The organism is Bradyrhizobium sp. SYSU BS000235, from assembly GCF_049747295.1.
Taxonomy (GTDB): Bacteria; Pseudomonadota; Alphaproteobacteria; order Rhizobiales; family Xanthobacteraceae; genus Afipia.
Map to the genome: position 1 here is coordinate 3,860,247 of NZ_JBMHJM010000001.1, position 219,959 is coordinate 4,080,205.

The 219,959-nt window shown below is 60.6% G+C and carries 225 protein-coding genes, 1 tRNA gene, 1 pseudogene, 1 riboswitch and 1 other annotated feature (2 of these 229 cut by a window edge); of the genes and pseudogenes, 115 read left to right on the plus strand and 112 right to left on the minus strand.

Features of this window, described 5'->3' with window-relative positions:
* The 4 genes from ACP0KA_RS17905 to ACP0KA_RS17920 form a co-directional block, all read left to right on the plus strand.
* A protein-coding gene (locus ACP0KA_RS17905; protein WP_424630077.1) for a peroxidase family protein crosses the window boundary here: on the plus strand, positions 1–42 show its 3' portion. 7,002 nt of this gene lie to the left of the window's left edge; the window shows 42 of its 7,044 coding nt (coding positions 7,003–7,044); its start codon lies beyond the left edge, outside the window; it ends in the stop codon at positions 40–42.
* 77 nt (positions 43–119) lie between these two features.
* Positions 120–1,871, plus strand: coding sequence for a type I secretion system permease/ATPase (locus ACP0KA_RS17910; protein ID WP_424631648.1), 1,752 nt, complete (start codon positions 120–122; stop codon positions 1,869–1,871).
* Positions 1,868–3,832, plus strand: a complete 1,965-nt coding sequence (locus ACP0KA_RS17915; RefSeq protein ID WP_424630078.1) for a cadherin-like domain-containing protein — start codon at positions 1,868–1,870, stop codon at positions 3,830–3,832. The genes ACP0KA_RS17910 and ACP0KA_RS17915 overlap by 4 nt, the downstream gene beginning before the upstream one ends.
* Before the next feature lie 70 nt (positions 3,833–3,902).
* Positions 3,903–5,210, plus strand: a complete 1,308-nt coding sequence (locus tag ACP0KA_RS17920) for an HlyD family type I secretion periplasmic adaptor subunit (protein ID WP_424631649.1) — start codon at positions 3,903–3,905, stop codon at positions 5,208–5,210.
* A 62-nt stretch (positions 5,211–5,272) separates the two neighbouring features.
* Here the strand turns inward: ACP0KA_RS17920 and ACP0KA_RS17925 are convergent, their stop codons facing one another.
* From ACP0KA_RS17925 to ACP0KA_RS17960, 8 genes are all read right to left on the minus strand, one after another.
* A complete protein-coding gene (locus ACP0KA_RS17925) occupies positions 5,273–5,974 on the minus strand; it encodes a response regulator (RefSeq protein WP_424630079.1) in 702 nt (233 codons plus the stop codon).
* 205 nt (positions 5,975–6,179) lie between these two features.
* Positions 6,180–7,604 carry a sensor histidine kinase gene (locus tag ACP0KA_RS17930; RefSeq protein ID WP_424630080.1) on the minus strand — a complete coding sequence of 475 codons (1,425 nt, stop codon included), beginning with the start codon at positions 7,602–7,604 and terminating at the stop codon, positions 6,180–6,182.
* Positions 7,605–7,993: 389 nt separating this feature from the next.
* The gene (locus tag ACP0KA_RS17935) at positions 7,994–8,707 is read right to left on the minus strand and encodes an ABC transporter ATP-binding protein (RefSeq protein WP_424630081.1); all 714 of its coding nucleotides are present in this window, start codon (positions 8,705–8,707) and stop codon (positions 7,994–7,996) included.
* Complete coding sequence (locus tag ACP0KA_RS17940; protein ID WP_424630082.1) at positions 8,697–9,428, minus strand: ABC transporter ATP-binding protein; 732 nt, start codon at positions 9,426–9,428, stop codon at positions 8,697–8,699. The genes ACP0KA_RS17935 and ACP0KA_RS17940 overlap by 11 nt, the downstream gene beginning before the upstream one ends.
* Positions 9,418–10,329 carry a branched-chain amino acid ABC transporter permease gene (locus ACP0KA_RS17945; protein ID WP_424631650.1) on the minus strand — a complete coding sequence of 304 codons (912 nt, stop codon included), beginning with the start codon at positions 10,327–10,329 and terminating at the stop codon, positions 9,418–9,420. Before ACP0KA_RS17945 ends, ACP0KA_RS17940 begins: the two co-directional genes overlap by 11 nt.
* A gap of 1 nt (position 10,330) precedes the next feature.
* Positions 10,331–11,257 (minus strand): branched-chain amino acid ABC transporter permease, encoded by a 927-nt coding sequence (locus ACP0KA_RS17950; RefSeq protein WP_424630083.1) that lies wholly within the window; start codon positions 11,255–11,257, stop codon positions 10,331–10,333.
* Between the two features lie 43 nt (positions 11,258–11,300).
* Positions 11,301–12,548, minus strand: coding sequence for an amino acid ABC transporter substrate-binding protein (locus ACP0KA_RS17955; RefSeq protein ID WP_424630084.1), 1,248 nt, complete (start codon positions 12,546–12,548; stop codon positions 11,301–11,303).
* 352 nt (positions 12,549–12,900) lie between these two features.
* Positions 12,901–13,530 (minus strand): TetR/AcrR family transcriptional regulator, encoded by a 630-nt coding sequence (locus ACP0KA_RS17960; RefSeq protein ID WP_424630085.1) that lies wholly within the window; start codon positions 13,528–13,530, stop codon positions 12,901–12,903.
* 196 nt (positions 13,531–13,726) lie between these two features.
* Between ACP0KA_RS17960 and ACP0KA_RS17965 the strand changes: the two genes are divergently transcribed.
* The 5 genes from ACP0KA_RS17965 (at position 13,727) to ACP0KA_RS17985 (ending at position 17,571) form a co-directional block, all read left to right on the plus strand.
* A complete protein-coding gene (locus tag ACP0KA_RS17965) occupies positions 13,727–14,653 on the plus strand; it encodes an alpha/beta fold hydrolase (RefSeq protein ID WP_424630086.1) in 927 nt (308 codons plus the stop codon).
* A complete protein-coding gene (locus tag ACP0KA_RS17970; RefSeq protein ID WP_424630087.1) occupies positions 14,650–15,051 on the plus strand; it encodes a hypothetical protein in 402 nt (133 codons plus the stop codon). Before ACP0KA_RS17965 ends, ACP0KA_RS17970 begins: the two co-directional genes overlap by 4 nt.
* A gap of 271 nt (positions 15,052–15,322) precedes the next feature.
* On the plus strand, positions 15,323–16,030 hold the full coding sequence (locus ACP0KA_RS17975; RefSeq protein ID WP_424630088.1) for a glutathione S-transferase family protein: 708 nt from the start codon (positions 15,323–15,325) through the stop codon (positions 16,028–16,030).
* A 38-nt stretch (positions 16,031–16,068) separates the two neighbouring features.
* A complete protein-coding gene (locus tag ACP0KA_RS17980; RefSeq protein WP_424630089.1) occupies positions 16,069–16,872 on the plus strand; it encodes an SDR family NAD(P)-dependent oxidoreductase in 804 nt (267 codons plus the stop codon).
* 78 nt (positions 16,873–16,950) lie between these two features.
* Positions 16,951–17,571: a glutathione S-transferase family protein gene (locus ACP0KA_RS17985; protein ID WP_424630090.1), complete on the plus strand. Its 621-nt coding sequence runs from the start codon at positions 16,951–16,953 to the stop codon at positions 17,569–17,571.
* Between the two features lie 139 nt (positions 17,572–17,710).
* Here ACP0KA_RS17985 and ACP0KA_RS17990 read toward each other — a convergent pair whose 3' ends face one another.
* Complete coding sequence (locus tag ACP0KA_RS17990) at positions 17,711–18,412, minus strand: DUF1223 domain-containing protein (protein ID WP_424630091.1); 702 nt, start codon at positions 18,410–18,412, stop codon at positions 17,711–17,713.
* 182 nt (positions 18,413–18,594) lie between these two features.
* On the opposite strand from ACP0KA_RS17990, the gene ACP0KA_RS17995 reads away from it, so the two are divergent.
* Positions 18,595–18,825: a pentapeptide MXKDX repeat protein gene (locus ACP0KA_RS17995; RefSeq protein ID WP_424630092.1), complete on the plus strand. Its 231-nt coding sequence runs from the start codon at positions 18,595–18,597 to the stop codon at positions 18,823–18,825.
* 83 nt (positions 18,826–18,908) lie between these two features.
* Here ACP0KA_RS17995 and ACP0KA_RS18000 read toward each other — a convergent pair whose 3' ends face one another.
* Entirely contained in the window at positions 18,909–19,544 is a 636-nt protein-coding gene (locus ACP0KA_RS18000; RefSeq protein WP_424630093.1) for an NrsF family protein, read from the minus strand.
* A 254-nt stretch (positions 19,545–19,798) separates the two neighbouring features.
* Here ACP0KA_RS18000 and ACP0KA_RS18005 point away from each other — a divergent pair, with 254 nt between their 5' ends.
* The 3 genes from ACP0KA_RS18005 (at position 19,799) to ACP0KA_RS18015 (ending at position 21,673) form a co-directional block, all read left to right on the plus strand.
* A complete protein-coding gene (locus ACP0KA_RS18005) occupies positions 19,799–20,356 on the plus strand; it encodes a sigma-70 family RNA polymerase sigma factor (RefSeq protein WP_424630094.1) in 558 nt (185 codons plus the stop codon).
* A 192-nt stretch (positions 20,357–20,548) separates the two neighbouring features.
* Positions 20,549–21,382 carry an oxidoreductase gene (locus tag ACP0KA_RS18010; RefSeq protein ID WP_424630095.1) on the plus strand — a complete coding sequence of 278 codons (834 nt, stop codon included), beginning with the start codon at positions 20,549–20,551 and terminating at the stop codon, positions 21,380–21,382.
* 108 nt (positions 21,383–21,490) lie between these two features.
* Entirely contained in the window at positions 21,491–21,673 is a 183-nt protein-coding gene (locus tag ACP0KA_RS18015) for a hypothetical protein (RefSeq protein ID WP_424630096.1), read from the plus strand.
* A gap of 130 nt (positions 21,674–21,803) precedes the next feature.
* On the opposite strand, the gene ACP0KA_RS18020 is transcribed toward ACP0KA_RS18015, so the two are convergent.
* Entirely contained in the window at positions 21,804–23,111 is a 1,308-nt protein-coding gene (locus ACP0KA_RS18020; protein WP_424630097.1) for an MFS transporter, read from the minus strand.
* Between the two features lie 160 nt (positions 23,112–23,271).
* Here ACP0KA_RS18020 and ACP0KA_RS18025 point away from each other — a divergent pair, with 160 nt between their 5' ends.
* Positions 23,272–23,745, plus strand: coding sequence for a MarR family winged helix-turn-helix transcriptional regulator (locus ACP0KA_RS18025; protein ID WP_424630098.1), 474 nt, complete (start codon positions 23,272–23,274; stop codon positions 23,743–23,745).
* 30 nt (positions 23,746–23,775) lie between these two features.
* Here the strand turns inward: ACP0KA_RS18025 and ppc are convergent, their stop codons facing one another.
* Both ppc and ACP0KA_RS18035 read right to left on the minus strand, forming a co-directional pair.
* Positions 23,776–26,571, minus strand: a complete 2,796-nt coding sequence (gene ppc, locus ACP0KA_RS18030) for a phosphoenolpyruvate carboxylase (protein WP_424630099.1) — start codon at positions 26,569–26,571, stop codon at positions 23,776–23,778.
* A 156-nt stretch (positions 26,572–26,727) separates the two neighbouring features.
* Complete coding sequence (locus ACP0KA_RS18035; protein ID WP_424630100.1) at positions 26,728–27,405, minus strand: TetR/AcrR family transcriptional regulator; 678 nt, start codon at positions 27,403–27,405, stop codon at positions 26,728–26,730.
* 111 nt (positions 27,406–27,516) lie between these two features.
* On the opposite strand from ACP0KA_RS18035, the gene ACP0KA_RS18040 reads away from it, so the two are divergent.
* Together ACP0KA_RS18040 and ACP0KA_RS18045 are read left to right on the plus strand one after the other, a co-directional pair.
* The gene (locus ACP0KA_RS18040) at positions 27,517–28,737 is read left to right on the plus strand and encodes an HlyD family secretion protein (RefSeq protein ID WP_424630101.1); all 1,221 of its coding nucleotides are present in this window, start codon (positions 27,517–27,519) and stop codon (positions 28,735–28,737) included.
* Positions 28,738–28,747: 10 nt separating this feature from the next.
* Positions 28,748–30,352 carry an MDR family MFS transporter gene (locus ACP0KA_RS18045; protein ID WP_424630102.1) on the plus strand — a complete coding sequence of 535 codons (1,605 nt, stop codon included), beginning with the start codon at positions 28,748–28,750 and terminating at the stop codon, positions 30,350–30,352.
* Between the two features lie 56 nt (positions 30,353–30,408).
* Here ACP0KA_RS18045 and ACP0KA_RS18050 read toward each other — a convergent pair whose 3' ends face one another.
* A complete protein-coding gene (locus ACP0KA_RS18050; RefSeq protein WP_424630103.1) occupies positions 30,409–31,053 on the minus strand; it encodes a CGNR zinc finger domain-containing protein in 645 nt (214 codons plus the stop codon).
* A 153-nt stretch (positions 31,054–31,206) separates the two neighbouring features.
* Here ACP0KA_RS18050 and ACP0KA_RS18055 point away from each other — a divergent pair, with 153 nt between their 5' ends.
* The 5 genes from ACP0KA_RS18055 to ACP0KA_RS18075 all read left to right on the plus strand — a co-directional run bounded on the left by ACP0KA_RS18055 (position 31,207) and on the right by ACP0KA_RS18075 (position 35,253).
* On the plus strand, positions 31,207–31,905 hold the full coding sequence (locus ACP0KA_RS18055; RefSeq protein WP_424630104.1) for an alpha/beta fold hydrolase: 699 nt from the start codon (positions 31,207–31,209) through the stop codon (positions 31,903–31,905).
* A 17-nt stretch (positions 31,906–31,922) separates the two neighbouring features.
* The gene (locus tag ACP0KA_RS18060) at positions 31,923–32,531 is read left to right on the plus strand and encodes a TMEM175 family protein (RefSeq protein WP_424630105.1); all 609 of its coding nucleotides are present in this window, start codon (positions 31,923–31,925) and stop codon (positions 32,529–32,531) included.
* 88 nt (positions 32,532–32,619) lie between these two features.
* Positions 32,620–33,474 carry an alpha/beta fold hydrolase gene (locus ACP0KA_RS18065; protein ID WP_424630106.1) on the plus strand — a complete coding sequence of 285 codons (855 nt, stop codon included), beginning with the start codon at positions 32,620–32,622 and terminating at the stop codon, positions 33,472–33,474.
* A gap of 41 nt (positions 33,475–33,515) precedes the next feature.
* Positions 33,516–34,286: an SDR family oxidoreductase gene (locus tag ACP0KA_RS18070; RefSeq protein WP_424630107.1), complete on the plus strand. Its 771-nt coding sequence runs from the start codon at positions 33,516–33,518 to the stop codon at positions 34,284–34,286.
* A 136-nt stretch (positions 34,287–34,422) separates the two neighbouring features.
* The gene (locus tag ACP0KA_RS18075) at positions 34,423–35,253 is read left to right on the plus strand and encodes an AraC family transcriptional regulator (RefSeq protein ID WP_424630108.1); all 831 of its coding nucleotides are present in this window, start codon (positions 34,423–34,425) and stop codon (positions 35,251–35,253) included.
* On the opposite strand, the gene ACP0KA_RS18080 is transcribed toward ACP0KA_RS18075, so the two are convergent.
* Positions 35,250–35,687: a DUF2000 domain-containing protein gene (locus ACP0KA_RS18080; RefSeq protein WP_424630109.1), complete on the minus strand. Its 438-nt coding sequence runs from the start codon at positions 35,685–35,687 to the stop codon at positions 35,250–35,252. The two genes, ACP0KA_RS18075 and ACP0KA_RS18080, sit on opposite strands and share 4 nt — an antisense overlap.
* A 330-nt stretch (positions 35,688–36,017) precedes the next feature.
* Between ACP0KA_RS18080 and ACP0KA_RS18085 the strand changes: the two genes are divergently transcribed.
* Both ACP0KA_RS18085 and ACP0KA_RS18090 read left to right on the plus strand, forming a co-directional pair.
* Complete coding sequence (locus ACP0KA_RS18085; protein WP_424630110.1) at positions 36,018–36,431, plus strand: VOC family protein; 414 nt, start codon at positions 36,018–36,020, stop codon at positions 36,429–36,431.
* Between the two features lie 166 nt (positions 36,432–36,597).
* Positions 36,598–37,866 carry a dipeptidase gene (locus ACP0KA_RS18090; RefSeq protein ID WP_424630111.1) on the plus strand — a complete coding sequence of 423 codons (1,269 nt, stop codon included), beginning with the start codon at positions 36,598–36,600 and terminating at the stop codon, positions 37,864–37,866.
* 343 nt (positions 37,867–38,209) lie between these two features.
* Here ACP0KA_RS18090 and ACP0KA_RS18095 read toward each other — a convergent pair.
* Positions 38,210–40,029, minus strand: a pseudogene (locus ACP0KA_RS18095) (carbamoyltransferase family protein).
* 400 nt (positions 40,030–40,429) lie between these two features.
* Between ACP0KA_RS18095 and ACP0KA_RS18100 the strand changes: the two are divergent.
* Entirely contained in the window at positions 40,430–40,729 is a 300-nt protein-coding gene (locus ACP0KA_RS18100; protein ID WP_424630112.1) for a hypothetical protein, read from the plus strand.
* Positions 40,730–40,843: 114 nt separating this feature from the next.
* Here ACP0KA_RS18100 and ACP0KA_RS18105 read toward each other — a convergent pair whose 3' ends face one another.
* Entirely contained in the window at positions 40,844–41,518 is a 675-nt protein-coding gene (locus ACP0KA_RS18105; RefSeq protein WP_424630113.1) for a TetR/AcrR family transcriptional regulator, read from the minus strand.
* A 230-nt stretch (positions 41,519–41,748) separates the two neighbouring features.
* On the opposite strand from ACP0KA_RS18105, the gene ACP0KA_RS18110 reads away from it, so the two are divergent.
* The 5 genes from ACP0KA_RS18110 to ACP0KA_RS18130 all read left to right on the plus strand — a co-directional run bounded on the left by ACP0KA_RS18110 (position 41,749) and on the right by ACP0KA_RS18130 (position 46,480).
* Entirely contained in the window at positions 41,749–42,984 is a 1,236-nt protein-coding gene (locus ACP0KA_RS18110; protein ID WP_424630114.1) for an acyl-CoA dehydrogenase family protein, read from the plus strand.
* 21 nt (positions 42,985–43,005) lie between these two features.
* Entirely contained in the window at positions 43,006–44,067 is a 1,062-nt protein-coding gene (locus ACP0KA_RS18115; protein ID WP_424630115.1) for a phosphotransferase family protein, read from the plus strand.
* A gap of 89 nt (positions 44,068–44,156) precedes the next feature.
* On the plus strand, positions 44,157–44,942 hold the full coding sequence (locus ACP0KA_RS18120; RefSeq protein WP_424630116.1) for an SDR family NAD(P)-dependent oxidoreductase: 786 nt from the start codon (positions 44,157–44,159) through the stop codon (positions 44,940–44,942).
* 7 nt (positions 44,943–44,949) lie between these two features.
* Entirely contained in the window at positions 44,950–45,684 is a 735-nt protein-coding gene (locus ACP0KA_RS18125) for a histidine phosphatase family protein (RefSeq protein ID WP_424630117.1), read from the plus strand.
* A gap of 28 nt (positions 45,685–45,712) precedes the next feature.
* A complete protein-coding gene (locus tag ACP0KA_RS18130) occupies positions 45,713–46,480 on the plus strand; it encodes an SDR family NAD(P)-dependent oxidoreductase (protein ID WP_424630118.1) in 768 nt (255 codons plus the stop codon).
* Between the two features lie 135 nt (positions 46,481–46,615).
* Here ACP0KA_RS18130 and ACP0KA_RS18135 read toward each other — a convergent pair whose 3' ends face one another.
* Complete coding sequence (locus tag ACP0KA_RS18135; RefSeq protein WP_424630119.1) at positions 46,616–46,750, minus strand: hypothetical protein; 135 nt, start codon at positions 46,748–46,750, stop codon at positions 46,616–46,618.
* Positions 46,751–46,884: 134 nt separating this feature from the next.
* Here ACP0KA_RS18135 and ACP0KA_RS18140 point away from each other — a divergent pair, with 134 nt between their 5' ends.
* The 5 genes from ACP0KA_RS18140 (at position 46,885) to ACP0KA_RS18160 (ending at position 52,071) form a co-directional block, all read left to right on the plus strand.
* Positions 46,885–47,259 carry a DUF3551 domain-containing protein gene (locus tag ACP0KA_RS18140; RefSeq protein WP_424630120.1) on the plus strand — a complete coding sequence of 125 codons (375 nt, stop codon included), beginning with the start codon at positions 46,885–46,887 and terminating at the stop codon, positions 47,257–47,259.
* 239 nt (positions 47,260–47,498) lie between these two features.
* On the plus strand, positions 47,499–48,449 hold the full coding sequence (locus tag ACP0KA_RS18145; protein WP_424630121.1) for a LysR family transcriptional regulator: 951 nt from the start codon (positions 47,499–47,501) through the stop codon (positions 48,447–48,449).
* 106 nt (positions 48,450–48,555) lie between these two features.
* A complete protein-coding gene (locus ACP0KA_RS18150) occupies positions 48,556–49,749 on the plus strand; it encodes a CaiB/BaiF CoA transferase family protein (RefSeq protein ID WP_424630122.1) in 1,194 nt (397 codons plus the stop codon).
* The gene (locus ACP0KA_RS18155) at positions 49,749–50,681 is read left to right on the plus strand and encodes a hydroxymethylglutaryl-CoA lyase (protein WP_424630123.1); all 933 of its coding nucleotides are present in this window, start codon (positions 49,749–49,751) and stop codon (positions 50,679–50,681) included. Before ACP0KA_RS18150 ends, ACP0KA_RS18155 begins: the two co-directional genes overlap by 1 nt.
* A gap of 49 nt (positions 50,682–50,730) precedes the next feature.
* Positions 50,731–52,071, plus strand: coding sequence for an MFS transporter (locus ACP0KA_RS18160; RefSeq protein WP_424630124.1), 1,341 nt, complete (start codon positions 50,731–50,733; stop codon positions 52,069–52,071).
* A gap of 91 nt (positions 52,072–52,162) precedes the next feature.
* On the opposite strand, the gene ACP0KA_RS18165 is transcribed toward ACP0KA_RS18160, so the two are convergent.
* Positions 52,163–52,549, minus strand: a complete 387-nt coding sequence (locus tag ACP0KA_RS18165; protein ID WP_424630125.1) for a RidA family protein — start codon at positions 52,547–52,549, stop codon at positions 52,163–52,165.
* A gap of 137 nt (positions 52,550–52,686) precedes the next feature.
* Here ACP0KA_RS18165 and ACP0KA_RS18170 point away from each other — a divergent pair, with 137 nt between their 5' ends.
* Entirely contained in the window at positions 52,687–53,568 is an 882-nt protein-coding gene (locus tag ACP0KA_RS18170; RefSeq protein WP_424630126.1) for a serine hydrolase domain-containing protein, read from the plus strand.
* 50 nt (positions 53,569–53,618) lie between these two features.
* Here ACP0KA_RS18170 and ACP0KA_RS18175 read toward each other — a convergent pair whose 3' ends face one another.
* Complete coding sequence (locus tag ACP0KA_RS18175) at positions 53,619–54,002, minus strand: hypothetical protein (protein ID WP_424630127.1); 384 nt, start codon at positions 54,000–54,002, stop codon at positions 53,619–53,621.
* A 193-nt stretch (positions 54,003–54,195) separates the two neighbouring features.
* Positions 54,196–55,002 carry an IclR family transcriptional regulator gene (locus ACP0KA_RS18180; protein ID WP_424630128.1) on the minus strand — a complete coding sequence of 269 codons (807 nt, stop codon included), beginning with the start codon at positions 55,000–55,002 and terminating at the stop codon, positions 54,196–54,198.
* 115 nt (positions 55,003–55,117) lie between these two features.
* Between ACP0KA_RS18180 and ACP0KA_RS18185 the strand changes: the two genes are divergently transcribed.
* The 3 genes from ACP0KA_RS18185 to ACP0KA_RS18195 all read left to right on the plus strand — a co-directional run bounded on the left by ACP0KA_RS18185 (position 55,118) and on the right by ACP0KA_RS18195 (position 59,434).
* Entirely contained in the window at positions 55,118–56,734 is a 1,617-nt protein-coding gene (locus ACP0KA_RS18185; protein ID WP_424630129.1) for a GMC family oxidoreductase, read from the plus strand.
* Between the two features lie 40 nt (positions 56,735–56,774).
* Complete coding sequence (locus tag ACP0KA_RS18190; RefSeq protein ID WP_424630130.1) at positions 56,775–58,097, plus strand: MFS transporter; 1,323 nt, start codon at positions 56,775–56,777, stop codon at positions 58,095–58,097.
* Between the two features lie 533 nt (positions 58,098–58,630).
* Positions 58,631–59,434, plus strand: a complete 804-nt coding sequence (locus tag ACP0KA_RS18195; RefSeq protein WP_424630131.1) for a class I SAM-dependent methyltransferase — start codon at positions 58,631–58,633, stop codon at positions 59,432–59,434.
* 24 nt (positions 59,435–59,458) lie between these two features.
* Here ACP0KA_RS18195 and ACP0KA_RS18200 read toward each other — a convergent pair whose 3' ends face one another.
* From ACP0KA_RS18200 to ACP0KA_RS18235, 8 genes are all read right to left on the minus strand, one after another.
* Entirely contained in the window at positions 59,459–61,699 is a 2,241-nt protein-coding gene (locus ACP0KA_RS18200; RefSeq protein ID WP_424630132.1) for a molybdopterin cofactor-binding domain-containing protein, read from the minus strand.
* Positions 61,699–62,178 (minus strand): (2Fe-2S)-binding protein, encoded by a 480-nt coding sequence (locus tag ACP0KA_RS18205; protein ID WP_424630133.1) that lies wholly within the window; start codon positions 62,176–62,178, stop codon positions 61,699–61,701. Before ACP0KA_RS18205 ends, ACP0KA_RS18200 begins: the two co-directional genes overlap by 1 nt.
* Positions 62,179–62,189: 11 nt before the next feature.
* Positions 62,190–63,548 (minus strand): c-type cytochrome, encoded by a 1,359-nt coding sequence (locus ACP0KA_RS18210; protein ID WP_424630134.1) that lies wholly within the window; start codon positions 63,546–63,548, stop codon positions 62,190–62,192.
* 251 nt (positions 63,549–63,799) lie between these two features.
* Entirely contained in the window at positions 63,800–65,386 is a 1,587-nt protein-coding gene (locus ACP0KA_RS18215) for a DHA2 family efflux MFS transporter permease subunit (protein ID WP_424630135.1), read from the minus strand.
* Between the two features lie 15 nt (positions 65,387–65,401).
* Positions 65,402–66,583, minus strand: a complete 1,182-nt coding sequence (locus ACP0KA_RS18220; RefSeq protein ID WP_424630136.1) for an HlyD family secretion protein — start codon at positions 66,581–66,583, stop codon at positions 65,402–65,404.
* 239 nt (positions 66,584–66,822) lie between these two features.
* Positions 66,823–68,046, minus strand: a complete 1,224-nt coding sequence (locus ACP0KA_RS18225) for an ABC transporter substrate-binding protein (protein ID WP_424630137.1) — start codon at positions 68,044–68,046, stop codon at positions 66,823–66,825.
* Positions 68,047–68,080: 34 nt separating this feature from the next.
* A complete protein-coding gene (locus tag ACP0KA_RS18230) occupies positions 68,081–68,494 on the minus strand; it encodes a RidA family protein (protein ID WP_424630138.1) in 414 nt (137 codons plus the stop codon).
* A gap of 93 nt (positions 68,495–68,587) precedes the next feature.
* Positions 68,588–68,998: a RidA family protein gene (locus ACP0KA_RS18235; RefSeq protein ID WP_424630139.1), complete on the minus strand. Its 411-nt coding sequence runs from the start codon at positions 68,996–68,998 to the stop codon at positions 68,588–68,590.
* A 376-nt stretch (positions 68,999–69,374) separates the two neighbouring features.
* Here ACP0KA_RS18235 and ACP0KA_RS18240 point away from each other — a divergent pair, with 376 nt between their 5' ends.
* Both ACP0KA_RS18240 and ACP0KA_RS18245 read left to right on the plus strand, forming a co-directional pair.
* Positions 69,375–70,037 (plus strand): GntR family transcriptional regulator, encoded by a 663-nt coding sequence (locus ACP0KA_RS18240; protein ID WP_424630140.1) that lies wholly within the window; start codon positions 69,375–69,377, stop codon positions 70,035–70,037.
* Positions 70,038–70,151: 114 nt separating this feature from the next.
* The gene (locus ACP0KA_RS18245) at positions 70,152–70,367 is read left to right on the plus strand and encodes a hypothetical protein (RefSeq protein ID WP_424630141.1); all 216 of its coding nucleotides are present in this window, start codon (positions 70,152–70,154) and stop codon (positions 70,365–70,367) included.
* 64 nt (positions 70,368–70,431) lie between these two features.
* On the opposite strand, the gene ACP0KA_RS18250 is transcribed toward ACP0KA_RS18245, so the two are convergent.
* Together ACP0KA_RS18250 and ACP0KA_RS18255 are read right to left on the minus strand one after the other, a co-directional pair.
* Positions 70,432–71,901, minus strand: coding sequence for an MmgE/PrpD family protein (locus tag ACP0KA_RS18250; protein WP_424630142.1), 1,470 nt, complete (start codon positions 71,899–71,901; stop codon positions 70,432–70,434).
* A gap of 132 nt (positions 71,902–72,033) precedes the next feature.
* Entirely contained in the window at positions 72,034–72,957 is a 924-nt protein-coding gene (locus ACP0KA_RS18255; protein ID WP_424630143.1) for a LysR family transcriptional regulator, read from the minus strand.
* Between the two features lie 125 nt (positions 72,958–73,082).
* Here ACP0KA_RS18255 and ACP0KA_RS18260 point away from each other — a divergent pair, with 125 nt between their 5' ends.
* Positions 73,083–73,823 carry an SDR family oxidoreductase gene (locus ACP0KA_RS18260; RefSeq protein ID WP_424630144.1) on the plus strand — a complete coding sequence of 247 codons (741 nt, stop codon included), beginning with the start codon at positions 73,083–73,085 and terminating at the stop codon, positions 73,821–73,823.
* A 93-nt stretch (positions 73,824–73,916) separates the two neighbouring features.
* Complete coding sequence (locus ACP0KA_RS18265) at positions 73,917–74,852, plus strand: SDR family oxidoreductase (protein WP_424630145.1); 936 nt, start codon at positions 73,917–73,919, stop codon at positions 74,850–74,852.
* A gap of 140 nt (positions 74,853–74,992) precedes the next feature.
* Here the strand turns inward: ACP0KA_RS18265 and ACP0KA_RS18270 are convergent, their stop codons facing one another.
* Positions 74,993–75,724: an outer membrane protein gene (locus ACP0KA_RS18270; protein ID WP_424630146.1), complete on the minus strand. Its 732-nt coding sequence runs from the start codon at positions 75,722–75,724 to the stop codon at positions 74,993–74,995.
* A gap of 869 nt (positions 75,725–76,593) precedes the next feature.
* On the opposite strand from ACP0KA_RS18270, the gene ACP0KA_RS18275 reads away from it, so the two are divergent.
* A complete protein-coding gene (locus tag ACP0KA_RS18275; protein ID WP_424631651.1) occupies positions 76,594–77,808 on the plus strand; it encodes a hypothetical protein in 1,215 nt (404 codons plus the stop codon).
* 14 nt (positions 77,809–77,822) lie between these two features.
* Here ACP0KA_RS18275 and ACP0KA_RS18280 read toward each other — a convergent pair whose 3' ends face one another.
* Positions 77,823–78,836: an alpha/beta fold hydrolase gene (locus tag ACP0KA_RS18280; RefSeq protein ID WP_424630147.1), complete on the minus strand. Its 1,014-nt coding sequence runs from the start codon at positions 78,834–78,836 to the stop codon at positions 77,823–77,825.
* A 320-nt stretch (positions 78,837–79,156) separates the two neighbouring features.
* Between ACP0KA_RS18280 and ACP0KA_RS18285 the strand changes: the two genes are divergently transcribed.
* From ACP0KA_RS18285 to ACP0KA_RS18300, 4 genes are all read left to right on the plus strand, one after another.
* Positions 79,157–80,035 (plus strand): EamA family transporter, encoded by an 879-nt coding sequence (locus ACP0KA_RS18285; protein ID WP_424630148.1) that lies wholly within the window; start codon positions 79,157–79,159, stop codon positions 80,033–80,035.
* A gap of 87 nt (positions 80,036–80,122) precedes the next feature.
* A complete protein-coding gene (locus ACP0KA_RS18290; RefSeq protein ID WP_424630149.1) occupies positions 80,123–81,010 on the plus strand; it encodes a LysR family transcriptional regulator in 888 nt (295 codons plus the stop codon).
* Between the two features lie 101 nt (positions 81,011–81,111).
* Positions 81,112–82,368, plus strand: coding sequence for a YbfB/YjiJ family MFS transporter (locus ACP0KA_RS18295; protein ID WP_424630150.1), 1,257 nt, complete (start codon positions 81,112–81,114; stop codon positions 82,366–82,368).
* A gap of 48 nt (positions 82,369–82,416) precedes the next feature.
* Entirely contained in the window at positions 82,417–82,896 is a 480-nt protein-coding gene (locus ACP0KA_RS18300; RefSeq protein ID WP_424630151.1) for a YybH family protein, read from the plus strand.
* 87 nt (positions 82,897–82,983) lie between these two features.
* Here the strand turns inward: ACP0KA_RS18300 and ACP0KA_RS18305 are convergent, their stop codons facing one another.
* The 4 genes from ACP0KA_RS18305 to ACP0KA_RS18320 form a co-directional block, all read right to left on the minus strand.
* Positions 82,984–83,514 (minus strand): cytochrome P460 family protein, encoded by a 531-nt coding sequence (locus ACP0KA_RS18305; protein ID WP_424630152.1) that lies wholly within the window; start codon positions 83,512–83,514, stop codon positions 82,984–82,986.
* Positions 83,515–83,700: 186 nt separating this feature from the next.
* Positions 83,701–84,621, minus strand: a complete 921-nt coding sequence (gene prpB, locus ACP0KA_RS18310; RefSeq protein WP_424630153.1) for a methylisocitrate lyase — start codon at positions 84,619–84,621, stop codon at positions 83,701–83,703.
* Between the two features lie 10 nt (positions 84,622–84,631).
* Positions 84,632–85,819, minus strand: a complete 1,188-nt coding sequence (gene prpC, locus ACP0KA_RS18315; RefSeq protein ID WP_424630154.1) for a bifunctional 2-methylcitrate synthase/citrate synthase — start codon at positions 85,817–85,819, stop codon at positions 84,632–84,634.
* Between the two features lie 11 nt (positions 85,820–85,830).
* Entirely contained in the window at positions 85,831–87,375 is a 1,545-nt protein-coding gene (locus ACP0KA_RS18320) for an MmgE/PrpD family protein (protein WP_424630155.1), read from the minus strand.
* A gap of 246 nt (positions 87,376–87,621) precedes the next feature.
* Between ACP0KA_RS18320 and ACP0KA_RS18325 the strand changes: the two genes are divergently transcribed.
* The 3 genes from ACP0KA_RS18325 (at position 87,622) to ACP0KA_RS18335 (ending at position 91,410) form a co-directional block, all read left to right on the plus strand.
* Entirely contained in the window at positions 87,622–89,052 is a 1,431-nt protein-coding gene (locus ACP0KA_RS18325; protein ID WP_424630156.1) for a short-chain fatty acyl-CoA regulator family protein, read from the plus strand.
* A 24-nt stretch (positions 89,053–89,076) separates the two neighbouring features.
* Positions 89,077–89,412 (plus strand): hypothetical protein, encoded by a 336-nt coding sequence (locus ACP0KA_RS18330; RefSeq protein ID WP_424630157.1) that lies wholly within the window; start codon positions 89,077–89,079, stop codon positions 89,410–89,412.
* 411 nt (positions 89,413–89,823) lie between these two features.
* Complete coding sequence (locus ACP0KA_RS18335) at positions 89,824–91,410, plus strand: OprO/OprP family phosphate-selective porin (protein ID WP_424631652.1); 1,587 nt, start codon at positions 89,824–89,826, stop codon at positions 91,408–91,410.
* Positions 91,411–91,486: 76 nt separating this feature from the next.
* Here the strand turns inward: ACP0KA_RS18335 and ACP0KA_RS18340 are convergent, their stop codons facing one another.
* A complete protein-coding gene (locus ACP0KA_RS18340) occupies positions 91,487–92,347 on the minus strand; it encodes an NAD(P)H-dependent oxidoreductase (protein ID WP_424630158.1) in 861 nt (286 codons plus the stop codon).
* Positions 92,348–92,439: 92 nt separating this feature from the next.
* On the opposite strand from ACP0KA_RS18340, the gene ACP0KA_RS18345 reads away from it, so the two are divergent.
* On the plus strand, positions 92,440–93,357 hold the full coding sequence (locus ACP0KA_RS18345; RefSeq protein WP_424630159.1) for a LysR family transcriptional regulator: 918 nt from the start codon (positions 92,440–92,442) through the stop codon (positions 93,355–93,357).
* A gap of 44 nt (positions 93,358–93,401) precedes the next feature.
* Here ACP0KA_RS18345 and ACP0KA_RS18350 read toward each other — a convergent pair whose 3' ends face one another.
* From ACP0KA_RS18350 to ACP0KA_RS18360, 3 genes are read right to left on the minus strand one after another with little or no spacing between them, the layout of a single operon-like run.
* The gene (locus ACP0KA_RS18350) at positions 93,402–94,064 is read right to left on the minus strand and encodes a PQQ-binding-like beta-propeller repeat protein (protein ID WP_424630160.1); all 663 of its coding nucleotides are present in this window, start codon (positions 94,062–94,064) and stop codon (positions 93,402–93,404) included.
* 37 nt (positions 94,065–94,101) lie between these two features.
* Entirely contained in the window at positions 94,102–95,319 is a 1,218-nt protein-coding gene (locus ACP0KA_RS18355) for a helix-turn-helix domain-containing protein (protein ID WP_424630161.1), read from the minus strand.
* A gap of 36 nt (positions 95,320–95,355) precedes the next feature.
* Positions 95,356–96,255: a helix-turn-helix domain-containing protein gene (locus ACP0KA_RS18360; RefSeq protein ID WP_424630162.1), complete on the minus strand. Its 900-nt coding sequence runs from the start codon at positions 96,253–96,255 to the stop codon at positions 95,356–95,358.
* A gap of 50 nt (positions 96,256–96,305) precedes the next feature.
* Between ACP0KA_RS18360 and pobA the strand changes: the two genes are divergently transcribed.
* From pobA to ACP0KA_RS18375, 3 genes are all read left to right on the plus strand, one after another.
* Positions 96,306–97,478, plus strand: coding sequence for a 4-hydroxybenzoate 3-monooxygenase (gene pobA / locus ACP0KA_RS18365; protein WP_424630163.1), 1,173 nt, complete (start codon positions 96,306–96,308; stop codon positions 97,476–97,478).
* A 132-nt stretch (positions 97,479–97,610) separates the two neighbouring features.
* Positions 97,611–98,819 (plus strand): ABC transporter substrate-binding protein, encoded by a 1,209-nt coding sequence (locus ACP0KA_RS18370; RefSeq protein ID WP_424630164.1) that lies wholly within the window; start codon positions 97,611–97,613, stop codon positions 98,817–98,819.
* Positions 98,820–99,025: 206 nt separating this feature from the next.
* On the plus strand, positions 99,026–100,009 hold the full coding sequence (locus ACP0KA_RS18375; RefSeq protein ID WP_424630165.1) for an adenylate/guanylate cyclase domain-containing protein: 984 nt from the start codon (positions 99,026–99,028) through the stop codon (positions 100,007–100,009).
* A gap of 14 nt (positions 100,010–100,023) precedes the next feature.
* Here ACP0KA_RS18375 and ACP0KA_RS18380 read toward each other — a convergent pair whose 3' ends face one another.
* The 6 genes from ACP0KA_RS18380 to ACP0KA_RS18405 all read right to left on the minus strand — a co-directional run bounded on the left by ACP0KA_RS18380 (position 100,024) and on the right by ACP0KA_RS18405 (position 103,722).
* Positions 100,024–100,683 (minus strand): DsbA family oxidoreductase, encoded by a 660-nt coding sequence (locus ACP0KA_RS18380; protein WP_424630166.1) that lies wholly within the window; start codon positions 100,681–100,683, stop codon positions 100,024–100,026.
* A 315-nt stretch (positions 100,684–100,998) separates the two neighbouring features.
* The gene (locus ACP0KA_RS18385) at positions 100,999–101,628 is read right to left on the minus strand and encodes a hypothetical protein (RefSeq protein WP_424630167.1); all 630 of its coding nucleotides are present in this window, start codon (positions 101,626–101,628) and stop codon (positions 100,999–101,001) included.
* Between the two features lie 18 nt (positions 101,629–101,646).
* Positions 101,647–101,931, minus strand: a complete 285-nt coding sequence (locus ACP0KA_RS18390) for a hypothetical protein (RefSeq protein WP_424630168.1) — start codon at positions 101,929–101,931, stop codon at positions 101,647–101,649.
* 194 nt (positions 101,932–102,125) lie between these two features.
* Entirely contained in the window at positions 102,126–102,530 is a 405-nt protein-coding gene (locus ACP0KA_RS18395) for an MAPEG family protein (protein ID WP_424630169.1), read from the minus strand.
* A gap of 31 nt (positions 102,531–102,561) precedes the next feature.
* Complete coding sequence (locus ACP0KA_RS18400; RefSeq protein WP_424630170.1) at positions 102,562–103,305, minus strand: DUF4336 domain-containing protein; 744 nt, start codon at positions 103,303–103,305, stop codon at positions 102,562–102,564.
* A 27-nt stretch (positions 103,306–103,332) separates the two neighbouring features.
* A complete protein-coding gene (locus tag ACP0KA_RS18405) occupies positions 103,333–103,722 on the minus strand; it encodes a DoxX family protein (RefSeq protein WP_424630171.1) in 390 nt (129 codons plus the stop codon).
* 219 nt (positions 103,723–103,941) lie between these two features.
* On the opposite strand from ACP0KA_RS18405, the gene ACP0KA_RS18410 reads away from it, so the two are divergent.
* The 3 genes from ACP0KA_RS18410 (at position 103,942) to ACP0KA_RS18420 (ending at position 105,857) form a co-directional block, all read left to right on the plus strand.
* Positions 103,942–104,664, plus strand: coding sequence for a carboxymuconolactone decarboxylase family protein (locus ACP0KA_RS18410; protein WP_424630172.1), 723 nt, complete (start codon positions 103,942–103,944; stop codon positions 104,662–104,664).
* On the plus strand, positions 104,664–105,122 hold the full coding sequence (locus tag ACP0KA_RS18415; RefSeq protein ID WP_424630173.1) for a DUF3224 domain-containing protein: 459 nt from the start codon (positions 104,664–104,666) through the stop codon (positions 105,120–105,122). The genes ACP0KA_RS18410 and ACP0KA_RS18415 overlap by 1 nt, the downstream gene beginning before the upstream one ends.
* Positions 105,123–105,203: 81 nt before the next feature.
* On the plus strand, positions 105,204–105,857 hold the full coding sequence (locus ACP0KA_RS18420) for a methyltransferase family protein (protein WP_424630174.1): 654 nt from the start codon (positions 105,204–105,206) through the stop codon (positions 105,855–105,857).
* On the opposite strand, the gene ACP0KA_RS18425 is transcribed toward ACP0KA_RS18420, so the two are convergent.
* The gene (locus tag ACP0KA_RS18425; RefSeq protein WP_424630175.1) at positions 105,854–106,642 is read right to left on the minus strand and encodes a TetR/AcrR family transcriptional regulator; all 789 of its coding nucleotides are present in this window, start codon (positions 106,640–106,642) and stop codon (positions 105,854–105,856) included. The two genes, ACP0KA_RS18420 and ACP0KA_RS18425, sit on opposite strands and share 4 nt — an antisense overlap.
* 132 nt (positions 106,643–106,774) lie before the next feature.
* Here ACP0KA_RS18425 and ACP0KA_RS18430 point away from each other — a divergent pair, with 132 nt between their 5' ends.
* On the plus strand, positions 106,775–107,413 hold the full coding sequence (locus ACP0KA_RS18430) for a hypothetical protein (protein WP_424630176.1): 639 nt from the start codon (positions 106,775–106,777) through the stop codon (positions 107,411–107,413).
* Positions 107,414–107,437: 24 nt separating this feature from the next.
* On the opposite strand, the gene ACP0KA_RS18435 is transcribed toward ACP0KA_RS18430, so the two are convergent.
* From ACP0KA_RS18435 to ACP0KA_RS18445, 3 genes are all read right to left on the minus strand, one after another.
* Complete coding sequence (locus tag ACP0KA_RS18435; protein ID WP_424630177.1) at positions 107,438–108,661, minus strand: ATP-dependent nuclease; 1,224 nt, start codon at positions 108,659–108,661, stop codon at positions 107,438–107,440.
* A gap of 45 nt (positions 108,662–108,706) precedes the next feature.
* Positions 108,707–109,414: an AAA family ATPase gene (locus ACP0KA_RS18440; RefSeq protein ID WP_424630178.1), complete on the minus strand. Its 708-nt coding sequence runs from the start codon at positions 109,412–109,414 to the stop codon at positions 108,707–108,709.
* Between the two features lie 164 nt (positions 109,415–109,578).
* Complete coding sequence (locus ACP0KA_RS18445; RefSeq protein WP_424630179.1) at positions 109,579–110,796, minus strand: serine hydrolase domain-containing protein; 1,218 nt, start codon at positions 110,794–110,796, stop codon at positions 109,579–109,581.
* Between the two features lie 161 nt (positions 110,797–110,957).
* On the opposite strand from ACP0KA_RS18445, the gene ACP0KA_RS18450 reads away from it, so the two are divergent.
* The 4 genes from ACP0KA_RS18450 to ACP0KA_RS18465 all read left to right on the plus strand — a co-directional run bounded on the left by ACP0KA_RS18450 (position 110,958) and on the right by ACP0KA_RS18465 (position 114,994).
* Positions 110,958–111,383 carry a PaaI family thioesterase gene (locus ACP0KA_RS18450; protein ID WP_424630180.1) on the plus strand — a complete coding sequence of 142 codons (426 nt, stop codon included), beginning with the start codon at positions 110,958–110,960 and terminating at the stop codon, positions 111,381–111,383.
* 99 nt (positions 111,384–111,482) lie between these two features.
* Positions 111,483–111,869, plus strand: a complete 387-nt coding sequence (locus ACP0KA_RS18455) for a PH domain-containing protein (protein WP_424630181.1) — start codon at positions 111,483–111,485, stop codon at positions 111,867–111,869.
* A 164-nt stretch (positions 111,870–112,033) separates the two neighbouring features.
* Complete coding sequence (locus tag ACP0KA_RS18460; RefSeq protein ID WP_424630182.1) at positions 112,034–113,467, plus strand: DUF1254 domain-containing protein; 1,434 nt, start codon at positions 112,034–112,036, stop codon at positions 113,465–113,467.
* 33 nt (positions 113,468–113,500) lie between these two features.
* Entirely contained in the window at positions 113,501–114,994 is a 1,494-nt protein-coding gene (locus tag ACP0KA_RS18465) for a DUF1254 domain-containing protein (protein ID WP_424630183.1), read from the plus strand.
* A gap of 4 nt (positions 114,995–114,998) precedes the next feature.
* Here ACP0KA_RS18465 and ACP0KA_RS18470 read toward each other — a convergent pair whose 3' ends face one another.
* The gene (locus ACP0KA_RS18470; protein WP_424630184.1) at positions 114,999–115,313 is read right to left on the minus strand and encodes a GlsB/YeaQ/YmgE family stress response membrane protein; all 315 of its coding nucleotides are present in this window, start codon (positions 115,311–115,313) and stop codon (positions 114,999–115,001) included.
* Between the two features lie 47 nt (positions 115,314–115,360).
* On the opposite strand from ACP0KA_RS18470, the gene ACP0KA_RS18475 reads away from it, so the two are divergent.
* Together ACP0KA_RS18475 and ACP0KA_RS18480 are read left to right on the plus strand one after the other, a co-directional pair.
* A complete protein-coding gene (locus ACP0KA_RS18475; RefSeq protein WP_424630185.1) occupies positions 115,361–115,738 on the plus strand; it encodes an STAS/SEC14 domain-containing protein in 378 nt (125 codons plus the stop codon).
* Between the two features lie 314 nt (positions 115,739–116,052).
* The gene (locus tag ACP0KA_RS18480) at positions 116,053–116,523 is read left to right on the plus strand and encodes a hypothetical protein (protein ID WP_424630186.1); all 471 of its coding nucleotides are present in this window, start codon (positions 116,053–116,055) and stop codon (positions 116,521–116,523) included.
* A 77-nt stretch (positions 116,524–116,600) separates the two neighbouring features.
* On the opposite strand, the gene ACP0KA_RS18485 is transcribed toward ACP0KA_RS18480, so the two are convergent.
* The 6 genes from ACP0KA_RS18485 to ACP0KA_RS18510 all read right to left on the minus strand — a co-directional run bounded on the left by ACP0KA_RS18485 (position 116,601) and on the right by ACP0KA_RS18510 (position 124,591).
* Positions 116,601–117,476 (minus strand): DUF1259 domain-containing protein, encoded by an 876-nt coding sequence (locus tag ACP0KA_RS18485; protein WP_424631653.1) that lies wholly within the window; start codon positions 117,474–117,476, stop codon positions 116,601–116,603.
* 2 nt (positions 117,477–117,478) lie between these two features.
* Positions 117,479–118,156, minus strand: a complete 678-nt coding sequence (locus tag ACP0KA_RS18490; RefSeq protein ID WP_424630187.1) for a hypothetical protein — start codon at positions 118,154–118,156, stop codon at positions 117,479–117,481.
* Positions 118,156–119,556, minus strand: a complete 1,401-nt coding sequence (gene chrA / locus ACP0KA_RS18495) for a chromate efflux transporter (RefSeq protein ID WP_424630188.1) — start codon at positions 119,554–119,556, stop codon at positions 118,156–118,158. The genes ACP0KA_RS18490 and chrA overlap by 1 nt, the downstream gene beginning before the upstream one ends.
* Positions 119,553–120,401, minus strand: a complete 849-nt coding sequence (locus tag ACP0KA_RS18500) for a chromate resistance protein ChrB domain-containing protein (protein ID WP_424630189.1) — start codon at positions 120,399–120,401, stop codon at positions 119,553–119,555. Before ACP0KA_RS18500 ends, chrA begins: the two co-directional genes overlap by 4 nt.
* A 223-nt stretch (positions 120,402–120,624) precedes the next feature.
* Complete coding sequence (locus ACP0KA_RS18505; protein ID WP_424630190.1) at positions 120,625–122,586, minus strand: methyl-accepting chemotaxis protein; 1,962 nt, start codon at positions 122,584–122,586, stop codon at positions 120,625–120,627.
* Between the two features lie 331 nt (positions 122,587–122,917).
* Complete coding sequence (locus tag ACP0KA_RS18510; RefSeq protein WP_424630191.1) at positions 122,918–124,591, minus strand: sensor histidine kinase; 1,674 nt, start codon at positions 124,589–124,591, stop codon at positions 122,918–122,920.
* Between the two features lie 239 nt (positions 124,592–124,830).
* On the opposite strand from ACP0KA_RS18510, the gene ACP0KA_RS18515 reads away from it, so the two are divergent.
* Together ACP0KA_RS18515 and ACP0KA_RS18520 are read left to right on the plus strand one after the other, a co-directional pair.
* Positions 124,831–124,906: transfer RNA gene (locus ACP0KA_RS18515), tRNA-Trp, on the plus strand.
* Between the two features lie 176 nt (positions 124,907–125,082).
* Entirely contained in the window at positions 125,083–125,457 is a 375-nt protein-coding gene (locus ACP0KA_RS18520; RefSeq protein ID WP_424630192.1) for a hypothetical protein, read from the plus strand.
* 15 nt (positions 125,458–125,472) lie between these two features.
* On the opposite strand, the gene ACP0KA_RS18525 is transcribed toward ACP0KA_RS18520, so the two are convergent.
* From ACP0KA_RS18525 to ACP0KA_RS18535, 3 genes are all read right to left on the minus strand, one after another.
* A complete protein-coding gene (locus ACP0KA_RS18525) occupies positions 125,473–125,970 on the minus strand; it encodes an MOSC domain-containing protein (protein ID WP_424630193.1) in 498 nt (165 codons plus the stop codon).
* Between the two features lie 43 nt (positions 125,971–126,013).
* On the minus strand, positions 126,014–126,748 hold the full coding sequence (locus tag ACP0KA_RS18530; protein ID WP_424630194.1) for an alpha/beta fold hydrolase: 735 nt from the start codon (positions 126,746–126,748) through the stop codon (positions 126,014–126,016).
* Between the two features lie 73 nt (positions 126,749–126,821).
* Positions 126,822–127,952, minus strand: coding sequence for a S1C family serine protease (locus tag ACP0KA_RS18535; protein WP_424630195.1), 1,131 nt, complete (start codon positions 127,950–127,952; stop codon positions 126,822–126,824).
* A 122-nt stretch (positions 127,953–128,074) separates the two neighbouring features.
* On the opposite strand from ACP0KA_RS18535, the gene htpG reads away from it, so the two are divergent.
* The 3 genes from htpG (at position 128,075) to ACP0KA_RS18550 (ending at position 131,419) form a co-directional block, all read left to right on the plus strand.
* Positions 128,075–129,982 (plus strand): molecular chaperone HtpG, encoded by a 1,908-nt coding sequence (gene htpG / locus ACP0KA_RS18540; RefSeq protein ID WP_424630196.1) that lies wholly within the window; start codon positions 128,075–128,077, stop codon positions 129,980–129,982.
* 67 nt (positions 129,983–130,049) lie between these two features.
* The gene (locus ACP0KA_RS18545) at positions 130,050–130,985 is read left to right on the plus strand and encodes a lactate/malate family dehydrogenase (protein WP_424630197.1); all 936 of its coding nucleotides are present in this window, start codon (positions 130,050–130,052) and stop codon (positions 130,983–130,985) included.
* An 8-nt stretch (positions 130,986–130,993) separates the two neighbouring features.
* Positions 130,994–131,419: a hypothetical protein gene (locus ACP0KA_RS18550; RefSeq protein ID WP_424630198.1), complete on the plus strand. Its 426-nt coding sequence runs from the start codon at positions 130,994–130,996 to the stop codon at positions 131,417–131,419.
* 15 nt (positions 131,420–131,434) lie between these two features.
* On the opposite strand, the gene ACP0KA_RS18555 is transcribed toward ACP0KA_RS18550, so the two are convergent.
* The 3 genes from ACP0KA_RS18555 to ACP0KA_RS18565 all read right to left on the minus strand — a co-directional run bounded on the left by ACP0KA_RS18555 (position 131,435) and on the right by ACP0KA_RS18565 (position 134,458).
* A complete protein-coding gene (locus ACP0KA_RS18555; protein ID WP_424630199.1) occupies positions 131,435–131,782 on the minus strand; it encodes a hypothetical protein in 348 nt (115 codons plus the stop codon).
* Between the two features lie 196 nt (positions 131,783–131,978).
* A complete protein-coding gene (locus tag ACP0KA_RS18560) occupies positions 131,979–133,277 on the minus strand; it encodes a hypothetical protein (RefSeq protein WP_424630200.1) in 1,299 nt (432 codons plus the stop codon).
* A 161-nt stretch (positions 133,278–133,438) separates the two neighbouring features.
* Positions 133,439–134,458 (minus strand): AraC family transcriptional regulator, encoded by a 1,020-nt coding sequence (locus ACP0KA_RS18565; RefSeq protein ID WP_424630201.1) that lies wholly within the window; start codon positions 134,456–134,458, stop codon positions 133,439–133,441.
* Between the two features lie 54 nt (positions 134,459–134,512).
* On the opposite strand from ACP0KA_RS18565, the gene ACP0KA_RS18570 reads away from it, so the two are divergent.
* Positions 134,513–135,487, plus strand: a complete 975-nt coding sequence (locus ACP0KA_RS18570; RefSeq protein ID WP_424630202.1) for an oxidoreductase — start codon at positions 134,513–134,515, stop codon at positions 135,485–135,487.
* Between the two features lie 17 nt (positions 135,488–135,504).
* Here ACP0KA_RS18570 and ACP0KA_RS18575 read toward each other — a convergent pair whose 3' ends face one another.
* Positions 135,505–136,392: a LysR family transcriptional regulator gene (locus ACP0KA_RS18575; protein ID WP_424630203.1), complete on the minus strand. Its 888-nt coding sequence runs from the start codon at positions 136,390–136,392 to the stop codon at positions 135,505–135,507.
* A gap of 81 nt (positions 136,393–136,473) precedes the next feature.
* On the opposite strand from ACP0KA_RS18575, the gene ACP0KA_RS18580 reads away from it, so the two are divergent.
* A complete protein-coding gene (locus ACP0KA_RS18580) occupies positions 136,474–137,247 on the plus strand; it encodes an MBL fold metallo-hydrolase (protein WP_424630204.1) in 774 nt (257 codons plus the stop codon).
* 38 nt (positions 137,248–137,285) lie between these two features.
* Here ACP0KA_RS18580 and ACP0KA_RS18585 read toward each other — a convergent pair whose 3' ends face one another.
* On the minus strand, positions 137,286–137,636 hold the full coding sequence (locus ACP0KA_RS18585; RefSeq protein WP_424630205.1) for a hypothetical protein: 351 nt from the start codon (positions 137,634–137,636) through the stop codon (positions 137,286–137,288).
* Between the two features lie 80 nt (positions 137,637–137,716).
* On the opposite strand from ACP0KA_RS18585, the gene ACP0KA_RS18590 reads away from it, so the two are divergent.
* From ACP0KA_RS18590 to ACP0KA_RS18605, 4 genes are all read left to right on the plus strand, one after another.
* Positions 137,717–138,259, plus strand: coding sequence for a TetR/AcrR family transcriptional regulator (locus ACP0KA_RS18590; RefSeq protein ID WP_424630206.1), 543 nt, complete (start codon positions 137,717–137,719; stop codon positions 138,257–138,259).
* A gap of 107 nt (positions 138,260–138,366) precedes the next feature.
* Positions 138,367–139,524 carry a DJ-1/PfpI family protein gene (locus tag ACP0KA_RS18595; RefSeq protein WP_424630207.1) on the plus strand — a complete coding sequence of 386 codons (1,158 nt, stop codon included), beginning with the start codon at positions 138,367–138,369 and terminating at the stop codon, positions 139,522–139,524.
* 34 nt (positions 139,525–139,558) lie between these two features.
* Positions 139,559–140,602 (plus strand): GlxA family transcriptional regulator, encoded by a 1,044-nt coding sequence (locus ACP0KA_RS18600; protein WP_424630208.1) that lies wholly within the window; start codon positions 139,559–139,561, stop codon positions 140,600–140,602.
* A gap of 168 nt (positions 140,603–140,770) precedes the next feature.
* Complete coding sequence (locus ACP0KA_RS18605; protein WP_424630209.1) at positions 140,771–141,556, plus strand: DUF899 domain-containing protein; 786 nt, start codon at positions 140,771–140,773, stop codon at positions 141,554–141,556.
* A 274-nt stretch (positions 141,557–141,830) separates the two neighbouring features.
* On the opposite strand, the gene ACP0KA_RS18610 is transcribed toward ACP0KA_RS18605, so the two are convergent.
* Both ACP0KA_RS18610 and ACP0KA_RS18615 read right to left on the minus strand, forming a co-directional pair.
* Positions 141,831–142,256 (minus strand): GNAT family acetyltransferase, encoded by a 426-nt coding sequence (locus ACP0KA_RS18610; RefSeq protein WP_424630210.1) that lies wholly within the window; start codon positions 142,254–142,256, stop codon positions 141,831–141,833.
* 33 nt (positions 142,257–142,289) lie between these two features.
* Positions 142,290–143,759 (minus strand): PLP-dependent aminotransferase family protein, encoded by a 1,470-nt coding sequence (locus ACP0KA_RS18615; protein ID WP_424630211.1) that lies wholly within the window; start codon positions 143,757–143,759, stop codon positions 142,290–142,292.
* Between the two features lie 104 nt (positions 143,760–143,863).
* Between ACP0KA_RS18615 and ACP0KA_RS18620 the strand changes: the two genes are divergently transcribed.
* Together ACP0KA_RS18620 and ACP0KA_RS18625 are read left to right on the plus strand one after the other, a co-directional pair.
* Positions 143,864–145,117, plus strand: a complete 1,254-nt coding sequence (locus ACP0KA_RS18620) for an MFS transporter (protein ID WP_424630212.1) — start codon at positions 143,864–143,866, stop codon at positions 145,115–145,117.
* Positions 145,118–145,156: 39 nt separating this feature from the next.
* Complete coding sequence (locus ACP0KA_RS18625) at positions 145,157–145,780, plus strand: FMN-binding negative transcriptional regulator (protein WP_424630213.1); 624 nt, start codon at positions 145,157–145,159, stop codon at positions 145,778–145,780.
* Between the two features lie 37 nt (positions 145,781–145,817).
* Here ACP0KA_RS18625 and ACP0KA_RS18630 read toward each other — a convergent pair whose 3' ends face one another.
* Genes ACP0KA_RS18630 through ACP0KA_RS18640 form a run of 3 tightly spaced genes read right to left on the minus strand, consistent with a single transcriptional unit; the run spans position 145,818 to position 147,220 of the window.
* Positions 145,818–145,997, minus strand: coding sequence for a hypothetical protein (locus ACP0KA_RS18630; protein ID WP_424630214.1), 180 nt, complete (start codon positions 145,995–145,997; stop codon positions 145,818–145,820).
* Positions 145,998–146,027: 30 nt separating this feature from the next.
* Complete coding sequence (locus ACP0KA_RS18635; RefSeq protein WP_424631654.1) at positions 146,028–146,438, minus strand: cupin domain-containing protein; 411 nt, start codon at positions 146,436–146,438, stop codon at positions 146,028–146,030.
* Between the two features lie 26 nt (positions 146,439–146,464).
* A complete protein-coding gene (locus tag ACP0KA_RS18640; RefSeq protein WP_424630215.1) occupies positions 146,465–147,220 on the minus strand; it encodes an SDR family oxidoreductase in 756 nt (251 codons plus the stop codon).
* Positions 147,221–147,449: 229 nt separating this feature from the next.
* Here ACP0KA_RS18640 and ACP0KA_RS18645 point away from each other — a divergent pair, with 229 nt between their 5' ends.
* The gene (locus tag ACP0KA_RS18645; protein ID WP_424630216.1) at positions 147,450–147,824 is read left to right on the plus strand and encodes a hypothetical protein; all 375 of its coding nucleotides are present in this window, start codon (positions 147,450–147,452) and stop codon (positions 147,822–147,824) included.
* A gap of 26 nt (positions 147,825–147,850) precedes the next feature.
* Here the strand turns inward: ACP0KA_RS18645 and ACP0KA_RS18650 are convergent, their stop codons facing one another.
* From ACP0KA_RS18650 to ACP0KA_RS18660, 3 genes are all read right to left on the minus strand, one after another.
* Complete coding sequence (locus ACP0KA_RS18650; RefSeq protein WP_424630217.1) at positions 147,851–148,486, minus strand: alpha/beta family hydrolase; 636 nt, start codon at positions 148,484–148,486, stop codon at positions 147,851–147,853.
* 87 nt (positions 148,487–148,573) lie between these two features.
* Entirely contained in the window at positions 148,574–148,891 is a 318-nt protein-coding gene (locus ACP0KA_RS18655) for a hypothetical protein (protein ID WP_424630218.1), read from the minus strand.
* Positions 148,892–149,082: 191 nt separating this feature from the next.
* Positions 149,083–150,357: an MFS transporter gene (locus ACP0KA_RS18660; protein ID WP_424630219.1), complete on the minus strand. Its 1,275-nt coding sequence runs from the start codon at positions 150,355–150,357 to the stop codon at positions 149,083–149,085.
* Positions 150,358–150,456: 99 nt separating this feature from the next.
* On the opposite strand from ACP0KA_RS18660, the gene ACP0KA_RS18665 reads away from it, so the two are divergent.
* Positions 150,457–150,909: a winged helix-turn-helix transcriptional regulator gene (locus tag ACP0KA_RS18665; RefSeq protein WP_424630220.1), complete on the plus strand. Its 453-nt coding sequence runs from the start codon at positions 150,457–150,459 to the stop codon at positions 150,907–150,909.
* 4 nt (positions 150,910–150,913) lie between these two features.
* Here the strand turns inward: ACP0KA_RS18665 and ACP0KA_RS18670 are convergent, their stop codons facing one another.
* From ACP0KA_RS18670 to ACP0KA_RS18680, 3 genes are all read right to left on the minus strand, one after another.
* Positions 150,914–151,603, minus strand: a complete 690-nt coding sequence (locus ACP0KA_RS18670; RefSeq protein ID WP_424630221.1) for a DUF4336 domain-containing protein — start codon at positions 151,601–151,603, stop codon at positions 150,914–150,916.
* 89 nt (positions 151,604–151,692) lie between these two features.
* A complete protein-coding gene (locus tag ACP0KA_RS18675) occupies positions 151,693–152,106 on the minus strand; it encodes a F0F1 ATP synthase subunit epsilon (protein ID WP_424630222.1) in 414 nt (137 codons plus the stop codon).
* 70 nt (positions 152,107–152,176) lie between these two features.
* On the minus strand, positions 152,177–152,581 hold the full coding sequence (locus ACP0KA_RS18680; protein WP_424630223.1) for a hypothetical protein: 405 nt from the start codon (positions 152,579–152,581) through the stop codon (positions 152,177–152,179).
* Between the two features lie 262 nt (positions 152,582–152,843).
* Here ACP0KA_RS18680 and ppk2 point away from each other — a divergent pair, with 262 nt between their 5' ends.
* The 3 genes from ppk2 to ACP0KA_RS18695 all read left to right on the plus strand — a co-directional run bounded on the left by ppk2 (position 152,844) and on the right by ACP0KA_RS18695 (position 155,826).
* Positions 152,844–153,683 (plus strand): polyphosphate kinase 2, encoded by an 840-nt coding sequence (ppk2, locus tag ACP0KA_RS18685; protein ID WP_424630224.1) that lies wholly within the window; start codon positions 152,844–152,846, stop codon positions 153,681–153,683.
* Positions 153,684–153,689: 6 nt separating this feature from the next.
* On the plus strand, positions 153,690–155,435 hold the full coding sequence (locus tag ACP0KA_RS18690; protein ID WP_424630225.1) for a SulP family inorganic anion transporter: 1,746 nt from the start codon (positions 153,690–153,692) through the stop codon (positions 155,433–155,435).
* A gap of 184 nt (positions 155,436–155,619) precedes the next feature.
* On the plus strand, positions 155,620–155,826 hold the full coding sequence (locus ACP0KA_RS18695; protein ID WP_424630226.1) for a hypothetical protein: 207 nt from the start codon (positions 155,620–155,622) through the stop codon (positions 155,824–155,826).
* 89 nt (positions 155,827–155,915) lie between these two features.
* Here the strand turns inward: ACP0KA_RS18695 and ACP0KA_RS18700 are convergent, their stop codons facing one another.
* Positions 155,916–156,875 carry an aldo/keto reductase gene (locus ACP0KA_RS18700; protein ID WP_424630227.1) on the minus strand — a complete coding sequence of 320 codons (960 nt, stop codon included), beginning with the start codon at positions 156,873–156,875 and terminating at the stop codon, positions 155,916–155,918.
* A gap of 283 nt (positions 156,876–157,158) precedes the next feature.
* Here ACP0KA_RS18700 and ACP0KA_RS18705 point away from each other — a divergent pair, with 283 nt between their 5' ends.
* Both ACP0KA_RS18705 and ACP0KA_RS18710 read left to right on the plus strand, forming a co-directional pair.
* The gene (locus ACP0KA_RS18705) at positions 157,159–158,109 is read left to right on the plus strand and encodes a LysR family transcriptional regulator (protein ID WP_424630228.1); all 951 of its coding nucleotides are present in this window, start codon (positions 157,159–157,161) and stop codon (positions 158,107–158,109) included.
* A gap of 120 nt (positions 158,110–158,229) precedes the next feature.
* Entirely contained in the window at positions 158,230–158,490 is a 261-nt protein-coding gene (locus ACP0KA_RS18710) for a hypothetical protein (RefSeq protein WP_424630229.1), read from the plus strand.
* On the opposite strand, the gene ACP0KA_RS18715 is transcribed toward ACP0KA_RS18710, so the two are convergent.
* From ACP0KA_RS18715 to ACP0KA_RS18740, 6 genes are all read right to left on the minus strand, one after another.
* Positions 158,481–158,789 (minus strand): hypothetical protein, encoded by a 309-nt coding sequence (locus ACP0KA_RS18715; RefSeq protein ID WP_424630230.1) that lies wholly within the window; start codon positions 158,787–158,789, stop codon positions 158,481–158,483. The genes ACP0KA_RS18710 and ACP0KA_RS18715 overlap by 10 nt on opposite strands.
* 164 nt (positions 158,790–158,953) lie before the next feature.
* Positions 158,954–159,829, minus strand: a complete 876-nt coding sequence (locus ACP0KA_RS18720) for an alpha/beta fold hydrolase (protein ID WP_424630231.1) — start codon at positions 159,827–159,829, stop codon at positions 158,954–158,956.
* Positions 159,830–160,170: 341 nt separating this feature from the next.
* A complete protein-coding gene (locus ACP0KA_RS18725; RefSeq protein ID WP_424630232.1) occupies positions 160,171–160,836 on the minus strand; it encodes a dihydrofolate reductase family protein in 666 nt (221 codons plus the stop codon).
* A gap of 163 nt (positions 160,837–160,999) precedes the next feature.
* Entirely contained in the window at positions 161,000–161,842 is an 843-nt protein-coding gene (locus tag ACP0KA_RS18730) for an HD domain-containing protein (protein ID WP_424630233.1), read from the minus strand.
* Positions 161,843–162,113: 271 nt separating this feature from the next.
* Entirely contained in the window at positions 162,114–162,632 is a 519-nt protein-coding gene (locus tag ACP0KA_RS18735) for a DUF2380 domain-containing protein (RefSeq protein ID WP_424630234.1), read from the minus strand.
* 117 nt (positions 162,633–162,749) lie between these two features.
* Positions 162,750–162,890 (minus strand): hypothetical protein, encoded by a 141-nt coding sequence (locus ACP0KA_RS18740; RefSeq protein WP_424630235.1) that lies wholly within the window; start codon positions 162,888–162,890, stop codon positions 162,750–162,752.
* Positions 162,891–163,268: 378 nt separating this feature from the next.
* Between ACP0KA_RS18740 and ACP0KA_RS18745 the strand changes: the two genes are divergently transcribed.
* On the plus strand, positions 163,269–164,597 hold the full coding sequence (locus ACP0KA_RS18745; RefSeq protein WP_424630236.1) for an MFS transporter: 1,329 nt from the start codon (positions 163,269–163,271) through the stop codon (positions 164,595–164,597).
* A gap of 201 nt (positions 164,598–164,798) precedes the next feature.
* On the opposite strand, the gene ACP0KA_RS18750 is transcribed toward ACP0KA_RS18745, so the two are convergent.
* Positions 164,799–165,161, minus strand: a complete 363-nt coding sequence (locus tag ACP0KA_RS18750) for an SPW repeat domain-containing protein (RefSeq protein WP_424630237.1) — start codon at positions 165,159–165,161, stop codon at positions 164,799–164,801.
* Between the two features lie 380 nt (positions 165,162–165,541).
* Here ACP0KA_RS18750 and ACP0KA_RS18755 point away from each other — a divergent pair, with 380 nt between their 5' ends.
* Entirely contained in the window at positions 165,542–166,273 is a 732-nt protein-coding gene (locus ACP0KA_RS18755; protein WP_424631655.1) for a response regulator, read from the plus strand.
* A 50-nt stretch (positions 166,274–166,323) separates the two neighbouring features.
* Here ACP0KA_RS18755 and ACP0KA_RS18760 read toward each other — a convergent pair whose 3' ends face one another.
* Complete coding sequence (locus ACP0KA_RS18760) at positions 166,324–166,848, minus strand: PaaI family thioesterase (RefSeq protein WP_424630238.1); 525 nt, start codon at positions 166,846–166,848, stop codon at positions 166,324–166,326.
* Positions 166,849–167,145: 297 nt separating this feature from the next.
* Here ACP0KA_RS18760 and ACP0KA_RS18765 point away from each other — a divergent pair, with 297 nt between their 5' ends.
* The 5 genes from ACP0KA_RS18765 to ACP0KA_RS18785 all read left to right on the plus strand — a co-directional run bounded on the left by ACP0KA_RS18765 (position 167,146) and on the right by ACP0KA_RS18785 (position 173,864).
* Positions 167,146–169,998: an ATP-binding protein gene (locus tag ACP0KA_RS18765; protein ID WP_424630239.1), complete on the plus strand. Its 2,853-nt coding sequence runs from the start codon at positions 167,146–167,148 to the stop codon at positions 169,996–169,998.
* A 68-nt stretch (positions 169,999–170,066) separates the two neighbouring features.
* Positions 170,067–170,360: an antibiotic biosynthesis monooxygenase gene (locus tag ACP0KA_RS18770; RefSeq protein WP_424631656.1), complete on the plus strand. Its 294-nt coding sequence runs from the start codon at positions 170,067–170,069 to the stop codon at positions 170,358–170,360.
* Positions 170,361–170,733: 373 nt separating this feature from the next.
* Positions 170,734–171,300 carry a hypothetical protein gene (locus ACP0KA_RS18775; RefSeq protein WP_424630240.1) on the plus strand — a complete coding sequence of 189 codons (567 nt, stop codon included), beginning with the start codon at positions 170,734–170,736 and terminating at the stop codon, positions 171,298–171,300.
* Positions 171,301–171,592: 292 nt separating this feature from the next.
* Positions 171,593–173,407: an NAD(P)-binding domain-containing protein gene (locus tag ACP0KA_RS18780; protein ID WP_424630241.1), complete on the plus strand. Its 1,815-nt coding sequence runs from the start codon at positions 171,593–171,595 to the stop codon at positions 173,405–173,407.
* 214 nt (positions 173,408–173,621) lie between these two features.
* Positions 173,622–173,864 carry a hypothetical protein gene (locus ACP0KA_RS18785; protein WP_424630242.1) on the plus strand — a complete coding sequence of 81 codons (243 nt, stop codon included), beginning with the start codon at positions 173,622–173,624 and terminating at the stop codon, positions 173,862–173,864.
* A 15-nt stretch (positions 173,865–173,879) separates the two neighbouring features.
* Here ACP0KA_RS18785 and ACP0KA_RS18790 read toward each other — a convergent pair whose 3' ends face one another.
* From ACP0KA_RS18790 to ACP0KA_RS18805, 4 genes are read right to left on the minus strand one after another with little or no spacing between them, the layout of a single operon-like run.
* Positions 173,880–174,776, minus strand: a complete 897-nt coding sequence (locus ACP0KA_RS18790) for an efflux RND transporter periplasmic adaptor subunit (RefSeq protein WP_424630243.1) — start codon at positions 174,774–174,776, stop codon at positions 173,880–173,882.
* Complete coding sequence (locus ACP0KA_RS18795; protein ID WP_424630244.1) at positions 174,773–174,982, minus strand: DUF1656 domain-containing protein; 210 nt, start codon at positions 174,980–174,982, stop codon at positions 174,773–174,775. The genes ACP0KA_RS18790 and ACP0KA_RS18795 overlap by 4 nt, the downstream gene beginning before the upstream one ends.
* Positions 174,979–177,048 (minus strand): FUSC family protein, encoded by a 2,070-nt coding sequence (locus ACP0KA_RS18800; protein ID WP_424630245.1) that lies wholly within the window; start codon positions 177,046–177,048, stop codon positions 174,979–174,981. The genes ACP0KA_RS18795 and ACP0KA_RS18800 overlap by 4 nt, the downstream gene beginning before the upstream one ends.
* 2 nt (positions 177,049–177,050) lie before the next feature.
* The gene (locus ACP0KA_RS18805) at positions 177,051–177,521 is read right to left on the minus strand and encodes a MarR family winged helix-turn-helix transcriptional regulator (protein ID WP_424630246.1); all 471 of its coding nucleotides are present in this window, start codon (positions 177,519–177,521) and stop codon (positions 177,051–177,053) included.
* 464 nt (positions 177,522–177,985) lie between these two features.
* Here ACP0KA_RS18805 and ACP0KA_RS18810 point away from each other — a divergent pair, with 464 nt between their 5' ends.
* On the plus strand, positions 177,986–178,261 hold the full coding sequence (locus tag ACP0KA_RS18810) for a hypothetical protein (protein WP_424630247.1): 276 nt from the start codon (positions 177,986–177,988) through the stop codon (positions 178,259–178,261).
* Here the strand turns inward: ACP0KA_RS18810 and ACP0KA_RS18815 are convergent.
* From ACP0KA_RS18815 to ACP0KA_RS18830, 4 genes are all read right to left on the minus strand, one after another.
* Complete coding sequence (locus ACP0KA_RS18815; RefSeq protein WP_424630248.1) at positions 178,234–178,617, minus strand: AMP-binding enzyme; 384 nt, start codon at positions 178,615–178,617, stop codon at positions 178,234–178,236. The genes ACP0KA_RS18810 and ACP0KA_RS18815 overlap by 28 nt on opposite strands.
* Before the next feature lie 13 nt (positions 178,618–178,630).
* Complete coding sequence (locus ACP0KA_RS18820) at positions 178,631–179,344, minus strand: alpha/beta fold hydrolase (RefSeq protein WP_424630249.1); 714 nt, start codon at positions 179,342–179,344, stop codon at positions 178,631–178,633.
* Positions 179,345–179,385: 41 nt separating this feature from the next.
* Positions 179,386–180,570: an MFS transporter gene (locus ACP0KA_RS18825; protein WP_424630250.1), complete on the minus strand. Its 1,185-nt coding sequence runs from the start codon at positions 180,568–180,570 to the stop codon at positions 179,386–179,388.
* Between the two features lie 74 nt (positions 180,571–180,644).
* The gene (locus ACP0KA_RS18830; protein ID WP_424630251.1) at positions 180,645–181,322 is read right to left on the minus strand and encodes an HD domain-containing protein; all 678 of its coding nucleotides are present in this window, start codon (positions 181,320–181,322) and stop codon (positions 180,645–180,647) included.
* A 91-nt stretch (positions 181,323–181,413) separates the two neighbouring features.
* Here ACP0KA_RS18830 and ACP0KA_RS18835 point away from each other — a divergent pair, with 91 nt between their 5' ends.
* From ACP0KA_RS18835 to ACP0KA_RS18850, 4 genes are all read left to right on the plus strand, one after another.
* Positions 181,414–182,820 carry a PLP-dependent aminotransferase family protein gene (locus tag ACP0KA_RS18835; RefSeq protein WP_424630252.1) on the plus strand — a complete coding sequence of 469 codons (1,407 nt, stop codon included), beginning with the start codon at positions 181,414–181,416 and terminating at the stop codon, positions 182,818–182,820.
* A 194-nt stretch (positions 182,821–183,014) separates the two neighbouring features.
* Entirely contained in the window at positions 183,015–183,809 is a 795-nt protein-coding gene (locus ACP0KA_RS18840) for an alpha/beta fold hydrolase (RefSeq protein ID WP_424630253.1), read from the plus strand.
* The gene (locus ACP0KA_RS18845) at positions 183,806–184,768 is read left to right on the plus strand and encodes a Bug family tripartite tricarboxylate transporter substrate binding protein (protein ID WP_424630254.1); all 963 of its coding nucleotides are present in this window, start codon (positions 183,806–183,808) and stop codon (positions 184,766–184,768) included. Before ACP0KA_RS18840 ends, ACP0KA_RS18845 begins: the two co-directional genes overlap by 4 nt.
* A 17-nt stretch (positions 184,769–184,785) precedes the next feature.
* Entirely contained in the window at positions 184,786–185,172 is a 387-nt protein-coding gene (locus ACP0KA_RS18850; RefSeq protein ID WP_424630255.1) for a Rid family hydrolase, read from the plus strand.
* 532 nt (positions 185,173–185,704) lie between these two features.
* Here ACP0KA_RS18850 and ACP0KA_RS18855 read toward each other — a convergent pair.
* Positions 185,705–186,325: a DUF4326 domain-containing protein gene (locus tag ACP0KA_RS18855; RefSeq protein WP_424630256.1), complete on the minus strand. Its 621-nt coding sequence runs from the start codon at positions 186,323–186,325 to the stop codon at positions 185,705–185,707.
* Between the two features lie 98 nt (positions 186,326–186,423).
* Positions 186,424–186,684: a hypothetical protein gene (locus ACP0KA_RS18860; protein WP_424630257.1), complete on the minus strand. Its 261-nt coding sequence runs from the start codon at positions 186,682–186,684 to the stop codon at positions 186,424–186,426.
* Between the two features lie 173 nt (positions 186,685–186,857).
* Here ACP0KA_RS18860 and ACP0KA_RS18865 point away from each other — a divergent pair, with 173 nt between their 5' ends.
* Positions 186,858–187,115, plus strand: a complete 258-nt coding sequence (locus ACP0KA_RS18865; protein WP_424630258.1) for a hypothetical protein — start codon at positions 186,858–186,860, stop codon at positions 187,113–187,115.
* 177 nt (positions 187,116–187,292) lie between these two features.
* Positions 187,293–187,646: a copper-binding protein gene (locus tag ACP0KA_RS18870; protein ID WP_424630259.1), complete on the plus strand. Its 354-nt coding sequence runs from the start codon at positions 187,293–187,295 to the stop codon at positions 187,644–187,646.
* Here ACP0KA_RS18870 and ACP0KA_RS18875 read toward each other — a convergent pair.
* Positions 187,618–188,445 (minus strand): class I SAM-dependent methyltransferase, encoded by an 828-nt coding sequence (locus tag ACP0KA_RS18875; protein WP_424630260.1) that lies wholly within the window; start codon positions 188,443–188,445, stop codon positions 187,618–187,620. The two genes, ACP0KA_RS18870 and ACP0KA_RS18875, sit on opposite strands and share 29 nt — an antisense overlap.
* Before the next feature lie 370 nt (positions 188,446–188,815).
* Here ACP0KA_RS18875 and ACP0KA_RS18880 point away from each other — a divergent pair, with 370 nt between their 5' ends.
* From ACP0KA_RS18880 to ACP0KA_RS18895, 4 genes are all read left to right on the plus strand, one after another.
* Positions 188,816–189,811, plus strand: coding sequence for a catalase family peroxidase (locus tag ACP0KA_RS18880; protein WP_424630261.1), 996 nt, complete (start codon positions 188,816–188,818; stop codon positions 189,809–189,811).
* Between the two features lie 156 nt (positions 189,812–189,967).
* Positions 189,968–190,570, plus strand: a complete 603-nt coding sequence (locus ACP0KA_RS18885; RefSeq protein ID WP_424630262.1) for a class I SAM-dependent methyltransferase — start codon at positions 189,968–189,970, stop codon at positions 190,568–190,570.
* Between the two features lie 142 nt (positions 190,571–190,712).
* On the plus strand, positions 190,713–191,171 hold the full coding sequence (locus tag ACP0KA_RS18890) for a DUF1203 domain-containing protein (RefSeq protein ID WP_424630263.1): 459 nt from the start codon (positions 190,713–190,715) through the stop codon (positions 191,169–191,171).
* A 96-nt stretch (positions 191,172–191,267) separates the two neighbouring features.
* Positions 191,268–192,290, plus strand: a complete 1,023-nt coding sequence (locus ACP0KA_RS18895; RefSeq protein WP_424630264.1) for an LLM class flavin-dependent oxidoreductase — start codon at positions 191,268–191,270, stop codon at positions 192,288–192,290.
* A gap of 21 nt (positions 192,291–192,311) precedes the next feature.
* On the opposite strand, the gene ACP0KA_RS18900 is transcribed toward ACP0KA_RS18895, so the two are convergent.
* From ACP0KA_RS18900 to ACP0KA_RS18910, 3 genes are all read right to left on the minus strand, one after another.
* The gene (locus ACP0KA_RS18900; RefSeq protein ID WP_424630265.1) at positions 192,312–193,409 is read right to left on the minus strand and encodes an enolase C-terminal domain-like protein; all 1,098 of its coding nucleotides are present in this window, start codon (positions 193,407–193,409) and stop codon (positions 192,312–192,314) included.
* 700 nt (positions 193,410–194,109) lie between these two features.
* On the minus strand, positions 194,110–194,262 hold the full coding sequence (locus tag ACP0KA_RS18905) for a hypothetical protein (RefSeq protein ID WP_424630266.1): 153 nt from the start codon (positions 194,260–194,262) through the stop codon (positions 194,110–194,112).
* 559 nt (positions 194,263–194,821) lie between these two features.
* Positions 194,822–194,971, minus strand: coding sequence for a hypothetical protein (locus ACP0KA_RS18910; RefSeq protein WP_424630267.1), 150 nt, complete (start codon positions 194,969–194,971; stop codon positions 194,822–194,824).
* A gap of 897 nt (positions 194,972–195,868) precedes the next feature.
* Between ACP0KA_RS18910 and ACP0KA_RS18915 the strand changes: the two genes are divergently transcribed.
* Complete coding sequence (locus ACP0KA_RS18915; RefSeq protein WP_424630268.1) at positions 195,869–196,285, plus strand: NUDIX hydrolase; 417 nt, start codon at positions 195,869–195,871, stop codon at positions 196,283–196,285.
* 24 nt (positions 196,286–196,309) lie between these two features.
* On the opposite strand, the gene ACP0KA_RS18920 is transcribed toward ACP0KA_RS18915, so the two are convergent.
* The 4 genes from ACP0KA_RS18920 to crcB form a co-directional block, all read right to left on the minus strand.
* On the minus strand, positions 196,310–196,519 hold the full coding sequence (locus ACP0KA_RS18920; RefSeq protein WP_424630269.1) for a hypothetical protein: 210 nt from the start codon (positions 196,517–196,519) through the stop codon (positions 196,310–196,312).
* Between the two features lie 308 nt (positions 196,520–196,827).
* Positions 196,828–198,072 carry a chloride channel protein gene (locus ACP0KA_RS18925; protein WP_424630270.1) on the minus strand — a complete coding sequence of 415 codons (1,245 nt, stop codon included), beginning with the start codon at positions 198,070–198,072 and terminating at the stop codon, positions 196,828–196,830.
* Between the two features lie 671 nt (positions 198,073–198,743).
* A complete protein-coding gene (locus ACP0KA_RS18930; RefSeq protein WP_424630271.1) occupies positions 198,744–199,769 on the minus strand; it encodes a DUF1254 domain-containing protein in 1,026 nt (341 codons plus the stop codon).
* Between the two features lie 186 nt (positions 199,770–199,955).
* Complete coding sequence (gene crcB / locus ACP0KA_RS18935) at positions 199,956–200,336, minus strand: fluoride efflux transporter CrcB (protein WP_424630272.1); 381 nt, start codon at positions 200,334–200,336, stop codon at positions 199,956–199,958.
* Positions 200,337–200,365: 29 nt separating this feature from the next.
* Positions 200,366–200,428, minus strand: a riboswitch (Fluoride riboswitch).
* A 71-nt stretch (positions 200,429–200,499) separates the two neighbouring features.
* Between crcB and ACP0KA_RS18940 the strand changes: the two genes are divergently transcribed.
* Complete coding sequence (locus tag ACP0KA_RS18940; RefSeq protein WP_424630273.1) at positions 200,500–201,864, plus strand: threonine/serine ThrE exporter family protein; 1,365 nt, start codon at positions 200,500–200,502, stop codon at positions 201,862–201,864.
* Positions 201,865–202,293: 429 nt separating this feature from the next.
* The gene (locus ACP0KA_RS18945) at positions 202,294–202,521 is read left to right on the plus strand and encodes a hypothetical protein (protein WP_424630274.1); all 228 of its coding nucleotides are present in this window, start codon (positions 202,294–202,296) and stop codon (positions 202,519–202,521) included.
* 2 nt (positions 202,522–202,523) lie between these two features.
* Here the strand turns inward: ACP0KA_RS18945 and ACP0KA_RS18950 are convergent, their stop codons facing one another.
* On the minus strand, positions 202,524–202,973 hold the full coding sequence (locus ACP0KA_RS18950) for a hypothetical protein (protein ID WP_424630275.1): 450 nt from the start codon (positions 202,971–202,973) through the stop codon (positions 202,524–202,526).
* A 402-nt stretch (positions 202,974–203,375) separates the two neighbouring features.
* A complete protein-coding gene (locus tag ACP0KA_RS18955) occupies positions 203,376–203,924 on the minus strand; it encodes a GFA family protein (protein ID WP_424630276.1) in 549 nt (182 codons plus the stop codon).
* Between the two features lie 386 nt (positions 203,925–204,310).
* Between ACP0KA_RS18955 and ACP0KA_RS18960 the strand changes: the two genes are divergently transcribed.
* On the plus strand, positions 204,311–205,633 hold the full coding sequence (locus tag ACP0KA_RS18960; protein WP_424630277.1) for an amidohydrolase family protein: 1,323 nt from the start codon (positions 204,311–204,313) through the stop codon (positions 205,631–205,633).
* A 115-nt stretch (positions 205,634–205,748) separates the two neighbouring features.
* Here ACP0KA_RS18960 and ACP0KA_RS18965 read toward each other — a convergent pair whose 3' ends face one another.
* Positions 205,749–207,230: a SulP family inorganic anion transporter gene (locus ACP0KA_RS18965; protein WP_424631657.1), complete on the minus strand. Its 1,482-nt coding sequence runs from the start codon at positions 207,228–207,230 to the stop codon at positions 205,749–205,751.
* Between the two features lie 86 nt (positions 207,231–207,316).
* Positions 207,317–207,369, minus strand: a sequence feature (sul1 is cis-regulatory element that is thought to sense ions involved in sulfur or methionine metabolism; They are found in Alphaproteobacteria).
* 210 nt (positions 207,370–207,579) lie between these two features.
* Between ACP0KA_RS18965 and ACP0KA_RS18970 the strand changes: the two genes are divergently transcribed.
* Positions 207,580–207,891: a hypothetical protein gene (locus tag ACP0KA_RS18970; RefSeq protein WP_424630278.1), complete on the plus strand. Its 312-nt coding sequence runs from the start codon at positions 207,580–207,582 to the stop codon at positions 207,889–207,891.
* Positions 207,892–208,248: 357 nt separating this feature from the next.
* Here the strand turns inward: ACP0KA_RS18970 and ACP0KA_RS18975 are convergent, their stop codons facing one another.
* A complete protein-coding gene (locus ACP0KA_RS18975; RefSeq protein WP_424630279.1) occupies positions 208,249–208,620 on the minus strand; it encodes a GYD domain-containing protein in 372 nt (123 codons plus the stop codon).
* 112 nt (positions 208,621–208,732) lie between these two features.
* Between ACP0KA_RS18975 and ACP0KA_RS18980 the strand changes: the two genes are divergently transcribed.
* On the plus strand, positions 208,733–209,977 hold the full coding sequence (locus ACP0KA_RS18980; protein ID WP_424630280.1) for an alpha/beta hydrolase: 1,245 nt from the start codon (positions 208,733–208,735) through the stop codon (positions 209,975–209,977).
* A gap of 5 nt (positions 209,978–209,982) precedes the next feature.
* Here ACP0KA_RS18980 and ACP0KA_RS18985 read toward each other — a convergent pair whose 3' ends face one another.
* On the minus strand, positions 209,983–211,386 hold the full coding sequence (locus tag ACP0KA_RS18985; protein WP_424630281.1) for an FAD-binding oxidoreductase: 1,404 nt from the start codon (positions 211,384–211,386) through the stop codon (positions 209,983–209,985).
* Positions 211,387–211,908: 522 nt separating this feature from the next.
* Between ACP0KA_RS18985 and ACP0KA_RS18990 the strand changes: the two genes are divergently transcribed.
* The gene (locus ACP0KA_RS18990; protein WP_424630282.1) at positions 211,909–213,348 is read left to right on the plus strand and encodes an FAD-binding oxidoreductase; all 1,440 of its coding nucleotides are present in this window, start codon (positions 211,909–211,911) and stop codon (positions 213,346–213,348) included.
* Here ACP0KA_RS18990 and ACP0KA_RS18995 read toward each other — a convergent pair.
* Both ACP0KA_RS18995 and ACP0KA_RS19000 read right to left on the minus strand, forming a co-directional pair.
* On the minus strand, positions 213,345–213,560 hold the full coding sequence (locus tag ACP0KA_RS18995) for a hypothetical protein (RefSeq protein WP_424630283.1): 216 nt from the start codon (positions 213,558–213,560) through the stop codon (positions 213,345–213,347). The genes ACP0KA_RS18990 and ACP0KA_RS18995 overlap by 4 nt on opposite strands.
* Positions 213,557–213,874 carry a hypothetical protein gene (locus tag ACP0KA_RS19000; protein WP_424630284.1) on the minus strand — a complete coding sequence of 106 codons (318 nt, stop codon included), beginning with the start codon at positions 213,872–213,874 and terminating at the stop codon, positions 213,557–213,559. The genes ACP0KA_RS18995 and ACP0KA_RS19000 overlap by 4 nt, the downstream gene beginning before the upstream one ends.
* A 277-nt stretch (positions 213,875–214,151) precedes the next feature.
* On the opposite strand from ACP0KA_RS19000, the gene ACP0KA_RS19005 reads away from it, so the two are divergent.
* The 3 genes from ACP0KA_RS19005 to ACP0KA_RS19015 all read left to right on the plus strand — a co-directional run bounded on the left by ACP0KA_RS19005 (position 214,152) and on the right by ACP0KA_RS19015 (position 216,371).
* The gene (locus tag ACP0KA_RS19005) at positions 214,152–214,385 is read left to right on the plus strand and encodes a hypothetical protein (protein ID WP_424630285.1); all 234 of its coding nucleotides are present in this window, start codon (positions 214,152–214,154) and stop codon (positions 214,383–214,385) included.
* Positions 214,386–214,477: 92 nt separating this feature from the next.
* A complete protein-coding gene (locus tag ACP0KA_RS19010; protein WP_424630286.1) occupies positions 214,478–214,807 on the plus strand; it encodes a HigA family addiction module antitoxin in 330 nt (109 codons plus the stop codon).
* A gap of 106 nt (positions 214,808–214,913) precedes the next feature.
* On the plus strand, positions 214,914–216,371 hold the full coding sequence (locus ACP0KA_RS19015) for a DUF1254 domain-containing protein (protein WP_424630287.1): 1,458 nt from the start codon (positions 214,914–214,916) through the stop codon (positions 216,369–216,371).
* Between the two features lie 7 nt (positions 216,372–216,378).
* On the opposite strand, the gene ACP0KA_RS19020 is transcribed toward ACP0KA_RS19015, so the two are convergent.
* Positions 216,379–216,702 (minus strand): NAD(P)H-dependent oxidoreductase, encoded by a 324-nt coding sequence (locus tag ACP0KA_RS19020; RefSeq protein ID WP_424630288.1) that lies wholly within the window; start codon positions 216,700–216,702, stop codon positions 216,379–216,381.
* A gap of 396 nt (positions 216,703–217,098) precedes the next feature.
* Between ACP0KA_RS19020 and ACP0KA_RS19025 the strand changes: the two genes are divergently transcribed.
* The 3 genes from ACP0KA_RS19025 to ACP0KA_RS19035 all read left to right on the plus strand — a co-directional run.
* Positions 217,099–218,520: a PLP-dependent aminotransferase family protein gene (locus ACP0KA_RS19025; protein ID WP_424630289.1), complete on the plus strand. Its 1,422-nt coding sequence runs from the start codon at positions 217,099–217,101 to the stop codon at positions 218,518–218,520.
* Between the two features lie 305 nt (positions 218,521–218,825).
* Positions 218,826–219,671 carry an SDR family oxidoreductase gene (locus ACP0KA_RS19030; protein WP_424630290.1) on the plus strand — a complete coding sequence of 282 codons (846 nt, stop codon included), beginning with the start codon at positions 218,826–218,828 and terminating at the stop codon, positions 219,669–219,671.
* 56 nt (positions 219,672–219,727) lie between these two features.
* On the plus strand, positions 219,728–219,959 hold the beginning of the coding sequence (locus tag ACP0KA_RS19035) for an alpha/beta fold hydrolase (protein WP_424630291.1). 596 nt of this gene lie beyond the right edge of the window; the window shows 232 of its 828 coding nt (coding positions 1–232); the start codon lies at positions 219,728–219,730; its stop codon lies off the right edge, out of view.

Consider the following 219,959-nt stretch of genomic DNA (forward strand, 5'->3'; position numbering starts at 1 on the left):
GAAGGTCATCAGAATCTGACCAACTCGAATTTCAATCTCTGAAGCCCGCATAACCATCGGAGGCGTCGTCCGCCTCCGATGGTGCCTTGTCCGCTCTCGCGTTTGGCATCATCGAAGTCATGGCACAGCTCAAGGAATTGTCTCCTGCTAAGCAACGCAATCTCGCGGAACTTACGCGAGGTTTTCGCGGCGTCATCCTGTTCCTGTTTCTGATCTCGGGGATCATCAACGTGCTCGCGTTGACTGGATCCTTGTACATGATGCAGATCTACGATCGCGCCTTGACGAGTGGAAGCGTCCCCACGCTCATGGTCCTGTCGCTGCTTGCCGTCGGTCTGTATGTGTTTCAAGGCAGCTTCGACATTATCCGCTCGCAGATCTTGGTGCGGGTCGGCGCTCGCCTCGACAAGAAAATCGCGCCGATGGCGCATCGTGTCGCCATCGACATGCCTCGCTTTGGGTTTTCCACGTCAGAATCGCTGGAGCGAGGACGCGATGTCGATACGGTGCGCGGCTTTCTCGGTAGTCAAGGCCCGGCTGCGCTCTTCGACCTGCCATGGATGCCGGTGTATCTGGCCTTCATCTACTTCCTTCATCCGCTGCTTGGCGCGTTGACGTTTGCAGGCGCGTTTGTTCTTGCCGTTCTGACCGTAGTCAGCGAGGTCCTGACCAAACGGCTGAGCGTCTCGACACGGAAGGCGGCAATCGTCCGTAATACGATCGCGGATTCAAATGCGCGCAATGCCGATGTGCTTAAGGCGATGGGGTTTTCCGGCCGTGCGGTCAGAAGATTTAGTGAAGCCAACGGCGAGCACCTGGCGCTGCAGACAAAAGCGAATGATATTACCGGCACTTTCGCTGCGATCTCCCGCGTTCTGCGCATGCTGCTGCAATCGGCTGTCCTCGGGCTGGGAGCTTACCTTACCATCAAGAACGAGCTGTCCGCAGGCGCGATTATTGCCTGCTCAGTTGCTTCTGCGCGCGCGCTTGCGCCGGTGGATCTTGCCATCGGTAACTGGAAGGCATTTGTCGCAGCACGGATGGCCTACCATCGCCTGCGTGAGACGGTTATTGCGCTTGCTGCATCTGAGCAGCCCATGAAGTTGCCGGCGCCAAAGCAACGCCTTGTGGTCGACAAGGTCACGATTGCGGTGCCGGGCACAGGGCAAGTGGTCTTGAGTGATATCAACTTTGAACTTGCAGCTGGGCAGGCCCTCGGAATCATTGGGCCGAGTGCAGGCGGCAAGACAACCCTGGTACGTGCGCTGACAGGGATATGGCCAGTTCTCCGCGGCAGCGTGCGCCTGGATGGAGCCGATCTCGCGCAGTGGCGCGAGGACGATATCGGTCAGCATATCGGCTATTTACCTCAGGAAGTCAGCCTGATGGATGCAACGATCGAGGAGAATATCGCTCGGTTCGAACCTGATCCTGATTATCGCAAGGTGGTCGAAGCAGCTAAGGCGGCAGGTGTTCACGACATGATCGTGAGATTGCCCGAGGGGTACCGAACCCAGCTTGGGCCGCAAGGCACCGCACTGTCGGCTGGTCAGCGGCAGCGCCTTGGCCTTGCGCGGGCGCTCTACGGCAATCCGTTCATTGTCATCATGGATGAGCCGAATTCGAATCTTGATGGTGAGGGCGAAGCCGCTCTCACAACAGCAATCGAAAGCATCAGTGCACGGGGCGGGATCACGGTGGTGATTGCACACCGTCCGAGTGCGCTGGCCGCAGTAGAACTGGTTGCGATCGTGCAGAACGGACGGATGGTGGCGTTCGGCAAGAAGCAAGACATCATGACTCCCGGTCCGCAAGTTGCACCGAAGCCATCTCATGAGACGCCCAAGCCGCAAATGCGGAGGCCTGCATGATCACGGCAAAAGCCAACAGGACCTCTCAGCAGGAGAAAAAGCAAACCCGCGACGACTACGTTCATCAAGAGGAGCCTAAGGCCGTCGTCGGTCCACTTGCGTTTCTCATGGCTCTCGCAGGGTTTGCGATTTACCTGAAGAGCTTTCTTCCCGTGCGGGTTGAGGCCTCATCCGAACAGCCGGCAAAGAAGTCGTCTGAGAGCGAGCCTGATGCGATTGAGTCTGAAAATCAGGAACTGACGGCAGATTCCGACTCCGACATTACAGGTTCGATCGAAGGTCGCGCAAAGGGATCGGATAACGTCGTTCCAATTCCTGCACGGTTTACCTTATCGCCCGAAGCAATCGACGGATTTCTGGCGAGCGACTCTCCGCCGATTGACTTCAACGCGCTCAGGCCCGTCCCTGTACTTCCGATTGCCTCGGCGATGGCCCCGGTTCATCCTAGCAACGATAATCAATCGGCCGCAAAGACAGATGGAAAAGGTCCTTCGGGTGGTGGCGGAGGTGGAGGCGGCGGCTCAGACAACCCGAGACAGCCAACATCCTCTGATCTGGTGCGCAACCGCGCTCCGCGCACGAACGGCCCGATCCAGCTCCCGGACAAGATCGGGTGCCACGCATATATGATCTCGGTGCTGGCGTTGCTGGAAGGAGCGGTCGATCCTGATGGCGATCAATTGGCTCTTGGAAACCTGTCGGTGTCATCCGGTACGCTCACGCGAGTTGAAAACGGCGAATGGCTATATTCACCCGAGCCCGGAATGCTCGGATCCGTCACACTTACATATTTTATTACCGATGGTGCCGCGATCGTTCAGCAGACCGCCAGCTTCCGCGTCATGGAAGCGCTACCGATCATCGGGACCGATTTCGACGAAAATCTGATTGGCACATCGTGCGCGGATGTCATCGATGCCCGCGGTGGTGATGACAATATCGACGCCAAACAAGGTAACGACGCGATCAGAGGCGGTGATGGCGACGACCACATCGTGGCCGGAGCTGGAAACGATATCGTCCATGGAGAAGCGGGAAACGACGTGGTGTTCGTCGGGATTGGCAACGATATTGTCTTCGGCGGCTCTGGAGGCGATCGCTTGTACGGTGAGCGGGGCAACGACGTGATCTACGGAGAGAGCGGAGACGATTTTATTTCCGGTGGCGAGGACGACGACATTCTGTTCGCCGGCGCGGGAGACGATGCCGTGCAGGGTGATGAAGGGCACGACACCCTCATTGGTGATGACGGTGATGATGTCCTTCGCGGAGGCGCAGGGCGGGACAAACTGTTCGCTGATTCAGGCGATGATGTTGCCTTCGGCGATCAGGACGATGACGTTATATCCGATGGTCATGGCCAGGACGAAGTGCACGGCGGCGAGGGGAATGATCACGTCGTCGCGGCTGCCGACGCCGCAGCGGATCGGTACTCCGGAGGCGGGGGCGACGATACCCTGGATTACTCGTCGGCGATTCTGAACATCGTTGTTGATGTGGGCATGGGAGCTGCTGAGGGGCTCGATATCGGCAGGGATCTGATCGACGGCTTCGAGAAAATCATTGGTGGGCACGGAGACGATCGTTTAATCGCCGGTGCCACATCGATATCCATGACAGGCGGCGATGGCGACGACACCTTTGAATTCGATGGACCGGACGCTGAGCATCAGCCCGACCTCGTTCGAAAGATTACGGACTTTACGATCGGTGATCGCGTGATCGTTGCGAGCTACGAGGTTCGTTACCGGGACGAAGGGATTGGTGAAGCCATCAACGACCTCTTCACTGACATCTATCTCTCGGGCCAGACCGATCACCGTCCCGTCAGATTTCGCTTTGAAAAACTCGACGACAATGACCGGACGTTTATCGACGTCCACATGGAGGACTCTTCCGAAGTCTACTCCATCGAACTTTTCGGCCGTCATCATCTCGAAGTGACTGTTGGGATCTCTTAAGCGCTGACGAGCGCAGAGGGCTTGATCTATGAAGCATCACGCATCGAGCGATTTCGTTCCCGTCGCGCCTATGTCAGGGGGCGAGGATACTGAGCATGCGTTTTCGCTTTGGTCCCGGATTGCGGGAGGATTGGCGCTTGTTGGCCTGTTGGTGATTGGGTGCGGAGGGTGGGCGGCCATGGCGCGCCTCGAAGGCGCGGTCATCACGTCCGGCACGGTCAAGGTAGATCAGAATCTCAAGGAAGTTCAGCATAGAGACGGCGGCATCATAAAAACATTGGCCGTCCGCCAAGGCGATCTTGTGAGGGAAAGGCAGATCTTGGCGACGCTGGATGACGTGCAGATCAAGGCTGAACTCTCGATCGTGCGCGCCCAACTCGCGGAGCTTCTCGGCCGGAAAGCGCGCCTGATCGCCGAGCGTGACAACCTTTCCTCGATTGATTTCCCGGAAAGATACATAGAATTCCTGTCGAGCTCAGCCGAAGCCGTCGTTTCCGGCGAGAAACGCCTATTTTCGGGAAACAAGCTGGCGCGGGACAGTCAGAAGGAACAGCTTCAACTCAGTATCAGCCAGACCGCAGAAGAAATAAACGGCATGGTATCGCGGCTTGCGGCCAAACACGAAGAGATCAAGCTGGTTGGGGCCGAGCGCGAGAAATTGTCAGACCTGTTTGACAAGAAAATTGTCGAGTACGCCCGGGTTTATTCAGCGCACCGGGACTGGGCCCGGATACTGGGAGAGCGCGGAGAAATCGAGGCGAGCATTGCGCGCGCGAAGGTACGCTCCAGCGAGATACGGGTGCAGATCATTGCTGTGGACCAAAATGCGAGCACTGAAGCGCAGCGCGAGCTTCGGACGGTGGAGGCAAAGATCTCTGAATTGGACGAGCGCAAGCTTGCAATCGAAGATCGGCTGTCGCGCACGGAAATACGCGCGCCGGTTTCGGGTTTCGTGAATGAGCTGTTCGTCTACACGATTGGTGGTGTGATAACGCCGGCGGCGAAGATCGCAACGATCGTTCCTGAAAGCGCGGAGTTGAGGTTTGAGGTCAGAATCTCACCGGCTGACATCGATCAAGTACGGGAAGGGCGACCCGCACGCGTTCGTTTGACGGCATTCAATCGAAATACGACGCCGGAATTGCAGGCCAAGGTCATTATGGTTTCGCCGGCATCATCACGTGATCCGTCAACAGGGCAGGAATATTACGTTGCATATGTGCAACTGGTCGAAGATGCGACGCGCGCGCTGGCCGGAATGAAACTGGTCCCAGGCATGCCCGCCGAGGTTTTCATCTCGACGCAAGAGAGAACGGCCGTGTCATATCTCGTCAAACCGTTCACCGATCAGATGAATCGTGCATTCCGCGAACGTTGACGCTCGCTCCAACGCTAACCGGTGGTAGCTAGCAAGCTGACGAGATTTTCAAACGGCTGATTTCAAACGGCCAATGACGGAGGCGGTGGAAGTCTGGTTGCGCTTAGCGCTCCTGCCGGCATCGCGTGCTCGCTTAATTTTTGCGCAGCAATGACGACCTCTAGACGGTTCCGAGCATGGAGTTTCTGCATCAAGATTGTCATGTAATGCTTGACTGTTTTCTCGCTGATTTTGAGTGCAGTGGCGATTTCTTTATTGGTTCTGCCACGCAGCAGCAATCCAACGATCTGGCCCTCTCGCATACTCAACTTGACCGCCTCTGCTGCAATTCGGCGTAGCGATGTATCGCGCAAGGCTGCAATAACCTGGCTGGCAAAGCTCTGCGTGATATAAGTTTCGCCGCGATGGACGCAATCAATGGCCTGGAGGAGTTCTTTGGAATTGCTTCCTTTCAGCACGTAGCCGCTTGCACCTGCATCCAGCGCCCGGATTGCTGAATCGACGCCGGTCGCCGCCGTAAAGGCTACCAGCTTTGTAGCCGGGGTATATTTTAAGACTGCCGCAATGGCGCTATAGACGTCGCCTGTCATGCTGAGGTCGACGATGATCACGTCTGGTCGATGACGAGCGGCGATCTCGACGACGTCCCTCGCTGTTGTCCCCGTCGCAAGAACACGCAATGCAGGCGAGCGCGCAAGTAGCGCAGCGATTCCTTCGACCATTAAAGGGCGGTCATCGACAAGTGCGACGGATACCGTACTCATTACTACCGCCCCCACCTAAATAATTATCAGAGTCAATTAAATAATTTTCAGTCACGCTAATGATTATTTTGAACTGATTTAAACGTAGGCAAAAGTCCACCAAATGTAAATAACCCATGTATGACAGGGCTAACTTGTTAACTTAATTAACGCCGACTGATCCAAAATTAATTGTCCCGTCCATGTCATTAAATGATTTGGGAAGCTAAATTTGATCGCGGGGCGCCCCGATCGGGAGCTTGGCCACAATCTGAGTGCCTCTGCCTGGGATCAATGCGACTTCGAAAGAGCCTCGAAGAGCTACTACGCGCCGCCGCAAACCGGATAACCCTAGTCCAGTCCTGCTACGGGCGGGCTGCTGGCCATTACACTCCGCGCCGCCGTCGGTTACCGTGACAATAATATGCTGGTTGTCAGTCGATATTTGAATTCGCTGGTCGCGCCCTCCTGCATGCGCAAAGGCATTGTTCAATCCTTCCTGCACAACCCGGTAAATACATACCCTGACTGGCATGGGCACTTCTTTGACAGGTGACTCGATCTCACACGTTACGGCTGTCCCGGTAACGTGCTCATGGGTGCGAACTGCAAGCAATACTGCGTCGGCGAGCGTCAATCCTTCCAGTTGCGGCAGCACCAGTCCTTCTGAGATTTCACGCAACTCGGTCAGAATGGTAGAGGCGAGTTGGTGAACGCCTGAACCGGGACGGTGCCCAGTTGGGCGATCGTTATCGATCACCTCATTCGCGTCAGCTTCGACGGTGTCCGTTACTTTGAGCATGAGCAGGCTGAGAAGCTGAATCGGTCCGTCGTGAAGATCCTGTCCGATCTGCTCAAGTAGGATTTCGTTGGAGCGCGCGGATTCGATCTTCGCATCCTCGGCCTGTTGCCGTAAGCGATCGTTTTGAATCGCCAATGCCTCCGTCTCGGCGATCTTTCGCGTGAGCAGCGTACGGTGCCTGATGACAACGCGATTTGCCTGACGCACCATCAGGAAGAGAAGAGCCATCATGGGGATCGTCACCGCAGCGACGATTCCGGCGGCCGCGAAGCGTATCGACCTAAGCTCTTCGGCCAGGCGTTCGCCGCTGTTATAAAGTTGTCCCACCGCGATAATATCCTGCGTTCCGATACGACGCAGTGGCGCGTAGATTTCGATCAATGGGGTATTCAGAGACCGTTCGTAATGGTCCTCATCGTCGTCCAGATCATCGAAGGTGCCTGAGATTTTCCCGCTGAAGGCGGCTTCCAAATACTCAGACGGAAATTTCTTGCCGACCAATTCTTTGTTCGTGGCGTACGCAAGCGTGCCATCGCGAAGCCAAATCTTGATAGTTCTAATTCGTTTGCCCAATTGGCCTTTGACGATGTCATCCAACTTTTTCGCGCTTTCAGGCGATAGCACGTTGGATGTGTCGAGCTCCTGAACGGTCGGGCCAACAAATGCGTCTACCAGCAAGGCGGCTTCCTCCGCCGCACTTTGCATGAGGCTTGACCCGATTCGCTCTGACATAAAATAGGCGAGCAAGGCCATGGATATGGCGATCGTTAATCCCGCGGCGATCAAAAACTGCTGCAGAAGTCCGATACGGTGAGCGAAATTGATCGATTGAAAAAAGGGTGAAAACATATGGGGCGAGTTCCACGCTCTCAAAGTAGCAAAATCGCCGAAGTTAAAATGACAAATAGCTGCTGACGCGAGAAAGGAACGAGATCCAAGCTTAGCACAAAGCATGTCGCTCGTGCCTTGTCTTCTTTTTCACCTATTGTGCGAGAGCCTCATGCTGCACAGCAGCGCCCGTCCGCGATGCTGCTGAAGCAGGTTCAGCAGCGAAATCGACTTAGGGTCTGTTTCAGCGTGAAGAGGGTCGATTCCAATACGTCGAGCTTTCGCAGCGCTTTGGGCGTTAATCGCTCCTCAGCCTCCGCCGTGCCTTCAAGTGCGACATTGATACGTGCAACATCGAGAGGGTACGCGCCCGCTTCGGCTCGGCGAGGAGCAAGACCGGTTCAGCGTAACTATTTGAGGCCGAAGTAAGCCTGCCGCAATGACTCATTGTCCGACATTTCCGCGACCGTGCCGGAGAAGCGGATATGACCACCTTCCAGCACGAAGACGCGTGTGGCGATCTCGAGGAAGCTGATATTTTGCTCGGCGATCAGCAGCGCCAAACCGCGCCCGCGTAAATCTGCGAGGACGTGCAGTACTTCCTTCACGAGCAGCGGGGAGAGGCCGGCAGAGGGCTCGTCCATCACCAGCAGCTTCGGGTCGGCCGCCAGTGCCTTGGCGATGCCGAGCATTTTGCGCTGGCCGCCAGACAGGCTCGATGCCGGATTGCGGCGCTTTTCGCGCAGCACTGGAAACACGCCGTAGAGCTCTTCGATCCGCGCGCGCGGGTCGGCATGGCCGAGGGCTTCGGCGCCGACGCGGATGTTCTCCTCGATCGACAGATCGGGGAATACAGCAAGCTCCGACATATAGGTCATGCCGAGCTTCATGCGGTCGCTGGAGCGTGTTTGCGTGACATCCTGACCGGCGAGCTTGATCTGGCCCCGCCGGGCTTGGATCAGGCCGACCAGCGATTTCAGGAACGTGGTCTTGCCGGCGCCGTTGGCGCCGAGCAGCAGCACCGTTTCGCCGGGGCGGACGTCGAGGTCGACGCCCCATAGCACCTGCATGGTGCCGTAGCCGGCATCGATACCGGACGCTTGCAGAAGGGCATCAGGCGGCATGTTCGCTTCCCAGAAACACTTCGATCACCTGCGGGACCTTGACGGCCACCGAGAGCTTGCCTTCGAAAATCTCCTTGCCGGCGCTCAGCACGATGACGCGGTCGGTGATCTGTTCGATGAAGCCCATCAGATGTTCGACGACGATGATGGAGATGCCATGCTTGGCGAGATCCTTGATCTTGCCGGCGATCCAGTCGAGTTCGGTCGGGTTGAGGCCGGCCGCGAGTTCGTCGAGCAGGAGCAGGCGTGGACCAGTGGCGAGTGCGCGGACGAGATCGAGAATCTTCTGCTGCACGCTGTTCAGGTCCGCGGCAGGGCGATCAGCGACGTCGCGAAGTTTGTAGTCGTCAATCAGCGCGTCCACCGACGGCGCACCGTTCCCGGGCATGCCGTAAGCACGCGCGACCTCAATGTTCTGCCGCACCGTGAGCAACTGGAACGGCTTCGGCACCTGGAAGGTTCGGTTGATGCCGCGGTGAACCAGCTTGTGGGAGGCGATGCCTCCGATCGACGCGCCGTCGAACGCGATGTTGCCGCCATCGGGCGCGTAGAGGCCGGAAATGACGTTGATCGCGGTGGTCTTCCCGGAGCCGTTCGGCCCGACGAGGCCAAGGATTTCGCCGGGCGTCACGTGGAAGTTGAGACCGTCGAGGGCGCGAAAACCGCCGAAGCGCTTGATCAGGCCGGAGACCTTGAGGATCGGGGTCATCTCAGGGGACATTCCAGCCTCGTCGGTTGGCCAGCGATACAAGACCGGCGGGCAGAAACAGCACCAGGCCAATGATGAGCAGGCCGTAGATCAACTGGAAATATTGTGGCGTGGTGAAACCGATCAGGTTGTAGATGCCGTAGAGCGCGAGCACGCCGGCGATCGGTCCGATGATGGTGGCGACGCCTCCGAACAACGCGAACACGATGGCGAAGATGCTGAACTCCGCGCTGAACACGTTGTCGGGATAGAACACAGAGACGTACCAGGCGAAGGTCGCGCCCGCGAGACTCGCCACCAGTGCCGAGAGCAGCCAGGCGATGATGCGCATCTTGACGACATTGATGCCGGCCATGGCCGCACTGACGGGGTCCTCGCGCACCGCCTGCAAAGCGAGACCGAAGCTTGAATTCTTCAGATAGACCACCACCAGCATGGTCAGCGCCATGATGATGAGCGCGGCGATATAGGCGTGATCGGGATTGAAGATGCCGGTCAGTGACACACCATAGGGGCCGCGCGTGATGCTTTCCAGCGCCGGATTGGCGATCAGATGCAGCACCGCGAGCGAGGCGGCGAGATTGGCGATGGCGAAATAGGCACCGGACAGCCGCAGCAGCGGCGTCAGCAGCAGCGCCAGCGCAAGGCCGACGAGGCCAGCCACCAGCACCGCAACGACGGCCGGTGAATGCGCGTGCATCACCATGATGGCGAAGCCGTAGGCACCGGCACCGAAGAAGCCGACATAGCCGAACGGCAGATAGCCGGTGAAGCCGTAGATGATGTTCACGCCCTGCGCCAAAGTCAGGAAGATCACGAAATTGAACAGCAGCAAATGGTTGCTGTAGAGACCGGGCAGCACCGCAAAGGCTGCGACCAGCGGTGCCACGATGAACAACACGTGTTTGAGCATATTAGGCAACGCGCACCCGCCTTCCGAGCAAGCCGCTGGGGCGCAGCAACAGGATGAGGATCAGCAGGACATAGGGCAGGAGGTCAGCCCATGAGCTGAGATAGGTCTGCACCAGCATGTAGCAGATCCCATAGACGATACCGCCAAGCGCTGTGCCGAGCGGATTGCCGAGCGAGCCGAGCACGACGATGGCGAAGGACGTCACCGTGGCGTCGGCGCCGAAGGCCGGCGTCACCGAACCGAACATGAAGGGCGCGAACACGCCGGCGACGGCAGCGAGGCCGAGACCGATACCGAACGCCGCCGCCGACACGCGATCGACATTGATGCCAGTGGCGACCGCCTCGTCCCGACGCGACATCACCGCGCGCGTCAGTGTGCCGAGCCGGGTGCGATAGAGATAGACATAGACCAAGAGGATTGCGATCAGGCTGACGCTTGCAGCGATCACCCAGGGCATCGGAAAGCCCTGGCCGAAGATGCGAAACGGCCCGGGCGCGATGGGCTGGCCGCCGAACAGCTTCACCTTCACGGTGGAGAACAGCGTGCCGAGCAGGCGGCTCTGGATCGAGCGCTCGCTCGTGCCGAAGAAGATGGTGGTCAGTGCCTCGATCACTTGCGACAGGCCGAAGAACAGGATGATCGACAGCATCTCGGGATTGGCCGAGCCTTGGAGTCGCGGCACGAGCACCCAATAGAGCAGCAGGCCGAGAACGAGGAATATTATAAAGGCCAGCGGCAGTGCGAATAGCGGATCGATATGCGCGAGCGTGGCAACGCCGAGCGCCACGAAGGCGCCCAGCATCAAGAAGTCGCCATGCGCAAGATTGACGATGCGCATGACGCCAAAGACGAGATTAAGACCGATGCCGACCAGGCTGAAATACAGCCCGAACAGCACGCCGGCGACGAGGGCATAAACAAGCATCAGCGCCTCGCTGCGGCGATCTCTTGCAACAACTGAGAACTTGTCATGGACGCGGATAGACCGGTTTTCCGGTTGCGGTCTCATGCGGATAGATCGACACGAACTTGATGTGGCCGTGTTCGTTCACTGCGAGCTGACCGAGCGGGGTCAGTTCGCCGATCTGTCCGCCCGTCTCGTCCAGTGCGAAGGTGCCGTCGAGAGTCTTCAGCTTGCCCGACAGGCTGAAGGTTGCACGGCGCAGCTCAAGCTGGTCCATGCTGGTGGCGACCGAGAGCGTTTTCTCGATCACGAGCCCCGTCGTGTAGCCGGCGACAGCATTGAAGCCGAATTCGATCTTGCCGTCCGTGTACTTCTTGTCCCAGGCGGCTTTGTAGTCCTTGACGTTCATGCCGAAATTGACCTCGTACTGGATTTCTGAGGGCGGCACGTAAGTGAAGACATGTTCGAGGCCCTTGGCGCCGACATTCTTTTCCAGCAGTTCGGTCTCCAGACCCGGATAGATGCCGAACAGCATCTTGTACTTGATGCCGACGTCCTGAACATTGCGCAGGAAGGCGATGTCGTTCGGCGCGTAGCCGAAATGGATCACCGCGTCAGGATCTTTATTGCTGATGTTGTTGGCAATCACCGTGTAATTCGTCGTCTCGGTGGGCACGCCCTGATCGTAGACAATCTCGATCGGCGCGCCGGAATCCTTCACGAATTTGCGGAACGCATTGGCCTGGGTGCCGGTGAATTCGTTGGTGGCGTAGAGAATTGCGATCTTCTTAATGCCGAGCCCCGGACCGTCATGGGTGATGAAGTCCGCCACCGGCTTTGGCCACACAGTGGAGACCGGGTCGGACATCAGCGCGATGTAGGGATTATCCTTGGAGAAGAAGCTCGCGCCGGTGCCTGTCTGATCGAACAGGAACATTTTGTGGTCGCGGGCGATAGCAACGGCCGGTGCCGTCAGCACGGAGCCGGAATCGGCGACGAGGAGATCCACCTTGTCCTGCGTGACGAGCTGGTTGTAGAGCGTCGAGGCTGTCGCGGTGTTGCTCTGGTCGTCATAGGAGATGAGCTTGATGGGGATCTTCTTGTCGAAGGCTTTGACATAGACGCCGCCTTCGCTGTTCTTGAGATCGACCCACAGCTTCAGTGCGCTGTAAACGGGCATCGAGATCGAGGCGTAACGCCCGGCAGAAGCATAAAGCGTGCCAATTTTGATCTCAGCGGGAGCGTCCGCCGCAAATGCCTGCCCACCGATTACCAGTCCTGCAAGCAGAGCTGCGCCCGTCAACTTAAGCATCAGAATCCTCCGGATTTTTTGTTATTCCGCTCGCGCTTCTAGCGTGTCGCCGCGAGACGATAAACCCGCACTCCGTGTTGGCTGATCACGTAAGCGTGCGCATCTGTCGCAGGGGGAGCCTACGCAGCGCGGGGCCGTTCGTAAAGCGCAGGACGGCTGTAAGAGACCGCTAGTTCCGCCTGGCGAAATGACGACCCTGCGCAGCGGGGCTCGTTCCGTCGTTTGGCGCGAACATCAGCGGGGTGAGGTGTCCAATCGCCGGTGAAATTCGCGTCCGAGCGGATGCATCTTCTATTCGGATAATGGCATCCGTCAGTTGCCGCTCCCCGACAAGCGGGATTCCAGCTAACGTTCAATGAGATTTAGTCCGACGTACGCTGGAAGATCTGACAGTGGCCGCGCCGTCGAGCAAACCAAGAACTGGCCGGACGAGGCCTTCGAGCAATTTCCGATCCGGCCGCACGCGCGCGAGCACTCTGATGCCAAGGAGGAGTCCCAAGAGCGATTTGGAAAGGTCCTCGGCAGAATGATCGCGCGTAATGCTGCCGTCTTTCTGGCCTTTCGAGACGCTTCGAAAGAAAAATGCCTCTACTTCATCGAGAAATATCGCCACGATGCTCAAAAAGTCCGGATCGAAGGGCGCGCTCTCGATTGCCGAATTGACAAGCATGCACCCGCGACGCTGCTTGTCGGTCAGCGAGCGCTTGATGATTTCCTGAAGAAAAGTGCCGATCGCCTCCCGCGGGGGCATGGCCGGTTCGATACGCCGAATTCGTTCACGGAAGGTTTGGTCAAGATACCGATTGAGCGCGCGAGCGTATAAACCGCGCTTGTCGCCAAAGGCGTTGTAAAGACTGGCACCGGCGATGTTCATTTCGTCGGCCAGATCGCGCACAGAAGTCGCTTCATAGCCCCGCTGCCAAAATCGTTCGATGGCCGCATCCAGAACGGCCGCTTCATCGAATTCACGCGGCCTCGCCATCTATTTCAAACCTCTTCTCATCCACAAATATCCAGTCTCTTGAAGCTGTTACATAACACCCGGTGGGTTGAGTTGACAATCTTGGTCGGCACCGATCGGCCGCCGTTGCTGCGCTGGTAATTTTAGAACGTGTGATCTACAATACCGCAACCTCAGTTGGAATTGCTCGGCACGTGGCTGAGACCAAGGGAGAGCCATGTTCGATAACGCGTTACCCGAAGAAATTCGTGTGAAATGGCCATTCACGTCCCGTTATGCTGACGTGAATGGCTGGCGCATGCACTATGTCGATGAAGGGGAAGGCGATCCCGTCGTATTGCTGCACGGTAATCCGACCTGGGGATTTCTCTATCGCGACATGATCGAGCCAATCGTGCGCTCCGGCCGGCGCGTGATCGTTCCAGATATGATTGGCTTTGGTCTGTCCGAGAAGCCGACTCGCGAACAAGCACATACCCTCGATGGTCACGCGGCCAACTTGACGGCGCTCATGCGCCAGCTTGATCTGAGAAGAATCATGCTGGTTTGTCATGACTGGGGTGGGCCAACCGGACTATCCTTTGCGATGAGCAACCCCGACCGGATGCGGGCGCTCACCCTTATGAGCACCTGGGCGTGGCCCATGCCCCCGGCTGAGTTTCACACGCGCTTCTTCCCCTGGCGAATGATGCATGCCCCATTGGTTGGGCCTTACCTTCTGGGCAAGCATCGCGCGCTCGCTGGACGTGGTGTGTATCTGTCGGTCGTCGACCGGCAGAAATTCGCGCGTGACGCACAGCTTGCTTATGAAACTGTGCTCCCGGATCCTGCTTCACGCCTTCTCACGTGGGTGTGGCCGCGCTGGATTCCACTGGACGAAAGCGCACGGGCAACAGAGCGCTTCGCGTGGCTCGAACAGGAACTTTCCCGTTCCAAGCTTCCGACGCTCATCGTTTGGGGACGCGAGGATGAGGTTTTCGACGCCGCGACGTTCTCCAACCGGTTCAAGCAAATGTTGCCCCATGCCGAAGGACCGCTTCTCGTCACTGGCCGCCACTTCCTGCAGGAGGACTCCGGACCGGAAATTGCGGATCTCATCCGTCTCTTCCTTGACCGTCTTGATAAGGAGGAGGGAGCGCGATGATCGAGGTCGCCGTCGTAGGTAAACCGGATCTGGATGGGAAGCGGCTGTCGTTCGCTTTGGCAGAAGATCGCGTCGCCCACTATCCCGAATTCCGTGATTTCTTCGTTCGGACATTTGAGCTCGATCGAAAAGGCCTTTCTGAGCCGGGATATGTGCGGGCGCCCTCGGGGCTTGTCTACACGTTGGTTTTCATTGGGCGCAGCGGAGAACCGTTTCCATCCGGTGTGGAGATTTATGCGGTTGTGGACGCGCTGGAGCCTGTGGACAGCGAAACGCTCGATCGCGATTTGTGGGCCGTGCTGCGCTGGATGATTGGCGGAGTTGGAGGCCCATGGACTGTTGAGGACTTTGACCGAACAGGACATTTGTATCGTGTGCCGGCAGCGCCGCCGCCCTGAAGGCGAGCGTGAACCATTTTGTTCTCTCGATTCACAGCCCTGAGACCGGCTGTAGATCGGACATCCCGTTCTCCGGATCTCCGGCACGAGTAATAATCGTTCGTCAAATCGCGGAAGTGAAACTGTCGCCGAAACGCGCTTGATTCATTTTAGAACGAATGATCTAAAATAGGGCGAAACAGGGAAAGGTGCGCCGGCCTGACGTGCTGAACCATCGTTATCGGCGTCTCGCGTGCTTCGCGGCCGGAAGTGCATCAAGAGAGGAAGCAAAATGATCCGTTTTTATTTTCACCCGACGCCAAACCCGGCGAAAGTTGCCCTTATGCTCGAGGAAGTGGGTCTCGCTTATGAGGTCATTCCCGTCGACACCAGTAAGGGCGAACAGCACAAGCCGGAATTCCGTGCCATCAATCCGAACGGCAAAGTGCCCGCGATCGTCGATACGGACGGACCGGGAGGCAAGGAAATAAGGGTTTTTGATTCCGGGGCCATCCTGCTTTACCTCGGCGAAAAGACAGGTCGCCTTATTGGCTCTCCGGACGAGAAAGGAGAATTGCTGTCATGGCTGTTTTTTATCGCCACGGGCATTGGTCCTTTCTCGGGACAGGCTGTTCATTTCCAACACGCGGCTCCAGAAAAACTGAGCTATGCGATCAATCGCTATCGCCGGGAAGTCGAGCGTCATTATGAGGTGCTGGACCTTCATCTGCAGGGGCGCAATTTCATCGTGGGCGATGAGTTTTCAATCGCCGACGTCTCCGCATGGGGGTGGCTGGATCGGGCTCCTCGTGTATTGCCCGGTGAGCCCGCCCCGATCACAGCTTTTCCCAACCTTGAACGCTGGTTCAAAGCCGTCGATGCGCGCCCGGCTGTGGCCAAAGCACGTGCAATTGGCACGGACCACGCATTCAAGAAAGAAATGGACGAAGAAACGCGCCGTGCGCTGTTCCCTTCCAATTATCCCAAGGCTTCGCGCTGAAGGCACGATCCTATAGTCCTCACACCTACGAGACAGCCATGAATCTTCAGGGAAAGCGGGCGCTGATCACCGGCGGCTCGAGCGGTATCGGATATGCGATTGCCGAAGCGATGTTGGAGAAAGGGGCAAGCGTTGTAATCACCGGCCGCCGGCCGGAGGCTCTGCAGCAAGCCGTAGAACAACTTCGACAGAAGGGGCGCGTTGAGTACGTCGCTGCCGACGTGGCCACTGAGAAGGGGCGCGAGGCGACGCTCTCATCCGCGCTCGGATTGCTCGGTGGCCTCGATATACTTGTCAACAATGCGGGAGGGGTACGTGCGGGGCGGCTCGAAGACACGATTGAGGCCGAGATCCGGACCATGATTGAAGTCGACCTCGTCGCGCCCATCATGCTTGCACGGGCGGCGTTGCCGGCACTTCGTGCGAGCGGCGACAGCCTCATTGTCAATGTGACGTCCGGCATTGCACTCGTTGCAGCTCCGTTTTACGCGACCTATGCTGGCGTCAAGGCGGGACTCGCCAAGTTCGGTGAATCGCTGCGACGTGAATTGAATGGCGAGGGTGTGCACGTCATGACGGTTTATCCCGGGGCGACCGACACCCCGATGATGCGATCGTCGCGTGCGGGTCCTGAGCTTGGCTTCGTCAAGGAGCCTGCAAGTGCGGTTGCGGCTGCAACGATCGAGGCGATCGAGCAAAACGCCTTCGAAGTGATCCGCGGCGGCGAGGCGCGCGCCAAGATGATCGCTCTGAATCGCGACGATCCGGCAGCCCTGGACAAACGGTTCCTCGATCTGAAGCCGGCGCTCGCGGAGGCGGTTCGTGATCATTCCGCGCTATGACAGCGAAGAGCATGTGAGCTATGGATCCGAAGCCATCGCAGCCTCGGGTGCAGTGGCTTGGCGAGGGTTTGAGCGAACATGTTGAAGATCTGGGGACGCGCGAATTCGATTAACGTTCAGAAAGTGCTCTGGTGTTGCCTGGAGCTCGGCCTTGATTTCGAGCGTATCGATGCAGGCAGTCACTTTGGTGTGACACAAACACCAGCCTATCGCGCGCTCAATCCCAATGGACTTGTTCCGACAATCGAGGATGGCGATTTTCAACTCTGGGAATCGAACGTGATTGTCCGGTACCTCGCGCATAAGGTGGGAGATGACCGCCTCTTTCCGAGCGAAGTAACGAGACGCTTTGACGCGGAACGCTGGATGGATTGGCAGGCCACGGTGTTCTGGCCTGCACTACGGCCCCTTTTCATCCAATTGATCAGGACGAAACCGCAAGATCGCGATGCGGCGATTATCGCACGCGCCGAAGAACTGTCACTGGCGGCAATACGAATACTCGATGCCGAGCTTTCCGATCGGGCATTTCTCGCTGGTGACTCGTTCTCGATGGGCGATATTCCTGCAGCGGTGGCTATTCACCGCTGGTACGAACTGGAGACTGCCCATCCTGAGCTTGTGCACGTACAGCGCTGGTACGGGGAGCTGAAAAGGCGGCGTCCTTTTCAGGAAGCCGTCATGTTGCCCCTCAGTTAACTGTATGTCCGCGTGTCAGGCGATGCACGGCTCGCGCTATCTTTGAACGGCGAAGCTCACCGAGGTTGGAGCGAGCGTCGGGACACAGCGCGGAGCGGCCTGTACGCGCTAAACTTCTCGCTGGACGCGGCGCCCAACGTCAGACAGGGCCACTGGTCAGGCGAGAGGCGCCGACAATGTGGCCCTGTGCATCTTCAAGCAGAACTGCAACGTCTTCTCCGTCTGGCAATGGCTCGTGAAGGGTGACAGCGGCGCCGGACCAGCGACCAATCGTCCGTACCGACCTCACGAGATTGGTTTCCGTTAACGTCCGACCTGAGTTTTCACCCCGACCGATTGCGGTCGTGTGTTGGTGGTCGAAGCCGATGAGCAGAATAGTTCCTTCACCCTTGCCTGCGCCGATCTTCACCGCGACGCGTGGCCCTTCTCGTCCTACGTGAATTTCGGCGGATGTCTGTTGCTCCAGTTTGGCCTTCTCGATCGCCGAATTCACCTCGCCACGATATGAGCCAACAAGGCCGACCGCTCCATCGATCACCATCTCGGGTGTATACGACCCGTCGCCAAACCGTTTGCCATATCGACCTTGGCGATCGGTCGCAGCCTGCAGTGAGAATGGATCTTTCCAGCCGAGGCCATCCCAATAGGTGACATGAAAGGCCAGCGGTAGCAGGTCCTGACGACTCTTAGACAGTTCGTTGAGGAAAGCATTTGCCGGAGGACAGGACGAGCACCCTTGAGAGGTGAATAGCTCGACGACCACCGGACGATCGGATGCGTGGGCAATAACCGGAAAAAGGCTCGCAGCAATGCCCAGTGTGATGGCGAAACGCGTTGACATGGGGGGCTCCTCTCATTGCGTACTTATGTTCGTGAGCGCCCCGGGATTTGTTACACGCCCGCTCTGCGATAATTTCGTGCGCGACGCAATATAGGCACGACGGCATGTAACGGACCCGGTCGGAAACACGTACCAGATGTTGGACGGTATGTGCCGTCAGGACCTTTGATGAGGACATCACTATGAAATTCAAATCGTCTCTGATCTTAGCTGCTGTCGCAGCAGCGGGACTTGCAGTCAGCCCGATCGCCCATGCTCAGGACAAAATGAGCAAGGACGGCATGAGCAAGGACTCGATGAGCAAGGACAACATGGCGAAAGATTCGATGAAAAAGGATCACATGAAGAAGGACGCCATGGGCCACGATGGCATGTCGAAGGACGGCATGAAGAAAGACGAAATGAAGAAGTAATCTGCGATAGCCACTCGTCGAAAGACAGGCTCATCCGGGACCTGGATGGGCCTGTTTGCTCTTTGTTGCTGTGAAAGAAATCGCTACCAGCGCAGGTATTTTCGCCCTGCCACATATCCCGCAGCGACAACGATACTGATCGCAAGAGGATACCAAAAAGCGACAAAGAGCGGACTGTCGTCAAAGCAATTTGCTGCATAAAAGGTGGCTGCGATTCCACTGGACGCAAGCCCTGCGATTGCGCCGGCCACGCCCGGGTTTGAAGGTGCTCCCTTTCGTAATGCCATGAGAAGGAAGGCGAGGGGGCCGACCGACAAGAGCGGGATCAGAGTTAGGCAGAACCTCGAATTCGATCCGATGAGTTTCGTCAACCACAGATCTCGGGGCACCAAGAGCAGTTCCGCAATGACTGCGCAGATGAGGAGTCCCGGCGGAATCAGTAAGGCCAGCCCGATCCGGCCCAGGTTCGTCCCCGGGCGGCTATAGCGATGCACGAATGTCGTGGCCAGAATGGCGAGCAGGATTGTAACGACGAATTTGAACAGAAAGCGCGTAGTGTGTACCGCTTCCGCAAAATCGGCACGGGGTCCCATCGCGACGATAAACAAACTTGCCGCCACCAGGCAACCGGCCGCCAAGGCGACGGCAACTGTCCGCGTGAAACCCCATCGGGGTGCGTTGTCCTGAGCCAGGGTCGAAATCAGCAGTTCTGTTTTCATCTTCGTCCCGGGGATCGACGTTTGATGAGTTCTTGTTCACCGAGCAAGAACTATTCGTGCCGACAACCCCGGTTGTTACATTGGTAGGCGAAATCATTATGCCGAAGTGTCGGGGATAATCGCCAAAAACTGCCTTGTGTTTTGGATCGAATGTTCTAAAAATGCTACAGGTCTTTCTGGCCTATGCTTCCGTTGGCTGGTTCGTTTGAAGATGTCTCTGGCAACGGCAGGCGTGTCGAAACGAAGGATGATGCGTGCAACCCGACTCTCGCGAGGGCCATTGGGCTGCTTTGATGCAGGCATCGTTGCGTGGAGATGCGATCGCCTATCGCGAGCTACTTGAATCGCTGGCAAAATTCTTGCGCATGGTTTCAAAGCGCCTCTGTAATAAATACGGAGTGGGGCAATCTGAATCCGAAGACATCGTGCAGGAAGTTCTTCTTGTTGTTCACCTGAAACGTCATACGTGGGATCAGTCCCGGCCCATCGGGCCGTGGATTACAGCCATCACACGGAATAAGTTGATCGACGCCCTTCGTCAGCGCGGACGATACGTCAAGCTTTCGATCGACGATGTTCTCGATGTGCTCCAGGTTGAGGTGACCGATCCGGTCGTTGAGACTTACAACATCGAGAGGATGCTGGGTTCGTTGCGCGAGATGCCGCAAAAAATAGTCAAATCCATCGCAATGGAAGGGCTCAGCATTCAGGAGACGGCGCGACGTTTCGGAATGACCGAAGTTGCTGTGCGTGTTGCCTTCCATAGAGCCCTCAAGCTGTTGGCCGCACGCTACAACGAAGAAAATACGTAGTTCGGTGCGAGTGGCCGCAAGCGGTGACGGAGCGCGGTGAAGGGGCTCACTTCAAATTATCGCCATCGCCGTGTTTTTGGCACTCTGTTCTTCGAGAAAGCGGTTAAGTCGGTGGCTTCGCCATGGGACATGCTGCAATTTGCGGCACGGAATTGCTCCGATGACGTCGACGCATTGAACGGAGAAACAGATATGAATCGCACGTGGCTGGTCACGGGAAGTTCGCGCGGCTTTGGCCGCGCTTTGGCTGAAGCCATCCTCGCCGGCGGTGACCGGCTCGTTGCGACTGCGCGTAATCCAGAAGATTTGGCCGATCTGGTTGATCGTTATGGCGATCAGGTTCGCACCGCGCCGCTCGATGTGACGGATGCAGCGGCTGCGGACCGCGCGGTGCAATTGGCTGTCACCGAATTCGGTGGTCTCGACGTGCTGGTGAACAACGCGGGCTATGGCGACGTTGGGTCGGTCGAGGATACCGATCTTGCGTCGTTCCGCCGGCAGATCGAGACCAATCTGTTCGGCACGATCATCATGACGAAGGCCGCCATCCCGCACATGCGCGAACGGCGGGCCGGGCACATCATTCAGTTTTCGTCGGTCGGTGGACGCGTCGGTGCCCCGGGCAGGGCGGCGTATTCGGCAGCCAAATGGGGTGTCGAGGGCTTTTCCGAGGTGCTCGCCAAGGAAATGGCGCTCATCGGGGTGAAGGTGACGATTATCGAGCCGGGCGGTTTTCGCACTGATTTCGCCGGCTCATCGACCCAACTCAACGAAGGACGGCCGGAGTACGACGCGGTGGTGGGCGCGGCAGCGCGTATGCAACGCGACTACAACGGCAAACAGCCCGGTGACCCGCGCAAGGGTGCCGAGGTCGTTGTGAAAATCGTGCGTGACGACTTGCCTATCTTTCGTATTGCGCTCGGGTCCGATGCACTGGGAGCAATCGAACGAACCGATCGCGCGCGCCTGGAAGAGCTCGATCGCTGGCGCGCGTTGAGCCAATCGACGGATTATGCAGCGGGGTGATGGGGAGTCCTTCGGTACGCTCTTTCGCGGCGTACCCCAGAAGAGTCCTGAACCGAAAGTCTTGTTACTGCGATCCATACGCAATGTTGGATGGCAATGGAGCGTATCGTGAGCAGTAAATGGCCGAAGCTCATGCTGGTGAGTGCCGCAACCGCGGCCTGGCTGATCTATGACATGGCAACTGCGACCGAGGCGCCGAGACCGGCTGTCGCCTACATGCAGTACACATTCCTTGCGCTGTCTGTGGTCGGGTTTTTCGGCGCATGGTTGAATTACGCTTCAGAGAAGTGACCGTCGCTTTGTACGTGGCGACGGCCTCTTACTCGAACTTCACCGAACAGTATCGATGAAGTTTCTGTTCGCTCTCGCATTCACATTCCTGATGCAGGCGACAACCCAGACCGCGCACTTTATCTTACTGCTAAGACGCGGTACCGGTCGCGAGGACCGTTTTTCCGCTGTCGCTCTTCTTCTTGCCATCAATGGCGAGTGAAGCGAAGCCAGCCACAATGCAAAGAACACCGGACAGCGCAAACGCCGGCGCATAGGTGCCGTCGAGGGTGCGGGTGAGGCCGGCGCCATAGGCTGCAATCGACGCGCCGAGTTGGTGCGCGACGAACATCCAGCCGAACACCAATGGACCGATTGTTGTTCCAAACCGATCCGTCGTCAGCCTGATGGTGGGCGGCAGCGTGGCAAACCAGTCGAGGCCGTAAAAGGCGGCGAACAGAGAAACCGCGACGAGGTCGGTTCCGAGGGCGACCGGCAGATAGAGCAGGGACAGTCCGCGCAGTGAGTAATAGATGCAGAGCAAATAGCGATTGTCGTATTTGTCGGAGAGCCATCCGGACGCCACGGTGCCGAACAGATCGAAGGCGCCCATCAACGCCAGCAGGCCGGCCGCAGCCACCTCGGGAATGTTATGATCGCCGCAAGCCGCAATCAGATGCGTTCCGACAAGGCCGTTGGTGCTCAGTCCGCAGACAAAAAAACCGAAACACAACAGCCAGAAGTTTTTCGAGTGCACGGCGCCCTTCAAGGCCCGGAACGAGACAATGATGGGGTTTTCAGCCGGTGGCTTCGGACGTGAGATCTCCGTTCCCGCAGGCGCGCCGTACGGTGTGAGGCCGATATCCGCGGGGCGATTGCGCATCAAGAGGGCGATGACCGGCGCAAGGCAAAGAAGGACGCACGCGACCAGGGTCACGAGCGGTCTCCAACCAAATTTCTCATTGATGCTGGCGAAAAGTGGCAGGAACAGCAACTGGCCTGAGGCGGAGCTTGCTGTCATCAGGCCGATTACGAGCCCGCGGCGCTGCGCAAACCAGGTATTGGCGACCGTCGCTCCAAGGACAAGCGCGGTCATTCCGGTGCCGCCGCCGACGACGAGGCCCCACAGCAAATCAAGCTGCCACGATTGCGATACGAAAGCCGTCGCGCCAACGCCGATCGCCGTGACGATCACTGCGATGGTCATAATTCTCCGCAACCCGAAGCGAAGCATCAGGGCGGCGGAGAACGGCGCCATCAGGCCGAACACCGCGAGCCGCAAAGAGAGCGACGTGGAAATGGTCGCCGTCGACCAGCCGAATTCCTTCTGCAACGAGACCAGCAGCAGGCCGGGCGTCGACATCGCGCCTGCGGTCACAAGCAGGGTCATGAATGTCACGGCGACGACCACCCACGCATAATGCGGGGCAGGGCGGGATTTCGTTTGAACTGCGGTCATCCGATTCACTTTCTGGTTCGAAACAGGCGTTGCGGGGGACGGTCATGCGCGCACGCGCGTGCCCGCCCGCCCGGCGGCCGGACAAATATCAGCATATGCTTGTAATTTGCAAGATGTCAGCATATGCTTATATTGTGGACTCAGGACAGGAGGTTCCCACATGAGCGAAAGCGCACGATCCGGTACCGGAAGTCGCTGTCATTGCACGGCGCTGCGTCAGGCGTCGCGGCGCATTTCACAGCTTTACGATTTGGCTCTCGCGCCAAGCGGGCTGAAGGTCACGCAACGCGCGATCCTTGCCCGTATTGGACGATCCGAGACGACCAACGTCGGCGAGTTGGCGGATGCGCTGGTGATGGATGCCGGCGGGCTGGCGCATACGTTAAAGCCGCTCATCCGCGATGGATTTGTCACGACCGCGCCGGACCCGCAGGATCGGCGAAACCGGCTGGTTCGCCTGACTGCCGCCGGCAAGGCCAAGCTCAAGGAATCCGAAGCGCTCTGGCTCACCGCGCAACGCGGTTTCGAAAAGGAGCTTGGCAAGGCACGATCGGAAGCTCTGCACGAAGCTCTCGGCCTTTTGATTGCCGACGATTTTGCGGATCGTTTCGAGGCAGCGGTCAGCCGGGGATAGCCGTTTCTACCCGGGCGGACATCTCTCGGATCACCCGCTGTTGCGCAATCCCGCCGAAATGCCGTTGATCGTGAGCTGAATGCCGCGCAATACCTGTTCATCGGTGCTGTGGGCACGATGCGCTTGCAGCAATTCCACCTGCACGTGGTTCAGCGGATCGAGATAGGGAAAGCGGTTGCGGATGGAGCGTTCGAGCAACGGGTTGGCTTGCAAGAGCCGATCATGCCCCATGATCGTCAGCAGGGTATCGATGGATTCGTGCCATTCCGTACGGATGCGTCCGAAGATAGCTGCGCGCAGCTTCTCGTCCGGAACGAGATCCGCGTAGCGCGAGGCGATCGCGATGCTGCTCTTGGAAAGAACCATGTCCATGTTCGAGAGCAGCGTCTGGAAGAACGGCCACTCGCGGTAAAGCTCGCGCAGAAAGGCCATGCCCTTGTCGGGATGCTTTTCAATCCACGCTTTGACCGCGCTGCCGAAGCCGAACCAGCCGGGCAGCATCAGCCGGCATTGCGCCCAGCTGAACACCCAGGGAATCGCGCGCAGATCTTCGATCTTGCGTGTCTTGGTGCGCGAGGCCGGACGGCTGCCGATGTTCAACGTCGAAATCTCGCTAATGACGGTGGACGACCAGAAGTAATCCTCAAAGCCGTCGGTCTCATAAACCAGATCGCGATAGGCAGCATAGGCGAGATTGGAAAGCTCCTCCATCGCGGCGATGTAGTCTTCGCGCGGGGCAGGGTGCTTCGGCTGCAGCAGGCTTGCCTCTAATGTCGCCGCGGCCAGAATTTCCAGATTGTGGCGGCCGACTCCCGCGTTCGAATACTTGCTCGAAATGATTTCGCCCTGCTCGGTGATGCGGATTTGTCCGTTCACCGCGCCGCCTGGCTGGGCGAGGATCGCGTCGTAGCTCGGGCCGCCGCCGCGGCCGACCGAGCCGCCGCGCCCGTGGAAGAGACGCAATCGCACGCCATGCCGCTCGAACACCTCGACGAGGTTGATCTCGGCCTTGTAGAGCTCCCAGCCCGACGTGACGAAGCCGCCGTCCTTGTTGCTGTCCGAATAGCCCAGCATCACTTCCTGAATGCCGCCGCGGCTGTCGACGAGGCGCCTGTACTCGGGAAGCGATAACAGCTTCTCCATGATGGCGCCGCAATTGCGCAGGTCATCGATGGTCTCGAACAGTGGCACGATGTTGAGGCGGCTGGTGCCATCGGCAGAAACGAGGCCCGTTTCCTTCAACAGGACGGCAATTTCGAGCAGGTCAGAGACGCCCTTCGTCATCGAGACGATGCACTGGCGAATGACATGGGCTCCGAACACAGCATGTGCTTCCGCCGACGCCTTCAGCACCGCCAATTCCTTGGTGGTTTCCTCGCCGTACGCGACAAAAGGCGAGGCGAGCGGGCGGCCGGTGCTCAGCTCTCGCGTCAGCAGCGCGATGCGCGCGCCTTCCGACAACTCCTGATAACGCGTTTCCGGTGCGACGGCTTTGAACAACTCGGCGATGGTGCGCTCGTGTACGGCGGAGTTCTGCCGCATATCCAGCGAGGCGAGATGAAAGCCGAAACAATCCACCGCCCGGCGCAGATGCCGGAGCCGTCCTCGCGCAATCACAAGGGAGTTGTTGGCGACAAGCGAGGCGTGCAACGCGTCCAGGTCGTGCTGGAGTTCCAAGGGGGCGGTATAAGGCGCGGCATCTCCAACCGGCGGCCGGTTGGTTTCGATCCCGATCGCGCGTGCGGTCGCAGCCAGCCTTGCATAGATGCCGGAGACCGCGAGCCGATACGGCTCTCCCTTGCGGTGGGGCGATGTATCCGGGGACTGTGCCGCAAGCGCCATGACCTCAGGCGACGCGCCGGCAAGGTGTTCGGCCAGCGACAATTCCGAGCCAAGCGCATGCAGCTCTTCGAAGTAGAAGCCGAAGATACGTGCGCCTTGCATCCGCAGGGTATCGCGCATGACCTCTGCTGTGACGAAGGGATTGCCGTCGCGGTCACCGCCGATCCAACTCCCCATGCGCAGAAATGTTGCGAGCTGATCTGCTTCCTTCGCGCCGGCTTCGTCATCTGCAAGACGATCTTCCAGCGCACAGTGCAGGCGTGGCACCTCGCGCAGAAACGTGTAGTCATAAAACGACAGGCCGTTGGCGACCTCGTCGAGCACGGTCAGCTTGGTTCGCCGCAACAGATTGGTCCGCCACAGCGTGACGACCGCGCGGCGCAACTGTTCGTCGCTCGCCGCGATCTCATCCGCGGTCATCTGGATGCGCTCGCGCATATCAAGCACCGACGCGATTTCCATCTCGCGATCGATGGTGCTTTTGCGGCGGACTTCGGTCGGATGCGCGGTGAGCACCGGACTGACGAGGGCCTCGACGAAGAAGGCCCGCAGTTCATCTTTCCCCACGCCGGCTTGCTTCGCGCGCGCCAATGCACACGCCAGTGTTCCCGAATCCGGCGCTGCGCCTGACATGTCGAGCGCGCGGCGCTGGCGGATGTTGTTTTGATCTTCGGCAATGTTGGCGAGATGGGAGAAATAGCTGTACGCGCGCACGATGCGCACGGTTTCGGCGGTCGACATGTCGTCAAGAATGGTCTCGAGCTCGCGCCGTGCCTGCTTGTCGTCGTCACGGTGGAAGCGAATCGAGGTTTGCCGGATACGTTCAACGAGGTCGAACACATCCGATCCTTCCTGCTCCCGGACCGTGTCGCCGAGAATGCGCCCGAGCCGGCGAATGTCCGCCCTCAGCAGCGCGTCGTCCCGGGTGAGGGAGGCTTCAGTGTCGTCGTGTCTGGCGTTCGAAAAAGATACGTCGAGTGACATGAACTCTCTGCTCGCAGGGTTCCGAATGAGAATTGACCTGCGAATATATTCAATCGCAATTCGCGTGAGCGCAAGCACTAGTGTCCGCGACGATCCCTATGGCGTGATAGAGATATTCGATCGTCGATAAGTCGCTTGCTGTCTCGTCGGGGCGCTCTATACGGAGTCTGCTTTGCTTTCGCTTGCAGTCCGGCACCCATCGAGAAATAACGCCACACATCGGCGGATGCGGGCTTCGATCTGCGAACGCGATGGCAGCGGCACGCCGCCGAAGATCGCCGCGCGCTGCGGTTCGGCAATCGCCATGCCGACCAGCATGCCGGCCGTTTCTTCGATATCGGTCAGTGTAATCAGCCCGCGACTCTGCTGCGCGCGCAACCACTCAGTCAGAGCTGCGGCAGTTTGCTTGATGCCATTCCTGTAGAACACGCCGGCTGCATCTGACGACTTTCCGGTCTCCTGCAGCACCATGCGCTGGAGCGAGACGACTTCTTCGGCCAGCGCCAGATCGGCGACAGCCATCAGTGCGGCATAAAGCGCGTCATCGATGCTCGCGCGATCGGTGGCGCGGAGGTTGACGTCCGACAGGAAGCGTTCGAGCCGGTCCGTCACCATGCCTTCAAATAAGTCCGCCTTGTTGGGGATCAGCCGGTACAGCGTCTTGGTCGAAACCCCGGCTCGGCGGGCGACGGCCTCGATGCTGGTCGCCGCATAGCCCTTGTCCGCAAACTCCCGGCGCGCCGCCTCGTAGATCATGTGACGTGTTTCATCGTCGGGCCTGACCTGCGGCCGGCCACGGCAGCGGCGTTCAGTGGGGGATTCGTTCTCAGCCATGCTTTTCGATTATGCCAGTCATCTGGTTGACAGTGTCAAGATAGGGTCTATTTTGGAAAATATCAAGTTTCCTAATTCGGCGGCCCAATCATTGGCCCAGGAGCAGACGTCATGACCGTCCATTCCACAACGTTCGACATCGAACACCCGGTTCCCCTCGATGAAGCCGTCAAGGACGCGCCGCCGGCGGCGTTTCATCGGGAGGGCAAGGCGGACGCAGGACAGGCTGAAAAGGCCGCCGACGCCAAGGGACGGAAGGCCGGTCTTCGCAAGACATTACTCATGGGTGTAGCGCTGGTCGCTCTGGCAGGTGCAACCTGGTACGGCTGGAATTACTGGACCGTCGGCCAGTATCTGGTCTCCACCGATGACGCCTATGTGAAGGCCGAGAACACAACCATAGCGCCGAAGGTGTCAGGCTATCTCAATGCGGTGCTGGTGGGTGACAACCAGCAGGTCAAAGCCGGGCAGGTTCTCGCGCGGATCGACAACCGCGACTATGACGTCGCGCTCGATCAGGCCAAGGCGGATGTCGATGCCGCGAAGGCCGCGCTTACGAGCAAGCAGGCCCAGCTCGATGTGCAGCAGGCGGTGGTCAGCGCTGCGAAGGCGACTGTCGACGTCGATAAGGCGACCGTGACGTTCGCTGCCCAGGAGAACAAGCGCTATACAGATCTTGCCAACACTGGTTTCGGCAGCGTGCAGAATGCGCAGCAGGCACAGTCCCGCATCGCCAGTGCGCAAGCCACCGTTGAGCGCGACACTGCGAACCTCGTTTCGGCACAGAAGCAGATCGATCTGCTCAAGGCGGAAATCACGCAGGCGACCGCAGCGGTGACGCGGGCAATCGCTCTCCAGCATCAGGCCGAACTCAATCTCGGCTATACGGCGATCGTCTCTCCGATCGACGGCGTCGTTGGCAACCGCACGCTGCGCGTCGGCCAGTTCGTGCAGGCCGGCACGCAGTTGATGTCGGTGGTGCCGGTGGCCAGCGCCTATATCGTCGCGAACTTCAAGGAGACGCAGCTCACCGATGTGCGCAAGGGGCAGGCCGTCGACATCGAAGTCGACATGTTCCCGGGAAAGGTTGTTCGCGGCCACGTCGACAGCATCGCGCCCGCCAGCGGCCAGGAATTCGCATTGCTGCCGCCGGACAACGCGACCGGCAATTTCACCAAGGTGGTGCAGCGCATTCCCGTGAAGATCGTGCTCGACGGCAACAACGCCAATGTCGAACTGCGTCCGGGCATGTCGGTGATCCCGACCATCGAAACCCGCTCGACGCCGCGCACCGTCGAGACGAACGCAGCAGCAGGGAACGCGGTGCATTGAGGATCGTGTCATGTCGGATACCACACTCTCACTTTCCGGAGCTCCGGCCGCGCCTGCGGTCATAGATCCCAACCGTGCAAGCGCCACCACCTGGATCGCCGTTCTTGCCGCAATGATCGGCTCGTTCATGGCGATCCTGAACATCCAGATCACCAATGCCTCGCTGCTCAACATCGAAGGTGGGATCGGCACCGGCGTCGACAACGGTTCGTGGATCTCGACGTCGTATCTGATCGGCGAGATTGTGGTGATCCCGCTCACCGATTATCTCAGCCGCGTGTTCTCCTTCCGCCGCTATATGCTGGCGAGCGCGGCGTTCTTCGCGATCTTTTCGGTTGCGTGCGCATTTGCGCGCGACCTGCCGACGATGATTGTACTGCGCGGCCTGCAGGGCTTTGCCGGCGGCGTGCTGATCCCGATGGCGTTTACGCTGGTGCTCACCAAGCTGCCGAAGCCGCAACAGCCGGTCGGGCTTGCGATCTTCGCGCTCTCGGTCACCTTCGCGCCGGCCATCGGCCCGACCATCGGCGGATATCTCACCGAGAACTACGGCTGGCAGACCATCTTCTACGTCAACGTCGTTCCGACCATCGTCATGCTGACGGCGCTTTATGCAACGCTGGAGCGCAAGCCGATGCAGCTCGGTCTTTTGCGGGAAGGCGATTGGGCCGGCATTGTCACCATGGCGATCGGATTGTCGGCACTGCAGACAGTGCTGGAAGAAGGCAATAAGGACGACTGGTTCTCGTCGCCGTTCATCGTGCGGCTGGCACTGATCGCACTGGTCAGCCTGTCGGTGTTTATCTGGATCGAACTCACCGTCGAGAAGCCGTTGATCCGCCTGCGGCTCCTGAAGGGGCGAAATTTCGGGTTCGGCACCATCGCGATGACCACCCTGGGCTTCGCGCTGTTTGGCTCGGTCTATATCCTGCCGCAGTATCTCGGCCAGGCGCAGGGTTACAACTCCGAACAGATCGGCTCCGTGCTCGCCTGGACCGGACTGCCGCAACTCATCCTGATCCCTCTGGTGCCGAAGCTGATGCAGCGGTTCGATACGCGCTACATCGCATTCACCGGGCTGATGGTCTTCGCCTATAGCTGCTTCATGAACACGGCGATGTCGCCGGACTATTCCGGCGATCAGCTCTGGATTCCGAACATCGTCCGCGCCATCGGCCAAGCGATGGTGTTGACGCCGCTGACGTCCGTGACCACCGGCGATATCGCGCCGCAGGACGTTGCCGCGGCATCCGGCATCAGCAACATGTTCCGCAATCTCGGCGGGGCCATCGGCACCGCAGTGCTCGCCACCGTGATCACCAAGCGGGAGCAGTTTCACTCCAATATCATCGGCCAGTCGGTCAACCTCGGCCGCGAGGAAGTGCGCAATCGTATCGCCGAGATGACAAACTATTTCATGGCCCACGGCGTGGCTGATCCGGCCTCTGCTCACCAGCAGGCCATCGTCTCGCTCGGCAAGGCGGTCAAGCGCCAGGCGCTGGTGATGGGATTCAGCGATACATTCGCGGTGATCGGCTTCGTGCTTGTGCTGGCGGCCATCGCGGTTCTGCTGACGCGGAAGGTCAAGCCCGGCGGCGGGGGCGGGGCACACTAACGTTCTGCAATACCGACAGCAGGAAAAAAGGAGGCAGCCTGGGTGCCTCCCTTTTTTTATCGCGATGCGCGACCCTGAGCGGTTTTCATCCGCTCGCGGTGAGCGCTCTGCTTCGCGCGGTTGCCGCAGATTCCCATGCTGCACCATCGCCGTGCGTGGCCCCGGGTGTGATCGGCAAACATCAGCGTGCAGGCATGTCCTTCACACGCCTTCACATGGGTGAAGTCTTCGTCGCAGACGAACTTCGCGAGCTGTTCGCCGATCGGCAGCAACAAGGACTCCGCGGAACGCCATCGTCTCGTTTCGCGCAATTCGAGGCCGCTCACACCGTCCCCGTGGGAATGCGCCACGATCTGGCTGAAGCGCTCGTCGCGTTCGAGCAGGCGGGTGAGGGGGCCAAGCTCCTGCAGGGCTTTGGCCGGCAGGGACCGTCCCTTATGGTCTTTGACAAAGGTCCTGAACCACTCCCGCAGTGAACGCGCCTGTGCGGCGACGCTGTCGAGTTCACCTGGTAGAGCCTCGTCGCGGAATGTCTTGAGGACATCCGACGGCACAAGCTCGGCTTGCTCCAGCCAGTCTGCAAAGCCTTGTCCGTCACGAATCGAGTCGACCGGCACATCGACAGGTGTCGCGATCGAATTCAGAAAATCGAGTGCCGCCGCATCGGCGATGAAAACTGCGCGTGGCCGTTGACCGTTCATCCAACCCTCTCCCAACATGAACTTTCCTCTTTTCCAGAAGTAACCTCTAAAAAGCGGCTTGACAAGTTATTTGGAGAATCGTAACCCATATAAGTCGATTGGATGGGTTATGTTAGTCCAATCAATTGGATCGGCGCTCAAGGGAGAAGGTCAATGGCTGAGAGAGATGTGACGGTGGTGTTTGCGCACGGAGCATGGGCTGATGGGTCGAGCTGGAGCAAGGTGATCGGGTTGCTCGCAGCCCGAGGCATCAAGTCGGTGGCGGCGCCGCTGCCGCTGACCTCGCTGGCTGACGATGCGGCGGCTCTCGATCTTACCCTCGAGAGAATAGAAGGCCCGGTCGTTCTCGCGGGCCACGCTTATGCGGGTGCGGTGATCGCCGCGACCCGGAGCGAGAAGGTGCAAGCGTTGGTCTACGTTGCAGCTCTGGCGCCCGCCGAAGGCGAAACGGTTGCGGATGTGTTCTACCGCGCCGAGCCACATCCCGATGCTCCAGCATTGGCGCCGGACGCTCACGGCCTGATCTGGCTTCCGGACCATGCTTTCGCCACGGCCTTCGCCCAGCATGCCGCCGCCGATGAAGCGACATGGCTCGCCGCCGTGCAGAGGCCGATCTCCGTCGCCTGCATCGGCACCAAGGCCGCGCGGCCGCTCTGGATGGATCGTCCGAGTTGGTTCCTGGTTGCTGAAGAAGACCGGATGATCAACCCCGACACGCAACGCTTCATGGCTGCGCGGATGAAAGCGAAGGTGGTGCCGCATCCATGCGATCACACGCCTAGCGTGACAGCACCCCAGGCGGTTGCAGACCTGGTGATTGAGGCCGTGCGCAGCGTCGCTGGTAACTACTGAGTCAGCGGGAGAGTCTGATGCAGGTGGAGCACAAAACAACGGCGGAACGCTTGGCGCTTTTCTCTGATGCTGTGATTGCGGTGATCATCACCATCATGGTGCTGGAATTGAAAGCGCCCGAGGAGAACGCGACATTCTCTGCGCTGTTGCCGTTGTGGCCGACCGCCGTCAGCTACCTCATCAGCTATCTCTTCATCGCGATCATCTGGCTCAATCACCATCACTTGCTGCACTTCGTGAAGTACGTGACGCCCGGCCTGATCTGGGGGAACTTTGTCCATCTCTTCTTCGTATCGCTGGTGCCGTTCACAACGGCCTGGATCGCGCGGACGCATCTCGCGTCAGCCCCGGTGGCACTCTATGCCGCGGTCTTCGTCTGCATCGATCTCGCTTACTGCGTGTTCGAGAGGCTGGCGTTCGAACAGGCGGATGCGTCCGAACTTCCGGAACATGTTCGGCGCATGGCCCGCCGGCGGTCATTGATCACCCTGATGATCTTTGCTGCCGCGATGCTGTGCGCGATGGCGGCGCCGTGGGCCGGCTTCGCTCTGATCTGCTGTGCGCTGTTCACCTACCTCGTGCCCGAACTGCGCATCCTTCACGTCACCGACAAACCTCAGACCTGAACGAGAGGCTGCGTGCCCTATGGGAGACGTGTGCCCCACATCGATAACCTCTTCGATTAAAAATAACGGTTACAAAAGGAGTTAAGCCATGACTGCCATCACCTATCGCTCCGCTGACGTCGACGGCGTGAAGATCTTCTATCGCCAGGCCGGCAATCCCGAAAAACCGGCGTTGCTGTTGCTGCACGGCTTCCCGAGCGCGAGCCACATGTTTCGCGATCTCATCCCGCTGCTGGCGGATCGCTTCCACATCGTTGCGCCTGACCTTCCAGGCTTCGGTCAGTCCGACATGCCCGACCGGAAAACATTTGCTTACACGTTCGATCACCTTGCGCACGTTATCGGGCGCTTTACCGAAGTGATCGGGCTCAAGACATTCGCGATCTATGTGTTCGATTACGGCGCGCCGACCGGTTTCCGGATCGCCATGGATCATCCGGAGCGCATCACGGGCATCATCTCGCAAAACGGCAATGCCTATGAAGAAGGACTGAGCGAGGGGTGGAATCCGATCCGTGCCTACTGGAAAGAGCCGTCGCAGAAGAATCGCGATGCGTTGCGCGCTTTTCTCGCGCCAGAGACGACCCGCTGGCAATATACCCATGGCGTGACGGACGAAACGCACGTGTCACCCGATGGCATTGCGTTGGATAATTTCTATCTCGCGCGCCCCGGTGCCGATGAAGTCCAGCTCGATCTGTTCGGCGACTACAAGAGCAACATCGCGCTCTACCCGAACTTCCAGAACTACTTCCGCACCTACAAGCCGCCGTTCCTCGCGATCTGGGGCAAGAACGATCCATTCTTCCTGCCGCCGGGAGCCGAAGCTTTCAAGCGCGACATCCCGAACGCGGTGGTGCGCTTCCTCGATACCGGTCATTTCGCGGTTGAAACGCACGCGGCTGAAATCGCCGCCGCAATCCGCGAAGTCTTCGCGCGCTGATCAACGAAACCAAGCAAGCCTCAATCTTCAGGAGAACTACAATGTCGAAGTCAGTTGCCATCGTCACCGGTGCCAGTCAGGGAATCGGCCGCGCAACCGCCATCCGTCTTGCGAAGGATTTTTCTGCGATCACGCTTGCGGCGCGAGGAAAGGAGAACTTGGAGGCAACGGCGGCTGCGGTGAAAGCCGCCGGCGCCGAGCCGCTGGTGATCGATCTTGATCTGGCCGATGTCTCGGCACCAAAGAAAGTGGTCGATCAGACGCTCGCCAAGTTCGGGCAGATCGATGCGCTGCTCAACATCGCAGGCGCGGTGCCGCAGATCGATTTGTTCGAGATGACGGACGAGCAGTGGGATGGCGGCATGGCTCTCAAATTCCACGGTGCACGGCGGCTCGCCATCGCAGCCTGGCCTGCGTTGAAGAAGGCCAAGGGTACAGTGGTGTTCATGTCGGGCAATTCCGCCGTGTTTCCCAAGGCGCCCTATGCGGCCGTCGGTGCAATCAACGCAGCGATCGCTGCGCTCGCCAAAGCGTTTTCGGATCGCGGAATCACCGACGGCGTCCAAGTCAACAGCGTGTTGCCGGGTCCGGTCATGACCGGACGCCGCAAGTCCTATCTCGAACATTGGGCGCCGCTGCACAACATGACGGTCGAGGAAGCGACCAGGAAGTTTCCGCAAGATGCCGGCATCGCACGCTACGGCGAGCCGGAGGAAATCGCGGACTTGATGGCATTCCTTGTTTCGCCCGCGGCGCGCTGGATGACGGGAACGACGTTGCGCATGGACGGCGGTGAGGTCAAATCGATCTGAGGCCGAATAGCCAAAGCCGAGGCAGGATGCCCGCCGGTCGATCCGGCGGGCATCTTTCATTTTGCGCGTATGATTTTGTCCCGATTGCCGCCGCCTTTGCGCTATAGCGATCCCACGATACGTGGGATCAGCAACGATGGTGGATAAACAAAGCCCTGTTGCGTTCTGGCGCGCCGACGATCTCGGCGCGGACCTGCTGCGCGGGAACTTTGCAGGCTTTTCCTACGACGTGCATAGCCACGATACCGCTTGCTTCGCCCTGATTACCGAGGGAGCCATCCGTATCCGCATGCGAGAGGGAGAGTTCACCGCACGCAAGGGCGATCTCTACGCCATTAATGCCGATGACATTCATGCCGGCTGGCCCATCGATCCGGCAGGCTGGAGCCAGCGCACCATCTATGTCGATCTCGATCTGCTACGCGGGAGGATCGACGATGCGGATCACAGGGGGCCATCGCCTTCGATCCGCGGGCCCATCATCCGCGACCGCGAACTTGTCGGCGCATTCGAGGCGCTTCATTCGCTTTCGGAAACCGGCGGACCGCGGCTTGCACGCGACGAACGCTATTTAAGGTTCACCAGGCGGCTGTTCGATCGCCACATCAACGATGCGCCGGATGCGCGTGCTGTTGGCCGCGAAAGCCGCGCTGTTCGTCTGGCCAGAGACTATCTCGATTCACATCTCGACGAACGCGTCAGCCTCAATGACATTGCCCACGCCGCCGACTTGGCGCCTTACCGGCTCTACCGTGCGTTCAAGAGCGAAACGGGCATGACGCCGCATGCCTATCAGCGGCAGGCCCGCATTCGTTTGGCGCAGAAACTGCTGCGCCAAGGCGAAGAGCTCGCCGTCACGGCGATGCTCGCAGGCTTTGCCGATCAGGCCCACTTCACCCGCCACTTCCGCAGCCGTATGGGCATTACGCCGGGTACTTATCAGGCCGCAATCCGCGGCAGTCGTTAGACACGATCTTTCAGAAGACCATATTTGCCGACGATCTTGCCGACATCCTTGCGCGGGCCGTACACGCCGACGCCGACGTAAGTCAGCGCCTCGGTCTCGCATTCAGCGACCGCGGCGCCGAACGCCTGATAGTCGGTGGTCTGCTGGCCCTGCACCGGAAAATCGATGACGTCGAGCTTGCGCGCCAATGCCTTAGCGCGGATGCCGGGCAGGTCGGCCGCCGATGCGCCCAGCACCGAGATGCCGATCGGAATGAGGCCTGGATGCACCGCACCCGACTTGTCGATCAGGTCCGCGCCTGCCAGGTGCGGCCGCAGCTTGCCGATGGTCAGTGCGATCACCGCTGCGGCATTGGCTGCCCGGCCAACAGGCAAACTGTCATCGATCACGATCACGCAACGGCCGGGATCGTTTTGCTCTTCACTCTCGGACATAAGTTTCTTTCATCGAACAAGATAGGGGCGAACGCTACCGCTTCGCACGCCGGACTTTGTGCGCGATTGCGTTCTTCGTCAGGTCTATGGAACCAAGGCAACCCAGCCTTGTCTTGAACGCTATTGCAGCGCGGGCGGCTGAGTTCGGGTTGGTTGGCATCGCGCCGACACGAAATCCTGTCATGATCCTTGTTGGCGGATGGAATGAATTGATGGGCGCGTTGCCTAGAACGGACGGAATCATGGCGAATCTCCGCCGCGTATTCGGATGGCAATCTATCCGCTAGAACGTTGTTCAGGTCCGGCCAGGACCCGGGAGAAGGAAAAATCATGATGGTGAACCGATCCATGCCGAATGTCTCGGTTATTCCGGAGCTTGCTTATCCCGATGTCGGCGAGGCGATTGACTGGCTATGTCGGGCTTATGGTTTCACGCTGCGCCTGCGGATCGGCAACCATCGCGCGCAGCTGAACGCCGGAAACGGCGCGATCGCCGTGACGGAGCGTCCTGATGGCGCGTCGCATCCCATTGACCAGCCGTTCGGGATCATGATCCGCGTGGAAAACGTCGATCATCATTATCAGAACGCGTTGCAGCATGACGCAGACATTCTGCAAGCGCCCACCGACCATCCGTATGGAGAACGGCAGTACATCGTCCGAGATCTGTGCGGCTATCGCTGGACCTTCTCGCAGACAATCGCCGATGTCGATCCGGAAGCCTGGGGAGGTACCTTAAGCTAAGCCGGTTTCGGGACGCGTGCCGAGAATCGTCGCGCACGATTTTCATCTCGCGCAAACGCTGAGGTCTTATGCAGGCGTCCGTCATCTCTTGCGGGCGAAGTTGTGATACCGCTTCGCCGGACCAACGACAAAAACGATTCATGAACAATCCTTGGGAGGTTTGGTGATGATGAAACGGACTTTCACCCGGACACGACGGGATATCCTGCGCGGCGGCGCGTTGGGAGCAGGCGCGCTTCTTGCGGATCGCGCGGGGCTTACGACAAAGGCTTTCGCTGCCGACAACGCGCCCGAGATCATCATGGACGGGCACGTCCACATCACCAATCGCATCTATTGGGAGGGCATCGACCCGTGGACGCCGACCAAGCAGGGCTGGGATTTCGCCCGGGCGCGTGCCGCGGGTGTCAACTGCATCGTCGATAATCTCGGGCCCTACGGCTACTGGAGCTACAACTACACGCCGAAACAGTTTCTTCGGTTGATGGACACGCTGCTGCGGTTCTCCGACAAGCATTCGGACAAGATGGCGATTGCGCTGAGCCCGGACGATGCGCGGCGGATCGTCGGCAGCGGCCGCATGGCGGTGTTCATCGGCTGCGAGTCCGGTTTCGACCATGAAGGCGATGCAGATGTTCTGGATGCGTTTTACCGGCTGGGCCTGCGCTCGGTTCAGTTCACGACCCAGTCAGGCTTCAACTCCTACAGCGACAGCGCGCTGGCTCCGTTTCAGGGCGGCGAAAAGCCGGACCATTTCCACGGCATCAATGATCAGGGCCGCAAGCTCGTCACACAGATGAACAGCCTCGGCATCCTGATCGACGTCGCCCATGCCACCGAGGCGGCTCAGAACCAGCTCATTCAAGCGAGCCGCGCGCCGGTGGTCGCGAGCCACGAAACAATCAAGGCTGTGGCCGGTGCCGGACTCTCCGACGATGTGGTGAAGGCGCTGGCGGCGAAGGGAGGACTGGTCGGAATTCACGGCGGCGCGGCTGTTGTCAGCAAGCGCTACCGTCAGTGGATGGCGTCCAACCCGGAGGGCGCGAAGAATGCCAGCAAGGCGGTGTTCGGCATGCTGAGCTATCATCCGTCGGTCACGCGGCCGCCGGGGGATCATGGCGAGTTCATCGCGCGCATGGACAACGAGTTCCGCGAAAAGTGGAAGGAGCTGGCGGAGTGGAAGGAAGATCCGAGTGCCGTGCTGCCGACCATGGATGAATACATCGCGCAGATCGAATACGTGATCAAACTGGTCGGCGCGGATCACGTGGCGATCGGCCTCGACATGGTGAACGGCCGCACCTCGATCCCGGCCGATCCGACCGGCTACACCGATCTGATCGCGGCCATTCGCAAGCTCACCACGCCGGAAAACGCCCGCAAGATTCTCGGCGAGAACTGGATGCGCGTGTTCGGGCAGGCCAAGGCCGCTTAAGAAGCCGACTTAATAAGTCGACTGAGGAGGGGTTAGCGCGAAGCTCGACCCTTCTGATGATTTCCGCTCTGCCCGCGCCGCGTGTTGCGGGCAGGGCGATTGTCTCGATGCCGTCGATGGTGGCTACATCCAGGTTGTCAGCGATGGCGACCCTCATGGGTGCGGCATGTGTTCCCGTGGATGTGTGCGTGATCAACCCGGCGGTGACGAGCGCCAGCATGAAGATCCCGGCGAACTCCTGAATCGTTGGTGGTGTCATTCGACATCTCCTTTCAGATCCTGTCTCCGCCGCGCGTGGCGATGGTTGAAACGAATGCGCGTCGTTGTTGCGCGATAGAGTCCCTCAAGGCTTCATATTCGACGCGACTACGGTTGCGACGTCCGAATAGACGCCGACCAGCGGGCCGAGGACTGTGTGAAGCGCATTCTTCGAGATCAGGGTGTCATGCAGCACCAGATGATCGACGCCGGTGGTCATGAAGCACACTACGGCATCGTGCGGTGTCTCGACGATCGGCTCGCCCTTCACATTGAACGACGTGTTGATCAGCACCGGCACGCCGGTGAGCGCATCGAATTCCTTTAGCAGCCGGTACAGCATCGGATTGGTGTCTTCGCGCACGGTCTGCACCCGCGCAGTGCCGTCGACATGGACGATCGCCGGAATCTTGTCGCGCCATTCGGGGCGGACGTTTTTTGCGATCAGCATGAAGGGTGAATCTTCCTCGCCTTCGAACACGTCCTTTGCGCGCTCATAGAGCACGACGGGCGCGAAGGGGCGGAACGGCTGGCGATGCTTCACGCGGCTGTTGAGGATGTCCTTCATCTCCGGCTTGCGCGGGTCGGCGATCAGGCTGCGGTTGCCGAGCGCGCGCGGGCCGAATTCGGAACGGTCCTGAAACCAGCCGATCACCTTTTGATCGGCGAGGAGCTTGGCGGTGTCGCGACAGATGTTGTCGCTCTTGACTTGCGTGGTCTGGATGCGGGTGAGCGGGCGACGGCTCGCATCATGAATTTCCTTGTCGGAGTATTTCCGTCCGACGTAGGAATGGGTCATGACGAAATTGCGTTTCTGCTTCAGCACTTCGAGATAGCCGTAAAGCGCGCAGCCAATCGCAATGCCGTCGTCGCCGGCGGCCGGCTGAATCCAGACATTGTCGAAGCCGGCTTCGCGCGCCACGCGGCCGTTGGCGACGCAGTTCAGCGCAACACCGCCCGCAATGCAGAGATTCTTCGCACCGGTCTTTTCGCGCAGCCAATTGGCGCGTGCGAGCAGCACGTTCTCGGTGTCGTCCTGTACGCGCCAGGCGAGATCCTCCCAGTGCTTCATGGACGGGCTGGTTTCCCATTTCTCGTCGCTGTCCGCGATGTAGGGGCGGTTGAAATCTGGGTTGGATTCTTGGCTCCAGCGCGGGACGATCAGCTTTTCGCCTTGCATCTCCATCGTCGGCTTGACGCGGTTCGGGCGTCCGTAAGGCGCAAGGCCCATCAACTCGCCGCACTTGTTCCAATCGCCGAAGATGTAGGTCGAGGCGCGGCTGTAGAGCGCACCCAAGCCGGGCATGTTGTAGAATTCATCGCTGAGGAAACCGCGGTCCGGCTCCATCCAAACCTTCTTCAGGCATTCGAGCGTCGTCCCGCTGAACGTGTAGTAACTCTCGGACTCGCGCGCCAAGGCCGAACCGATGTCCTCGGCCGGATAAGGCTCGGAGACGTCCGAGCGGTAGCTGCCCACGCCGTCCACGATCATCACCACGCCATCTTCGAACGGCGAGGCCGCGAAGGCGCTGTAGGCGTGTGCCAGATGGTGCGAGATCGACACCACCTTATCCGAATGCGAGAGATATAAAGGATGCTTCTTCGCTTCCGCACGTTCGAATTCGGGGAGGAACCCGGGCAGATCCTGATAGACCAGGCGCTGCTCCATCTCCGGAACCGGCAGGATGTAGCAGTTGCGGACCACGAGATCGACGTCGTCCATGGTGATGCCTTCGGCATCAAGGCAGTAATCGATCACTTCCTTGTAGAAGCCGCTCGCGTGTTTCTCGCGGGTGATCCGCTCCTTGGCAATAGCGAACGCTATTCCCCATCTCGCAGCAGGCAGGCGCTCACATCATGGTCGTAGGTGTTCAGGCCGAGGACGTAAGTGTGTTTCTTGGACATTGACCATCTTCTGCAAAGAGCAATCGGAACGGATCGAATAATCGCGCATTGGTGAAACGCGGAAGGGAGAATGTGGTGCCAGTGCGGCCGGCTGGCGAGGATGGCCAGCATAGTGCGAGGCAATATGAACGCAATGTTACGGCGAGAGTGAATGAGCGTTCATAAAACCTCTAACTCGTCGGCTGTTATCATTCGGTCGCTTGACCGGAGGTATAGGTTCACCATAGTCTGCCGCCCGGATGATGGACTCGGCACATTTCGATGATGCCGGGTCATTTTTGAATCGCCTGATGGGACAGCAGGTTCACTAGTGTGACGTTTCGCAATTGTGGAGACGGGACACTAATCGCGGGCGGGGAGTGCTGAGCAGGTGCTTTCCCGCAAATGGGAGATTCTAGGAATGGCTCAGAAGACAGGTAAGCCCCGCAGCTTCCTTACACGTGTGCTGGCTGCGATGGCCTTGGTTGCAGTCTATGGCATCAGCCTCATCAGCACGTCGGCGGTTCTATTGTCCGCAACGTCAACTTCCGCAGAAGCGCGCGGCCGTGGCCGCGGCGGCGGTTGGGCTCGCGGTGGCGGTTGGGCCCGTGGTCGTGGACGTGGTTGGGGCCGTGGTCGCGGCTTCGGTATCTACGTCGCGCCTCCGGTTCGTGGCTGCTATTGGAGCCGCCGCTGGGGTCGGACCATCTGCCCGTATTGATATCTGTTTCGCCCACGCGACCTGATCGCGCGGGATGACCTAGAAAAAATGACGAGGTGTGCCGGGTCTCCGTCGCACCTCGTTTTTGTTTGTGGTCCGGTTGGATGTCGCCGCTCAGCTCTTCCGCAGGCCCGTTGCGCGCATGCTCGGGCGGTGGGCGAATGCACTGTCGCCGATGAGCGCGTCGGTTGCGACTGCGACGATACGGTGGATGATGTCGTCAGTGTCGCTGGTATCGCACAACCCGCCGGATAGTTTGCGCAGGCGCTCGTTGTCGGTCACTGTCTGGCGGATCATCGCCAGCGCGAAGTGCAGCCCCCAGTAGATATCGACTTCTTCGCGGTCGGGCAGGGCGTTGCGAAGCGCCACCGCAAAGCGTTGCAAGTGGCGAAATTCGCGGTCGACGATCTTCTTGATCGGCGGCACGGTCTCAACCGATGCGCGGGTGAGGAAGCGCGCTGCCGCCGAGCGCTGGCGATCCGGGCTGAGACACCATCGCAGTGGCGGGCCGACCAGAGCGCGCAGAATCGCGTCGACGCTCGCCTTGCCGCCGCCGGCTTCTTCCGCGGCTTTCAGTTCGGCAAAGCGTTCGCGGTTCAGCACTGTGGTGCGGCTGATGAACAGATCCGCCAGCAGTTCATCCTTCGACCCGAAGTGATAGTTCACCGCCGCGAGGTTCACCCCCGCTGCCGCCACGATGTCGCGCATCGTGACTTCGCCGAAGCTGCGATCTGCCCACAGCGTTTCGGCGGCGGTCAAGATGGCGGTTTTGGTCTGATCGCTTGCCATTCGAGCCAGTCGGTAAGAGTGGATTTCGCGTAGCGGAATTCAAATCAAACATTTGTTTGGATGACGTCTTGTAATTCAAACAAATGTATGAAATCAACCTAGCAGCAAGATCTTTGAGCGGCAAGCTTAACGTCCGTCACGTCAGCAGGGCTGACGTTCTTTTCCGGATGTGGACAGCCGGCCGCCAGTGTTGCAAGACGATTTCCAATTAACAACAGTGAGGACGTCTCATGGACTTTACGATGTCGGACCGCCAGCGCGAGTGGCTGGAACGCGTGACCAACTTCATGAACACGCATGTGCGGCCGGCTGTTCCGACCTACAAGGAACAGGATGCGCAGGGCGACCGCTGGAAAGTGATTCCGGTCCTCGAAGAGCTGAAGAAGAAGGCGCGGGCTGAAGGCCTCTGGAACATGTTCATGCCGCCGTCGTCGCACGAAGACGACGAATTCCGCGGTGCGGGACTGAGCAACCTCGAATACGCGCTTCTCTCCGAGCAGATGGGCCGCATCTCCTGGGCTTCGGAAGTGTTCAACTGCTCCGCGCCGGATACCGGCAACATGGAAGTGCTGATGCGTTACGGCACCAAGGAGCACAAGCGGAAGTGGCTGCGTCCGCTGATGGACGGTGAAATCCGCTCCGCATTCCTGATGACCGAGCCTGCGGTGGCATCGTCGGATGCGACCAACATCGAGACCCGCATCGAGCGTGACGGCGATCATTACGTGATCAACGGCCGCAAGTGGTGGTCGTCGGGCGTCGGCGATCCGCGCTGCAAGATCGCGATTCTGATGGGCAAGACCGATTTCAATGCGCCGAAGCATCAGCAGCAGTCGCAGGTGCTGGTGCCGCTCGATACCAAGGGCATCACCGTTGAAAAGATGCTGCCGGTGTTTGGCTTCGACGATGCGCCGCATGGCCACGCGCAGGTTCTGCTTGAGAACGTCCGCGTCCCGGTCAGCAACATCCTGCTGGGCGAAGGCCGCGGCTTCGAGATCGCGCAGGGTCGCCTCGGTCCGGGCCGCATCCATCACTGCATGCGCACCATCGGCAAGGCCGAAGAGGCACTGGAGAAGATGGTGAAGCGCCTGTCCTCACGCACCGCGTTCGGCAAGAAGATCATCGAGCATTCGGTGTGGGAGCAGCGCATCGGCGAAGCCCGTACCAACATCGAGATGAACCGTCTGCTGTGCCTCAAGGCCGCCGACATGATGGACAAGGTCGGCAACAAGACCGCCCAGCTTGAAATCGCGATGATCAAGGTCGCGGCGCCGAACATGGCGCTCAAGATCATCGATCAGGCGATCCAGGCCTTCGGCGGCGCCGGCGTGTCGGACGAAGCGGGCCTTGCCAAGGACTACGCAGGCATTCGCACGCTGCGGCTTGCGGACGGTCCGGATGAAGTTCACAATCGTGCCATCGCGCGGCTTGAACTTCGCAAGTATGCGAACGCGCCCGCCAAGTAATTAACCGAAACGGGTAGCAGAATGGGTCTAGGGGTAAGGAACGACGCCGACTTTTCCGGCACCAAGCCGGTCGAGGAGCGTCATCGCATCGACGAAGCGAGTCTGGCGCGCTGGATGAGCGAAAACGTCGAAGGTTTTGCGGGACCGCTTACGGTCTCGCAATTCAAGGGCGGTCAGTCGAATCCGACATACCGCCTCGACACCCCGAAGACCTCCTACGTGATGCGGCGCAAGCCGTTCGGCAAATTGCTGCCGTCGGCTCACGCTGTCGATCGCGAATACAAGGTGATCGCGGCCCTGCACAAACAGGGCTTTCCGGTGGCGCGCGCTTACGCGCTCTGCATGGACGACGCCGTGATCGGCGCGGCCTTCTACATCATGTCGATGGAAGAAGGCCGTGTGTTCTGGAATCCTCAGCTGCCGAACCTTCCGGCGGACGAACGTCGCGCAGTGTTCACATCCAAGATCGAAACGCTGGCGAAGCTGCACAGCTATGAGCCCGAGAACATCGGGCTCGGCGACTTCGGCAAGCCGGGCAATTATTTTGCGCGGCAGGTGGATCGCTGGACCAAGCAGTATCGCGCATCCGAGACCGACGTCATTCCGGAAATGGACAAGCTGATCGAGTGGCTGCCGAAGACGGTGCCGGAGCAGCGGCGCGTGTCGATCGTCCATGGCGACTACCGGCTCGACAACATGATCTTCCATGCGGACAAGCCGCAGGTGAAGGCCGTGCTCGACTGGGAATTGTCCACGCTCGGCGATCCGATGGCGGACTTTGCTTATCTGTTGATGCAGTGGGTGATGCCGGGTCTCGACGGTGCGGACCTCAAATCGCTCAACATTCCGACCATGGAAGAGGCCGAGGCGATCTACTGCAAGGCAGCCAACGTGCCGCCGATCGAAAACCTCAACTGGTATTTCGCTTACAACCTGTTTCGCCTTGCCGGCATCGTGCAGGGCATCGCCAAGCGCATTGTCGACGGCACGGCGGCGAATGAGAAGGCCCAGGAATCCGCCTCACGCCGCATTCCGCTGGCGCAGGCGTCCTGGAAATACGCCCAGCTCGCCGGCGCGAGCTGACATTCCATATCGATGGGCGGGGCGCGCGATCGTGCGCGCCCAACTCATTCTTGTAAAGCCGTCCTCATAAAAACGCTCGGGAGAACGTCATGGGTCGCCTTGAAGGCAAATCCGTCATCATCACCGGCGCGGGCAGCGGTATCGGCCGCGCGGCGTCGCTCATGTTCACCAAGGAAGGCGCGAAACTGATCGCGGTGGACAAGAGCGAAGGCGTCAAAGAGACCGTCGAGGAGGTGCGCAAGGCGGGCGGCACCGCCGAAGCCATGATGCTGGATGCGGGCTCCGAAGACGATGTGAAGGCTTACATCGCGAAAGCGATCTCCACCTACGGCAAGCTCGATGCGATCTGGGCCAATGCCGGCATCAGCGGCGGCCTGGTGCCGCTGCAGGAACAGACGGTGGAACACTGGCAGGAAATCCTGCGCATCAACCTGATCGGGCCGTTCCTTGCGATCAAATATGCGATGCCGCATCTGGTGGGGCAGGGCCACGGCGCCATCGTCTGCACCGCGTCTGTCGCGGGCCTGAAATCCGGCGCCAGCGGCCATCCTTATGCATCGAGCAAGGCGGGTGTCATCAGCCTGGTACAGACCACGGCTTACTCTCTCTCGGGCACGGGTGTGCGCATCAACGCGGTATGCCCTGGATTGATCGAGACCGGCATGACCAAACGGATTTTCGACGGCGCCAAGGAGCGCGGCACGGAAGGCAAGATCGGCCAGATCAATCCGCTCAAGCGCGCGGGTCAGCCGCACGAGATCGCAGCGATGGGGTTGTTCCTCGCCAGCGACGAGTCCTCCTACGTCAACGGTCAGGCGTTCCCGGTCGATGGCGGTTTGACCGCGTCGATGCCTTACGCCGGCAAACCGATCTGATTTCCGCATGTCAAACCCTGCAAAACCCTTCGTCGCGCAACATGCCGTGCCTCAGGGCGTGACAGCGACACGCTGGTGGTGGGTGCGTCATGCCCCGGTGCGGATCGACGGCGGCAATATCTACGGACAAGCCGACCTTGCCTGCGACTGCAGCGACAAGGTCGTGTTCGAAGGTGTCGCGCGTTTCCTGCCCAAGACTGCGGTGTGGTACGCAAGTCACTTGCAGCGCACGCATCAGACAGCGGAAGCGATCTGGGCTGCGGGCCTGACGGCTCCAGCGGAGATGATCAAGGACAAGGCCTTCGCCGAACAGGATCTCGGCGAGTGGCAGGGGATGAACCGCGCCGCGTTCTTCGCCGCGCGCCCAGCCTCTATTGCCAGTTACTGGTTCGCGCCCGCCCATGAGCGCGCCCCAGGGGGCGAGAGCTTCAACGATCTGTCGGAACGTACCGTCGCCGCGATCAGGCGCGTCAACACCGAACACGCCGGCAAGGATATCGTCTGCGTAGCCCATGGCGGGACGATCAAGGCAGCGATCGCCTTCGCGCTCGGGCTCGATCCCGGTGCAGGCTTTGCGTTTGCCATCGACAATTGTTCGGTGACACGGCTGGATTATCTTTCAAGCGATGGTCACAACGGCTGGCGCGTGCCGATGATCAATCAGCAGCCATGGATCGCAAGCCCTGCGCACGATGCCATGCATCAGCCGGCTGGGCCGGAAGTGACCAACAAGCTCGCATAGACAAAAAATATTTCAGGGAGAGAATCGCATGACCTTGTTCGATTTGACCGGCAAAGTCGCCGTCGTCACCGGCTCGACCCGCGGCATCGGCCGCGCCATTGCCGAGCGCATGGTGGAGCATGGCGCCAAGGTCGTGGTCTCATCGCGGAAGCAGGACGTTTGCGATCAGGTCTCGAAGGAGATCAATGCGCAGTACGGCGAGGGCAAAACCATCGCCATTGCGGCCAACATCTCCAGCAAGGAAAACCTGCAGAACCTCGTCGACGAGACCAACCGTGCTTTCGGCAAGATCGACGTGCTGGTCTGCAACGCGGCGTCGAATCCGTATTACGGTCCGATGGCCAACATTTCCGACGACCAGTTCAGCAAGATCCTCAGCAACAACATCATCGCCAACAATTGGCTGGTCAGCATGGTGGTGCCGCAGATGATCGAGCGCAAGGATGGTTCGATCATCATCGTCTCGTCTATCGGTGGCCTGAAGGGCTCGACGACGATCGGCGCATACTGTGTCTCGAAGGCGGCCGATATGCAACTCGCGCGCAATCTCGCCTGCGAATACGGCAAGCACAACATCCGCGTGAACTGCATTGCGCCGGGCCTGATCAAGACCGATTTCGCCAAGGCGCTCTGGGATAATCCGGAAACGCTGAAGAACTCGACCGCGCGTTCGCCGCTGCTGCGCATCGGCATCCCGGACGAGATCGCGGGTGCTGCCGTGTTCTTGGGATCGGCTGCGGGCAACTTCATGACCGGCCAATCGATGGTGATCGACGGCGGCGCGACCATCAGCTAAGGCACCTTCGCCAGCAGCTGAACGTTTGCATTCAGAAGTTGCGTCGCGGTGGATATTGCGCCGCGACGCAACTGCTGCTGAAAGCCGGAAGCCCGGTCAGCGATGTTCCCTTCACGAACGCGCGTCTGCGAATGCCTACGTCAAAAACAGCAAGCACGCGCCAACCACTGCCAGCGGCGCCATGCAGATCGCGCCCAGAACCAGGGTTGCTGGATCCGCCGCCTCGTTCTCTGTGTTCCCAGTTGCGTGAACTGACTTGTCTTCGCTCATGATACCTCCATGTGACTTTAAGCATGAGCGCGGCGATTGGTTTCTGCGCCGAGGTCATGGGCCATCTGAAACACGGAATGGCTTCAGGAACGATCTGACCTGTTTTGTTTTTCTCGGCATTGAAAGGAAAACAAATGTGGAAATCATCATTGGCGATTTCGACGCTCGTCGCGTCCTTGGCAGCGTTGTCATCCCCGGCCGCCGCGCAGGACTATCCATTCTGTCTGCTGCGGAGCGATGAAGCGGGACCGGGAACTTGCTACTATCGGAACTATGCGCAGTGCCAGGCAGCGGCGTCAGGGATTAATGCATATTGTTATCGCAATCCGCGTCTGGCCTATGGCTCCTATGAACGGCCGATGCGCTACGCACCCGGACCCGGTGTTCCGGGAAGCCCTTACCCCGGCTACGGCATTCCGGGGAATCCCTATGCAGGCGGCGGACCCTATGGGGCCAACCAGGCAACCAACCGCCCGAATTCCAGCAACGAAATCGGCAGCGGCCCCTGACGTTGAGCTCTGCGGGTGATCGTCCTGCCAATGCCCATCATTTGGTGCAAATGACGGGCCTCCTGAGGAATGCATCTATGAGATCTCGGAAGTTGGGAAAAATGAAAGCCATTCGAGGCTGTATTGGAATCGTATTCTAATCCGCGCTCAGGAACCGGCGGATTTTAGGAAATGATGAGTCGGCCGGAGTGGTAATTTAATACGCCTGAATAGTCGGGCCGATAAAGGTGGTCCAGACCGTGCCGACGCCGACAACAGCAAGTCTCACGCGACGCATTGATCTCACCACGCTACAGCTGTTCATCGCGATCTGCGAGGAAGGCAATCTCACGCGCGCGTCGCAGCGTGAAGCTATTGCGCCGTCAGCCGTGAGCAAGCGGCTTCACGATCTCGAAGAGGCACTGGGCGTCGCGCTGTTCCTGCGCCAGCCGAACGGCATGGTGCTGACGCCTGCGGGTGAATCCCTGCTGCATCACGCGCGCCTGACGCTGCTCAACATCGAGAAGATCTCCGTCGAGCTGGCCGAACACGCAACCGGCGTGCGCGGCCACATCCGGATTTTGGCCAATCTCTCCGCCATCGTTGAATTCTTGCCCGACGATCTGCCCGGCTTCTTCCGCACCCACGATCTGGTCCGCCTCGATCTTCAGGAACGGCCGAGCGCCGATGTGGTCCGCGGCGTGGAGGAGGGCTCAGCGGAAATCGGTATCTGCTCGGCGGATGTCGAGACGCGCGGCCTCGAGCGCCACGCCTATCGGCGCGACCGCCTCGTGGTGGTGGTACCTGCCAACCATGCGCTCACGCGCGCCGCTGACATTTGTTTCGCCGATACGCTGGACTTCGATCATGTCGGCCTGTTTGCCACCAGTTCGATTTACCTGCGCTCGCATTACAGCGCCCAGCAAACCGGCAAGGCATTCCGGCTCCGCGTGCACGTGCCGGGATTCGATGCCGTCTGCCGCATGGTGCAGGCCGGAATGGGTGTCGGGCTTATTCCGGATCGTGCGTTCGAAGTGTTGAGCCACGGCATGAATCTCGTCGCCGTGCCGTTGCGCGACAGCTGGGCGGATCGGCAGCTCAACGTCGTGGTGCGCCAGGCTGAGACCCTCTCTGCCACCGGACGTCTGATGTTCGATCATCTGTGCGGGGCCCTGCCACAACGCCCCGCTCCGGTGGCACTGTCGGCCTAAACCGTCGCGTTCGCGATCCGCGAACGCGTGTTGCCCAATGAGGATTGGACGAAACCGGTTTTGTCGGTGAGACCTCGAAAAAATAAACTTTCGAGGAGCGCAGGACATGAGCGGGCCTTTAACCGGAATTCGAGTCGTTGAGTTCGGCACACTGATTGCCGCTCCCTTTGCCGCGCGGCTGTTTGCCGAATTCGGCGCCGAGGTCATCAAGATCGAGCAACCGGGCACCGGCGATCCGCTGCGCAAATGGCGCAAGCTGCATCAGGGCACGTCGCTGTGGTGGTATCTCCAGTCGCGCAACAAGAAGTCGATCGCCATTGATCTCAAATCGCCGGATGGCCTCGCCATTGCGCGCGAACTCGCGGCCAGCGCCGACGTGGTGATCGAGAACTTCAAGCCGGGCAGCCTTGAGAAGCTCGGGCTCGGCTGGGACGTGCTCTCGGCACTCAATCCGAAACTGACCCTCGTGCGCATTTCGGGGTATGGCCAGACCGGGCCTTACCGCGACCGCTCCGGCTTCGGTGCCATCGGCGAAGCCATGGGCGGTTTGCGTTTCACCACGGGTGATCCGGACAGTCCGCCGGCGCGGGTGGGCATCAGCATCGGTGATAGCCTTGCCTCGCTGCACGCCGTGATCGGCGCGCTGATGTCGCTGCTGCGGGTGAAAACCGGCGAGGGCAGAGGACAGGTCGTCGACGTCTCCCTCTATGAGAGCGTCTTCAATCTCATGGAGAGCCTCGTTCCGGAATACGATCTGATGGGGCACGTGCGTACGCGGACCGGCGGTGCGTTGCCCGGCATCAGCCCGTCGAACACCTATCCCACATCCGATGGCCGCCATGTCGTGATCGCCGGCAACAGCGATGCCATTTTCAAGCGGCTGATGCTGGTGATCGAGCGGCCTGATCTGGCCGACGATCCCGCGCTCGCCACCAACGATGGCCGCGTGCCCCACGATGCGATGCTTGATGCCGCAATCAGCACATGGACCGCGAAGCGGACGATGGACGAGGTGCTGGCAGCGCTCGACAAAGCGGATGTGCCCGCGGGCCGCATCTATTCGGTAGCGGATATCGTGACCGATCCACATTACCTCGCTCGCGAGATGATCCTGCCGACGGAGTTGCCGGGCGATATCGAAGTGAAGATGCCGGGCATCACGCCGAAACTGTCGGAAACACCGGGTGGCGTGAATTGGCCTGGGCCTATGCTCGGCGAGCACACCGATGAAATCCTGACCGGGCTTGGTCTGGAGCAGCGCGCTATCGGGCTGCTGCGAAAGACCGGCGCGGTGCAGTAATGCGCGCCCCCGACATTCTCATTCAGGAGGTCGCGCCACGCGACGGCCTACAAATTGAACCTGTTTTCGTCGAGACGGCGGAAAAGGTGCGGCTGGTCGATGCATTGTCGCAAGCAGGCTTCAGCCGCATCGAAGTGAGTTCGTTCGTGTCGCCGAAGGCGGTGCCTGCACTGGCCGATGCGGAAGACGTGTTCGGCGGCATCCGCCGTAATCCCAGAACCATGTATGTCGCGCTGGTGCCCAATCGCAAAGGCGCGGAGCGCGCGATCGCTGCGGGCGCCGGCGAGATCAATTTCGTGATGTCGGCGAGCGAGACGCACAATCGCGCCAACATGGGCATGCGGCACGAACAATCGCTGGCGGCATTGTCCGATATCGTTGGGCCCGCTCACGCGGCTGGCCTCTCCGTCAACGCAACGATTGCCACCGCATTCGGCTGCCCATTCGAAGGCATTCAAGCCTTCACCAAGATCCGCAGGATCGTGCGGGAGTATCTCGATTTCGGCGTGGACGGAATCACGCTCGCCGACACCACAGGCATGGCCAATCCCAGACGAGTCGAGCACCTGGTTCAGGACGTTCTGAAGCAGGTCCCGTCCGACAAACTCACGCTGCATTTTCACAACACGCGGGGGCTTGGGCTCGTCAATGTTCTCGCGGCCCACGAGGCCGGCGCATTCCGCTTCGACGCCGCACTTGGCGGGCTGGGCGGCTGTCCGTTCGCGCCCGGTGCGTCGGGCAATGTCTGCACCGAGGATCTCGTCAACCTCTGCGACGAGATCGGGCTCGATACCGGGTTGAACCTCACAGCATTGCTGCAGCTCTCGGCGACGCTGCCGCAGCTCATCGGCCATGAGGTGCCGGGGCAGGTCGTCAAGGCCGGCCGGCCGCTCGATCTCCATCCCGTTCCAGAAAAACTTCGCGACGGCTGAAACCGCCGCACATTATTTCAAAACAACAAAACAATATCGGAGGAAATTCATGACGATTGCGACCGCGTCCGCAATGGACGTCGACACATCTGCAGCTGAACAGCGCGTGGTCAACAAGATTGCCTGGCGGCTGATGCCCTTCATCATCATCTGCTATCTGTTCGCCTTCTTCGACCGCGTCAACATCAGCTTCGCCAAGACGCACCTCCAGCACGATCTCGGCCTCAGCAACACCGCCTACGGTTTAGGCGCAAGCCTGTTCGTCGTGGGCTATGTACTGCTCGAGGTACCGAGCAATCTGCTGCTCTATCGGTTCGGCGCGCGGCGCTGGATCGCCCGCATCATGATTTCGTGGGGCATCGCCACCGCGGCGATGGTGTTCCTGCAGAACGAGTGGCAGTTCTATGGGCTGCGTTTCATGGTCGGCGCCATGGAGGCGGGCTTTGCACCGGGCATCCTCTACTATCTCACTCTGTGGTTTCCGCGCGCCTATCGCGGCCGCATCACGTCGATCTTCTTTCTGGCCACCGCCTTCTCAGGCATCATCGGTGCGCCGGTGTCAGGCCTGATCCTGAACTACCTGAATGGCGTGCACGGGCTCGCAGGCTGGCAATGGCTTTTCCTCGCCGGTGGGCTGCCGTGTATCGGGCTCGGCGTGGTCGTGCTGATGCGGCTCGATGACGGCATCGAGGATGCCAAGTGGCTGACCGCGGACGAGCGCCAACTGGTCTCGGCGCAACTGCATCGCGAGAGCGCGGATATCGGCGAGCACTCAACCTGGCGTGCGTTGCTGATGCCCGGTGTGTTGTTGCTCGGCTTCATCTATTTTCTGATCCAGATCGCCTCTTATGGTCTCAACTTCTGGGCACCGGATCTGATCAAGACGGCGGGCGGTGGCAATCCTGCGATCGTCGGTTTTCTCACCGCCGTGCCTTACGTCTGCGGCGCTATCAGTATGCTGACCATCGGACGCCTGTCGGATTCCTCGGGCGAACGTCCGAAATTTGTCGCGGGTCTTATTCTCGCGGCGGCCGTCGGCTTCTTCGCCGCGGGCTTTTTTGACAAGAACATCACGCTGTTGATTGCTGCGCTCGCGGTGCTTGGGGCCGGCGTGGTCGCGGCCATTCCGACGTTTTGGACGCTGCCGCCGAAGCTCCTGACGGGCGTCGGTGCGGCGGGCGGCATCGCACTGATCAACACGCTGGGCCAGCTCGGCGGTATTGTCAGCCCGGTGATGGTCGGCGCGGTCAAGGACGCCACCGGCAGCACCACGCCTGCGCTTTACGTGATCGGCGGGCTCTGTCTGCTTTGCGGCCTGATCTTGCTGTTCGCCATGCCCGAGAGGCTGCGCAGCAATGACCTGCTAGTACCGCGCAGTGCAAAAGCATGATCGAGCTGGCCGCGATGCCGCTTGTAAGGAGCTTACGAGCGGCATCTCGCATCAATGGATCGGCTCTCGATCAACCAGAGGGAGGCCGCGATCAGGCCTTCGCCGCGACGATCTCGATTTCGAGCAGGAATTCCGGACGCACGAGCTGGGGAACGACGGAGAGCATCGAGGCGGGGCGATGGTCACCGAGGAAGCGCGAGCGCACCTTGGCGTAGGCGGGAATGTCTTCGGCGCGGATGAGGGAATGCGTCGCCTTCACAATATCGACGACGCCCATATTCGCCTTGTCCAGCATGCGAAGGATGTGCTGCCAGGCGATTTCGGCCTGTCCGGTGATGTCCGGCGGAAGTTCGCCGCTTTCCGTCAAGCCCGGCGTGCCTGACGTATAAAGCCAGCGCAGACCGGGCTGGACCAGGATGGCGTCGCTATAAGCGCCAATCTGGCTTGCGACGCCGGCATCGATGATCTTGTGGTTCATTTGGCGTTCCTCCGTTGTGCCATTAGGCATCTTGTTGGCTGTGTGTAGCATGGCACGTTGATGACCGAGAAGGCCGATGCATTGCTCAAATCACAGCCTTCGGCGATTATCAATCCGGCCGAAGTTAGAGCAGATTCATGTCACCAATCACAATGCACCACGCCGTTCAAAGGAACGGCCAGGACATATGTGCCAGTTCGGACGCACTGTTTCCCTGGTGGAGCATCACCAAACCGGTGCTGGCTGCTGCAGTGCTACGCCTCGTTGATCGGGGACGTGTCGATCTGGATCAGCAGTATGACGACAAACCCTATTCGATCCGCCAATTGCTTCAGCACACCGCCGGCTTAAGCACCTATGGCGGCGCGGCTTACCACGATGCTGTTGCGTCCCATGAGCCTGTCTGGCCGGTGGAGGAATTGCTGCGTCGTGTTCAGGCGGACCGGTTGATCTACGCGCCGGGGCAGGGCTGGGCCTATTCGAATGTGGGCTATCTGCTCGTTCGTCAGTTCATCGAACAGCAGATGAACCTTGATCTCAACGCTGCGCTGTCCGAACTCGTCTTTAACCCCATGGGCCTGCAGCGTAGCCGCATTGCCACCACGCCCGCGGACATGGCTGAAACTTATTGGGGCAATTCTCCAGGCTATGACCCGCGCTGGGTTTATCACGGCCTTCTCATCGGCCCGCCGTCCGATGCTGTCCGCTTTCTCGACAATTTGCAGTCCGACACGTTCCTGTCGGAGCGATGCCGATTAGAGATGCTGGGCGAACATCCGCTCAATGAAAGTGGCGGCGGCCGGCCCTGGACCCGTACCGGCTACGGTTTTGGCTTGATGATCGGTGAGATGGGTGAGGCGGGCAGGGTCTGCGGCCATACCGGCGGCGGCAACGCAAGCGTGTCGGCGCTTTATCGCTTCTCTGATATCGCGGGCGCCCCCATCGTCGCCGTGTTTGACGAGGGCACCGATGGATCCGCGGTGGAATGGGAAGCGGTGCGGCTGGCGCTGCAGTCATGAGAACGGTTAGTGCCATCAGCATGCTCTGCTGATGGCACCCACGACGCTGATCAGCTCTTGGCTTTCTTCGCCTTGGCCTTCTTGGCAGCGGTCTTCTTGGGGGCGCTCGTCTTAGGAGCTTTGGCTGGCTTCGCAGCCTTATCCGGCGTAGCCGCTGTCGGTTTGGAAGCTGCGTCTTCAACGGCCTTGCGCATGGCGCGGGCGTAGCTGTCGGCGACATTGTCGGCGGACATCTGCAACCGCTTGGCGGCCGCGGAGCCGAGCTCCATCGCGTCCTTGGCGAGTTGCTTGTATTGCTCCTTCGCGTCCTTGGTCTTTGCCTTGGCCGCGAGCTGCACGTAGTGGTCGCGCCGCTCCTTGGTGGCTGCAACCAGGCTCTTGTTCTGTTCTTTCGCGACGCGCCGGATAACGACGTCCAGATCGGCTCCCGCCATGTACTCTTCCTTCTGTTCTCAGCCCGCCGGCCTTTTAGCCGATCCTGATCGTCATTGTCGCCTGCCATTGGCGATGACGTGTCAACTCGCAGGCGTGCGCGATTGGCGGTTACGGATGATCGTAGCCATGCTGCGGCGCATTCTATAAGGCTTGAGTTTCCAGCGTGTTAACCGGGCGTACGCCGGGATTGGGCTACGCGAGAGGCTGCAGGGCCAAACTGTCCGCCGGGTGCGAGACCGCCGCCGGCACCAATGATTTCTCGATCGCCCGCGCGGCGCGTTTCAGCGCGGGCACGAATGAGAGGGCGCGTTCGAGCGGCAGCCGCGTGATCGGCCCGTGCACGGCGACGGTGGCGCAAAGGCGATTGCGGGCGTCGTAGATCGGCACGGCGGCGGCAGCCATGCCTTCCATGAACTCGCCGTTGTCGGTACCGACCGCCGTCTTGCGGATTGTCGCCACTGCGCTTTCGATCTGCGGCGCGGTGGTGAGGGTGTGCGGCGTGTAGCGCTGAAGCGGCTGCGAACGCAGCAGCGTTTTACGCAGTGATGGAGCGAACGCGAGAAAGATTTTGCCGCTCGCCGTGCAATGCAACGGCACATGCGAGCCGATCTTCAAACGGAATTGCAGCGGCCAGTCTGACTCCACGCGATCGAGATACGTGAGCCGGTCGCCATCGATCATGGTGATGTTACAGGTCTCGCCGATCTCTTCCACGAGCGAGGAAAGGATCGCGCGCCGCGGCGCCATCGCAAACGAATGACGCATGCCGTCGAGCGCAAGGCTCGTGAGGCGATGGCCGATCTCGTAACGCCGACCATCCACGGCACGCCGCACGAAGCCGAGTTGTTCAAGCAGCGAAACGAAGCGATGCGTCGTCGCCTTCGGCAATTGAATCGCTGACATCAGTTCGCTCAGCGTCGGCGGCTCATCCGCTTTCGCGATGATCTCCAGCAACAGCAGTGCACGTTCCGAGACCGAGGATGTTGTCTGCATCGTCATCGCAGGCCGTCCCAATGAATGAGTTCGCGAGGATTCATCCACGTTGACAGAAGTACGTATGACATTCAACTTTTTAGGACAAAACGTCTCAATAAATGGAATTTTTGGGTAGGGAATGTCAGAGCAAGTGGAATACATCGTTGTGGGTGCTGGATCGGCGGGATGCGTGCTCGCCAATCGCCTCAGTGCCGATGGTCGGAACAAGGTGCTGCTGTTGGAGGCAGGACCGAAGGACAACTATCTCTGGATTCACATTCCCATCGGTTATGGGAAGACGATGTTCCACAAGGCCTACAACTGGGGGTTCTACACAGACCCCGAGGCCAACATGAAAGACCGCCGCATCTATTGGCCGCGCGGACGCGGCCTCGGCGGCTCAAGCTCCATCAATGGTCTGATCTTCATTCGCGGCCAGCGCGAGGATTACGACCACTGGGCACAGCTCGGGAACACCGGGTGGGATTGGAACAGCATCCTGCCGTACTTCATCAAATCCGAACACAACAGCCGCGGGGCGAGCGCAACGCATGGTGGCAGCGGGCCGTTGTGGTCGTCCGACATCGTTGAGAAGAACGAACTGATGGAAGCCATCATTCGCGGCGCGAGCGAACTTGGCGTGCCGCGCACGAATGACTTCAACGGCGGCGATCAGGAAGGTGTCGGCTACTTCCAGCTCTTCACCCACAACGGATGGCGCATCAGTTCGGCAGTGGCGTATCTCAAGCCCGCCAAGGGACGCAGCAATCTGCGCATCGAGACCGATGCACAGGCCACCGGCCTGATCATGCAAGGCAAGCGCGCGGTTGGCGTCAGATACATCCAGAACGGTGTCGTGAAGGAAGCACGTGCCGCGCGCGAGGTGATCCTCTCGGCCGGCGCATTGCAGTCGCCGCAATTGTTGCAGCTCTCGGGAATCGGCCCTGTTCCCCTGCTGCAGCGTCACGGCATCGACGTCGTGCACGATCTGCCCGGCGTCGGGCGCAATCTGCAGGACCATCTGCAATTCCGCCTGATGTTCCGCGTCTCGAAGCCGATTACCACCAATGACGATCTGCGGTCGCTGGCAGGGCAGGCGCGCATCGGCCTGAAGTGGTTGATGAAGGGCACCGGGCCGCTCGGTATCGGTATCAACCAGGGCGGTCTCTTCACACGCGTGCTGCCGGGATCGACCTCGCCGGATATCCAGTTTCACTTCAGCACATTGTCCGCGGACATGGCAGGAGGCAAGCCGCACGACTGGTCGGGCTGCACGTTCTCGGTGTGCCAGTTGCGGCCGGAATCGCGCGGTGTCGTCGATATCAAGTCGGCCGATCCGCTGGAGCCGCCGTCGATGCGGCCGAATTATCTCGCGGCGGAGACCGACCGCATCTGTGCGGTGGAGTCGATCAAGTACGCCCGCCGTCTCGCGGCGACCGATGCGCTGAAGGACTACATCGCGGGCGAGTACAAGCCCGGCGCGCTGGTGCAGTCCGACGACGAAATCCTCGATTTCGCACGCGGCAACGGCGCGACGATCTTCCATCCTTCCGGCACCTGCAAGATGGGCTCTGATCCCATGGCCGTGACCGATGCACGCCTGCGCGTGCACGGCATCGATGGGCTGCGCGTGGTGGATTGCTCGATCATGCCGACATTGGTGTCGGGAAACACCCACGCACCAGCGGTGATGATCGCAGAAAAGGCCTCCGACATGATTCTCGCGGACTCAAAAGAAAGTTCGATGGCGGCTTGAAAGACGGAATGACGAACAAAATGAAAAGGGGAGAGAAACAGTGGTCAAGGATGCATTGCTCAAAAGGGTAGTTATCGCCTCGCTAATCGGGGCAACGGTGGAGTGGTACGACTTCTTCCTTTATGGAGTGGTCGCAGGAATCGTCTTCAGTAAACTTTATTTCCCCGCGGGCGATCCGGTGATCGCGACACTGTTGGCGTACACGACGTTCGCGGTCGGCTTTGTGACGCGACCGCTCGGCGGCGTGATCTTCGGTCACTTTGGCGATCGCATTGGCCGCAAGAGCATGCTGATCCTCACGCTGATGATCATGGGCGTCGCGACGTTCTTGATCGGGCTGGTGCCGACCTATGCGCAGATCGGGATCTGGGCGCCGATCCTGCTGCTGACGCTGCGCGTGCTGCAGGGCATCGGGCTTGGCGGCGAGTGGGGCGGCGCAGTGCTGATGACATATGAATACGCATCGCCGGACAAGCGCGGGTTCTATGCAAGCCTTCCGCAGATCGGCCTGTCCATCGGGCTGTGTCTTGCATCGGGCGTCGTCGCGTTGCTCTCGTTCACGCTCACCAACGAGCAGTTCCTTGCCTGGGGCTGGCGCGTCGCTTTCGTGCTCAGCTTTGTGCTGGTGCTGATCGGGCTCTATATCCGGTTGAACATCATGGAGACGCCGGAGTTCGCCAAGCTGAAGGACAACCGCCAGGAGGTGAAGGTGCCGTTCGCCACGATGATCCAGGATTATCCGAAGGAGATCATCGCCGGTATGGGCGCGCGTTATATCGACGGCGTGTTCTTCAACATCTTCGGCGTCTACTCCATCGCGTATCTCACATCGCAGCTCAAGATTCCGCGCACCGAAGCCTTGCTCGGCGTCTGCGCGGCGGCGATGGTGATGTGTGTGTTCATTCCGTATTTCGGCCGCGTGTCGGATCGCATCGGCCGTACGCGGACCTACTTCTGGGGCTCGCTGATCACCGGATTGTCGGCGCTGCCGGCGTTCTACATCTGGATGACATATCCCGGACAACCGATCCTGGTGTGGGCAGCGCTGATCATTCCGTTCGCAATCTTCTATGCCGCGATCTACGGGCCGGAAGCCGCGCTGTTCTGCGATCTGTTCGGGCCGCATGTGCGCTACACGGGCATCTCGTTCGTCTATCAGTTCTCCGGCATCTTCGCGAGCGGACTGACACCAATCATCGCGACGTATCTGGTGCAGCGTTACACAAGCAACGCGGGATGGGCGATCGCGTGGTACTGCGTCTTTGCCGGTGTGGTCTCCGCGCTGTCGGCGCTGTGGATCAACAGGCTTGCGAAGACACGGCAGCAGGAAGAGCAACTTGTGGCAAAGCCGCTCGCGGCGTGACGTCGGCACGAAGTAACATCTCGTGCGGCAAACAAGATGGCCCGGTGTTACCGGGCCATCATTCTTAGGATCTGTGCGATAGTGGTTTCCGCGAGGAAAATGACACCACAACCTGAATAGCCTAAACGGACGCGGGCGATCCGTTATCTACTCAATTGATCCGTTTCATCTGAAGCAAAACGGTCGCGTTGGGTCCACGTTGCCGCCAAAGTTCCGCCCTCCCAGCATGTTTGCTTTGCATCATTCAGTGCCTCGGGTCGCGATTTCAGATCGCGTTGTACGAGAAAGAAATTCCAACTTTAGCGGGTTGCCAAAGCACGATCTGCGCATTTCGCAGTGGTTTGTCGCCAGACGGACCTCGATCGCTGTTGGTAAGAGTTCAGATATAGAGGCTGCATTTGGTTGACATCAACAGGCTGCTTTGTTGTCCGAGATGCCACTCGGAATTGCATCTGGACCAAAACCCAATTCGCTGTACCGGAATCCACTGCACCTTTTCGAAGGAGGGATTCCCGCGCGCATCTGATCAACCGGTGCTGATCGATTTCGAGCGCAGCATCTTCGATCGCGCGGCGTATCACGATCATCGTGGATCGGTGTTCAAACGTGACGATACCGGCAAAGGGCTTCGCGTCCGCGTCCGTCGTATGCTGACCGGCGCCAATCCCGTCACGCCCACGAAATCACGCGAGATGATCGCGATGATGAAGCGATACACGCCGCGGCCCGTTGTGCTCGTCATCGGCGGCGGGGCCATCGGGGCCGGCGCGGATGCGCTGTATGCAGATCCCAATATCGAGGTTGTAGGGACCGATGTCTACGCTTCGCCGAACACCAATATTGTCGCCGACGGTCACTTCCTGCCGTTCCGTGATGCGATGTTCGATGGCGTCTGGATTCAGGCCGTGCTCGAACATGTGCTGGAGCCGCAGGCGGTGGTCGAGGAAATCCATCGCGTGCTGAAGCCGAACGGCGTCGTCTATGCCGACACGCCGTTCATCCAGCAGGTACATGAGCAGGCCTATGATTTCACGCGCTTCACGCTCAGCGGCCACCGCTGGCTGTTCCGCCGCTTCGAGGAAATCGATTCCGGCGCTGTCGGCGGAGCAGGGAAGGCGCTGGTGTGGTCGCTGCGCTACGTCGCGCTGTCATTGGGACTCGGGACGCGTCTGGCGACGGTGGTGGCCCTCCCATTCTTCTGGTTGCGTTATATTGACGACTTCGCGAAGCCCGGTCCGAAATCGGATGCGGCCAGCGGTGTGTTTTTCTTTGGCCGCCGGTCCGACCGCGAGCTGAAGGCCAAGGACATGCTGCGCTACTACGCGTCGAAACGCTGATGATGCGATATGGACGTCCTCGATTTAAATGCCGATGGCATCTTTGACCTTTGAAGCCGTGAACGGCAGGTCCCGCAGCCGGCGTCCCGTTGCATCCGTAATGGCGTTGGCGATTGCTGCTGCCGTCGGGCCCTGTCCGGCTTCGCCGGCGCCCAAGAACGGCAAGCCGGGCCGGTCGACGATGTGCACGTCGACGACATCCGGAACGGCATCGAAACGCAGGATCGGATAGGTCGACCAGTCGATGGATGTGATCCGCGCGTCGTCGAACGTAACGCCTTCATACAGCGTCCAGCTTGTCGCCTGCAGGATCGCGCCTTCGATCTGATTGCGAACGCCGTCCGGATTGACGATTTGACCTGCATCGACGGCACTGACGGCGCGGACCACGCGTACGCGCCCCGTCTCTCGGTTGACCTCCACCTCCATCGCGAGCGCGCAATAGGCCGCGAGGTTCTTGTAGCGCGCGAATGCAAACCCACGCCCGCGTCCTTCGATCCGATTGTAGTGCGCCCAGCCGAACTCATCCGCCGCACGGACGATGACGTCGCGGCCGCGCTCGTCGGTCAGATGAGCGAGACGAAACGCGACCGGATCGTGGCCGGCTTCGCGCGCGAGTTCGTCCATAAAGCTCTCGATGGCGAAAACGTTGGTGTACGCGCCGAGCGAGCGCATCGCGGAGATCCGCAGCGGCATATCGGGCAGGAAGTGATGCACCACGGTCGCGCGGTTGAGCGCATAGAGTGGAATCGCGTTGCGGTCTCCGCCGCCTTCCGGCAGCGGCAATGGTGTCGGCGGCGGCAGCAGGAACGGGCTCTCGATGTGCTGCGCGGCGAGTAATGAGCCAGCCTTGCCTGGACGCATGGAGTGGGTATTGCTCCAGACATCGTAATTCCAGTCGACGATCTTGCCGCTGTCATCGAGCGAAGCCGACGCTTTCGTGACCATCCCCGGTCCAAAAGGCTCCCAAGCGTGCTCCTGTTCGCGCATCCACTGCACGCGTACAGGTGGACCGTTTAAGGCGAGTGCGATCAATGCTGCGTCGGCGGCCGCATCGTCAGCGCCGTTGTGACCGTAGCAGCCCGATCCCTGCACGTGGATGCAGCGCACCTTGTTGTTGGGCATCTTGAGCATTTCGGCGATCGCGGCCCGGTCTGGATAAACGCCCTGCGTGTGGGTCCAGATCGTCAGCTCGTCGCTCTGATACTGCGCCACCGCACAGGATGGACCGATCGATCCATGGGATTGATAGGGCCGGGTGTAAGTCGCCTCGATTGTCGTCTTCGCCTGATGGGTGTCGTTCTTGATGTCGAGGATCGTGCTGTCCTTTGACGGCATGGCGCGAATGACATCGGGCAGGGGCTTGTTTGCAGGCAGAGAGGGCTTCTCCAGCCAGTGAGCTGATACAGCCAGGGCACGCATCGCCTTCACAGCCTGGAATTCTTCCTTGGCGACCACGGCGAGGAAATCACCGTTGCGGATCGTCTTCATAACGCCCGGCATCGCATCGATGGCTGCGAGGTCGACGCTGTCGAGTTTTGCGCCATAACTCGGCGGGCGCACGACGCGGGCATGCAGCATGCCGGGCAGCCGCATGTCCTGCACATAGGATTCTCCACCGGTGACCTTTGCCGGGATATCGACGCGCGGCACCGACGTGTTCATAACCTTGAACGCCAAAGGGTCTCGGAAGTTGGAGACCGGCTGTGCGGGAATGTGCGGCGAGGCACTCTCAGCCAGTGAACCGTAAGACGCATTGATATTTGTTCCGACGATCGTTCCCTTACCGTCGGTCTTGAGTTGATCTGGTGACGTACTGAATTTGCGTGCGGCCTCCACGATCAACAGGTCGCGCATCTGTGCCGCCGCGTTACGGATCGCAGTTGCGCTGTCCTGCATCGAGTGACTGCCGGCGGTATAGCCCTCGTTTACCGTCCGCCCAGTGTCGGCTGTGACGAGCTCGATGCGGTCGAACGGCACGTCGAGTTCCTCGGCCGCCACCTGGATCAGCGCGGTCTTGATGCCCTGTCCGAGTTCGGCCTTTCCGGACAGCACGGTGATGCTTCCTTTCGCATCGATCCTGATCCAGGAATCGAGATATGGGTCCTTGGCTAGGCTTCCCGGTAATTTCACTGTTGGTTTGGCGCTCGCGGTGGGATCTGCTTTCTCCTGAGCCAACACCGGTGAGAGCGAGAAGCTGACAACGAGCGCGCCGCCGCTTTTCAGGACAGAACGGCGCGAGATAGGATCGAAAGGGGCGTTCATCAGGTGGCTCCCTTTGCTGCAGCTTTCTGCATGAGGTTGGCGGCACGGCGCACCGCTTTCAGGATCCGCATATGCGTGCCGCAGCGGCACAGATTGGATTGCAGCGCGCTGCGGATGGCGTTGTCGGACGGATTGTTATCCTGCGCGAGCAGGGCCTGCGCCCGCATGATCATGCCGGCGATACAGTAGCCGCACTGCGCAGCCTGTTCTTCAATGAACGCCTGCTGGATCGGCGCAGGGTTTTCTTCGGTACCGAGGCCCTCCACTGTGGTGATCTTGCGTCCCTCGAACAGTGCGATGGGCATCACGCAGGAGAGTACGGGTTTGCCGTCGGCGATCACCGTGCAGGATCCACACTGCCCAAGCCCGCAACCAAACTTGGCCGCATTGAGTTGCAGGTCGTTACGCAGGACGTAGAGCAGCGGTGTATCGGGCGCCGCGTTGACGGAGTGAGTTTGGCCGTTGACCATCAGGTCCATGGAAGTCTCCGTTAACGGGCGGTCGATGATGTCGAGGCCTGCGCCTCGGTTCGTATTGTCTTCAACTGATCCCGCACGTTCGGCCACGGCGGTTTCTGCGCAAACCGTGTGCGAATGTACTGCGTCAGCGCGATCACTTGCTCGTCCGTCAGCGTGTCGGAAAAGCCCGGCATGATCGGCCCCCGGGCACCGCTGGTGGCCGGAACACCCCCAAGGATGACGCGCAACGCATTGCGCGGATCATCGGCGCTGACGGTGGTGCTTAATGCGAGGTTGATGCCGCCGTATGGCACAGGACGGCCGGCATCATGGCATGACGCACAGGCGCTTGCATAAAGCACTGCGCCTTTGTCGTCGGGCGACTCCGCCATGGCCGTGGTCTGGCTTCCTGCCGATTGCGGCTTGCTGCCGGTGCCGGACGTATTGTTGTTTGACAGGAGAGGACTATTGCCATCCTTGCGCTGCTGCTCTGGAGATTTCTTCATGAGCGACGCGACATAAACCGCGATGGCTTTGACATCCCCGTCCGATGCGGTCGCGAGATTGCCGACGACCGGCCCCATCGGTCCGCGTGCGACGCCATGGAGGCCATGCCATCCCTGCCGCAGATAAGCATTTAGCGAATCCGCATCCCACGGAATCGGCGCCTGTGAGGCGGCGTTGATGGTGAACGCATGCCAACCTTCCGCATCTCCGCCCGCAAACGTCTGATGGGTCTTCTCCGCGCCGAGCGCATTGCGCGGCGTGTGGCATGCGCCGCAATGGCCGATACCTTCCACGAGATATGCGCCGCGATTCCATTCCTCGTCGTGCGATGGATCGGGCGAATACGGCCCCTGGCGCAAGAACAGCATATCCCACGCAGCGAGCAGCGGACGGATATTGTACGGAAATGAAAGGTCGTTCACCCGGGCCGGGGCATGAACAGGCGTCCGCGTCATGAGGTACGCATAGAGCGCACTGTTATCGTTGTCCGAGACCAGCGTGAAGTGATCGTAGGGAAACGCGGGGTAGAGATAGTTGCCCTTGCGATCTACGCCTGTTCGCATCGCGCGCTGGAAGGCTTCTTCCGACCAGCTTCCGATACCGGTTTCGGGGTCGGGCGTGATGTTGGTCGAATAGATTGTGCCGAACGGCGTGGGAATATCACGGCCGCCTGCGAAGGTTTTTCCACTTTCAGTCGTATGGCAGGTGTTGCAGTCACCCAGCGCCGCAAGGTCGGCGCCGCGCTTGATCAGGGATGCATTGAATTTTTGTGCGGTGCCAGATGGAATGGCGGCGATTTCCGGGCTGCGGACGGCAAGGAACGTGAGAGCGATCACTACAGCCGCAGCCACAATTACAATCATTGCGAGTTTGACAGTGCGCATGTTGACGTTCGTAGCACCGGAGGTTGATGTCAGACGCAACCACGCTACCGTTTGTTCCTGACGAAGTGTCTAGAAACACAGACCTTTGCTCTGAATTTTCCGTGAGGAGATTCGGACATTGCATCGCAATCCGACGATTGGGCGTCCGATGCTTTTCCACTCTAAGGCGTGGCGAAATAGCGACAATTGTTCCAATCGCTTTGCCGTCGCTTCAATTGGCGCTTCGGGTGCTGGTTCTTCGGCGTGTTGGCTTAATGCCCCGCCGGTTTGTGCGAGGACCGGTCGACCGACCGCAGAGTCAGCGCAAGCGGCACCAGGATCGCCGCCATGGCGGCGAGAATCACGAATACGTCGATATAGGCCAGGAGGGTGGACTGCGCTTTCACCAGTTGTCCGATATAGGCCATGCTGGTGCCTGACGAGCTTCCGGTGAAGGTCTGCGCCTTGAAGTAGTTCTGAATCTGGTTGAGCGTGTCGTGAAAGAACGGATTCCACGATCCGACATGCTCGACCATGCGTGACTGATGAAACTGCTGGCGCCGCGCCAGCATGGTCTGCGTCAACGCAACGCCCATCGATCCGCCGAAGTTGCGCGCGAGGTTGATCATTGCCGAGGCCTGATCGGTCTTGTTCGGCGGAATGCCGTCATAGGATGCGGTGGTGATCGGAATGAAAATCAGCGGCAATCCGATCCCGAGGTAAATGCGCGACCACGCGAAGAACCAGAAGTCCACATCCGGTGACATGCGCACCAGATCGATCATCGCATAGCCCGCAACCGCCGCGCCGATGGAGATCAGGTATTTCGGCTGCACGAAGCCGAGCCGTCCGACCACCACCATCATCACCATCGTCACCAGGCCACCCGGCGAGATGGCGAGACCGGCCAGCGTCGCGGTGTAGCCGAACTGGTCCTGCAACAGTTGCGGCAGCGCCTGCGTGGTGGCGATCAGCAACGCGCCGGTGCCGAGCATGATGACGAAACACGTGCCGAATTGCCGTCCCGCCAGCATCTTCAGGTCGATCAGCGGCTTCTCGCGGTTCAACTCCCACGGAATGAACAGCAGCAGCGCGACGGCTGAGATCGCTGCAAAGGTGATGATGAAGGTGGAACCGAACCAGTCCTCGATCTGGCCGCGATCGAGCACGACCTCAAGACTCCCGAGGAAAGTCGCCACGAGCAGGAAACCGATGATGTCGAAGTTCGGTCCTTTCTCCCAGAGCTTCTTGCGCTCCGCGGCGCGCCGCGGCGAACTGGGGATGATGAAATGGATCAGAATGAGGGAAGCAATGCCGACCGGTACGTTGATGAGAAAGCACCAGTGCCATGAGAGATTGTCGCTGAGCCAGCCGCCGAGTGTTGGTCCCACCACCGGTGCGACAACGACGGCGATGCCGTAGAGCGCAAAGCCCTGGTTGCGCTTGCTTGGCGGAAAAGCAGCGGCAAGGATCGACTGCGCTACCGGCGTCATGCCGCCGCCCGCAAGGCCCTGCATCACACGGAAGATCAGCAGTGCCTGCAGGCTCCAGGCGAGGCCGCAGAGCAGGGAGCTGAGCGAGAACAGCGCGATGCAAACCAGAAAGAAATTTTTGCGGCCGAACATCTCGGCGATCCAGCCTGACGCGCTCAGAACGATGGAGTTGGCGACAAGATAAGTGGTGATCACCCATGAGGCCTCGTCAGCGCTCACGGCGAGGCCGCCGGAGATATAGCGCAGAGCCACGTTGGCGATGGTGGTGTCGAGCACTTCCATGAAGGTTGCCACCGCCACCAGAACCGCGATCAGCCATGGATTGGCGCCGCTATATTCGGATTGTTCGGCGTCCGTGCCGGCCATTACGCCATGCTCCGCTTAGCGCACGGTGACGCGCGGCACCACCGACATGCCGGGTCCGAGTTCGACATCCGGGCGCTGCTCGAAGGTGATCTTCACCGGCACGCGCTGCACCACCTTGACGAAATTACCGGTGGCATTTTCGGCAGGCAGCAGGCTGAACGCGGTGCCGCTGCCGGGCTGCACGCTATCGACGCGACCTTTGAACACGCGGTCACCGAACGCGTCGATGCTGATATCGACCGGCTGCCCGACGCGCATGTCGGCCAATTGCGATTCCTTGAAGTTGGCCGTCACCCAGACGTCGAGCGGCACCACCACCATGATCGACTGTCCCGGAGAGGCGAGTGCGCCGACCGCAGCGGTGAGCTTGGCGACGCGCCCATCCACGGTCGCGCGCAATTCGGTGCGGCCGAGATTGGCGTCGGCCTGTGCCTTCTGCGCCTTGCCCTGATCGACCTGCGCGGCGGCGGCAGCCTTTTGCGCCACCAATACATCGATCTGACGTTCGGCCGAAATCTTCGCGGAGTTGGCTGCATCGAATGCGGCCTGCCGGGCCTGCAGGTCGGTCGCGGCCTGTTGCGCGCGCTGCACGGTGCCGGCGCCTTTTTGCACGAGATCCTGGTAACGGTTGTTTTCATCCTGCGCGAACTTCAGCGCCGCTTCGGCTTGCGTCACCTGCTGTTCGGCTTGCTGGATCTGCGATTTCTGCGCGTTGATTTGTGCCTCGAGATTATTCACGCTTGCTTCGGCCTGGCGGATTTGTGCAGCCGCCTGATCGACGGCAGCCTGATAGTCGCGCGGATCGATCTTCGCGAGCAGGTCGCCCGCTTTCACGACCTGATTGTCCGTGACGTCGACCTCCACGATGTTGCCGGTGATCTGCGGGCTGACCAGCACGGGACGGCTGTCGATGAATGCGTCGTCCGTCGTCTCGAAATGCCGCGCGTGCAGATACCACGCGATGCCGGCAATCAGTCCGGCGACGATCAAGCCGAGGCACACGATCATTGCGATGGGGTGCTTGCGAAACGCGCCCTTCAGCCCGCCGTTCTTCTTGCCGGCGGTTTCATCTTTGTCCTGCACGCGATCGGGCTGCTGCGGACGCTCCGACTTTGCTGTCGGATCGGTCGTGCGCCGGTTTTGCGGATCCGCATCATCGCGGGCCTGCGCATTCAGCGTCGCGTGTGTTGAACTCATACAGCTTTATCCTGTTGTCGTCGGATCTCGGAATGCGGCGCAGGTTTCCGGTTACCAAACGAAACAGGGTGCGAGCAGTTCCCGCCATGCATTGAGCGAATGTTGCATGCGCGAATTTGGCCAGCGGGATGGCGCTGTCAAAAGCTTGCTCACACTCTATGGAGCTTGATCTCAAAACATTGTGTGAATCCGCCTGCGAGCATGATTTCGCAGGCGGTACAGAATCGGCAGCAGCGTGCTCACTTCACCAGCGGGCACTCGCTTTCCGAGAGCGGACGGAAGGCTTGATCCCCGGGAATAGTCGCGAGCACTTTATAATAATCCCACGGATACTTGGATTCGGCCGGTGTCTTGACCTGAACGAGCAGCATATCGTGAACCATGCGTCCATCCTTGCGGATGGTTCCACCGCGCGAGAAGAAATCATCGACCGGCATCTCGCGCATCTTGGCCAATACAGCCTGGGTGTCCGTGGTGCCCGCTGCCTTCACGGCTTTGAGATAATGCGCGACTTCCGAATAGACGCCGGCATGGGTCATGGTCGGCATGGCATTACGACGGGCGAAGAACTTCTTCGACCATGCGCGGGTGTCGTCGTTGAGGTCCCAATAGAAGCCCTCGACGAACGTCAGACCCTGCGCCGTCTGCAGGCCCATGCTGTGGATGTCCGAGATGTAGACGAGCGGCGTGACGATGATGTGGTCCTTGTTCAGACCGAATTCAGCCGCCTGTTTCACGGAATTGATGGTGTCGGACCCCGCATTGGCGAACGCGATCACTTTCGCTTTCGAGGCTTGAGCCTGCAGCAGGAATGAACTGAAGTCCGAGTTGTTCAGCGGATGGCGCACGCTGCCGACCACGGTGCCACCGAGTGCGGTGAGGGCCTTGGAAGCCTCCGCCTGCAGCGCTATGCCAAGGGCATAATCCACCGTCATGAAGAACCACTCTTTATCGCCCTTTTTCACCATCGCCTTGGCGAGACCGGCTGCATTGGAGTAAGCGTCGTAGACCCACTGGATGCCGTTCGGCGAGCATTGCTTGCCGGTCAGTTCCGTGGTGGCAGCGGTCGCATAAAGCGCGATCTTGTTCTTCTCCTTGACGAGTTGTTGGATCGCCAGCGCAACGGCCGAGTTCGGCATGTCGACCACGACATCGACACCATCGACATCGATCCAGTGCCGCACAATCGTGGTGGCAACATCGGTCTTGTGCTGATGATCGGCAGACACGATTTCAATCGGCCGGTTGCCGATCTTGCCGCCGGCATCTTCCGCCGCCATCTTCGCCGCCTCGACCGAACCGAGCCCGGCCTGGTCCGCATAGAGGCTCGACATATCGCTGAGAACGCCGATCTTGATCGGCTTGTCTGAGGTTTGCGCGCGGGCTTCAAGGCTTCCGAAAAGCAGGCTTCCAAAAAGGATGGTGGAAGTCAGAATGGCGAGTGATTTCATTTGAAACGTCATTGGTCACCTTCCGCTGTTACGTTAACGCAATTGTTCACTTCGTCGCCGGAAGCCCGACGACGGCCTCGATCTCCACTTTCATTTCCGGAAGCGCGAGCCGGCTCACCTCGATGAGCGTGCTGGCGGGACGCGCCGAGCCAAAGAACTCCTGCCGCACAGGATTGATCTTGGCGCGGTCGTCGATGTTGGTCAGGAACACCGTCACTTTGAGCACATCGGCCATGGTGGCGCCTGCCGCATCGAGCGCGAGCTTAAGATTCACCAGGATCTGGCGGGTCTGTGCGGCTGAATCATCCCCACCGACGAGCTGACCCTGGCCGTTGTGCGCGGTGAGGCCGGACACGAACAGGATGTTTCCGAACCGCACCGCATCGGTGTAGTGACTTAAAGGAGCAGGGAGCCCGGCAACCTTGAACTCCTGGCGCTCGGGCGAATGAGACTGCGACACCGTCGTTCTCCTTGGACTTAATCACCTGGAAAAGCTTGCCGGTGTCTCCGCTGCCGTCTCTGCGCCAGCGGAGAAAACGGCTTGTTCGATTCGTCAGATGGCCGCGATGGTCTGCACCTCCACCAGGAACGGCTCCTGCACGAGCCGATCGATCATCAGCATGGTGTTCGGTGGATATTTTCCGTTCGGAAACATCTTCGGGAATTCGCGCAGGCGGAATTCCATGAACTTTGGAATGTCCTGCGAGTGAACAAGATAGGTCGTGAACTGGACGACGTTGCCCCAGGATGCCCCGGCGGACTTCAGGGCTGCTTCGATGTTTTTGAAGACCTGCCTGGTCTGGGTATCGAAATCGCCGGCGCCAATGATGTTGCCCGCGGAATCTCCCGACAGCATGCCGGCGATGAACAAAAACTCGTTCGCCTTTACACGGGTAACGTGAGTGTATTGCCCCATCGGGGGCCCAAGTTCGTCCGGATTGTAGATGTTGATGTCTGCGGCCATGGGTTTTCCTCTCTTCTTCTTCGGGGTTGAACGAAGTTCTTTTGTTGCGCTGAGGTATGCCGAATGGTGCAGCGATCGAGTGGATCGCGCATGCCTGCGTAATCGGCGAGGAGGGGATCGGTGAGAGCTGCGACGAGCCAGCCCCCGGCCATCAAAGCGCCTGGCATGTGCCGCGCTGCGGTACGAACGGTCATGAGCTTCATCGGCAAGTCACCCATTCTGGATTCAAGCGTGAAGATCGGTTTCTGCTTTCGCAGATGCGGCGTGCGCTCAGTCGAGGGCCGCTCTCGCGGCGCCATGAATTGTCCGCTTCAGGCGCCTTGTGAAAGGCAACCATTTTTGAATACAATATACAATATGGACAGGTGATAAATTCATGGCAAAAGCCGCACAAATCAACAGCATTGCGAGCGTTTCCGAGACGCTCTACGGGCGCCTGCGGGATGGAATCCTCTCGGGTGACTTCCCGCCGGGGCTTGTGCTGCGTCAGGAGGAATTGTCGCGCCGCTTCGGTGCAAGCCGTGTGCCGTTACGTGAGGCGATGACGCGGCTCGAGGTCGAAGGCCTGGTGGTGCTCAGGCCGCGCCGCGGCTACGCGGTGCTCTCACTTGAGCCGGCGGAAATTCGCGAGATCTTTGAGTTGCGGGCCGTCGTCGAGGAGCACCTTGCGGGCATCGCCGCGAAAACCAGAACCGAGAAAGATGTCGCGGCCGTTCAGCAATCGCTGTCGCGCATGGAGCGGATTGCGGCGAAGACGCCAAATCAGACCGACAAGTGGATGGATGAAAATTCGGAGTTTCACGCGCGGCTGTTGGGGGCGGCGCATCGCCGCCACGCCGGCCGTTTCGCTGGCATGCTGCGGGATCAGGTGGAGCCTTACATTCGGGTTGAGATCGGCCTCACCAAGGAGGTGATGCAGGCAGAGGATGAGCATCGCCGGATGTTCGATGCGTTGCGGGCCGGCGATGCGCCGCGCTTGCGGAAGCTATGCCGGCAGCACTGCGAGAACACGGCATCGCGGCTGATCAAGGCGCTGTAGTACGCGTCTGTGTCTGCGCGCTCGAGGTTTCAACCCTCGCGGTTTCCATCGTGGACGGAACGAAAATGTGTCGGGGGCATTGCCATCGTACCTTGTGTTCACAGGGAGGTGACGATGCGAAAGATCATCATCGCGGTCGCATGCGTGACACTGCTCGGCGGACCGGCATTTTCCCAGACCAGTCAGCCCCAAGGCGGCGCCAGCCAGAGCCCGACATCGGAGATGTCGAAAGGTGGCACGAAGAAGGGAAAGAGCACGACGGGAATGTCCGGCAAGACAAGCCAGAAAATGCAGAAAGAAGGCCCAAAATATCAGGCACCGAAATACTGATCGGCTCAAATGAAAGTCGCGCCACGAGCGCGGCTTTTTTTGCAATCCATTGAACGCGCCCTCATTACGTGGAAACCGACATCTTGGCGATATCGCCTGCGTTCGCCAGCGTTTCCACGTTCCAGCATGTGTCCATCACCTGACGGATCCTGGCGGCCGGAATGATGCCGTCCGCCAGGTCGTTGAATTTGGCTTCGAGCTGCTTATCGGTCATGGGCACCTCGACGCTACCGATCGCATGCTGAATGTATTTGTGCAGCGAGCGGCCGTCCTTGGTGACGATGGTCATGTCCACCTGTGCCGCCTCGATGCCCGGCGTTACCACCGGCATCACCTTGGAGCGCAGTGCGACAATAGTCGGGTCTTTCGCCGCGCGGTCGCTGAACTGCTTTTCGCCACCTGCGCCCTCGACGATCCCCACAGCTACGGCGTGATAAATGCTGAATTTGCTTTCAAGGCCGGTCTGCGGCGTCTTCTTGCCGGTGAGTTCAAGCACCAGCGGATGAACTTTGAGATCGACGCGCTCGATCTGGTCGGCGGTCAGCTTGTTCTCGTTGCGCAGCTGAACGGCGGCGTCGATCGCCGGGTGCATGACGATGCCGCAGGCGAACGGCTTGTAGGTATTGAGGGCTGCCTCGTAACGCTTGCCGAGGTCGCCGGTGATCTCATTGTAATCCTGCTTGGTGCTGATGGTGTTGGCCCAGCCGCGCTTGGCCTCGATCATGCCGTCGGAGCTGGTGAAGTTCTTCGAGGCGAGCGTCGCCGCGAAAATACCGTTCGCGGCGGCTCGCCCAGGATTGAAGCTCTTGTTCATGGAGCCAAAGGATTCCCGCAGGCCCACCGGCTGTGACGCCGCGAGGCCGAGCGCCCATACCATCTGCTCTTCGTTCAGTCCCATCAGCTTGCCGATCGCGGCCGCAGAGCCGAACACGCCGGCGGTGCCGGTAATATGCCAGCCGACATCGTAGTGGTTGGGATAGACCGCGTTGCCGATGCGGCATTCGGTTTCGATGCCGAGCACCAGCGCATTGAGGAAGTCTTTGCCCGAGACGGGCTTCATTTCGGAATAGGCCAGGATCGCGGAGGCCACCGGACCGGCGGGATGGATGATCGTCTTCAGGTGGGTATCGTCGTAATCGAAGATGTGGCTCGACACACCGTTGATGAAAGCGGCGTTCATGATGTCGAAACGTTCGTTGCGGCCGAGCAGGGACGCCTGCTGCGGGCCGGAGAACGGCGCGAGCGCAGACACGGCGATGTCCACCGTCTGGTGATGCGAGCCGCCGATCGCGACGCCGACCCAATTCAGCAGCGTGCGCACGCCTTCCTTGCGTACATTGGCCGGCAGATCGTCGTAGCGCGCGGTGACGACGTAATGCGCGAGCGTACGGGTGACGTCTTTCGGCGCTGCAGGCTTTGCGGCTTCACCCGATGAGGCCTTCGGGGCCTGCGCAAACGCTGCTCTCGTCGCTGTCGCGGCAAGGGGCAGGGCGGCCGCGGTCTGCAACAATGTCCTGCGATCGGTGAGCGGCATGGGTGTCTCCCTTGAATGGGTTCACGGCGGGGTAAACGTTTTTGTTTGGGTCGGCGCAATCTGCCACGGCGGGCGCCGCAGCCGCTCTCACTGTGCCGTGAACGTGTGGCGTTTTCAGGCCTGTTTGGAAAGTCAGTAGGTGGTGTCGTGCGGGTCTGCCCGATGCGGAAGGGTGGCGGCGAATTGCTGAACGATCCAGTCGATGAAGACGCGCACGCGGGGTGAGAGCTGGCGGTTGCGCGGATAGAGTACCGAGACCGGCCCGGGCGGCAGGGAATATTCGGGCAGAACGCGCACCAGCCGGCCTTGAGCGATGTCCTGCTCGACATGGAACACCGGCATCTGCGCGAGTCCGAGTCCGAGGCGTACGCCGTCGAGAAAACTCTCAGTCCCGGTCACCGAAAACGGCGAGGGCATCTCGATGCGTTTGATGCCATCCGGCTGCACGAATTCGAACGGTGTCAGCGCGCCGGTGGTGAGCGAGCGCAAGCTCACGGCGCGATGGTTTGCGAGATCATCCAGCGTTTGCGGACAGTCATAACGTTCGAGATAGGCGGGTGCCGCGCAGGTGATGCGCTCAAGCATCGTGACGTTGCGCGCGACGAGATCGCTGTCGGGCAGTGCTCCGTAGCGCAGCACGCAGTCCACGCCTTCGCGCACCACGTCCACCCAACGATCGCTCTCGCTCATCGCGATCTCGATATCGGGATAGTTGGCGAAGAACTGCGGCAGGCCGGGCATGATGAAATGCCGCGCGAGCGTGCCTTGCACTTCGACGCGCAGCGTTCCCTTCGGAATAGCACCGCTGAACGCGCCTTCGGCATCTTCAATGTCGTCGAGAATGGCGAGACAGCGCCGGTAATAAGCCTCGCCGTCGAGTGTTGGCATCACCGTCCGCGTGGTGCGCTGAAGCAGCCGCACGCCGAGGCGTTCCTCCATTTGCCGGACCACCTGGGTCGCGGTGGAGCGCGGAATATCCAGGTCGTGGGCGGCCTGGGTGAAACTCCGGCGGTCCACCACCCGGGTGAACAGCCGCATGGCGTCGAGGCGGTCCATGGTCGCTATTGTTCCAAATTTGCGAACAGTATTGCTGTTCCTAGGATGATTATCTCCGAAAATCCAGGGTGTATCTCTTCATCCATCAGCTTGAGACCGGGCTTCGGCAAATCCAGGAGATCAAAATGACCAACGAAACCAACAAAGTAGCAATCGTCACCGGCTCTTCCCGCGGGATTGGTGCGGCCATCGCCGAGCGGCTCGCGGCGGACGGTTTCACCGTTGTCATTAATTATGCGGGCAACGCCGGTGCGGCCGAAGCTTTGGCCAGCAAGATCGAGAAGGCCGGCGGCCGCGCCACCACCGCCCAGGCCGATGTCAGCGATCCGGCTGCGGTTGTCCGGATGTTCGATGCGGCAGATGCAGCGTTCGGGGGCGTCGATGTGCTGGTGAACAATGCCGGCATCATGCACCCGACCACGATCGCCGACACCGACGACAAGCTGTTCGACAGTCATATCGCGATCAACATCAAGGGCACCTTCAACACCCTGCGTGAAGCATCGAAGCGCCTGCGCAACGGCGGACGCATTATCAACATCTCCACGAGCCAGGTTGCCATGCTTCACCCGACATATGGTGTCTATGCCGCGACCAAGGCTGCGGTCGAGGCCATGACCCGCGTCCTGTCCAAGGAATTGCGCGGCCGTAATATCACCGTCAATGCCGTTGCACCGGGCCCGACCGCGACGAAGCTCTTCATGGACGGCAAGCCGCAGCAGGTGATCGACAACCTGACCAAGCTTCCGCCGCTGGAGCGCCTCGGTCAGCCGGAAGATGTCGCCAACGTCGTCGCGTTCCTTGCCGGAAAGGATGGCGGCTGGCTCAACGGCCAGGTGCTGCGCGCCAACGGCGGGATCATCTGATCATCCTCCTCATCTCACTCAACTCACTCGTCAACCTGATCGTCTCATCACAGCGTCCGCCCTGAGCGCGGACGCCAACAGAGGAACTGTGTCATGTCCAACGTCACCTCAAACGCAAACACCACCGCTTCAAAGAAAATCGTTCTCGTCACCGGCGCATCCAGCGGCTTCGGCCGTCTCACCGCCGAAGCACTCGCCAAAGCCGGCCACACCGTCTACGCCTCCATGCGCGATGTCGCAGGCCGCAACGCCAAGAACGCTGCCGAGATGGCCGAGACCTCCAAGCGCGATCATGTCGATCTGCGGGCCATCGAACTCGATGTGCAATCGGAGCCATCTGCGAACACTGCTGTCGGGAAGATCATCGCCGAGAGCGGCCGCATCGACGTGCTGGTTCACAACGCCGGACACATGATGTTCGGTCCGGCGGAATCCTTCACACCGGAGCAGTTCGCCCAGCAGTACGATGTCAACGTGCTCGGCACCCAGCGCGTCAACCGTGCGGTACTCCCGCATATGCGCAAACAGAAGCAAGGCCTGCTGGTGTGGGTGTCGAGCAGCAGCTCGGCCGGCGGCACGCCGCCTTATCTCGCGCCGTACTTCGCCGCGAAGGCCGCGATGGATGCGCTCGCCGTTCAGTATGCACGTGAACTGACACGGTGGGGCATCGAGACCTCCATCGTGGTGCCGGGCGCCTTCACCAAGGGCACCAATCACTTTGCGCATTCAGGCCGTCCGGCGGATGAAGCGCGCCTCGCCGAGTACGAAGCCGGTCCTTACGAGGGCTTTGGCGAACAGGTGCAGCAGGCCTTCGCTGCTATCGTGCCCGACGATGCGGACGTGACGGGTGTTGCTGATGCCATCGTCGATATCGTCGACATGCCCTTCGGCAAGCGGCCGTTCCGCGTTCACTACGATCCCACGGAGGACGGCGCCGATGTCGGCTTCACCGTGCTCGATCGCCTACGCGCCGAAATGCTGCACCGGGTCGGCTTATCTGATCTGCTGAAGCCCGCGAAGCTGGTCTGAGGACTCACGCGCTGCTGCTGGTGCTTCGAAACACGCGAGGCAATCTTAGTGAGCGTTGCCGCACCCAGCGAGACGAAAAAAAGGCCCCGGGGATTCGGGGCCTTTAAGTCTGAACTGGAGAGTTCTATGGGTTGTTTTTATTAGTACCTGGCAACAACCGGGCTGGCCCAGTTGAAGTGATAGTTCACGCCAACCTTCACAGTGTGCAGGTCGTCCTTGTAGCTGAGGACCGCAGGGTTCCCGAGAGCCGAGAAGCCAACGTTCGTCGTGTCGAAGTTGTAGTACTGGTACTCGACCTTCGCCGACCAAGCCGGAGCGAACATGTATTCGAAGCCGCCGCCGACGGTCCAACCGGTGCTGTTGCGATCGGTCACTGCCGGCAGGAAGCCCGCAGTTGCTTCGAGGCCGTTGTTGTCACGGAACGCGACACCGCCCTTGGCGTAGATCATGCCCGGACCCCAGGTGTAGCCGAGGCGGCCGGTCACCGAGGCCAGCCAATCGGAGCGATCACGGAACGAGTTGAACCCGTCGCTGAACGTACGGTTGTTGTTCGACAGGCCGCTGATCTGGCCTTCGATACCGACCACCCAGTTCGGAGCGAACTGATAGTCAGCGCCGATCTGGCCACCGCCGAGGAACGCAGCGTCACGGCTGCTGCCACCCAGCAAGCCGTAGTTGCTGGCGAAGCTGTCATCACCGCCGAAAGCGGCGCCCAAGTGCGCACCGACGTAGATGCCCGTCCAGTTGAAGATCGGCGCTGGCGCATAAGCCGGAGCCTTGGTGTACGTGCGGGCCGGCAGGTCGGCCGCGAACGAGGCTGTTGAAGTAAGCACAGCAGCGGAAGCTGCCAGCAGAGCGATACGGATACGCATGGTCTTCCCCGTGTTTGGCGAGAGCTGCCCGAAGGCGGGAGCTCCTCCCCGTTTGAATTGGGCGGACGCTATCGGCCGTCCAGTTAATGGAGAATGGACAGCGGGGCGGTTGGTTGCGGGCCTCTCTAGAGCGGCATCACTTTCTCTTCGACCGTGACAAAAAAGACACGAATAGGGCCGAAATCGAAACGGTTCATTAAGCTTAACACATTGATACCGCTATCGATTCGTTCGATGGCGCGGCCTCCCTCCCGCGGCCTGACCAGAGATGGCGCAGCCACCTTGAGCGCGGCGAGGGCAGGAGAGAGCGCCGCCCAGCCTGGGCCCGCCTCGCAGCATGGTCTCTTTCGGAACGGCATCGTCGCCGCACGGTTTGCCTCATGGGCTTGTTTCAATTCCGTGAGGTTGCTTGATGACTGAGATCGACGTTCGCAAGGGCATGCCCTCGAGCAGGATCGACAAGGATGAATTCGTTCGATGCTACCGTGCGCGGTTTGCCGATCCCGCGCGTTGAGCGAGCGCGCGCGGGTCGCGCTTTGGCGGACCGATCACCTACTGTTGAACAGCTCATCAAGATGGTAAACGCGATGTTAATCAAATCGACTTAAAAGCGGCTTCGAGCAGAATGCGCAGCTCCTGCCATGGTCACCGGCCATGGGGCAGGTGACTTGTCCCATCCCGCTATACCCGCATCAGAAACTGCGTCGACTAGCGCTCCGCCGTTCGGACGTTATGCTCAATTCCTCTCGCCGAAGAATCCGCAGGCCTCGCAATCGGGCCTTCAATGAATCGGTTCGCCGCCACGTTCAGCGCTATGTGGGGCGGGCGTCGTGAAAGCATCCCTCGATAAGCAACGCGATGCGTTCCTGATGCCGGCGGTGGATCGCATGGGCCACGGCCAACTCACACGGATGGCATTCAATGGCGTCAATCTGCTTCCGCTTTGGCAACAGTTGCTGGAACGGGTTGGCGATGGGTTCGCCGATGCCGGCGTTTATCTCGACCTTTCACTGATTGCACAATTGGCTGGGTCTAAAGACGTCGGATTGGCGATGCAGAGCGAGATCCTCGCCGTCCATCGCTTGTTTCGATCGCCGTGTTCGTCCGAAAATCCCCGCTTGCGGGTTCTGGCACTCGCGGCTGCGATCGATATGGGGGGAAATACCCCCATCGAGCACCTCCTCGAGGATGCCGATATCGAACTCCAGACCTTGTATGTCGTCCCCGGTACGAAACTGCCGAGTCCGCTGCCGGAGCACGATATCGCGATCGTGATCGCATCCGATTCCGCCGAATGCCGCCCGGCGCTTGAAGAGATCGATCAGCTCGTGCCGCATTGGCCGCGCCCCATCCTTAACGTGCCGCGTTTGATCGCCAATCTTGATCGGGACAAGTTGCATCACCTCCTGAAGGACATCGAAGGGATCGATATCCCCGCGACGGTCGGGTGCAGCCGCCTCCAGCTAACAGATGTTGCTCTCGGAATTGGATCCGTGACGGATTTCGGCAACGACATTGCGTTTCCGATCATCGTGCGGCCGCGCGGATCGCACGCGGGTGTCGGTTTGGCGAAGCTCGACGATCCAGAAGCGTTTTTCGGCTATCTCGATGACCGAACCGAGAATGATTTCTTCGTCTCGCGCTTCGTCGATTATTCAAATGAAGATGGGCTCTTCCGCAAATACAGGATCGTTGTCATCGATGGCAAACCTTTCGCTTGCCACATGGCGATCGCGGATCAATGGAACATTTGGTATCTCAACGCGGGCATGTCGCTGAGCGCGGAAAAGCGCCTCGAAGAGGCGACCTTTATGCACACCTTCAATTTTGGGTTTGCACTTCGCCACAGCCGCGCGCTGACAGCCATGTTCGAACGTATCGGTCTTGATTATTTCACGGTCGATTGTGCGGAAAACAAAAACGGTGACCTGGTTATCTTCGAGGCCGACAATACCTCTGTCGTCCACAACATGGATTCACCCGAACTATTTCCCTACAAGCCACCGCAGATGCGGCTGATTTTCGAAGCCTTCGCTGCGATGCTTGTTCGCCGCGCATGGCAAGATCAGCAATTCGCGGCGTAATTGCCTCCTAGGCATCATCGTTCCAGCCAGCGCCATACGGCAGTCTTCAGGAAGTCTGCATCGGCTGGGTTTCTCGCCGGATTTCCCGCGCGATGGCCCCAGACGCTCGGGATCGGCAGCAGCTCGGCTGAAGCCAGATGCTTCATTTCGAGTTCGTTGTCGGGGACACGGAAATAGAGATCGGTGTCGCCCGGCATCAGCAGGACACGCGCCTTGATCGATTTGAGCGCATGCTCGAAGTTGCCTCCATAGAGTGGATTGGCGCTGATGTCGCCGTTGGACCAGGTGACGAGCTGCGCGTAGCAATTGGCGGCGCGGCGGCGCCCAAACGAGGCTTCCCAATCGTTCTTGATATATGTCTGAAGGTCGGACGCACCGAGTGCGGTGAGGTGCAGCTTCTCGCGGTAGAAATCCTGGCTTAGCCCCCAGCCCGCATAGATGTGACTGAAGGCGCGCATCGTCAGGCGCGGTTCTTCCTTGAAGCGGCCATCGCCAAGATGTTCGGGTGCCGCCTCCAAGGTGCGCAACAATCCGGACAGGAAAACCTTGTTGTGCTCAGCGGTGCGGGCGCTCCCGCACACTGCGATGATGCGCGCCACCTCATCGGGAAACATCGCCGCCCAGTGATAGGCCTGCTGGGCGCCCATGGAGAAACCGTAGACCGCATGAAGCTGCTCGATGCCGAATTGTTCGGTCAGCAGGCGGCGCTGCGCTTGCACATTGTCCCACGACGTCACCAGCTTCGGATAGTCCGGCGTCTCAGCTGCGCCGGACGACAGGCCGTTGGAAAACATGTTCGGAATGATGATGAACCATCGAGTGGGGTCGAGAATGCCGTCCGACCCGATCAGCCATTCCATATCGGTGTGCTGGGCGGAAAAGCTGGACGGATAGAGCGCCACGTTGTCTTTCTGTGGCGACAGTGTGCCGTAGCTCTTCCACACGATGCGCGCGTCGCGAATGACTTCGCCCGACTGCACTTGAAAATCGCCCAGTCGAAACTCGCCGGTCTTCGTAGGCCAATCCATTTTTCGCAACCTCTCCGATGAAGCTTTTCACGTCTTATACGTTGTGACGAGGCAATGAGCTATCGCCGCTGATCATGGCACCACGCCGGCGGTGGGGATTGCTTCGGTACCCCCGTTTGAGTGTCATCGCCGTCGCGTCAAGCAGCGGCCTGCTGATCGGGTAAGGACCCTCGCGCGCTGCATGCGGGCTCCGCGCGCTGCGATCTCGCCACGCGTTCGGTCCCGCGCTAGGAAAGCCTGATTTTCCGTTTTTCGGTGGCGGTGAGGGGATATGATCGTCTTCATGCGCGCCGGTTTGCATTCAGGACGACACACCCGATATGACGCTGACGCCCGAGACACTATCCCTGGTGCTGGCCCTGATGGCCGCTCTGCTGTTCGGGACCGGCGTCGTCATTACACAGTTCGGCTTGAAATATCTGCCGCCGTTGTCGGGTGCAGCGGTCAGCGTGCCTGCGTTTACAGCGTTGTTTCTTCTGCTCTCGCCAGTCCTGTTGCACGGGACGACGGTGGAGTGGAGGGCGGTCCCGATCTTCATCGGTGTCGGCCTTGTCTATCCGGCGTTGCTGACGACGCTGACATTCGCATCAAACCGCGCGCTTGGGCCGGTGGTCACCGGCGCCCTTGGCAATCTGGCGCCGTTGTTCTCGGTGGGGCTTGCAGTCGCGGTGCTTGGCGAAGAATTGCATTCGCTGCAATTGGTGGGATTGATGGTCGCCATTGCAGGCGTGTTCCTCATCACGCTCTCGCGCGCCAGCGACAAGGGCGACTGGCGCACTTGGGCGCTGCTGCTGCCGCTCGGTGCCGCGGTGCTGCGGGGTGGTATTCCGCCGATCATCAAGATTGGGCTGGCCATGTGGTCGAGCCCGATTGCCGCGTGTCTTGTCGGCTATATCGTCTCGTCGCTGGTAGTGTTGACATCCGAGCGCGTCCGCACCGGACGGTTCATTCCCAGAGGGCCGATCGCCGGGCACCTGTGGTTCGCGGCTGTTGGCATCTGCAACGGCGTCGCCACATTGATGCTCTATGCTGCTGTCGGTTCTGGCCGCGTCTCGCTGGTGACGCCGCTGGTCGCAACCTATCCGATCGTCACCGTGGCGCTGAGCGCACTTGTTCTCACGCACGTCCGTATCACGGCGAAGCTTACGTTCGGCACCATCGCCGCTGTGGCGGGCGTCGTGCTAGTGCTGGTGGGATGACAAGGCTGCTTGACGGGGAGGGACGGGAGTTACACATTCCTGTTGATGTTGTTGCCGTGAATTCATTGTCCGGCTGCAGGAGCTGTCATGGAATACGCAGACCTTCGCATCCTCGAGGCTGTTGCGCGCCACGGCAGTATGAACCGTGCCGCAGCCGAACTGCACATGGTGCAATCGAATGTAACGGCGCGAATCCGCGCGCTTGAAGAGCAGGTTGGAACCGAGCTGTTCCAGCGCACCAGCCGGGGCGTCGTGCTGACGGCGGCCGGTCAGCGGCTGCTGCCCTATGCGGCGCGGATTGGCGCCTTGCTCAAGGAAGCGCGCGAAGTTGCACGTGATGATGGCACGCCGCGCGGACCACTCCACATCGGCACGCTGGAAACCACCGCCGCGCTTCGGCTGCCGGCCGCGCTCTCGGCTTACACGCGAGCTTATCCCGAGGTCGCGTTGTCGCTGACGACGGGCACGAGCAGCAGTCTTGTCGAAGACGTGGTCGAGCGGCGTCTCGATGGCGCATTCGTGGCCGCCCCGGTGCAGCATGCGGATCTGACAGAAGAGGTGATGTTTCGCGAGGAACTGATGCTGGTGACCGCACCGGCGTTCCGCAATCCGGACGACCTCGGCAAGCAGCGCGATCTCAAGATCATCGTCTTCCGTCGTGGTTGTTCATATCGCCAGCGGCTCGAGAACATTCTCGCGCAGCGTGGCATTCAAACCGCGCAGCCGCTCGAATTTGGCTCGCTCGATGCCATCATCGGCTGCGTCGCCGCGGGCGTCGGCATCACGCTGCTGCCGAAAGCGGTGGTGTTGCCCGCGTGGCGCGAGGGGCGGGTGCTCGCACACGAACTGCCGCCGGAGCAGGCCCGTGTCGATACGGTGTTCGTCCGCCGCAAGGATATGCACCTCACCAGCACCCTCACAGCGTTCCTGGACGTTGCGCGGCCGTCGCCGCTTAAGCTGGTGGCCGGCGAATAATCCGTCATCACTTTCAGAGATAGCTGCTCTCTCAACAATTCGTTACCGCTGATAGCGACCCGTTCCTATGTTTCTGCTGAACAGCACAGGCGGAGGCAGGAATGCCAGGGTCGAGCACATGTGACGCGGCCAGGGTCGCAGCAAACAACGTCGCGCCCAACAACAACACGCAATACAACGGCTGGCGGGCCACCCTGTCGGCGTCCTGCGCCAGCCTTGTGGGCATCGGCCTCGCGCGCTTCGCGTACACCCCGTTGTTGCCCGCGATCATCGGCGAGCACTGGTTTGCGCCATCTGCCGCTGCCTATCTCGGCGCAGCGAATCTCGCGGGCTATCTTGCAGGTGCATTGCTCGGGCGACCGCTCGCCGCACGCGTGCCTGCACATATCGCGCTGCGCGGGCTCATGCTGCTCGCGGCGATCGCGTTCTTCGCCTGCGCCGTGCCTGTCTCGCTGACATGGTTCTTCGTCTGGCGCTTGCTGTCCGGAATTTCCGGCGGCGCGCTGATGGTGCTTGCAGCACCCACTGTCTTGCCTCATGTGCCGCATCGCCGCCGTGGCGTCGCCAGCGGCGCGATCTTCGCGGGCGTGGGCTTAGGGATTGCTGCGTCAGGGACACTGGTGCCGCTGCTGCTTCGTCAGGGTCTCACCGAGACATGGGGTGGCCTCGGCGTCTTGTCACTTATTCTGACGATGATCGCGTGGTCGGGCTGGCCGACGGATTCAGCGCCTGCACAGGTCACGCCTGCCGCGCATTCGCCGCGGCCCTTGCCGGCGGTTCGGCTGCGCGCGCTTTATGTCGAGTATGCGCTCAACGCCGTGGCTCTTGTGCCTCATATGCTCTTCCTTGTCGATTTCGTGGCGCGCGGTCTCGGCCAAGGGCTCGACAGCGGTGCGCAATACTGGGTGCTATTCGGCCTCGGCGCCATCGTCGGCCCGGTGCTGAGCGGGCATCTGGCGGATCGGATCGGTTTCCGGTCGGCGTTGCGTTGGGCGTTTATCCTGCAGGCGCTGAGCGTCGTGGTGCCGGTGTTGAGCACGGGGGCGCCGTCGTTGATCGTCTCCAGCGTCATCGTCGGCGCGTTCACCCCCGGCATCGTGCCGCTCGTGCTGGGCCGCATCCACGAATTGATGCCGCAAGATGTGTCTGCGCAGAAGACGGCGTGGAGTGCGGCGACGACAGCCTTTGCCTTGCTGCAGGCCGCGGCTGCGTATGGGCTGACATTTGTCTTCGCCGAGAGCGGCGGCGACTATCACCTGCTGTTCATGATTGGAGCTGCCTCGGCTGTTCTGGCGCTGTGCGTCGACCTTGCGGTCGGCGTCTTTGCCTCGCGCAGAAAATCTCACGTGCACAAGTGAAATCGTGACCCGATCTCCATCGCCTCATTTTATGAAAGGGAAAACCACATGTCGGTAACTCCAACTGAAATCAGCGGCGCCGAGCGAATTGAGGATCCCGCAAGTCCGTTGGCCACGCTGAGCGGCTTTTATCGCGCGTTCAATGCGGGCGATCTCGATGGTCTTGCGAACAGTTGGCTGGATGGCGATGAACCGAGCATGAGCAACCCGATCGGCGGAATCCGTCGCGGCTGGTCCGAGATCCGCGCGGGCTATGCCAAGCTGTTCGGCGGGCCGGCCCGGGTTCGCGTCGCGTTCCACGATTTCACGTCGCATGGTGACGACCGTGCGCATTTGTTCGTTGGGCGCGAGAAGGGCGTTTGCGAGGCGCCATCCGGAACGCTGGCCTTGCGCTTCCGCACCACGCGTTGGTTTGTGCGGAAGGACGGCGTGTGGCGGCAGTTGCATCATCACGGTTCGGCCGAGGATCCGGCCCTGCTTGCCGATTATCAACGCATCATTTTTGGCGCTCCGCTCGCAGCGCCATGATCGACGCGCCTCTTGTGCTACGACGCTCGCGCTCGACATAATTGTTGCTGTCGCGGGCATCGTGCGGCTACTGATCGGGGAGGACGCTTACTTCTTCTGATAGGCGGTGAAGACGTAATCCTTCGCCGTCACGAGGGTGTGGCAAGCGGCTCCGCAATCGCTCCCGGTCCCTTCCGGTGAAAAGGCGTCGGCCGCAGCGTCGTAGTTGAACTGCGCGTATGCCCAATTGTTGGTGTTTGGGAATCTCTTGCTGTCCCTAACCATGAAATCGACATCGTGCAGGACATCCGGCACGCTCGTTGACGCAGGAGCCTCGGTGCTCTTCTTGAGTTTCCAATGGATCTTCGCAGTCTTGGAGCCGTCCGGGAAAGGCTTGCCGTTGCCGGGTATGCCGGACTTGTAGGCCTCGATCATCACGGGATTGGCGAGGATCACGGCCATCACATTTTCGGCAAGACTGACGGAGACAATTTCCCAGTTCTCGTACCCCCGGAACTCGGAGAAGGCGAGCCCATCAGGCACCTGTACAGTGTACTTATCCTGAGCAGAAATCGCTCTGCCGGCCAGCATGACTGCAACAACGACTGACAGCAATGACGCAACTCTCAACATGCTCATTCCTCCGCCGTGATGTGAAATTGATTAAAATTTCAGTGGCGCGTGAAAGGCATTCGGCGTGCCGGCGAGTTTCAACTCCTCCGTATAGTTCGTGGGATGTGCACGCATCTGCCGTCACCCGCGACCGATGAAACGCTATCATCGGGCGCGGTCGCATACTATCCGTAAGAGTCGGATCGTCGACGTCTACCGTTGCGGCGTTCCTTCGGGGACGATGGTGCGGATGATCGAAGCGTCGAGCTCTTCATAATCGTGAAGGCCAATGGTGTCGTAGAGTTCGGCGCGCGTCTGCATCTCATCGATCATCCTGTGCGTGCCGCCGTCACGCGCGATGGCCGCGTAAAGTTTCTGCTGCGCTTTGTTTGCAACCCGCAAGGCTGAGACCGGCCAGATCACCATCCTGTAGCCCATGTCCCGAAATTCCCGGGCGGTGAAGAATGGTGTCTTGCCGAACTCGGTCATGTTGGCAAGAAGAGGAACGCCCGGCATGCGTGCGGCAAAAGCGCGGAACATGTCGGCCGTATTCAGCGCTTCGGGGAAGATCGCATCGGCGCCGGCTTGCATGTAGAGCTTGGCGCGCGCGACCGCTGCATCGAGCCCTTCGCCGGCAGCGGCATCGGTTCGTGCGACGATCACCAGATCGCGGCGGGCTTTCGCCGCAGCCGCGACCTTTGCAGCCATATCATGCGCGTCCGCGAGCTTCTTGCCGTTGAGGTGTCCGCATTTCTTCGGAAGCAGTTGATCCTCGAGGTGGACGGCGCCTGCACCCGCATCCTCAAACACGCGGACCATGTGCATGACGTTGAGCGCTTCGCCATAACCGGTATCGCCGTCGACCAGCAATGGTAGCTGCGATGCGCGGACGATCTGGCGAACAAAGAACGCGACTTCATCGACGGTGATGATGCCGAGATCCGGCAGGCCCATAGATGCCGTCATCGCGGCGCCCGACAGGTAAAGGGCCTTGAAGCCTGCAGCCTTCGCCTGCAGTGCGGCCATTCCATTATGACTCCCGGGCAATTGCAGAATGCCCGGCTCTTTCAGCAGTGTCCGAAAGCGCCGTCCTGCGCTCTCAGTTGGAAGATTTTCGGCAACGAGATAAGGCATGCTGATGTCCTCATGCAGCCCGAACGGGAGAGGGCGATTTGCCTCGCTCTCCGAGCGGGACGAAGGTCAGATTCTCCGGGCCGACATAATTGGCCGATGGACGAATGATCTTGTTGTCCATGCGTTGTTCGATCACATGCGCGGTCCAGCCGGACGTGCGCGAGATCACGAACAGCGGCGTAAACATCGCCGTCGGAACGCTCATGGCATGGTAAGACACTGCACTGAACCAATCGAGGTTGGCAAACATCCTCTTGCTCTCGGCCATGACGGCCTCGATACGGTCTGCGATCTCGAACATCTTCATCGATCCGCGCTCCCGCGACAGGCGGCGCGCGACGTCCTTGATCACCTTGTTGCGCGGATCAGCGATCGTATAGACAGGATGACCGAAGCCGATGATCACCTCCTTGGCTGCGATCCGGCGGAGAATGTCCTGTTGTGCGTCATCGGCGTCGGCGTAGCGCTTCTGGATTTCGAACGCGACTTCATTGGCGCCGCCGTGCTTTGGGCCGCGCAGCGCCCCGATGGCGCCTGCGATGGCGGAATACATGTCGGACCCGGTTCCTGCGATCGAGCGTGCCGTGAAGGTCGAGGCGTTGAACTCGTGCTCGGCGTAGAGGATTAGCGAGGTGTGCATCGCGCGTTCGTGAGACGCGGACGGTGCGTGGCCGTGAAGCAGATGGAGGAAGTGTCCACCGATGGACTCATCATCCGTTTCCACCTCGATCCGGCGGCCATGATGGGCGAAGTGGTGCCAATACAGCAGCATCGAGCCCAATGAGGCCATCAGCCGGTCGGCAATGTCGCGCGCGCCGGGATGATTGTGATCATGTGCTTCTGGAAGAACGCAGCCAAGGGTCGAGACGCCGCTGCGCATGACATCCATCGGATGCGCTGCCGCCGGCAGCGCTTCCAGGGCGGCTCGTACCGCGCTGGGCAATCCGCGAAGAGATTTAAGTTTGGCCTTATAAGCTGCGAGCTCCGCAGCCGTCGGCAAGGTGCCGTGCACCAGAAGGTGTGCGATCTCCTCGAATTCGCAAGTTTCGGCGACATCAAGGATGTCGTAACCGCGATAGTGCAGGTCATTGCCGCTACGCCCGACCGTGCACAGCGCCGTGTTGCCCGCGACAACGCCGGACAACGCAACGGACTTTTTCGGTGCGGGCTTCGTCGCTTGCGTGGTTTCGTGAGCCATGACGTTCTCCCTTATTCAGCCGCGACGGATGTGCCGTGACGTGAAGCCGGCCAATCGAAGATGCCGTGCGTGGCGTGGCTGCCGAGTTGCTTGGTGTTCACGGTGAAGGTGAGTTCGGTGAGTTCGCCCGCTTTCAGCGACGTCAGCCGCCCGACGGTCGCAATGAAGCGATCCTGCTCCGACGGAGCGATGATGCCGTTCGACAATGTGCGGAATTTCTTGACGTAGTCCGGTCGCTTGAAGGGACGGGCGCCAAGCGGATGGGCGTCCGCCACTGCGAGTTCATCGCTGATCGTCGAGCCGCCCTTGAGTGTTACAATGACACGGCCGCCGAATGCTTTTTCTCTTGGATCGTGGCTGTGATAGCGGCGCGTCCATTCCGGATCTTCGACGGTGGAAATCTTGTTCCACAGCGCCACAGTACTCGCACGGTTGGCGCGCTCCGGCGCATAGGACTTTTCGTGGTGCCAGCCACCGTCTTCCAGCGCGACGGCAAAGATGTACATGATGGAGTGATCGAGGGTTTCGCGGCTTGCCTTCGGGTCCATCTTCTGCGGATCGTTGGCGCCGGTGCCGATCACATAATGTGTGTGATGGCTGGTGTGGATCACGATGCTCTCGACCTTCGACAAATCGCCGATCTTCGGTCCCATGCGGCGCGCAAGGTCGATCAGCGCCTGGCTCTGATATTCCGCCGAGTGTTCCTTGGTGTAAGTGTCGAGAATGGCGCGCTTGGGCTCGCCCTGTTCAGGCAGCGGGACGGCATATTGCGCTTTCGGTCCCGACAGCAGCCAGGCGATGAAGCCGTCTTCGCCCTCCCAGGCAGGCGAGGGCGCGCCTTCGCCGCGCATCACGCGATCGACGGCTTCCACGGCCATCTTGCCCGCAAACGCCGGTGCGTAAGCCTTCCAGCTTGAAATCTCGCCTTTGCGCGACTGTCGCGTGGTGGTGGTGACATGCAGCGCCTGTTGCACTGCTTGATAGATCATCTCGGTCGGGAGACTGAGCAGTGTGCCGATGCCCGCCGCCGCAGACGGTCCGAGATGCGCGATGTGATCGATCTTGTGCTCGTGCAGGCAGATCCCTTTCACGAGATTGACCTGAATCTCGTATCCGGTCGCAAGGCCACGGACCAGCGCGGCGCCGTCAAGGCCGCAATGCTGCGCCACCGCGAGAATGGGTGGAATATTGTCGCCGGGATGCGAATAGTCGGCGGCAAGGAATGTGTCGTGGAAATCGAGTTCGCGGACGGCGACACCGTTGGCCCAGGCAGCCCACTCCGGCGAGATGCACTCGGATGCGGTGAGGCCAAACACGGTCGCGCCGGGCTGGAACGGATGCGCCAGCGCCTGCGCACGCGCGCTTCGCACCGGCCGACGCGCGAGTGACGCTGCCGCCACTGCGGCATTGTCGATGATGCGGTTGCCGATCATCTCGACCACATCCGCGTCCACCGCGACCGGATCGGCTGAGACTTCGGCAATCTTCCATGCGAGGTGGTCAGCGCGCTGAAGTTTCTCTGCGGATTTGTAAGTGCGGACGGCGTGCTGCTTCACGATGAGGCTTCCTTATCGGCTTATGCGGTTGGGCACTTGGGCGGACAGCGTGTCTCTGGCGGCGTGCGCTCGAGTTGGAACGCAGTTAAAGGCGTGTGACCCGGCCCCAAGCGTCTTGTCATTTCGTCAGAACTTCGCAATATCCGCATGAGCAACAGCTTGAAAATGGCTGAAATAGTGGATTTTTGCGAAGGGCTTCCAGTCGAATTGCAAAGTCTGCGAAGTTTGCAAAGCCGGAGAGAGCCGATGAAAAAGACCTTCATGGGTGTCCGCTTGAAGCGCCTGCGGGAGGAGCGGCGACTGACGCAGGCGGCGCTCGCGGCCAAACTCAACATCTCGCTCAGCTATCTCAATCAACTCGAGAACAATCAGCGTCCGTTGACACTGCCGGTGCTGCTTGCGTTGAACGCAGCGTTCGGCCTCGACGTGCAGTCGTTCTCGGAAGACGACGAGGCGCGGCTCGTTTCGGATCTGCGCGATGCGCTGGCCGATCCCGGATTGGGTGAAACGATTTCAACCGCCGAAATCCGCGAACTTGCCATCAACATGCCGGCGGTCGGGCGCGCTCTGCTCGTCCTGCATCGCAAATATCGCTTCACGTCCGAGCAAGTGGCGAGCCTTGCCGCAAGGCTGGGAGAGGATCGCCAGGCGGAAACCGTCACGCTGCCTTCGACGCCTTATGAGGAGGTTCGCGACTTCTTCTATGCGAGCCACAACTATTTCGACGCACTCGATGAAGCTGCGGAGGCGCTATCGACAAAGCTAGGCCTTGTGCCGGAAGCGATGGTTTCCACTCTTGCCGGTCATCTTGCGCGCGAGCACGGTGTGACGTTGGTGATGGAGGAAGCCTCCGCCGACGTACAGCGCCGGTTCGACAAGACGCTCAAGGTGCTGCGGCTGTCGCCGCGTCTGCGGCCCGGCCAGCAGGCGTTTCAACTGGCGACCCAGGTGGCGATGCTGGGTTTCGAGCGTGAGTTGCGCGAGCTGGTGGATGCCGCGCGCTTCAGCAACGCGGAGACGGAAGGCCTGGCGCGCATTGGTCTCGCCAACTATTTCGCCGGTGCGCTCATCATGCCTTATCGCAGGTTTCTCGCATCCGCCGAACGTGTGCGTTACGACATCGAGCTTCTCGGCCAGGAGTATCAAGTCGGCTTCGAGACTGTGTGCCACCGCCTGAGCACGCTGCAGCGGAATTCGGAGCGTGGCATCCCGTTCTTCTTCATTCGGGTGGACCGCGCCGGAAACATCTCGAAGCGTCAATCGGCCACTGACTTCCACTTCTCGCGCGTCGGCGGAACGTGCCCGCTGTGGAATGTCTATGAGGCATTCGCGAGCCCGGGCAAGATTCTTACGCAATTGGCGCAGATGCCGGATGGACGCACCTATCTCTGGATTGCCCGAACCGTCTCGCATCATCGCGGCGGCTATGGCTCGGCGGGCAAAACGTTTGCCGTCGCGCTTGGCTGCGACGTCCGTCACGCCGAGCGGATCGTCTATTCGCGCGGGCTCGATCTCAAGAGTCCCGACAGTCCGACGCCGATCGGCCTCGGATGCAAAGTATGCGAACGGTTTGAATGCTCGCAGCGCGCGTTTCCGCCGATCGGACGAACGCTTCAGGTGGATGAGACGCTGTCACGCTTTGCCCCGTACACGGCAGCGCGGGCGGCGGAGACGTGAAGTCGCGATCTGCCTGATGGTGCGATGATTATAGATTTATCGTTCGATCACGTTAACCCGATCGAAATGATAAGCATTGGCCGCACTGAAGAGCGCTTTCTCTGCCAAGGAACGAACATCGTCGCGGAGTATTTTCTCCGCAGGCAGGGACTTGGAATGCAAGACTACAAGATCAAACGAGCCGGTAACGAGTTTGTCGTCTATGTCGGTGACAGCCAAGTTCTCAAGTGCGCGAGCCGGCGTGAAGCGGAACATGCAATTCGCAATGCCAGCGGTGACGCGGCGCGTCGCTGGTATGTGCCGCCAGGTCTCGTGCGCGCGTTGAATTACTTCCGCAACGCGTCCCGCGATACAGACTAGGGTACATCCTCATAAATTGACTGTGATTGGCACCGCGTGATCGATGCCCGCGCCGTGATGTCCGCCTTGGAATATTTGCCCGGTGATATCTGCCCTGTGATGCCTGCATAGCCATCGCGCCGAAGCGACGCGATGAGGAGCGGTTTATCGAACAACCTCAAACTGGGCAATTATCTTCCCGGTGAGACGTCCTTCATAGCAGGACTGCACTGGTGGAATGCTCGGAAGAGCAGGGCGAAGTGCCTCGCTACACGGCAGATGGTTGTGAATTGATCGTAGTGCGATGTTGTATCGGGGCCACGCTTCGCTATCAAATCATTTTCGTCACCAGCGTGTCACGTCCAGATGTTTGCTAAGAGCACACACCCGTTAGGAGCCACTATGTACATCTACCGATTCGCTTCTGCCGCGATGCTCGCGGCAACAGCGCTCACGTCCGTCACTATCCAGCAAGCGCATGCACAATCTGCCGGCGGCGGCGATTCCGAGATCGCGCTTTTGAAACAGCAGGTCCGCCTGCTCGAGCAGAAGCTCGACAAAATCCAGCAGCAGACGTCGGCGAACACGACGGCCACAGCGAACGCCAAGGCTGAAGCAAGGGCTGAGGCGAAAGCCGAGGCGAAGGCGGCAGCCAAGGCTGCGGTTGCCAACGCCAATGCTGCCATGCCGAGGAAAGCGCCGATCGCGTATACCGGCGCGGTGGTGTCGATGCCGAACAACCGGCCGACCATCTGCACCGCGGACGGCGAGAATTGCGTCGGCATCACAGGCCGCCTGCACTGGGATGTTGGCGGTTACGACTTCCATCCCAACACCGCGAGCGGGCCGCAGCGGCTCGACTCGGGTGAGAATGTCCGTCGCGCTCGCATCGGCCTCGCCGGCAAATTCCTCAGCGACTGGAATTTCGCTCTGATCTACGACTTTGGTGGCACGTCTGATGGCTTTGGCGGTGCTGCGTCCGGATCTCTTCCAGGCGGCGGCACGTCGGGTATCGAAAACGCTTACCTGAGCTACACCGGCCTGAAGCCGTTCGGTGGCAAGATGGCGATCGAAGGCGGCATCATGGACATTCCTTGGACGCTCGATGAGGCCACGAGCTCCAACGACATTCTGTTCATGGAGCGTGCCTCATCCCAGGTGATCGCGGTCAATCTCGCCGCCGGCGATTTCCGCTCGACCTTCGGCACGCGTTGGTGGAATGACACCTTCTGGGTGGGCGGCTATGTCACCGGCCCGACCACAGGCTCTGTCCACACGGCGGCCGTTACGGCACCAAGCTCCACCGAACAGTATGGTGCAGTGGTCCGCGCCGCAGGTCAGCTCGTGAGTGGCAACAATTATTCGTTGCACGTCGGTGCCAACGCCGAATGGCTGATCCAACCGCCGCGTAACATTGCGACGGGAGGGCAGACGGTGACATTCAGCGATCGTCCGGAGCTGCGCATCGATCCGACCACGCTGATCAACACTGGCGCGATCGCCAACGCCTCCGGCGCGCAGGTTTACGGTGCCGAAGCGGCTGCCACCTACGGCTCGCTGTTCTTCCAGGGCGAGTACTACTGGTACAATGTCGATCGCGAGGCCTCGACCGGTTTGCCGCCAATCGGTGCGCCGAGCCTGCAGTTCCAGGGCGGCTATGCGCAGGCGAGCTACGTGCTGACCGGCGAGACCCACACCTACAACGCGTCGACCGCCTCGTATAACGGCATCAAGCCGCGGGATCCGTTCTCGATCCATGGCGGCGGCTGGGGTGCCTGGGAAGTCGCGGGTCGTGTCTCGACCATCGATCTCAACGATAAGGTCGGAACAGCGCTCGGCGTCGCCGGCGGCCGACAGACCGTCTACACGGCGGGCCTGAACTGGTACGTCAACGGCAACCTCCGCTTCATGCTGGACTATCTGCACGGAGATGTCGCCAAGCAGGCGTCGCCGACGTCAACGGTGGATTCCGGTTCGACGTTCGACGCGGTTGCGATGCGCACCCAGTTCGCCTTCTAAGACTGTTGGTACAGCCGGTTTCGCTGTCTCCATTACATGCGGCAACCCAGAACAATCGTTCTGGGTTGCCGTTTGCTTATGCAGCGTCGCGAGATGTCGGCGAAATGTGCCGCGGCGTGTAGTCCCCTAGTACACCAAGAAAGGTGTTGGACACGAACGGCGTTCCGCTCTGATGCAACGCGTGTCCAATGCGGTCGTCACCGTGCTCTGGTTTAAGAACCTGGAGTTCGTCGTAGTCGCCTCCGTTCTGCGACCGGAATGCGATGGACTCAGCGGCCTCAATGTCCAGCAGGCGGCGGATATAGGCTTGCGCCATGCTTTCCACGGCGTCCGGCGTCGCCTTGTTGACCTCGTAGAACACTGCGGGCGGAACGACCGTGAGACCGGGATAGAACAACAGGCCGTGATGGATCGGCCAGAGCAGATCATCGATGTTGCCATTGACGCCGCGCGGGCCGTAGTGGGACATGCGGCCGCCGACGGTCATCGCCACCATGGCGCGCTTGCCCAGAAGAATGCCTTCGCCGAACCGTTTGCCCCATTGCGCGCCGCCATGGGGGCCGACACCGTAAGCGAAACCGTAGGCATAAACGCGGTCGAACCATCCCTTCATGATGGCGGGCATGCCGTACCACCAGAACGGAAACTGCAGCACCACGACATCGGCCCACAGCAGCTTCCGTTGTTCCTCGGCGATGTCGGTGGACTGGTTGCCGGCCGCGTAAGCTTCCTTCGATGCATAGCCGTAGTTAAGTGGCGCTCCCCGGTCGCGGACGGGGAAGTCATCGCCGTCGGCAACGGCCTTCCATCCCATCGCGTAGAGATCGGAGACGACGACGTCGTGCCCGGCGGCGGTCAGAGCCCCGACGGCGCGGTCCTTGAGATGGCCTGTGAGCGATTTCGGTTCCGGATGGGCATAGACGATCAGGTATTTCATGGTGTCCTCACGATCGGTTGGTCGCTGCACCGAAGGTGGGACCTTTTAGCCATCTATTGAAATTGTAAGATTATGGTGCTGGTATCCATGAAATGGATGACAAACGCCCCGACCTCAATTTGCTGCTTGCTCTCGACGCGCTGCTGTCGGAGCAGAACGTCACGCGCGCGGCCAAGCGCCTCAATCTCAGCCAGCCGGCGCTCAGCGCGCAACTGGCGCGGCTGCGCGATCTGTTCGGCGATCAGCTGTTCGTGCCGACTTCGCGCGGCGTGCTGCCGACCGCAGCTGCGGAGGAACTGCGCGAGCCGGTGCGGCGCGCACTGGAAGAAGCGAGAGGCGTGTTCGGGCAGGGGCGGGGCTTCGATCCCGCCACCACCGAGTTCACCTTCACCATTGCATCGAGCGACTACATGCAGGTCGCCGTGTTGCTGCCATTTCTGACGGCGATCAGCGAGGCGGCCCCGAAAGTGAGGGTGATGGCGAAGCTCGGCAGCGCCCGCATGGCACGCGGCGAGCTCGAACGCGGCGACCTTGATCTCGCCTTCCTGCAAGTGGGAAGCCCGGACGCCATCGGATTACATACCCTGCCGGTCCTGCAGGAAACCTATATCGGCATCGCGCGCCGCGGCGGCGCGCCGACGGGACGAATGGCGATGAAACGTTTTATCGCCGCGCGCCATATTATCGTCTCGCCGGCCGGTGACGGCTTTCTGGGGCCAACAGATGAAGCGCTTGCGGCAGCCGGTCTGACGCGCACGGTCTCCTTCGCAGTGTCGTCATTCGTGACGTTGATCGAGGCGGTGGCGCAGAGCGAGTTGATCGCAATGGCGCCGGAGCGGCTCGCACGGCGGTACGCCGACAGGCTGGATCTGTTCAAGGCGCCGCTCGATGTCGAGGGCTTCGGCATCGCGATGGTGTGGCACGATCGAACCAAGGATCATCCGGCGCACCGCTGGCTTCGCGACAGGTTATCGGCGTTTTGTAACGTGACGCCGCGTGCGCGACGCTAGAAGGGAAGTGTCACGCCGCTTCGTCTCTTGAGGTGCTTCTTGTGTTATCGCGAAGCCGTGCGCTTCGGCCTGCGGATGGCGCGCACCTTGCCGCTGCTTCCACCCCCGCAGTAGAAGCGGTCGGCGCCGTCGGATTCCAATCCCGACACGGCAGTGTCAGGCGGCATCTTGAGGCTTTCGAGAACTTCGCCGGTCTTGGGATCGATGCGCCGCACATCGCCCTCGTTACCTTCCCAGGTGCCGTGCCAGAGGTCGCCGTCGACCCATGTCACGCCGGTGACGAAGCGGTTGGTCTCGATGGTGCGCAGGATCTTGCCCGTATTCGGATCGATCTGGTGGATCTTGCGGTCGCGATATTGTCCGACCCACAACGAGCCTTCCGCCCAGGCGAGGCCGGAGTCGCCGCCGTTGCCGGGGGCCGGAATAGTGGAGAGCACGTCGCCGGTTTTCGGATCGATCTTCTGGATGCGCTTCTCGGCGATCTGAAACAGATGTTCGCCGTCGAACGCCGTGCCGGCATGCGCGGGGACATCGATCGTGCGCTGGACTTTTCCGTTGGCGGGATCGAGCGCGCTGATGGTGTCGCCGGTAGCGAACCACACATTTTTCCCGTCAAATGTCAGTCCATGGACATGGTCGACGCCGGGGAAGGGGCCATACTCCTGAATGATGTCGGCCGCGCTGGCGGTGGCTGCTGATTGCTTCATGTGCTCATCCTCTCGCTGTGTGATGAAGCCACCTTAATCAGGCCGGCAGCGGAGCAGGGAGTAACAAGGTCGTCGTGAAACCGGGAACGGGCGGCGTCATCCAGCGGCGCGCGCGCCCATGGCCGAACGACTGCACCTTACCTGCAAGCGCAAGAGAGTCGAGTGCGCGCTGCACCGTGCGCTGGCTGGTATCGAGCGCCAGCGCCAGCGCAGAACTCGACCAGGTTTCGCCGTCGGCGAGCAGGGCGAGCACTTCCGCGTGCTGTTCTTCGACAGGATGCGCCAGCACGAGCACTTGTCTCGCATTGAGTGGGGTGAGCGCGAATCCGCGCGGGGTGGCGCTTATGGTTGCCACCCTTTCGATCATGGTGCGCAGCCGGCCGATCTCGACCCGCAACCGCGCGCGGTGGGATTCATCGGCGTGCTTGGCGCGGAACGCCCGCGCCACCAAGTCGTCCCGCGACACGTCCGCGGGCCAGGCTTCGGCCAGCGCGCGGGCGAGTGCGAACAGCACCGGACGGGTGGCGAGCGAGACGGTGCCGTGCGGATCGCGCACGCTATAACGGCAGGCATCGACCACGAGGTCTTTCGACGACTGCAGCGTCTCGACCTCGTCAAGCAGAAGTGGCCGCTCCGTACCATCGGTGATCAGGCGCGCGGCTGGCGACTTGAGGATGCGCATGGCGCTCTCCACTTCCGCAATGAGGGCGGGAATTCGGGCCTGTCGCGCGCTCTCTGCCGCTCGCGCCAGCGCATCGCGCGCGGTCTTCGCCTGCAGCCGCCGCATGGCGATGCCTGCCGTCACCAGCGCATGGGCGGCTTTCAATGCGGGCGGCAAGGGGTCGGGGGCGAGCAGGGCGAGCACGCGCTCGGCCTCATCGAGTCGCCCGATCAGCAGCAGGCGGCGAACCTCGAGATAGCGCGCATGGGCAGTGTTGATGGTATCGCCATGCTGTTCGAGCGTGACACGCGCAGCATCGAGGCTCTTTTCCGGCCAGCCGAGGTCCCGCGAAGCCAGCGCGATCTCGGCCTCCGCGACCACGCATCGCGCGCGAGAGACGGTCTCGCGCGGGCCGAACGCGCGCGCCGCACGCCGCAACAGCGCTTTCGCGCGTGCTAAATCGCCGAGCTGCGCCATCGCGATGCCGCGCAGTGCCAGCGCGGGCGCATCGTCGCGCAAGGCAATGCGGTTCAGCGCCCCGAGGGGATCACCCGAGGCGAGCGCCCGTGCGGCAGCCGTGATCAGCGAGTCCATTTAAATTCCGACAGATGTGTCAAATGACGGGCGGCGCTAACTTGCCTTGTTGAGTCGCTCCCGAAAAGCGCGAGGGGAGAGCCCCGTGGCCGTTGTGTAGACGCGGGTGAAATAAGCAGGATCATCGAAGCCCAGTGCATAGGCAATCGCCGAAACCGGCAAGTTCGTATAAACGAGATTTCGCCGCGCTTCACGGATCATCCGGTTGAGGATGTGGTGCGAAGCGGTGCTTCCTGTCGCAGCCCGCGTCACGCGGTTGAGATGCGTGGGCGTGATCGACAGCGCCTGGGCGTAGTCCGAAACGCTCCAGCGCTCAATATGATGGTCTTCGAGCAGAGTCTCGAAGCGGCGAAAGATATCGGGCTCAACCGTGTTTTCGCGTGTCACGCCGGCAAGCTCGCGCGCAACGAGCCCAATCAGGCTTGCGGACAACGCGCGCAGCACATGGGCGCGAGCAAAGCCCTGCGCTGCATGTTCGGTAAAAATCTGTTTCATCGTCGCACGGATCTGGGACGTGCTCCGAACCACGGCGGCGTGAGACAGCAGAGTGCGCAAGCCTTCCGACGCCAATAAAACCTGATCCAGAATCTCGGTGGACAGCGTCAGGACCCAGCCTTGCGTGCCCGGTACGAAGCTAAATCCATGCACGTTCCTGACAGGGACGTTCACGATATGCATCGGCCGCAGCACATAGGATTGGCCGTCGAGCGTTGCCTGTCCTCCGCCGCTTTCGATCAGAAGCACCTGGTGCAGCCGCTCGTGCCGGTGCACGGCCAGCGTCCAGTCATGCAGGACGGAGCGTGACGGAATGGTCTCGCAATGCACCACGTCCGGCAGGTCGCCATGCTCCCCGAACAGATTGTAGACCGTGATTGCCGAGCTTGGTGCTAGTTTCCCCATGTTCGAATTGTACAAGACAATGGCTGATCCCTCCATCCGTTTATCCCGTCAAATCGGAGATTGTTGGGATTACGGAGGAAACAAAAGTGAAGGTTCAGGTCTGTATCGTCGGCGGCGGGCCGTCCGGCTTATTGCTCTCGCAGCTCCTTCATCTGCGGGGCGTCGACACGATCGTTCTCGAAAAACACAGCCGGGATTACGTGCTGTCCCGCATCCGTGCCGGCGTGCTGGAGCAGGGCTTTGCCAAGCTGATGCGCGAGGCCGAGTGCGGCGAGCGGATGGACCGCGAGGGCGAAGTCCATAACGGATTTCATATCGCGCACGAAGGCGTGCTCGATCACGTCGACCTTCACAAATATTCCGGCGGCGCGTCGGTTCTCGTTTACGGACAGACCGAAGTCACGCGCGACCTTTACGAGGCACGCGATCGTCTCGGCGGCAAAATCGTCCACAATGCGGAAGACGTGACGCTGCACGATCTGACGACGGACGCTCCGTATGTCACGTGCCGCAGCGAGGGAGCTGAGGTCCGTGTCGACTGCGACTTCGTGGTCGGTGCCGACGGCTTCCATGGCGTCAGCCGGAAATCGATCCCCGGTGAAGCCTTGCACGAACATGAAAAGGTCTATCCGTTCGGCTGGCTCGGAGTACTGTCGCGCACAAAGCCGGTGTCACCCGAATTGATCTATGTGAAACACCAGCGTGGTTTTGCCTTGTGTTCGATGCGCTCTCAGGTGCTGAGCCGCTATTACATCCAGGTTCCGATCACCGATAAAGTGGAAGACTGGTCCGACGATGCGTTTTGGGCGGAATTGAAGCGCCGCCTGCCGCAGGAGGTGGCGGCTCAACTCGTCACCGGTCCGTCCATTGAAAAGAGCATTGCGCCGCTGCGCAGCTTCGTTGCCGAACCGATGAGCTATGGCCGGCTGTTCCTCGCCGGTGACGCCGCCCATATCTTTCCGCCGACCGGTGCGCGCGGGCTCAATACTGCAGGCTCCGACGTGCATTACCTCTACCATGCGCTGCTCGCGCACTACAAAGCCGGCGATAGCGTGGGGCTGAAGGACTACTCGCAGAAGGCGCTTGCCCGCGTCTGGAAGGCGCAACGCTTCTCCTGGTGGATGACCTCAATGCTGCATCGCTTTCCTGATCGCAACTCGTATGACGATCAGCTGCAGCAGACCGAGATTGATTATGTGTTTTCGTCGGACACCGCGATGCGGATGCTGGCCGAGAACTATGTCGGGTTGCCGTATTGAACAGCAGGCTGCCGCTGCTTTCATCACCCACACTATGCAGGCGGTGATGTGAACAGCGCAAAAAGTTTTCGGCGCAAGACACGTCGAGACCGCATGAATTCTGACAACATATATTTGGGGAGGAGACTGATAATGAACATGAAGAAAGCGTTGATAGTGCTTGCATGCTTTGCCGGCACAGCAGCCAGGGCCGAGATATCCGACAATGTCGTGCGCGTCGGCGTGCTCAATGACATCTCCGGCGTGTTTCAGGATACCAACGGCATGGGGTCGGTCGAGGCCGCGCGCATGGCGGCGGAGGATTTCGCGGGCGGCGGGAAGAACATCAAGGTCGAGATCGTTTACGCGGATCACCAGAACAAGGCCGATGTGGGCGTTGCGATCGCGCGGAAATGGCTCGACGTGGAAGGCGTCGACGCCATCGTCGACGTTCCGAACTCGTCCGTCGGCCTCGCGCTCAACGAACTTTTGCGCAACAGCCGCATGACCTTCCTGGCCTCGTCGACCGCAAGCTCGGATCTGACCGGCAAGGCCTGCTCACCGAACACCATTCAATGGGTCAACGATACCTGGGCTACGGGCAACACGACCGCGTCGGCGATGATGGCGCAGGGCGGCAAGGACTGGTATTTCGTCACCGTGGACTATGCGCTCGGCAAAGGCATCGAGGCGGAAGCGAGCAAATATATCGAGGCTCATGGCGGCAAGGTTCTCGGCTCGGCCAAACATCCGCTCGGCACGTCCGATTTCGCGTCATTCCTGTTGCAGGCGCAGTCGTCGAAAGCGCAGGTCATCGGCCTTGCCAATGCCGGCGGCGACACCATCAATGCCGTCAAGCAGGCGGCCGAATTCGGCATTCAGCAGAGCGGACAGAAGCTGGTGGCTTTCCTCATGTTGATTCAGGACGTGCATGGCATGGGCCTGAAGGTCGCGCAGGGGCTGCAACTTATGGAAGCGTTCTACTGGGACATGAATGATGATACCCGGGCCTTTGCCAAGCGTTTCGCGGCACGTCCCGGCATGAACGGCAAGATGCCGAGCAGCAATCACGCCGGCGTTTATGCGGCGACCATGGCCTATTTGAACGCCGTCGCGGCCAAGGGCAGCGACAACGCCAAGGATGTGGTGCCGCAGATGAAGACGTTCTCCGGCAAGGACAAGCTGTTCGGCGATATCACGATTCGCCAGGACGGACGCGTGGTGCACCCGCTGTTCCTGTATGAGGTGAAGAAGCCCGAAGAATCCAAGTATCCTTGGGACTATTACAAGCTGATCTCGAGCGTTCCGGGCGACAAGGCCTTCAGGCCACAGGCTGAAGGTGGTTGTTCGCTGGTGAAGTAAGGGCGGCCTCACACTCCGCATGTGCTTTGTCCCGGACGCGAAGCGCGGCCGGGACATTGTTATTTTGTGACATCGGGTGCGCTGGACGTCCGGAGCGACCCGGCGATTGCAATAGATCGTCAAATCAACCAGTCTTTCCATCGTGATCAGGTTCTCTGACACGAGGTCTGTTGTCCATGCATCCGCGGCTCGCACGAATATTGAAGATGTTCGCCGTCATCCTGGTGAGCGGGATGATCGGCGGCGCCATCTATACGATGTCGCGGTTGGGGACCGCTCCGAACGACATCATGATCGGGGTCTCGTATGGGCTGCTGATCAGCGCGGCGATCGGCGGCTTCGAGATGTTCGCGTCGACCGGACCGCTGCGGACGTGGCTGGCCAGCCTGTCCTTCACCGTCAGTCTCCTGATCCGCAGCGTCATCTATGCCGCGGTGATCCTGCCGATCCAGTACTTCGATCTCGGGACGCGACTGGTCGGGTTGACGCCGGACCCGGGGCGAGGCGACTTCGTATCCGCGATCATCTTCTGCGGCGCGTTCTCGATCATGATGAATCTCGTGCTTGGGGTGATCAACATCATTGGCCCGCGTTCATTCCTCAATCTCGCCACCGGCCGCTATCATTCGCCCATTGAGGAAGAGCGCTTCGTGCTGTTCGTCGATATCGCCGGCTCCACGGGGCTTGCCGAGAAACTGGGCGGCCTCGCCATTCATCGCTTTCTCGACCAGACCTTTCGCGTCCTGACCGATGCCGTGGTCGATTATCGCGGCGAAATCCTGCACTACGTCGGCGACGAGGTGATCGTCACATGGCCGGCGGCGGTCGGCGCAGTCGACTGCCGGCCACTCAAATGCTTTCTGGCGATGCGGGCTGCGCTCGCCGAGAAAGCGGGACGGTTTGAAAAGGAGTTTGGCGCTGCGCCGAAAATCCGCGGTAGCCTGCATTTCGGGACCGTGATCGCGGGCGAGATCGGCAGCGTGAAGCGCGCGATTGTCCTTAATGGTGACGTGATGAATACCGCCGCGCGGCTCGAGGCCTTGAGCCGCGAGGTCAAAGGCGGATTTCTTGTTTCGCGCGCGGCGATTGCGAAGTTCTCCGCCGCACCGCCGGTTTCGCTGGAAGATCTCGGCCCGCGCGCCATTCGCGGCCGCGCCGACAGCATCGATGTGCTGGGGTTGGCGGTGTGACACGCTCTCGTTTGTTATGACGCCTTGGCGGTTGGCTGGGGAAGGGCGCGTGCAGCGACGCGCTCGAACTCGCTCTCAGTGATATAGCCGCTGATCATTTGTCCGGCGATGCGCCAGCTTGGGGTGCCGCGCACGCCGAAGTCTTCACCGAGCCGCTGGCCTTCATAGACGCCAACACGCGCTTCGCCGCTGGTCAGCGCCGCACGCAGGTTGTCGAGATCCGTCACGAACTCGCTCGTGCACTTAAGCACGGTTTCGAGATCGCCGATGTCGAGACCATCGGCAAAATGCGCGCGGAACAGCCGCGTCTGGACGGCGGCGAACGCATCCGGCTGATGCCGACGTACCCATTCGGCGGCGGCAAGGGCAATCCCTGAGTTCGGCAGCCGCGGCGGCCAGTTCAGCGGCAGGCCGAGCGCCGCCGCGTTGCGCTCGATCTGCTGGTACATCGGACCCTGGCGCGGGCCGACATTAATGCCTCCGGCTGGAATCTCGGCATGCGCCTGAAACGGCAGTTCGATGACGGTGAGGCCGCGCTGCTGCAGCAGATGGGTGCGCGCCTGGCCGAGATAGCAGAACGGGCAGGTGAGGTCGTACCAGTGCAGGGCGACTGGACCTTCATCCGCAACATGCTGCAGGCTGACCGGCGGCGCCGACACGAGTGAACCAGACATGATGTCTCCGAAAGCTCGTTGCCCGATAGGAATGATGGCAACGACGACTAAATGATGGCGGCACCGTGCACTATCAAGTGATGGCCGAGCGAACTCTGCGGTCGCGGCATACGTGGCTTGTGATAGGCGGAATAATCACTCCACCTGCTGCACGGCTGTATGACAGGCCGGCGATAGGATTTCCCGGCATGGATGTTCTTTGCCTTGAAGAAGCGGCATTGTCATCCAAGCGATTGTTCGCGATACGCCTCTTGTTTTTCATGCACTTATGTCATGAACGCGCTGCAGAGTCGTGCGACCAACCAGGGTCACCGGCTATCCGCAGTTCGCGAACAAGCCGAGGCGCGGTTCTGGCGCATGATTAGCGGGCACGAATCTGACTTCGTTGCCGCGTCCCCCCGATCTGACGAGACCAAACCGTCCGAGATATTTGAGGTTGGCGTAGTATTTTGAATCCGGTGGAGAGGCCGGAACCGGCCCGCTCTGTTGGGCTGGTTCAACGTACTCTTCGCGGCTTTGCGCTCCCGGATCGATGGCCGCAACTGTGCGATACGACGTGGCCGTCGCTATCTGCGTGCCGAGCGACGTATAGGGGAGCGTTTTGGAGTCGCAGTACGATGTCAAAGCTCCGGACGACAGTTCAAACTTCCAGAGTTTGTAGCCGACGGCGAAAAAATATGAGCCGCCGTCGGCGGACCGGTAAACAGAGGCGCCGGAGTTGTAGGGTTTGTCCCATACCGAGAACCATTCGCTCGAATGCCTGGACCACCATCCGCCGAAGCGGGACAGGCTGATTTTCTCGTCCATGCCCCAGCCCCACGTCATGGTGTAGGTCAGGGTGTATCCTGAAGGCTCCAGCGCGACCGCTGCCGATCGCGACATCCACGTGGTCCAGAGCAGATAGGCCACGATCACGACCAAGCCGGTCTTGAGAGGTTGTCGCATGGTGGGGAAGCTATTTCCTCACCGCAGCGGTTCGATCATCGCCGCCATGTCGGGGTCGAGCAGGACTCTGTAGTTCGCATTACCGCATTGGATGATCCAGGCGGCGCGGTCGGGACGGGAGCGCTTGTGGTCGCGCGTTGCGCGGACCGGCGTCGCGCAGGCAAAGCCCTGCAGGCGAACCTGCGCCGCCAGCGAGTCTGCGGGTGACGTCGCCCCCTGCGCGTTGGCGTGAGACGCGGCGAATCCAGCAACAGCAAGCGCGGTCACGGTGCTTAAGGAGAGAGTCCCAAATCTTTTGAGCATGACAAAACCCCGACTGAAAATATCTCGCTCGACCGCCGCACTATACAGCAAAAATCGATGCTGTCCCGCGAACGTCCGCGCAGCCATGGCCATGATGCCGGATCGCGTGGGCCGTCATGGGATCGTCGTGAAGCGAGGCCGCATGCGCGGCCCCGAGCATCGCATGAGTTGCGTGATTTCGATGAAGCGGCCCGCTATGTCCCCGCACCCATCATCAGATAGATGATGCGCCCCAGTGCGCCGAGCACCAGGGCAGTCGCCGCGAAGGATTGAATGAAGAAGCCGGGAAGGCGCTTTTCCGGCGCGGAGAGATAACCAACGAAATAGACGATGCGCCCTGCGATCCAGGCGAGGCCCAGCCAACCGGCCCACACCGCGCTCCAGTAGATGGCGAACAGCCACATCGCCGGCAGGAAGATTGGCATCCATTCCACGGTGTTGGCATGGGCGCGGAAGGCGCATTCGAGGCGCGGGTGGCCGGTCATGGTCGGCGCCAGGATGCCGGTCTTGTGGTGCGTGCGCGCCACGGTCAAAGCCATGCTGAAGCACATCAGCCCCACCAGCAGGGTGACAAGCGATACGAAATAATAGCGCTCCATTGTTCCTCCGTAGTGTTGTTGATTATGAAAGCTACAGTACCCATCGGAACGACCGCTGCAATTCCGCCACTGCATTGCAGGGATACCAGCGGCCGTGGGCCAGGATGAGCCGCTCCGGCTGCCACGCGATCATCTGCTTCACCGCGGCGCGAAGCTCGTCGCGCCGCTTGGCAAACGTCGGCTTGAGATCAGATGGCGTCATGCCGTCGGGATCGATCACGCCGCCGACGCGAAACAGCCATCGGTAGAAGCGCGAGGCCACACGCTCTTTCTCGAAGTTTTCGATCATGTCGGTAAGCAGCAGCGTGCGCGAGGGGCGGTGGAAGAAATCCGCTTCCATCAGGCGCGAGCCTTCGACAATCACCTGATCGAGAACGCCATTCCATGCCGGCGGCGGCTCATCGTTGAGCACGGTATGCGGCGGCACGCGGTCCTTTGCGCCGGGATCGAGGCGCGACACCGCCCACACCTGCGCGTCCGGGAAGCGTTGCTTCCATTCACCCACCCACCAGTAATGCAGGGTGTTGGGCGCCACCAGATGGCGGACCGGCCCGATGCGCGTGATCTGGCTCACGAGCTCATCCGTCAACGCAACAGGCGAGTGAATCCACACCTCGCCCGCGGGTAGGCGGACCACGGTCATCCGGGTCGGAAACGGAATCCGCAGGAAGAAATAGCGAAAGTGGATCTCCGGTCCGTCCACGATCCAGACATCATCGGCGACGCACTTGAGCTGCCCGAGCGGTTCATAGAGTTGATAGGCGGGTGCCGTCATGTGTCGCCTCTTAATTGCAATGCGCTCCTATCCACGCGCGAGGGGCAGGAGGGCGCGGATCGACGGCCAGCGCAGAAACAAGCCGCCCCAGACGAACAGCGCGATGTAAACGCCGAACAGCATGTGCGAGACCAGCGGCCTATGATGCTGCAGGTTCACCGCGATCGCCCCGCCGAGATAGCCGGTGATGAGGATGGCGCCGAGCGCCGCCGTGGGCGGGAAGGCGTAAAAAATTGTCGCCACCAGCAGGATCACACCCAGGACCCACACCTGGTCCGCGTCGAAGCCGAGCTGGGCGCTGGCTTCCAGCGCCACCTGCGCGCCGGCGAGTTTCATGCCGGCATCCATCAACAGGAACAGGATCGCCAGCACCGAAAGCGCCCAGCCGCCATACGTCATCATGCGTTCACTTGTCACAAATCGCCTCCCAGCCTCGTCAATGAACTAATCCAGCCATCGGCCGCCCGTTCCAACGTAACAGACCGATGGTCTGTGCACAGCTTGTCTATGACAGACTATTGGTCTGTTGTCAGCCGGAACGATTATCGGCTAACGATGTTTTTCAGACCGATGGTCTGTTGAGGCCCAAGCTGGGCTCAAGCGAGGTCCAGAGTTCCACGGCGAGGGAGGTTTCCCATGCAGCTGATGTCGGAAGAACGCGTCACCAGCCTCGATCCGGTGTTCGGCCCGATGGGCATCGAAGCCGGCAAGGCGATCTGGAGCGACACAGCGCTCACCATGCGCGAGAAGGCCATTCTCCTCATAACCGCGGATCTCTGCGTGCCCGAGCTCGGCCTGCCGTTCGAATTGCATGTCGGCATGGCGCTCGGCGCCGCCCGCATGCCGGTGGAGCATTTGCGCGAACTGCTGCGCCACATCGCGCCGGATGCCGGCATGAACATCGTCGCCATGGGCTTTGCGAAACTCACTGGCATCATCGCGGAGCAGGGGCTGCCCTCATCATCTGTCACGCCCGCGCGGGAGCGCGGCGCGCAGGACGGCGAGCAAGCAGGCGAGCAGGTCTATGATGACGCCACGCTGGCCGAGCTTCACCAGTTCGATCCGCAATTTGCCGACGATGTGGACCGCATCAGCCGCGCGCTGTGGCATCGGCCGGGTCTGTCGCGGCGGGAGCGCTGCCTTGCGACCTTCGCTGTCAATGTGGTGGGCGGCACGTTGGGTGCGCCGTTTGCGGCCCATGTCGCGCTTTGTCGCGATGCAGGTCTGACCAAAACTGAACTTCACGCCGCGCTGCGCGCGCTGGCGGAGTTTTCCATTCCGAAAGCGTGGCAGGCGCTGATCGCGCTGCACGAACTGTGGCCGCAGCGCCGCGCGACACCAACAAACGGAGAGAGCTGATGGACACCAAGAGCCCCGTTCAAAGAACTCCCGCCCATATCACCACTACGGCCAAGGTCGAGGTCGCGAAGTATCAGCGCGAGGTGCTCGACCGCGGCGAGGACAGTTCGATGACGGTGGCGGCCACGCATCTTGAAGAGCATTTCACCGGCGGTCTCGTCGGCATCGGCCTGGCCGCGCATCTGCGCATCGAGCGTGATGACGGCACCGGCATGCTGACATGCTATGAGCGCATCACCGGATCGCTCGACGGCCGCCACGGGTCGTTCCTGCTGCGCGCGTCCGGCTTCACCGACCGGCATCATGTTGTGCACGGGCGGTGGGAGGTGATCGAAGGCTCCGCCACCGGCGAGCTCGCCGGGCTGCGCGGCTATGCGGCGTTTTCCGCGGTGCCCGACAAGCAGGCCAAGACCGGATGGGTGGCGGACACCGCGCTGACCTACTGGTTCGATGCGTAAAGCTGCAGCGCCGCGGGGCAACCGCGCCCACACGCTGCGCGTTATCGGACATCACGGAGTGCACCTGAAAGGAGCGGACCGATGACCTGGAAAACAGCTCTGGTGGCGCTGCTGTCATCACTCGCCTTCTTTGGATTGGCCGTGCTCGGCGCGGGCGGCTGGAACGATATCGTTTCCAAGCCGCCGCTGGTCGCCGTGCTGCTGATTGGTGCTGCGCTCGCCATCGCCGGCCTATTCACCCAAGGCAATCTGGACACCGGCGTGAAAGAAGACCGCGGTAACCGCTGGGTGCTGCGGGCGTTCGGCATCCTCGGCCTGCTGATGGCATGGCTGCCGGCGTATACGGACCGGATGAACATCGCCACCATCGGCGGCGACACCGTGCGCTGGATCGGCGTCGCGCTGTTTGCGGTGGGCGGCGTGCTGCGCGTCTGGCCGGTGTTTACGCTGGGCAAGCGCTTCAGCGGGCTGGTGGCGATCCAGCAAGGTCATCAACTGGTGACAACCGGGCCTTATGCCATCGTGCGCCACCCGAGCTATCTCGGCATGCTGCTGTTTGTGCTCGGCTGGGGGCTGGCGTTTCGTTCGCTCGCGGGTGTGGCGCTCGCCGTGCTCATGGTCGTGCCGCTGATGGCGCGCATCCGCGCGGAGGAGGCGATGCTGTCGAAGGAATTCGGCGCGGCGTATGAGAGCTATCGCGCGCGCACGTCGCGGCTTGTGCCGGGCGTCTATTAACGCGTTGTCTTCCGCGAAGGTCTCTTCCCTGTCGATGCCGTCTTGCGCGGCCCCATCGCCTTCGGTGTCGCCGCTTTCGCTTTTCCATCGAGCGGATTGAGAGCCACGATAAAGCGGCGGGCGAAATCCGGCGGGCCGATCCGGAACGCATCGTCGGGCAGGCCGAGCAGGCGGCTCATGGTCAGCGCATGGAGCTTCAAGTTGTTCGAAAGCTCCGCGATCGCCGCCTCGCGCGCGTCAATGGTCTTCGCCGCCATGCCGCGCCAGGTCGCGTCCCGGGTCGAGGCGGCATGGAGCAGCATGGTGTCGGCGACGCCCTCGGCGTTGAAGGTGTCGAACACGCCTTGGGCTATGCCGTCCTCGATCACAGCGGTGACCACCGGCCGCATCCGCGCCGACCACGCCTCGACGACGCCCTGATAAAGCATGTTGCTTTCGGGCCGCAGCAGCGCGCCGAACACCGAGCGTGTCAGTTCGACATTGGCGAGGCGAAACTCCGCGCCGCGGTTCATGATGTTCTGCAGGCGCGTGCGCGGATCGACGCCTTCCTCCTCGACCACGGGGCGCAGCGCCTCGTACATCCCCTCGGTCACGCGCGCGAACAGCGCCACCAGCAGCGCCTCCTTGGAGGGGAAGTGATGGTAGAACATGCCCTTCGACAGGCCCGCGGTGGCGATGACGTCGTTGAGGGAGGTGTTGTCGTAGCCGCGTTTCAGGAAAATCGTGAAGGCCTGGTCCAGGATCTCAGCCCGGCGGATGTCGCGATGCTTGACGATGCGCGGCATTTAACGGGGGATTCCTTTCGTGGGCATGGGGCTCGGGCGAGTTGGACCGGTGGTCGGTCGGGTAGGGTATTAACTGGGCGAGAGCTTGCCTCACGTCTTGGCTACGGACAATTGGCATGTCAAAGTTAGTAAATGGATTATCGGCATATCTGCACCGCAAGCATGGTCGCGCATCACGACCTATTGGCAGTTCATGAAGCTCTCGAAGCAGAGTCTTCTTCCATGAGTACCTCTCTTATCTTGATACGCCATTTAATCCTAGAACTTGCAAATATCGCTGACTTGGCAACCATTTCCTCGGCGCTCTACAAGAATCATCCGGATTTAAGTGAGTTGCACAAACCGATCCGGAAGGCGCTAGAATTCTTCAAATATCTACGAAACGTCTATGTCGGCCATTTTGTGCCTGACTTGACTGACAAGACCTTCGAATGGATACCTCACGCAAATTTGGTGCTCGGCAGCACGGAGCCAGACAAGCAGCTCGTTGTCAGCTGGTTTGCGCTCGAGACTGCTATCAATACGTATTCTGACACCGAAAGCGGGCATAAGATCTTCGATTCGGAGACTGACCTAAACTATCCGCCTGATCGTATCCGGTTCCTCGACTTTCTTGGAAATACTGTACTGGGAGCCAGTAGCTATGTTGCACGACTAATTCCAGTAACGCGGTCGTACGTCGTTGTTCCTGATCTTGCGGAAGACCTGATCCAACTATCGGTCACGGCGGGTCGAACCGATTTCTCTGTTTTGAGAAAAGGCAAGCGTTGATCTAGCCTTGGTCTATTTTGCATTCTAGCCAGTCTCCGCAAGCCGATTGTTCACAGCTTTAAAAATCGCTTCCGCTCGCTCAAGCGTGCGCATTACTGCGGGTTCGTCGCCACTGAGAAGCTCCGGGTGACGTATGAGCCAGTCTGCTGGTGAGTAATGATTGAACTCAGGTGTGTCAGGAGGCAAAAGTTTGCACGCATTCTCTGTTTTCTTGAGAAGGCGGCTTGTTCCCGTAGCAGCTTCATCAAGTTTAGCTGTCGTAAGTGCGGTCTCCTGGATCAGTCCAAGTGCTGCGTTTACGATTTGGAGATAGAGCTCCTGATCAAAGATATCTTCTACGTCGGCTTCTTCAAGGCCAAGTAAATCGGCGAACGTCATCAATCGATCTGAGCTGAGCAGATTTGACTGGCGCAATAGTTCTAACTTCTTCCGGTCGCCTTTAGCCGAGTCGGTAAGTGCCGCGATATTGAGCTTTGCGCCTGAAAAGAGTGATACGAACGATTGAATTTTGTCTATGCCTCCTGCAGGACATATCGACCATCGTTGGTCTATGGACGAACGGTTACGGCGCTTCAGCTCTGCTGATAAGGCATGTAGATACAAAACATCGCCGGGACCTTCGACGAGCAGGGTGTTACTTCCGACGAATAAAGATTGAGTGATATTGTACCCGAGTGCACCTTGCAGAGGAAATAGTGAGTCTGGATCAACAACCAGAGCTTCCTGCGAAACTTTCGTTCCGCCTGTGGTCCACATTCCCGGCCTTGTTTGTTTGATTTTGTCTTCGACAATCCTGCATTTATCTAACTGATCAGCTGGCACCATGAAAGGCGAGTGGGTTGAAAAGATCAATTGATGATGCGGCAGCAGTTTGTCGGAAAAATATCGTAGTAAATCTTCCTGCGCTTTGCCGTGTAGCGTTAATCCTGGCTCGTCTAATAGTAGTACGAGATTGGTGCCTGCTTTTCGCACCTGCGCGAACTTTACTAGAAAAGAGAAAAACCAGATAAAGCCAGCGCTGCGTTCTGAGAATGGTACGCTCACTCTGTGAAGAGTGTTGCGAACGCGACTTCGCGCGATCGTTCCAGTGTTAAAGGGGGCGAGGTCGCCCGTTTCTGCTTTTGTAACGCGGACTTCGATCTCGAGAAAAGGATTCTGTGTCCAATATTCACGAAGCTGGTCTGTAATGCTATTTGAGGCTGCTTCGCATCGAGCATTCAGCGACTCGTATGTCGTCGCCGTAGTCATCTCCTGTATGGAAGTGCCGGCGAATTCAAGAAAGTCGAGAAAAACCTATTCGCCGCTTTCGAGCTTTGGCCCTTGTGACTTTCGATGCTCCAAATTATCGACACGGATTTGACCAACCATCCTGTCGTAATGCGAAAAATACATAAAGTGCGGAAGTTTGGATTTTAATAAGCTTTCGATAAAGCCGCGTGCATTCTTTCCTGGATACTTTTTTATCCGGTCGAGGAGGCGCTGTTGGCGATCACTTTTTTCCTTTGTGTCCTCCAGCGCTTTGCGGAGTTGGTCGGATGATATCGCAGTGCCTAGATTCTTTCTCTCAGTCGCGTTGATTTTCTCGTCGTCAAGAAGATGCTTAACAATAGCTGCGTAATCGAGATTTAGTGACCATTCTGGCTCGGAGGCCTCGTATCGCCGGAGAATTTTGACTTCGTTTGTTGCGAGCGCTTCAGAGCCGAACTCCTCGGCAATTACATTGCGGTCTTCTTGGGAGATTTCCCAGATTGTCGTTATTACAACGGCTTCTCCGTCCTGATGCCGAGATGAATAATCCTGCAGATATCGGCGTGGATAATCAGTTTCCTTATCGAAAGTTCGTGGCGTGCTTGGGTGGGGGTTGAGGCCTGTAAGCGCTTGAAGGATTGCCGTTTTGCCGGCTTCGTTCTTCCCAACTAAGCAAACTAGGTTGTCTGCTTCTACGATTCCCGAGTCCTCTACGCTGCGGTAGTTCGTCACGTGAAACGACTTTAGACGCATTTTTTCCCCCGAACATTTTCGCCACCTTAAGTCGAGTGCTTTGGCACGCGCAACTGATACTTTGGAGGCGAAAGAACGGGGGTCGGTAGCGTAAAATAGAAACCAGATAGGCGGTTGCCGATCCGGTTTTCTTCATTCAGTTTTTTGTCACTTAAGTGTGTCCCTCACTCCACTGCCGCATAAACGAGGCTCCGCACCAGGGTGCGGAAATATTCGCGCTGGCCGGGGCCTTGCGACATGAAGATGGCGAACAGGTCTTCCTTCGGATCGATCCAGAAGAAGGTGCCCGCCATGCCGCTCCAGAAATATTGTCCGACAGAGCCCGCGAACGGCGCCATGCCTTCATCGGTGCGCACCGCAAAGCCCAGCCCAAAGCCGTGGCCCGCGGGCACGAGGTGGGTTTCCACCTTCACGCTCGATGCAAGATGGTTCGACGCCATGAAGGTGAGCGTCTTGTGGCCGATGAGGCGGTTGCCGTCGAGGGTGCCGCCGTTGAGCAGCATCTGGCAGAAGCGCGCATAGTCCATGGTGGTGGAAACAAGACCGCCGCCGCCGGATTCCATCTTTGGCACTTCCAGCGGATCGATCAGCGCGACCTTGTCGCCGGTCCATGGATCGGTGGGAAAGGGTTGCGCGATGCGCGCCTTGTTGGCCTGCGCGGTGGAGAAGCCGGTCTCGTTCATCTGCAGCGGATTGAGAATGCGCTGCTTCAAGAACTCGCCCAGGGTCTGGCCCGAGATCACCTCGATGACGCGGCCGAGAATGTCGGTGGAGCGGCTGTAATTCCATTCCGTGCCGGGCTGCGCCATCAACGGCAGTTTGGCGACGAGGCGCGCGTGCTCTTCATTGGTGATGTCGCGCTTGCGCAGATCCGATTTCGCATACATCCGCTGCACCATGCCCTGGCCGGTGATCTCGTAAGAGAGGCCGGAGGTGTGGCGCAGCAGGTCCTGAATGGTGATGGGGCGCACGGGCAGCGCATAGTCCATCGCGCCGTTGCGCTCGATGCCGACCCGCACGTCCGCGAACTCCGGAATGAACTTCGACAGCGGATCGTTCAGCAGCAGATGGCCGTCTTCCACCAGCATCATGATGCCCAGCGACACCAGCGGCTTGGTCATCGAATAGATGCGGAAAATGGTGTCGCGCGACATCGCGGCCGCGTCGCCCGGGCCCTGCTTGCCCTGCGCCTCGAACCAACCGATCTGGCCGCGCCTTGCCACCAGCGTCACCACGCCGGGGGTGGTGCCCTTGTCGATCTCGCGCTGGAACGCCTCGCTCATCTTCTTCAGGCGCGGCAGCGACAGCCCGATAGAGTCAGGTGCTGCGGAGGGCAAAGCCGGCGTCGAATTGGCAGCAGATGGCGTGGCGTGGACGTTCATGGGGCCTCCGAATTTCTTGTTTCGCTGCAGAGCCGGACATGGTTGAACCGGCGCGTCGGGCGGCAGATTGGAACAAAAAATCTGCCTTGAACAGGGCGAGATCGCGAAGGGTGATCGTGCATTTCGTCATGATGGATATGACAGGTAAGACGGACAGGTTGATGAGCGAGATAAGCGCTGAAGAACTCCAAAAAGACGGTTGGACCATCTTCGATGACGACGGTTTCCTGAGCTTGGTGGGTCCGCTCTGGCAGCGCAAGAGCGGCGAGACCCATCAATACGCCATCGCTTCCGGGCCCAAGCACAAGAACCGGCGCGGCTTTGTGCAGGGCGGCCTTCTGATGACGCTGGCGGACCGTTCGCTCGGCATGGCGGCGCGCGAGGGCAGCGGCGCCAGCGCCGTGGTGACGATCCAGATGGACACGCAGTTCATCGATGCCGCCAAGATCGGCGAACTTTTGATTTCCACGCCGCACATGGTGCGCTCGACGCGCACGCTGGTCTTCCTCAACACCGAGATCACCGCCAACGGCCGCTGTGTCGCCATGGCCAGCGGCGTGTTCAAGATCATGAAGGGGGAAGGGTAACTTCCAATCCCTGTTGGCCATCTCGGATTGCGACGGCGCAGTTCCGCGAATAAGCTCAACGCGCCGTTGGGGCGCATGAAGTGATTTGGGCTGAGATCCGTGGATACGAGTATCCCTGATTTTATTGAGATGGTTGTGACGCTGTTTGCAGCCGCGACGACTCGTTACATTCTTGAGGATGACCGGCTTGTCATCCGGCGTGGCGGCTTCATCTCAATGGAAATTCCATACCGCGATGTGGATCTGATTGAATATATAGACGACAAGCCTCAGTTCTTCGGCCCGGAACGCCTGTACCGGCTTGCTTTTCCTTTAAGGAATATCTTGCGTATCCAAATAAGAAAGAAGAGCAGTTTTCATTACGTCCTTATCAACCCGCGTGATCCCGACTACCTCATCAAGACTTGGTACTGGGCCAGGTATCCCGCCGAGGCGCGGGCTCAAGCAGCGCAACCTCCATTGCCGAGCGCCCCGCGATTGGTTTGAGCCAATCTCGCTCTGCGGAACTGAAACGCCGCGTGTGCGTCATTGGTTCGCGGTGCCTGTCAGATGCAGCCCGGCGCTCCATGCGGTAGAATGAAAGACATTTAAGACTTTAAGGAGTTTGTCGCGACCGGCCATTGTTCGATCAGCTTATTTGGGAGGAACGCATGCGTACGCTTGTTCGTGGTTCGTCGTCCCTGCTCGTCGGAATTGCCATTCCCGCTTTGCTTCACACTTTGGATGTTCACGCCCAGGAGCTTTTAAAGGACCAGCTCGCCCACCGCGCCATCGAGCGCCGCGCCGTGGAGGCGATGATCTGGGGCATGCCCGCGGTGAACGCGGACCTCATGCTGCAGACCATGCTCAACACCACCAACGCCAAGGTCAACGAGATCATCTTCTGGTCACGGCCGGTGAACTGGAAGAACCAGACGCTGACGCCCAATCCCGACGCGATCTACTTCATGTCGTTCTGGAACGTGAAGGATGGTCCCGTCGTGATCGAGGTTCCGGCGGCGCAGGGCGGCTCGATTGCGGGCAACATCGTCGATGCATGGCAGATGCCGCTGGAAGACGCCGGGCCTGACGGCGCCGACAAAGGCAAGGGCGGCAAGTACGTGATCCTGCCGCCGGGTTACAGCGGCAAGGTGCCGGAAGGGACCATTCCGCTGCGCTCGGAAACCAACAGCGGCTTCGCGCTGCTGCGTTCCAATCTCGCCAGCCATAGTAACGCCGATATCGCGAAGTCCGTCGCCTATGGCAAGCAGATCAAAGTCTATCCACTGTCGCAGGCCGCCAAGCCGCCACCGACGAAGTTCACCGACGTCTATGACGCGCTGTTCGATTCCACCATCAAGTACGACGGCAGTTTCTATCGCAGTCTCGCCCGTGTGGTGCAGAACGAGCCGTGGCTGCAGCGCGACCGCGCGATGATTGATCCGCTGCGCACCATCGGCATCGAGAAGGGCAGGCCGTTCAACCCCGATGACAGGACGCTGGCGGTTCTGGATAGCGCGGCGCGCGAGGCGCATGCGGAGTTGTCGGCGCGCTATGACGAAGGCTTTCCGGTGATCAATCCCGGCATCCGGTGGTTTCCCGCCGCCATGCCGGAGATGGTAAAGGCTGCATCGACCGCCTATGCGGACCCGGACACCTATCCGGTGGATGCGCGCGGCGTCAGCTACACATTGGGCTTCACCGGCATCAAGCGGATCGGCACCGCGCAATTCTATCTGATGACGAGCAAGGACAAGGACGGCGACGCCTTCGACGGCGGCAAGCTCTATCGGCTCACCGTGCCCGCGAAGGCGCCGGTGAAGCAGTACTGGTCAGTCACGGTGTATGATCGCGAGACCCATGCGCTGGTGCCGAACATGGATCGCGCCAGTGTCGCCTCCACCAGTACCGGCGTGCAGACAAATGCCGATGGATCAATGGATGTCTATTTCGGGCCGGAGGCGCCGGAAGGCAAGCAAGCCAACTGGGTGCCGACCGACGCCAATCGCAAATTCGAACTGCTGTTCCGTCTCTATGGGCCGGAGAAGCCGCTGTTCGAAAAGACGTGGAAATTGCCTGACGTGGAGAAAGTCGCAACGAAGTAAATCACATCATCATATGTCCTCGGAGAGAGTGCCATGACCAGTGCCGCAAGAGTGCTTTTGTCTGCCGGCCTCGCCGGACTGTTCGCCTCCGTCAGCTCATTGTCGCTCGCGCAGACATCGATCGCGCCGTCACCCGGCTGGGACCGCGCGTTGCCGCCGGGGCCGGACACGCGGGTGAAGATCACCGAGGAATACGCCAAGCTCGTCGCACGGGATGCATATTTCTGGACCTGGCCGATGGTGAACATCTACAACCGCCGGCTCGCCTTTTCGCAGGTGAAGGATTTCGTCATGGCAGGTCCGGTGCCGAGCGCGCCGCTCAATCGCGTGGCGATGCTGACGGATTATGTGAATCCGGATCAGCGGCTGGTGGCGTGTCCCAATCAGGATGTGGTCTACGGCGCGGGCGCGCTGGCGCTGGATCTGTCACCGGTGGTGATCCAGGTGCCGGATTTCGGCGACCGCTTCTGGGTCTACCAGATCGTCAACACGCGCACCGACAGCGTGGTGGAGCTCGGCAAGATGTACGGCACCACTCCGGGCTTCTACATGCTCGCTGGGCCGAACTGGAACGGCGAGGTGCCGAGGGGCATCACCAAAGTGTTCCGCTCGGCGTCCAACACCAATTTCGCCGCGCCGCGCATCTTCCTGGACGACACGCCGGAGGACAAGCGCGCCATTCAGGAGGTAGTGAACCAGGTGATGATCTATCCGGTGGCGGAATTCGACGGCGGCATGAAGCGTTACGACTGGAGCAAGATCCCCACGGTTGCCGGAACAGCGCAAGGCGAAGGTGAGACGAAGTGGGTGTTCCCGGACAAGATCTTCGATCAGCTTCCCGCTGTGTTCGCGGATACGCCGCCGCTGCCGGGCGAGGAGGCGCGCTATGCGCAGGTGCTGGCGGTGATCGAGGCGGCGAAGACAAATCCCGAGCTCAAAGCCGCGATGATCAAGGCGGCGGCGGAAGCAGAGGAGCAACTGGTGACGCCGCTGTTTCAATTCCGGAATTACGGCGAGCAGTTGCCGCACAACTGGAGCACCATCTCCAACGAAGCGGCGTTCGGCACCGATTACTTCACGCGCACGGCGGTGGCGAAATCCAACATCCTCGTCAACGCGCCGAACGAGACGAAGTACTATTATCAGGACTTCGATGCCGACCGCGTGCGGCTCAACGGCGCGAACCGCTACACCGTCACCTTCGCGAAGGACCAGACGCCGCCGGTCAACGGCTTCTGGTCGCTGACGCTTTATAACGAGCATCATTTTTTCGCGAAGAACGAGCTGACGCGCTATTCGCTCGGGACCAAGAACAAGACGCTGAAATACAATCCCGATGGTTCGCTCACCATTTATGTGCAGGCCGATCCGCCGTCCGAGGCCCAGCGCAGCAACTGGCTGCCGGCGCCGAAGGCCGACTTCTCGCTGTTCGGCCGCGCCTATTGGCCGAAGGTCGCAGTGATGGACGGCTCATGGACACCGCCGCCGGTGGTGCGCACCAACGTCGCGACCGGAGAGGCGAAGTAGAGCTTTAAGGTGCGAAAGTTTGGCCGTGGTTTCCCGTGCGCGCGGTGACCTGCCGCCAGACCCATAGTGCGAGCAGCACGATCAGCGATCCGGCCACCGCGGAGACAATGTCGCGCAGCGAGATCGAGATCGTGTTGAGGTAGGGCAGCCAGTCGAACATGCGGAACAGGAAGCCGCCGATCAACGCGCCGACAAGACCGAGGCCGAGATTGGGCCACAGTCCGAAGCCGCCGCGTTTCCAGGTAATCAGGCGTCCGGCGAGGCTTCCGCCGATCAGCCCGACCACGACCCAGACGAACAGTTGTGATGTGGTTGGCATGGTCGCTCTCATCTCGTTGAAAGGCAGCAGTGCTGCCGGGAGTTACGATGATCAATTTTGAATTAATCCGAGACCAAGGCATCCTTATTCTGTCACCGGATGGGCCGCTCGAAAAGGCGGACTTTGACCGGCTGGTGTCGGAGATCGACCCCTTCATTGCCGCGAACGGCAGGCTCAACGGCCTGATGATCGTCGCCGGGGCCTTTCCAGGGTGGGACAGCTTCGGGGCACTCGTCTCACATCTGCGGTTTGTGAAGGACCATCACCGGAAGGTGGCGCGGGTGGCTGCCGTCACCGACAGCGAAGTCCTCAAGATCATGCCGCACATCGCCCGGCACTTCGTGGCGGCAGAGATCCGGCAGTTTGCTTTCGATGAAAAGGCCGAAGCGCTGGCCTGGTTGGAAGCGAGCCACACTGCCGCGTGATGGCGCGTCAGTGGTGCATGCGCGGATACATGGCGATCACCGCGACCGCGAAGGGCACCACGATGGCGATGACCACATAAATACGGAAGAGCGTGTTCTGACTCATGGGAACAGGCTAGATGACGCGCGTTCCATATTACAGCAGCATCACTGACCCAATCCGATGGAGGCAAGAACGGCAAGGAAACGCAATCGCGCTCCATCTTGATTTAGGTCAAGTCCGAACCGGGTGAGGAGCAAATGCTCTTCTCGGGTGCCGGCCCAAGCGCGCATCCCGGTTCACTGCCCGGCACCCCAATTAACGGAGGAATGCCATGCTTCGATACATAATGGTTGCCGTTGCAGCGCTCGTCCTCATCACCGTCAGTCTCATTCCTGACGATGCGTTTGCCCGGCGTGGCGGCGGCGGCGGGGGATTCCGCGGCGGTGGAGGATTCCATGGCGGCGGCATGCGCGCCGGTGGTTTCCACGGCGGTGCGCGAGGGTATGCGGGACGCGGATATAGAGGCGGCGTGGGACGCTATGGCGTCGCCGGTCGCGGCTACGGGTATCGGCCTGTTCAGGGTCGCCCGGTCGCACGCGCAGCTGTCCGGCGTGGCGCCTATCGAAACGCCGGCTATTACGGTGGCCGTTATTATCGTGGCGCAGGGTGGGGCGCCGCAGCCGGTGCGGCGGCGGTCGGTGCAGCGGCAGCAGGGGCCTACGGTTATTACAATCAAGGTGGCTGCTATACCAACAGCTACGGCTCCTGGGTTTGCCCGGGCCAGTATGGCTACGGGTATTAAAGCGGTTAGCTGCAGGGAGGTCGGCTGAGCGCGCGAACCGCTCCACCATGGTGGAGCGGTTTGCTTGATGCGTCGGCCTATTGCTTGAGATCGGCCTTGGTGGTTTCCAGCGCGGCGCGGATGCCCTGCGCCAGCTTTTGCGCATCGTCATTGGCCCAGAAGTGAATAAAGAAGGTGCGCGGCTCGTCATCCAGCATGTGGTTGTGGATCGCTGTCACCTCGATGTCGTTCTGACGCAACGCCGTGATCAACGGCACCACTTCATTCGACAGCGCAATGAAGTCGCCTGTGATCGCGGCCTTGCCGTCTCCCGTGGGCTGGAAGTTGACCGCATGCGCCGCGCCCAGCGCCGGCGGCACGGTCATGTGATCCTCCGAGATGACATCGGTACGCGGCACGCTGAACTGATAGACGCCGCCGGTGGCTTTGCCTTTCGCGCCGATGGCGTTATCCAGCGCGGCCGTGTCGAGGTCGAGATCGCTGGTTTGCCCGATGGTCGCGGGCGCCACTACGCCTGGGGTCTTGGAGAGCGCCAGTGCTTCGCGCAGCGCGATCGCCATTTTCACCGGATCGCCGTGGCCGCCCACGTGCATGTAGAACGTCGCGGGTGTTGCCCGCAGCAGGTGATTATGAACCGCGGTGATCTGCAGTCCATCCGCCAGCAGCTTCGCCATCACCGGATTGATCTCGGATTCCGTGAGCACCAGATCGCCCATTAGCATCGCGTCCTTGCCCATCGGCTTGAACGCGACCCAACCGCCGAGCGCCAGCGCAGGCTTGATGGTGACGCCGTCGAGCGTCACGTTGAGATCCGTACGCGGGAATCCATAACGATGTACGTCCTGCGAGACGGCAGCCTTGCGGCCCAGCGCATCATCCACCTGCGCCCAATCTGGTCCTTCAGCGTGAGCCACCGTTGTGAATGCGGCAATCGCCGCCAGGGTTGCGAGCATCTTCATCGTCGTTCTCCACGAGTTTGATCCGCCCCCGAATCTGCGTGTTGTCCGTCGTCATGCGCCGTGACCTGAAGCCCGCCGAAGCGGGTGACGTTGTCATTCTCGCTCCACACCCCGACGTGGCCTTCGCGCACCGCGCTGCGGTCGAATGCGGTCAGCACCCAGCGGCCATCGAGAGAGATCCTGAACTCGCTGCCGCGCATATCGACCTCGAGCGTCTGCCAGTCGTCTTTCGCGATCTCGGCGTCGACGCCTGCAATTTCGTTGGGCTGGCCGTTGATGACGTGAATGACGGAGAGTCGTTCCTCATAGGCGCTGACTTTGATCAGGTCGTAATCGTCCGGACTTGTCATGCGCAGCACGAGGCCGCCGCTGGGAAGCCGGCCGCGGATCAGCCTGAACTGAACGCGCGCCTTGAGGTCGGCGGCGCGGGCTGATGGGTCGAACGCGATGAAGGCGTCGCCGCGCTTGTCCGTTGCGGAGTATTCCAGCGCGACACCATGGTCGGCGGCGCTGTCGCGGACCACGGACCAGGGCGCGCTGTCAGCCTTGTTGCCATGCCAGAACTGGAAACCCGCGGGCAGCGTACCGGGCTGGCCGAGCGAGATCGTCGCGGCGGAAGCGAGGGTAAGGCTGCCGCATATCAGCAACGCAGTGAGACAACATCGATGCAGCATCACATCATATTCAGCAGATGAAGCGCGAGGCCGGCCAGCGCGCAGCCACCCAGCGTCGCGATCATGTTGGCATTGAAACGGAAGATGGCGATTGCGGCGCCCGCCGCGAGCAGCACGGCCCAGTGATCGACACTCGCGAGCACGGGCACGTCGAACGCCAGCCCCGGCGCGCGCACCGGGGCCGTTTCACGGAACAGCGTGTGGATGGCGAACCACACCGCGAGATTGAGGATCACACCGACCACTGCCGCGGTGATCGCCGACAGCGCGCCCGCCAGCGCCTTGTTGCCGCGCATCACCTCGATGAACGGCGCGCCGAGGAAGATCCAGAGAAAACACGGGATGAAAGTCACCCATGTGGCCAGCAACCCGCCGAGCACAGCAGCGGTCATCGGCGACAGCGTGCCCGGATCACGGAACGCCGCCATGAAACCCACGAACTGCAACACCATGATCAATGGGCCCGGCGTGGTTTCTGCCATGCCCAGCCCATCCAGCATCTCGCTCGGCTGCAGCCAGTGATAGTGCTGTACGGCCTGCTGGGCGACGTAAGCCAGCACCGCGTAGGCGCCTCCGAATGTGACCATCGCCATCTTGCTGAAGAACACGCCGATCTGGCTGAACACGTTGCCGCTGCCGAGCGTCATCGCGATGAGCGCCACCGGCACCAGCCACAGCAGCAGCCATACCAGCGCCACGCGGACGGTGCGCGCGATGGTCGGCCGCGCGTGGGCTGGTAGTTCGTCACCAAGCAGGCTGTCTATCAACGCGGTCGATGCCGCCGCGCCGTGTCCGCTGTCCGATGCGAAAGCCGCCACGCCGAGCCTGGTGACAAGAAAGCCGAGCACGCCGGCGCCGAACACGATCAACGGGAATGGCAGATTAAAGAAAAAGATAGCGACGAACGCTGCAGCGGCCAGCGCTTGCGACGCAGGCGATTTCAAGGCGCGGCTGCCGACGCGCAGCACCGCCTGGATGACGATGGCAAGCACGGCGGCTTTCAGCCCGAAGAACAGCGCCGCTACGAAGCCAACCTTGCCGTAGGCTGCATAGACCATGCTCAGCGCCATGATCGAGATGACGCCCGGCACGACAAAGAGCCCGCCTGCGACGATGCCGCCGCGCGTCTTGTGCATCAGCCAGCCGACATAGGTGGCGAGTTGTTGCGCCTCGGGCCCGGGGAGCAGCATGCAGTAGTTGAGCGCATGCAGGAAACGGCTCTCTGAGATCCAGTGTTTCTCGTCCACCAGAATGCGGTGCATGACCGCGATCTGCCCCGCAGGGCCTCCGAAGGAGAGCAATGCGATCTGCAGCCACACGTAGAAAGCCTCGCGCTCGGTCGGAAACGCAGGGCTGTCCGCGCGGGCGGATGCGCCGGGTTGGACCGTAATGTCGGTCATGCTTTCACTTTCTTCGCGCTGTGCGGCGGCTTCTTCGCGGTATGAGACGGCCAGTTATGTGTCTCATCGGTGGCATCGCGGCACCAGCGGTAGAATGCATCGAACAACAGCATTCCGGCGTCGAGTTGCGCGAGGTCGTCGGAATACATCCGCGACAGGCCAAGCGCCGCCGCCAATAGACCGGAGGCCTGTGGTGCGAGATCGAGTCGCGCGGTATCGGCGCCGCGCACGATGGTCGCCAGACGGTCGAGCGGTTGCGTGGCGAGTTCGAATTCCTCGATCATGATGTCGAACGTGCAGAGGTCGCCGCGGTGGCCCCAGTGGACGCCCTCGATGTCGAATGGCACGGCCTTGAACTGCTCGGCGACCGGCGCGACTTCCGATGCGGTGACGAAGAGAAAGACGGCTGACGGATCGATAAAGCGGCGGATCAGCCAAGGGCAGGCGATGCGGTCGATCTTCGGTCGGGCGCGGGTCACCCACACCGTGCGGCCCCGTGCATCGCGCGGCGGAATTTTTGAGGCCGGCACTAGCGGCAGTTTCGCTGCGGTCCATGCTTCCATGCCGCCGTCGAGGATATTCGCGGTGCTGCCGGCGACCCGCAGCCAGGCGGCGACGCCTTCGCTGGTTTTGCCGCCGCGCGCGCAGATCGCGATCACCGGCTTGCCGTTGTAGAGCGGGGCCCATTCGGCGACTTCGTGATGGCTTCGGTGGACTGCGGAGGGGATGAGTTTCGGATCGGCGGCAAAGTCGTCGCCGGTCCTGACATCGATCAGGATCGGGCAGGCGGGCGTGCCGACAAGACGGCCGAGTTTATCCGCTGAGATAGAATTGATGGCAGACATGATGCGTCCCTCAAATGAGTATTGGACGCGATTCTTGGGCATGTCGCCTTGTGGGGAGATCGCTTCCCCATAGGTCTTATTCAATCATTCGAGACGCCGATGTCAACCGGCGTGGCGCGAAGAAAATATGTCAGTGGTGTGATCCTGTAGGGAACAAAAAAGCCGCCCCACATTGTGGAGCGGCTTTGTTTTCCTTGGACGTCTTCTTAGTTGAGTTCTGGTCTCACGCCGCGCGGACCTCGCGCAGGAAGGCGTCGACCTGCGATTTCAGCGTCTCGCCGCTGCGCGACAGTTCGGAGGCGGAGGCAACCACCTGATCGGCGGCGAGTCCGGTCTCGCGGGCAGCTTCCTTGACGCCGACGATATTCGCCGACACTTCACCGGTGCCGCGGGCAGCTTCGGCCACGTTGTGCGCGATCTCGCGCGTCGCAGCACCCTGTTCCTCGACAGCGGACGCGATCGCACTGGCGATCTCGTTCACCTTGCCGATGGTCTTGGTGATGCCGTCAATCGCCTCCGCTGACGACCGCGTGGCGGCCTGGATGGCGCTGACCTGGGTTGCGATTTCGTCGGTCGCCTTCGAGGTCTGGCTCGCCAGCGCCTTCACTTCAGATGCGACCACTGCGAAGCCGCGGCCCGCTTCGCCTGCGCGAGCCGCCTCGATGGTGGCGTTGAGCGCGAGCAGGTTGGTCTGCGCTGCGATTTCGCTGATCAGCTTCACCACGTCGCCGATCTTCTGGGCCGCTTCTTCCAGCCCTTGCACTTCGGCGTTGGTATCGTTGGCCTGCCGCGCAGCGTTGCCCGCGACCTGCGCGGATTCGTTGACCTGCTGCGCGATCTCGTTGATCGAGGCGTTCAGCTGCTCGACAGCCGCCGCGACGGCCTGCGAGTTGGCCGAGGCCTCTTCGGAAGCCTGCGCCACGGCAGAGGTCTGCGCGGTGGCTTCTTCCGCCGTGCCTGCCATGGATTCTGCCGTGGTGCGCAGTTCGGTGGCCGCCGCGCCGACGGTGTCTACAATGCTGCCGACACTGACTTCGAATTTTTGCGCTAGCGCATTCATGGCATTGCGCCGTTCGGCTTCAGACTGCGTACGCTGCTCTTCCTGCGCACAGCGCAGGCGGCCGGTTTCGCTTAAGCCTCCGCGGAACACTTCCAGCGCGTTGGCCATGGAGCCGATCTCGTCGCGGCGATCGGCTCCCGGCACGGCGATGTCGTAGTTGCCCGCGGCCATGGCCCGCATCGCTCCGTCGAGCGCGAGGATCGGCTTGGCCAGGCCGCGACCGACCCAGGCGGCGATCAGGCCCGCGAGCAGGACGGCCGCAATCGCGCCGCCTGCCAGCCACTCGGTGGATTGGCGCGAAAGCTCCGCATAGGCGGTGGTGTTGCGAATGATCTCGACCACTGCCACCGGCTGGCCGGAGAAGTTCTTGATCTGGCCGAAGGTGGTGGAGGTCGGTACGCCGCCGCGTTCGCCCTTGCTGAAGATTTCCTCGCCGCCCATGGCGCGCTTGATCACGTCAAGTGACGGCGGAGCTTCCTTGATCGTGCTGGCGAGCGTCTTCACCGCGTTGTCGCTGATCTGGTGAATGGCGACATCGACGCCGAAGCGCTCCTTCATCGACTTCACGAAGGTGTTGCCGAACGGCGCGCCGATATCGACGCTGCCGAGCACGGTGCTGCCATCGAGGATCGCTGCGGTGCCGAAGATGTTGAGCACGTCGTGGCCGGCTTCGACACCGCCGAGCGGCTTGCCGGTGGAAAGCACCTGCGCGACCATTTTGCGGCGCTTGGTCACGTCATCGCCGAACACTTTCGGGTTATGCGAGCGTGCAAGCGAGATGCCGGGCGGGACCTGGATGGTGATCAGCTCGAGACCGTGGGGTTTGTTGCTTGCGAGGGCGTCTGCCAGCAGCTTCAGGGTCGCGTCGCGATCCTTCGCGCGCACCACGTTTTTCAGGTCCGGCATTGTCGCGAGGGCATTTGCCACCACCTGCACGGCGCGGGTGTCGGACTCGATGGCGGAAAGAATGTTGGTGTAGTCATCGCTCAATTCGCGATGCAGCGCGAGATCAATCGCGACATGCTGGCGCCACAGGCCAAATGCGGAAAGCCCGGCGCAGGTGACGGCCGCCACCAGCGAAATAGCAATCATGATACGGGCGGAAACGGACTGTAGCCGACGCATAAAGCCTCCAGAAAACGATAGTTAATAAACATAAACCTGTGTGACATTATTTATACGTTTCGCCTCAACAGCCCGTTAAGGCTGGAGTTTGCGCGACAAATTAATGTGCAGCCGACGTTTCATTTACTGGAACGGAAGGCGCAGTTCGCTCGCGTTGCGATGTTTTGATGCAGAATGTGCAAAGAGCGGATGCAAGATGTGCCAAGACGCGCATGCAAATGTAAGCCTGATCAGCGAGAGACCATCGCCGTAAACGGGTGATGCGCGGCGCTGTTGGCGTTTCCGAGTGAAGTGGCGACCGGTTTGCGTGAAGGAAACGCGTCAAGACGCTCTAGGCGTCGCGCGGCTCTTCCTTCGGCGAGATGAACCGCAGATGGCATATGAAGCCGGACGGCGGATAGTGCAGGTTGGCTTCGCCGCCGAGCTGCCGGCTGAGATTCTGAATCAGCTTGGTGCCGAATCCTTCCGCGGTCGGCGGCGCCACCTCGGGGCCGTCGGCCTCGCTCCATAGCAGGCTGACAGCCGTGCCTTCGTTGCACGCGTGCGCCGTCCAGGTGATCGTGACGCGCCCGTGCTCGTTCGACAGCGCGCCGTATTTGAGCGCGTTGGTGCAGAGTTCATGCAGGATCATCGCCATCGGCACCGCTGTTGTCGGCGGCAGGTTCACCTCGGGGCCTGCAATGGAGAAGCGATGTCCGCGCTCCTGTTTCAGCGGCGCCATGGCGGCTTCCGCCACTTCGGACAGATCCGCATGCCGCCAGTGCTTGCGCGTCAGCAGATCGTGGCTGCGCACCAGCGCCTGCAGGCGATCCTGAAACTGGCGCAACGCTTCCGGTCCCTGGCTGTGGCGGAAGCTGAGACTCGCAATGGACTGCACGGTGGCGAGCGTGTTCTTCACGCGATGCGCGAGCTCATGCACCAAAATCTCGCGGCGTTCTTCCGCGAAGGCGCGCTGCTCTTCGCGCAATGCATTTTCGTCCATCAATCGGTCGATGGTCTGGCCGAGAATGCCGATCTCGTCGCTGCGGTCGACGATGCCGGTCCGCGCGGTATCGTGACCGCGCCGCCATGCTTCGGCTGTGGCCACCATCTGCATCAGCGGGCGGCGGATGATGATTTCGCCCACCAGCCACGCCAGCAGAAACGCGATTGCGGTGCCGAGCCCGTAAAGCGCAATGCTATTACGCACTGCGCGGTCGATCGGCGCGGAGGCTTCCGAGCGCGCAATGCCTGTGCTCACGTAGAGGCCGAACGAGGTCACGGCCGGCGGCACGTAACCGATGATGCGTTCGTTGCCGTCGAGGCTCGTGATGTTCGCCGTGCCCGAGGTCTGGCTTTGCACCAGATGCATGTTGGCCGGGGGAATCTTGGTGCCGATATATCTCAACGGCTCCGGTTCGCGGGCGATGATCACGCCGTTGCGGTCGGCGATGATGGCGGAGCCGCCGCGCGCGATGCTGCGCCGGGAGAGCTGCCGGCCGAGCCAGACGAGATCGACCCCGGCGACGACGGCGCCCTGCGCTTTGCCGTCCCGTACGATCGGCAGTGCAATCGGAATGATGTCCCGGCCGGAAATCTTGCTCTTGGTATAAGGACCGATGGAGAATCTCTGGCTGTCCACGGCGTCGCGAAAATAGTCGCGATCGGCGAGATTGGGCGAAGCGGCGCCCGGCTCGCTGATGCAGCGGATGTTGCCGTCGAGACCGACCACGAGAATGGCGGTGACCGGCGCGATGTTCGGCCGCAAACGGACGAGGTAGTCGGTACAGACGGTGTCGTTCGCTTCGTGCACCTCCTCAGCTTCCGACACCGCGTGCATCGTGCCTTGGAGGCCGTCGAACACCTGGTCGAGCTCGGCCACCACGGCCTGCGTCGAGCGGAGTGCTTCGGCGCGCACCTCGGCGTAACGCGTGTTGCGCAGATCGAGCGCGTTGTAGATCAGCGCGACCATGCCGGGCAGGGACGCCACCAGCGTGAGGGCCAGCAGCCGGTGAGTGAGCGACATGCGGCGTATAAGGTTGCGAAGTGACACGCCGTCTGGCCCCATCCCCTTGTGTGCTCCGCCCGTGCGCGGAGCTCAAATCGCGGTTCATTGAAACCGGATCGCCCGAAACTGACAACGCGGCACGAATCCGGCTTTTTTGGATGCCGTCGGTCAAGTTCCGGCCGTCGTTGTGCAAGTTCCGGAAAAAGCAAAGAGAGGGCGTGACGCGGCGAAAATGGTTCGCTATAGAAGCGGCCAATAGGAGTGTAGCTCAATTGGTAGAGCACCGGTCTCCAAAACCGGGGGTCGTAGGTTCGAGCCCTACCACTCCTGCCAGCGAATAGAAATTTATCATAAATTTCAATGATTTGATAGCCAAAGGCAGACGCATCTAGGGCTTGATGTTGTTTGACCAAAGGACTGCACGTAGGTTTCGGGGCTCGGAACTCCGAAATGGCCGATGCCTTTGACCGGCTCCGGAGCCGCCGATCTTCGACCTGGATTGGTGCGCGATGGCGAAAGAAGACCTCTCTTTTTTTCTGCTGTTCGTGGTGTGGTGGTTTGCAGCAACCGTCCAACTGCTGGTGCTATGGCCATCCAACCACATCGGCCAGTTTGACCTGCTCTTGGTGATCGGCCTCGCTATCTTTCCCGGTACACTCTTCGGCATACCGGTCGTGACCTACTTCGCGTGTGCCTATCTTGTCTCAAAGCTGGTCAGCGGTGATGCGGGTGTCGCGATTTTTCTCGGGTTCGCTATCGCTGGCTGCCTGATGGTTGCGCATTTTTGGGGGGCGACGGCTTACATCCCCACGGCGTCAGTCGCGATCATGGTCACTCTCATCAGGCTGATCCGATTCAGAGACGAAGCTGCCGGCGTGTGGTGAGCGCGGCGGTTGATCCTAGGCAGCCCGCTCGATCGCATCGCCGATGCTGACTTCGCCGCTTTCGATGATGCGAGCGGTGATGCCGCCATGGCCGCGCATGGCGTTGTAACCGCCCGGACCAAGAGCTTCTTCGATGAAACTGCACGGTGCGCATTCGCCGGATGTTTCCAGTACTGCGTTGCCGATCCGGAAACGCCGTTCTTTCAGCGCCATGAGATTGATGCCGCGGGTGACGAGATTGCGCCGCACCAGTTCAGGCGCGATCGCGCCGACGCCGAGGAAGGATGCAATCGCCGTCAGATCTTCCGCGGCGATCAGCGTCACCTGTCTCCCGCCGTTGCGTTGGGTCTTGTAGCGATCGCCTTCGATACCGCTTGCGGCGGTCAGCGTCGCCGATGACGCAGTGATGACAGGCGCTCTGCGCGTGGGGCGCAATCCGATCCAGATCAGTTCGCCGGGCCGCATCGGGCCGGCCAGCAGGCGGCCGAGCGGAGAAGTAGGAGACAATGCCATGATCGGCTTTTAGCACATGTGACGGTTCATTGCGGCGGACGGCCTACGTGCCATAGCGTTCCGCGAACGCCCGTATCCCCTTCGCGGATTCGGCGCCGTGGACAAGCAACATGCCGAGATGGTCGCCGGCCGTCGAGAGAAACCCCAGTCCCGTGGCCTCGGCAAGCGCCTTCCGCTGATGGTGAGCAGGATCATCCCGCCCTTCCCAGATCAAGACGGGGGCACCGGCGCCCACGACAGCGTCGCGCGCGCCATCCAGCTGGTTGAGCGCTTCGAAACACGCGCGCACGCCGGGCTCGCACGCCGGCGTGACCCATTCGACCAGCTCAGGCGCAGCGCGGCCGGCAAACTTCATGAAACCATCGAAGGTGACCGGTCCTCTGCTGGTTGGAGGAAGGCCGGTCACAAAATCCCAACCACCCAGAACTAGCGACGCCAAGCGTTCCGGATAATGCCTGGCCACCCCGACGGCGAGCCAAGCGCCCATCGAATGCCCAATCAAATGAGCGCGCTCGCAATCAAGGTCGTCGAGCACGGCGATGATGTCGCCGGCGCGTTGCGTCTGGTGATAGAGCGCCGCTTCGGAAGGTTTGTCGCTCTGTCCATGGCCGAGTGAGTCCACACAGGCGACGCGATATCGATCCGTCAGCGCCTCGACAATCCCGCCGCGTTTCCAGCTTTCGCCACTCATCAGAAGGCCGTGCTGAAGCACGATCAATGGTCCTTTGCCGTCGACAGTGTAATGAATTCGCTGCCCGCGATGATTGACGAACGGCATTCGAGCCCCCCATTGCCTTGACCGGCATGAGGTAGGGCACGAGACCGGCCATTGCAACGTTAACTGAAGCCCCCTAGTTCGCGATATCGACCACACCGACGGAGACGCTGCGGCGTCGGCCGTCGCGCGTCACCACCAGATCGATCGTCGAGCCGACCTTGGTTTTCTCCAACTGGTCGGTGAGATCGGCGAGCCGCTGCACCGGCTTGCCTGCGGCTTCCACGATCACATCGCCGAGCGTACCGGCGCGCAGATCGACACCCTGCAGGCCCGCGCGCTCCGCCGGTGAATTCGGCACAACGCGCACGATGACCACGCCTTCCGCGCCGAGTCGCGTGGTCGTGGCTTCGTTCGCGCTCACAATGCCGATGCCCGGCGTTGGCACGCGGCCTGACTTGATCAGTTCAGGTACGACGCGATTGACGATGTCGATGGGAATGGCGAAGCCGATGCCGGCGTTGGTGCCGGATGGCGACAGGATCGCCGTGGTGACGCCGATGATGCGGCCCGCGGAATCGAGCAAGGGTCCGCCGGAGTTGCCGGGATTGATTGCGGCATCGGTCTGGATCACGTCGGCGATTTCACGTCCGCCTGCGGTGGGCATCCGCCGCTTCAGCGCGCTGATGACGCCGGTGGTCAATGTCTGGTCGAGGCCGAACGGATTGCCGATCGCGAACACGGCCTGACCGACTTTGAGGTCTGCCGAAGAGCCGATCGCAATCGGCGGCGGCAGGGAGCGGCCGGAGATGCGCACCACAGCGAGATCGTAATTCGGCGCGCTGCCGACCACGCTCGCCGGTATCACGTCTCCCTTGGACGTGCGAACCATGACCTTGTCGCCCTGATGGGCCACATGGGCGTTGGTCACGATATTGCCCGCGTTGTCCCACACGAAGCCGGTGCCGCTGCCGACCTGTCCGGGCTCCTGATCGGATCCTTGTTCAGATTCTTGTGCGGATTCTTGGCCCTGTTCCAGGCCCTCGGAAAAACCGCCATTCCGCTGCACCACGACCTGCACCACCGAGGGCGAGACGTGATCGAATACCGAGATGGCGGTTTGCTCGAAATCGGCCAGGGCGCCGCGCGGCGCGATCACCCGTGGCTCGGAGGCGGCCAGGAAGGCCTGCCGCAACCGGGGTTGTAACAATGCGACGACGCCAAGGAGAATGGCGACGATGATAAGGCCACGGAAGGGGATGCGCATCGGCCGATCGCTGTTGGTTTGTCCCCTCCTTAAGCCCACAAGAAGGATTGAGTTCCCTCGCCGGGATGTCACATATAAAACCGTCCCCCGCAGGACTGAGTTCAATAGCAATGAGAGTAGAGATGACGGCCACCGAAAATCCCGCGTCCGAAACCCAACCCCAAACCCATGCCTTCGAGGCGGATGTCGCAAAGCTGCTGCATCTGATGGTGCACTCGGTTTATTCGGACAAGGACATTTTCCTCCGCGAGCTGATCTCCAACGCGGCCGACGCCTGCGAAAAACTGCGCTATGAGGCGATCGCCAATCCCGCGCTGCTGGGTGACGACCCGCAGCCGCGCGTAACGTTAAGCATCGATCCCGAAGCGTGCCGCGTCACGGTGGAGGACAACGGCATCGGCATGACGGCGCAGGAGATGGTGGAGGCGCTCGGCACCATCGCGCGTTCCGGCACCAAGGCGTTCATGGAGCGGATCGCGGCGAAAGCGAACGGTGAGGATTCGCAGCTGATCGGCCAGTTTGGCGTCGGCTTCTATTCGGTATTCATGGTGGCCGACAAGGTCGATGTCATCTCGCGCAAGGCCGGCGAGGCGGATGCCGCCGTGTGGTCGTCGGACGGCAAGGGCACGTACACCGTGACGTCGATCGATGCGGCGGAAGCGCCCGCGCGCGGCACCCGTGTCGTGCTGCATGTGATGGAAGACGCGAAGACCTATACCGAGCCGCACACGCTGGAGCGCCTGATCAAGGCGCGCTCGGGCCATGTGCCGGTGCCGGTAACGCTGATCGACAAGCCCGATGCGGAGGCGCGTCAGGTGACCGATGGTGCTGCGCTCTGGACCAAGCCGAAGAGCGAGGTGAGCAAGGAGGATTACACGGACTTCTACCGCACGGTGGCGGGACAGTTCGATGAGCCTGCGCTCACCATTCACTACCGCGCCGAAGGGCGTCATGATTACTCCGTGCTGCTGTTCGTGCCGGAGACGCGGCCGTTCGATCTGTTCGATGCCGACCGCCATGGCCGCATGCGGCTTTATGTGCGGCGCGTGTTCATCACCGATGACGCCGAGATTGTGCCGCGCTACCTGCGGTTCGTGCGCGGTCTGGTGGATTCATCGGACCTGCCGCTCAACGTGTCGCGTGAGCTCATTCAGGAAAGCCCGATCCTGACCGCGATCAAGAAGGGCGTGACCAACCGCGTGATGAGCGAACTGGAGAAGCTCGCGAGCGCCGATCAGGCCGCTTACGAGAAAATCTGGGACACCTTCGGCATTACTATCAAGGAAGGCCTGTATGAGGACTTCGAGAATCGTGAGCGGCTGCTCGGCCTGTTCCGCGGCTACTCGACAGCCTCCACCGACAAGTGGCGCTCGCTGAAGGATTACGAAGCGGATCTCAAGCCAAACCAGACCGCGATCTATTACATCGTCGGCAACGACATGGAGCGCCTCAAGACCTCGCCGCAACTCGAAGGTTTCCGCGCCCGCGGCATCGAGGTGCTGCTGTTGCCGGATCACGTCGACAGCTTCTGGGTGACCAGCGGCATCGACTATCAAGGCAAGCCGTTCAAATCGGTCACGCAAGGCGCCGCCGATCTCAAGCTCATTCCACTGCTGGAAGGCAAGAGCGAACCGTCCGCCGATGTCGACGCCAAGGTGGCGTCGTTCCTGGTGTTCGCGAAGAGCGTGCTGGGGGATGACGTTTCTGAAGTCCGCGCCTCCGAGCGGCTGACCGACAGCGCGGTCTGTATCGTCGCGCCGGAGACCGGCATGGATCGTCAGCTCGAAAAGCTGCTGGCAAGCGCCGGCCGCCCGGTGCCGGCGTCAAAACCGGTGCTCGAGGTCAATCCCTCGCATGAGCTGATCCGTAAGGTCGCGGACCTCGGTGATACGGAAATCTCCTTCCGCGAGGATGTCGCGCATCTGCTGCTGGACGAAGCGCTGGTGGCGGACGGCGACCGGCCGCGCGATCCAAAGGCGTTCTCGGCGCGTCTCGGCCGGCTCATCGAGCGCGGCGCTTTAGCCAAGTAAAATCAACGGCGCGGGGCGACATCGCCTCGCGCCGCTCTATCATCCCGCGCAGTCTTCGGAGACCTCCATGAAAATCGGAATTATCGGCACAGGCAATGTCGGCTGCGCATGCGCCATGGCGGCGGCCCTCCGCGGCAGTGCGCGGCAGATCGTGCTGGTGAACCGCACGCGGAAAACTGCGGAAGCGGTGGCGACCGACATCCGCTACGGCATGCCGCTGTCGAGCAAGGCCGAGATCGTCGACGGTGATTATGCTGACCTGGCGGGCGCGGGCGTGGTGCTGATCACGTCCGGGGTCAACGAGAAGACCGGCGGCGCCACCGACCGCAGCGATCCGCAGGGCCGGCTGCGGCTGCTTGACAAGAATGCGCAGATCTATCGCGACATCGTGCCGAAGATCGCGGTCGCAGCGCCGGATGCCGTGCTGGTCGCGGTCACCGATCCGCCAGACCCGCTGGCGGATATCGGACGTGAGGCGAGCCCTCACACCACGGTGCTGAGCACAGGGACCTATCTCGACAGCCAACGCTTCCGCGTTCATCTCGGCAAGCACTTTGGTGTCGATCCCGCGCATGTGGAGGCGCAGGTGATCGGCGATCACGGCACCGCGCAGGTGTTTCTGTGGTCGTCGGCGCGTGTCGGCGGCGTGCCGATCGCGCGACTGTTGAAGACGCGCGGTGAGGATTTCAAGGTGCTGCGCGAAAAGGTGGAGAAGGAAGTCCGCTACGCCAACATCACCATCATCGAAGGCCACGACGCCAGCCAGTATGGCATCGGCATCGTCTCGGTGCGCATCGCCGAAATGATCCTCAACGACGAGCGCGCCGTGATCCCGATCGGCAGCTTCCAAAAGAAATTCGGCGTCACGCTGTCGCTGCCCAGCGTGGTCGGCCGCAAGGGCGTGCTTGAGGTGTTTGAACCTGAACTCTCAGATGAAGAGCAGGCGGGCCTTGCGAAGAGTGCGAAGCTTCTGAAGGAAGCGCTGGAGCGGATTGGGGGATAACCTCGATCATGAAGCATTCGGAACTTCGTGCAATTGCGCACAATTTCGCAGACTCGCTGGCCAGCGGGCTGCACATCGACTATGGGGGCCGCTCCGATATATTCGGTGAGATTAGCCAGTCTCCCGAAAAATATATCGTCGTTGATTTCCTCACGGGGGATGTTGAGGGCTGCCAACCGTCCCAGGTGCTTCGCGGCGCCATCGCGTATTATAAGAAGACACTTCCAGAATTTTTCGAAAAGAACCATGCTTCCGTTTCGGATGTCCGTGAGCTTAAGGTTCGCTACTATTTCGTTCTTATAGAGAAGCGTTTCCTTGTCACTTTCACAGACGCGCGCGGGCGTCAGTCTATAACCGAGTATGGCGGGTGGGGTGGAAAGCGCGTGAAGGTTCTCGATTGGCTCGGACGTCTTCGGCCGAAGATCGGCATGTGAGGCAACGGCTCCACCTCACATCAGCTTCAACACCAACTGGCGCTCATATCCTGCGTGCCGGGCAACGAAATCGTCGATGGATGAGGTGAGATCCTCGGCCGCGAGGTCCGCGCGGCGGCGGATTTCCTGCGCGACGTCTCGCGAAACATCATCCGCCCATTTCTCGACGGTGTTGAAGGCAACGATGCGTACGGGGTTGTTGTATTGCCCCGACATCAGGTCGGTGATCACCGTTTCGAGGTCGGTGTGCTCGACGTCGGCCTCGCGATAGACGGTACCGGATTGGCCGAAGTCATCCACCACGAGATAGACGTTTTGCTCGCCGCCGCTCGGCACGATCGATGGGGTCCACCTGTTACGCATGATACTGCCCGCCTGTCAGGACGCAAACAAAACAACGGAAGACAAGTGCGGAACCGCGAGTTGGTTCCGGCCGCGATGTCTTTTAGCCGCCGGGAGGGCTGCGACGGCCGGCCTGCGTCTGGGAGTATTCGATACAGCGCGTTGGCAAGCTGATCCCTTGCCAACGTCTTCTATGACTATCCTGATCCGATCAACCCTACGGCACAGTGGCCGGCGGGCGCGGCGCCGGGGATGAATCAGCATAGCCGGACGGGTCTGAATAATAGGTCCGCGGCGGGGCGTAACTCGGCGGCGGAGATGCCGGCGGTTGCGAATAAACCGGTGGTGGTGGTGCAAGCGAGTGCGGCTGTGTTGCAGCTTCCTGCGATGACACCGGATAAGGCCGCGCCGGTGGCTGATACTGGGAGACCGGCCGCGGTGTCGTTGATGAGTGCACCGGCGGAGGCGCAGCAGGGCGCTGCGCCTGCGCTGTTGGTGCGGGCTTTGGCGCCGTCGTTGCGCGGCGCGCGGTGTTGCGTTCATTGAGCTTGGCGATGTCGCGCGACATCTGCTCATTATTGGTCTTCAGCTCCGCCATCGCTTTCTGCAGCGACGCGACTTCGCGCGTCAGCGCCTGAACCGATTGCGTAAGCTGCGTGACTTCGGCGGATGGCGCGGCCGGAGCTGTCGCCGTCGTGTCGGTTGCGGCCGGAGCAGCGGGCGCAGGCTGCGGCGCTGCAGCCTGCTGCGGCGCGGGCTGTTGAGGCGCGGCCTGTTGGTCTGCCGCTGCTGCCTGCTGCTGAGATGAATCTGCCGGCGGTGTGTCAGCCGCTTGTGCCGTGTCCTGCGGCGCCTGCGCTGATGCGTCTGCGGTCTCAGCGGAAGTGGCGCTTGCCGTCGCTGCGCCTGCGGTCTGCGCGGTGTCCTGATGTTTCAGATGCAGCCATGACACCAGCGGTAGGTTCGGCGTTAGCCCTTTGGCGAGTTGCCTGGCATCATCGCCGAAGTTCTGCCAGCCGACGGTCGCGATCGCTCCGCCGACCACAATGACGAAACCCGTCAAAGCGCGTTTCATCGCCTTGGCAAAAGCAGACGGTTCAGTGTCGAGCCGGATCGAAGGCTGGTGCTCCACCGGGCCGAGATCCGGGCCAAGGTCATTGGCCGGTGACGGAAACTCCGCCGAAGGAAAGATTGAATCTGTGCGCGCTGTCAGGCGTTCGGCATCCACGCGCGGCGCCAGTCGCTCGGTATCCACCCGTGATATCAGCCGCTCGGCATCGACGCGCGGCACGATGCGTTCGGCTGTCACCGTGATGCGTTCGGCTGTGAAATCGGGTGTTGAAAAGCTTGAAGCGCTGAAGCGCGGCTCCATGCGCAGCGATGAATCGCGGGCAGGGCGCGCGTCGGGCGCGGGGCAGGATTCTTCGGCGGCTGGGGCGACTGCAACAGCAGCTTGATCGGACGATTCAATCTGATCGTCCGGCTTCACGCGTTTCAGGTTCAACGTGGGCAGCATGACGCTCCGTCTCCGGTCCCGAGTTCAGCCCTTTACCCCAACACTCCTAGTCGTCATGCGGGTTTGACCAAAGCAAGGCGAGAGCATGAAAAGCGGTGGAGGGATTGTGGCGGAACCCTGCAAAATGCACCGTTTGCTGCGTTGCGCCGTGAGCCTACGCCTTAGAGCGCGTCGCTCACCGGCAACGCCGCGCTCGTTGTGCTTGCCAAAGAAGCACTGGCGCGCGACGTCGTGCGATAGCGCTTCGGGGCAAAGCCCTTCGCGCGTTTAAAGGCGTTGCTGAACGCGCTTTCCGATGTGTAGCCGAGTGCGAAGGCAATGGCTGAGACCGGCTTCTCACCGTCGCGGAGATCGCGCTCCGCCAGATGCATCCGCCATGCGAGCAGATAGGCGAGAGGTGCTGTGCCAACGAGCGTCTTGAAGCGCAGCGCGAATGTGGTGCGCGACATGCCGGCGGCTTTCGCCAGTTCTTCGAGCGTCCATGCGCGCGAGGGCTCGCCGTGCATCAGTCGCAACGCCACCGCAATGCGCTCATCGGCAAGGCCCTTTAGCCAACCGCCCGTCACCGGACCCGCGGTTTCAAGGTGCGCGCGCAGCGCCTGCACGAACATCAATTGCGCAAGCTGTGTCGTCACCAGCAGTCCGCCGGGATGATCTTCGCTCATCTCGCGCACCAGCTGTTTCACCAGCCATTGCAGCACTGCGGCCTCGTTTGAGGTGTGACGCACGTGAACCATCGGCGGCAGCACGTCGAGCAGCAGCGCTTGCCGTAACGGATCAAGCGCGACGTGCCCGCCCAGGATCACGGTGTCATGAGGAGCGCCGATCCGCGCGATGCCTTTGATGCTGTCGGCGAAGATCGTGGTCGCTTCCTCTGGCTTCAGCGAAGGATCGGTGGCCACCACGAAAGGACGTTTGCCGTCGACAATGATCACGTCTCCCGCATGGAGATGGGTCGGCGGCCGATCCTCGAACAGCATCAGGCAACTGCCTTCCGCCACTGCCATGACCTTGATGACCTCCGGTGCCCTGAAGCGCAGTGACCAGGCGCCGCCGGCCATTAGGCCTCCGGACATCAGGCAGCGGGCGCCCAGCAGATCGAGGATTTCGGACATCGGATCAGAGGCGGGGGTGAGATTCATGCCCGTACGATCGCGCAAGAAATCGGGATTTACAAGCATTCAGAATCCCGAAAGCAGGGATTATCAGGTCTCCGACATCATCGGAGACCCACCATGCACACACTGCAAGCGCCCCTCGGATCGGGGTTCGGAGCCGCCAGCACAGCTGGCCAGGTCATCAACGGCCACGACCTCAGCGGCAAGACCGCCATTGTGACCGGCGGCTATGCCGGGCTCGGGCTCGAGACCACAAAGACACTTTTGGCGGCCGGCGCGCAGGTGATCGTTCCGGTGCGCGATCCCGAGAAGGCGCGGTGCACGCTATCGTCCGTGCCAGGCGTGACACTCGGTGCGCTTGATCTGATGGACCCAGCCTCCATCGATGCCTTCGCCGAGACGTTTCTCGCGTCAGGCCGCGCATTGCATCTGCTCATCAACAATGCGGGCATCATGGCCAATCCGTTGACGCGCGACGCCCGCGGATACGAGTCGCAATTCTCCACCAATCATCTCGGGCATTTTCAACTCACCGCGCGCCTCTGGCCTGCGCTCAGGAAGGCCAATGGCGCGCGGGTGGTGGAATTGTCCTCGCTTGGCCATATGCGCGGTGCGGTCGATCTCGATGACCCCAATTTTGAGCGCCGCGCGTACGAGCGCTGGAATGCCTACGGCCAGTCGAAGTCGGCGAATATCCTGTTCGCACTGGCACTCGACACGCTGGGAGCAGAGCATGGTGTCCGTGCTTTCTCCGTTCATCCGGGCGGCATCGTCACCGATCTCGCGAAATATATGTCGCAGGAGGAGATCCGCGCCACCGGCCATGTCGACGATGAAGGACGTCCCGTCATCGATCCGTCACGCGGCATGAAGACAGCCGAGCAAGGGGCGGCAACCACCATCTGGTGCGCGACCAGCAGCCAACTCGATGGCAAGGGCGGCGTCTATTGCGAGAATTGCGACATCGCGCCTGCCGTGCCGGGGGACTCGAAGGACCGTTTCGGCGTCAGGCCCTGGGCGGTCAATCCGGAGGTTGCGGATTGGCTTTGGACGTTAAGCGAAAAGCTGACAGGGGTTGCGTTCGATATCTGAGGACTCCGCGCTGGTCGTCACCCCTCGAACAGCGCGCGCTTGTCTTCGAATACCTGCGTGAGGAATTCGATGATGCTGCGGATCGTCGGTTCGCGTGCATCCTGCCGTCGCGTAATGAGCCAAAGCTCGCGCGACGGTGGTGTTTTTGCGAGCGGACAGAGCACGAGCTTATCGTCCATACGCCCGATGAAATGCGGCAGCATGGCGATGCCTGCGCCTGCGCGCGCCGCAGCGGCCTGTGCGAACTGATTGTTGGTGCGGAAGGCGACACGGGCGCGGGGGAATTGCCGCGTCAGCGACAGCGCATCGGGAATCGATGCGTTAGCCTCATCAAAGCCGACGAACGCTGGCGCTGCGCCATCCGCAATGCGCCGCCGCCACTTCGTTGTGCCGTAGAATCCAAAGCCGAAAGTGACCAAGCGCTTGGCAATCAGATCGCCATCGTCCGGTCGCGCCAGCCGCAGCGCGATGTCTGCTTCGCGCCGCTCCAGGCTGACGTTGCGGATGTCGGTTGAGACTTCAATGTCGAGACGCGGAAGCTTGTCGGTCAGCGTCGCAAGCCGTGCCACGAGAAAGCCCTGCGCCAGCGCTGGTGTACTGCTGATGCGCACCAACCCCTTCGGTTCGCCGTCCGCGCCGCCGCGGCTCAGCGTCGCGGCTGCTGTCTCCATATCAATCGCGGCACCAAGCGCGCGCGTGCCCGCAGGCGTCAGCACGTAACCATCGGGCCGCCGCTCGACGAGCTTTTCATCCAGTGCGCGTTCGAGCGCCGCAATTCGCCGCGCGATGGTGGCGTGATTGACGGCGAGCGCCCGCGCCGCCGCCGACAGGCTGCCGTGACGCGCGAGGGCAACAAAGATGCGGACGTCCTCCCAGTCGAGGCCTGTGCGAATTTGATCAGCCATTGCGCGAGATTACCGAATTTTCTCACAGCGGGCGAGGGGCCTATCCTCATGCCATCGACATTCTGTGAAGGACACCGCGCCATGACTGTATCACCTCTCACACTCACCCTGATCGGCGGCCCGACCGCGCTGATTGAACTCGGCAGCTTCCGTCTGCTCACCGATCCGACCTTCGATCCGCCGGGCCTCTATCAGAAGGCACCGGTTCATTTTGAAAAGACCTCTGGTCCTGCGCTCTCGGTGGAGCAGATCGGCAAGCTCGATGCTGTACTGCTCAGCCACGATCATCACTTCGACAATCTCGATAAGTCCGGCCGCGCCATGCTGCCGACGGTGGGCGTGACCTACACCACCAAGGCCGGCGAGGGACGTTTAGGCGGCAACGCAGTGGGCCTAGCACCGTTCGAGACCACGACGCTCGACGGCAAGAACGGCGAGAAGCTGTTCATCACGGCCGCGCCAGCACGTCATGGTCCGGTGGGCATCGAGCCGCTGTCGGGCGATGTAGTCGGTTTCTTGCTGGGCACTGAGAAGCCGGGCGATGCGATCTACGTCACCGGCGACACGGTCTGGTACGAGGGCACGGCGGAAGTCGCGCGCCGATTTGCGCCGAAGGTGGTGATGCTGTTCACCGGCGCCGCCGAGCCGCGCGGCCGCTTCCACATGACCATGGACAGCAACGACGCGCTGGAAGCCGCGCATGCCTTCCCGAATGCCGCGATCGTCGCCGTGCACAACGAAGGCTGGGTGCACTTCAAGGAAAGCCCGGAGCAGCTTGCGGATGTCTTCACCAAGCTCGGTGTTGCCTCGCGCCTCCTGACGCTCGAACGCGGTAAGCCGATGACGTTCGAGTGACGCATGACATCGCGCCTTGATGCGGCGTTATCGCCGCATCAATAGCCTGCGGCGGCCAGCGCCGTGACCGCGCCCATCGCCATCCAGCCGAAATGCTTGCCGCGCGTGGCGTACGCATTGGCCACTGCACCGAACGCATACGTCGCCGCCACCGTGGCGACGATCCAATGCCGTGCGGTGTCGGAGGCGACATAAGGCGCTGCGATCAGCAGCACACCGCCGCCGAGCCAGGCCACGGTGCTGCATTGCCAGACCAGACGGAGCAGGGTGCGCAGCCGCGCGGGCTCGATGGTGGCGCGGGCGAACACTTTGGTCTCACCCAGCACGCCGTGGATGATCGAGACCACGATCGCGGCAACGCCGGCGCATTGCAGGAGAAAATCTTGCATCGCGTTATCCTCCATACAGTCATGTATGGACACTGCACCCGCTGTTGCGTCTTGTCAATACACTCCTGTATGGTGGCGGTATGAGCGAGCAATTATCCGCAACCGACTGGCTTGATGCCGGACTGAAGGCGCTGGCGGCAAGCGGCGTCGTGGCGCTGAAGGCCGATCCGCTGGCGAAGGCGCTCGGCGTGTCGCGCGGCAGCTTCTATTGGCACTTCCGCGACGTGGAGGCGTTTCAGACCGCGGTGCTTGCACGCTGGCGGGACATCGCCACCGAGCGGATTATCGCCAACGTTGAAAAACATGCAGATGCTGCACAAGGCGTGGAATATCTGCTTCGAGGTGCGTTCGCCGCGCGCTCCGATCTCGAGGTCGCGGTGCGGAGTTGGGCCACCCACGATGCCGCCGCACGCAAGACGGTGCGGGAGATCGACCAGCGGCGCATGACCTATATCGAAGCTCTGCTGGAACGCGCGGGGATTGCGGCGGAGACTGCGCGCGCCCGCGCGAAAATTCTTTACTGGGCATTTCTCGGCTTTGAGCTGTCGGACAAGCCGTTGCCGGGGAAGGAGCGGGACCGGCTGATCGAGGAGCTGGTCCGCGTCGGTGGGACGCACGGCTAAACCGCGCAGTTCCGGAACCTTTTGGCGGAAACTGCGCGTTGTTTGTCGGATCCGCAGGGGCCGATGGTGGCATCATCGGCGCGACAAGACCTGAAAAGGAGGTCTCCATGCGCAACGCTCTCTATATATGTCTCGGCGCCATTGTGGTTCTGGCGATTTGTCTGCCGGCTCTTCTTTCCTCGCGCGGCCAGCCCACGGCATCGCCCGCACCCGAGCAGATCGCATCCGATGAGCACCAGAAAGTCATTGCCGCGCTGAAACCGCCGAAGCGGCAGCGCCCGGCCATCGCGTTGATCGCGGCGAACGACGGCACCGAAGTCGCCGATTTCCTCACCGCTTATGGCATTCTGAAAGAGTCTGGCGTGGCCGATGTCACGGCCGTGGCGGAGCGGCAAGGCGCGATCCGGCTCTATCCGAACAATCTCAAAGCCGAGGCGCAGGCGACCACGGCGGAGTTCGATGCGTCTTATCCTGAGGGAGCCGATTATGTCGTCGTGCCGGCGCTGGAGCAGCCGGACAATGCTGCCGTCATCGCCTGGCTCAAGCAGCAGCACGAGAAAGGCGCGACCATTGTCTCGATCTGCAACGGATCGCTGACCATGGCGGCAGCCGGATTGCTCGATGGCCGCAAGGCCACCGGCCACTGGTATAGCGTCAAGCAAATCCAGAAGGAGCATCCCTCGATGGAGCGGGTGCGCGATCGTCGCTATGTGGTGGACCGTGGCATTGCGACATCCACCGGCATTACCGCATCGCTGCCGCTGATGACGACATTGGTGGAAGCGATTGGCGGGCGTGATGTCGCTTCGCGCCTTGCGACGCGTATCGGCCTCGACAATTGGGATGCGCGGCACACCACGTCCGCTTTCCAGCTCACGCTGGAGCATCGAAAGACCTTCATTCGCAACAAGCTGAGCGTCTGGCGCGACGAGAATGTCGGCATTAAGCTCAACGATGGCGTCGATGAGATCGCGCTTGGTCTGATGGCGGATGCTTATGCGCGCACGGAGCTGACGGAATTGATTGCGGCTAACGGCGGGGCGGGCGGACAGGTGCAAAGCAGGCGCGGATTGACGTTGCAGTTCGATGCACCGACAAAGAGCGTGGCTTTTGCCGTTGAGCCGCCGCGTGACCAGCCAGCGCGTGTGATCGATCGCGAACTGTCGCGCATCGCCACGCGCTACGATGCGCCGACCGCGGCCTTTGTTGCGCTGACGATGGAATATCCCTGGTCGGGACCGCAGGCGCGGCTGGTGCGGGACTGAGAGGCGAGCGCGTGCTGGCGAGGATGTTTTTGCGATGGATGGTTTTCCTGTGACGCGAGCGAAAGAGGCACCCGCGCACGCAGCCACGCGCAAAATCGGGCTGGTCTGCTTCGAAGGCTTTCAGATGCTCGACATCGCAGGGCCGCTCGAAGTGTTCAGCAAGGCGGCGAGTTATCTGCCGCAGCCTGGTCCTTCGCCGTTCCGTTACGAGATGATCGTCGCCAGTCCCGAGGGCGGCATCATCACGTCGAACTCCGGACTGCAGATTGCGAACACGGTCAAGTTCAGCGAACTGGATCATGATCTCGACACCATCCTGATCGCCGGCGGATCGGAAGAGGCGCTGCGCAGCGTTGCGGCAGCGACCGATCTTCTGAAGTGGATCAATGACCGTGCACCGCGCACGCGGCGTATCGCCAGCGTCTGCACCGGCGCGTTCCTGCTCGGTGCGTCGGGTCTGCTCGACGGGCGGCGCGCCACCACGCATTGGTCGGCGACATCGCAACTGGCCGCGCTGTTTCCGAAGACGGATGTGGAGCCGGACGCCATCTTCATCGGCGACGGACACATCCACACCTCCGCAGGCGTCACTGCGGGCATCGATCTGGCGCTGGCGTTTGTCGAGCAGGACTGCGGCCCCGCGATTGCGCTCAACACCGCGCGCGAACTGGTGCTGTATCTCCGGCGCGTCGGCGGCCAATCGCAGTTCAGCGCGACGCTGGCTGCACAGGCAAAATCCGCCAATGGCCTCCGCGATCTGCTCGCCTGGATTGGTGAACATCCGACGGAAGACTTGAGCATTCCGCAGTTGGCCGAGCGCGCGGGAATGAGCGAGCGCACCTTCGGCCGCGCGTTTGCGGCGGAAACCGGCATGACGCCCGCGCGTTATGTTGAATTGGTGCGGCTCGACCGCGCCAAATCATTGTTGGAGACGACCAAGTGGCCGCTCGCGCGCATCGCCAGCCGCTCGGGTCTCGGCAGCGCGGCGACGCTGGCGCGCGTTTTCCGACGTCTGCTCGGCATCACGCCGGAAGATTATCGTGCGCGGTTCGGGCACGGCGAGGTCGCCAAGGTGTGAGGCGGTGTGCCGCTGTTTCCACCGGCGAAACCGGAATAGCGCCACACTTGTTACTCCCACCGTGCGATGGCGCGGTGTCAAAACGATCCAACGAATGAAGAGCAGCGGACGGCATCGCGCTCAGCCTTGGAGCGCGGGCGTTCGTCCAATTGAGGAGGTTTTGAAGCCATGACGCAGAACGGAAAGAATGGACTATCCGCTATGCAGACGCCATCGGTCGTCTCAAAGCAGGAATGGGAGACGGCTCACGCCCAGATGCTGGTGAAAGAAAAGGCGCACACCCGTGCGCATGATGCACTTGCCGCCGAGCGCCGGCGGATGCCGTGGATGGCGGTGAAGAAAACGTACACGTTCGAGGGGCCGAATGGCAAAGTGAGCCTGCTCGATTTGTTTCAGGGGCGGCGGCAGTTGATCGTCTACCGCGCCTTCTTCGAGCCAGGCGTGCACGGATGGCCGGAGCACGCTTGCATCGGGTGTTCGATGGTGGCGGATCAGGTGTCCCATCTCTCCCATCTGCACGCGCGTGACACGACGCTTGTGTTCGCTTCCCGTGCGCCACAGGCGGACATAGCGCGGCTGAAGGCACACATGGGTTGGGGGCATATTCCTTGGGTCACCATCACCGACAGCTTCGATGCCGACTTCGGCGTCGATGAATGGCACGGCCACAACGCGTTCATTCGCGACGGCGATCGTATCTTCCGCACTTATTTCATCAACAATCGCGGCGACGAGGCGATGGGCACCGTCTGGAGCTACCTCGACCTGACAGCGCTTGGGCGTCAGGAGGAGTGGGAGGACTCGCCGCAGGGCTATCCGCAGGAGCGTCCGTACAAGTGGTGGAATTGGAACGAGAGTTATGTCGCGGGTGCAGCGCCCGACCCGAAGTGGGTCGAGGTATCCGATGCTGGTGAGGCGGCCTTCCGCAACAAGGATGCGGGCACGCAGCCGTGAGCCGCGCGTGCTGTGGTGAAGCCGGCGGAGCGATCCGCCAGAGCTTCGCTTCCCTCAGGATCACGGACGGGCTCGCCCTCGCGGCCTCGCCGACCTTTGCCCTCATGGCGTTGCTAACCGACGTTCTTGGCAACGATCCAGCGGATACGCTTTGTTCAGCGGCGCACGCCTCGCCGCTGAGTGGAATGGCGACGATGTATCTGTTGATGAGCGTATTTCACGCGGCGCCGTGGGTGAGGCTGGTGCGCGATCGGCCGTTGTCCACGAATCGCACTTAAGCTTTGGAGATTAGCTTGCTCATGCTGATGCGTTCTTCGACCTCGTATCCGGCCTGTTTGTAGAAACCAAGGACCGCCTCATTCGAGCCGACAACCTGAAGGTTGATTTTGATGCAGCCCAATGCAGCCAACCGCCTCTCGGCTTTTTGAATAAGAGCCTGTCCGATCCCGGTGAGACGATGCGAGCGCAAAACAGCGATGCGCGAAATCCAGCCGCGGTGGCCGTCATATCCAGCCATGACTGACCCGAGGACATGATCGCCTTCGACCGCGACCAGCAAAAGGTCAGGCTGAACTTTCAGCTTCTCAGGAATAGAGACGCGAGCGGCATTCCAGGCGGAATCGTTGGGAAACGCCTCCCGCCAAAGTGCATCCACTCCGTCGAAATGATTGTTCGCATAGGTTACGATCGAAAATGTCATGCTGGGCCTGCACTTGCGGCGAATCTTCTGATGCTACAGCGTCTCAACCACGCGCGCGAGGCTGCGGATTCCGCGCCTGATGTCGGCGAGAGAGACGCCGGCGTAGCCCAGCACGACCCCGGCCTTTTTCGCGCGATCCTTCGTGCCAACAAACAGCGGGCTTATCGGATAGACGCCGATACCATTGGCACGCGCCGCGTCGATGAGTTCGGACTCCTTGCTCCGCGGCACCTTGTGCAGCCACAGCACGACGCTGAGCCCGGCGTCCGCGCCTGAAATGGCGACGTCGTCACCAAAATTGTCTTTCACGGCTGCAAGCAGCGCCGACCTTCGTTCGCCATTGGAACGCCGGACGCGACGCACGTGACGTTCATACGCGCCCGACTCCAGCATGTCGGCCAGGGCTGATTGCGCGAGGGTGGACGTGTGCCGATCGGTCAGTCGTTTAGCTGTGGAAAATACCGTTGCCAAATGAGATGGGACAACCAGATAGCCTAGCCGAAATTGCGGTGAGAGCGTCTTCGAAAGCGTGCCGACGTAGATGACGACGTCCTCGCGGTCGAGCGATTGCAACGCCTCCACGGGTCGCGCGTCATAGCGGAACTCGGAATCGTAATCGTCCTCGATGATGTGAGCGCCGACTTGGGTGGCCCAGGTCAGCAGCGCCTGACGGCGGCTCACCGACATCACGCTGCCGAGCGGATATTGATGCGATGGCGTGACGTAAGCGAGCCGTCCTTTCCGCACATTTTCGAGAAGGTCGGTCCTCATCCCTTCGTGATCAACCGGGACAGGATGGAGTGTCGCGCCGACGGCTTCGAACACCTGTCGCGCGGCGGGATAGCCGGGGTTCTCGATCACAACGTCATCACGGGGATTGATGAAGACGCGTGCGCAAAGATCAAGCGCCTGTTGGGAGCCGCTGACGACGATGATCTGATCGGCCTCGCAGCGGATGCCGCGCACGCGAGAGAGATAACTTTGCAGTGCCTTGCGAAGCTCGGGAAGCCCGGATGGATCGCCGTAGCTTAGCCGTTGCTGTTTCTGCAGCAGCACGCGGGTAATGGCACGCTTCCACGGCAGTGTCGGAAAATCGTCCGGCGACAGGTCGCCGTACCTGAAATCGATGGCGGGTCGATCGCCGCTCAGATCGGCGGGCGGGAAGGTCAGCACGCGACGCCCGAACTCAGAAAGGTCGCGGGCTGCCGTGCGTGAGACCGTCGGCTTGATGCGCACGGGGGCGGGCGGGCGGAACGCCGCCGCGACGCGGGTCTTCGATCCCTGTCTGGATTCAAGATAGCCCTCGGCGATGAGTTGATCGTAGGCGGCCGTAACCGTGGTGCGGGATACGCCGAGTTCGGCGGCGAGCGCTCTTGACGAAGGTAACGCGGCGCCGGGCGCATAGAGGCCCTTCGTGATTTGTGTCCGCAGGTTGCTGCAGATCTGTGCGCTCGGCGAACGCCCCTTCCGCTCGGTGACTTTCGGCGTAGCCAACTGGACCATCCAATTTGTCGGAAACTGGACGTATATTCTGGACCAGTTTTCGGGCAGTCTCCAGCCTGAAATCAGGATTCGCACAGCGACCAAGTCGCCCCCTCCGAGAAACGATGTCCACGGTACTTCAGACCAAAACCACCAGCGGCGGCCGCATTTTCTATGGATGGTGGATCGTTTTCGGCTGCCTGCTTGTTGCCGTGGTGGGATGGTCACTGACCGTCTTCGGGATGGGCGTGTACATCCACGCGCTGTCTGAGCGGCCGGGCTTCTCCATCAGCCTGATCTCGACAGCGGTGACAGTGTCTTACCTCGTGAATGCGGTCTGCCTGATCAGCGTGGGAACGGCGACTACACGGCTGGGACCTAAACTCGTTTTCGCCGCCGGAGCCGGCATTCTCGCGCTCACCGTGCCCGCCTTGGCCTACTGCGAGCAGGCGTGGCAGGTCTTTCTCATCTTCGCCGTCATGGGCTTGGGGCGTGCGTGTCTGTCCACGACGTCCATCAGCACGACACTGGCGCCATGGTTTGAGCGTCACCAGGGACGGGCCGTGTCCATGGCTCTGCTGGGCGCCAGCATCGGCGGAATGATCGGTACGCCTTTGCTGTTGGGCGGCATGACCGTGTTTGGTGAAAAGACGGCGTTCATTCTTGCCGGAGCATCGTCGCTGCTCGTTGTGCTGCCGGTTGTCCTTTTCGTCTTGAAGCGAACACCGCAGGAAATGGGGTTGTTGCCGGACGGCGAAGCACCTGCGACCGATCGCGCGACGAAAACGGAAGCGTTCTGGTCGCGAAAGGGCGCGATGGCCACGCGACAGTTCTATTCGCAACTGATCGCGTTCGCCCTGAGCCTGATGGTTCAGATCGGTTTTCTGAGCCACCATGTATCCCTGGTGGCGCCGAAACTCGGCGATCAGGGGGCATCCATTGCCGTCTCATCAGCTGCGCTCGCTGCGTTCATTGGCCGAATTGCGCTCGCCCGTTTTGCTGATCGCGTTGATCTGCGACTGACGACCGCCGGCGTTCTGCTGGTCGCGGCGGCGTCCCTCGCGGCTATGGCCATGACGTCGAGCGCGGAGGGGCTGCTCCTGACGAGTGTGTGTTATGGGCTCACCATCGGAAATCTGACAACGCTCTCACCGATCATTGCGCGCCGCGAATTCGGTGCGGCGTCTTTCGGCGCGGTCTATGGCGTTGCGGCCTCGGTGATCGCCATTGCGACCGCCTTTGGCCCGGGTTTGTTCGGTATCCTTCGCGACACGTTCAACAGTTATGGACCGGCCTTGGTCGTCGCAGCGCTGCTGAACCTCGTCGCGGCCATCATCATCGTGTGGGGCGGACGAAAACCCCTTCCTTCGCCAAGCTGAATAGCACGCGTCACGTTTGCCCAAGATCGGAGTTGCCTGATGTACATTCCACCCGCGTTCAAGGACACCGAACTGGCGTCGATCCATGAGACGATCCGCGGAGCGCGCCTCGCCAATTTGGTTACGTCCACATCAAGCGGGCTGCTCTGCACGCCGCTTCCACTGTTGCTGGATGAGCGCGAAGGCGAACATGGCGTTCTCTATGGCCATGTGGCAAAGGCCAATCCGCAATGGAGGGAAGCATCGGTAGGCGAGGCGCTTGCGATCTTCAACGGACCCGACGCCTATGTCACGCCGTCCTGGTACGTCTCGAAGCGCGAGCACGGCAAAGTCGTGCCGACCTGGAATTATGCGGCCGTCCATGCGTATGGCCACGCTGAGTTCTTTGAAGATGCTGACAGGCTCTATGACGTAATCACGCGGCTCACGCACCTGTACGAACACCCGCGCGCCGAGGCCTGGGCTGTGACCGATGCGCCGGCCGATTTCATCAAGGCGCAGCTTCGCGGCATCGTTGGCCTTCGCATGCCGATCTCGCGTATCGATGCGAAACGGAAGATGAGCCAGAATCGCAACGAAGCCGATCGGGCCGGCGTCGTTGCCGGGCTGGCTGAAAGCGATCGGGAATCCGACCGCGTCGTGTCAAAGATGATTCCGCTTTAGGTTCTTGTTTGACGCGTTTTCTTCACGCGAACCTTGGTCACTCGAAAAACCTTTCGCGGTTCTCGCGGATCGTCCGCTTCGCAACATACCCGAGCTTGTCGGGATTGCGCGTGATGTAAATCGCGGAGACGCGGCCGTCCTCGATCTCGGGGGCGGCGGTCTGCAGCACGTCATCGCGCTCGCGGCTGCCATAGCCGGGCGGGCCATCGATTCCCATCGGGTGGATGAACTTTGTAGGACCTGCCGCTCACTTGGGGTAGGGCAGGACCAGGTCCTTTTCCTCGGTGTTGACCACGAACACGGCGAGCAGCTTCGCGGGCTCGGTCGTGCTGGCGTTCTCGCTGACGGCGTGGCGGTCGCCGGGATTTTCGGAGAAGTTCTGTCCCGCCTTGTAGGTCGTCACCGGCCCGTCATTGACCTGGCTGCGGATCGCGCCTTCCAGCACGGTGGCGTAGATGAAGGCGGAGCTTGGGTGAGTGTGCGCGGCGGACGATCCACCGGGCGGATACTCCACCAGCACGCCTTTGATGCTCTTGCCGGGAACGTTCGGCAGGGGGTGGTCGAACACGAGCGTCACCTTGGACTTGTCGTCGTGCGCCGACGCGGGACTTGCCAACACGGCGACGAACGCGAGTGCGCAAAGAAGTTTTCTCATGATGCTGCTCTCCAGGGGATGAGTTGATGTCAGGCGGTTTTCAGTTGCGGCCTCAGCCAGTCCTCGAAGCGGATGGTGCCGAGACGCGGGTTGTTGTCCGACACCAGCGAGCCGTCGTTCAGCAGCGCGCCGAAATAGCGCGCCTGATCGTCCGCCACGACCTTGCGGGTGTCGCCGGTGGCGGCGAGATAGCGCGCCACCAGATCGCTGAGCCGCACGCGCTCGGGACCTGCGATTTCGATGGTGCCGTTCACGGGCGCATTCAGCGCAACGTCAGCCATGATCTTCGCAACGTCGTCCGAGCTGATCGGCTGCACGTGAGCCGGCGATAGCCGGACCGTGTTGCCCTCTGCGCCGGACTGCGCGATGCCGTCGAGGAATTCGAAGAACTGTGTGGATTGCACGATGGTGTAAGGAATGCCGCTGCCCTTGATCAGCTTTTCCTGTGCGAGCTTGGCGCGGAGATAGCCGCTGTCCGGCACGCGTTCGGTGCCGACCACGGAGAGAGCGATATGATGCTGCGCGCCCGCAGTGCGTTCTGCCGCGAGCAGGTTGCGGCCGGACGTCTCGAAAAACTCCAGCACCGCCTTGTCTTCAAATGACGGTGAGTTCGCGAGATCGATCACCACCTGTGCGCCCTTGAGCGCGTTGTCCAGTCCTTCTCCGGTGATGGTATTGATGCCGAGCTTGGGGGAGGCGGCGACCACTTCATGGCCTGCATTTCGCAGGATTTTAACGGTCTTGGATCCGATAAGTCCCGTGCCGCCGATAATGACGATTTTCATGGCCATGGTCCTGTTCTCTGATAGACAGCGCCGGCTTCCGGGATACCCCATCGGCGTGCGCGTTCGATATCAGGACGAGACTACCAGCGCCCCTGTGACATGGCCGCTCGTAAAAATTGAAAATATTTTGGGGGTGTTATTTTACCGGAGGGGAAGCAGCCCCTCCCGTAGGTCACTCGAATGGAGTATCAATCTCTTGGACGCGCGGGCGGTGACCGTTTGAGAAGAAATGACGCAAGCCGACTACAATAAGCCAGGTATGAAGGTCTTCTGGTCAATCCTGCTGTTTGTAATCATTGCAACTGCCGCGATATTCGTGGTGTCCCTTGTTGTTGACTGGATGTTGCCCCGTGGTGGTGTGATCCTTCCCTGGTTACTGGTCCCTTTTTTTCCTGTGGTCGTTGCCTGCTGGAAAGGGACAGGCCCTTGGATCGCTTGGGTGATCGTGTTCAGTTTTTTCAGTTTGGTGGGCGTTTTCGTCTCGATCCTGTCGCTCACGTGGGGGAATGCGCCAGCGTCATTCACAACGACGGTAGTGCTGTGGTCCATAGCCTGGCTATTTGTGGTTCCTACAGTCAGGGAAAAACTTTCGAAAAAGGCTTAGCGCAGCTCAGGCTCATGAGCCGGGCCTCAGCGCAACCGCCCCGCCCAAGCCTTCACCGTATCGCCCAAAGTCTTCAGGTGATCGGCCACTGAGAATCCGGAGATTTTCTTCCGCGGCTTGAGGTCATGATCGCCATCCTGCAGCCAGAGAAAGTCGATGCTCTCTGAAAGCTTGTAAGACGAGACTTCATGACGAGTGCCGAACGGATCGCGCGTGCCTTGCACGATCAGCGTGGGTGTTGTGAGGCCGGCGAGATGTTCGGTGCGTAACTGTTCGGGTTTCTCCGGTGGATGAAACGGATAGCCAAGACACAAGAGCCCTGTGATCCGTTTCGCTGCGTAAAGCTCGTCCGCGATCATGCTGGCGACGCGCCCGCCCATGGATTTGCCGCCGATGATGAGCGGTCCCTTCGCGCCGAGCGCGTCGATGGCGGCGATGTATTCCGGCATCAGCTTGTCCGCGCGCGGCGGCGGCTTGCGCTCATTCGAGGTGCGGCGGCGGGCCATGTAGTCGAACTCGAAGCGGGCGACGCGAAAGCCTGCATCTGCCAATGTCTTCGCCAGCGCTGTCATCGCAGCCGAATCCATCGCCGCGCCGGCACCATGCGCGAGCAGGATGGTGGCAAGGGCCTGTTCAGGCCCGTCGAACAGAAATGTCGTCATGCGCGTCCCGATCTTTCACGTAGCGCGCATTGTAAGGGATTTCCAGTTGATTCTATATTCAATCGGGAGGCTTATGCGCGGCGATTGTCACCGTTCTGAGTCTCGTGCCAAATCGAGGCAGATCTGCAATTCGACGTAGCTCGGTGTGTCGTCGGTCATGGTGTCCGCGATGCAGCTGGCTCTGTCGGATGCGTTGAACTGCGACCATTCCTTTTCCAGTTGCTGCTTTGCCTGCGTCTCGTCTGCGATGCACTTCTCAATCGGCTGAGCCAGATTGGTGTCTTCGGCCGCTTCGCGGTCGAGCTCGCAGCTTCGCTCAATGTTGAACTTTGGAACGCCGTCAGCGACCGGGATGGCGAGCTGTGCACCGACAACGCGAATAAGTATTAAAAAGGGAATCATCATCGTTGCCTCCCTGCCGCGGTCGACATCGAGCGTATGGCCCACGACGAGCGCCACGCTGCATCAAAGATGATTAAAAGACGTGGGCAGTGGACCAGCCCAGCACCCAGTTATTCAGATTCCCATTCTAGCACGGAATATCTAACTGCGACATGATGTAACTAGCTCAAACGAGGTAGCCATTGCGTGTTGTTTCAGTTTGATGATGCCGGAGCCGCAGGGTTTGCTCCGGAGCATGTCACCGCAGGTCGCGCGGATTCCCGCCATGCGCTCATTGCCCAGACCATTAGCGCCAGGGCACTGAATCCCGCGCCCAGCAGCGAGACACCGCGCCATCCGGCATAGGCGAAGGCGGCGGTCGAGGCGATGGCGCCCACGGCGCTGCCGACCGAGTAGAAGCACATGTAGCCACCCACAAGGCGGCTGCGCGCGTTCGGATAAATCGCGAAGATGATGCTCTGGTTGGTGACGTGAACAGCTTGAACAGCAAAATCGAGCAGCACAATGCCTGCGATGAGCGCCGGGATCGATTGCGGAAGCAGGGCGATCAATCCCCATGATGCGAGCAGGATCGTGAGCGCGACGCTTGTGGTGCGTCCACCCAGCCCCTTGTCCGCCAGCGTACCGGCGCCCGCTGCCGCCGTCGCGCCTGCCATGCCGATCAAGCCGAACAGGCCGATCTGTGTATGTGTCATCGCATAAGGCCCTGTGCTGAGCGGCAGAACAAGGCTGGTCCACAACGTGCTGAACGCCGCAAAGATCAAGAGCGCGAGAATGCCGCGCAGGCGTACGATGCGATCGTTCAGGAACGGCGCAGGGATGGAGCGAACAACCGACCAGTAATTCGAGCGATCGTGCCGCGGGCGGTGGTGAGGCAAGACGCGGAACAGCGTGATGGCCATGATGAACGTCATGGCTGCCGATGCGAGATAAACGGAACGCCAACCACCGAGATCGGCGATGACACCCGACACGAAGCGCGCGGCGAGAATGCCGATGACGATACCGCTGGTGACGAGCCCGACAGCCTTGCCGCGCTCATTGGGAGCGGACAGCGTGGCAGCAAAGGCGACAAGCACCTGTACGATTACGGCGAAGAAGCCGACCGTAAACATGCCCGCAAGAAGGACGCGCTCGCTCGGCGCCGTTGCGACCACAACCAGCGCCACAACCGAGAGGATGCTTTGTCCGACCGCGACGCGGCGGGGATCGATCAGATCGCCCAGCGGCACGGCGAGAACGAGACCGAGCGCGTAACCGATCTGCGTCAGCGTGACGACGAGGCCGGCGGATGCGAGAGGCAGAGCGAGATCCCGCGCCATCAGGTCCAGCAACGGTTGCGCGTAATAGATGTTGGCAACGCTGAGGCCGCTGGCAACAGCCAGGATCAGGATCGTCCTCATCGACAACCGGTGTGTCACTGGAGTCGTGGTGTCGTGCGGCTGTGTCGAGGTCGCATCCGGTCTCATCGCATCGTTCCTTATCAAGTGGTCTTAAGATAAGACCACTTGATTGATGGTCATTCTAGTTCTAATTTAGAACCAGATTGACGAATGGAGCGGAGCGCCATGGTTAAGCGCGTGAGATTTGGCGATGCGGATTGTCCGGTGGCGCGGGCGTTGGATGCCATCGGCGATTGGTGGTCGCTTCTCATCATTCGTGATGCGTTCGACGGGCTGCGGCGCTTCAGCGAAATCCAGGCCAATCTCGGGATTGCGAAAGGCATGCTCTCGGCGCGGCTGCGCGATCTGGTGGAACGCGGCGTTCTGGAAACCGCCCCCGCCTCCGACGGCTCCGCCTACCAGGAATATGTCCTGACCAGGAAAGGCCGGGACCTGTTTCTCGTCATCGTCGCTCTGCGCCAATGGGGGGAGGGGCATCTGTTCGAGCGCGATGAACCGCATTCGGTTTTGGTCGATGCGGCCGGCAACCGTGCTGTCAGTAAACTCGATCTGAAATCCCGGGATGGACGCAGCCTGCGCTGGAAAGACACCCGCGTGCGCAAGGTTGATGCGGATTGAGGCGTTATCCGATCAACCACCCAAACGCGCGGCGCAGGAAGGCTGGCGCATCTTTTTCAACTGGCGTGCCGTGAGCCATCAGTACCTTTTCGGCGGGCCATGCGAGGATGCGTCCGAGCGCCTCGCGCGCGGCGCCGCGGTTGGAGAAGGCGACGCGAAACTTGCGCGGCACCGATGGTTCGGGTCCTGTCATGAGGTCCAGCTTGGCGACAATCGCGCGCCAGCCTGAGAACGATTTTGGCGGCAGTTGTTGCAGCAGATCTGTGAAGAGCACTGTGCCGCTGTCGATGTGAGAGAACACCACCTCCGTGGTGATCAGATTGCCGCGCATCAGGACTTGATCGATCTGCCCGGTCCAATCGGGAAGCGGCGCATCCCCGAGATCGACATCGAAGGCGATATCGGCGCGCTTCTTGCGCAGGCCGGGAGGCGCGTAGAGTTTCGCCGTGGGATAGGCCTGCTTCCACTGAGGAAGAAACAGATGATGCAGTGAATTAGGGGCAACGATGTGCTGCACATCGCCGAGGATATCGACCGCTGCACGCAAACCATCGGTAAGCTTGATCGGCGACCAGACGAAGAGGCTTCCGTCTGACAGTTTGATGACGGCCATGCGGGTGGGATAGTGAAAGCCGGCGACCGCCACGAGGGGACCATCCGCAATCCAGATCTCGCGCCCGAATTCCTTCAACATGACAGGTCCAGCGCAACCGGCACGGACGGAGTGTTAGCCGCTGAGTGATGGCCTCGCAAGCACCACGGCTATGCGGACGAGAGCTCTTTTTAAAACGCCGTGGCCGGCATGCGCAGCTGCTGGTGCAGCGTCTTGTAGTGGTCGAGCCGTATGATGGCGCGGTCCAATTCGTCGCCGGGCGACATCTCTTTCAGGCTGTGTTCCATCTCGTCGATCTGGCCGCGGAAGCCTGCGATATCGAACTCGCCGAATGCCTGAGCGATGTCCGCCAGTACAGTGAGCTGAGCGGGCGTCACCTCCGCGAGGCCGCCCAGCACGACGTACCTCTCGACACCTTTGCCGGCCGATACGGTCAGGAGCCCTGGACGCAACGACGCGATGGTCGGGCGATGTCCGGCGAGAACGCCGAAGTCACCGTCGCGTCCCGGAAGGTCGACCTGTTCGGCCGGGCCGGAGAACACGGACTTTTCGGGCGACGTGAGTTCGAAGTGGAAAGCGGCCATGGAGCGCTCCTGTCACGAGAACGAGATATCGTCTTGTGCTTCATGCGCCGTACGGGCGAAACGTCGGGGCTTACATCGCGGTACAGCGATAGTAGGTCAGCTCCATGCCCGGAATGTCTGGAAAGAAGCGGGTGAGGCTGTTGTCGTCTTTGAACCGCACGCTGAACTGCACATTGGACAGCATGATATCTGACGAACATGACGCAAGAATATGCAGCGCGTCCTGGGTCTCGCGCCGCGACTTGACGATGCAGCGGGCCGCTTTGCCGCGCAGGCTGCTGCTGTCCACGATAAAGCCACTGCCGTAGAGATCAGCCATCTGCGCGAACGATACGCGTTTACCGCTCTTCTTGAAGATCTTGTCGCAGCGGTCGGCGTCCGATGCCCATACGCCGTTAAGGTCGTAGGCGGAAGCCGGTGCAGCGATAACGGTGGCAACGAGGAGAGTGCTCGCGAGATAGCAAAGCTTGGACATGATCCTGCTCCTGACCAAATGACCTTTGGCGGAAGGTCACCCGTTTCCCGTGAAAGATTAGAATACGAACTCGAAAATTGTCCTAGAGATTTTAGGATTGTCTGCGCGGTCGCGTTTGGTCAGGACTACTGTCGTTTCGTCTTCTTAGCTGCCCTTGCTACGATACACATCGTTCGAACCGCTGATTTGGATCAAGCCGGCGGCGGCAGAGTCGTGTCGAATCAAGGGTCAACGCGAGCCATTGATCGCTTGGGAGGACTCCATGGAGCTTCAGACACTTGACCGCACGACTCAACGCGCCCGAGGCAACGGCAAAGCGGCCGATAAGATGAGCCGAAAGGAGTATGAGAAGGAGCTGAAAAAACTGCAGGTGCGCCTTTGCCACCTGCAGGCGTGGATCAAGTATAAGGGTCTGCGCGTCGTCATCGTGTTCGAAGGGCGAGATGCCGCCGGCAAGGGCGGCACCATCAAGGCAATCACGGAGCGGCTCAGTCCGCGTGTGTTCCGGGTGATTGCGCTGCCTGCGCCGACCGAGCGGCAGAAAGCGCAGATGTTCATGCAGCGCTATATCGAGCAATTCCCCGCGAAAGGCGAGGTCGTGATCTTCGACCGGAGCTGGTACAACCGGGCCGGCGTGGACCGCGTGATGGGGTTTGCCACCAAGGAGCAGACCGAGCGATTCCTCGAACTTTGTCCCGAAATCGAGAAATACATCACGGACGGCGGCACCATTCTGATCAAGCTGTGGCTCGAAGTCGGCATGAAGGAGCAGGAAAGGCGGTTCGCGGCGCGCATCGAGGATCCCCTGCGGCAGTGGAAGCTCAGTCCGATGGATATCGAATCCTACCGGCTCTGGTACGACTATTCCCGTGCGCGCGATGACATGCTGCGAGCAACTCACAGCGAGAACGCGCCGTGGCACATCGTGCGAACCGATAACAAACGGCAGGGCCGCCTGAACTGCATCGCTCACATCCTGGACACCATTCCGTTCAAGAAGGCACCGCAAGAACGCGTCAAGCTGCCGCGGCGGTCGAAAAGCGGGGCGTATGACGATAAGGACAGCTTCGGAAAGATCCCATTCGTCGAGGAGCGGTATTAGGTTTTCATGCGAATGCCGCGCGATAGCATTCGCGCGAGAGGTACTGTCGTGTTCTTCCGATTGCCGATTGTGGATGGCCTCAAGGGCTACAAGAAGGAGTGGCTTGGCCGCGACATGATGGCGGGCCTCGCGATTGCCGCGGTCGCCATCCCAAGCGCCATCGCTTATCCCGCCATCGCAGGACTTCCGCCGGAAGTCGGGGTCTATTCCAGCATCCTGCCCCTGGTCGGCTACGCGCTGTTCGGCCCATCGCGGCAGCTTGTCGTCGGTCCCGATGCTGCGACGATGACGGTGCTGGCGGCGGCGCTGGCGAGCATGTCGCCGGCCAATCCCGTCACCGCCGCCTCGGCGCTCGCGATTGCTGTCGGCATCATGTGTCTCGTCGGAAGCCGCCTTCATCTCGGCGTGATTGCCGCGTTTCTTTCCAAGCCGATCCTGATCGGCTTCATCAGCGGTATTTCGATCTCGATCGCGGTCAGCCAGATCGGGCGTTTCACGGGATTGAAGATCGAGTCCGATGGGCTCGTACCACCCTTCATTGAGCTGATGAAGAAGGCGGAGGCGATCCACTGGCCGTCGGTGGCGCTCGGCGTTGCGATGTTTGCGATTTTGCGGGTCGCCTCATGGAAGCGTTGGCCCATTCCGGGGCCGGTGATCGTGGTGGTGGTGGCGACCGTCGCGTCCTGGCTGCTCGATTTCACCGGAATGGGAATCAAAGTCGTTGGTGCGTTGCCGGAGAAGCTGCCATCGTTTTCATTGCCGAACTTTATGAGCCTTCCGCTGAACGACCTGCTGTTAGGCGCGGGCGCGGTATGGTTGGTGAGTTTCGGCTCGGGCATCGTCGCGGCCCGGAGCTTTGCGGCCCGTGGAAATTTCGAAGTGAATGCCGATGATGAGCTTACGGGCTTCGGCGCGGCGAATGTTGCCGCTGGTGTGTTCAGCGGCTTTCCTGTCACCGTGTCGGACTCGCGCACGGCGGTGAATCTTTCCGTCGGCGGGCGCACCCAGGTTGCGGGGCTCACGGCGGCGCTCGTGCTGACGGCGTCGCTGCTTTATCTCGGCGAGGCGCTTAAGCTGCTGCCGGCGCCCGCGCTTGGCGCCATCCTGGTCGCTGCCGCACTCAGCCTGTTTGATTTTCACGGTTTGCGCGAGATCTGGCGCATCAACCGCACCGAGTTCGTGTTTGCGCTGATCGGCATGTGGGGGGCGGTCAGCCTTGGCGTGCTGGCCGGCATCGTCATCGCCGTCGCCGCGACGCTGCTCTATGTGTTGCTGAAGGAGATGGTGCCGCGTGACGCGATGCTCGGGCAGATCCCGGGACAACATGGATTCTACAAGCTGCACCGTTCGAAGGAAGCGAAACCCATTCCGGGGCTGGCGATCTTTCTCATTCAAGGCAGCCTGTTGTTCTTCAACGTCGACTATGTGAAGGGGCGCTTCAAGAGGATTGCGGACGAGCTTCCCGACGAGACGGAATGGCTGGTGATGGATGCCAGTGCCATCGCGCAGATCGATTCAACCGCCGCTGAAATGCTGGATGATGTGCGCAAGATATTTGCCGCGCGCAGCGTGGCGCTCGGCATTGCTGAACTGAACAGCGAGCCGATGCAGATTTTGGAGCGTACGGGGTTCTTGCAGCGGATCGGCAGTGCAATGATTTTCGATGACCTCGAAAATGTCACTACCGCGTTCGAGAACCGGAAATCCATGTACCGTCCGCAACTCGTGCGGGAGCAGGGCGATGTGAGGTGAGAAGAACAAAAGCCAGGCGAAGCGTGCCCCGGCCACGTTGAAGCAGTGTCTCGTTTCGCGAGTTGGTTGTGGATACGCGCTCTATACAATTTACGTCGACGATCTCTGCCATAAGACGGTCCAATTTTCTGGGACATCATACCTAAGTGTTTTGGGATTCTTGCTACGAGAGAAAGGGGAGCGAATGAGCGAGATTGTGGAGCGCTGCCTCAATACCTTGGGCATGATGCAGGGCGTATCGAGGCAATACCTCGACGAGCATCGTGATGAACTCACGGGTTACATCGAGAAACTTAAAGCCGACGGAGAAGCCGACGCCAATCGGCTGGCGATAAGCGGCCTCACATATCTGCGGAGAAATATGAAGCACGAGACTTCGCGGGCTGCCTAAGCACGTCGCGATATCGATGGATCTCGCCGTGAGGGCCTGCGTGATCGCAGGCCCCTGGCATTGATGTGTGCAAATCAATCCGAGCACGTTCAAGCCTCCGGTACAGCTGCGTCCTTCTCGATCAGGCCGCTCGATTTAAGCTCCTGCCAGAATTCAGCAGGGATTTTGACGTGCATGGAGTTGGCGTCTTCCAGGATCTGCTGATGCGTGCTGGCGCCGACCACCATCGCCACCACCACATCCGGTGCAGATGAGAATTTTAGCGCGGCGGTGCGCAGGTCCACACCGTGGCGGGCGGCGGCGGCGCGAAGCTTGTCGCGCTTCTCGATGTGTGCCGGTGAAATCTTGTGGTTGTCCGGGCCGTAGTTGTAGCGCGGGCTGCCGGAGACGAAGCCTGCATTCAGCGCCGAGCCGATCACCAGCGAAACGTTCTTCTTGCGAACGGCCGGGAAGACTTGATTTACCGCATTGGCATGGTCGATTAGCGAATATTGGGACGCGCACAGGCACACGTCGGGGTCCGCGACATCGATGACGCGCAGGATCGGCTCGGGGCGGTTCACGCCAACACCCCACGCCTTGATGATACCTTCCTCGCGCATCTTGCTGAGCGCTGGGAATGCGCCGCGCTCGGCAATCGCGAATTGTTCCTCCCATGAGGTGGGGAAGTACGGAAAGTCTGGTGAGATATCGTGGACGAAGGCCACGTCGAGGCTATCGACGCCGAGCCGCTGCAGGCTGTCTTCGATAGAGCGGCGCACGCCGTCAGCCGTGTAGTCATAGACCACATCGTTCGGCGAATCCGACAGCGGGAAGATGTCGGCGTGCTTGTTGCTTTTTGACGCCTTGAACAGCTTGCCGACTTTCGACGACAGCACATAGTCGTTGCGGTTCTTGTTGTGCAGGAAGTGGCCGAAGCGGCGCTCGGCGAGGCCGAAGCCGTACCACGGCGCCACGTCGAAATAGCGCACACCCGCGCTCCATGCGGCCTCCAGCGTCGCCTCGGCATCGCCGTCCGTTACCTTGTTGAACTCGTTGCCGATGGGCACGCCGCCCAGTCCGAAACGAAACTCCGGCTTGAAAATCTGGGTGGCTCGATTTGCGGACGCCATACCTGTTTCTCCTTTTGCTGTGTTGGTCGCTGCGGCTGCGAGCGACGGCATCGTGGCGGCAGCTGCGGCAGCCGTGGCCATGGTCAGAAACTCGCGACGATTGTTGATTGCTCCGGTCATATCGGTTCCTCGCTTGTGTTCGTTGAACCTAATTCACATAACGCGGTTATCCAGGGTAGGATCGTTGAGCAGAGCTCAATGAACTCTTGAGGGAATCGTGATGCAATTCGACCGGGCGATGCTGGCGGACCTCAATGTGTTCCAGACCATCGCGAGGCGCGGCAGCATGGCCCAGGCGGCAATCGAACTCGGCGTCAGCACGTCCGCGCTGAGCCATCGTCTGCGCAAGCTGGAGACTCAGCTCGGCGTGAAGCTGTTCAATCGCACCAGCCGCTCGATCAGGCCGACGGAAGCGGGCGCTTCACTCGCAGCCCAACTCAATTACGGCTTTCAGACCATCAGCGATGCGCTGACGACGCTGCAGCGCCACCGGCACTCGCCGGTGGGGCGATTGCGCCTCAATGTCTTGCGCGATGCGGCGCGTCTCGTGCTCGGCCCCGTACTGCCGCGCTATCTCGCAAACTTTCCGGACATGCATCTCGATGTGACTGTGGATGATCGCATCGTCGACATTGTCGCGGAAGGCTTCGACGCGGGCATGCGCTACGGCGACCGCGTGCCACGCGACATGGTGGGCGTGGTGCTGACGCGGTCGCTGCAGTGGGTGGTGGTCGCATCACCCGCGCTGATCGCGCGTCATGGCCGCCCGAAGAAGCCAGATGATCTTCTCAATTTGCCATGCGTGCAGATGCGCGTGGGCGACAACAGCAATTATCCCTGGGAGCTCGGTAACGGCAAGGCGATGATGCGGCTCGGCGTGCGAGGACCGTTGACCGCGAACGAGACCGAGCATGCTGTCGACGCCGCGTTGCGCGGTATCGGCTACGCCTATTGTCTCGAGCGCCGCGTGACGGCGGAGCTCTCGTCGCGTGCTCTTGAAGTCGTGCTGCCTGAATGGGCCTCCGAAGGGCCGCCGTTCATGATCTACTATCCAAGCCGGCGCCAGGCGCCGCCGGGTTTACGCCAGTTCATCGACATCATCCGCGAAACGGAAGGCCTGCCGCCGCTGGTGGAGACCGATAGGAGGGCGGCAGTGGATGTGACTGAATAGGGACAGCAGCCTGAAATTGCGCAAATTTCCCTTTTGTCTTATCGGGAGTTCAGTTCAATACAAGCGAGGCGCGCACGCAGTCGGTAAGAATCATCATGTTTGAAAATCAGGATTTTTGACATGAAAGCCGCGATGCGCGCTGCGCTCCTTCTTCTCTCAGTTCTGCCGATTGAGTCGAGCTATGCTGCCGATCTCGGCCAACGTGGTTACACCAAAGCTCCGGTCGTGGACCCCGTGTTTGATTGCGCGGCGGCATCAGCTATCATTTCAATAGCGGCCCGGTTGTTGCCCGTTACTGATTTCGAATCCCGTTCCCACCGCGCCGCGCATATTGAGGCTTGCTCCGCCGCGGTATGCGCAGCGCCGCATCATCACGCATAACGATCCACGTGGGACGTTGCACTTGGATCGGACGATGATGCGGGCGTCGCCACCGATCCGTCCCAGGGCAGGGCAGCGCCGCGCGGATCGGCCAGTGTCCCGCCGAGGATCACGGCCTGCGCATCGAACGTGACTTTGTTCTGGTCCTGATCGGACTGCTGTTCGGCCGCGGGCTTGGCGGGGCCGTCTTTCGGGTGAGCTGGATCGACGAATTTGTTCGCGTAGTCGACATCCGTGCAGTTCATGCAGCTGAAGCCGTTCACGATCACAGGTGATGAATAGTCGCTGCTGACGGTCATGGTGTTTCCCCCTTGATTGTCTCCATATGCGCCTTCGGGGGACGACGCTGCTTGTTACAGCCCGCGGTGCCGTTGCCGCGGGTATGGTTAAGTGAGTGTAAACCTGCACCGCGAGGTTCGGCTAGCACGTGCGGTGATAGCATGGACCACCGGCACAGGCTGCCTCAGCCGAGGCTCTTCGTCACCGACAGAATGATTTCTGCCAGTTTGTCCGGCGCGGAAAGGAACGGCGAGTGATCGCCATCCAGCGTGAACACCTGATCGCATGGCGTGTTCTTCAACATGGCATCCTGATAAAGCGGCGACACGGCGTGATCCTTTGAGCCTTTCACGTAGAAGCGCTTGACCTTGCCGTAGCGTTCGGACGTCAGCTGCAGCTTGTCGCCGTACACCTTCGTGCGCTGCGGGGTGAGTTGCGACTTGGCCCAATCGGCGTCGGCGGGCTTGCAGGTGTTGTAGAATACCTCGGCTGCTTTCTCGGGCGGGAAGGTCGCCGTCTGACCATCGGCCGAGACCTTCATGTTTTTCAGGACAAGGTCGTCAACGTTGAGCGCCTTGTTGGCGTCCAGGAAGCTGCCGAGGCTCTCGTCGTTCCGCAGCAGCAGCCCGTTGATGTAAATGGCTGCCAGCAACCGGTTAGGGCGCTGTTCCGAGACTTGAGACGTCACGATACCGCCCATGCTGTGGCCGACCAGGATGATCGGGCCCGCAATGCCGTCGATTACGCCTGCGACACGCGTTGCGTAGCTCGCGAGATCCGCATTCTCGATCGGGGCCGGGTCGCCGCCGCTGGCCGGCAGATTAGGTGCGAACACCTTATGCCCTTCGTGCTCGAGCATCGGGATCAACTTGCTCCAGCACCAGTTGCCGTGAAACGAGCCGTGCACGAGAACGAACGTCGCCTTCATCTTATTGTCCTTGTTGTTGTCTGCGAGTGCGGGGGCAGGAAGTGCGGAGGCGGCGAGCGCGGCGGTTGCAACGGTGGCGGCGCTCGACAGAAGCGTGCGGCGGCTGAACGATGGAAGGCGAGGGAAGGTCATCCGAAAATCTCCGATCATTCGTCGCGCGAAGGTATCGGTCACGCTTCACGCGCCGGATCATGCCGTTAGCGGCAGAAGAAAATCTAGGCCAATCATTCTATGATTAGCAAGATAGGCAGTTAAATTTATCTGCTGCTTTATGCTGCGCAGCACCAGGCATTGGCCCGCGCAATTGGCTGCGTCCCATCACGCGACGATCTCGTGAGGCGAGGTGACGTGATTTCGCGCGTGCAGCATTTCATTCGCAGGTTGTTAGATCGTGATGCGATATAACTGAAGGGAGTCGCACGACTTCAAACGCGAGACGATGTCGCAGAACAATGCAATGCCGCTTGATACGTTCACCCCTCGCGCTTCATACGCTCGCGGCGGGCGAGTTCGGCATCAGACGGCTCCTGCATCTGGAATGAGCCGGTTTGGATGGCGCCCGTGCGTTGATATACGCTCATGAGGACACCAGTGGTGGAGACGGATGTCGAGATCAACGCCAGCGCCTCAGGTTTTGCGCCTTGGCCGAACAACCGTTTGCCGGGGCCGAGCAGCAGCGGAAACGTCAGCAGGTGGAATTCATCGATCAGGTCATGCTTGAGCAGGGTCTGCAGCAAGCCGCTGCTGCCCTGGGTCAGCAAGGTTGGTCCATTCTCCTGCTTCAGTTTGGCGATGCCGCCGGCCACATCGCCGCGCAGCGCGACGGAATTGGCCCAGGTGAGGGGCATATCCGACGAGGTCGCGACATACTTCGTCACCTTGTTGAAGGAGCCTGCGATCGGATCGTCGGCGCTCATGAAAGGCCAGTGCGCCGCAAAAATCTCATAGGTCTTGCGGCCGAGCAGCAAATCGAACGGCTCCGAGAAGATGCCGCCCATGAACGTGCCCATCGGCTCGTCCCAATAGTTCACCGTCCATCCGCCCTGGGTGAAGCCGCCGGTAGGGTCTTCCTCCGGCCCGCCCGGCGCCTGCATCACACCATCGAGGCTCACAAAAGCAGCGGCGGCGACTTTTCTCATTCGCGGATCCTCATTGGAATTGCGCTTCTATAACAACGAGGAACCGGCGGGCTGGTTTCGCTTCATCGCCTGGCCGGATGCTAGGACAGGAGAAGCGTCTTTCGTGCAGATCGCAAGGTCGCGTAGGGAACGATGAGCAGCAAGCGATCAATAGAACCGAACCTTACACCTGCGGCCCCATCAGCCGTTGCGCGCGTTCGGCGCAGAGCACGTGATGGTGCAGGTTGGCGATCCACTGCCGGCCGGAGGTCGTCATGTTCAGGTACTTGATGCCGTCGTCGAGATGGATCGAGACGCTGTTCCAGAAGAATGATGGATACTTCTCGATGATGTCGGCGGGCGAGGAGTAGCCGAGCTGTTTGTTCATCCCGATTTCTTCAAATTCGTAATAAAGTGCGTTCGCCTTCCGCAAATAGAGGGGATCGCCGAGCTGGCCGATAAAGTCGGCAGCCTGCACCAGCTTGGGTTCGAGGCCGCATGTGCGCTGCGCATCTTTCGGCACCGGGAATCGCGTCATCTCGATCGCGTCTGCGACCCGAGCGGCATCGACGGTCGGGTTTTTCTCGAGCCGCTCGAAGGCGAACAGCTTTGAGCGGTCCACGTGATACGGCGCCAGCGATGCATCCGATGCGCCGCGCGGCAGCGTCACCTTGTGGCCGGCGGCATCTACCGCGAACTCGGTTTCGGTATCTTCCTTCAGCACGCCGCGGACATAGCCGATATCGTGCAACAGGCACGCGACAATCAGGTGGCTGTAATCGGACGGCTCGATGCGCCGCGACACCATCATGCCCTGCAGGATGTCGCGCCCCACCATAGTCACCTGCAGCGTGTGTTCGTAGGTGTGATAGAGCGCGTCGCTGCTCGCGACGCATTCGATGGTGGCGCGGGCGGCGGAGCCGAGACGCTCGGCTTCGTCAGCATGGGCCGAGCCGAACACCCGGCGGAAATCCTTGGTCAAAAAATTGCCCAGCCTGTGGGCGGCAATGGCGGTGATCGATTTCATCCACGCGCTCCGAACGAGGGTGAATCTCCCGATAGCTCTAGTGTCGTGCCGCGAGAAGACGATACCGCTGTTTCAAGAAGTTTAAAAGATTGTCCCTATGGGCATGCCGCCGTCAGGCGCGCTCCTTGCTAAGAAATCCGAAAATGGAGACAGATCAGAAGCAGGACGAAGTGAACAATTGACCGTCCGCGGGTGATCTCAGGCGTCTCAATAAAGCTCCTGCTGGGAAGGAGACGTGAGCGTTATTTTTCATCCCGTGATTGAGGATTGATCACCGCATGCAGTGGTTGATCAGGTCGCCGGCTGCGAATTTCGCCGCGCGCTCCCAGGCTTCCGAATTGTCGCCGCGATAGGAGAGCAGCCGGTCGCAGACCTTGCCGTTCGGGCCGAGATCCACGACGACGACCTTGGCCCAGCCGACCAGGGTGCTCATCTTGTGCAGCCCGCCGGCGACGAGGTAGCGCGCATCGGCCTTCTTCGCCATGTCCGCAAGCGCTTCCATGCCGGGGTCGGCGAGGGAGCATTTGTCCGGCGCGCAGGGCAGTGGCGTGACGTCGAGCTTCAGTTTATCGGACAGGGTCTTGCTCACGATCGACTGAAAGTCTTTCAGCATGGCGTCGTGCGGCGTCTTATCGTTCTTGGCTTCGCCGGACGTGTCCTCGAAGTTGAAACTCGCCACCGCAAGTTTGCTCGATGGTGTCGTTTCGCTGCGAGCTGCCGGTGCGGCAAAGCCAAGAGCGATCAGCGCGGACGCGAGCACGATGGACGGCCGGTGCAACCTGAAGCGCATATCTTCTCCAGTGCAGGACGAGGAGCTGGCGCGAAGCCGTGCCATGATACAACGTCCGGTGGCCAAAGCGAATCCACCCCGCGGCCAGGCGAAGTCATGCTTCATCAGATTTGGGGATCAGCGCGGTGGCTCGCTCTCCTTGAGCAGCCGGGCCACGTCGGCCAGCATGGAGCGGTCTTCGCTTTCGTCGAATGGCATGTCCACTTCAGGCTTCGGTTTCAGCCATTCGCGCAACCGCGCAAAAAGTTCCGTCAGCATACGCAACAAATCCTTCGATGACACATTCAAGACGCCGAAGGGGCCCGATAGGTTGCAGGAACTTGAAAATATAAATGCCGTCAATTTGATGGGCCAAAAGTCTTATACGGCGATGTACCATTCGGGATTACACTGCTGTGGTCGCTTTAGTTCCGGACATAATGCGGAAGAAAGCGGTATCGGCTCGCGGTGCCAAACGTTTTGGAAGGCCCGCTGGAGCGGTCCTCAGGTGGTTGGAAGTTCCCTGAGGCAGGCGTTTGGACGCCGTTGCCGACATGTCGTTGCAGACGCCCAGACGCCGCGCAGGCAAGGCCGCGCGCCGCGAGACCACCAGCACTGAAACAGGGGTGGCGCTTCTTGACGTAAAAGGAGGCCAACATGGCTATTGAAGTCCCCAGGGATTTCCGCCGCGTGATCGTCGCCGCGTCGGTTGGAAACGTCATTGAGTGGTATGATTTCTATATCTTCGGGAGCTTGGCCGCGGTGCTCTCGGTCAAGTTCTTCGAGCAATCCCATCCGGTCGCGGCACTCCTAAGCACGATTGCGCTGTTCACGGCCGGATTCCTGATCCGTCCGCTCGGCGCGTTTCTGTTCGGATGGATGGGCGACCGCATCGGCCGCAAGTACACCTTTCTCGTCACCCTCAGCGGCATGGGCTTGGGCACCGGCGCCATCGGCTTGATCCCGACTTACGATTCCATCGGCCTGACCGCTGCATTCATTCTCTTCGGCTTGCGCATGATCCAGGGTCTATGCCTGGGCGGCGAGTATGGTGGCGCAATCACTTATGTCGCCGAGCATGTGCCGGACGAGCGGCGCGGCTACTACACCGGCTGGCTGCAGACGTCGCCAACACTTGGCATTGTGGTGTCGCTGGCGGTGATCATCGCCACACGCGCCTATTTCGGGACTGAGGCCTTCAATGCCTGGGCGTGGCGCGTTCCGTTCCTGCTGTCCTTCGTACTGGTTGCGGTCGCCATCTACATCCGGCTTCAGCTGCAGGAGACGCCGATCTTCCAGCAGATCAAGGCGAGAGGGCAGATGACCCAGAACCCGTGGAAGGAAGCCTTCCTCTCTTCGAACATCAAGTATGTCGGGATCGCCACCATCGTGCTGATCGGTCAGGGCGTGGTGTGGTACAGCGGCCAGTTCTGGGCGTTGTACTTCCTGCAGCAGGTCTCCAAGGTGGATCCGTTGACCTCGGCTTACATCGTGGGCGCCGCGCTGCTGCTTGCAACGCCGAGCCTGATCTTCTTCGGTTGGCTGTCCGACATCATCGGCCGCAAGCCGGTGATCCTGGGCGGCATGTTGCTCGCCGCGTTGACGTACTATCCGCTGTATATGTGGCTGGGCACGGTGACGCAGCCCGGCAGCATCAACTACCCGGTCGCGATCTTCATCATCTTCATTCTCGTTTGCTATGTGGGGATGGTGTATGGGCCGGTCGGTGCGTTCCTCGCCGAATACTTCCCCGGCAGGATCCGCTACACGTCGGTCTCGGTGCCGTATCACATCGGCAACGGCTGGGGTGGCGGACTGGTGCCGTTCATCACCTCGGCGGCATTCGCGGCCACCAACAGTGTCGGCTATGCGCTGATCTATCCGATCGTCGTTCCGGCGATCTGCTTTGTGCTCGCGCTGTTCCTGATGCCGGAGACGCGCCGCATGAGCATCTGGCAGCCGTTCGAGCCGCGCACCGCGTCGTGACGTGAGATCATGTGCGGGGCTTACAAGCTCCGCACATTTTCTGCACAGTCAGGCAGAGAGTGCATGCGCACGGCAAGCGCGGGATCGTCGACGCGCTTTATGTCAGAAATCCTGTCGCATCAAATCAGCGCGGCCATCTACGCGGTGTAGACATTTCGCTTCGAACCGCGCGCGGATTGGGGACAGGTTCAGGATGCTCTCTCAGTTGGCCGGGTGATGCCAGTGATCGTGCCACCATGTGGTGAAATCGCGATCAGTCATCAATTCCCAGACGGCAAACAAGATCACCAGCAGGCCGGATGCCACGCTGTTAACTGTTGCTGCTCCCGCCTCGTAGCCGACCGTCCAAGGAGCGGCCAACAGTGCCAGGCCGAGGAGAATTTCTCCCCATTCCTCCAGATAGGACGGAATGACGAAGCCCTCCACTGCAAACAGAACGACACAGATCCCAAGCACGATGGTGATCCATGTCGCTGCGCCTGCGAAGCCGAGAAAGAACGGCGATATAACCAGCCACACGCCTACCAACAGGCTGGCAATGTCTTGCCGATGTTGAATGCGCATGATGCTCACCTCCCTCCTCACCGTCATCATACCGCGAAGGAGTTATTTTCGAGCATGCGCCGATCGCCGCGAGACGTTGTGACCCAGCATAAGTGAGGGGCCGCAGGCCGCCTGTCTCGCAGCTCCTCACAGCAGTTCACAAGGCATAACGAGCGGTTCCGTGCGAACTCTGCTTTGAATGCGCCGTCACCTGATGACAGGTGAAACAGACCGTGGAGAGCAATTCGACTGATTGCCGCTGATGGTCCGCTTCAGCGTGAAGCATCAAGAAACTCGCACATTCATTAAGGACTCTGATGATGTCTGCAATATCGTTTTCGCCCGCACGGGGCGGTCTTCCTGCCCCATCGAGTGCCGCAGGTGCCCTCAACGGCAATGGCATGAATGGCGATTTGAGTAAGATCGGCCATATCCTGATCGCCGACGATGATCCGGCAACGCGGCAAATGGTGATCAGCTATTTCGCCGATCAGAATCTGCCGACCAGCTCAGCCTCGAACCGAAGTGAGGTGGACCGGCATTTCACGGGCCGGCACCCGTGCTTGATCGTTCTCGATCTGCAACTTGGCCGAGATGACGGGCTTAACCTGTTGCGCTCGATCCGCGCGCGCTCCGATGTTCCGGTCATCATCACGAGCCATCGCTCTGATGAAATTGATCGGATCGTTGGTTTCGAGCTTGGCGCGGATGACTATATCGTCAAGCCATTCAGCCCGAGGGAGTTGCTCGCGCGCGTCCGCGCCGTGCTGCGCCGGCAGGAGATGATGCGCGCGAGCTTGGCTCGCGATCCGGAGCGAGGCGGATACAGGTTCAACGGTTGGCGCCTTGATCGCCGCAGTCGAACACTCGTCGATCCTCATGAAACACCGGTCTCGTTGAGCAAGGGCGAATATGCGTTGCTATTGGCGTTTCTCGAAGCGCCCGGGCGGCCTCTCTCGCGAGAGCAGTTGTTGCAAGCGACACGCATCCACGAGGATATTTTCGACCGAAGTGTCGATGTCCAGGTCTTCCGGCTGCGTCGCAAGCTTGAGATCGACCCTCAGGCGCCTCGTATGATTCAGACCGTGCACGGCGTTGGTTATATCCTTTCGATGTCGGTCGAGTCATTCTGAGGAGCCAGGGACATCGGGATCGGTCTTGGCATGATCCCGGTCCTGTCTGTCTATTTTGTCTTCGTTTCTTCCGGCCAGTCATAGATGCGTGCAGTGGCGCTGGCGGTGGCGATCAATCTGTTGTCCTTGTCTTTCATCGTCCCTTCAAGAAATACAATGCTGCGTCCGCGATGAACCACTTTTGCCTCGACAAACAGCGGGCCGACCATCGCTGAGCGCATGAAGTTTGTTTTCAGCTCCAAGGTCGGGGCCATCAAGTGCCCGCCCAGGTATGCGGTTGCTACGGGCCCCATCGCATCATCAAGCATCGCGGTGAGTATCCCGCCCTGGATTGTGCCGATGGGGTTGATGAAATCCGGCGAAGCCGTGAACTCGACCCTGATTGTTCCTTGAACAGGATCAAGTGCAAGCAGCTTCCATCCCAACAAACGGGATACAGCAGCTAAAGGGCGGCGACCTTCGATCAAGTCCCAGAACGGACCGCTTCGATCATTGTTTTCCATGGTTATCTCGGTTGCCGGCGTGTTGCGCATCCGCGCGACGATTTCCGGTGACCCTGGTCCGGCGATGGTCATCCTTATTCGGCAGCGATCGGACGCGGCACAGTCCGTTCACTTGTTGCCTCAAGCAACCAAAGCAGACCCCGCGGGGAATTGCCCGTTATGCGTTGTGAACGCTGTTAGCTGTTGCGAGCCACGGCAAGGCAGGGCTGTTGGGATTGCCGTTTTGTCGTAGCCAAAGCCGAGTGAGGTGGCACCTCTTTCAATCAGGAACAGGACTGCGACGAGTTCCACAACCTCGGTCTCTGTGGTGCGGCACCGATGCTTGTCCTAGGATGCCAGCCGGCTCAGGCGGCTATGAGGGGAAGACGCATGGCGCAGCCGGCACAGAATAGAGATGTTATCTTTTTTGGCCCTTTCAGCTTGGTTGCAAGCGAACGCCTCCTGATGAAGGACGGCACCTCCGTCGAACTGGGCGCGCGAACCCTCGATACCTTGATTGCCTTGGTGTCACACCCCAACGAGATCGTTGGCAAAAGAGAGTTGATGGCGAAGGTCTGGCCTGACGTCGTTGTGGAAGAGGGCAGTTTACGATTTCATATTGCGGCCCTTCGAAAGGCGCTGGGCGATGGCAAAGATGGTGTGCGGTACATCAGCACCCTGGCCGGTCGCGGCTATTGCTTTGTCGCGCCGATCTCGCGGTCGAACGGTCAACCCGACGGAATTGCGACGGCTGCTGCTTTCAAGGACTCCAATCTTCCTACCCGCTCAACGCGGATGGTCGGGCGCACCGACGATGTCTTCACGCTCACGAACCTGTTGCGTGTATCGCGTTTTGTCACGGTCGTTGGCCCAGGCGGGGTCGGCAAAACCACGGTTGCCGTGGCGGTCGTGCATGACTTGCTCGATGCTTTCGCCGGAGCCGTGCTCTTCGTCGACCTTGGAGCCTTGAGCGATGCCGGCTTGGTCGCCAGCGCCGTCACATCGATGCTCGGGCTGTCGGTTCAATCCGAGGACCCGACACCCAGCTTGATTGCATATCTGCGCGACAAGCAACTGCTTCTGGTTCTCGATAGTTGCGAGCACCTCATCGACACCGTCGCAGCCATCGCGGAGCGCATCTATCTGGAGGCTCCGCAGGTCCATATTCTTGCCACGAGCCGCGAAGCGCTGCGCGTCGAAGGCGAGCAGGTGTATCGGTTGATGCCGTTGACGTTTCCGCCGGACGATCCGGGGTTGACTGCGGCGGACGCACTAACGTTCCCGGCAATCCAGTTGTTTGTAGAGCGAGCTGCGGCGAGTGGCGTTCGCTTGGACCTCAACGATCAAGACGCTGCGATCGTGGCGGGCATCTGCCGCAAGCTCGACGGTGTCGCGCTCGCCATTGAGCTGACAGCCGCAAGGGTTGCAACTTACGGGCTGCAGCAAACTGCCGCGCTCCTCGACCAGCGCCTTGCTTTGGAATGGCCGGGGCATCGCACCGCCCCGCCACGGCAAAAGACCCTGCACGCGACGCTCGACTGGAGCTATGAGCTCCTGTCCGATGTGGAGTGCGCGGTGCTTCGTCGGCTTGCTGTATTCGTCGATCATTTCACGCTTCAGGCGGCGGAGGCCGTTGCCACAAGCGCGAGGATCGATCAGGGACAGGTCGTTGGCGCAATCGAGAGCTTGGTCAGCAAATCGATGGTCACGGCCGATCCCGTCGGCTCAACGATGCGCTACCGCCTGCTGGACACAACACGCGCCTACGTCCTTGAAATCGAAATTGACGACATCGAAGTTGCCGACGTGGCGACGCGTCACGCCACCTATTACCGGAAATGGCTGGAGCAGACCGTCGCTGGATGGTCGACGCTCAGGAATGTGACGGACCGGCTTCCCCACCTTCACGATCTTAACAATGCACGCTCCGCGCTGGAATGGTGCTTCGGCATCAACGGCAATGCCGAGCTTGGCGTTGAACTTGCTTCCGCCGCCGCGCCTGTTTTTCTGGCGATGTCTCTTTTGACCGAGTGCCATCGCTGGTCGGAGCGGGCCATCCTCGCTCTCGATGATGAAACGCGCGGAGGGCGCATGGAGATGCGTCTTCAGGCGGCGCTGGGGTTGTCGTTGATGTTCACGCGCGGCGAAAGCGAGGCGTCGTGTGCTGCCTTGCGCAGAGGTCTCGTGATTGCCGAAGAACGTGGCGACATCCTCAACCAGGTGCAAGTGCTGGGTCTGCTGCATCTGCTCCACACGCGGGGCGGAGAATTCAAAACCGCGCTTCAATACGCAAAGCGCAATTGTGCGTTGTCAGTGGACTCCGGAGACCCGGTCGCCAATGCGTTGGCCCGGTCCATGTTGGGGGCTTCGCTCCAGTCCACCGGCGATCTCGGCGGCGCCCGGATCGAATTAAGTGCGGCGCTTAAGCATGGGCTGGACTCCCAACCGACCAACATCATCCTGCTGGCGTTCGATCACCGCACAGTGGCTGGTGTCGCGCTGGCGAAAACCCTGTGGCTGCAGGGCCATCCTGCTCAGGCTTTAGAACGGGCACGCCGGACGGTCAGAGACGCCGCGCGCTTGGGGCATCCGGTCACGCTATCCATCGCGCTCAACGGCGCCATTTCCGTCTTCCTTTGGACCGGGGACCTGCAAAGTGCTGACGAGCACATTGATTGGTTCATAGCCCATGCCGAAGCCCATTCAATGGCACCCTATCTCATAGTGGCACGTGGCCTCAAAGGACTACTGGCTATCCGCAGAGGCGATGCCAAGGACGGCGTTGAGAATTTGCAGAGCTGCCTTCAGGACCTCCATGTGGCAGGTTACAGGTCGTTCACCACGACGTTCAACATCTCACTCGCTCAGGGATTTGCGGCGACCGGTCAATTTGCGGAAGGCGTCACGCTGATCGATGACACGATAAAACTCATCGAGGCAAACGGAGATGTCTTGTATATCCCTGAGGCGCTTCGTGTGAAGGGTAACCTTTTGTTCGGGCTGCAGCCTTCCGGCAGCGATGCCGCAGAGACCTGCTTGTTTCAGGCGGTTGAATTGAGCCGTCGTCAGGGTGCACGAGCCTGGGAGTTGCGCGCTTCAGTCGATTTGGCGCGGCTGCTGGTTGCACGGGATCGACCTAAGCGCGCACGGCCGCTGCTACAAGGTATTCTCGAGCAGTTCACAGAGGGGTTCGATACGGCAGATCTGATTGAAGCCAAACGCTTATTGGCGAGCCTGAGTTAGCTTAGGCTGCAGTTTGGGCGGGCGCGCGGACACATCACGTGACTGAAAAGCATATGGAGGGATGTCTCATGTATGCCGCCATTCGTCAGGGTAAGGCCAAGACAGGCATGGCCGAAGAGCTGGCCGTCCGGATCAAGGAGGGCGCTATTCCGATCATCAGCGATGTTGAAGGTTTTATGGCCTACTACGTAGTCTATGCGCCGGACGATACCGTGACCGCGATCAGTATCTTCAATAATTTTGCAGGCGCGGAGGAGTCGAACCGGCGCGGGCTGGCGTGGATCGAGCAGAACCTATCGCCATTGCTCACCGGACCGATCACGGCGGTGGCCGGGCCTGTGATCGTTCACACGCTGGCGTAGTGCATGTAGATCTTCCGAAGTCCGCGTCAGCGGGACGCATTTGCGCGGGCTGATGAGGTTGAAATCAAAAGTGATCATCTTAAGGTACCCGTAACCAGCAGCGCACTCACTCCGACAGCGTGGACGTGGTAGATTTGTTGAAGCCCATAACAGCTATCGGACGTGGATAAGGTCTCGGCGGATGCTGCACATCTTCCGGAAGATCTTCGCGCTCCAGTCGATTTCGCCGAGAGCGCGAAGTCCGGCACCGTTCCTGCCGCATCCTGTTCAGTGAAATAGCCCGATAGCTCGAAGCGGAGACGCCTCAGGCGTATCACGCGTGGGCTCGTCGTCATCATGAGCCTGAACCGCTGCTTGATCCAGGGAGGAACAGATGAAGCCCATCAGCCTCAGCACAATTGCGGCGCCTGCCGCCGCAATGACACTCGTTAAAACGGCGATTTTCGCCGGACTACTGACAGCCTTTATGCCAATGGCTGCCTCAGCAGATCCGATTGAGAAGAAGGGGACGACGCCCTACGTCACCCACTTCATTTTCCGCCCGTTGACCAGCATTGATATCGCCGATCTCGGAACGGCCACCACGCTGGAGGCGGTCGGAACGACCCAAAACATGAAGGGCGAGAAGATGCTCGACAGGATGTCGGCGCATTGCTCCGCGCTGCGTGTCGCGGCCGGCGAGAAGAAATACATCAACGGTGCTTGCGTGTTGGCGGATGCCGACGGCGACAAGATTTTTTCGACGTTCGATACGCGCGATCTCGATGCGTCGCAGCCGAAAATGGATTGCGGCACCCATGTCATCACCGGCGGTACCGGGAAGTACAAAGGCATCACAGGGAGTGAGCCATTTGCTTGCATCAGCATGCCGGCCCCGGCTGGCCCCGGCGGTTATTTTGCAATGGACATCCCGCACAACACGAGTTGGGAAATCAAATAAGTGTGGGACATCCGTTGAGAGGGAGTTGAGTTCAGAAGAGCCCGGGTGGTGCCAAACACGCGCAACGCTCACCGGCGATCTTATGCCGCAGCGCAATCGCCAGATTTCGCGCGCGCACTCTTTCGGCACCGCAGCTTTCCTGCTCGCGTCGCTCTCGCAAAGTGCTAACATTTCCGCACGTCCCGAAGATCGATGAGGCGGCGCGGGCCGTTGCTTCCGCCGCATGTTGAGTGGCGTGCTTCAACGCGCCGATTATAGAGCAGAGCGAACGCTCGCCAGGGAGGACTTCAGAATGCTCGACACCGCGCTCGACAAGGCTCCAAATAAGATTGTGTCCGATTTGCTCGATACGCTCGGTCAGGCACTGTCCACCGGCGACGTCGACCGCGCTGTCGATCTGTTTCAGACCGACTGTTACTGGCGCGACCTCGTTACCTTCACCTGGAACATCAAGACCATGGAAGGCAAGGATCAGGTGCGCGACATGCTCAACGCGCGCCTTGCCAACACCAGACCCTCGAACTGGACAATTGCCGATGGTGAAGACGCCACCGACACTAATGGGCTGATCGAGAGCTGGATTCAGTTCGAGACCGACGTCGCGCGCGGCTTCGGCCACATCCGCCTGAAGGACGGCAAGATCTGGACGCTGCTCACCACCATGGCTGAATTGAAAGGCCACGAAGAAGCGCAGGGCTTCGACCGGCCCATGGGCGTGAAGCACGGCGCGGACCGCAACCGCGTCACGTGGAAAGAGGGGCGCGAGAAGGAAGCCGCTGAGCTGGGCATCACTAGTCAGCCTTATTGCGTCATCATCGGCGGCGGGCAGGGCGGCATCGCGCTCGGCGCACGGCTGCGCCAGCTTAACGTGCCGACCATCATCATCGAGAAGAACGACCGGCCCGGCGACAGCTGGCGCAAGCGCTACAAGTCGCTCTGCCTGCACGATCCGGTCTGGTACGACCATCTGCCGTATCTGCCGTTCCCGAAGAACTGGCCGGTGTTCTCGCCGAAGGACAAGATCGGCGACTGGCTGGAGATGTACACCAAGGTGATGGAGCTCAACTACTGGGGCTCGACCACCTGCAAGAAAGCCAGCTACGACGAGAAGGCGAAGGAATGGACGGTTGTCGTCGAGCGTGACGGCAAGGAGATCGTGCTCAAGCCGAAGCAGCTCGTGCTGGCCACCGGCATGTCCGCCAAACCCAACATGCCGAAGTTTGAGGGGATGGAGGCGTTCAAGGGCGACCAGCACCATTCGTCGCAACATCCCGGGCCGGATAAATATAAAGGCAAGAAAGCGGTGGTGATCGGCTCGAACAATTCCGCGCATGATATTTGCGCGGCGCTGTGGGAGGCGGGCGCCGATGTCACTATGGTGCAGCGCTCAACAACGCACATCGTGAAGTCGGATTCGCTGATGGAGCTGGGCCTCGCCGCGCTGTATTCCGAGCAGGCGGTGGCGAACGGCATGACCACTGCCAAGGCCGACCTCACCTTCGCGTCGCTGCCGTACAGGATCCTGCACGAGTTCCAGATCCCGGTTTACAACGCCATCCGGGAGAAGGATGCGGAGTTCTACAAGCGTCTCGAGAAGGCGGGCTTCATGCTCGACTATGGCGACGACGACTCCGGGCTCTTCATGAAATATCTGCGGCGCGGCTCGGGCTATTACATCGACGTCGGCGCGTCGGAGCTGATCGCCAACGGCAGTGTCAAGCTGAAGAGCGGCGTCGATGTGAAAAAGCTCACCGAAAATTCCGTCATCCTGAGCGACGGCACCGAGCTGCCCGCCGATCTCGTGGTCTACGCTACCGGCTATGGTTCGATGAACGGCTGGGCTGCCGATCTCATTTCAAAGGAGGTGGCGGACAAGGTCGGCAAGGTCTGGGGCCTCGGCTCGAACACCACGAAGGATCCCGGCCCGTGGGAAGGCGAGCAGCGCAACATGTGGAAGCCGACCCAGCAGGAGGCGCTGTGGTTTCATGGCGGCAACCTGCACCAGTCGCGGCATTATTCCCAATTTCTCTCGCTTCAATTGAAAGCGCGGATGGAGAAGATTCCAACGCCGGTCTACGGCCTGCAGCAGGTACATCACCGCGGGTGATCGAAGCCGGCGCCTGTTGGACTTGACGGGCAGGGAGGCAAAGCGGATCGGCGTCGCGCGCGTGGAGGTACGGACGTGCCCCAAAAGCGGGCATTGCGATAGGTCAACGCGGAAAAGCGCTTTGCAAACCAACCTCGGCAAATCGCCCGCAAGACTTGGAAAAAACAAGACTTGGAGAAACAAGAGCTGGACAAACAAGAGCTGGAGAAAGCTGATGATCAGACTGATCGCACTTGCCCTCTTCGCCATGGTTGCCGCAACGTCAGCGCAGGCAATGCCGGCCGCGCCGGTTCACGAGCCGGACGGCGTGATCACGGAGGTCGCCTACGGCTGCGGCCCGGGCAGGACACGCGTTCGTGGCGTCTGCGTCGCCAGGACCACCGTCCGCCAGACGCGTCGAGCAGTCCGCAGGTGTGCGGTATGGCGCGGCGGTGCCTGCGCGCGATGGGTGTACTGAAGCGGGGGCGGTCGCTTAAAACAGCTTCGCGACGCTCGTCCCATCTTTCGGCATAACCTCCACGGTCGCAGTGCGGCCGGCGACGAGCTTGGTGCTGTCGGGAACGTTGTCGAGTGCGATGCGCACCGGCACGCGCTGGGCGAGGCGTACCCAACTGAACGTGGGCGTGACGTTGGCGAGCAGATTGCTGCCCGCGGTCCGGTCGCGGTCCTCGATGCCGGCGGCGATGCTTTCGACATGACCGTGGAGCTGTGCGGCGTCCCCCATCAGACGGATCGTCACGCTGTCGCCGACGTGAATGCGCGGCAGTTTGGTTTCTTCGAAATAGCCGTCCACATGCACGCTATCGCTGTCGACCAGCGCCATGATGCCTTTGCCGGCCGAGACGTAAGTGCCCGGGCGCAGCTCCATGTTGGAAATGGTGCCGTTGACCGATGCGCGCACTTCGCTGCGGTCGAGATTGAGCTGAGCCACCGCGCGGTCCGCAACCGCTTGCTCATAGGCCGCCTTGGCCTGCAACTGTGTGGCCAGAACCTGTTCCTGCTTCTGCTGCGAGACTTCGTCGTGAGTGAGGCCGCGATAACGCTTCAGGTCCAGGTCCGCTTGATCGAGCATGGCGCGGCGGCCGGCGACGACGGCGTCGGCCTGCTGCAAGGCAAGGGCAAAGCGCGCGCGGTCGATCCGGAACAGGACGTCGCCGCGCTTCACTTGCTGATTGTCCTTCACCAGGATGTCGGTGACGAGGCCGGAGACGTCCGGCGCAACGGTGACGACGTCGGCGCGGACGCGCCCATCGCGTGTCCAGGGCGCATCCATGTAATAGTCCCACAGATAGATGCCGACCACGAGCGCGGCGGCGACGGCCAGCACGGTGACCGCAAAGCGGCGAAGAAATTGAATAGTCTTGGTCATGACAGGATCTCGGAAGATAAATAGACGACGCCGCCGAGCAGGCAGACGTACAGGGCAAGATCGAACAACGCGCGATGCCACACGAAGCGATAGAAGCCGGTGCGTTCAATCAGCCGGCGCAGCAGCGTGCCGAGTACGTAGGCGATGGTGCACCACACCAGCAGTGACGGCATCAGAACGCCAAACAAGTCAACATCGTATCTCATGCGGCAACACCCTGCGTTGTAATGCCGGGTGCCTCCGGCTGATAAGGCAATGCATTTGGAAACAGACCGCGGCGAATGCCGACGAGGCCGAGCAGCGCATCGCCGCGCACGTCATCGCGCGCCTCCAGCATCACTTTGGCCAGCGCGCGGTCGATCCGCGCCAACAACTCTGGCGGCATCGTATCGCCGTCATACCGGCGGAAGTCACTCGCAAGTTCGTCGAGCATGTCATCCATCGCCCGCAACGCGCGGGGCGGCAGACCGTGGCGTGCGCGGCGCAGGTCCACGATATTGAGGCCTACGCGCAGTTCGCGCAGGCTGTTGGCCGTGTGCAATCCACTGTCAGGCAGCGCGGCAAGCCGTGGTGCCAACAGTCCAATGCGGTTGATCATCAGCCCGGCGAAGGTAGCCCGGTCGCGGTTGCCGCGCTGTTCGGCGGCGCGCGCCACCTCCGTCCAGCTCTGGCGCATAATCCGGCGCACGCTCCATTCCGCGCCGACTGAGCGCGCCAGCAAGGTGGTGACGATCGCGATCTCGGTTCCGATCAGGAAGGCGATGCTTGAATTTACAAAGCCCTCGAAGTCGGCATTATAAGTCGACTGCAGCGCCATCAAGGTGGCGGTGTTGACGGCAAGCAGCATGCCGGTGAAGAGCGTTGCCGGCCGCGCGGCGAGAAAGCCGAACAGCAGGAACGCCGGTGCGAGCGCCACGATCAGCATCTCGACCTTGGAAATCGCAGGAAAAATTCCGAACAGATAAACGGCTGCGACGATGATCGAGACGAGCGACCACTTGGCGAAACCGCGCAGGCCCACAGCCGGATCATCCTGGCCGGCGAAGAACGAACAGCCGACCGCGGCCATCATCGGTGCGGAAGCGCCATCGACCCAGCCGGTCGCGATCCAGAATGCACAGCAGAGGCTAATCGCCAGAACGGCGCCTGCAGCCGACCATAGCGCCATGCCGCGATCGATATGCCTGACGGGTGCAGCACCGGCTCCAGGACGAAACGCCAATTCCGCGCCGAGCGGACGGCGGCCATCAGCGATGGCACGGTTGAGCGCCCGGCAGTCATGGGAGATATCCACCAGTTCGCGCAGCCGGATCAGCAGGTTCGCGATCACGATCTGATCCCATGACGAATTTGCATCGAGCGTCGGCTGCTGGGCGGCAATCGCGGCGCGCAATTGTTCTGGCGGCTCGCGCGCGGCATCGCTCGCGCCGAGCCAGCGGGCAAGATCGTCAATCAGGCTCGTTAACTGGGGGTGGGTTGTGCGGGCGTCCGCGCCAAGCGCGCTGATGCGGTCGCCGATCGAGGCGAGCAGCGGCAACAACATCAGCATGCGCAGCCGCAGTTCGCGCATCCAGCGCACGATGTCGCTATCGACCGTCGGGTCGTAGGCGAGGTGATCAGACAGGGTGTCGATCTCGATCGCATCGGCGGCAAGCTGCAGCCGCTGGGCGCGTGTTGCTTTCTCGGCAGCGTCGCCGCCGATGAGAATCCTCTGGCTCAGCTGCTGGGCGCTGATGAGCCAGGTATCGACCCGCGATGCGACCGCCGTTCCGACGCTGCGCGGCAGCACGATGGTGGAGATGAGGCTGGCGCAAATGATACCGAGAAGGATCTCTTCACTCCGCGATACCGCGACGTCGAAAATAGTGCCGGGGTCCGAGACTGACGGAAAGCCGATCAGCGCGGCGGTGTAGCCCGCCAGCATGAACATATAGCTGCGCGGCGTGCGGTCGAGCAGCGACAGATACAAGCAAAGCCCGATCCACAGCGCGATGGCCAAGCTCAACAGCTCCGGCGCGTTGGCGAGATTGGGCACCAGCACCACGGTGGCCGCGGCCCCGATCAACGTGCCTGTAGCGCGGAACAAGGCTTTCGAGCGCGTTGCACCAGCCAGTGGCTGCGAGGCGATATAGACGGTGGCCATCGCCCAATAGGGCTTTGGCAGATCGGCCCAGAGCGCGATCAGCAGCGCCAGCATCGCGGCGGCGAAGGTTTTCAGCGAGAAGATGATCTCAGCGTGGCGAACCAGAAATGGTGGACGAACGGCAGCCATCGCTATGCATCCACGGCCTCGGCGACCTCTAACGAACGAAGCGCGGTGTTTTCGATCCTGCGCAGCACGTCGAAGGTAACGGCCAAGTCATCGGCGGAGATACCCCTGTAGAGTTCGGCGCGGACTTTGCGCATCACTTTCAGGATCTCCTCGACCTTGGCTTCGCCGCGCGGCGTGATCTGAAGAACCTTGGCGCGGCGGTCGGTCGGGTCTTCCTGGCGCTCCACCAGACCTTCGGCGGCGAGCAGATCGATGATGCGGACGAGTGAAGGCCCTTCAATGCCGAGTTCGTCGGCGAGGACGCCCTGACGGACGCCTTTGCCGGCGCGCGACAACATGCGCAAGGGATGCGCCATCGCTTCCGAAATCTCGTGTTCCGCCAGTGCCTGGTCGACCCTGCGGCGCCAGATGCGCGCCAGTCGCAGGACAAGCAGGCCGAGCTCCGCCTGAACGATCGAGGATGAGGTTGCCATGAAAAATAGATAGTATCCTATCTATTAGGCTGCAACTTATTTTGATCCTATTCATTCACGTCTTGGTGATGGCGACGAAGGATACAGGGGCCATTCGCGCGGGGCTGCCTCGCTTTCCGGGCGGGAATTCTTGAGCCGCCGATCGGGAAAAAATCCCGATGCTTATTGGCATTCTCATTTGGGGCGGTTGCGCTAACCTAGCTCACCGCAGTTCCCTTGCGCATCAGGGGTTCGGCACTCACTTCCAGCCCGGTCGCAATTGCTCAGCGCGACCGGGCCTTTTTTATGCGTGTCATCCGTTGCGCGGCGCGTATCTCGGTCGGTCGGAATCCGGACCGAGACGTGATTGAATCGTAACAGTCATTAAATCGTCATCGCTGCGACATTCGTTCCGTGCGAATCGGTCTATGCAGCGGCGAAAGTTGCTGCCAATTTTATCGCTCGCGATGAGCGGGGGACACATCGTGACGAGTCTCGATTCAAGCGCTGACATCACGCGCCTCATGGCGCTTGCTTTCGATCATGCATGGGATCGCTTTGTGGTCCCGGGCATACCGGTCGAGGCCGACAGGTTGCGCCCGATCCTGGCGCAACATATCGTTGAAATGGTCCGGCACGGTGAACGCGATCTCGATCGCATCTCAAAAGGCGGTCTGGTTCGCTTGCGCGAGGCCGCGTTCGGCACGCAAGCACCCGCGCGCGTATCGAACCGTCAGCTCAGGCGAGAGCTGCGCGGGTAAGTCGATACGCCGAGAATAGCTTCTGCCAAAGCTTGCCGATCGATTGTCCCGAGCTCATCGCGCGGCACGGCGTCAACCGCCACCAGCAGCTCCGGTATTTTGTCATCCGTCAGTTGCTCGCTGATGGCACCCAGAATGATGTCGATGGCCGCGTCGTCGCTATCGTCTTCCAGTTGTACGACGGCTGCTACACGCTGGCCTAACTCCGGATCCGGCGCGCCAAAGGCCGCCGCATCGCGCACCAGCGGATGGCTCCGCAATGCGCTTTCGATCTCGATCAGAGAAATTTTGGACCCACCGCGCATGATGACCGCATTCTCTTCATCGCGTGTGATTGGGCTCTTCGGCATCGTCATGTGCCTTTCCCGATCAGTCCCTGCCGGCTTCGACGATGGCTTGCGCAAGCCTTGCCGGATTCGTGAAGCACAGTTCGTGGCTGCCAGGTATCTGGACGAGCCGAAACAGTCCGAGCTTTGCCGACAGCACCGGATGAAACGCGAAGCCATGGGGAAGGGCCATATCCTCCGTGCAATTGATGAAGGACTTCGGCAGCGTCATCTCGGCCGGATTCGTGCGCAACACCGCTTTGTCGGTGAATGTCTTGAAGGGCTGTGGATTGAGTCTGTCGTAGGCGCGTTGCGCGGTCTCAAAATCTGCGTCGTTGATGTAGGCTTCGCGCCAGATCGGAAACGGCAACGCAATCGAACCGTCGTCGCCTTTGGTGAGGAGACCAGGGTAGTACGGCGGCACCAGGTCAGTGATCGCTTCTCCGTTGTTGGCGACAAATGCATTGCAGTACACCAGGCGGCGAATGCGATGAGGGACTCGGTCGGCGACACCGGTGATGACCATTCCGCCAGAGCTGTGACCGAGCAGGATGACGTCGTTCAGGTCGGTGTCCGTCAGGAAATCAACGATTGATCGAACCTGCTCCTCAAGCCCTGTGGTTTTGACGTCTCCCGGCCGATTGCCTGCGAGGGTTGGGGTGAAGACCTGATGGCCGGCTGCTCGCATCAAGGCTGCGACGGGCTCCAATTCAGTGCCGGTGTGCCAGGCGGCGTGAACAAGGACGTAGGTCGACATCGTTTTGGATCTCCTCAGCGCTTCATGCGCGGTCAAATCGATCAGATCTCGGCGAGCGCTTTAGGCCCGCGCTCCAGCCGGGCACGCCACGCAATCGTCGTATGGGCGACCTCAGCGAACAGGAGCGCGATGGCGAGCGCCCCCGCGCCAATGAAGGAGAGGAAGTGCGGATCGATCAGCAGAAGCACGACGCCGCCGAGCAATCCGGAGCAGGCGAGGCCGCCGTAGGTCGCGGTGTTGTTCAGAGCCAGCAACAACGGAGCGACATGAGGCGCCGTCTTCACGAGGCGATGTTGCTGCGGCACCATCAGGCCCCATCCGGCAAAGCCCCAAACCGCGAGCGCAATGGCGGCTGTCACCGGATGAGCGGAGGTCCAGGGGAGCAGGGCAAAATTCACAATGGCGATGACGAGTGCGCCGTTGATGATCTTCCGGCTCTCGAACCTGTCGACGAGGCGGCCCGACAGGGCGTTGCCGAGCGTCGAGGCCACGCCCCAGAACAGCAGCAGTCCCGCGAGAATGCGCTCATCGCCGCCGGTGACACGGTCGAACACGAGGCCGGCATAGGTATAGACCATCAGGAAGCCGCCAAACGCGAACAATGTCGTCATCAGCGTCAATGCGATGCGGCTATCGTGAAGAGGTGCCAGCCGCTGGCGAAGCGGCACGCGCTCAGGCTGTGGCACTGATGTCAGAAGCAGCCATAGCCCCGTCATCGCGAGCGCGCCGAGCGCCGCGACAAACCAGAGCGTTGCGCGCCAGCTTCCATACCCGCTGATGAATGTTCCCAAGGGAGCACCGAGCGCCGTGGCGCCGGCAAGGCCTGCCGACACAGTGGAGAGCGCGCGGCCTCGGCGCTCGGGTCCCACAAGAGACGCTGCAACACCGAGGGCGGTTGGTGCGAACATTGCCGCGCCAAGTCCGGCCAAGGCGCGGCTCGCCAGCACCGTGTTGAGGTCGTTTGCAACGGCGCTGATCGCGTTGCCGGCCACGAAAATGCCGAGCGCCGAAACCAGCAACGCCTTTCGCGGCCATGCGCCTGTCAGCGCGGCCATCACTGGCGCCAGGACGGCGAAGGAGAGAGCGTAGACGGTGACCATCTGGCCAGCAAGGCTGATGGACGTGTTGAGTGACGTTGCGACACTGGGCAGGATGCCGGCGACGACAAAGTTATCCGTCCCCATGGCAAACATGCCCATGGCAAGCATGAGTAATCGGCGATCCACGATGTTTCTCGATCTGATGGTTGGGTGAGCTACGGCGGGCACTGCTTCCGAGGCATTGGCGTTGGCCAAATCTCTCAGTGCACGTGGTGCGCGTGCTCCCAGTGCGAGCTTCTGATGACGCTGCAGATGTCCACGCGTTGAAAAGTCGGATCCTTGGCCGCGAGGAAATCGTCGTTGAAGGTGCCGAACGTGCTCGCGGGCCGATGCTTCAACCCGTGATAGAACGCATCGATGACCTTGTTGCCGAAGTCCTTGCCGCGCGGGTAGGCCGCTACGACAGCTTGACGCTGTTCGTCCGTGAAAGTCTCATAACCGCGCCCGGCGATATCCATTCCGGCGCCGACCTGCAGCAAAGCGATCTCGGAGCCCATGAATTCAGGAATGCCCGGCGTTGTATGCAGCGCGATGGCTGTCCAGACTGTTCCGATGTCCTTTTCGGCAATTCCGCGGCTGCGCAAAAATTCGAGCGCGGCATTCGCGCCATCGACTTCGAACCGAAGCTGGCTTTTCTGGTAGCTTTTGGTCAGGCCGATGTCATGAAACATCGCTGCTGCATAAAGCAGTTCAGAATCGAACTTCAGGCCCGTCTGCCGGCCTCTCAAACCGCCCCAGAAATAAACCCGAGTGGAATGGGCGAACAGCAGGTCGCTTTCGGTGTCCCGGACAAACTGCGTGATGTCGCGCGCCAACTGGCTGTCGGGAATCGTCACATCCGCAATGCCGCTGCCCGCGATGTTTGAGTGGCTGGTCACTGGATTTCTCCGTCGTTGAGAAACCGAATATGTCGTCGGGTGGGTCAGAAAACAGTACCGAGATTGGCTATTCTCACTGTACCATTGGGGGATGGCTTCGCTTTCCATTGCAATCGATCGTTCCAGGAAAATACCGCTCGCCGATCAGATTTATCGGGCGATCCGTGAGGCAATCGAGAGCGGACGATTTGCCTCCGGCGCCAGGTTACCGTCGTGGCGGGATCTCGCGGCTCAACTCGGCGTCTCCCGCGGCACCGTGCGCGTCGCCTATGAGCGGCTGATCGCCGAGCAATTCGCGATCGGCCTCGGCGCGTCAGGCACGCGTGTCGCCGAGCGTCCCGCGCAATCAACCGGCGCGGCATCGCCGACGGATGCATCACCGCTTCCGAACATCTTTTATTATGATTTCGGCACCAGGCCGCTTCCTTTTCAGATGGGCGTGCCTGCGCAAGACGGTTTCCCGATCAAGCTGTGGTCGCGCGTTTTGACGCGCGAAGTGCGGCAGGCGGTGATGGCGCCGGTCAGTTATCCTGATCCCCGTGGCGAGCCAGGCCTGCGACAGGAGATTGCCGCTTACCTCGCCATCGCCCGCGGCATTCGCTGCAGCCCATCCCAGGTGTTCATTACGGGGGGATTTTCCGGCGCGCTTGGTCTCGTGATCCAGGGGCTTCAACTGCAAAAAGCCACGGCCTGGATCGAGGAGCCGGGATTTCCGCTGACACGCACGGCACTCGATTTGGCCGGCATCACCGTGAAAGCGATTCCGGTGGATGCAGACGGGCTGGACGTTGCTGCCGGTGAACGGGTCGCGGCTGACGCGGCGTTGGCCATCGTGACACCGGGGCAGCAGGCGCCGCTCGGGATGACGATGTCGCTCGCGCGGCGGCTCGCCTTGCTGGAATGGGCCAAGCGCAACGGTGCCTGGATCGTTGAGGACGATTACTTGAGCGAGCTGCAGCTCACCGGCCGCGCGGCTCCGGCGCTTGCGTCGCTCGATGATGGCGGACGCGTGCTCCACGTCGGAAGCTTCAGCAAGACGCTGAGCCCGACACTTCGTCTCGGCTTCATGGTGGTGCCTCAGGAACTCGTTCGCCGCTTTGGTGACGTCGCCGCGTGCCTCGCGCCGGCGCCGGCCGCCGGCGTGCAGCGAGCGGTCGCGGAGTTGATGCGCGAAGGGTGTTATCTGCGCCATCTGCGTCACATGAAGCGCCTCTATTCGGCGCGTAAGGAAGCTCTCCTCCGTTCGCTTGGTAAGGTCGCACGAGACACCGTGAAAGTGAAAGCGACAGCCGGGCTCGCGGTGGTGGTCGAACTTCCGGGGTCCGTTTCAGATCGAGACGTCGCGTTGCGGGCGTTGCCTTTCGGTCTTGCGCCGTCCGCTCTGTCGTCCTGGTACACGCAGCCTGTCAAACAGCGGGGATTGCTGCTCGGTGTCACCAACATCCACGAAGATCGCGTGCTTGCGGATTGCAAGCGGCTGATCGAGCTGGTGCGTTAAGCGCCGCTTGTGAGGGAACTCGTCTTCATTCGCGATGTGGCCCTGCGTGCGGTATCGAACTGGCCTTCGTGAATCTTTTCGATTCAGCTAAACGTTTAATGGTGGCGATTGCGTTACCCGAACGATACAGCCAACTTTCGGTTGGGGATGACCTGCGTTGTAGAGTAGCAAAAGCAAATCAGGAGCGATGACGAATGCCATTGGCGAGGCGGCAGGGCTGCGAACTTTACTGGGACAAACAAGGTGAGGGCCCGCCTCTTATCCTTGGTGCAGGTTTGGGTGGCGTGGGAGCTTACTGGACTCCGAACCTGCCGGGTTTGACGAAGCACTTCACGGTCTATCGATTCGATCAGCGGGGCACCGGGCAATCCGGCCGGACGGTGGTCGACTCCATCGAACAGATGTCTGCGGACCTTGTGGCTGTCATGGACGACGCCGGTCTCGATCGGGCGATGTATCTCGGCCACTCGACGGGCGCTGCGATCGGCGTCGCGACTGCCCTGGATCATCCCGAACGTCTTTCCGCGTTGATGGTCTATGCAAGTACGACGTGCGGTGACGACTATCGCCGCAAGATCCTCGGCCTCCGGACAAAGATCTTCGAAAGCCTCGGCGTGGCGGACTATGCCAAATACAGCACGCTGCTGCTTTATCCGCCGTACTGGATCAATGCCAATCCGGACGAAGTCGCAAAGATCGAGGCGGCCACGGCAACGCAGCTCGCCAACCCTCAGATCCAGGAGAGCCGGTTCGAAGCGATCCTGAACTTCGATCGCCGTACCGAGCTTTCGCGCATCGGTATCCCGACGATGATCCTGTGTGCCGACGACGATATTCTCACTCCGAAATATTTCTCCGAGGAATATGCTCGCCTGATTCCGGGAGCCCGCCACCATTGGGAGCCGCGCGGCGGCCATGCCTTGTCCCGCACGGAGCCCGAGATATTCGACAAGATCGCGATCGAGTTTTTTAAAGGGAAGAAATCATGAGGACTATTCGTCTTGCGATAGCGTTGACGTTGTTGCTGTGCTGTGGTGCGCGCGCCGATGACTGGCCGACGCACAATCTGCGCATTGTCGTTCCGTTTCCTGCGGGCGGAAGCGCCGACACCCAGGCGCGTGTCATCGCTGACGAGCTGCAGAAAAAGCTTGGAAAACCGGTGATCGTGGAAAACAAGCCGGGCGCCGGCGGCAACATCGGCGCCGTGGAGGCCGCTCATTCGGCACCGGATGGATACACGCTGTTCATGGCGACCACCGGAACCCATGCGGCCAACGTCAATCTCTATGAAAAGCTGCCCTACGATCCGGTGAAGGATTTCCAGCCGCTGACGCTGGTGACGATCTATCCGCAGGTCATCACACCGAGCGTCAAATTCAAGGACCTCGATCTGAAGAGCCTGATCACGGCGCTCAAAAAGGAGGGCGACAAGCTGAACTTCGGATCGTCGGGCGTCGGCTCGCCAACCCACCTCGGCGGTGAATTGTTCAATCGCGAAACAGGAACGCATCTCATGCATGTTCCTTATCGCGGCCAGGGCCCTGCGATCACGGATATGATCGGCGGGCGGCTCGATATGATGTTCCCCTCGGTGCCGGATGCCCTTCCGATGCTGCAGTCCGGCCAATTGCGAGCGGTTGCGATCATGTCGGAGACGCGGTCGAAGCTGCTGCCCAACGTCCCGACAACGAAAGAACTCGGTTACCCGACGCTGCAGAGCGCAATCTGGGGCGCTCTCTACACCACGGCCGGTACACCGAAGCCGGTCGTCGACCGCCTCGCCAAGGATGTTGCCGCCATCGTGAACTCTCCTGCATTCAAGGATAAGTTCGAAGCCATGGGCTTCGAGGTGAAGCCGTCCACCCCCGATGAACTCGGCGCATTCGCCGCTGCCGAGACCAAGCGTTGGGGCGAATTGATCAAGGCCGCAAACATCAAGGTCCAATAACGAGGAGGGAAACCAATATGCCTGTTGAAATTATCACGCCGCCGAACCCGCCGCCGCCACTCGCGCCTTACTCGTCCGGGACGAAGGCCGCGGGCTTCATCTATACGTCCGGCATGCTGGCCATCGGTCCGAAAGGCGAAACGGTCGGCGTCGGCGACATTCGCGAGCAGACCCGTGCCGTGATTGAAGCCGTCAAGGCCACCATCGAGGCCGGCGGCGGCACGCTGAAGAACGTCATGTTCAACCATATCTTCCTGAAGGACATGTCGGACTATGCGGCGATGAACGAGGTGTACAAGCAATACTTCAACGATCATCTGCCGGCGCGTTACTGCATCCAGGCGCCTCTGGTGCGCCCCGAGTTTCTGGTGGAGATCGCGTCAACGGCCTACGTTGGAACGTGAGGGTTGAGGCTGCTGTAAACTAGCGATTGAGCGCTGTTGCAGCGTCGCGCTTTCCTGTTAGACAGAAATCGTCGTTCGATTGAAATCCCGGTCAGCCTGCATGGGCTGGCCGGGATTTTTATGGAGGCGTGCTCACCACTTGATGCGGAAGCCCGCGGTGCCACCGACGCTGTAGTTGTCGTCGAATTTTCACCAGTGCCTCGCAGCTTAAGTCTGTGAAGCTCCCCACTTCAACCGACGATATGAGTGTCTACACGCGTCCACAGCGTTTTTTTCGCTTGGTCATAGACTTATTAAAGCATCCCGCGACGCGCATGCCTGCCATCGCGCATTCCAGACAATTTTAATGGAGCGTTGACCGCGATCTATCGCACCGCGATACTCGTGCGTGGGAGAAACTGAACAACGAGAATGTGTATCGCGTTTTCATCAAATGCGATGGAACTCGATCACGAGCTTTCAATTCGCAAGTGCCAACATCAGGGCCATTGTTTCTCCAGTCTTCCTCGGTCCTCGCGTTGGCTTTGAGGGCTCACTGTTCCCGGTCAGTTTCGCTGACCGGGATTTTTTCTGTAAGCATGGCTTGCGCTCCAATCCCTCCTTCTCCTCTATTTCGAGTCTGCTTCCGTCCCATCCTGCGCCGGATCTTCGGCTTGATAGCGAGCTTCTCCTTCGGCTTGTTTGCAAGCTCAAGAAGAACGTCTGCGTGGCAAGGCTCATCCAGCGGGCACCAGCAGGCGAGATTTTTTCCGCGCAGGGTTTCAATCGGAAACGGTGCGCCGCGCCGCGCGCAGTCCTTGATCCACAGGCGATACATCGCTACAGCGTCTGCAGCGTCGCGAATGACATGGCCGGCTCTCCGGCCGAACCAGGATGGATGATCATCGCCGAAGAAATTCGCGATCGGATCCGCAACTTTCGCGCCGACCTTCCATGGATTTCCCCAGTCCGTCGGGCGGCCGACGTAAACCGTGTTGGCTGGCATCTTCCAGCCCTTGATGCGCTCGCGCTGAATGCGGATCGGCATTGACATGGCCACTCTTGGCTCCCTCATGGCACGCTCAATCCTGCCCATGCCATTAACATGGTTCAGCTCACGGCGTTCCTGATTAAGGTGTTCATTCGAACGAAAGGCCGACCAGGTGAATGGCACATGAACATAAGCATCATTTCAAATGAAAACGGCCCGATGCTTTGAAGCACCGGGCCTGTGTTGCCGACATTAAGAAGCTTAACGCTAAGTTCGTTCAACTAAACTTTGCGGATGGCGAACGAGCCATCGCGTCGCTCTTCAAGCGAACATTTGTGTTTTTTGACCAGCGCCTCTATCGCAGCCCTCGCCACAGCGCGATCGGTGAATCCTTGCAGCTGTTCGGGATGCAAAATCAGCGTTGTCTCTCGGAATCCAACGATCTTAGTCGGGTTTCTGTCACTTGCTCCCCAGGCTTCCTGTCGCGGTAGCGCTTCCAGCGCGTCATCATACGACCTCAAAAGCTCTTCCAGTGCGTTCATTCATTATCCTTCTCCCCCGCGAACTCGGTTTCTTAGCTCAAGCTCTGATTGAGCGCCAGCGGCTTATCAACCGTCGATGTGGCGGCGGTGTGGCGCGATGTATCATTTGATACGATCGCCCGGAGATTTGAGTTCTAAGTTCAGGTGGGGGCTTGACATGACTCAGGATGACGATGGCGGCACACCTCACGAACCGAACCTGGACACCGCAAGACATCGTGCGGCTTAAGCAGATGGTTGAAACCGGCGTCTCCGCACAGCGAGCTTCGGTTGCGTTTCGTCGCAGTCTCGTCGCTGTGAAAAGCCAGGCGAAGAAGTGCGGCTTTCCCTTCCCGGATGAGCGCGAGCTGAAGCGGAAGCGGCAAGGACTGGAAACCCAACGGATCGATCAGAAAGCGACCTTCGAAAAGCGACCTTCGATTAAGGCGTGAGCGCCGGCCGCGATCTTACAATCACGACGCATCGTTGAGGCGTCTTGAAATGCGATGTTCGTGATGGGCTCATCATGAGCTGTTCCACGGACAGCTTGGAACAATGCGGCGGTCCTTCAAAGGAACCAATTCGGCCACCATGGCTTGTCGCCGATACGCTTTATGACGGAGACCGCCATGACAACCGCAAAGACCATTTTGGCCGGAACTGCGGCGCTTGCCATCCTCAGCTCGGCGGCTTTCGCCCAAGATGCGAAACAGGAGTCGAAGCAGGAGCCGAAGCAAGCGGCGCAGCAGGATTCCCAGACAGGGATCCTGACCAAGATCGACCGGATCCATGGCACCGTCACCATTCAGCGCGAGGACAAGGAAAGCACCGTCGGCTCGAGCGCCGGTGCCGCTGGAGAAGACTTCAAAGCGCAACGCGGCTTGTCGCTGGAAGACGTCCATGCGGGTGACAAGGTTAAGTATTCCGCAACGGGAACAGGTGAGGGCAGGACCATCACCAAGCTTGAGAAGCAGAAGGAATAGCGCTGATCACATGCGCCCGGATGCGGCCATAGATCAGGCTATTGCCAAAACGGCGCGCGAGCGCGTCGGTGGCTGCTTGCGTCGCCTCTTCCAGACGTAAAGGGGCGCGTGCCTCGATCTCATTCCTGAGCGGCGTTCCTTGACAATATGCAATGGCCGCATCGTCCGGCGTTGCGGCCCGGCTGACATGGTCGATCGTCTCGATTGAAATGTCAGAGAAGCCGGCAGCAGTCAGGTCCTCGCGAATTTTTTCAACATCGTGATAGCCGTGCGGGATACGCGCCATGAACAACGGCGGGTTCTGCGGAAAGAGCGAAGCCAGTGCCTCGGTGACGACATCGGCAAATTCGTTGTCGGAGATTCGATCCCACACATTGAACATCAAATAGCCGCGTGGCTTCAGAACACGGCGGGCCTCGCTGAAGCCTTTCACTTTGTCGGGGAAGAACATGACACCGAATTGACAGGTGACGACATCGAAGCTGTGGTTCTCGAACGGCAGTGCCAGCGCATCGGCCTGCCGCCACGTGACGCGATCCTGCTGCAATCGTGCGGCGGCGTAATCAAGCATCGGCTGATTGAGATCGGTGGAGACGATCCGCGCGGTCGGGGCAAGTTTCGCGGCGAGGGCGCGGGTCAAAACCCCGGTGCCCGCCGCGATCTCCAGTAAATTTTGCGACTCGGTCCGGGCGATGCGGTCGGCCAGATCGCGGGCGTAGGGCTCGAAGATGAGCGGCACCAAGAAGCGGTCGTAAATTTCGGGAATCGAGCCTGCGAAGTTCGTATCCGCGGCTGTCATGGCCGTTCTCCGCCAGGAGAGGCCAACCCTTCCGACATTGCTGCTAGCAACAACATTCCAATCAGGCGTAACATTCGCAATCCTCCCGGTTGGAAGGGCAAGTTACGAAGTCGCTGACGAAATTGGCCGGCAATCCTTGCGAGTGAACGGAGCTGCACATTTGCCCTATCGTCAACTCAGCCATTTTACGTATGCGGCTGGCATCGTTGCGCAGTCAGGGCGGATAGACGTATCGTGTGCCGATGTTGTGATCGTTCAAGCCTTGACGGCCCGACAGCGACCCAGTTTTAGTTCGGGCGAACGGCTGCAGGCTTGATTCTTCGACAGCCTGAAATAACTTTGTGTACATTCCGTGATTGGAGAATTGGTGATGCGATCATTTCAAAGCGTTGCGATGAGCATCGCATTCTCGGCCTTGGCGGCGGCGGGCGCGACCTGCGCTTTCGCCGAAGGCAAGCCGGTTGCCGTTCAGATCGTCGATCAGATGAATGCGCTGTACGGCGCGCATCCGCACACACGCGCCAACCACGCCAAGGGCGCCGTATTCGAAGGCACGTTCACGCCGGCCAAGGGTGCCGATGCCTTCAGCTCGGCGGTCTTCCTCAAAGGAGCGCCGACGCCGCTGACCATCCGTTTTTCCAATTCGGGCGGCGTGCCGACCGCGCCAGATACTGATCCATCGACCGGCGGTGTCCGCGGCATGGCGATCAAATTCAAGCTCCCCGATGGAAGCGAGGCCGACATGGTCTGCATTTCGCAAAACGGATTTCCGGTCGCGAGCGGCGAAGATTTTCTCGCCCTGCTGAAGGCGGTCGGTGCAAGCGGCCACAACGCGCCCAAACCGACGCCGGTCGAACAATTCCTGTCGAGCCATCCGGCTGCACACACGTTTGTCACAAGGCCAAAGCCTGTGGCGGTCAGCTACGGCACGGAGCACTTCTTCGGCGTCAATGCGTTCAAGTTCACCAATGCGCAGAACGTGAGCAAATTCGGCCGTTACCGCATCGTGCCCGAGAGCGGCACAGCCTATGTGAGCGACGAGGAGGCCGCCAAGCGTCCCCCGAATGCGCTTGCCGATAATTTGCGGGCATCGCTCGACAAGGGACCGGTGAAGTATCGCCTCATGGTTCAGGTCGCCGACGCCAACGATCCGACCAACGATGCCACCAAGGTGTGGCCGGACAGCCGGCCGTTGGTGGAGCTCGGTGAAATTGCGGTGACCAAGGCGTTGGACACGCAGAAGGTCGAGAACGAGTTGCTGTTCCTGCCGACCAACGTGACGGCCGGCATCGAGCCCTCGGACGATCCGATCATCAACACGCGCACTGAAGCTTATGCGGAATCGTTCGGCCGCCGCAGTCAATAGAACCTCCCTGGCGGATGCACGCCGCCTGATGCCGAAATCGTTGTTCGCGCAAGCCTTGACGGCTGATCGGTCCGCCAGTACCCGCTGATCGTGTTGCGCCCTCATCGGGCGTGACACTTCGGCGACGCGGATCGAACTGCGAACGGTCGGTCAGCCATGACGATTTCCGGCTTCTTTGAAGGCACCGGCATGCCTGACGCCGGATGGTGGGAGGCGCTGTGGCCGGATCCCGCCAAAGTGCTGACCGACACAGGCATCGCGCCCGGCATGAATGTTGTTGATCTTTGCGCGGGCGACGGCTGGTTCACATGGCCGATGTGCGCAATCGCGGAGAGCGTGCTCGCCATCGATATCGACGTCGAAATGTTGGAGCGCGCCAAAGTTCGTTTTGTGGAACGCGGCGGCGTGGACAATTGCACATTCGTCACGGCCGACGCCTACGACATCGCCAAGGTGGTGCCAGGCCCGGTCGATCATGTGTTCATGGCCAATGCGTTTCACGGCGTGCCGGACAAGCCGCGTCTGGCGCGCGCCGTGCACGATGCGCTCGAGCCCGGCGGATTGTTCGCCATCGTCAACTGGCACGCGATGGCGCGCGAAGAGACGCCGGTGCTTGGCAAGCCGCGCGGTCCCGCCACAGCGTTGCGGATGACGCCAGAGGAAAGCATTGCGAGCGTCGCGCCGAGCGGACTTCGCGTCCACCGTCAGCTTGACGTCTCGCCCTATCATTATGCCGCGGTCTTCGAACGGGTGCGTTGATGCTCCTTTGCCAGTCGCAGGAGCGCTCGTTCCGGCGAAGGCGGTAACAACCCAAAGCTGTTCTGAAACCGGGTGGTTTGGACCAGGATCGGATGCGACATTGATCGTCATAAGAGAATGACGACCAAGAGGAGTGACGATCATGAACTTTCGCATCGTCGGATTACCAGCCGAAAACTTCGCCCATCTGTTCACGCTGTCCGATAGCGATCTCGCGGCGGCCGGCGGCGTGCGCCGCAAAGCCGATTATCCCTATCCCTGCCGGGTGAGCCTCACGGACGCGGAGCCGGGCGAGGAGTTGGTGTTGGTCAACTACGAACATCATCCGGTCGATTCGCCGTATCGCATGCGGTTCGCAATCTTCGTGCGCCAGGGCGACGAGACCTACGACAAGGTGAATGAGGTGCCTGAACAGCTTCGAAAACGCGTGCTGGCCGTGCGATCGTTTGATGACAACGGCATGATGGTCGCGAACCGGCTGGTTGAGGGGCGGGAGCTCGAGCCTGTGATCGAAGAGCTGCTCACGCCCGACCGTGCCGCCTATCTGCATATCCACTTTGCATCGGCCGGCTGTTACGCGGCCAAGGTGGAGAGGGCATAGCCTGCTCTAACATTCCGCGGCGCTTCACATTATATATCGTGTCCCGCACCCGTCACGGGCGCAGCATGTCCATGTGAATCTCCCCGGGAGACGACGTTGATCCCCTTTTCCGTTCTCGACCTTTCGCCCATCGGGGAGGGCAGCAGCGCGGCGCAGGCCTTCCGTAACTCGCTCGATCTCGCGCAGCATGCCGAGCGCTGGAATTACAAACGCTTCTGGCTCGCCGAGCATCACAATATGACCGGCATCGCGAGCGCCGCGACCTCCGTGGTGATCGGTCACATCGCGGGCGGCACCAAGACCATCCGCGTCGGCTCCGGCGGCATCATGCTGCCGAACCATTCACCGCTGGTGATCGCCGAGCAGTTCGGCACGCTGGAGGCATTGTTTCCCGGGCGTATCGATCTCGGGCTCGGCCGAGCGCCGGGCACCGACCAGCGCACCGCGCGGGCGATGCGTCGCGATCTCATGCAGGCCGCTGAAAATTTCCCGCAGGATGTCCTCGAATTGCAGGCGCTGCTCGGCCCCATACAGCAGGGGCAGGTGATCCGCGCTGTGCCTGGCGCAGGGTCGAATGTGCCGCTCTGGATCCTTGGCTCCAGCACCTTCGGCGCGCAGCTCGCCGCCATGCTTGGCCTGCCGTTCGCGTTCGCCTCGCACTTCGCGCCGCAGTCGCTGATGGATGCACTCGATATTTACCGCACGCGCTTCGAGCCGTCGGCGCAGCTCGACAAGCCTTACGCGGTGGTCGGCGTCAACATCTTCGCGGCGGACACGGAAGCACAGGCGACACGCCTGATGACGTCGCTGCAGCAGCAGTTCGTCAATCTGCGCCGCGGCACGCCGGGGCAATTGCGACCGCCGGTGGACAGCATGGACGATCTATGGTCGCCGGCCGAGCGCGTTGGTGTTGAGCAGTCGCTGGCCTATTCGGTGGTGGGCACGAAGGACATGGTCGAGCGTGGCCTGCGCGCGATCATCACCGAGACCGGCGCGGATGAATTGATGCTGACCGCGCAGATCTTCGATCATGCCGCGCGGCTGCGTTCGTTCGAGATCGGCGCCGAGGTGCGCGATGTGCTTGCCGCCAAGCGCGCGGCAGCGAATGCGGGAATGTAGGAGCTGTCGTAAATTCCCCGCTTAGCTCAACCGATATTTGGCGACGGCGTCCTTGTCCCAGGCGAGCCCGTTGCCGGGACGGTTTGGGATGATGGCCTTGCCGTCCTTGATCTGCAGCGGCTCCTCCAAAATCGGATTGGCCCAGTCGACATATTCGAGCCAGTGGCGGCCTGGCGTTGCGGCCATCAGATGTGCGCTCACTTCCGGGAAAAGATGCGACGAGAGCTCGCGGTTGTACGCAGCCGCAAGTCCCGCCGCGCGCTGCCAGCCGGTAACGCCGCCGATCCTGTCGAGATCGATCATGATGTAGTCCGAGGCGCCGGCTTCCAGCGCCGCGGCCATCGGCGCAAGGCCGGTGAAATTCTCGCCGATCTGGATCGGCGTTTTCGCCGCCTGCGCGATCAACGCCATGTGCCGGTAATCATCATGCCGTACCGGTTCTTCGATCCAATAGATGCCTTCTCCGTCGAGGGCCAACGCATATTCCATCGCGCTGGAAAATGTCAGGGCCTGGTTGAAATCGACCATCAGCCGCGCCGTGTCCGGCAAGCGCTTGCGCACCGCCCTGACGGTCGCAAGGTCGTCCTCGAGGTGGCTTCGTCCAAGTCTCAGCTTGACGGCAGTGAAGCCGCCTTCCAGTAGCGCTTCGGCTTCATCCGCCGCTGCCTCCGGTGACATCAGTCCGAGCCCGTTGCTGTTGTAAGCGAGGATCGGTTCAAGCCCGGCGCCGAGATAGGTCGCGAGCGGCATGCCGGCGGATTTCGCCGCCGCATCCCACACCGCCGTATCGACCGGTGACGCCACCATGGTCAGCGGCCCGGCGAGGCCCGGCAGCTTGAAATATCGCGAAACAGTCTCGGCAAGTGCGAGCGGGACCAGCGGCTGGCCCGCGAGATGCTCGCTCAGTTCGGCCACGATCGGCACGAGCGACTGCGCGATCGATGGCAGATAGCACCATGCATAGCCATGGCCGCTGACGCCGTCCTCGGTCAGGAGATCGACCAGCAGCAGGCTCGCTTCTGCGATGCGCTTGGCGCTGGTGCCGAGCGGCCGCTTCATCGGCACTTTGACCGCGGTGGCGGAGAGAGAACGGAGAACGGGGGTTTGTGGGGTCTTCAATCTGTTTCCTCCGCACGACGAGCCAACGCGGTTGGGCTTGTCTGTTGTTATCAGGCCGCCGATCTAAAATGCGTCGCGCCCGGTGGTCAACGGCGGGTGGCGCAGCGGCGTCACGATGAAAATGCAGATTGCGTTTGTGAGGAAAGCTCGGCGCGGCCGGCAGCGTCGGATAGTTGATCAACGGAGAGATCGCTTTACGCGGATGCTGACAAGACGCAGGGCCGGTTGGCGGGGTGAGAACGACGCCCCAACCGGCCTTGCGCTTCCCACGCCGCGACGACGGGCGGCTGCGGCGAAATTTTCAAAGCAGCCCGGCAGGCTCATGTCAGACCTGCCGGGCCAAGGGGCATCGCCGTCTGAATTCGGAGGGGAGCGACAGCGATGACCACGCGCACTTTGATAAACGATGAACACGGGAAACGTTCCGGCAGTGTGCAGCTTCACACGCGTTGATCGATCTATCCATGGCTGCAGGTCAAGTGCGCGCGCTGCTCATCCATGGCCAGCATTCCGCTGGACTGTGTGCGGCGAAAGCGTGAAACGCCGATCTGGATGCTGGAGAGCGCGTTCCGCTGCCGCCGCTGTTCACGGCCGGGGTACCGGCCCCCGGTCTATCTTGTGAAGCTGACAAAGGAACGGGAGATCGCCGCCTGCTGGTATCACCCGCAAGGATCTTGGTGTTTGGCTTTGATTCTCAAGCTCAACTCATCATGGTCATGGTGTAGGCGAGAATTGCGATCAGCGCGACGCCGCCGAATGCCGCGACGCCAAGGCAGACCCGCTGCGGTGTCGAGATGGTGTCGAGCACATCTCTATTGTCGATCCGTTGTCGAAGGGTCGTTTGGTCGTCCATTCTCAAACTCCCTTGCCTGTTACGGGGGGAGAGGGCGGGAGCGCGACGGTCTCTCAGTCACCGATGGTTGCCACGGGCGTTGCGGTGATGGAGTGAGTGTGGACCTCTCAGGCCAGATAGCCAGTCTGGAATTTCACTAATTTCACGGAACGATTGAACCGCCACAGCCCGGTCGCATTGCTGCGAAGCAGCGCTGGCGCAGAGTCATGAGGCCGGTGAGGCGCGTCGGTGAGTTTCAGGCTTCGCGCCAACGTAAGAAAGCCCGGCCGGATTGCCATAGGGAACAATCCGGCCGGGCTTTTGATCACGTCTGTGTGGTTTCCACGTCGATAACGCGCTTCGCGCCAAATTGTTCCAGCGCAAATGTCGCCATCGACCCGGCGCGTACGGTCAGCCTCTCTATCGACCTCGCGGTTGAGAAGCGAATTGTGGCAGAGCAGGCATCACAGGCATTCGTCACGAGCGCGGGCACCCGCCCGGCTGTCCCAGGCGGGTACCCAAGCCTCTCGGGGCCCGATTGCGGTACGCATGACTCTAGTCTCCGCAATCGCGAGAGGAGCTATTTCATGATGGCTGCGCAGTAGATGATAAGAACAATAAGTGCGAACGCGCCGAACCCCGCAACCCCCAGACAGATGCGCTGCGGCAGCGCGACGATTTCAAAATCCCTTGATTCAATCTGTTCACGAATAGTGCGCTGGTTACTCATCACGCACGTCCCCAGCCGTCAGCATCATGTGCGGAAGGCTTTTCCGCTCATGGATGGATGGCACATGTTGTACGGTGAAGTTACCCACACAGATTGAGCCCGCGTTGTGGAAAAAGCGAGTCCTTTTTTAAAAAAGCGCTTGATCTCGCCACGATACTGCTTTGATCGCACGCACCGCGTGCTGTTATCCAATATGCCAGCGCTTATTGCGCTTGCTGCGTGTGGCGCGTCCTTATGAGCAGCGTCAACCCGATAAAGTTTAAGTCAATCGCGCACCGGTTTGCGAAGAGAAACGGTGATGCACGGAGAGCATGCGTCCTTCAGATCAACATCCTTATGGATGGTACGTCAGCGAGCGGATACGCCCGGGTGGCGCGATTAAAGTTGACGTCATCGTAAGCCCTGCTGGGCGATTTAATTCGGGCTGGCAACGATGTCTTTAGCGCTCAGTGCAAGTCACGCTCCGCGTTTCGAAAGGCTGGAGCAATCTGCAATGATTTGTCGGGAAACCGACATCACCGTGTCGCGCTGCAAGTTGAACGCGATCTCGGCGGCGCGTTAGGTGAGCAACGCTGACCCAAGCGAGTTTGAATCAAACGCAACGCGCCCGCGACGGCTTCAGGCGCGGAGCTTCGCGCGTGGCTCTGGCCTCGGCATGCCGCCGGGCGCTGACAGTTTGCTTGCTCGTGTAAGCGCCGATGTGTGCCGTCGCGAAGACGGAGGACAATTTATCTGTGATGTTCCGCATCGCGTGAGGCTGCAGCTCGCACGGTGGAGTTGCATAACAGCGTGCGAGGCCTTAACTAAAAGCATTACTTTTGATCGACGCATATTCGCAAGCACCGCAATTTAAGCTCACCGAATGATCCCTTGTGCTGATCACTGGTTGAAACTGGAATGGCAAAGTCCTCGAAGCTCGTAGCAGCAAAGCGTGGCCGCGTGCTCCTCGTCCGGAGGCGCAGCGATGGCCGATGGATGTTCCCCGGCGGCCGGCGCCGCAGCGGGGAGAGCGAGAAACGCTGCCTGCGCCGGGAGATCAAAGAAGAGCTGCCGAAGCTAAAGATCGGGAGGCTCAAGCTTTGGAAGGATGTTCGCACAGAGAATAAATACTCCGGCCGCCGGATGAGCGATGCGATCTTCCTGGCTGATAAGGTCTCCGGCGATTTGATGATCGGCGACAAGCGTGAGCTTGACCGCGTCGGCTGGCATAAGCCGCGCGGCCTGCGGCTGACGCCAACCTCGCGCTACATCCGCGACAAGCTGTTCCCTCCGCGCGCGAAGGGCAAAGCCAAGCTGCGGCGCAAGATCCGCTGAAGCGGCTCGCGTCTCACCGCTCGATTAATGATGGGGCGGTGGGGTCAGCTGCTCGGCGCCAGGTTCGGCTGGTGCCGTATATCCGCTGAGCAGAAGTTTAATCTTCTCTTCGCGCTCTGAACGTTCCTGCGCACGGAAGGCGAGTTCGGCTTGCTCGAACGCATCAAGCTCGCGTTCGATCTGCTCAATAATGTCCTTGTTATCGCTGGGCCACGGCTCCGAGTGCATCGACATGGGACATCTCCAAACGCATTACGCTGTACACTTCACACGGCACTCGCGTCCGATGACCTTGCATCATCGGTATTGTCTCGTTCGGTGATCGAAGACTAAACCGCCGCACGCACGGCCAGCAATACTGAAAATGAGTGTGTTTGACAGGCCCGGCCGACCACTCTTGCGCGTGAAAGCGAGAATGATCGACCGGACCGCGCGCGGCCAGAACCCCCGTCGGGTCGGCGCTGCGTGTCATGAAAATGAAATGGGTGTTGTCCCCGCCGTCAAGTACGGAATCGGGCGGCTCATGAAGCAGGACGCGTCGATCAGCGTGTGCCTGCTGCGTTGACGATGGCGGGCGTTTGCGACGTTGGAAGGAATTTCTTCGATAGTGCGTGATAGACGCTTTCCGGACATATCATCTTGGATGCGCTGTTCGCGATCAGCGCAGTGAGCATGATCGGAACGATGAGCGCATGATTTTCCGTCATCTCGGACACGATGACGAATGAGGTAATCGGAGCTTGCACCACGCCGGTCAGGTAGGCTGCCATACACAGCACACCCAGCACGGCGACGGGAACATGCGGGATGAGGGGGGCGATATTGCGCCCGATTCCGGCCCCAACGGAGAGCGAAGGCGAAAACAAACCTCCCGGGATGCCGCTGACCATGGTCAACGCGGTGGTGATCAGCTTCAACGGCGCAAAGGCCGCCGACGTCTGCTCGCCTCGGAGCACGGCGCGCGCCTCCTCGTAGCCGGTGCCGTAGATGTCGACCTGGCCTGCCATGGCGCAAAGAACGATCAGTAATCCGCAAAGCACCGCAAAGGCGATCGGATACCTTTTGATGAGGGCTCCGACCTTGCCGGGAAGCCCGCGCGACACCTCAATTACGATCCGGCTGAAGACACCGCCGGCCAGACCGCACACCACGCCGGCGAGCGGCACGGCGATCCAGTCCCGCCCGATGGGGAGGGTCGCCAGCGTCGAGCCGAAATAGGCATAGTCACCGACGAGGGCGAGGGACGTCAGACCGGCCGCGATCACGGTGCCGAGGATCAATCCGCTGGTTCGTATTTCGAAGGATCGGCTCATCTCCTCGATACCGAAGATGATGCCCGCCAGCGGCGCATTAAATGCGGCGGCAACGCCGGCGGCGGAACCGGCGAGCAGGAGACCCGGCTGGCGGTGAGGCTCCAGGCGACCCAACGCAAACATGGTGGCTGCGCCAACCTGAATGGTCGGTCCTTCGCGCCCTGCCGATGCACCGCACAGCAAGCCGAACATCAAGAGCACGACTTTGAAGACCGCGGTGGGGATGGAAACCAGCGATTGCCGGATGGACTGGGTGTCGATCTGATGGGCGGCGATGACCTGGGGGATGCCGCTACCGGCCGCGTTCGGGGCGTATCGCCGCGTCGACCACGCGGCGAGGCCAAGCCCCAGCGGCGTGACGATTAGCGGCGACCACCAATAGGCCGCATGCATCGTCCGGAAGATGTGCTGCGCGAGGTCCGCCAGATAGGCGATTGCGACTGCAATGCCGCCGACGGCGAGACCCCCGGCCACGAAGAAAACCCGCCGTTGCCAGCGCGGCATCCACTTGAGACGGAATGTTTTGCGGAGGAAACGAAGAAGGAGGGAAGCTTTAGGCATTTAATTGAATTACCGGCAATCAAATGCGGGCGCCACTATCAAAACACGCGTGATGCTTATGCATCCGCACTCGCGCCGCTCGCCTGCTGGGCAGGATGTTCACCTGGGGGGCGTCGATGAGCGAGCCCGGACGATGGATGGGATATCCGTAATCAGCCGACCGGGCTCGCTGCTTTCGACAGCAATGTCTTGATACTTGGCGGAAGTTAACATTTAGGCGCTTTGCTTGACGCATTCGCCAGAAGTTTGACGACAATTAAATGGAACTTTGGTCGTCATCTTAGTTCCAGTTCGAGCCTTAAGACCGATGGCTTGGCATTCGGCATCGCGATTGTCCGGCGGACTTGTTTGCCTCGCCATGCTGGAAGGCAGCGATGCGCGGGGAGCTTGCGATGAGCCGAAATTCGGATCGCTCAAATGTGAAACAGTTTTGAAGCTGGCACGTTAACGGATCAGTGCCATCGCCCGCCGTTCATCAAACGGCGCCTGTCGCGGATAGCCAAAGGTCCCAAAGACCCGCTGTTCCCAAACAAGCGCGCGCACGGATAGCCAAAGGCGATGGCGCTTTTGTGCCCGATGCCGGCTCAGGTCGAATTTGCGGGCTGCGCCTCGGGAAACTTCCATTTTCCATTGAGAATGTCCGGGCGGGGGCGATACATCCGCACGGTGTAGTTCCAGCCCTTGGTGATCGGCAGGCAATTGGGAATCTTGCCATCGCAACCACCAAACTGCACATCCACCGAACCGTCGGCGTTCTTCTTTGCAGTAAGGTCATTCAACGAATAGGCGTTGTACTTGTTCGGCTCGAAGAAGCCTTTGTCATTATAGACGCTGATCGACCAGAACGCTTCCACTGGTACGTTCTTCACACGCAGCTTGTAGATGGTGTTGCCGTCGTTCTTTGGCGGCGTAAAGCTGGCATACGCGGCGTCCTTGTCCGGATTGCCGCCCCAGCCAGCAGCGGTGCCGAGCAAATGGCGTATAGGATCGACTTGACCTTTGGCGCCAAACGCGTTCTTGAAACCATCAGCGGTGGAGGCGAGCACCAGCAGGGCGTCGCGCACCTTCTTCTGTGATGTCTCATCCCAGTTCGGGATTTCGAACTTTCCTTCGGCCTTCTGCTGAACAGTGATCGCGTCCTGCAGCGCATGCACTTCTTTCAGGTCGTTCGGCTCCGTTGGGTTCACCAGCGTACGCACGCCGACCATGACATAGCGCGTGCCGGCCTTCTCCTTAGAGATCGTCAGCTTGCGAGGCGCATAAGCTACCGGGATGGGGACGTAATGATCCTGGTTGATGACTTGCGCCGACATGAAGCGCTTGCCGCTGTTGGGGAGCGTCACCGTCACGGGCCCGGCATCGAGATCGAACGTGCCCCACGAATAAAGTGTATCGCGGTTCATGCGGATCACGGTCTGCTTGTCGATTTCCGTCGGCGTGCGGTTGTGCGCGAACTTGCCGAAGCCGCCGTCCTTCGTCGTCTTCGCCATGTACATGTCGGATTCTGCACGGGGAAAATTATCGACGGTGACGGGGACCGGAGACCCTGATTGCGCGTGCGTGGTGGAAAGGGAAGAAATCAAAGCGATTGCAGCGAAAATTGAACGCATCTTGTCGTCCTCCTGCATGCCGAAGAAGGGAGCATAACAGAGAGGTGACGGAAGATAAGGCAAAGCGGAGCGTGCTGGCGAGGCGCGCGGAATCGAAAGCGGTCAGGTCTGGAGGAGACCGGACCCCAGGCAATCGCCGATTCATAACCAAACGGGTGATGCTCGGCTTGCGTGGTGCGATCAGCCTTACAGTGCGCGGACGATGTGCATGGCGGCGATCAACGCGCCGACCGAGAGCACGACGGAGGCGATCATGTAGGCGACTGCCGAGAAGCTTTCGCCGCGCTCAACGAGAGACCAGGCATCGAGGGAGAAGGTGGAGAATGTGGTGTAGCCGCCGCAGATGCCGACGGTGAGGAAGATGCGCGCCGCCTGCGGCAAATCCCACTTGCTGGCGAACAGGCCGACGAACGCGCCGATCAGGAACGAGCCGGTGACGTTGATGATCAGCGTGCCCCAGGGGAAGTCGGTGCCGAACAGCTTGCCGGACCCGACGCCGACCAGATAGCGCAGCACCGAACCGGTCGCGCCGCCGGCGGCCACTGCCAGAATGAAAAGGGGATTCATACGCTCATGCTCCTGCGCGCGCTCTCGCGCGTGTTGTAGGAGTCATCAGCCACTATGGCGGTTGTCGGGGGCACCCCATCCCCATCCGTATATAATGTCTATTTACTCGCCGCCGGATTGCGGTTCAAGTCCGGATGAGGCGCCGTAGCCAAGGAACCGCGCCTTGGTTGCTCAATGCGGTCATCTCATTGACCTGCGTCAAATGCCGCTGCCGAACGTCACAGTCTGCTGTGTCTCGGAGACGGGGTCGTCCATGCGGGTCGTTGCGCCCAACAACGAGACTAGCCCATCTGCCGTATCGTCCTGCGATGCGGTCGACGTGGTGATGCAGTTCGGCGCCATGATGATCGGCGCCGGCAATACCGCGACCCGAACGCGCGAAATGATGGACGCGGTTGCACGGAGACTAGGTCTCGACGGTCTCGCGGTCAGTTTCTCGCTCGATAGTATCACCGCCAGCGTTCGCCATTCCGGCGGATGGATGACGGTCGTGCGGGAAACCGGGCCGCCGGCGGTCAATGTCTCGCAGATCGCCGAGTTGGAGCGGTTTATCAAAACGCTGGGACCAGAGCCGGCACCGCATGACATCAAACTCAAGCTCGCGACGATCAGAGCCGCGGCACACCAATATTCCGTATCGCAGATCGTGGCAGCGGTCGCGATGGCGAGCGCGGGGTTTGCGTTTATCAACGGCGCTGCTGTACCGGAAATGATGGCTGCGGCTATTGGCGGCGGAATTGGCCAGTGGCTGCGAATGAGATTGTCTCGTATCCGACTCAACCATTACGGAGCTGTCGCATTGTCTGCCGCGGCGGCGTCGGGGATCTTCGTGATAGTCGCTCGATTGGCGGGATTGGCCGGTTGGGAATTTGTGCATTATCCAGCAGGCTTTATCGCGTCGGTGCTGTTTCTCGTTCCAGGCTTTCCGCTGATTGCCGGCCTGTTCGATCTCTCGCAATATCAGGCCGTTGCTGCCGTCAGCCGTTTCGCCTATGGCGCGATGCTTTTGCTCTCGGTCGCTTTGGGCCTCAGCTTCGTGATTGCGGTCGCGGGAATTGACATTACGCGGCAGCCGCCGCTTGAGCTTACCTATGCGCTGAAATTTCTACTGCGGGGCGTTGCAAGCTTCATTGCGGGCGGCGCTTTCGCAATGGTGTTCAACACGCCCTGGCGCATGGCGCTGGCGGCCGGTTGTCTCGCATTGGTGGCGAACAGTCTGCGCTTCATTCTCACCGACATGGGCATGATGCCGGCGCCGGCCGCATTTTGCGCGGCGTTGGTTGTCGGGCTGATTGCCATCCTGTTCGATCGTCAGCTCAATGTGCCGCGCCTTGCGCTGACAGTGGCGCCGATCGTCATCATGATACCGGGCATTTCTGCATTCGAGATGATCGTGCTGTTCAACCACGGACGCATGGTCGAGGCCCTTCAGGCATCGGCTGCTTTCGGGTTTGTCATTGGCGCCTTGGCGATGGGGTTGGCAACGGCGCGGTTTTTCAGACCGAAAAATGTGGCGCCGCTACCTTAGCGACATCAACCCAACAGTATTCGTACTGTTCGTCACTTGCCCTGCTTCGACGGCCTGTCAGTAGCTGCGCCGGGCTGCGCTTCTTCGCACTTCGGGCATACCAGCGAGCGGCGGCGGCCTTCGAAGACGACAGTCATCTCCGATTGGCAGCGGGGGCAGAGGTCACGACTTGTCATTGCGCTCTCAGGACTGAGGCGAAAGCACAAAACTTTCAGTCACCGGTGATGCCAAGTCGGGAAGCGGTGATGGGAACGACGATACGTCGGGTTCCGCCCGGATGCGAGCCCTGTTTAGAGGCATTTTTGGTCCGGTTCCGGACGCTATCTGGATAAGTTCCATAGTGCATCGTTGCCGCACCCACCGTGCTACCTCTCGACAGAATGGAACTTGCACGACATCCTGAGCGCATTGCGGATCAGGATTTTTACGATGTTTGGACCTTTCAGATTGCACCCTGAGCTCGGGGGCGGGGTGATTGTGAATCCCAGCGAGGCCGCAATCTTCATCCAGCGGCTCAACCCGGCAGACAAAGGCAAGCCGCACTGGCGGCTCGCCATGAGCATGATCGAGACGGCAGCGAGTTCAGAGGAGCAGGAAGAGCGGGCGGCAAGCGCCTTCGCGACTGCGCTCAAGACCGAGATGTGGCTCGAGGATTGATCTCACCAACTGCCGAAGATGTTGGGAAAGAACGACTGTTGCGCCCACGCCTGGCGTTGCGCGTATTGCTGTCGGGGGTAGTCGTGGCGGGCGATCTTGCGCGGCTTGGGTTTCGGCTTTGAGGCGGTGGGCTTCAGCGGCGTGTCGATCTGCGCCATCGCCTCTACCCTCCGATCAGCCGTCGAGCTGGTTCCGTCATTCTTCGCCACATTCGCCGTGTTAACCGGCCTGGTTTCGGCTACGCGTGGCGGTGGGACAATGGTCGGCTGGGTGGTGTCGTAGACGATCGGGGCGTCAGCGACTCGGTTCGATGTAATCCGGATGGTGGTGCGATCGAATCCCGGCGCATTCGCCTGCATCGGCGCCGGTGCCTGCGGAGCATACGCGTTGATCGCGAACAAAACTGCGATCAGCGCCGCTCCGACATAGAGAAAGTAACGAAAAACAGGCATCTCACACCAAACAAAAAACGCGAAGGTCTACGAACACTGACGAGGAGAAGTTTCGGACATACGAAAATGCCCCGGGTATTCAAGTTGTCTCACAGATTTTTGTTCCTCGTGGTTAAGCCGCGCGCGTTCACTGCCGCGTGAGAATGCGCCGTTGACCATCATTCTTTAGACTTATGACGCCCGACGCACGGACGAGGTTCAATTGTGGCGACGGAAAACCCTGTGCAAGGCGCGAGAGAAATTGTGGCGGAGCGCTCCCGCTACACGCTTCGTTACAGCGACGCGACAAAAAGCTGCTTTTGTTTGAGGAAGTGACGTGCGCGTGGTCAAACGGTGGGCAGAGCGCATCGTCGGTCTGAAAACAGCGGCCGCAATGAGAGACGCTTAGATATCCGCGTTCGCTTATGGCGCGCGGCTGGCGGTCCTTCCCAAATTCACTTGAGGCCTGCGGAAGCCCATGGCAACCCATGCCACTATCAGCCTTCGCATGAACTTGGCGGAGTGGCGCTCGTAGGCAGACACGTCGCTCGGAATGGTCACGCCCGCGGGCCGCTCGCTTGTCATCATCCGCATCTCGAGCGGCGGTGCACCTTCCGGAATGCGATTGCGATAGATCGACAACCAGTGTCCCTTGGTGAAGTCGAGAAACATCGCCGAATGACAACATGTGGCAACGACACGACGCGTCGGAGAGCTCGGTTTGAGCCGGCGTTCTTCAAGATGCTCTTGTCCCGTCACGCAGTGAACGCGGTCTTTCCGGTAGAGGACAAAGCTCGTTCCTCCGTCTGCATCGAGCATCGGCGGCGCGGATGGCGCCTGCGCGATCTGCTGTCCGGCTTGCTGGCAGCTCGTGCAATAGCAGGCGCCGGTCAGGATCGGCGCGCCGGTTGCCTCGAACTTCACCTTGCCGCATTGGCATATCGCAGACAGATATTTGGGATTCTGGCTCATCATGTCCCCCCATTTCACGAGCCGCATTTACGACAGTTATTCTGTCGGCATTGTGAAATATCGGCAACGGGTCATTCGCTGCACTGCAGCTTTATTTGAAGGCGCGATGACATCAGCGCGTATATTTCGCGCGCTTTGTAAGCAATCCATTCATACGGTGTTGGCGAATGCATCGAGACGCGCAAACGTGAGCATGACATTTCATCGTGCGGCTTGGCGTACTGGAACAGGCGCGCTAGCATCATGATCTCTCGTGGACTTCTGCCACTACCTTCCTGGAGGGTCATATGGTGTCCATGCTTTCCCGCCGGCTTGGCTCGGCGGCCGTGACTGTTGCACTGACTTTTTCACCTCTGATTCTTTCTCTTTTCTTGATGTCCTCGCTCATGTCGACGAGTGTGGCCCAAGCCCAGCAGGCCTCTCCGCAAGCCGATCAGGCCAGTCGAGTGACGCTCTTCAACAATGTCAAAGTGTTCGACGGCAAGAGCGCATCCCTGTCCGGGCCGACCAACGTGCTGGTGCGTGGCAACCTGATCGAGAAAATCTCCACGGCGCCGATCGCGACGGACCGGATGGCGACCACCACCATCATCGACGGTGGCGGACGCACGCTGATGCCGGGGCTGATCGATGCGCACTGGCATGCGATGTTGATCAGGCTCAATCCGTTACAGTCGATCCATGGTGATGTCGGCTTCAGCAATATTGCGGCCGGTGCGGAAGCGACCGACACGCTGATGCGCGGCTTCACCACGGTGCGCGACGTCGGCGGGCCAGTGTTCGGTCTCAAGCAAGCCATTGACGCGGGCATCATCGAAGGTCCGCGCATCTTTCCGTCCGGTGCGATGATCACCATCACCAGTGGTCATGGCGATTTCCGCCAGATGTCCGATTTGCCGCGCACGATCGGCTCGCTCACTCGTATGGAGCAGATCGGCGGCGCCATGGTGGCGGACAGTCCTGATGAGGTGCGCAAGCGCGTGCGCGAACAATTGATGCAAGGCGCATCGCAGATCAAGCTGACCGCGGGCGGCGGGGTGTCGTCGCCGCACAGTCCGCTTGACGTCACCACCTTCACCGAGGAAGAACTGCGCGCGGCGGTGGAAGCCGCCAGCAACTGGGGCACTTACGTCACCACCCATGCGTTTACGCCGGAAGCGATCCAGCGCTCGGTAGCGGCAGGGGCAAAGTGCATCGAGCACGGCTTCCTGATGGATGAGGCGACCGCGAAGCTGCTCGCCGACAAAGACATTTGGCTCAGCCTGCAGCCGATCGCCGAGGAAATGGTGAACAACTTCCCCGAGGGCTCGGTTCAGCGCGTGAAAGCAGGCGTGGTGTTCCAGGGGATCGACAGGACGTATCAACTCGCCAAGAAATACAAACTGAAGACCGCGTTCGGCACCGACATCCTGTTCTCGCCCGCGTTGGCTCAGCGCCAGGGTGAATTACTCACCATGCTGGTGAAGTGGTACACGCCGGCTGAGACGCTCGCCATGGCCACCAGCACCAACGCGCAACTGCTGGCGATGTCGGGCAAGCGCAATCCTTATCCGGGCAAGCTTGGCGTGGTGGAAGAGGGCGCGCTGGCGGACCTGTTGCTGGTGGACGGCGATCCGTTGGCGAACATCAAGCTGATTACCGATCCCGCGAACAACTTCAAGGTCATCATGAAGGACGGCGCGATCTACAAGAACACGCTGAGCCGGTAACGCGTCACGCCGACACCGGGCAATGAGGCGTGGTGAATGTGGTGCCGGTCGCCGGCACCACATTGGTTTTAACAGAGCTGGGTTTCGATAATCCTGATCTCGATAAGTCCCGATCTCAGTGGACAGGCTTTGGCTGCGCATCGGGGCGATGGTGCGTTCCGAACCGTTCGACCATGGTCGCGCTGGCCTCATTGAGACCAATCACTTCGACCTGTGCACCGTGACGGCGCAGCTTGAGCACGATGTCGTCGAGCGCGCCGATGGCGGTGATGTCCCAGAAATGCGCCGCACTCACGTCGATTCGCACGCGCTCCGGCACTTCCGAATAGTCGAACGCATCGACAAAGCTGGTCGATGAGGCAAAAAACACCTGACCGGTGACCATGTAGGTGATCTGCTTGCCGTCCTCCGATCGCTCCGTCGAGATGCCGAGCAAGCGGGCGACCTTGGCCGCGAAGAAGATGCCGCTCAGCACGACACCTGTCAGAACACCGATGGACAGGTCACGGGTCGCGACCACCGCGATGACGGTCGCCAACATGACAACCGAGGAGCTCAGCGGATTCGACCGCAGGTTCGTGACCGAGGACCACTTGAAGGTACTGATCGAGACCATGATCATCACGGCGGTCAGCGCAGCCATCGGGATCTGCTTGACCCAATCGCTCATCGCAACGATCAGGAACAACAGGAAAGCTCCCGCGACGAATGTCGAAAATCGCGTGCGGGCGCCTGCGGTGACGTTGATCACGGACTGACCGATCATGGCGCAGCCGCCCATGCCGCCGATGAAGCCGGTAATGAAGTTGGCAATGCCCTGACCGACGCATTCGCGGTTCTTGTTGCTGCCGGTGTCGGTCATGTCATCCACGATCGTGGCGGTGAGCAGGCTCTCCAGCAACCCAACTGCGGCCATCGCCAGCGAATAGGGCAGGATGATCTTCAACGTTTCCAGGTTGAGCGGGACCTGTGGGATGGCAAAGAAGGGGAGCGTTGAGGGCAGTTCGCCCATGTCACCGACGGTACGCAGCTTGATGCCGGAGTAGATCGTGAAGGCAGTCAGAACGACAATGCTGACGAGAGCTGAAGGCACCTTCCGCGTGACGTAAGGAAAGAGATAGATGATCGCGAGCCCCGCGCCGACCATCGCATAAGTTTCCCAGCCAACATGGGTGAGTTGCGGCAACTGGGCCAGGAAGATCAGGATCGCAAGCGCGTTGACAAATCCGACCATCACCGAGCGTGAGACGAACTTCATCAGCAGGCCGAGACGGAGCACGCCGGCGGCGATCTGCAGCACGCCCATCAAGACCGTCGCCGCGAACAGATATTGCAGGCCGTGATCGCGGACCAGCGTCACCATCAGCACTGCAGTCGAGGCGGTAGCGGCGGAAATCATGGCCGGACGGCCGCCGACGATGGCGGTGACACAGGCAATGCTGAACGAGGCATAGAGGCCCACCTTCGGATCAACACCGGCGACGATGGCGAAGCCGATGGCTTCCGGGATGAGGGCGAGCGCAACAAGGACGCCTGACATGATTTCGGTAGGAATGTTCGTCAGCCACTCGCGGCGGACGGTTTGCAGGACTTTCATGTGTGAGAGACCAAACATGATCAGCGCAGCGCCGGGCTGCTGCCCGGTCGGCGAAAATATCGACAGATTGTCTTGCGATGCGCTGAGGGTTTCCGGGGGATAGGCGCCCGGCCGAGCCACCCGAAAAATCGGGTCCGACGAAGGCCTCTTCATAGCATGCTGCGCTGCAATATCAAGGCTTTAGGAGAATTTGAATCGAGACAAACATCCGATGACCGCCCAGCCGCTCGCGCCGTGGGTCAGGTGGACACGACGAGGTATTGTCCTGATCGGGGTTGGCTGGGTCCCGTGCTTGTTTCTTTGGAATCGATTCATTGAACATAGCGAAGTGATACACTTGAGCCTGATCATGGCACTGTTCTACTGGTTGATCGTCTTCCCGTGGATCTTGCTTCTGAGTGTGCTATTGCCGACGCATAAATTGCGCATCGTCGGCATGCCGTGGTTGTGCGTCGTTCAGTGTTTCCTTCCCTCGCAGTCGCCGCAGCCTCTCGGCAACATGACATCTTGGAATGCGCTGTGGCTTGGGCTTTGGCTGGTCACCTGCGTTGCCGTCACGCTTCTCGTTCCGCAACTCACCACGGTTGTTGCGTTCATTATCTTTGCGGTGAAGGATATGCGAAAGCGGTGGATGCGACGGCGCATGGGCCGTGCAAATTAGTCACACAAGCGAAGTTTGTGTGGGTGTTCGTGATGCGTTCGCAGGAGTTGATGAGGGCTGCCTCGCATCCGCCGTATGCCGGCTGCATCAATATCAGCATGGCTTCATCGGAGCTGGGGAAATGTGCTCCGCCATGAAGGAGGGCCGCCATGCCAGCATACAGTCTGCATCAGCAGCGTCACGCATCCCATCCGCCAATGATGGTGTGTCCGGGCTGCAACCGACTTCCGATGCAAATCAGGAACGTCGAACCGCACTGGAGTGCTGCAAAGCTCGACGTGGTATTTGAATGCCCCGAATGTTGCATCGAAGTGCGCGAGACCGTGGCCAAACAATAACAGTTCACGCCTCGCACCTTTACGCTTCGCCTGGGGCGATGCCGACACCGTAGTAATCAGCGCGGCCGGCCGATCTAAATTTCCGGGTGAGTTCGCCCGCGCGCTGGAATGCCTTTGTCGTATCACTCGCGGTGAGCGCCACGGTGGTGGTGATGTCGGTGAGGCTTCCGCCCGCCGATGCAGCCAGCACCGCGGAAATCATGGTGGGCTCGTCCGGCGCTTCGGCAATGATCAGCCAGTCGTAGTGTCCCAGCGTGAGATACCAGCCGATGAGCTGGCCACCAGCGGCAGCGAATAACTCCGCGACGGCTTCCGAGCGATCTTCAGGCTTTGCAGACATGCCGCGGATGGCGGCGGACGTGTAGCGGCCTTGCGAGATATAGATCGTCATGCGGATCTCCTCTGCGATTGCGCTTACGTGATGACTCCCTTCCAACATGGCGTCGCGCGGCTTAAGCTCAAGTGATATTTGATTGCTGATCCCATCATGGTGGAGTCCGACCATGTGGAAATCTTCGCGGTCTCGATCAGTTGAATTCGCTGTTCTTTCGTTGTTCGCAGCTGGCGTGCTCGCTCCATCCGTCGCGGCGGCGCAGGAGACATCATCAACACGGGATGCGCTCGTAGCAGTCACCGTTCACGCACCGGATGCATTCTACGATCCGCCAAGTGAGCGTCCGGATAAGCCGGGTGTGCTGTTGCGCAGCGAGCCGCTGAAGAATGTGACGTTACCGTATGGCCTGCGGGGCTGGCGGATTCTTTACACGACCACCATCGACGACAATACGCCGGCGACCGCCGTCGCCACCGTGTTCGCGCCAGCCAATGCGCCGGCGGGGCCGCGTCCCGTCATCATGTGGGAGCATGGCACCACGGGTTTGCTGCAGAAATGCATGCCATCGCTCGTCTCAGCGCCGACCTCGGGCATTCCTGCGCTCGATCATGTCGCGCGGGCCGGATGGGTGGTTGTCGCGACCGATTATTCTTTCGCGGAGAGGGGTGGTCCGCATCCCTACATGATTGGTGAAGGTGAAGCGCGTGCCGGGCTCGACTCCGTTCGCGCGGCGCGGCAGATGCAGGATTTGAATTTGGATCCGCACACGGTGGTGTGGGGCCACTCGCAGGGCGGACACGCCGCGCTGTGGACCGGCATCGTCGGTCCACGTTATGCGCCGGATGTGGAGATCGCAGGCGTTGCCGCTATCGCCCCGCCGGGCAACATGCTCGATGTCCTGAACATGAACCTTCCGCTCGACAAGCGGCTCGGGCCTTATCTGGCGATGGCCTACAGCCGCTTTTATCCGGACATCACATTCGACGACGCGATCCTTCCCGAGGCGCGGACTGCAGCACGCGAGATGGCGGGGCTCTGTGGTTTTCTTCCGCCGGAGGATCCGCTCCGGATCACAGCGCTTGCTGGATCGTTCGATGGCCGCGCGCTGAACATCAGGATCAATAAGGCGCTGGACGCACGGCTGGCGCAGAACACCGCGAAGGATCTGATCGCGGCGCCGCTCTTGATCGCGCAAGGACTCTCCGATGTGGTGGTGCTGCCGGAGGCGACGAAGACGTATGTCGATCAGCGTTGCGCGGCCGGCCAGCAGCTCGACTACTGGACGTTCATGGGTATCGATCACGGTCTGATCATCCAGCCGGGCTCGCCGCTGGAGGCGCCGCTGGTCGCGTGGACCATCGCGCGCTTCGCCGACGATATGCAGCTTCCCGGCTGCGCGCGGACCGCGTTTTGAAATGCCTAGGCCGGCGTGATGTTGTGATTCACACGGAACAGGTTGAGCGGATCATACTGCTTCTTGATCGCGGCCAACCGGGCATAGCGCTCCGCGCCGTAGATCGCGCGCAGTTCCTCGGACGTTGTGCCCTGCTGTGGGCTGAGCAGGTTCGGCGCCGTCTCGTCCTGTGCCCACGGTGCCATTGCGTCGATCAAGGTTGTGAGTTGCTTCTCGAATGCCAGAGCGAGATCGGGATGGCTGCCACCCACGCCGAGCAGCGACCAGCGCGCGGTCCGGCCAGGGACAGCGTCCGGCACAACAGGCAGACGTTCCAGCGCACCGCCGAGCGGCCGCAGCACTGCGAAGCTGAGGTCAGTGTGTGCATTGGGACCGAGCAGAGCAAGCAAGGCGTCGGCAGCCTCGGAAGGAAAGCTGCGCAGCATGACGGAGCGCTCGACCCATGGCACCGGCGCACGCGGCTCCGTGAACATCGAACCGGCATCGCGGTACGGCAATTCGGCAATCGTATCGAGCAGCGCAGGTGCAATGGCGCGCATCGGAGCCAGAACGCCGTCCGCTTCCGCCGGCGAGCGAAGCGAGGAGAAGCGCATGTGCATCACGAACTTGTCCCGCAGCAGCTCCGGCACGTCGGGCAGCGGGGGCAGGCGCAGGAAAGCCATGGACGAACTCATTTCTCTCGGCAGGTTGACGACCCATTCCCGCCAACGGTGCAGCACTTGTCCTGCATGTTCGCCCGCGAAGAACAGACCGCCGCCGTAAAAGCGCCTGATCGGGAACAGCGTGAACTCCAGCGCGGTGACCACGCCGAAGTTGCCCTTGCCGCCGCGCAGCGCCCAGAACAGATCCGAATTGGATAGGGGCGTGACCTGCCGCAGCTCGCCGTCCGCCGTAACGATCTCGATTGCCTGGATGTGGTCGGACGCATAGCCGTGGGTGCGGCCGAGGATCGGGCTTGCTCCGCCGCCGAGGTGATAGCCGACCACGCCGACAGTCGGAGACGTCCCGCTCACCGGAGCGAGGCCGAACTTGTCAGCCCTGTCGAGGACCTGTTGCCAGCGGGCGCCGCCTTCGACTCGCGCGAGATGCCGCGCGGGATTGATGTGGACGGCGTTCATCCGCGACATGTTGATCAGCACCGCGCCCTTCGCGGAGCCCACCATCTGATGTCCCGTCGCAAGCACTGCGATCGGCAATTCCCGTCCCGCGGCGAAACGCACCGCGGCTTGCACGTCCGCCGCGCAGATCGCGCCGACGGCCACAGCGGGGTGCAGGGGCGTCATCAAATTGAAAGTGGCGCATTCGGTCTGGAAGTCGGGGTCGTCGGGCATCAACACAAGACCGGCCACACGTTTTACGAGACCGGCAGTTTCGGCGTGACTCAGCACGGCCGTATCGGACGCGTTCATTCAAGTTAATCCTGCGAGATCGTGATGGCGGGATGTGTCTTTCGACACACTGATCACATCATTTCGCGCGAGATTCTTTGCGGGAAGGGTCCGGCTTCGCGAATGGGTATCGCGACAGTCCCGATTTTCTCGTCTTGTCTTCCTTGTAAGATAAATTGACGAGCACGGTCCAATCAAACGGGTGTGAATCGAATGTCATCGCAAGTGACGATGATTTTGCAAGGCGTGATGAGGTGCGCGCGCTGCTTGCCGTGCAAGACAGAAAAACAGCCCGACATGCAAATCTAGCAGTTTGCAGGAGAGTGGAAATTCAGCCCTTCGCGGTAGCGACGGAATTGCGCACCAACCCATGACAGAATTGGTTCGACGAAGCTTCAGGAGGCGTTTTCAAGGCGGCAGCTTCGTCAACGAGACGTTTTTAGTGAACCATCTCTCTCCACAGAGGTTGCTTTGGGTTCTGTCAGAAGACGAGAGCCGGCGCTTGCCGAAGCCCTCACCACCGTACCTTTTGGAGGACATACCATGACCGAGATCCGGCTGGCCTCGCTGCAGGGCGGGGCGATTGCGCTTGGAAGCGATACCATAGCTGCGTTTCGCCAAACGTTACGGGGCAGCCTCAGCCTGCCTCAGGAACCGGGCTACGATGAAGCGCGCACGATCTGGAATGCGATGATCGACCGCCACCCGGGCGCGGTCGTTCGTTGCCGCGGCGCCGCGGATATCGCTCGCGCCGTCCGGTTCGCGCGTGAGCATGGTCTTATCCTCGCGGTGCGTGGCGGCGGCCACAACATCGCCGGGAATGCTGTCTGTGAAGACGGGCTCCTCATCGACCTATCCCAGATGCGCTCAGTCAGAATAGATCCCGTTGTCCGCTCCGCACGGGTGGAACCGGGTGCGACGCTTGCGGACTTCGACAGAGAGGCGCAGGCCTTCGGACTTGCCACTCCGCTCGGGATCAACTCGACCACCGGTGTGGCAGGACTCACTCTGGGCGGCGGGTTCGGATGGCTCAGCCGCAAGTTCGGGCTTGCCTGCGATAACCTCATTTCGGCCGATGTGATCACGGCCGAAGGCGAGCTCCTGCAAGCGAGTGCGACCGAGAACTCGGATCTGTTCTGGGCGTTGCATGGGGGCGGCGGCAATTTCGGTGTGGTGAGCTCATTCGAGTTTCGCCAGCATTCCGTCGGCCCGATGGTTCTATCCGGGCTGATTGTGCATCCCTTTGCCCGGGCAAAGGAGATCCTCGCAGGCTATCGCGAGGTTGCCGCCAGAGCGCCCGACGAACTGACGGTGTGGGTCGTGCTCAGACAAGCGCCGCCTCTGCCATTCTTGCCACCCGAAGTTCACGGGAAGGAAGTCCTCGTCTTCGCAGTCTGCTACACAGATGATGAAGCCAGCGGTAACCGGGCATTGGAGCCGCTTCGCGCATTGGGACAGCCGATCGCCGACGTCATCGGCATGCAGCCCTACGCCGCCTGGCAGAGCGCGTTCGACCCGTTGCTTACGCCGGGCGCCTACAATTACTGGAAGTCGCACAATTTCGTTGAGCTCAGCGATGACCTGTTCGGAATCCTCACAAGCTACGCCGCGCGACTTCCAACGCCGGAGTGCGAGGTTTTCATTGGCCAGGTCGGCGGCGCCATCAACCGCGTGGCTGTCGACGCCACGGCCTATCCCCATCGCGGTGCGAATTTTGTCATGAACGTTCATACGCGGTGGCGGGACCGGGCCGACGAGCGGCGCTCGATCGACTGGGCGCGGCAGCTGTTTACCGAGACGGCGCCGCACGCAACCGGTGGCGTCTATGTCAACTTCATGCCTGAGGATGAAACGGAGCGTGTGCCCAGCGCCTATGGCGCGAATTACAGTCGTCTCGCGGCGTTGAAGGTCAAGTACGATCCGGGCAACCTGTTCCGCTTGAACCAGAACGTCCAGCCTGCTGCAGAGCGGCCTGCAGCCTAGACCGCAGACGAATGTCGCGGATGGCTTTCTCTCTCTGCCACGCTCGCCATGTCGAACGCATTGCACGTTGAGTTCACCAGGGCGCGGAGCGCGATTTCCTTGTCTATCGGCAACAGCCCGCGGGTGATGATGATCTCGCAGTAAGTGGTGAGGCGGGCCACCGCGAGGCGCTGGTCGGAGGTGTTTGTCGTGACAGAGGCCTCCATGGTCATGCCGCCTCATGCTTGCGCAGATCGCGCGCGTGATCGAAGCGTGCGGCTTGCCGGTCGATCGGCTCCGACGGCTCGTCCCACACACCCGCTTCGCGCAGCAGCTCTTCGGTGACGTCGTTGCAGATGTTCTCCGCCGGATTGCATTCGAGGATCGTCATCACGTCACCCCACTGGCCGGAGGTGATGTCCGCCACGGTGGTCTTGCGGTCGGCGTCGTTGACGCTGCGCTCCACCCAGGCGATGCCGGCTTTGCCGAAATCCGCCAGCACGAAGTAAGTGAACACGTCCCGCGCTGCGCGCTGGGGCCGAGGCATCAGGCGATCTCCCGCTGGATGTTGCAGGGGGATGAAGCGCGGGTGGTGGGGGGCAGACGTCTCTCCCGAATGCGTCTCGTCTGAAAGGTGATCATCCTGGTTCTCTCCGTCTCTCGCTCAATTCATCCTCGGCGCCGCGTCGCGATCCTGTAAGTGGTAGAGTAGAAGATTTTCTACTTTCACGTGGAGCGTTTCCCATCCTGTTTTCACAGCTTAATGTTCTTGATTTGTTCCTTTGATCGAGTCACGTTATCGGGCAAGCAGGGAGACGTGCTCAATGACATCTGTGACTTATTTTGTGGCCCAGCCGTTTGAATTCACCAGCGCGGGCCGGCTGGTGGCCGGTGCCCCCCAACAAGTTCAAACCGCATCGGAAGCCGTGCGCCGCGCCGAATACATGGCGCGCAAGGGCGGTGCCATTGCGTTTAGCCGCACCGGCGATCTTTCCTCCGGCGATTTCGACGACGCGGTGATCCTGAAGTCATTCGGCCAGGTGCCGGAGGAGGTGTAGAGGAGTAGGTTATAGCGCGGCACGGCAAGGTTTTATCGACTCGGAGAACTTCCGGGCTTGCGAGATGCCGACGCTGGTGTTGGAGGTCGAAAGTGGCCAAGAAACTGCTGCCGATGCATCCGGGCGAAGTCCTGCGGGAAGAATTTCTGAAGCCGCTGAACATGGCGCCGGGCCGGTTGGCGAAAGTGTGCGGTCTGCCGCGCACGCGCATTGAGCGCATTGCGAGTGAAGGCACCGGCATCACCGCCGACACAGCGCTGCGGCTCGGAAAAGCGTTCGATACCTCAGCGCAACTGTGGCTGAATCTGCAAAATCGTTACGACGTGCAAGTGGCCGAACGAAAGATCGGCAAGACGCTCGACAAGATCGAGAACGTGGTTGCGGCGGCGTCCAGAGGCAAAGGCCGCGGCGTAGACTTTTAAGAAAAATCGCCGCGGTTCTCCGTCGCTGAAATACCCGAATGGGTTAGTTGTCCGCCTCCGGGAACTTGGTCAACGTGACTGGCCTAACCAACGAAAGGCGGCCATCATGTTCACGCGACGCCTGTTTACCGCAGGCTCTCTGCTTGCGGCCCCGTTGTTGATCCGCGATCCACTGCATGCGCAGCTGTCCGAGATGCCTCCGGTCGCGCAATCCGAAGCCGAGCAGATCGCCATCGACGCCTACATTTACGGCTATTCGCTGATCACCACCGAAGTCACGCGCGTGCAGATGACCAACGTGGAGAAAGCCGAGACGCTGCGCTCGCCGATGGGACAGTTCACCAATGTGCGGCGCTATCCGCCGGGTGATTATCGCGGCGTGTCCGCCCCGAACGCCGATACGCTTTATTCGCTGGTGTGGCTCGATGTCGGCCCCGAGCCGGTGGTGTTCTCTCACCCGGACATGGGCAAGCGCTTCTATCTGTTTCCGATGTACAGTCTCTGGATGCCCGTGTTTGCGGTGCCGAGCCGGCGCACTGCGGGCGGTGCCGCGGCGACGTATCTGCTCACCGGCCCGGGGTGGAAGGGCAAAGTGCCCTCGGGCATGCAGCACATCAAATCGCCGACGCGCTACTTCGTCATTCTCGGGCGGACTTACGCCGACGGCAGCGATGCGGATTTCAAGGCGGTGAATGCGTTGCAGGATAAATATGCGGTGGTGCCGCTCAGTGCTTACGGCAAGCCGTACACGCCGCCGCCTGCCAAGGTCGATCCAAATCCCGGCTTCAGCATGACCGACAAGCCGCAGGCGGTGATCGACGCCATGGATACGCAGGCTTACTTCAACATGATGACGCGGCTGATGGGCGAGGCCGCGCCGCCTGCACCCGAAGACGCACCGATGGTGGCTCGCATGGCGAAGATCGGCCTCGTGCCGGGCAAGTCGTTCGATATGTCGAAGCTCGATGCGGTGACGCAGGCTTCACTGAAGGATGTGCCGAAGAAAGCATGGGCAAAGATCGCCGCCGCGCAAACGGAGTCCGGCTACCTCCGCAACGGCTGGCATATTCCGAGCGCTGCGGGCGCTTACGGCACGAACTATCTGGCGCGTGCGCTGGTCGCGGCGTTCGGCTGGCCTGCAAATCTCGCGGCGGATGCTGTCTATCCATATGCCATGCAGGACGGCGCGGGACGGCGGCTTTCAGGCGCGAACAAATACACACTGACCTTTGCGAAGGGGCAGACGCCGCCGGTGGAAGGCTTCTGGTCCATCACCATGTACATCATCGATGGCGGGTGGTGGTTCAATCCCAATCCGCTCAACAAGTTCACGGTGAGCCCGCGCGACAAGCCGGTGCCCAATCCGGATGGCTCGCTGACGCTGTACTTCCAGAATGAATCGCCGGGGAAGGACAAGGAGGCCAACTGGCTGCCCGCCCCGAAAGGCGATTTCCTAGTGATGATGCGGATGTATTGGCCGCGTTCGAAACCGCCGTCAATCCTGCCGCCGGGATCGGGCACGTGGGAACCGCCGCCGGTGATGCAGGCTGATCGCGCGACATGATCGCGCCTTAGCCGGCACCGTGGTCCTGCAGGCCGTCCCATGCAAGCCCGGGACGCAGGGCCAACCGGTGAAAATGTGCACGCAGGACTTGATCCGTCTTGATCCTGATGTCCGCGACGGCATCCGGATCGCGGCCTGTTCCCTGAACAGAGAAGAACGTCACGTCGTGCAGTCCAATGACGCCGAGCACTGTTTTGAGATAAGGCGTCAGAAAATCCGGCTGCCGCGGGTGCTCACCGGAGAACTTCGCGCCCGAGGCGATGGCGACAAACACCGGACGGTCGCGGAGCAGGCCTTTGTATCCGTCGCTCGTGATGCTGAACTGTCGCATAAGGCGCATCGATGTGCGAGATGGCGCCGTCACCAAGCGTGCGGGTGATCACCGTCGCCTCGGGGGCGTTCTCGCACAACAAGCCGATGATGCTCTGGGCGAGCCTGTGGCTCTCGGCGGCCGCACCGCGCGGACTGCAACTCACATGCAGAATTTTCATCGGCCGATATCTCGGTTGTTTTGGTTGGTGAGGCCGGACACCCGGACGCTTCGATAGCCAATCATCTACAAACCGCATGGCCTCAACCGAAGGTCCATGAATGATCATTTGTGATGGTCCATGATGACGGACCAGAATAGGCATCGCTGAGCAGGCAGTTTTGAATTGCTGAGACCTGCCGCGCCGCGTCATGATGGCCTGATCGTTTCTCACCGACTTAGAGAATTGAGTGGTCCATGAGCGTCGCGAAGACAGGCAAGATTTCCCCGCTGGACCCGTCAGCGGCCGAGCCGTTTTATCGTCAGATCTACGATCGCTTTCGCGGCGCGATTGCGAGCGGCGTGCTGAATCCAGGCGACCGCATTCCCTCGGCTCGCGCGCTGACCAAGGAATTGGGCCTGGCACGCGGCACCATCGAAGCGGCGTATTCGCTGCTGGCTGCGGAGGGCTACATCCAGGCGCGCGGCCAGGCCGGGACTATCGTGTCGCCGGATCTCAAGCCGCGCACGCCTGTTGCGGCCCCGATGCTTGAGACCATTCACAGCATCGCTCTTCCGAGCTTTCGTCCGGACTCGATCATGCCGTTTCAGATGGGCCTGCCCGCGCTGGATGTGTTTCCGCGCAAGATCTGGGCGCGCCTGAGCGCGCGCTCCGTCCGCGCCATGCAGCCGTCGGATATGACGCATCCGGCCATTGCTGGCCTGCCGGCGCTGCGGGTGCAGATCGCGGCCTATCTTCAGGTGTCGCGCGGGATCATCTGTTCGCCGTCCCAGGTGTTCGTGACATCGGGATATCGCCACACCATCGCTTTGATCGCACATGTCGTACTCAAGGCGGGCGATCGCGTCTGGCTCGAAGACCCGGGATATCCACCCACGCGCGAACTGCTGAAGCATATGAACATCACCGCTGTGCCGTTGCCGATCGACGGCGAAGGCATGGTTGTCGCCGATGGCCTGAAGGCCGCGCCGCGTGCCCGCGCCGCGGTGGTCACGCCCGCGCATCAATCGCCGCTGTGCGTGTCGTTGTCGTTGCCGCGGCGTCTGGCACTGCTGGACTGGGCCAGCCGAAACAAGGCATGGATCATCGAGGACGATTACGACGGCGAATACCGCTATGTCAGCCGTCCCTTGCCCGCGCTGAAAAGTTTGGACCGCGACGGGCGCGTGCTCTATTCGGGCACCTTCAGCAAGGTGCTGTTTCCAAGCCTGCGGCTCGCCTATCTCGTGGTGCCGGAAACGCTGGTCGAACAGTTCGAGCAGACCATGAACCTGCTTGCTGCGGGAAGTCCGCAGCTCACGCAAGCGATCATCACAGCCTTTATCACGGAAGGGCACTTCGCACGCCACATCCAGCGCATGCGCAAGCTCTATGCCGTACGCCGCGATGCGACAGCCGCCGGCCTTGAAAGCGTGCTGGGCCAGCATATGCGCATCGATGCACAGCCGGGCGGCATGCATCTGATCCTGCGGCTGCGCGGCCGGCGCTCGGATCGCCGCCTCGCCGCACGGATGAAGGAAGAAGGCTTGTTCGCGGACGTGCTCTCGGAGTGGTCGATCCAGTGCGAGGAGGCTTCCGCCTTGCTGCTGAACTTCACCAATGTGGAGTCGCAACGCACGGCGGAAAACCTCGGTAGGCGCATCCTGAAACTGATGTGACGCCGGATGAACGCAGTGCCGCCGATGTCGACGACTGAGAGATTGCTACCGCTGTAACAAAGAAGCTGAAAAGCGAAATCCCGGCGCAACGCGAGTCACAGTTCTCTGACTTTTGTGGGCGCTGGGCGCAGCGGCGTGCGTGTTTTGAAACCGCACGTTGCGGGCTGCTCGCCTCGATCACACACGTCGTTCACTTATGAAATGGGCGTGGCCCAACACGCAAGACTGATCATGGACCTTCTCATGATCGCCATGAGCCCCGAAATTCCGAAGCCTCGAAATTCAGCAACAACAAGGGAAATCGAATGTCAGATACTGTTCTGATCACGGGATCTTCGTCGGGTTATGGTGAAGCAACCGCGAAGCTGTTCGCCGCGCGCGGATGGAACGTTGTCGCCACCATGCGCAATCCTGCCGACGGCAAAGCGCTGGCCGCTTTGAAAAACGTCATTGTCAATCGCCTCGACGTCCAAGACCGGAAGAGCATCGATCTGGCGATCACGGAAGGGATCGACCGCTTTGGTCGCATCGATGCTGTCGTCAACAATGCCGGTTATGGCCTGCTCAGTGTCTTTGAGGCTGCCCCGCGCGAGGCCATTCAGAAGAATTTCGACGTCAACGTGTTGGGCGCCATGGATGTGATGCGCGCCATTCTTCCGCATTTCCGCGCCAATCGTTCCGGTACGATCATCGTTATGAGTACAGCCGCGGGGGCTGTCGGGGTCGCTGGAGAATCGCTCTATTGCGCATCGAAATTTGCGCTCGAAGGGTTTTCAGAAGCGGTGTCCTACGAACTAGAAGGGCTCGGCATCAAGATAAAGATCATTGAGCCGGGCAGTGCGCCAGGCACAGGTTTCACTGCGCGAGCGCAGCGAGAGAGGGCCGGGTTTGTGATACCCGACGACTACAAAGCTTTTACACGGCATGCTGCCCAGCTCTATGCTGAAATCCTGCGCAGCGCAGATTCCGGAGCCATCGACAAAGTGGTGGAGTCGATCTTCGCAGCCGCGACCGATGGGACGGATCAGCTTCGTTATGTGCCGAATGAGGATGCGAGGCAGGTGCTGGCGGCGCGGCGGGATTCTTCGGAAGAGGCCTATATGGCGCTGATGCGCAATTTCAACCGGCCACAGTTGGAAACCGCGAAGTGACGCGCCAACTCGTGCTCGGCAATCGCATCATTTTAGAAAGATAAGGACATCAACAGATGCTCAGTTCACCGCGTTGGCACACCGTTGCAACGTCTCACGCAAAGATTTTTGTCGAGGAACGCGGCGAGGGCGAAACGCCGGTGCTAATGATCCACGGCAATTCGACCTCCCGCGGCGTATTCCAACATCAGCTCCAGAGCGAGCTCGCGCAACATCACCGGCTGATTGCTTTCGACCTTCCCGGTCACGGTGACTCCGGAAATGCCCACGATCCCCATCGCTCTTATA

Excerpts from the sequence above, each read along its gene's own strand:
- ACP0KA_RS18910 (WP_424630267.1), bottom strand. The coding sequence starts at position 194,971 with ATGAGTAACCAGCGCACTATTCGTGAACAGATTGAATCAAGGGATTTT.
- ACP0KA_RS18735 (WP_424630234.1), bottom strand. The coding sequence starts at position 162,632 with ATGCGCTTCAGGTTGCACCGGCCGTCCATCGTGCTCGCGTCCGCGCTG.
- ACP0KA_RS18060 (WP_424630105.1), top strand. The coding sequence starts at position 31,923 with ATGCAGGTGGAGCACAAAACAACGGCGGAACGCTTGGCGCTTTTCTCT.
- ACP0KA_RS18880 (WP_424630261.1), top strand. The coding sequence starts at position 188,816 with ATGCGATCATTTCAAAGCGTTGCGATGAGCATCGCATTCTCGGCCTTG.
- ACP0KA_RS18090 (WP_424630111.1), top strand. The coding sequence starts at position 36,598 with ATGATGAAACGGACTTTCACCCGGACACGACGGGATATCCTGCGCGGC.
- ACP0KA_RS18260 (WP_424630144.1), top strand. The coding sequence starts at position 73,083 with ATGACCAACGAAACCAACAAAGTAGCAATCGTCACCGGCTCTTCCCGC.
- ACP0KA_RS18875 (WP_424630260.1), bottom strand. The coding sequence starts at position 188,445 with ATGACAGCCGCGGATACGAACTTCGCAGGCTCGATTCCCGAAATTTAC.
- ACP0KA_RS18850 (WP_424630255.1), top strand. The coding sequence starts at position 184,786 with ATGCCTGTTGAAATTATCACGCCGCCGAACCCGCCGCCGCCACTCGCG.
- ACP0KA_RS19030 (WP_424630290.1), top strand. The coding sequence starts at position 218,826 with ATGTCAGATACTGTTCTGATCACGGGATCTTCGTCGGGTTATGGTGAA.
- ACP0KA_RS18680 (WP_424630223.1), bottom strand. The coding sequence starts at position 152,581 with ATGTCCAAGCTTTGCTATCTCGCGAGCACTCTCCTCGTTGCCACCGTT.
- ACP0KA_RS18820 (WP_424630249.1), bottom strand. The coding sequence starts at position 179,344 with ATGTCGACCTACGTCCTTGTTCACGCCGCCTGGCACACCGGCACTGAA.
- ACP0KA_RS17915 (WP_424630078.1), top strand. The coding sequence starts at position 1,868 with ATGATCACGGCAAAAGCCAACAGGACCTCTCAGCAGGAGAAAAAGCAA.
- ACP0KA_RS17985 (WP_424630090.1), top strand. The coding sequence starts at position 16,951 with ATGTTGAAGATCTGGGGACGCGCGAATTCGATTAACGTTCAGAAAGTG.
- htpG (WP_424630196.1), top strand. The coding sequence starts at position 128,075 with ATGACGGCCACCGAAAATCCCGCGTCCGAAACCCAACCCCAAACCCAT.
- ACP0KA_RS18600 (WP_424630208.1), top strand. The coding sequence starts at position 139,559 with ATGGATGGTTTTCCTGTGACGCGAGCGAAAGAGGCACCCGCGCACGCA.
- ACP0KA_RS18325 (WP_424630156.1), top strand. The coding sequence starts at position 87,622 with ATGAAAAAGACCTTCATGGGTGTCCGCTTGAAGCGCCTGCGGGAGGAG.
- ACP0KA_RS18280 (WP_424630147.1), bottom strand. The coding sequence starts at position 78,836 with ATGGATTGGCCTACGAAGACCGGCGAGTTTCGACTGGGCGATTTTCAA.
- ACP0KA_RS18140 (WP_424630120.1), top strand. The coding sequence starts at position 46,885 with ATGTGGAAATCATCATTGGCGATTTCGACGCTCGTCGCGTCCTTGGCA.
- ACP0KA_RS18580 (WP_424630204.1), top strand. The coding sequence starts at position 136,474 with ATGACTGTATCACCTCTCACACTCACCCTGATCGGCGGCCCGACCGCG.
- ACP0KA_RS18080 (WP_424630109.1), bottom strand. The coding sequence starts at position 35,687 with ATGTCCGAGAGTGAAGAGCAAAACGATCCCGGCCGTTGCGTGATCGTG.
- ACP0KA_RS18410 (WP_424630172.1), top strand. The coding sequence starts at position 103,942 with ATGCAGCTGATGTCGGAAGAACGCGTCACCAGCCTCGATCCGGTGTTC.
- ACP0KA_RS18510 (WP_424630191.1), bottom strand. The coding sequence starts at position 124,591 with ATGTCGCTCACTCACCGGCTGCTGGCCCTCACGCTGGTGGCGTCCCTG.
- ACP0KA_RS18330 (WP_424630157.1), top strand. The coding sequence starts at position 89,077 with ATGATTATAGATTTATCGTTCGATCACGTTAACCCGATCGAAATGATA.
- ACP0KA_RS18970 (WP_424630278.1), top strand. The coding sequence starts at position 207,580 with ATGGCACTGTTCTACTGGTTGATCGTCTTCCCGTGGATCTTGCTTCTG.
- ACP0KA_RS18505 (WP_424630190.1), bottom strand. The coding sequence starts at position 122,586 with ATGCGTCGGCTACAGTCCGTTTCCGCCCGTATCATGATTGCTATTTCG.
- ACP0KA_RS17930 (WP_424630080.1), bottom strand. The coding sequence starts at position 7,604 with ATGTTTTCACCCTTTTTTCAATCGATCAATTTCGCTCACCGTATCGGA.
- ACP0KA_RS18055 (WP_424630104.1), top strand. The coding sequence starts at position 31,207 with ATGGCTGAGAGAGATGTGACGGTGGTGTTTGCGCACGGAGCATGGGCT.
- ppc (WP_424630099.1), bottom strand. The coding sequence starts at position 26,571 with ATGTCACTCGACGTATCTTTTTCGAACGCCAGACACGACGACACTGAA.
- ACP0KA_RS18480 (WP_424630186.1), top strand. The coding sequence starts at position 116,053 with ATGCTTCGATACATAATGGTTGCCGTTGCAGCGCTCGTCCTCATCACC.
- ACP0KA_RS18335 (WP_424631652.1), top strand. The coding sequence starts at position 89,824 with ATGCTCGCGGCAACAGCGCTCACGTCCGTCACTATCCAGCAAGCGCAT.
- ACP0KA_RS18920 (WP_424630269.1), bottom strand. The coding sequence starts at position 196,519 with ATGTCGATGCACTCGGAGCCGTGGCCCAGCGATAACAAGGACATTATT.
- ACP0KA_RS18555 (WP_424630199.1), bottom strand. The coding sequence starts at position 131,782 with ATGCGTAACAGGTGGACCCCATCGATCGTGCCGAGCGGCGGCGAGCAA.
- ACP0KA_RS18445 (WP_424630179.1), bottom strand. The coding sequence starts at position 110,796 with ATGAACGTCCACGCCACGCCATCTGCTGCCAATTCGACGCCGGCTTTG.
- ACP0KA_RS18275 (WP_424631651.1), top strand. The coding sequence starts at position 76,594 with ATGCCGGCGGTGGATCGCATGGGCCACGGCCAACTCACACGGATGGCA.
- ACP0KA_RS18985 (WP_424630281.1), bottom strand. The coding sequence starts at position 211,386 with ATGAACGCGTCCGATACGGCCGTGCTGAGTCACGCCGAAACTGCCGGT.
- ACP0KA_RS18440 (WP_424630178.1), bottom strand. The coding sequence starts at position 109,414 with ATGCGTCTAAAGTCGTTTCACGTGACGAACTACCGCAGCGTAGAGGAC.
- ACP0KA_RS19015 (WP_424630287.1), top strand. The coding sequence starts at position 214,914 with ATGTTCACGCGACGCCTGTTTACCGCAGGCTCTCTGCTTGCGGCCCCG.
- ACP0KA_RS18930 (WP_424630271.1), bottom strand. The coding sequence starts at position 199,769 with ATGCGTTCAATTTTCGCTGCAATCGCTTTGATTTCTTCCCTTTCCACC.
- ACP0KA_RS18535 (WP_424630195.1), bottom strand. The coding sequence starts at position 127,952 with ATGCGCATCCCCTTCCGTGGCCTTATCATCGTCGCCATTCTCCTTGGC.
- ACP0KA_RS18740 (WP_424630235.1), bottom strand. The coding sequence starts at position 162,890 with ATGCTGACGGAACTTTTTGCGCGGTTGCGCGAATGGCTGAAACCGAAG.
- ACP0KA_RS18860 (WP_424630257.1), bottom strand. The coding sequence starts at position 186,684 with ATGAACGCACTGGAAGAGCTTTTGAGGTCGTATGATGACGCGCTGGAA.
- ACP0KA_RS18845 (WP_424630254.1), top strand. The coding sequence starts at position 183,806 with ATGAGGACTATTCGTCTTGCGATAGCGTTGACGTTGTTGCTGTGCTGT.
- ACP0KA_RS18475 (WP_424630185.1), top strand. The coding sequence starts at position 115,361 with ATGATCAATTTTGAATTAATCCGAGACCAAGGCATCCTTATTCTGTCA.
- ACP0KA_RS18915 (WP_424630268.1), top strand. The coding sequence starts at position 195,869 with ATGGCAAAGTCCTCGAAGCTCGTAGCAGCAAAGCGTGGCCGCGTGCTC.
- ACP0KA_RS18690 (WP_424630225.1), top strand. The coding sequence starts at position 153,690 with ATGCGAATGCCGCGCGATAGCATTCGCGCGAGAGGTACTGTCGTGTTC.
- ACP0KA_RS17970 (WP_424630087.1), top strand. The coding sequence starts at position 14,650 with ATGATCGAGGTCGCCGTCGTAGGTAAACCGGATCTGGATGGGAAGCGG.
- ACP0KA_RS18295 (WP_424630150.1), top strand. The coding sequence starts at position 81,112 with ATGCCAGGGTCGAGCACATGTGACGCGGCCAGGGTCGCAGCAAACAAC.
- ACP0KA_RS18645 (WP_424630216.1), top strand. The coding sequence starts at position 147,450 with ATGACGCAAGCCGACTACAATAAGCCAGGTATGAAGGTCTTCTGGTCA.
- ACP0KA_RS18575 (WP_424630203.1), bottom strand. The coding sequence starts at position 136,392 with ATGGCTGATCAAATTCGCACAGGCCTCGACTGGGAGGACGTCCGCATC.
- ACP0KA_RS18605 (WP_424630209.1), top strand. The coding sequence starts at position 140,771 with ATGACGCAGAACGGAAAGAATGGACTATCCGCTATGCAGACGCCATCG.
- ACP0KA_RS17955 (WP_424630084.1), bottom strand. The coding sequence starts at position 12,548 with ATGCTTAAGTTGACGGGCGCAGCTCTGCTTGCAGGACTGGTAATCGGT.
- ACP0KA_RS19005 (WP_424630285.1), top strand. The coding sequence starts at position 214,152 with ATGACATCTGTGACTTATTTTGTGGCCCAGCCGTTTGAATTCACCAGC.
- ACP0KA_RS18530 (WP_424630194.1), bottom strand. The coding sequence starts at position 126,748 with ATGCCGTTCGTCAATCATCGCGGGCAGCGAATTCATTACACTGTCGAC.
- ACP0KA_RS18805 (WP_424630246.1), bottom strand. The coding sequence starts at position 177,521 with ATGGCAACCTCATCCTCGATCGTTCAGGCGGAGCTCGGCCTGCTTGTC.
- ACP0KA_RS18595 (WP_424630207.1), top strand. The coding sequence starts at position 138,367 with ATGCGCAACGCTCTCTATATATGTCTCGGCGCCATTGTGGTTCTGGCG.
- ACP0KA_RS18345 (WP_424630159.1), top strand. The coding sequence starts at position 92,440 with ATGGATGACAAACGCCCCGACCTCAATTTGCTGCTTGCTCTCGACGCG.
- ACP0KA_RS18465 (WP_424630183.1), top strand. The coding sequence starts at position 113,501 with ATGACCAGTGCCGCAAGAGTGCTTTTGTCTGCCGGCCTCGCCGGACTG.
- ACP0KA_RS18120 (WP_424630116.1), top strand. The coding sequence starts at position 44,157 with ATGGGTCGCCTTGAAGGCAAATCCGTCATCATCACCGGCGCGGGCAGC.
- ACP0KA_RS18745 (WP_424630236.1), top strand. The coding sequence starts at position 163,269 with ATGGCTATTGAAGTCCCCAGGGATTTCCGCCGCGTGATCGTCGCCGCG.
- ACP0KA_RS18520 (WP_424630192.1), top strand. The coding sequence starts at position 125,083 with ATGGCGAAAGAAGACCTCTCTTTTTTTCTGCTGTTCGTGGTGTGGTGG.
- ACP0KA_RS18395 (WP_424630169.1), bottom strand. The coding sequence starts at position 102,530 with ATGGAGCGCTATTATTTCGTATCGCTTGTCACCCTGCTGGTGGGGCTG.
- ACP0KA_RS17965 (WP_424630086.1), top strand. The coding sequence starts at position 13,727 with ATGTTCGATAACGCGTTACCCGAAGAAATTCGTGTGAAATGGCCATTC.
- ACP0KA_RS18040 (WP_424630101.1), top strand. The coding sequence starts at position 27,517 with ATGACCGTCCATTCCACAACGTTCGACATCGAACACCCGGTTCCCCTC.
- ACP0KA_RS18110 (WP_424630114.1), top strand. The coding sequence starts at position 41,749 with ATGGACTTTACGATGTCGGACCGCCAGCGCGAGTGGCTGGAACGCGTG.
- ACP0KA_RS18905 (WP_424630266.1), bottom strand. The coding sequence starts at position 194,262 with ATGGACGACCAAACGACCCTTCGACAACGGATCGACAATAGAGATGTG.
- ACP0KA_RS18890 (WP_424630263.1), top strand. The coding sequence starts at position 190,713 with ATGAACTTTCGCATCGTCGGATTACCAGCCGAAAACTTCGCCCATCTG.
- ACP0KA_RS18655 (WP_424630218.1), bottom strand. The coding sequence starts at position 148,891 with ATGATGATTCCCTTTTTAATACTTATTCGCGTTGTCGGTGCACAGCTC.
- ACP0KA_RS17945 (WP_424631650.1), bottom strand. The coding sequence starts at position 10,329 with ATGCTCAAACACGTGTTGTTCATCGTGGCACCGCTGGTCGCAGCCTTT.
- ACP0KA_RS18460 (WP_424630182.1), top strand. The coding sequence starts at position 112,034 with ATGCGTACGCTTGTTCGTGGTTCGTCGTCCCTGCTCGTCGGAATTGCC.
- ACP0KA_RS18870 (WP_424630259.1), top strand. The coding sequence starts at position 187,293 with ATGACAACCGCAAAGACCATTTTGGCCGGAACTGCGGCGCTTGCCATC.
- ACP0KA_RS18430 (WP_424630176.1), top strand. The coding sequence starts at position 106,775 with ATGGATTATCGGCATATCTGCACCGCAAGCATGGTCGCGCATCACGAC.
- ACP0KA_RS18760 (WP_424630238.1), bottom strand. The coding sequence starts at position 166,848 with ATGACCATCGCCGGACCAGGGTCACCGGAAATCGTCGCGCGGATGCGC.
- ACP0KA_RS18025 (WP_424630098.1), top strand. The coding sequence starts at position 23,272 with ATGAGCGAAAGCGCACGATCCGGTACCGGAAGTCGCTGTCATTGCACG.
- ACP0KA_RS18840 (WP_424630253.1), top strand. The coding sequence starts at position 183,015 with ATGCCATTGGCGAGGCGGCAGGGCTGCGAACTTTACTGGGACAAACAA.
- ACP0KA_RS18570 (WP_424630202.1), top strand. The coding sequence starts at position 134,513 with ATGCACACACTGCAAGCGCCCCTCGGATCGGGGTTCGGAGCCGCCAGC.
- ACP0KA_RS18340 (WP_424630158.1), bottom strand. The coding sequence starts at position 92,347 with ATGAAATACCTGATCGTCTATGCCCATCCGGAACCGAAATCGCTCACA.
- ACP0KA_RS17950 (WP_424630083.1), bottom strand. The coding sequence starts at position 11,257 with ATGCTTGTTTATGCCCTCGTCGCCGGCGTGCTGTTCGGGCTGTATTTC.
- ACP0KA_RS18715 (WP_424630230.1), bottom strand. The coding sequence starts at position 158,789 with ATGACCGTCAGCAGCGACTATTCATCACCTGTGATCGTGAACGGCTTC.
- ACP0KA_RS18435 (WP_424630177.1), bottom strand. The coding sequence starts at position 108,661 with ATGACTACGGCGACGACATACGAGTCGCTGAATGCTCGATGCGAAGCA.
- ACP0KA_RS18835 (WP_424630252.1), top strand. The coding sequence starts at position 181,414 with ATGGCTTCGCTTTCCATTGCAATCGATCGTTCCAGGAAAATACCGCTC.
- ACP0KA_RS18815 (WP_424630248.1), bottom strand. The coding sequence starts at position 178,617 with ATGACGATGCCGAAGAGCCCAATCACACGCGATGAAGAGAATGCGGTC.
- ACP0KA_RS18885 (WP_424630262.1), top strand. The coding sequence starts at position 189,968 with ATGACGATTTCCGGCTTCTTTGAAGGCACCGGCATGCCTGACGCCGGA.
- ACP0KA_RS18560 (WP_424630200.1), bottom strand. The coding sequence starts at position 133,277 with ATGCTGCCCACGTTGAACCTGAAACGCGTGAAGCCGGACGATCAGATT.
- ACP0KA_RS19025 (WP_424630289.1), top strand. The coding sequence starts at position 217,099 with ATGAGCGTCGCGAAGACAGGCAAGATTTCCCCGCTGGACCCGTCAGCG.
- ACP0KA_RS18130 (WP_424630118.1), top strand. The coding sequence starts at position 45,713 with ATGACCTTGTTCGATTTGACCGGCAAAGTCGCCGTCGTCACCGGCTCG.
- ACP0KA_RS18125 (WP_424630117.1), top strand. The coding sequence starts at position 44,950 with ATGTCAAACCCTGCAAAACCCTTCGTCGCGCAACATGCCGTGCCTCAG.
- ACP0KA_RS18285 (WP_424630148.1), top strand. The coding sequence starts at position 79,157 with ATGACGCTGACGCCCGAGACACTATCCCTGGTGCTGGCCCTGATGGCC.
- ACP0KA_RS18070 (WP_424630107.1), top strand. The coding sequence starts at position 33,516 with ATGTCGAAGTCAGTTGCCATCGTCACCGGTGCCAGTCAGGGAATCGGC.
- ACP0KA_RS18400 (WP_424630170.1), bottom strand. The coding sequence starts at position 103,305 with ATGACGGCACCCGCCTATCAACTCTATGAACCGCTCGGGCAGCTCAAG.
- ACP0KA_RS18115 (WP_424630115.1), top strand. The coding sequence starts at position 43,006 with ATGGGTCTAGGGGTAAGGAACGACGCCGACTTTTCCGGCACCAAGCCG.
- ACP0KA_RS18105 (WP_424630113.1), bottom strand. The coding sequence starts at position 41,518 with ATGGCAAGCGATCAGACCAAAACCGCCATCTTGACCGCCGCCGAAACG.
- ACP0KA_RS18215 (WP_424630135.1), bottom strand. The coding sequence starts at position 65,386 with ATGGCCGGCACGGACGCCGAACAATCCGAATATAGCGGCGCCAATCCA.
- ACP0KA_RS18525 (WP_424630193.1), bottom strand. The coding sequence starts at position 125,970 with ATGGCATTGTCTCCTACTTCTCCGCTCGGCCGCCTGCTGGCCGGCCCG.
- ACP0KA_RS18695 (WP_424630226.1), top strand. The coding sequence starts at position 155,620 with ATGAGCGAGATTGTGGAGCGCTGCCTCAATACCTTGGGCATGATGCAG.
- ACP0KA_RS18185 (WP_424630129.1), top strand. The coding sequence starts at position 55,118 with ATGTCAGAGCAAGTGGAATACATCGTTGTGGGTGCTGGATCGGCGGGA.
- ACP0KA_RS18650 (WP_424630217.1), bottom strand. The coding sequence starts at position 148,486 with ATGACGACATTTCTGTTCGACGGGCCTGAACAGGCCCTTGCCACCATC.
- ACP0KA_RS17940 (WP_424630082.1), bottom strand. The coding sequence starts at position 9,428 with ATGTCCCCTGAGATGACCCCGATCCTCAAGGTCTCCGGCCTGATCAAG.
- ACP0KA_RS18550 (WP_424630198.1), top strand. The coding sequence starts at position 130,994 with ATGAAGCATTCGGAACTTCGTGCAATTGCGCACAATTTCGCAGACTCG.
- ACP0KA_RS18225 (WP_424630137.1), bottom strand. The coding sequence starts at position 68,046 with ATGACGTTTCAAATGAAATCACTCGCCATTCTGACTTCCACCATCCTT.
- ACP0KA_RS18175 (WP_424630127.1), bottom strand. The coding sequence starts at position 54,002 with ATGGCGGGAGCCGATCTGGACGTCGTTATCCGGCGCGTCGCGAAAGAA.
- ACP0KA_RS18470 (WP_424630184.1), bottom strand. The coding sequence starts at position 115,313 with ATGCCAACCACATCACAACTGTTCGTCTGGGTCGTGGTCGGGCTGATC.
- ACP0KA_RS18235 (WP_424630139.1), bottom strand. The coding sequence starts at position 68,998 with ATGGCCGCAGACATCAACATCTACAATCCGGACGAACTTGGGCCCCCG.
- ACP0KA_RS17935 (WP_424630081.1), bottom strand. The coding sequence starts at position 8,707 with ATGCCGCCTGATGCCCTTCTGCAAGCGTCCGGTATCGATGCCGGCTAC.
- ACP0KA_RS18500 (WP_424630189.1), bottom strand. The coding sequence starts at position 120,401 with ATGTCTGCCATCAATTCTATCTCAGCGGATAAACTCGGCCGTCTTGTC.
- ACP0KA_RS18590 (WP_424630206.1), top strand. The coding sequence starts at position 137,717 with ATGAGCGAGCAATTATCCGCAACCGACTGGCTTGATGCCGGACTGAAG.
- ACP0KA_RS18205 (WP_424630133.1), bottom strand. The coding sequence starts at position 62,178 with ATGGACCTGATGGTCAACGGCCAAACTCACTCCGTCAACGCGGCGCCC.
- ACP0KA_RS18750 (WP_424630237.1), bottom strand. The coding sequence starts at position 165,161 with ATGCGCATTCAACATCGGCAAGACATTGCCAGCCTGTTGGTAGGCGTG.
- ACP0KA_RS18780 (WP_424630241.1), top strand. The coding sequence starts at position 171,593 with ATGCTCGACACCGCGCTCGACAAGGCTCCAAATAAGATTGTGTCCGAT.
- ACP0KA_RS18290 (WP_424630149.1), top strand. The coding sequence starts at position 80,123 with ATGGAATACGCAGACCTTCGCATCCTCGAGGCTGTTGCGCGCCACGGC.
- ACP0KA_RS18800 (WP_424630245.1), bottom strand. The coding sequence starts at position 177,048 with ATGGCTGCCGTTCGTCCACCATTTCTGGTTCGCCACGCTGAGATCATC.
- ACP0KA_RS17975 (WP_424630088.1), top strand. The coding sequence starts at position 15,323 with ATGATCCGTTTTTATTTTCACCCGACGCCAAACCCGGCGAAAGTTGCC.
- ACP0KA_RS18490 (WP_424630187.1), bottom strand. The coding sequence starts at position 118,156 with ATGCTGCATCGATGTTGTCTCACTGCGTTGCTGATATGCGGCAGCCTT.
- prpB (WP_424630153.1), bottom strand. The coding sequence starts at position 84,621 with ATGCCTTATCTCGTTGCCGAAAATCTTCCAACTGAGAGCGCAGGACGG.
- ACP0KA_RS18135 (WP_424630119.1), bottom strand. The coding sequence starts at position 46,750 with ATGAGCGAAGACAAGTCAGTTCACGCAACTGGGAACACAGAGAACGAG.
- ACP0KA_RS18770 (WP_424631656.1), top strand. The coding sequence starts at position 170,067 with ATGTATGCCGCCATTCGTCAGGGTAAGGCCAAGACAGGCATGGCCGAA.
- ACP0KA_RS18755 (WP_424631655.1), top strand. The coding sequence starts at position 165,542 with ATGAATGGCGATTTGAGTAAGATCGGCCATATCCTGATCGCCGACGAT.
- ACP0KA_RS18270 (WP_424630146.1), bottom strand. The coding sequence starts at position 75,724 with ATGCGTATCCGTATCGCTCTGCTGGCAGCTTCCGCTGCTGTGCTTACT.
- ACP0KA_RS18625 (WP_424630213.1), top strand. The coding sequence starts at position 145,157 with ATGTACATTCCACCCGCGTTCAAGGACACCGAACTGGCGTCGATCCAT.
- ACP0KA_RS18210 (WP_424630134.1), bottom strand. The coding sequence starts at position 63,548 with ATGCGCACTGTCAAACTCGCAATGATTGTAATTGTGGCTGCGGCTGTA.
- ACP0KA_RS18385 (WP_424630167.1), bottom strand. The coding sequence starts at position 101,628 with ATGCGACAACCTCTCAAGACCGGCTTGGTCGTGATCGTGGCCTATCTG.
- ACP0KA_RS18975 (WP_424630279.1), bottom strand. The coding sequence starts at position 208,620 with ATGACGATCTATATCTCGCAAGGCCGCTACACGTCCGCCGCCATCCGC.
- ACP0KA_RS18200 (WP_424630132.1), bottom strand. The coding sequence starts at position 61,699 with ATGAACGCCCCTTTCGATCCTATCTCGCGCCGTTCTGTCCTGAAAAGC.
- ACP0KA_RS17910 (WP_424631648.1), top strand. The coding sequence starts at position 120 with ATGGCACAGCTCAAGGAATTGTCTCCTGCTAAGCAACGCAATCTCGCG.
- ACP0KA_RS19020 (WP_424630288.1), bottom strand. The coding sequence starts at position 216,702 with ATGCGACAGTTCAGCATCACGAGCGACGGATACAAAGGCCTGCTCCGC.
- ppk2 (WP_424630224.1), top strand. The coding sequence starts at position 152,844 with ATGGAGCTTCAGACACTTGACCGCACGACTCAACGCGCCCGAGGCAAC.
- ACP0KA_RS19000 (WP_424630284.1), bottom strand. The coding sequence starts at position 213,874 with ATGCCTCGGCCCCAGCGCGCAGCGCGGGACGTGTTCACTTACTTCGTG.
- ACP0KA_RS18670 (WP_424630221.1), bottom strand. The coding sequence starts at position 151,603 with ATGTTGAAGGAATTCGGGCGCGAGATCTGGATTGCGGATGGTCCCCTC.
- ACP0KA_RS18300 (WP_424630151.1), top strand. The coding sequence starts at position 82,417 with ATGTCGGTAACTCCAACTGAAATCAGCGGCGCCGAGCGAATTGAGGAT.
- ACP0KA_RS18450 (WP_424630180.1), top strand. The coding sequence starts at position 110,958 with ATGAGCGAGATAAGCGCTGAAGAACTCCAAAAAGACGGTTGGACCATC.
- ACP0KA_RS18865 (WP_424630258.1), top strand. The coding sequence starts at position 186,858 with ATGGCGGCACACCTCACGAACCGAACCTGGACACCGCAAGACATCGTG.
- ACP0KA_RS18240 (WP_424630140.1), top strand. The coding sequence starts at position 69,375 with ATGGCAAAAGCCGCACAAATCAACAGCATTGCGAGCGTTTCCGAGACG.
- ACP0KA_RS18160 (WP_424630124.1), top strand. The coding sequence starts at position 50,731 with ATGACGATTGCGACCGCGTCCGCAATGGACGTCGACACATCTGCAGCT.
- ACP0KA_RS18180 (WP_424630128.1), bottom strand. The coding sequence starts at position 55,002 with ATGACGATGCAGACAACATCCTCGGTCTCGGAACGTGCACTGCTGTTG.
- ACP0KA_RS17995 (WP_424630092.1), top strand. The coding sequence starts at position 18,595 with ATGAAATTCAAATCGTCTCTGATCTTAGCTGCTGTCGCAGCAGCGGGA.
- ACP0KA_RS18415 (WP_424630173.1), top strand. The coding sequence starts at position 104,664 with ATGGACACCAAGAGCCCCGTTCAAAGAACTCCCGCCCATATCACCACT.
- ACP0KA_RS18675 (WP_424630222.1), bottom strand. The coding sequence starts at position 152,106 with ATGGCCGCTTTCCACTTCGAACTCACGTCGCCCGAAAAGTCCGTGTTC.
- ACP0KA_RS18350 (WP_424630160.1), bottom strand. The coding sequence starts at position 94,064 with ATGAAGCAATCAGCAGCCACCGCCAGCGCGGCCGACATCATTCAGGAG.
- ACP0KA_RS18265 (WP_424630145.1), top strand. The coding sequence starts at position 73,917 with ATGTCCAACGTCACCTCAAACGCAAACACCACCGCTTCAAAGAAAATC.
- ACP0KA_RS18425 (WP_424630175.1), bottom strand. The coding sequence starts at position 106,642 with ATGCCGCGCATCGTCAAGCATCGCGACATCCGCCGGGCTGAGATCCTG.
- ACP0KA_RS18355 (WP_424630161.1), bottom strand. The coding sequence starts at position 95,319 with ATGGACTCGCTGATCACGGCTGCCGCACGGGCGCTCGCCTCGGGTGAT.
- ACP0KA_RS18545 (WP_424630197.1), top strand. The coding sequence starts at position 130,050 with ATGAAAATCGGAATTATCGGCACAGGCAATGTCGGCTGCGCATGCGCC.
- ACP0KA_RS18360 (WP_424630162.1), bottom strand. The coding sequence starts at position 96,255 with ATGGAGGGATCAGCCATTGTCTTGTACAATTCGAACATGGGGAAACTA.
- ACP0KA_RS18790 (WP_424630243.1), bottom strand. The coding sequence starts at position 174,776 with ATGACCAAGACTATTCAATTTCTTCGCCGCTTTGCGGTCACCGTGCTG.
- ACP0KA_RS18610 (WP_424630210.1), bottom strand. The coding sequence starts at position 142,256 with ATGACATTTTCGATCGTAACCTATGCGAACAATCATTTCGACGGAGTG.
- ACP0KA_RS18955 (WP_424630276.1), bottom strand. The coding sequence starts at position 203,924 with ATGAGCCAGAATCCCAAATATCTGTCTGCGATATGCCAATGCGGCAAG.
- ACP0KA_RS18705 (WP_424630228.1), top strand. The coding sequence starts at position 157,159 with ATGCAATTCGACCGGGCGATGCTGGCGGACCTCAATGTGTTCCAGACC.
- ACP0KA_RS18255 (WP_424630143.1), bottom strand. The coding sequence starts at position 72,957 with ATGGACCGCCTCGACGCCATGCGGCTGTTCACCCGGGTGGTGGACCGC.
- ACP0KA_RS18965 (WP_424631657.1), bottom strand. The coding sequence starts at position 207,230 with ATGAAAGTCCTGCAAACCGTCCGCCGCGAGTGGCTGACGAACATTCCT.
- ACP0KA_RS18660 (WP_424630219.1), bottom strand. The coding sequence starts at position 150,357 with ATGAGACCGGATGCGACCTCGACACAGCCGCACGACACCACGACTCCA.
- ACP0KA_RS18250 (WP_424630142.1), bottom strand. The coding sequence starts at position 71,901 with ATGCCGCTCACCGATCGCAGGACATTGTTGCAGACCGCGGCCGCCCTG.
- ACP0KA_RS18585 (WP_424630205.1), bottom strand. The coding sequence starts at position 137,636 with ATGCAAGATTTTCTCCTGCAATGCGCCGGCGTTGCCGCGATCGTGGTC.
- ACP0KA_RS18725 (WP_424630232.1), bottom strand. The coding sequence starts at position 160,836 with ATGAGAAAAGTCGCCGCCGCTGCTTTTGTGAGCCTCGATGGTGTGATG.
- ACP0KA_RS17960 (WP_424630085.1), bottom strand. The coding sequence starts at position 13,530 with ATGGCGAGGCCGCGTGAATTCGATGAAGCGGCCGTTCTGGATGCGGCC.
- ACP0KA_RS18615 (WP_424630211.1), bottom strand. The coding sequence starts at position 143,759 with ATGGTCCAGTTGGCTACGCCGAAAGTCACCGAGCGGAAGGGGCGTTCG.
- ACP0KA_RS18990 (WP_424630282.1), top strand. The coding sequence starts at position 211,909 with ATGACCGAGATCCGGCTGGCCTCGCTGCAGGGCGGGGCGATTGCGCTT.
- ACP0KA_RS18710 (WP_424630229.1), top strand. The coding sequence starts at position 158,230 with ATGAAAGCCGCGATGCGCGCTGCGCTCCTTCTTCTCTCAGTTCTGCCG.
- ACP0KA_RS17925 (WP_424630079.1), bottom strand. The coding sequence starts at position 5,974 with ATGAGTACGGTATCCGTCGCACTTGTCGATGACCGCCCTTTAATGGTC.
- ACP0KA_RS18950 (WP_424630275.1), bottom strand. The coding sequence starts at position 202,973 with ATGCCTGTTTTTCGTTACTTTCTCTATGTCGGAGCGGCGCTGATCGCA.
- ACP0KA_RS18075 (WP_424630108.1), top strand. The coding sequence starts at position 34,423 with ATGGTGGATAAACAAAGCCCTGTTGCGTTCTGGCGCGCCGACGATCTC.
- chrA (WP_424630188.1), bottom strand. The coding sequence starts at position 119,556 with ATGACCGACATTACGGTCCAACCCGGCGCATCCGCCCGCGCGGACAGC.
- ACP0KA_RS18630 (WP_424630214.1), bottom strand. The coding sequence starts at position 145,997 with ATGGGAATCGATGGCCCGCCCGGCTATGGCAGCCGCGAGCGCGATGAC.
- ACP0KA_RS18665 (WP_424630220.1), top strand. The coding sequence starts at position 150,457 with ATGGTTAAGCGCGTGAGATTTGGCGATGCGGATTGTCCGGTGGCGCGG.
- ACP0KA_RS18065 (WP_424630106.1), top strand. The coding sequence starts at position 32,620 with ATGACTGCCATCACCTATCGCTCCGCTGACGTCGACGGCGTGAAGATC.
- ACP0KA_RS18375 (WP_424630165.1), top strand. The coding sequence starts at position 99,026 with ATGTTCGCCGTCATCCTGGTGAGCGGGATGATCGGCGGCGCCATCTAT.
- ACP0KA_RS18620 (WP_424630212.1), top strand. The coding sequence starts at position 143,864 with ATGTCCACGGTACTTCAGACCAAAACCACCAGCGGCGGCCGCATTTTC.
- ACP0KA_RS18565 (WP_424630201.1), bottom strand. The coding sequence starts at position 134,458 with ATGCTTGTAAATCCCGATTTCTTGCGCGATCGTACGGGCATGAATCTC.
- ACP0KA_RS18220 (WP_424630136.1), bottom strand. The coding sequence starts at position 66,583 with ATGAGTTCAACACACGCGACGCTGAATGCGCAGGCCCGCGATGATGCG.
- ACP0KA_RS18035 (WP_424630100.1), bottom strand. The coding sequence starts at position 27,405 with ATGGCTGAGAACGAATCCCCCACTGAACGCCGCTGCCGTGGCCGGCCG.
- ACP0KA_RS18100 (WP_424630112.1), top strand. The coding sequence starts at position 40,430 with ATGGCTCAGAAGACAGGTAAGCCCCGCAGCTTCCTTACACGTGTGCTG.
- ACP0KA_RS18980 (WP_424630280.1), top strand. The coding sequence starts at position 208,733 with ATGTGGAAATCTTCGCGGTCTCGATCAGTTGAATTCGCTGTTCTTTCG.
- ACP0KA_RS18945 (WP_424630274.1), top strand. The coding sequence starts at position 202,294 with ATGTTTGGACCTTTCAGATTGCACCCTGAGCTCGGGGGCGGGGTGATT.
- prpC (WP_424630154.1), bottom strand. The coding sequence starts at position 85,819 with ATGGCTCACGAAACCACGCAAGCGACGAAGCCCGCACCGAAAAAGTCC.
- ACP0KA_RS18010 (WP_424630095.1), top strand. The coding sequence starts at position 20,549 with ATGAATCGCACGTGGCTGGTCACGGGAAGTTCGCGCGGCTTTGGCCGC.
- ACP0KA_RS18085 (WP_424630110.1), top strand. The coding sequence starts at position 36,018 with ATGATGGTGAACCGATCCATGCCGAATGTCTCGGTTATTCCGGAGCTT.
- ACP0KA_RS18150 (WP_424630122.1), top strand. The coding sequence starts at position 48,556 with ATGAGCGGGCCTTTAACCGGAATTCGAGTCGTTGAGTTCGGCACACTG.
- ACP0KA_RS18775 (WP_424630240.1), top strand. The coding sequence starts at position 170,734 with ATGAAGCCCATCAGCCTCAGCACAATTGCGGCGCCTGCCGCCGCAATG.
- ACP0KA_RS17980 (WP_424630089.1), top strand. The coding sequence starts at position 16,069 with ATGAATCTTCAGGGAAAGCGGGCGCTGATCACCGGCGGCTCGAGCGGT.
- ACP0KA_RS18245 (WP_424630141.1), top strand. The coding sequence starts at position 70,152 with ATGCGAAAGATCATCATCGCGGTCGCATGCGTGACACTGCTCGGCGGA.
- ACP0KA_RS18485 (WP_424631653.1), bottom strand. The coding sequence starts at position 117,476 with ATGCTCGCAACCCTGGCGGCGATTGCCGCATTCACAACGGTGGCTCAC.
- ACP0KA_RS18380 (WP_424630166.1), bottom strand. The coding sequence starts at position 100,683 with ATGTCTGGTTCACTCGTGTCGGCGCCGCCGGTCAGCCTGCAGCATGTT.
- ACP0KA_RS18170 (WP_424630126.1), top strand. The coding sequence starts at position 52,687 with ATGTCACCAATCACAATGCACCACGCCGTTCAAAGGAACGGCCAGGAC.
- ACP0KA_RS18995 (WP_424630283.1), bottom strand. The coding sequence starts at position 213,560 with ATGACCATGGAGGCCTCTGTCACGACAAACACCTCCGACCAGCGCCTC.
- ACP0KA_RS18640 (WP_424630215.1), bottom strand. The coding sequence starts at position 147,220 with ATGAAAATCGTCATTATCGGCGGCACGGGACTTATCGGATCCAAGACC.
- ACP0KA_RS18730 (WP_424630233.1), bottom strand. The coding sequence starts at position 161,842 with ATGAAATCGATCACCGCCATTGCCGCCCACAGGCTGGGCAATTTTTTG.
- ACP0KA_RS18720 (WP_424630231.1), bottom strand. The coding sequence starts at position 159,829 with ATGACCTTCCCTCGCCTTCCATCGTTCAGCCGCCGCACGCTTCTGTCG.
- ACP0KA_RS18390 (WP_424630168.1), bottom strand. The coding sequence starts at position 101,931 with ATGCTCAAAAGATTTGGGACTCTCTCCTTAAGCACCGTGACCGCGCTT.
- ACP0KA_RS18045 (WP_424630102.1), top strand. The coding sequence starts at position 28,748 with ATGTCGGATACCACACTCTCACTTTCCGGAGCTCCGGCCGCGCCTGCG.
- ACP0KA_RS18305 (WP_424630152.1), bottom strand. The coding sequence starts at position 83,514 with ATGAGCATGTTGAGAGTTGCGTCATTGCTGTCAGTCGTTGTTGCAGTC.
- ACP0KA_RS18795 (WP_424630244.1), bottom strand. The coding sequence starts at position 174,982 with ATGAGATACGATGTTGACTTGTTTGGCGTTCTGATGCCGTCACTGCTG.
- ACP0KA_RS18960 (WP_424630277.1), top strand. The coding sequence starts at position 204,311 with ATGTCGACGAGTGTGGCCCAAGCCCAGCAGGCCTCTCCGCAAGCCGAT.
- ACP0KA_RS18050 (WP_424630103.1), bottom strand. The coding sequence starts at position 31,053 with ATGAACGGTCAACGGCCACGCGCAGTTTTCATCGCCGATGCGGCGGCA.
- ACP0KA_RS18000 (WP_424630093.1), bottom strand. The coding sequence starts at position 19,544 with ATGAAAACAGAACTGCTGATTTCGACCCTGGCTCAGGACAACGCACCC.
- ACP0KA_RS17920 (WP_424631649.1), top strand. The coding sequence starts at position 3,903 with ATGTCAGGGGGCGAGGATACTGAGCATGCGTTTTCGCTTTGGTCCCGG.
- ACP0KA_RS18765 (WP_424630239.1), top strand. The coding sequence starts at position 167,146 with ATGGCGCAGCCGGCACAGAATAGAGATGTTATCTTTTTTGGCCCTTTC.
- ACP0KA_RS18785 (WP_424630242.1), top strand. The coding sequence starts at position 173,622 with ATGATCAGACTGATCGCACTTGCCCTCTTCGCCATGGTTGCCGCAACG.
- ACP0KA_RS18370 (WP_424630164.1), top strand. The coding sequence starts at position 97,611 with ATGAACATGAAGAAAGCGTTGATAGTGCTTGCATGCTTTGCCGGCACA.
- crcB (WP_424630272.1), bottom strand. The coding sequence starts at position 200,336 with ATGAATCCCCTTTTCATTCTGGCAGTGGCCGCCGGCGGCGCGACCGGT.
- ACP0KA_RS18165 (WP_424630125.1), bottom strand. The coding sequence starts at position 52,549 with ATGAACCACAAGATCATCGATGCCGGCGTCGCAAGCCAGATTGGCGCT.
- ACP0KA_RS18155 (WP_424630123.1), top strand. The coding sequence starts at position 49,749 with ATGCGCGCCCCCGACATTCTCATTCAGGAGGTCGCGCCACGCGACGGC.
- ACP0KA_RS17990 (WP_424630091.1), bottom strand. The coding sequence starts at position 18,412 with ATGTCAACGCGTTTCGCCATCACACTGGGCATTGCTGCGAGCCTTTTT.
- ACP0KA_RS18020 (WP_424630097.1), bottom strand. The coding sequence starts at position 23,111 with ATGACCGCAGTTCAAACGAAATCCCGCCCTGCCCCGCATTATGCGTGG.
- ACP0KA_RS18420 (WP_424630174.1), top strand. The coding sequence starts at position 105,204 with ATGACCTGGAAAACAGCTCTGGTGGCGCTGCTGTCATCACTCGCCTTC.